At 65.5% G+C, this 230,686-nt stretch carries 213 protein-coding genes, 2 tRNA genes, 2 pseudogenes and 2 riboswitches (2 of these 219 running past the window's edge); of the genes and pseudogenes, 85 read left to right on the top strand and 132 right to left on the bottom strand.

All coding sequences use genetic code 11. From position 1 onward, the window contains the following. The 7 genes from G6N44_RS26970 to G6N44_RS26940 all read left to right on the top strand — a co-directional run. Nucleotides 1-1,169: the 3' portion of a class I adenylate-forming enzyme family protein gene (locus G6N44_RS26970; protein WP_163669338.1), read on the top strand. Its footprint begins 439 nt before the window's first position; the window shows 1,169 of its 1,608 coding nt (coding positions 440-1,608); its start codon lies off the left edge, out of view; its stop codon occupies nucleotides 1,167-1,169. Continuing rightward, nucleotides 1,156-1,929, top strand: a complete 774-nt coding sequence (locus G6N44_RS26965; protein ID WP_163669332.1) for a class II aldolase/adducin family protein — start codon at nucleotides 1,156-1,158, stop codon at nucleotides 1,927-1,929. The genes G6N44_RS26970 and G6N44_RS26965 overlap by 14 nt, the downstream gene beginning before the upstream one ends. Nucleotides 1,930-1,954: 25 nt before the next feature. After that, a complete protein-coding gene (locus G6N44_RS26960; protein WP_163669330.1) occupies nucleotides 1,955-3,223 on the top strand; it encodes an amidohydrolase family protein in 1,269 nt (422 codons plus the stop codon). Nucleotides 3,224-3,226: 3 nt separating this feature from the next. Beyond that, complete coding sequence (locus G6N44_RS26955; protein WP_179964452.1) at nucleotides 3,227-4,186, top strand: D-2-hydroxyacid dehydrogenase family protein; 960 nt, start codon at nucleotides 3,227-3,229, stop codon at nucleotides 4,184-4,186. Nucleotides 4,187-4,517: 331 nt separating this feature from the next. Continuing rightward, a complete protein-coding gene (locus tag G6N44_RS26950) occupies nucleotides 4,518-4,958 on the top strand; it encodes an MmpS family transport accessory protein (protein ID WP_235682893.1) in 441 nt (146 codons plus the stop codon). Beyond that, the gene (locus G6N44_RS26945) at nucleotides 4,958-7,834 is read left to right on the top strand and encodes an MMPL/RND family transporter (protein WP_163669325.1); all 2,877 of its coding nucleotides are present in this window, start codon (nucleotides 4,958-4,960) and stop codon (nucleotides 7,832-7,834) included. The genes G6N44_RS26950 and G6N44_RS26945 overlap by 1 nt, the downstream gene beginning before the upstream one ends. A gap of 22 nt (nucleotides 7,835-7,856) precedes the next feature. Continuing rightward, on the top strand, nucleotides 7,857-8,423 hold the full coding sequence (locus G6N44_RS26940; protein ID WP_163669323.1) for a TetR/AcrR family transcriptional regulator: 567 nt from the start codon (nucleotides 7,857-7,859) through the stop codon (nucleotides 8,421-8,423). A gap of 17 nt (nucleotides 8,424-8,440) precedes the next feature. Here the strand turns inward: G6N44_RS26940 and G6N44_RS26935 are convergent, their stop codons facing one another. The 9 genes from G6N44_RS26935 to prpD form a co-directional block, all read right to left on the bottom strand. Further along, on the bottom strand, nucleotides 8,441-9,091 hold the full coding sequence (locus G6N44_RS26935; protein ID WP_163669321.1) for a dihydrofolate reductase family protein: 651 nt from the start codon (nucleotides 9,089-9,091) through the stop codon (nucleotides 8,441-8,443). Nucleotides 9,092-9,168: 77 nt separating this feature from the next. Further along, on the bottom strand, nucleotides 9,169-10,734 hold the full coding sequence (mbtM, locus tag G6N44_RS26930; protein ID WP_163669318.1) for a long-chain-fatty acid--ACP ligase MbtM: 1,566 nt from the start codon (nucleotides 10,732-10,734) through the stop codon (nucleotides 9,169-9,171). Beyond that, nucleotides 10,731-10,994: an acyl carrier protein gene (locus G6N44_RS26925; RefSeq protein ID WP_163669317.1), complete on the bottom strand. Its 264-nt coding sequence runs from the start codon at nucleotides 10,992-10,994 to the stop codon at nucleotides 10,731-10,733. Before G6N44_RS26925 ends, mbtM begins: the two co-directional genes overlap by 4 nt. A gap of 584 nt (nucleotides 10,995-11,578) precedes the next feature. Beyond that, nucleotides 11,579-12,343, bottom strand: coding sequence for a dihydropteroate synthase (gene folP / locus G6N44_RS26920; protein WP_163669316.1), 765 nt, complete (start codon nucleotides 12,341-12,343; stop codon nucleotides 11,579-11,581). Between the two features lie 71 nt (nucleotides 12,344-12,414). Further along, nucleotides 12,415-13,311 carry a mycobacterial-type methylenetetrahydrofolate reductase gene (locus G6N44_RS26915; RefSeq protein ID WP_163669315.1) on the bottom strand — a complete coding sequence of 299 codons (897 nt, stop codon included), beginning with the start codon at nucleotides 13,309-13,311 and terminating at the stop codon, nucleotides 12,415-12,417. Between the two features lie 60 nt (nucleotides 13,312-13,371). Next, nucleotides 13,372-16,755 (bottom strand): pyruvate carboxylase, encoded by a 3,384-nt coding sequence (locus G6N44_RS26910; protein WP_163669313.1) that lies wholly within the window; start codon nucleotides 16,753-16,755, stop codon nucleotides 13,372-13,374. Beyond that, complete coding sequence (locus G6N44_RS26905; RefSeq protein WP_179964451.1) at nucleotides 16,752-17,888, bottom strand: bifunctional 2-methylcitrate synthase/citrate synthase; 1,137 nt, start codon at nucleotides 17,886-17,888, stop codon at nucleotides 16,752-16,754. The genes G6N44_RS26910 and G6N44_RS26905 overlap by 4 nt, the downstream gene beginning before the upstream one ends. Continuing rightward, entirely contained in the window at nucleotides 17,885-18,802 is a 918-nt protein-coding gene (gene prpB, locus G6N44_RS26900) for a methylisocitrate lyase (protein ID WP_163669311.1), read from the bottom strand. The genes G6N44_RS26905 and prpB overlap by 4 nt, the downstream gene beginning before the upstream one ends. Next, nucleotides 18,799-20,304, bottom strand: coding sequence for a 2-methylcitrate dehydratase PrpD (gene prpD, locus G6N44_RS26895; RefSeq protein WP_163669307.1), 1,506 nt, complete (start codon nucleotides 20,302-20,304; stop codon nucleotides 18,799-18,801). The genes prpB and prpD overlap by 4 nt, the downstream gene beginning before the upstream one ends. An 85-nt stretch (nucleotides 20,305-20,389) precedes the next feature. On the opposite strand from prpD, the gene G6N44_RS26890 reads away from it, so the two are divergent. From G6N44_RS26890 to G6N44_RS26875, 4 genes are all read left to right on the top strand, one after another. Then, a complete protein-coding gene (locus G6N44_RS26890) occupies nucleotides 20,390-21,835 on the top strand; it encodes a short-chain fatty acyl-CoA regulator family protein (protein WP_179964450.1) in 1,446 nt (481 codons plus the stop codon). 57 nt (nucleotides 21,836-21,892) lie between these two features. Continuing rightward, a complete protein-coding gene (locus tag G6N44_RS26885; RefSeq protein WP_235682892.1) occupies nucleotides 21,893-22,618 on the top strand; it encodes a zf-HC2 domain-containing protein in 726 nt (241 codons plus the stop codon). 102 nt (nucleotides 22,619-22,720) lie between these two features. Further along, nucleotides 22,721-24,676 (top strand): cytochrome c oxidase assembly protein, encoded by a 1,956-nt coding sequence (locus tag G6N44_RS26880; RefSeq protein ID WP_372508232.1) that lies wholly within the window; start codon nucleotides 22,721-22,723, stop codon nucleotides 24,674-24,676. A gap of 70 nt (nucleotides 24,677-24,746) precedes the next feature. Further along, nucleotides 24,747-25,226, top strand: a complete 480-nt coding sequence (locus tag G6N44_RS26875) for a hypothetical protein (protein WP_163669301.1) — start codon at nucleotides 24,747-24,749, stop codon at nucleotides 25,224-25,226. Here the strand turns inward: G6N44_RS26875 and G6N44_RS26870 are convergent. After that, nucleotides 25,196-27,484, bottom strand: a complete 2,289-nt coding sequence (locus G6N44_RS26870; protein ID WP_163669300.1) for a heavy metal translocating P-type ATPase — start codon at nucleotides 27,482-27,484, stop codon at nucleotides 25,196-25,198. The two genes, G6N44_RS26875 and G6N44_RS26870, sit on opposite strands and share 31 nt — an antisense overlap. A 110-nt stretch (nucleotides 27,485-27,594) precedes the next feature. Here G6N44_RS26870 and sigC point away from each other — a divergent pair, with 110 nt between their 5' ends. Further along, nucleotides 27,595-28,161 (top strand): RNA polymerase sigma factor SigC, encoded by a 567-nt coding sequence (sigC, locus tag G6N44_RS26865; RefSeq protein ID WP_163669298.1) that lies wholly within the window; start codon nucleotides 27,595-27,597, stop codon nucleotides 28,159-28,161. 10 nt (nucleotides 28,162-28,171) lie between these two features. On the opposite strand, the gene G6N44_RS26860 is transcribed toward sigC, so the two are convergent. The 7 genes from G6N44_RS26860 to G6N44_RS26830 form a co-directional block, all read right to left on the bottom strand. Then, the gene (locus G6N44_RS26860; RefSeq protein ID WP_235682890.1) at nucleotides 28,172-28,513 is read right to left on the bottom strand and encodes a cation transporter; all 342 of its coding nucleotides are present in this window, start codon (nucleotides 28,511-28,513) and stop codon (nucleotides 28,172-28,174) included. Nucleotides 28,514-28,531: 18 nt separating this feature from the next. Beyond that, nucleotides 28,532-32,746 carry an AMP-binding protein gene (locus G6N44_RS26855; RefSeq protein WP_235682889.1) on the bottom strand — a complete coding sequence of 1,405 codons (4,215 nt, stop codon included), beginning with the start codon at nucleotides 32,744-32,746 and terminating at the stop codon, nucleotides 28,532-28,534. Next, the gene (locus tag G6N44_RS26850; protein ID WP_163670407.1) at nucleotides 32,733-32,966 is read right to left on the bottom strand and encodes an acyl carrier protein; all 234 of its coding nucleotides are present in this window, start codon (nucleotides 32,964-32,966) and stop codon (nucleotides 32,733-32,735) included. The genes G6N44_RS26855 and G6N44_RS26850 overlap by 14 nt, the downstream gene beginning before the upstream one ends. Nucleotides 32,967-32,970: 4 nt before the next feature. After that, complete coding sequence (gene fadD10 / locus G6N44_RS26845) at nucleotides 32,971-34,545, bottom strand: fatty acid--CoA ligase FadD10 (protein WP_372508234.1); 1,575 nt, start codon at nucleotides 34,543-34,545, stop codon at nucleotides 32,971-32,973. Nucleotides 34,546-34,563: 18 nt separating this feature from the next. After that, nucleotides 34,564-35,118: an FcoT family thioesterase gene (locus tag G6N44_RS26840; RefSeq protein ID WP_179964449.1), complete on the bottom strand. Its 555-nt coding sequence runs from the start codon at nucleotides 35,116-35,118 to the stop codon at nucleotides 34,564-34,566. Nucleotides 35,119-35,120: 2 nt separating this feature from the next. Then, nucleotides 35,121-35,990, bottom strand: a complete 870-nt coding sequence (gene scoE / locus G6N44_RS26835) for a (3R)-3-[(carboxymethyl)amino]fatty acid oxygenase/decarboxylase (RefSeq protein ID WP_163669294.1) — start codon at nucleotides 35,988-35,990, stop codon at nucleotides 35,121-35,123. 80 nt (nucleotides 35,991-36,070) lie between these two features. Next, nucleotides 36,071-37,534 (bottom strand): PPE family protein, encoded by a 1,464-nt coding sequence (locus tag G6N44_RS26830; protein ID WP_163669292.1) that lies wholly within the window; start codon nucleotides 37,532-37,534, stop codon nucleotides 36,071-36,073. Nucleotides 37,535-37,690: 156 nt separating this feature from the next. Here G6N44_RS26830 and G6N44_RS26825 point away from each other — a divergent pair, with 156 nt between their 5' ends. Next, nucleotides 37,691-38,500, top strand: coding sequence for a class I SAM-dependent methyltransferase (locus G6N44_RS26825; protein ID WP_163669290.1), 810 nt, complete (start codon nucleotides 37,691-37,693; stop codon nucleotides 38,498-38,500). 84 nt (nucleotides 38,501-38,584) lie between these two features. Here the strand turns inward: G6N44_RS26825 and metE are convergent, their stop codons facing one another. The 3 genes from metE to G6N44_RS26810 form a co-directional block, all read right to left on the bottom strand. Further along, nucleotides 38,585-40,858: a 5-methyltetrahydropteroyltriglutamate--homocysteine S-methyltransferase gene (metE, locus tag G6N44_RS26820; protein ID WP_163669288.1), complete on the bottom strand. Its 2,274-nt coding sequence runs from the start codon at nucleotides 40,856-40,858 to the stop codon at nucleotides 38,585-38,587. A 145-nt stretch (nucleotides 40,859-41,003) separates the two neighbouring features. Then, nucleotides 41,004-41,184, bottom strand: a riboswitch (cobalamin riboswitch). Between the two features lie 81 nt (nucleotides 41,185-41,265). Next, entirely contained in the window at nucleotides 41,266-41,940 is a 675-nt protein-coding gene (locus tag G6N44_RS26815; RefSeq protein WP_163669286.1) for a sensor domain-containing protein, read from the bottom strand. Nucleotides 41,941-41,995: 55 nt separating this feature from the next. Beyond that, on the bottom strand, nucleotides 41,996-42,541 hold the full coding sequence (locus tag G6N44_RS26810; RefSeq protein WP_163669284.1) for an Rv2240c family protein: 546 nt from the start codon (nucleotides 42,539-42,541) through the stop codon (nucleotides 41,996-41,998). Between the two features lie 455 nt (nucleotides 42,542-42,996). Between G6N44_RS26810 and G6N44_RS26805 the strand changes: the two genes are divergently transcribed. From G6N44_RS26805 to G6N44_RS26785, 5 genes are all read left to right on the top strand, one after another. Beyond that, complete coding sequence (locus G6N44_RS26805) at nucleotides 42,997-43,659, top strand: MspA family porin (RefSeq protein ID WP_235682888.1); 663 nt, start codon at nucleotides 42,997-42,999, stop codon at nucleotides 43,657-43,659. 91 nt (nucleotides 43,660-43,750) lie between these two features. Continuing rightward, entirely contained in the window at nucleotides 43,751-44,437 is a 687-nt protein-coding gene (locus tag G6N44_RS26800) for an MspA family porin (RefSeq protein ID WP_163669280.1), read from the top strand. A 30-nt stretch (nucleotides 44,438-44,467) separates the two neighbouring features. Continuing rightward, the gene (locus G6N44_RS26795) at nucleotides 44,468-45,160 is read left to right on the top strand and encodes a hypothetical protein (RefSeq protein ID WP_163669278.1); all 693 of its coding nucleotides are present in this window, start codon (nucleotides 44,468-44,470) and stop codon (nucleotides 45,158-45,160) included. 211 nt (nucleotides 45,161-45,371) lie between these two features. Continuing rightward, nucleotides 45,372-45,686, top strand: a complete 315-nt coding sequence (locus tag G6N44_RS26790; protein WP_163669276.1) for a hypothetical protein — start codon at nucleotides 45,372-45,374, stop codon at nucleotides 45,684-45,686. 214 nt (nucleotides 45,687-45,900) lie between these two features. Beyond that, nucleotides 45,901-46,653 (top strand): enoyl-CoA hydratase, encoded by a 753-nt coding sequence (locus tag G6N44_RS26785; protein WP_163669274.1) that lies wholly within the window; start codon nucleotides 45,901-45,903, stop codon nucleotides 46,651-46,653. Here G6N44_RS26785 and G6N44_RS26780 read toward each other — a convergent pair whose 3' ends face one another. The 8 genes from G6N44_RS26780 to G6N44_RS26745 form a co-directional block, all read right to left on the bottom strand. After that, on the bottom strand, nucleotides 46,654-47,841 hold the full coding sequence (locus tag G6N44_RS26780) for a dihydrolipoamide acetyltransferase family protein (protein ID WP_163669272.1): 1,188 nt from the start codon (nucleotides 47,839-47,841) through the stop codon (nucleotides 46,654-46,656). Next, complete coding sequence (locus G6N44_RS26775; RefSeq protein ID WP_235683137.1) at nucleotides 47,838-48,845, bottom strand: alpha-ketoacid dehydrogenase subunit beta; 1,008 nt, start codon at nucleotides 48,843-48,845, stop codon at nucleotides 47,838-47,840. The genes G6N44_RS26780 and G6N44_RS26775 overlap by 4 nt, the downstream gene beginning before the upstream one ends. An 83-nt stretch (nucleotides 48,846-48,928) precedes the next feature. Continuing rightward, nucleotides 48,929-50,032, bottom strand: coding sequence for a pyruvate dehydrogenase (acetyl-transferring) E1 component subunit alpha (pdhA, locus tag G6N44_RS26770; protein ID WP_163669268.1), 1,104 nt, complete (start codon nucleotides 50,030-50,032; stop codon nucleotides 48,929-48,931). A gap of 249 nt (nucleotides 50,033-50,281) precedes the next feature. Continuing rightward, entirely contained in the window at nucleotides 50,282-51,088 is an 807-nt protein-coding gene (locus G6N44_RS26765) for an HpcH/HpaI aldolase/citrate lyase family protein (RefSeq protein ID WP_163669266.1), read from the bottom strand. Beyond that, on the bottom strand, nucleotides 51,085-51,594 hold the full coding sequence (locus G6N44_RS26760; RefSeq protein ID WP_163669264.1) for a MaoC family dehydratase: 510 nt from the start codon (nucleotides 51,592-51,594) through the stop codon (nucleotides 51,085-51,087). The genes G6N44_RS26765 and G6N44_RS26760 overlap by 4 nt, the downstream gene beginning before the upstream one ends. Further along, nucleotides 51,591-52,754 carry an acyl-CoA dehydrogenase family protein gene (locus tag G6N44_RS26755; protein WP_163669261.1) on the bottom strand — a complete coding sequence of 388 codons (1,164 nt, stop codon included), beginning with the start codon at nucleotides 52,752-52,754 and terminating at the stop codon, nucleotides 51,591-51,593. Before G6N44_RS26755 ends, G6N44_RS26760 begins: the two co-directional genes overlap by 4 nt. Beyond that, entirely contained in the window at nucleotides 52,751-54,760 is a 2,010-nt protein-coding gene (locus tag G6N44_RS26750; RefSeq protein WP_163669259.1) for an ATP-binding protein, read from the bottom strand. The genes G6N44_RS26755 and G6N44_RS26750 overlap by 4 nt, the downstream gene beginning before the upstream one ends. A 2-nt stretch (nucleotides 54,761-54,762) precedes the next feature. Beyond that, nucleotides 54,763-56,316 (bottom strand): carboxyl transferase domain-containing protein, encoded by a 1,554-nt coding sequence (locus tag G6N44_RS26745; RefSeq protein ID WP_163669257.1) that lies wholly within the window; start codon nucleotides 56,314-56,316, stop codon nucleotides 54,763-54,765. A gap of 71 nt (nucleotides 56,317-56,387) precedes the next feature. On the opposite strand from G6N44_RS26745, the gene G6N44_RS26740 reads away from it, so the two are divergent. Beyond that, nucleotides 56,388-56,978 carry an SACE_7040 family transcriptional regulator gene (locus G6N44_RS26740; protein WP_163669256.1) on the top strand — a complete coding sequence of 197 codons (591 nt, stop codon included), beginning with the start codon at nucleotides 56,388-56,390 and terminating at the stop codon, nucleotides 56,976-56,978. On the opposite strand, the gene G6N44_RS26735 is transcribed toward G6N44_RS26740, so the two are convergent. Further along, nucleotides 56,975-58,852 carry an alpha/beta hydrolase family protein gene (locus tag G6N44_RS26735; protein WP_235682887.1) on the bottom strand — a complete coding sequence of 626 codons (1,878 nt, stop codon included), beginning with the start codon at nucleotides 58,850-58,852 and terminating at the stop codon, nucleotides 56,975-56,977. The genes G6N44_RS26740 and G6N44_RS26735 overlap by 4 nt on opposite strands. A gap of 103 nt (nucleotides 58,853-58,955) precedes the next feature. On the opposite strand from G6N44_RS26735, the gene G6N44_RS26730 reads away from it, so the two are divergent. Further along, the gene (locus G6N44_RS26730) at nucleotides 58,956-59,684 is read left to right on the top strand and encodes an MmpS family transport accessory protein (RefSeq protein ID WP_170309431.1); all 729 of its coding nucleotides are present in this window, start codon (nucleotides 58,956-58,958) and stop codon (nucleotides 59,682-59,684) included. Between the two features lie 9 nt (nucleotides 59,685-59,693). Here G6N44_RS26730 and G6N44_RS26725 read toward each other — a convergent pair whose 3' ends face one another. After that, nucleotides 59,694-61,001 (bottom strand): MFS transporter, encoded by a 1,308-nt coding sequence (locus G6N44_RS26725; protein ID WP_163669254.1) that lies wholly within the window; start codon nucleotides 60,999-61,001, stop codon nucleotides 59,694-59,696. A gap of 43 nt (nucleotides 61,002-61,044) precedes the next feature. Between G6N44_RS26725 and cmrA the strand changes: the two genes are divergently transcribed. Continuing rightward, on the top strand, nucleotides 61,045-61,851 hold the full coding sequence (cmrA, locus tag G6N44_RS26720; RefSeq protein WP_163669253.1) for a mycolate reductase: 807 nt from the start codon (nucleotides 61,045-61,047) through the stop codon (nucleotides 61,849-61,851). 50 nt (nucleotides 61,852-61,901) lie between these two features. Here the strand turns inward: cmrA and G6N44_RS26715 are convergent, their stop codons facing one another. Beyond that, on the bottom strand, nucleotides 61,902-63,473 hold the full coding sequence (locus tag G6N44_RS26715; protein ID WP_163669252.1) for a helicase HerA-like domain-containing protein: 1,572 nt from the start codon (nucleotides 63,471-63,473) through the stop codon (nucleotides 61,902-61,904). A 117-nt stretch (nucleotides 63,474-63,590) separates the two neighbouring features. Between G6N44_RS26715 and orn the strand changes: the two genes are divergently transcribed. Further along, the gene (gene orn / locus G6N44_RS26710; RefSeq protein WP_163669251.1) at nucleotides 63,591-64,238 is read left to right on the top strand and encodes an oligoribonuclease; all 648 of its coding nucleotides are present in this window, start codon (nucleotides 63,591-63,593) and stop codon (nucleotides 64,236-64,238) included. 40 nt (nucleotides 64,239-64,278) lie between these two features. Continuing rightward, nucleotides 64,279-64,351, top strand: a tRNA-His gene (locus G6N44_RS26705). Nucleotides 64,352-64,490: 139 nt separating this feature from the next. Here G6N44_RS26705 and G6N44_RS26700 read toward each other — a convergent pair. Next, nucleotides 64,491-67,538, bottom strand: coding sequence for an MMPL/RND family transporter (locus G6N44_RS26700; RefSeq protein WP_235682886.1), 3,048 nt, complete (start codon nucleotides 67,536-67,538; stop codon nucleotides 64,491-64,493). After that, nucleotides 67,535-67,963, bottom strand: coding sequence for an MmpS family transport accessory protein (locus G6N44_RS26695; protein WP_163669250.1), 429 nt, complete (start codon nucleotides 67,961-67,963; stop codon nucleotides 67,535-67,537). Before G6N44_RS26695 ends, G6N44_RS26700 begins: the two co-directional genes overlap by 4 nt. Nucleotides 67,964-68,050: 87 nt before the next feature. Between G6N44_RS26695 and G6N44_RS26690 the strand changes: the two are divergent. Beyond that, nucleotides 68,051-68,325, top strand: a pseudogene (locus tag G6N44_RS26690) (transposase); the annotation flags it as partial. Between the two features lie 39 nt (nucleotides 68,326-68,364). Here G6N44_RS26690 and G6N44_RS26685 read toward each other — a convergent pair. The 3 genes from G6N44_RS26685 to G6N44_RS26675 form a co-directional block, all read right to left on the bottom strand. Beyond that, entirely contained in the window at nucleotides 68,365-69,849 is a 1,485-nt protein-coding gene (locus G6N44_RS26685) for a PPE family protein (protein ID WP_163669249.1), read from the bottom strand. Nucleotides 69,850-70,001: 152 nt separating this feature from the next. Continuing rightward, nucleotides 70,002-71,657 carry a PPE family protein gene (locus G6N44_RS26680; protein WP_163669248.1) on the bottom strand — a complete coding sequence of 552 codons (1,656 nt, stop codon included), beginning with the start codon at nucleotides 71,655-71,657 and terminating at the stop codon, nucleotides 70,002-70,004. A 67-nt stretch (nucleotides 71,658-71,724) separates the two neighbouring features. Continuing rightward, a riboswitch (cobalamin riboswitch) is annotated at nucleotides 71,725-71,901 on the bottom strand. Nucleotides 71,902-71,922: 21 nt separating this feature from the next. Further along, a complete protein-coding gene (locus tag G6N44_RS26675; RefSeq protein ID WP_163669247.1) occupies nucleotides 71,923-72,696 on the bottom strand; it encodes an SDR family oxidoreductase in 774 nt (257 codons plus the stop codon). Between the two features lie 140 nt (nucleotides 72,697-72,836). Here G6N44_RS26675 and G6N44_RS26670 point away from each other — a divergent pair, with 140 nt between their 5' ends. Further along, nucleotides 72,837-73,523 carry a DUF899 domain-containing protein gene (locus tag G6N44_RS26670; protein ID WP_163669246.1) on the top strand — a complete coding sequence of 229 codons (687 nt, stop codon included), beginning with the start codon at nucleotides 72,837-72,839 and terminating at the stop codon, nucleotides 73,521-73,523. After that, entirely contained in the window at nucleotides 73,520-73,999 is a 480-nt protein-coding gene (locus G6N44_RS26665) for an SRPBCC family protein (RefSeq protein WP_163669245.1), read from the top strand. Before G6N44_RS26670 ends, G6N44_RS26665 begins: the two co-directional genes overlap by 4 nt. A 6-nt stretch (nucleotides 74,000-74,005) precedes the next feature. On the opposite strand, the gene G6N44_RS26660 is transcribed toward G6N44_RS26665, so the two are convergent. Continuing rightward, complete coding sequence (locus tag G6N44_RS26660) at nucleotides 74,006-75,226, bottom strand: L,D-transpeptidase (RefSeq protein ID WP_163669243.1); 1,221 nt, start codon at nucleotides 75,224-75,226, stop codon at nucleotides 74,006-74,008. 144 nt (nucleotides 75,227-75,370) lie between these two features. Between G6N44_RS26660 and G6N44_RS26655 the strand changes: the two genes are divergently transcribed. Then, nucleotides 75,371-75,446: transfer RNA gene (locus G6N44_RS26655), tRNA-Lys, on the top strand. A 68-nt stretch (nucleotides 75,447-75,514) separates the two neighbouring features. Here G6N44_RS26655 and G6N44_RS26650 read toward each other — a convergent pair. Then, nucleotides 75,515-75,694 carry a hypothetical protein gene (locus G6N44_RS26650; protein ID WP_163660033.1) on the bottom strand — a complete coding sequence of 60 codons (180 nt, stop codon included), beginning with the start codon at nucleotides 75,692-75,694 and terminating at the stop codon, nucleotides 75,515-75,517. Nucleotides 75,695-76,723: 1,029 nt separating this feature from the next. Then, nucleotides 76,724-76,951 carry a DUF3618 domain-containing protein gene (locus G6N44_RS26645; RefSeq protein WP_163669241.1) on the bottom strand — a complete coding sequence of 76 codons (228 nt, stop codon included), beginning with the start codon at nucleotides 76,949-76,951 and terminating at the stop codon, nucleotides 76,724-76,726. Nucleotides 76,952-77,056: 105 nt separating this feature from the next. On the opposite strand from G6N44_RS26645, the gene bcp reads away from it, so the two are divergent. Next, nucleotides 77,057-77,530 (top strand): thioredoxin-dependent thiol peroxidase, encoded by a 474-nt coding sequence (bcp, locus tag G6N44_RS26640; RefSeq protein WP_163669240.1) that lies wholly within the window; start codon nucleotides 77,057-77,059, stop codon nucleotides 77,528-77,530. Here bcp and G6N44_RS26635 read toward each other — a convergent pair. From G6N44_RS26635 to G6N44_RS26620, 4 genes are all read right to left on the bottom strand, one after another. Next, nucleotides 77,527-78,855, bottom strand: coding sequence for a dipeptidase (locus tag G6N44_RS26635; protein WP_163669238.1), 1,329 nt, complete (start codon nucleotides 78,853-78,855; stop codon nucleotides 77,527-77,529). The genes bcp and G6N44_RS26635 overlap by 4 nt on opposite strands. 101 nt (nucleotides 78,856-78,956) lie before the next feature. Then, nucleotides 78,957-79,349, bottom strand: coding sequence for a holo-ACP synthase AcpS (gene acpS / locus G6N44_RS26630; protein WP_163669235.1), 393 nt, complete (start codon nucleotides 79,347-79,349; stop codon nucleotides 78,957-78,959). A 35-nt stretch (nucleotides 79,350-79,384) separates the two neighbouring features. Continuing rightward, nucleotides 79,385-88,648 carry a type I polyketide synthase gene (locus tag G6N44_RS26625; RefSeq protein ID WP_163669234.1) on the bottom strand — a complete coding sequence of 3,088 codons (9,264 nt, stop codon included), beginning with the start codon at nucleotides 88,646-88,648 and terminating at the stop codon, nucleotides 79,385-79,387. 572 nt (nucleotides 88,649-89,220) lie between these two features. Beyond that, nucleotides 89,221-89,835, bottom strand: coding sequence for a MerR family transcriptional regulator (locus tag G6N44_RS26620; protein ID WP_163669232.1), 615 nt, complete (start codon nucleotides 89,833-89,835; stop codon nucleotides 89,221-89,223). Nucleotides 89,836-90,153: 318 nt separating this feature from the next. On the opposite strand from G6N44_RS26620, the gene G6N44_RS26615 reads away from it, so the two are divergent. Beyond that, entirely contained in the window at nucleotides 90,154-91,422 is a 1,269-nt protein-coding gene (locus G6N44_RS26615; protein WP_163669230.1) for an MFS transporter, read from the top strand. Here the strand turns inward: G6N44_RS26615 and G6N44_RS26610 are convergent. Further along, entirely contained in the window at nucleotides 91,407-92,633 is a 1,227-nt protein-coding gene (locus G6N44_RS26610; protein WP_179964448.1) for a low temperature requirement protein A, read from the bottom strand. The two genes, G6N44_RS26615 and G6N44_RS26610, sit on opposite strands and share 16 nt — an antisense overlap. Nucleotides 92,634-92,836: 203 nt before the next feature. Between G6N44_RS26610 and G6N44_RS26605 the strand changes: the two genes are divergently transcribed. Further along, nucleotides 92,837-93,364, top strand: coding sequence for an AfsR/SARP family transcriptional regulator (locus G6N44_RS26605; protein ID WP_163669226.1), 528 nt, complete (start codon nucleotides 92,837-92,839; stop codon nucleotides 93,362-93,364). 124 nt (nucleotides 93,365-93,488) lie between these two features. Here G6N44_RS26605 and G6N44_RS26600 read toward each other — a convergent pair whose 3' ends face one another. The 5 genes from G6N44_RS26600 to G6N44_RS26580 all read right to left on the bottom strand — a co-directional run bounded on the left by G6N44_RS26600 (nucleotide 93,489) and on the right by G6N44_RS26580 (nucleotide 99,448). After that, the gene (locus G6N44_RS26600; protein WP_170309429.1) at nucleotides 93,489-94,139 is read right to left on the bottom strand and encodes a twin-arginine translocation pathway signal; all 651 of its coding nucleotides are present in this window, start codon (nucleotides 94,137-94,139) and stop codon (nucleotides 93,489-93,491) included. Beyond that, the gene (locus G6N44_RS26595; RefSeq protein ID WP_163669224.1) at nucleotides 94,136-94,975 is read right to left on the bottom strand and encodes an Rv1363c family protein; all 840 of its coding nucleotides are present in this window, start codon (nucleotides 94,973-94,975) and stop codon (nucleotides 94,136-94,138) included. The genes G6N44_RS26600 and G6N44_RS26595 overlap by 4 nt, the downstream gene beginning before the upstream one ends. A gap of 143 nt (nucleotides 94,976-95,118) precedes the next feature. Continuing rightward, on the bottom strand, nucleotides 95,119-96,597 hold the full coding sequence (locus G6N44_RS26590; protein ID WP_235682885.1) for a FadD3 family acyl-CoA ligase: 1,479 nt from the start codon (nucleotides 96,595-96,597) through the stop codon (nucleotides 95,119-95,121). A 39-nt stretch (nucleotides 96,598-96,636) separates the two neighbouring features. Then, a complete protein-coding gene (locus tag G6N44_RS26585; RefSeq protein ID WP_163669222.1) occupies nucleotides 96,637-97,827 on the bottom strand; it encodes an amidohydrolase family protein in 1,191 nt (396 codons plus the stop codon). Between the two features lie 79 nt (nucleotides 97,828-97,906). Beyond that, the gene (locus tag G6N44_RS26580) at nucleotides 97,907-99,448 is read right to left on the bottom strand and encodes an AMP-binding protein (RefSeq protein WP_163669220.1); all 1,542 of its coding nucleotides are present in this window, start codon (nucleotides 99,446-99,448) and stop codon (nucleotides 97,907-97,909) included. 58 nt (nucleotides 99,449-99,506) lie between these two features. Between G6N44_RS26580 and G6N44_RS26575 the strand changes: the two genes are divergently transcribed. Next, a complete protein-coding gene (locus G6N44_RS26575; RefSeq protein WP_163669218.1) occupies nucleotides 99,507-100,223 on the top strand; it encodes an enoyl-CoA hydratase/isomerase family protein in 717 nt (238 codons plus the stop codon). Nucleotides 100,224-100,307: 84 nt separating this feature from the next. On the opposite strand, the gene G6N44_RS26570 is transcribed toward G6N44_RS26575, so the two are convergent. Continuing rightward, nucleotides 100,308-100,835 carry a VOC family protein gene (locus tag G6N44_RS26570; protein WP_163669216.1) on the bottom strand — a complete coding sequence of 176 codons (528 nt, stop codon included), beginning with the start codon at nucleotides 100,833-100,835 and terminating at the stop codon, nucleotides 100,308-100,310. Between the two features lie 88 nt (nucleotides 100,836-100,923). Here G6N44_RS26570 and G6N44_RS26565 point away from each other — a divergent pair, with 88 nt between their 5' ends. Both G6N44_RS26565 and G6N44_RS26560 read left to right on the top strand, forming a co-directional pair. Further along, complete coding sequence (locus G6N44_RS26565) at nucleotides 100,924-101,367, top strand: Zn-ribbon domain-containing OB-fold protein (protein ID WP_163670392.1); 444 nt, start codon at nucleotides 100,924-100,926, stop codon at nucleotides 101,365-101,367. A 14-nt stretch (nucleotides 101,368-101,381) separates the two neighbouring features. Continuing rightward, entirely contained in the window at nucleotides 101,382-102,536 is a 1,155-nt protein-coding gene (locus G6N44_RS26560; RefSeq protein WP_163669214.1) for a thiolase family protein, read from the top strand. A gap of 78 nt (nucleotides 102,537-102,614) precedes the next feature. On the opposite strand, the gene G6N44_RS26555 is transcribed toward G6N44_RS26560, so the two are convergent. Continuing rightward, the gene (locus tag G6N44_RS26555) at nucleotides 102,615-103,220 is read right to left on the bottom strand and encodes a TetR/AcrR family transcriptional regulator (protein ID WP_163669212.1); all 606 of its coding nucleotides are present in this window, start codon (nucleotides 103,218-103,220) and stop codon (nucleotides 102,615-102,617) included. Between the two features lie 189 nt (nucleotides 103,221-103,409). On the opposite strand from G6N44_RS26555, the gene G6N44_RS26550 reads away from it, so the two are divergent. The 3 genes from G6N44_RS26550 to G6N44_RS26540 all read left to right on the top strand — a co-directional run bounded on the left by G6N44_RS26550 (nucleotide 103,410) and on the right by G6N44_RS26540 (nucleotide 105,797). Then, on the top strand, nucleotides 103,410-104,702 hold the full coding sequence (locus G6N44_RS26550; protein ID WP_163669210.1) for a cytochrome P450: 1,293 nt from the start codon (nucleotides 103,410-103,412) through the stop codon (nucleotides 104,700-104,702). 174 nt (nucleotides 104,703-104,876) lie between these two features. Next, entirely contained in the window at nucleotides 104,877-105,347 is a 471-nt protein-coding gene (locus tag G6N44_RS26545) for a hypothetical protein (protein WP_163669207.1), read from the top strand. Between the two features lie 3 nt (nucleotides 105,348-105,350). Then, complete coding sequence (locus tag G6N44_RS26540; RefSeq protein WP_235682884.1) at nucleotides 105,351-105,797, top strand: Rv2576c family protein; 447 nt, start codon at nucleotides 105,351-105,353, stop codon at nucleotides 105,795-105,797. 96 nt (nucleotides 105,798-105,893) lie between these two features. On the opposite strand, the gene G6N44_RS26535 is transcribed toward G6N44_RS26540, so the two are convergent. Further along, nucleotides 105,894-106,250, bottom strand: a complete 357-nt coding sequence (locus tag G6N44_RS26535) for a hypothetical protein (RefSeq protein ID WP_179964616.1) — start codon at nucleotides 106,248-106,250, stop codon at nucleotides 105,894-105,896. A 210-nt stretch (nucleotides 106,251-106,460) separates the two neighbouring features. Between G6N44_RS26535 and G6N44_RS26530 the strand changes: the two genes are divergently transcribed. Then, the gene (locus G6N44_RS26530) at nucleotides 106,461-106,970 is read left to right on the top strand and encodes an Rv2253/PknI dimerization domain-containing protein (protein ID WP_163669205.1); all 510 of its coding nucleotides are present in this window, start codon (nucleotides 106,461-106,463) and stop codon (nucleotides 106,968-106,970) included. 120 nt (nucleotides 106,971-107,090) lie between these two features. On the opposite strand, the gene G6N44_RS26525 is transcribed toward G6N44_RS26530, so the two are convergent. The 10 genes from G6N44_RS26525 to G6N44_RS26480 form a co-directional block, all read right to left on the bottom strand. Next, complete coding sequence (locus G6N44_RS26525) at nucleotides 107,091-108,818, bottom strand: MCE family protein (protein ID WP_163669203.1); 1,728 nt, start codon at nucleotides 108,816-108,818, stop codon at nucleotides 107,091-107,093. Then, a complete protein-coding gene (locus G6N44_RS26520; RefSeq protein ID WP_163669201.1) occupies nucleotides 108,819-110,177 on the bottom strand; it encodes an MCE family protein in 1,359 nt (452 codons plus the stop codon). It abuts the gene before it with no gap. Next, nucleotides 110,174-111,649: an MCE family protein gene (locus G6N44_RS26515; protein WP_163669199.1), complete on the bottom strand. Its 1,476-nt coding sequence runs from the start codon at nucleotides 111,647-111,649 to the stop codon at nucleotides 110,174-110,176. Before G6N44_RS26515 ends, G6N44_RS26520 begins: the two co-directional genes overlap by 4 nt. Further along, on the bottom strand, nucleotides 111,649-112,731 hold the full coding sequence (locus tag G6N44_RS26510) for an MCE family protein (protein ID WP_163669197.1): 1,083 nt from the start codon (nucleotides 112,729-112,731) through the stop codon (nucleotides 111,649-111,651). Before G6N44_RS26510 ends, G6N44_RS26515 begins: the two co-directional genes overlap by 1 nt. After that, nucleotides 112,731-113,756: an MCE family protein gene (locus tag G6N44_RS26505; protein ID WP_163669195.1), complete on the bottom strand. Its 1,026-nt coding sequence runs from the start codon at nucleotides 113,754-113,756 to the stop codon at nucleotides 112,731-112,733. The genes G6N44_RS26510 and G6N44_RS26505 overlap by 1 nt, the downstream gene beginning before the upstream one ends. Then, nucleotides 113,753-115,030, bottom strand: coding sequence for an MCE family protein (locus G6N44_RS26500; RefSeq protein WP_163669192.1), 1,278 nt, complete (start codon nucleotides 115,028-115,030; stop codon nucleotides 113,753-113,755). Before G6N44_RS26500 ends, G6N44_RS26505 begins: the two co-directional genes overlap by 4 nt. 9 nt (nucleotides 115,031-115,039) lie before the next feature. After that, nucleotides 115,040-115,897, bottom strand: coding sequence for an MlaE family ABC transporter permease (locus G6N44_RS26495; protein WP_163669190.1), 858 nt, complete (start codon nucleotides 115,895-115,897; stop codon nucleotides 115,040-115,042). 9 nt (nucleotides 115,898-115,906) lie between these two features. After that, entirely contained in the window at nucleotides 115,907-116,701 is a 795-nt protein-coding gene (locus tag G6N44_RS26490) for an MlaE family ABC transporter permease (RefSeq protein ID WP_163669188.1), read from the bottom strand. A 561-nt stretch (nucleotides 116,702-117,262) separates the two neighbouring features. Further along, nucleotides 117,263-118,429: a CaiB/BaiF CoA transferase family protein gene (locus G6N44_RS26485; RefSeq protein WP_235683135.1), complete on the bottom strand. Its 1,167-nt coding sequence runs from the start codon at nucleotides 118,427-118,429 to the stop codon at nucleotides 117,263-117,265. A gap of 44 nt (nucleotides 118,430-118,473) precedes the next feature. Further along, nucleotides 118,474-119,949 carry an aldehyde dehydrogenase family protein gene (locus tag G6N44_RS26480; RefSeq protein ID WP_163669184.1) on the bottom strand — a complete coding sequence of 492 codons (1,476 nt, stop codon included), beginning with the start codon at nucleotides 119,947-119,949 and terminating at the stop codon, nucleotides 118,474-118,476. Nucleotides 119,950-120,215: 266 nt separating this feature from the next. Between G6N44_RS26480 and G6N44_RS26475 the strand changes: the two genes are divergently transcribed. The 5 genes from G6N44_RS26475 to G6N44_RS26455 all read left to right on the top strand — a co-directional run bounded on the left by G6N44_RS26475 (nucleotide 120,216) and on the right by G6N44_RS26455 (nucleotide 123,961). Continuing rightward, nucleotides 120,216-120,917, top strand: a complete 702-nt coding sequence (locus G6N44_RS26475; protein ID WP_163669182.1) for an SDR family NAD(P)-dependent oxidoreductase — start codon at nucleotides 120,216-120,218, stop codon at nucleotides 120,915-120,917. Between the two features lie 44 nt (nucleotides 120,918-120,961). Further along, on the top strand, nucleotides 120,962-121,837 hold the full coding sequence (locus tag G6N44_RS26470) for a mycofactocin-coupled SDR family oxidoreductase (protein WP_163669180.1): 876 nt from the start codon (nucleotides 120,962-120,964) through the stop codon (nucleotides 121,835-121,837). A gap of 34 nt (nucleotides 121,838-121,871) precedes the next feature. After that, entirely contained in the window at nucleotides 121,872-122,066 is a 195-nt protein-coding gene (locus G6N44_RS26465; protein ID WP_163669178.1) for a ferredoxin, read from the top strand. 74 nt (nucleotides 122,067-122,140) lie between these two features. After that, on the top strand, nucleotides 122,141-123,493 hold the full coding sequence (locus G6N44_RS26460) for a cytochrome P450 (RefSeq protein ID WP_179964447.1): 1,353 nt from the start codon (nucleotides 122,141-122,143) through the stop codon (nucleotides 123,491-123,493). 129 nt (nucleotides 123,494-123,622) lie between these two features. Next, nucleotides 123,623-123,961 carry a hemophore-related protein gene (locus G6N44_RS26455; RefSeq protein ID WP_163669176.1) on the top strand — a complete coding sequence of 113 codons (339 nt, stop codon included), beginning with the start codon at nucleotides 123,623-123,625 and terminating at the stop codon, nucleotides 123,959-123,961. A 4-nt stretch (nucleotides 123,962-123,965) separates the two neighbouring features. On the opposite strand, the gene G6N44_RS26450 is transcribed toward G6N44_RS26455, so the two are convergent. From G6N44_RS26450 to G6N44_RS26395, 13 genes are all read right to left on the bottom strand, one after another. After that, nucleotides 123,966-125,162 carry a cytochrome P450 gene (locus G6N44_RS26450; protein WP_163669174.1) on the bottom strand — a complete coding sequence of 399 codons (1,197 nt, stop codon included), beginning with the start codon at nucleotides 125,160-125,162 and terminating at the stop codon, nucleotides 123,966-123,968. Between the two features lie 52 nt (nucleotides 125,163-125,214). Beyond that, entirely contained in the window at nucleotides 125,215-125,997 is a 783-nt protein-coding gene (locus G6N44_RS26445) for a spirocyclase AveC family protein (RefSeq protein WP_163669172.1), read from the bottom strand. Further along, nucleotides 125,994-126,119 carry a hypothetical protein gene (locus G6N44_RS29730; RefSeq protein ID WP_264033031.1) on the bottom strand — a complete coding sequence of 42 codons (126 nt, stop codon included), beginning with the start codon at nucleotides 126,117-126,119 and terminating at the stop codon, nucleotides 125,994-125,996. Before G6N44_RS29730 ends, G6N44_RS26445 begins: the two co-directional genes overlap by 4 nt. Before the next feature lie 32 nt (nucleotides 126,120-126,151). Beyond that, nucleotides 126,152-127,027, bottom strand: a complete 876-nt coding sequence (locus G6N44_RS26440; protein WP_163669170.1) for a mycofactocin-coupled SDR family oxidoreductase — start codon at nucleotides 127,025-127,027, stop codon at nucleotides 126,152-126,154. Between the two features lie 84 nt (nucleotides 127,028-127,111). Next, entirely contained in the window at nucleotides 127,112-128,392 is a 1,281-nt protein-coding gene (locus G6N44_RS26435; RefSeq protein ID WP_163669168.1) for a cytochrome P450, read from the bottom strand. Then, nucleotides 128,389-129,318, bottom strand: coding sequence for an SDR family NAD(P)-dependent oxidoreductase (locus G6N44_RS26430; protein ID WP_163669166.1), 930 nt, complete (start codon nucleotides 129,316-129,318; stop codon nucleotides 128,389-128,391). The genes G6N44_RS26435 and G6N44_RS26430 overlap by 4 nt, the downstream gene beginning before the upstream one ends. Beyond that, the gene (locus G6N44_RS26425; RefSeq protein WP_163669164.1) at nucleotides 129,315-130,538 is read right to left on the bottom strand and encodes a cytochrome P450; all 1,224 of its coding nucleotides are present in this window, start codon (nucleotides 130,536-130,538) and stop codon (nucleotides 129,315-129,317) included. The genes G6N44_RS26430 and G6N44_RS26425 overlap by 4 nt, the downstream gene beginning before the upstream one ends. An 11-nt stretch (nucleotides 130,539-130,549) precedes the next feature. Next, nucleotides 130,550-132,028, bottom strand: coding sequence for an aldehyde dehydrogenase family protein (locus tag G6N44_RS26420; RefSeq protein WP_163669162.1), 1,479 nt, complete (start codon nucleotides 132,026-132,028; stop codon nucleotides 130,550-130,552). After that, nucleotides 132,021-132,911 (bottom strand): SDR family oxidoreductase, encoded by an 891-nt coding sequence (locus G6N44_RS26415; protein ID WP_163669160.1) that lies wholly within the window; start codon nucleotides 132,909-132,911, stop codon nucleotides 132,021-132,023. Before G6N44_RS26415 ends, G6N44_RS26420 begins: the two co-directional genes overlap by 8 nt. Beyond that, a complete protein-coding gene (locus tag G6N44_RS26410) occupies nucleotides 132,904-134,058 on the bottom strand; it encodes a spirocyclase AveC family protein (RefSeq protein WP_163669158.1) in 1,155 nt (384 codons plus the stop codon). The genes G6N44_RS26415 and G6N44_RS26410 overlap by 8 nt, the downstream gene beginning before the upstream one ends. Further along, a complete protein-coding gene (locus G6N44_RS26405; RefSeq protein ID WP_163669156.1) occupies nucleotides 134,058-135,176 on the bottom strand; it encodes an ABC transporter substrate-binding protein in 1,119 nt (372 codons plus the stop codon). Before G6N44_RS26405 ends, G6N44_RS26410 begins: the two co-directional genes overlap by 1 nt. An 87-nt stretch (nucleotides 135,177-135,263) precedes the next feature. Continuing rightward, entirely contained in the window at nucleotides 135,264-136,112 is an 849-nt protein-coding gene (locus tag G6N44_RS26400; protein ID WP_163669154.1) for a CbbQ/NirQ/NorQ/GpvN family protein, read from the bottom strand. 131 nt (nucleotides 136,113-136,243) lie between these two features. Next, nucleotides 136,244-137,896, bottom strand: coding sequence for a nitric oxide reductase activation protein NorD (locus G6N44_RS26395; RefSeq protein WP_163670384.1), 1,653 nt, complete (start codon nucleotides 137,894-137,896; stop codon nucleotides 136,244-136,246). 155 nt (nucleotides 137,897-138,051) lie between these two features. On the opposite strand from G6N44_RS26395, the gene G6N44_RS26390 reads away from it, so the two are divergent. Both G6N44_RS26390 and G6N44_RS26385 read left to right on the top strand, forming a co-directional pair. Next, nucleotides 138,052-138,981, top strand: a complete 930-nt coding sequence (locus G6N44_RS26390) for an SDR family NAD(P)-dependent oxidoreductase (protein ID WP_163669152.1) — start codon at nucleotides 138,052-138,054, stop codon at nucleotides 138,979-138,981. A gap of 187 nt (nucleotides 138,982-139,168) precedes the next feature. Beyond that, a complete protein-coding gene (locus G6N44_RS26385) occupies nucleotides 139,169-140,500 on the top strand; it encodes a TetR/AcrR family transcriptional regulator (protein ID WP_163669136.1) in 1,332 nt (443 codons plus the stop codon). On the opposite strand, the gene G6N44_RS26380 is transcribed toward G6N44_RS26385, so the two are convergent. After that, nucleotides 140,497-141,570, bottom strand: a complete 1,074-nt coding sequence (locus tag G6N44_RS26380) for an NAD(P)H-dependent amine dehydrogenase family protein (RefSeq protein WP_163669134.1) — start codon at nucleotides 141,568-141,570, stop codon at nucleotides 140,497-140,499. The genes G6N44_RS26385 and G6N44_RS26380 overlap by 4 nt on opposite strands. A gap of 10 nt (nucleotides 141,571-141,580) precedes the next feature. After that, nucleotides 141,581-142,555, bottom strand: coding sequence for an LLM class flavin-dependent oxidoreductase (locus tag G6N44_RS26375; protein WP_163669132.1), 975 nt, complete (start codon nucleotides 142,553-142,555; stop codon nucleotides 141,581-141,583). Nucleotides 142,556-142,817: 262 nt separating this feature from the next. On the opposite strand from G6N44_RS26375, the gene G6N44_RS26370 reads away from it, so the two are divergent. From G6N44_RS26370 to G6N44_RS26340, 7 genes are read left to right on the top strand one after another with little or no spacing between them, the layout of a single operon-like run. Beyond that, nucleotides 142,818-144,005: an MCE family protein gene (locus G6N44_RS26370; protein WP_163669130.1), complete on the top strand. Its 1,188-nt coding sequence runs from the start codon at nucleotides 142,818-142,820 to the stop codon at nucleotides 144,003-144,005. Further along, a complete protein-coding gene (locus tag G6N44_RS26365) occupies nucleotides 144,002-145,030 on the top strand; it encodes an MCE family protein (RefSeq protein ID WP_163669129.1) in 1,029 nt (342 codons plus the stop codon). The genes G6N44_RS26370 and G6N44_RS26365 overlap by 4 nt, the downstream gene beginning before the upstream one ends. Continuing rightward, nucleotides 145,030-146,115 (top strand): MCE family protein, encoded by a 1,086-nt coding sequence (locus tag G6N44_RS26360; protein ID WP_163669126.1) that lies wholly within the window; start codon nucleotides 145,030-145,032, stop codon nucleotides 146,113-146,115. Before G6N44_RS26365 ends, G6N44_RS26360 begins: the two co-directional genes overlap by 1 nt. After that, nucleotides 146,112-147,377 (top strand): MCE family protein, encoded by a 1,266-nt coding sequence (locus G6N44_RS26355; protein ID WP_163669124.1) that lies wholly within the window; start codon nucleotides 146,112-146,114, stop codon nucleotides 147,375-147,377. The genes G6N44_RS26360 and G6N44_RS26355 overlap by 4 nt, the downstream gene beginning before the upstream one ends. Beyond that, nucleotides 147,374-148,570: an MCE family protein gene (locus G6N44_RS26350; protein WP_163669122.1), complete on the top strand. Its 1,197-nt coding sequence runs from the start codon at nucleotides 147,374-147,376 to the stop codon at nucleotides 148,568-148,570. The genes G6N44_RS26355 and G6N44_RS26350 overlap by 4 nt, the downstream gene beginning before the upstream one ends. Continuing rightward, complete coding sequence (locus tag G6N44_RS26345) at nucleotides 148,570-150,042, top strand: MCE family protein (RefSeq protein ID WP_163669120.1); 1,473 nt, start codon at nucleotides 148,570-148,572, stop codon at nucleotides 150,040-150,042. The genes G6N44_RS26350 and G6N44_RS26345 overlap by 1 nt, the downstream gene beginning before the upstream one ends. Beyond that, complete coding sequence (locus G6N44_RS26340; protein ID WP_235682883.1) at nucleotides 150,035-150,544, top strand: Rv2253/PknI dimerization domain-containing protein; 510 nt, start codon at nucleotides 150,035-150,037, stop codon at nucleotides 150,542-150,544. Before G6N44_RS26345 ends, G6N44_RS26340 begins: the two co-directional genes overlap by 8 nt. Nucleotides 150,545-150,625: 81 nt before the next feature. Here G6N44_RS26340 and G6N44_RS26335 read toward each other — a convergent pair whose 3' ends face one another. Together G6N44_RS26335 and G6N44_RS26330 are read right to left on the bottom strand one after the other, a co-directional pair. Beyond that, on the bottom strand, nucleotides 150,626-151,801 hold the full coding sequence (locus tag G6N44_RS26335; RefSeq protein ID WP_163669118.1) for an acyl-CoA dehydrogenase family protein: 1,176 nt from the start codon (nucleotides 151,799-151,801) through the stop codon (nucleotides 150,626-150,628). Beyond that, complete coding sequence (locus G6N44_RS26330; RefSeq protein WP_163669116.1) at nucleotides 151,802-152,806, bottom strand: acyl-CoA dehydrogenase family protein; 1,005 nt, start codon at nucleotides 152,804-152,806, stop codon at nucleotides 151,802-151,804. It lies immediately after the preceding gene. A 329-nt stretch (nucleotides 152,807-153,135) separates the two neighbouring features. On the opposite strand from G6N44_RS26330, the gene G6N44_RS26325 reads away from it, so the two are divergent. From G6N44_RS26325 to G6N44_RS26310, 4 genes are read left to right on the top strand one after another with little or no spacing between them, the layout of a single operon-like run. Next, nucleotides 153,136-154,200: an amidohydrolase family protein gene (locus G6N44_RS26325; protein ID WP_235682882.1), complete on the top strand. Its 1,065-nt coding sequence runs from the start codon at nucleotides 153,136-153,138 to the stop codon at nucleotides 154,198-154,200. Between the two features lie 19 nt (nucleotides 154,201-154,219). Continuing rightward, a complete protein-coding gene (locus tag G6N44_RS26320; RefSeq protein WP_163669112.1) occupies nucleotides 154,220-155,374 on the top strand; it encodes an amidohydrolase family protein in 1,155 nt (384 codons plus the stop codon). After that, a complete protein-coding gene (locus G6N44_RS26315) occupies nucleotides 155,374-155,766 on the top strand; it encodes a Rieske (2Fe-2S) protein (RefSeq protein WP_163669110.1) in 393 nt (130 codons plus the stop codon). Before G6N44_RS26320 ends, G6N44_RS26315 begins: the two co-directional genes overlap by 1 nt. 23 nt (nucleotides 155,767-155,789) lie before the next feature. Beyond that, a complete protein-coding gene (locus tag G6N44_RS26310) occupies nucleotides 155,790-156,707 on the top strand; it encodes an alpha/beta fold hydrolase (RefSeq protein WP_163670380.1) in 918 nt (305 codons plus the stop codon). A gap of 5 nt (nucleotides 156,708-156,712) precedes the next feature. On the opposite strand, the gene G6N44_RS26305 is transcribed toward G6N44_RS26310, so the two are convergent. Continuing rightward, nucleotides 156,713-157,186: a hypothetical protein gene (locus G6N44_RS26305; RefSeq protein ID WP_163669108.1), complete on the bottom strand. Its 474-nt coding sequence runs from the start codon at nucleotides 157,184-157,186 to the stop codon at nucleotides 156,713-156,715. A gap of 33 nt (nucleotides 157,187-157,219) precedes the next feature. Here G6N44_RS26305 and G6N44_RS26300 point away from each other — a divergent pair, with 33 nt between their 5' ends. From G6N44_RS26300 to G6N44_RS26260, 9 genes are all read left to right on the top strand, one after another. Then, nucleotides 157,220-158,509, top strand: coding sequence for an NADH-ubiquinone oxidoreductase-F iron-sulfur binding region domain-containing protein (locus G6N44_RS26300; RefSeq protein ID WP_179964446.1), 1,290 nt, complete (start codon nucleotides 157,220-157,222; stop codon nucleotides 158,507-158,509). After that, a complete protein-coding gene (locus G6N44_RS26295; RefSeq protein ID WP_163669104.1) occupies nucleotides 158,506-158,727 on the top strand; it encodes a ferredoxin in 222 nt (73 codons plus the stop codon). Before G6N44_RS26300 ends, G6N44_RS26295 begins: the two co-directional genes overlap by 4 nt. A gap of 112 nt (nucleotides 158,728-158,839) precedes the next feature. Beyond that, complete coding sequence (locus G6N44_RS26290; RefSeq protein WP_163669103.1) at nucleotides 158,840-160,498, top strand: thiolase C-terminal domain-containing protein; 1,659 nt, start codon at nucleotides 158,840-158,842, stop codon at nucleotides 160,496-160,498. A gap of 48 nt (nucleotides 160,499-160,546) precedes the next feature. Continuing rightward, the gene (locus tag G6N44_RS26285; RefSeq protein WP_163670378.1) at nucleotides 160,547-161,383 is read left to right on the top strand and encodes an alpha/beta fold hydrolase; all 837 of its coding nucleotides are present in this window, start codon (nucleotides 160,547-160,549) and stop codon (nucleotides 161,381-161,383) included. Then, nucleotides 161,383-162,201, top strand: coding sequence for an NAD(P)-dependent oxidoreductase (locus G6N44_RS26280; RefSeq protein WP_163669101.1), 819 nt, complete (start codon nucleotides 161,383-161,385; stop codon nucleotides 162,199-162,201). The genes G6N44_RS26285 and G6N44_RS26280 overlap by 1 nt, the downstream gene beginning before the upstream one ends. Continuing rightward, nucleotides 162,201-162,989, top strand: a complete 789-nt coding sequence (locus G6N44_RS26275) for an NAD(P)-dependent oxidoreductase (protein ID WP_163669099.1) — start codon at nucleotides 162,201-162,203, stop codon at nucleotides 162,987-162,989. Before G6N44_RS26280 ends, G6N44_RS26275 begins: the two co-directional genes overlap by 1 nt. A gap of 148 nt (nucleotides 162,990-163,137) precedes the next feature. Continuing rightward, nucleotides 163,138-164,340, top strand: a complete 1,203-nt coding sequence (locus tag G6N44_RS26270) for a cytochrome P450 (RefSeq protein WP_163669097.1) — start codon at nucleotides 163,138-163,140, stop codon at nucleotides 164,338-164,340. Next, nucleotides 164,340-164,540 (top strand): ferredoxin, encoded by a 201-nt coding sequence (locus G6N44_RS26265; protein ID WP_163669095.1) that lies wholly within the window; start codon nucleotides 164,340-164,342, stop codon nucleotides 164,538-164,540. The genes G6N44_RS26270 and G6N44_RS26265 overlap by 1 nt, the downstream gene beginning before the upstream one ends. A 2-nt stretch (nucleotides 164,541-164,542) precedes the next feature. Further along, entirely contained in the window at nucleotides 164,543-165,310 is a 768-nt protein-coding gene (locus G6N44_RS26260; protein ID WP_163669093.1) for an alpha/beta fold hydrolase, read from the top strand. Nucleotides 165,311-165,396: 86 nt separating this feature from the next. On the opposite strand, the gene G6N44_RS26255 is transcribed toward G6N44_RS26260, so the two are convergent. The 5 genes from G6N44_RS26255 to G6N44_RS26235 all read right to left on the bottom strand — a co-directional run bounded on the left by G6N44_RS26255 (nucleotide 165,397) and on the right by G6N44_RS26235 (nucleotide 169,008). After that, the gene (locus tag G6N44_RS26255) at nucleotides 165,397-166,317 is read right to left on the bottom strand and encodes an LLM class F420-dependent oxidoreductase (protein ID WP_163669091.1); all 921 of its coding nucleotides are present in this window, start codon (nucleotides 166,315-166,317) and stop codon (nucleotides 165,397-165,399) included. Between the two features lie 13 nt (nucleotides 166,318-166,330). Then, nucleotides 166,331-166,627, bottom strand: a complete 297-nt coding sequence (locus G6N44_RS26250) for a DUF1330 domain-containing protein (protein ID WP_163669089.1) — start codon at nucleotides 166,625-166,627, stop codon at nucleotides 166,331-166,333. Between the two features lie 16 nt (nucleotides 166,628-166,643). Continuing rightward, on the bottom strand, nucleotides 166,644-166,838 hold the full coding sequence (locus G6N44_RS26245) for a ferredoxin (protein WP_163669087.1): 195 nt from the start codon (nucleotides 166,836-166,838) through the stop codon (nucleotides 166,644-166,646). After that, the gene (locus tag G6N44_RS26240; RefSeq protein WP_163670376.1) at nucleotides 166,838-168,118 is read right to left on the bottom strand and encodes a cytochrome P450; all 1,281 of its coding nucleotides are present in this window, start codon (nucleotides 168,116-168,118) and stop codon (nucleotides 166,838-166,840) included. Before G6N44_RS26240 ends, G6N44_RS26245 begins: the two co-directional genes overlap by 1 nt. 137 nt (nucleotides 168,119-168,255) lie before the next feature. After that, the gene (locus tag G6N44_RS26235; protein WP_163669085.1) at nucleotides 168,256-169,008 is read right to left on the bottom strand and encodes an SDR family NAD(P)-dependent oxidoreductase; all 753 of its coding nucleotides are present in this window, start codon (nucleotides 169,006-169,008) and stop codon (nucleotides 168,256-168,258) included. A gap of 64 nt (nucleotides 169,009-169,072) precedes the next feature. On the opposite strand from G6N44_RS26235, the gene G6N44_RS26230 reads away from it, so the two are divergent. Genes G6N44_RS26230 through G6N44_RS26215 form a run of 4 tightly spaced genes read left to right on the top strand, consistent with a single transcriptional unit; the run spans nucleotide 169,073 to nucleotide 173,061 of the window. Continuing rightward, entirely contained in the window at nucleotides 169,073-169,732 is a 660-nt protein-coding gene (locus G6N44_RS26230) for a TetR/AcrR family transcriptional regulator (protein WP_163669083.1), read from the top strand. Between the two features lie 16 nt (nucleotides 169,733-169,748). Next, nucleotides 169,749-171,050 carry an acyl-CoA dehydrogenase family protein gene (locus tag G6N44_RS26225; protein ID WP_163669081.1) on the top strand — a complete coding sequence of 434 codons (1,302 nt, stop codon included), beginning with the start codon at nucleotides 169,749-169,751 and terminating at the stop codon, nucleotides 171,048-171,050. 59 nt (nucleotides 171,051-171,109) lie between these two features. Then, entirely contained in the window at nucleotides 171,110-172,099 is a 990-nt protein-coding gene (locus G6N44_RS26220) for a phosphotransferase family protein (RefSeq protein WP_163670374.1), read from the top strand. Beyond that, nucleotides 172,096-173,061, top strand: a complete 966-nt coding sequence (locus G6N44_RS26215; RefSeq protein WP_163669079.1) for an NADPH:quinone oxidoreductase family protein — start codon at nucleotides 172,096-172,098, stop codon at nucleotides 173,059-173,061. Before G6N44_RS26220 ends, G6N44_RS26215 begins: the two co-directional genes overlap by 4 nt. Here G6N44_RS26215 and G6N44_RS26210 read toward each other — a convergent pair. From G6N44_RS26210 to G6N44_RS26170, 9 genes are all read right to left on the bottom strand, one after another. Further along, on the bottom strand, nucleotides 173,045-173,428 hold the full coding sequence (locus G6N44_RS26210) for a limonene-1,2-epoxide hydrolase family protein (protein ID WP_163669077.1): 384 nt from the start codon (nucleotides 173,426-173,428) through the stop codon (nucleotides 173,045-173,047). The genes G6N44_RS26215 and G6N44_RS26210 overlap by 17 nt on opposite strands. 122 nt (nucleotides 173,429-173,550) lie before the next feature. After that, a complete protein-coding gene (locus tag G6N44_RS26205) occupies nucleotides 173,551-174,783 on the bottom strand; it encodes a cytochrome P450 (RefSeq protein WP_235682881.1) in 1,233 nt (410 codons plus the stop codon). Beyond that, complete coding sequence (locus tag G6N44_RS26200; protein WP_197907477.1) at nucleotides 174,780-175,523, bottom strand: SDR family oxidoreductase; 744 nt, start codon at nucleotides 175,521-175,523, stop codon at nucleotides 174,780-174,782. Before G6N44_RS26200 ends, G6N44_RS26205 begins: the two co-directional genes overlap by 4 nt. A gap of 32 nt (nucleotides 175,524-175,555) precedes the next feature. Next, nucleotides 175,556-176,875: an amidohydrolase family protein gene (locus G6N44_RS26195; protein ID WP_163669073.1), complete on the bottom strand. Its 1,320-nt coding sequence runs from the start codon at nucleotides 176,873-176,875 to the stop codon at nucleotides 175,556-175,558. Between the two features lie 11 nt (nucleotides 176,876-176,886). Continuing rightward, the gene (locus tag G6N44_RS26190; protein ID WP_163670370.1) at nucleotides 176,887-177,876 is read right to left on the bottom strand and encodes an enoyl-CoA hydratase/isomerase family protein; all 990 of its coding nucleotides are present in this window, start codon (nucleotides 177,874-177,876) and stop codon (nucleotides 176,887-176,889) included. Nucleotides 177,877-177,902: 26 nt separating this feature from the next. Next, nucleotides 177,903-179,534, bottom strand: a complete 1,632-nt coding sequence (locus G6N44_RS26185) for a class I adenylate-forming enzyme family protein (protein WP_163669071.1) — start codon at nucleotides 179,532-179,534, stop codon at nucleotides 177,903-177,905. Between the two features lie 5 nt (nucleotides 179,535-179,539). After that, nucleotides 179,540-180,037, bottom strand: a complete 498-nt coding sequence (locus G6N44_RS26180) for a VOC family protein (RefSeq protein ID WP_163669069.1) — start codon at nucleotides 180,035-180,037, stop codon at nucleotides 179,540-179,542. A gap of 56 nt (nucleotides 180,038-180,093) precedes the next feature. Then, entirely contained in the window at nucleotides 180,094-180,948 is an 855-nt protein-coding gene (locus G6N44_RS26175) for a phytanoyl-CoA dioxygenase family protein (RefSeq protein ID WP_163669067.1), read from the bottom strand. Between the two features lie 63 nt (nucleotides 180,949-181,011). Continuing rightward, nucleotides 181,012-182,430, bottom strand: a complete 1,419-nt coding sequence (locus tag G6N44_RS26170; protein ID WP_163669065.1) for an amidohydrolase family protein — start codon at nucleotides 182,428-182,430, stop codon at nucleotides 181,012-181,014. 189 nt (nucleotides 182,431-182,619) lie between these two features. On the opposite strand from G6N44_RS26170, the gene G6N44_RS26165 reads away from it, so the two are divergent. Then, the gene (locus G6N44_RS26165) at nucleotides 182,620-183,264 is read left to right on the top strand and encodes a TetR/AcrR family transcriptional regulator (RefSeq protein ID WP_163669063.1); all 645 of its coding nucleotides are present in this window, start codon (nucleotides 182,620-182,622) and stop codon (nucleotides 183,262-183,264) included. A gap of 31 nt (nucleotides 183,265-183,295) precedes the next feature. Here G6N44_RS26165 and G6N44_RS26160 read toward each other — a convergent pair whose 3' ends face one another. Further along, nucleotides 183,296-184,264, bottom strand: a complete 969-nt coding sequence (locus tag G6N44_RS26160) for an SDR family NAD(P)-dependent oxidoreductase (RefSeq protein WP_163669061.1) — start codon at nucleotides 184,262-184,264, stop codon at nucleotides 183,296-183,298. Nucleotides 184,265-184,475: 211 nt separating this feature from the next. On the opposite strand from G6N44_RS26160, the gene G6N44_RS26155 reads away from it, so the two are divergent. Further along, complete coding sequence (locus G6N44_RS26155; protein ID WP_163669059.1) at nucleotides 184,476-185,657, top strand: cytochrome P450; 1,182 nt, start codon at nucleotides 184,476-184,478, stop codon at nucleotides 185,655-185,657. 16 nt (nucleotides 185,658-185,673) lie between these two features. After that, complete coding sequence (locus tag G6N44_RS26150; RefSeq protein ID WP_163669058.1) at nucleotides 185,674-186,090, top strand: VOC family protein; 417 nt, start codon at nucleotides 185,674-185,676, stop codon at nucleotides 186,088-186,090. Between the two features lie 103 nt (nucleotides 186,091-186,193). On the opposite strand, the gene G6N44_RS26145 is transcribed toward G6N44_RS26150, so the two are convergent. From G6N44_RS26145 to G6N44_RS26110, 8 genes are all read right to left on the bottom strand, one after another. Beyond that, nucleotides 186,194-186,697, bottom strand: a complete 504-nt coding sequence (locus G6N44_RS26145) for a hypothetical protein (RefSeq protein WP_163669055.1) — start codon at nucleotides 186,695-186,697, stop codon at nucleotides 186,194-186,196. 14 nt (nucleotides 186,698-186,711) lie between these two features. Then, nucleotides 186,712-187,347 carry a TetR/AcrR family transcriptional regulator gene (locus tag G6N44_RS26140; RefSeq protein WP_163670368.1) on the bottom strand — a complete coding sequence of 212 codons (636 nt, stop codon included), beginning with the start codon at nucleotides 187,345-187,347 and terminating at the stop codon, nucleotides 186,712-186,714. A 134-nt stretch (nucleotides 187,348-187,481) separates the two neighbouring features. After that, nucleotides 187,482-188,630, bottom strand: a complete 1,149-nt coding sequence (locus G6N44_RS26135; RefSeq protein ID WP_163669053.1) for an acyl-CoA dehydrogenase family protein — start codon at nucleotides 188,628-188,630, stop codon at nucleotides 187,482-187,484. A 15-nt stretch (nucleotides 188,631-188,645) separates the two neighbouring features. Further along, a complete protein-coding gene (locus G6N44_RS26130; protein ID WP_163669051.1) occupies nucleotides 188,646-189,803 on the bottom strand; it encodes a thiolase family protein in 1,158 nt (385 codons plus the stop codon). A 20-nt stretch (nucleotides 189,804-189,823) separates the two neighbouring features. Further along, the gene (locus tag G6N44_RS26125; protein WP_235683133.1) at nucleotides 189,824-190,996 is read right to left on the bottom strand and encodes a CaiB/BaiF CoA transferase family protein; all 1,173 of its coding nucleotides are present in this window, start codon (nucleotides 190,994-190,996) and stop codon (nucleotides 189,824-189,826) included. 82 nt (nucleotides 190,997-191,078) lie between these two features. Then, entirely contained in the window at nucleotides 191,079-191,837 is a 759-nt protein-coding gene (locus G6N44_RS26120) for an SDR family NAD(P)-dependent oxidoreductase (protein WP_163669047.1), read from the bottom strand. Between the two features lie 15 nt (nucleotides 191,838-191,852). Continuing rightward, entirely contained in the window at nucleotides 191,853-193,031 is a 1,179-nt protein-coding gene (locus G6N44_RS26115) for an acyl-CoA dehydrogenase family protein (RefSeq protein WP_163669045.1), read from the bottom strand. 51 nt (nucleotides 193,032-193,082) lie between these two features. After that, a complete protein-coding gene (locus G6N44_RS26110; RefSeq protein WP_163670366.1) occupies nucleotides 193,083-194,378 on the bottom strand; it encodes an amidohydrolase family protein in 1,296 nt (431 codons plus the stop codon). Between the two features lie 238 nt (nucleotides 194,379-194,616). On the opposite strand from G6N44_RS26110, the gene G6N44_RS26105 reads away from it, so the two are divergent. From G6N44_RS26105 to G6N44_RS26075, 7 genes are read left to right on the top strand one after another with little or no spacing between them, the layout of a single operon-like run. Next, nucleotides 194,617-195,147 (top strand): carboxymuconolactone decarboxylase family protein, encoded by a 531-nt coding sequence (locus G6N44_RS26105; protein ID WP_163669043.1) that lies wholly within the window; start codon nucleotides 194,617-194,619, stop codon nucleotides 195,145-195,147. A 23-nt stretch (nucleotides 195,148-195,170) separates the two neighbouring features. Continuing rightward, on the top strand, nucleotides 195,171-196,487 hold the full coding sequence (locus G6N44_RS26100; RefSeq protein WP_163669041.1) for an aromatic ring-hydroxylating oxygenase subunit alpha: 1,317 nt from the start codon (nucleotides 195,171-195,173) through the stop codon (nucleotides 196,485-196,487). Further along, the gene (locus tag G6N44_RS26095) at nucleotides 196,480-196,824 is read left to right on the top strand and encodes a hypothetical protein (protein ID WP_163669039.1); all 345 of its coding nucleotides are present in this window, start codon (nucleotides 196,480-196,482) and stop codon (nucleotides 196,822-196,824) included. The genes G6N44_RS26100 and G6N44_RS26095 overlap by 8 nt, the downstream gene beginning before the upstream one ends. A 3-nt stretch (nucleotides 196,825-196,827) precedes the next feature. Next, entirely contained in the window at nucleotides 196,828-198,072 is a 1,245-nt protein-coding gene (locus tag G6N44_RS26090) for a metal-dependent hydrolase family protein (protein ID WP_163669037.1), read from the top strand. Next, nucleotides 198,056-198,502: a nuclear transport factor 2 family protein gene (locus G6N44_RS26085; protein ID WP_163669035.1), complete on the top strand. Its 447-nt coding sequence runs from the start codon at nucleotides 198,056-198,058 to the stop codon at nucleotides 198,500-198,502. The genes G6N44_RS26090 and G6N44_RS26085 overlap by 17 nt, the downstream gene beginning before the upstream one ends. Further along, nucleotides 198,499-199,623, top strand: a complete 1,125-nt coding sequence (locus tag G6N44_RS26080) for an acyl-CoA dehydrogenase family protein (protein WP_163669033.1) — start codon at nucleotides 198,499-198,501, stop codon at nucleotides 199,621-199,623. The genes G6N44_RS26085 and G6N44_RS26080 overlap by 4 nt, the downstream gene beginning before the upstream one ends. Nucleotides 199,624-199,635: 12 nt before the next feature. Then, nucleotides 199,636-200,427 carry an acyl-CoA dehydrogenase family protein gene (locus tag G6N44_RS26075; protein ID WP_163670364.1) on the top strand — a complete coding sequence of 264 codons (792 nt, stop codon included), beginning with the start codon at nucleotides 199,636-199,638 and terminating at the stop codon, nucleotides 200,425-200,427. Between the two features lie 377 nt (nucleotides 200,428-200,804). Here G6N44_RS26075 and G6N44_RS29270 read toward each other — a convergent pair whose 3' ends face one another. Then, nucleotides 200,805-201,065, bottom strand: coding sequence for a transposase (locus G6N44_RS29270; protein WP_197907476.1), 261 nt, complete (start codon nucleotides 201,063-201,065; stop codon nucleotides 200,805-200,807). A 67-nt stretch (nucleotides 201,066-201,132) separates the two neighbouring features. Next, a complete protein-coding gene (locus G6N44_RS29265; RefSeq protein ID WP_197907475.1) occupies nucleotides 201,133-201,735 on the bottom strand; it encodes a transposase domain-containing protein in 603 nt (200 codons plus the stop codon). Nucleotides 201,736-201,971: 236 nt separating this feature from the next. Here G6N44_RS29265 and G6N44_RS26065 point away from each other — a divergent pair. Together G6N44_RS26065 and G6N44_RS26060 are read left to right on the top strand one after the other, a co-directional pair. Next, nucleotides 201,972-202,331 (top strand): annotated as a pseudogene (locus G6N44_RS26065) (LutC/YkgG family protein); the annotation flags it as partial. A 72-nt stretch (nucleotides 202,332-202,403) separates the two neighbouring features. Next, nucleotides 202,404-202,754 (top strand): cupin domain-containing protein, encoded by a 351-nt coding sequence (locus tag G6N44_RS26060; RefSeq protein ID WP_163669031.1) that lies wholly within the window; start codon nucleotides 202,404-202,406, stop codon nucleotides 202,752-202,754. On the opposite strand, the gene G6N44_RS26055 is transcribed toward G6N44_RS26060, so the two are convergent. Then, nucleotides 202,751-204,199, bottom strand: coding sequence for an MFS transporter (locus G6N44_RS26055; RefSeq protein ID WP_179964445.1), 1,449 nt, complete (start codon nucleotides 204,197-204,199; stop codon nucleotides 202,751-202,753). The genes G6N44_RS26060 and G6N44_RS26055 overlap by 4 nt on opposite strands. Next, complete coding sequence (locus tag G6N44_RS26050) at nucleotides 204,196-205,392, bottom strand: FAD-dependent monooxygenase (protein WP_235683132.1); 1,197 nt, start codon at nucleotides 205,390-205,392, stop codon at nucleotides 204,196-204,198. The genes G6N44_RS26055 and G6N44_RS26050 overlap by 4 nt, the downstream gene beginning before the upstream one ends. Nucleotides 205,393-205,595: 203 nt before the next feature. Here G6N44_RS26050 and G6N44_RS26045 point away from each other — a divergent pair, with 203 nt between their 5' ends. Beyond that, nucleotides 205,596-206,237: a TetR/AcrR family transcriptional regulator gene (locus G6N44_RS26045; protein WP_011783017.1), complete on the top strand. Its 642-nt coding sequence runs from the start codon at nucleotides 205,596-205,598 to the stop codon at nucleotides 206,235-206,237. Nucleotides 206,238-206,294: 57 nt separating this feature from the next. Here the strand turns inward: G6N44_RS26045 and G6N44_RS26040 are convergent, their stop codons facing one another. From G6N44_RS26040 to G6N44_RS26015, 6 genes are all read right to left on the bottom strand, one after another. Next, a complete protein-coding gene (locus G6N44_RS26040) occupies nucleotides 206,295-206,738 on the bottom strand; it encodes a hypothetical protein (protein WP_163669029.1) in 444 nt (147 codons plus the stop codon). A gap of 31 nt (nucleotides 206,739-206,769) precedes the next feature. Then, nucleotides 206,770-207,249: a glucose-6-phosphate dehydrogenase gene (locus tag G6N44_RS26035; RefSeq protein WP_163669027.1), complete on the bottom strand. Its 480-nt coding sequence runs from the start codon at nucleotides 207,247-207,249 to the stop codon at nucleotides 206,770-206,772. Nucleotides 207,250-207,319: 70 nt separating this feature from the next. Next, nucleotides 207,320-207,754, bottom strand: coding sequence for a thioredoxin (gene trxA, locus G6N44_RS26030; protein WP_036377166.1), 435 nt, complete (start codon nucleotides 207,752-207,754; stop codon nucleotides 207,320-207,322). A 94-nt stretch (nucleotides 207,755-207,848) separates the two neighbouring features. Then, nucleotides 207,849-208,535 carry a response regulator gene (locus tag G6N44_RS26025; RefSeq protein ID WP_179964444.1) on the bottom strand — a complete coding sequence of 229 codons (687 nt, stop codon included), beginning with the start codon at nucleotides 208,533-208,535 and terminating at the stop codon, nucleotides 207,849-207,851. Beyond that, nucleotides 208,523-209,746 (bottom strand): sensor histidine kinase, encoded by a 1,224-nt coding sequence (locus G6N44_RS26020; RefSeq protein WP_235682880.1) that lies wholly within the window; start codon nucleotides 209,744-209,746, stop codon nucleotides 208,523-208,525. The genes G6N44_RS26025 and G6N44_RS26020 overlap by 13 nt, the downstream gene beginning before the upstream one ends. Next, nucleotides 209,746-210,621 carry a CPBP family glutamic-type intramembrane protease gene (locus G6N44_RS26015; RefSeq protein WP_163669023.1) on the bottom strand — a complete coding sequence of 292 codons (876 nt, stop codon included), beginning with the start codon at nucleotides 210,619-210,621 and terminating at the stop codon, nucleotides 209,746-209,748. Before G6N44_RS26015 ends, G6N44_RS26020 begins: the two co-directional genes overlap by 1 nt. Nucleotides 210,622-210,870: 249 nt before the next feature. Between G6N44_RS26015 and G6N44_RS26010 the strand changes: the two genes are divergently transcribed. Further along, the gene (locus G6N44_RS26010) at nucleotides 210,871-212,010 is read left to right on the top strand and encodes a hypothetical protein (protein ID WP_163669022.1); all 1,140 of its coding nucleotides are present in this window, start codon (nucleotides 210,871-210,873) and stop codon (nucleotides 212,008-212,010) included. Here G6N44_RS26010 and G6N44_RS26005 read toward each other — a convergent pair. Next, nucleotides 212,007-212,723: a FadR/GntR family transcriptional regulator gene (locus G6N44_RS26005; protein ID WP_163669020.1), complete on the bottom strand. Its 717-nt coding sequence runs from the start codon at nucleotides 212,721-212,723 to the stop codon at nucleotides 212,007-212,009. The two genes, G6N44_RS26010 and G6N44_RS26005, sit on opposite strands and share 4 nt — an antisense overlap. A gap of 124 nt (nucleotides 212,724-212,847) precedes the next feature. Here G6N44_RS26005 and G6N44_RS26000 point away from each other — a divergent pair, with 124 nt between their 5' ends. Continuing rightward, entirely contained in the window at nucleotides 212,848-213,360 is a 513-nt protein-coding gene (locus G6N44_RS26000; RefSeq protein WP_163669018.1) for a gluconokinase, read from the top strand. 36 nt (nucleotides 213,361-213,396) lie between these two features. Further along, on the top strand, nucleotides 213,397-214,815 hold the full coding sequence (locus tag G6N44_RS25995; RefSeq protein ID WP_163669016.1) for a GntP family permease: 1,419 nt from the start codon (nucleotides 213,397-213,399) through the stop codon (nucleotides 214,813-214,815). Nucleotides 214,816-214,864: 49 nt separating this feature from the next. Here G6N44_RS25995 and G6N44_RS25990 read toward each other — a convergent pair whose 3' ends face one another. Together G6N44_RS25990 and G6N44_RS25985 are read right to left on the bottom strand one after the other, a co-directional pair. Further along, on the bottom strand, nucleotides 214,865-215,680 hold the full coding sequence (locus G6N44_RS25990; RefSeq protein ID WP_163669014.1) for a Coq4 family protein: 816 nt from the start codon (nucleotides 215,678-215,680) through the stop codon (nucleotides 214,865-214,867). A 95-nt stretch (nucleotides 215,681-215,775) separates the two neighbouring features. Then, nucleotides 215,776-216,330 (bottom strand): hypothetical protein, encoded by a 555-nt coding sequence (locus tag G6N44_RS25985; RefSeq protein WP_163669013.1) that lies wholly within the window; start codon nucleotides 216,328-216,330, stop codon nucleotides 215,776-215,778. Between the two features lie 149 nt (nucleotides 216,331-216,479). Here G6N44_RS25985 and G6N44_RS25980 point away from each other — a divergent pair, with 149 nt between their 5' ends. Next, complete coding sequence (locus tag G6N44_RS25980) at nucleotides 216,480-217,061, top strand: TetR/AcrR family transcriptional regulator (protein ID WP_163669011.1); 582 nt, start codon at nucleotides 216,480-216,482, stop codon at nucleotides 217,059-217,061. A gap of 28 nt (nucleotides 217,062-217,089) precedes the next feature. Here the strand turns inward: G6N44_RS25980 and G6N44_RS25975 are convergent, their stop codons facing one another. From G6N44_RS25975 to G6N44_RS25900, 16 genes are all read right to left on the bottom strand, one after another. After that, nucleotides 217,090-217,461, bottom strand: coding sequence for a rhodanese-like domain-containing protein (locus G6N44_RS25975; protein ID WP_163669009.1), 372 nt, complete (start codon nucleotides 217,459-217,461; stop codon nucleotides 217,090-217,092). 66 nt (nucleotides 217,462-217,527) lie between these two features. Further along, nucleotides 217,528-218,250, bottom strand: a complete 723-nt coding sequence (locus G6N44_RS25970; protein ID WP_163669007.1) for a carboxymuconolactone decarboxylase family protein — start codon at nucleotides 218,248-218,250, stop codon at nucleotides 217,528-217,530. After that, nucleotides 218,199-218,876: a TetR/AcrR family transcriptional regulator gene (locus G6N44_RS25965; RefSeq protein ID WP_163669005.1), complete on the bottom strand. Its 678-nt coding sequence runs from the start codon at nucleotides 218,874-218,876 to the stop codon at nucleotides 218,199-218,201. Before G6N44_RS25965 ends, G6N44_RS25970 begins: the two co-directional genes overlap by 52 nt. A gap of 10 nt (nucleotides 218,877-218,886) precedes the next feature. Then, on the bottom strand, nucleotides 218,887-219,399 hold the full coding sequence (locus tag G6N44_RS25960) for a hypothetical protein (protein WP_163669003.1): 513 nt from the start codon (nucleotides 219,397-219,399) through the stop codon (nucleotides 218,887-218,889). Continuing rightward, nucleotides 219,399-219,932, bottom strand: a complete 534-nt coding sequence (locus G6N44_RS25955) for a carboxymuconolactone decarboxylase family protein (protein ID WP_163669001.1) — start codon at nucleotides 219,930-219,932, stop codon at nucleotides 219,399-219,401. The genes G6N44_RS25960 and G6N44_RS25955 overlap by 1 nt, the downstream gene beginning before the upstream one ends. Nucleotides 219,933-220,156: 224 nt before the next feature. After that, nucleotides 220,157-220,954 (bottom strand): hypothetical protein, encoded by a 798-nt coding sequence (locus tag G6N44_RS25950; protein WP_235682879.1) that lies wholly within the window; start codon nucleotides 220,952-220,954, stop codon nucleotides 220,157-220,159. After that, entirely contained in the window at nucleotides 220,951-221,622 is a 672-nt protein-coding gene (locus G6N44_RS25945; RefSeq protein ID WP_163668999.1) for an Rv1363c family protein, read from the bottom strand. Before G6N44_RS25945 ends, G6N44_RS25950 begins: the two co-directional genes overlap by 4 nt. 15 nt (nucleotides 221,623-221,637) lie before the next feature. Then, entirely contained in the window at nucleotides 221,638-222,948 is a 1,311-nt protein-coding gene (locus G6N44_RS25940; protein WP_163668997.1) for an MlaD family protein, read from the bottom strand. Beyond that, on the bottom strand, nucleotides 222,945-224,054 hold the full coding sequence (locus G6N44_RS25935; protein ID WP_163668996.1) for an MlaD family protein: 1,110 nt from the start codon (nucleotides 224,052-224,054) through the stop codon (nucleotides 222,945-222,947). The genes G6N44_RS25940 and G6N44_RS25935 overlap by 4 nt, the downstream gene beginning before the upstream one ends. Continuing rightward, a complete protein-coding gene (locus G6N44_RS25930; protein WP_163668994.1) occupies nucleotides 224,054-225,154 on the bottom strand; it encodes an MCE family protein in 1,101 nt (366 codons plus the stop codon). Before G6N44_RS25930 ends, G6N44_RS25935 begins: the two co-directional genes overlap by 1 nt. Next, nucleotides 225,151-226,200 carry an MCE family protein gene (locus G6N44_RS25925; protein ID WP_163670353.1) on the bottom strand — a complete coding sequence of 350 codons (1,050 nt, stop codon included), beginning with the start codon at nucleotides 226,198-226,200 and terminating at the stop codon, nucleotides 225,151-225,153. Before G6N44_RS25925 ends, G6N44_RS25930 begins: the two co-directional genes overlap by 4 nt. Beyond that, the gene (locus G6N44_RS25920) at nucleotides 226,197-227,255 is read right to left on the bottom strand and encodes an MCE family protein (protein WP_163668992.1); all 1,059 of its coding nucleotides are present in this window, start codon (nucleotides 227,253-227,255) and stop codon (nucleotides 226,197-226,199) included. Before G6N44_RS25920 ends, G6N44_RS25925 begins: the two co-directional genes overlap by 4 nt. Beyond that, the gene (locus G6N44_RS25915; RefSeq protein ID WP_163668990.1) at nucleotides 227,252-228,616 is read right to left on the bottom strand and encodes an MlaD family protein; all 1,365 of its coding nucleotides are present in this window, start codon (nucleotides 228,614-228,616) and stop codon (nucleotides 227,252-227,254) included. The genes G6N44_RS25920 and G6N44_RS25915 overlap by 4 nt, the downstream gene beginning before the upstream one ends. Before the next feature lie 2 nt (nucleotides 228,617-228,618). Next, nucleotides 228,619-229,476, bottom strand: coding sequence for an MlaE family ABC transporter permease (locus G6N44_RS25910; protein WP_163668988.1), 858 nt, complete (start codon nucleotides 229,474-229,476; stop codon nucleotides 228,619-228,621). A gap of 4 nt (nucleotides 229,477-229,480) precedes the next feature. Then, entirely contained in the window at nucleotides 229,481-230,329 is an 849-nt protein-coding gene (locus G6N44_RS25905; protein ID WP_163670351.1) for an MlaE family ABC transporter permease, read from the bottom strand. A gap of 65 nt (nucleotides 230,330-230,394) precedes the next feature. Further along, a protein-coding gene (locus G6N44_RS25900; protein ID WP_163668986.1) for a GMC oxidoreductase crosses the window boundary here: on the bottom strand, nucleotides 230,395-230,686 show its 3' portion. The gene runs 1,223 nt beyond the window's last position; 292 of the gene's 1,515 nt are visible here — the last part of the coding sequence; the start codon falls outside the window, past its right edge; the stop codon is at nucleotides 230,395-230,397.

The raw sequence follows: 230,686 nt of genomic DNA, 5'->3' as shown, positions 1-230,686 counted from the left end.
TCAGCGCACTGGTGTTGGACGGTTTGTCCCTCGACACCGACACCCCGCCGCGACCACCGGCCGCGGGCGTCGGAGCCGACGACGTCTTCCTGATCAACTCCACCTCGGGCACCACGGGCCTTCCCAAATGCGTTGTGCACACTCAGAACCGATGGCACTACTTCCATCAGCAGGCGGTAGCCAACGGTGCCCTGACATCCGAGGACGTCTTCCTGCCGGTCATCCCCGCTCCGTTCGGGTTCGGCATCTGGACCGCCCACACCACCCCGATCTACCTCGGCGTCACCACGGTCCTGCTGGAAAAGTTCGACGCGGCGGCCGCGTGTGAGGCGATCGCCCGCCACCGGGTCAGCGTGTTGTGCTGTGTCAGTACTCAATTGATGATGATCATGGCCGACTGGGCGTCGCGTGAGCACGACCTGAGCTCGCTGCGCGTGGTGTTCACCGGAGGTGAGGCGCTGCCGTATCAGCGGGCCGCCGATTTCGAGGAGCTCACCGGCGCCACCATCCTGCAGTTCTACGGCTCCAACGAAACGGGCCTACTCAGCGGAACGACACTGCACGATTCGCGGGAGCGCAGGTTGCGTACCGCCGGACGCCTGGTACCTGAGATGACGGTCCGCCTGTTCGACGGCGATGACGACGTGACCTCGACGGGTCGTGGCCAACCGGCCTGCCGCGGACCGGCCACCAGCCTGGGTTATCTCGGCGGCGTAGACCACGACAAGCTGTACACGCCCGACGGTTGGATGCGGATGGGCGACGTCTGCGAGGTCGACGCCGAGGGCTACCTGTCGGTCACCGGTCGCACCTCGGACTTCATCGTGCGCGGCGGCAAGAACATCAGTGCGGGCGAGGTCGAGGATGCGGTGACAACACATCCCGCCGTCGCCGTTGCAGCCGCGGTGGCCATGCCCGATCCGGTCTTCGGGGAGAAGGTCTGCGTCTACATAGAGCCGGTAGCACCGGTAGCGCCCGAAAACGATGAAGCCATCGACCTGCCGGGGCTCGTCGAACACCTCCTGGCCCAGGGAATGTCGAAAGAGCTCCTTCCCGAGAAGATCATCGTGCTCGATGAGCTGCCCAGATCGTCAGGCGGGAAGATCGCCAAAGGCCAACTCCGCGAGGATATCCGGATTCGATTGGGAGACAGCTATGAGCGTCGGTGAGGTGCGCCAGGGCGGGCTGAAAGTGTGGTCGCCGTCGGTTACCCCACCGATCGGCGTCGACCTGACCGAGGAACAGGCGCTGGCCGTGGCGTTCCGGCACCTGGCGTCCATCGGCTTCGCCGAGAACATGGCCGGCCACATCACCTGGCAGCCCGAGGGCCGCACCGAGATGCTGGTCAACCCATGGGGGCTGTGGTGGCAGGAGCTCACCGCATCCGACATCTGCGTGGTCGACGAGAATGCGCACGTCGTGCGGGGCCGGTGGGACGTCACCCCGGCCATCCACATCCACACCGAACTGCACCGCATGCGTGACGACGCCCGCGTCGTCATCCACAACCATCCCTACTACGTGAGCCTCATCGCGGCATTGGGAAAGTTGCCCGACCTGGTGCACCAGACCGGGTCGCTGTTCCTCGACGACATGCGCTTCGTCGAAACCTATGACGGGGAGGTCGATTCGGCACCGCGGGCCCGTGAGCTCGCCGAGCGGATCGGCGACGCCAACCTCACCATTCTGGCCAACCACGGAGTCATCACCACGGGAGGCACCGTGGCCGAGGCCGTGTACCGGGCCGCCTCGATCGATCGGGTCTGCAAGCTGGCCTATCAGGTGATGCTCACCGGGCAGCAGCCGACCGAGATGAACCGCTCCGACATGTACGGCATGAAGGCCTCACTCATCGAGCGCGCGGCCGATGTGTACTGGGCCGGAGCGGCCCGCATGACCATCAAAGCCGACCCTGAAGTCTTGAACTAAGACCTGTCACTAGGAGATTCAGCCCATGAAGTCCATCGACGAACTCGCCGGCAATCTCGACTTCACCACCGCACAGCAGGGGGCCGAACGCACGGTGACGTTTCTGCCCGATCCGCAGCGAGCCGAACGCCTCTACACCGTAATCTCGGTCGACGATCACATCGTCGAGCCGCCGGACACCTTCACCGACCGCGTACCTCGTAAGTTCGCCGACCGCGCCCCGAAGGTCGTCGACACCGAGAACGGCGGCCAGACGTGGATGTATGACGGGCAGTCACTTCCCAACGTGGGTTTCAACGCCGTGGTCGGCCGCCCCGTGTCCGAATACGGTTTCGAGCCGGCGCGGTTCGACGAGATGCGCCGCGGGGCCTGGGACATTCATGAGCGCGTCAAGGATATGGATCTCAACGGCGTGTACGCGTCACTCAACTTCCCGTCGTTCCTGCCCGGGTTCGCCGGCCAGCGACTGCAGAAGGTGACCAAGGACCGGGACCTGGCGATGGCCGCGGTACGGGCCTGGAACGACTGGCACCTGGAAGCGTGGGCCGGATCCTATCCCGACCGGATCATCCCGTGTCAGCTGCCGTGGCTGCTCGACCCCGACGTCGGCGCCCAGATGATCTATGAGAACGCCGAACGCGGGTTCCATGCCGTGACATTCAGCGAGAACCCGGCCATGCTCGGGCTGCCGACCATCCACTCCGGGTACTGGGAGCCGATGATGGCGGCGTGCGCCGATACGGGCACGGTGGTCAACCTGCATATCGGCTCCTCGGGTTCGGCGCCGTCCACCACCGATGATGCTCCGCCGGACGTGCAGGGTGTGCTGTTCTTCGCCTACGCCATCACCGCCGCGGTCGACTGGCTGTACTCGGGCCTGCCCAGCCGGTACCCGGACCTCAAGATCTGCCTGTCCGAGGGTGGAATCGGTTGGGTGGCAGGGCTACTCGATCGGCTCGATCACATGCTCAGCTACCACGAGATGTACGGAACCTGGAAGGCGCTGGGCGAAACCCTCTCCCCCGCTGAAGTGTTCGCCAGGAACTTCTGGTTCTGTGCGGTCGAGGATCAGTCCTCGTTCGTCCAGCACGAACGGATCGGCACCGGCAACATCCTGCTCGAGGCCGATTACCCGCACTGTGACTCGACCTGGCCGCATACCCAGCGCACCATTCACGAACAGATCCAGGGCCTGCCCGCAGAGGTGATCCGGAAGATCACCTGGGAGAACGCATCCCAGCTCTATCAACATCCGGTGCCGCTGGCTGTGCAGAACGATCCGAATGCCTTCTGAGCGATGACCTCGCCGCTGCGGATTGCCGTCCTCGACGATTACCAGGGAATCGCCGACACCGTCGACTGGTCACCGATTCCCCGATCTGCCCAGGTCACCTCATTGCGCGACCACATCGCACCCGGTCCAGCACTGGTCGAGAGGCTGGCGGGGCACGAGGTCGTGGTCGCGATGCGCGAACGTACGCCTGTCGATGCGACGTTGCTCGCCCAACTGCCTGCCCTGAAACTGCTCGTGACGACCGGACCCTTCAATGCCGCCATCGACGTCGCCGCGGCACATAGGCTCGGAATCACCGTGTCGGGCACCGGCGGCGCCATCACCCCCACCGTCGAACACACCTGGGCGCTGATCCTCGGACTGCAGCGCCACCTGGTCATCGAGGATCAGCGCATCCGCACCGGGCTGTGGCAGAGCACCGTCGGCGGCGACCTGCACGGGGCGACCCTGGGCCTGGTCGGGGTGGGCCGGATCGGGAGCCGGGTGGCCGCGATCGGCACGGCGTTCGGCATGAACGTCATCGCGTGGAGCCCCAATCTCACCGACGAGCGGGCCGCCAAAGCCGGTGTCACACGGGTGGATCGGGATACCCTGTTCGCCGATGCCGACGTGGTGTCGCTGCACATGGTTCTCGCCGAGGCGACCCGCGGCCTGATAGGCCACGCCGAACTCGACGCGATGAAGCCGTCGGCGATCCTGGTGAACACCTCGCGCGGTGGCCTCATCGACGAGACCGCGCTGATCGAGGCGCTGCGCGACAACCGGATTCGCGGTGCGGCCCTCGATGTCTACCTGCAGGAGCCTTTGCCCCCGGGACACCCGGTGGCTGCCCTGCCCAACACGCTGCTGACCCCGCACCTCGGCTACGTCACCGAGGGTGTCATGACGATCTTCTACCGCGATATCGTCGAGGACATCGCCGCCTACTGCTCAGGGTCCCCGCTGCGTCTGCTCACCGCGTAGCGTCGTCTCAAGTCGCCACCGGCTGATGGCGAAATCGGGAGGCGGGCGCATTCTCGGTTGTGGCGGCAAACCGGGCACCCCGTCGACCAGCATCCGGAGCAGCCGGCCGCGAAGCCCAATCTCGTTATCTGTGACCAGATCTCGGAGGCAGCGCGTGCTACCGACTGCTTCGAGGGGGGCTAAAAATTCCGTTTGGGAAGCAAATGTGAGGTATATCAAAATTCCTTAATGGAACGTGGAAGATCCACTAAGGGCCTGTTACGTTCTGCCGATCAAACGCGGTCGGATGGGGTTCCGTCGGCGTCCGCCGAACCGGAGAGGTGGATTTGCCGTGGCTGCGGTATATCGGCTTGCGAAACGTTTCTGGATTCCCCTGGTGCTCGTGGCGGCGCTGACCGTCAGCGGTCTCGCGATGAACCGGATGCACGGGATCTTCGGCACGCACATCAACACCGACCCGGGACAGTCCGCCGGTGACGACATCGTGGAGTTCAACCCAAAGCGCGTCGTCTACGAGATCGACGGCCCCAGCGGCGCCAGCGGCCATGTCAGCTACCTGGATGCCGATGCCCAACCCCACACCGAGAGTTTCAGCTCGCTGCCGTGGCGGCACGAGGTGGTCACCACCCTGCCGACGGTGTTCGCCAACGTGGTTGCCCAAGGAGATAGCGAAGTGATCACCTGCCGGATCGTCGTCAACGGCGAAGTCCGCGACCAACAGACCGTGAACCAGCATGATGCACAGGCCTTCTGCTTGGACAAGGCCGCCTGATGGGCAACCACGCGCACAACGGCACCGAACTCAAGGGCCCCGACCGCAACGGCATCGCCCGCGTCATCCGCGTCGCCTCGATCCCGATCATCCTGGCGTGGGTGGTGCTCGTCATCGTCCTGAACGCCCTCGTCCCGCAACTCGAGGTCGTCGGCCACGAGCACGCCGTCTCACTGTCACCGCAGGACGCGCCGGCACTGGTGGCGATGAAGAAGATCGGCGAGCGCTTCGATCAATTCGACTCGGACACGATCGCGATGGTGGTGCTGGAGGGCGACGAGCCCCTGGGCACCGAAGCCCATCACTATTACGATGAGTTGGTCCGCACGCTGCAGGCCGACACCGAACACGTCCAGCACGTGCAGAACTACTGGGGCGACCTGATCACCGCAGCGGGCTCCCAGAGCACCGACGGCAAGGCCGCCTATGTTCAGGTCAACCTCGCGGGCAACCAGGGCGAGACGCTGGCCAACGAATCGGTTGCCGCAGTCCGCAAGATCATCGACGACTCGCACCCGCCCGCGGGCGTGAAAGCCTATGTCACCGGCCAAGGTCCGCTCACCACGGATATGAACGAAGCCGGCGACAAGAGCATGATCACGATCACCTTCGTCACGATCGCCGTGATCGCGGTGATGCTGATCGTCGTTTACCGGTCGCTCGCGACGATGTTGCTGATGCTCATCGTGGTGCTTCTGGAGATGTCGGCGGCGCGGGGTGTGGTGGCCGCTATCGGCAACGCCGGCCTGCTCGGCTTGTCGACGTTCTCAGTGAGCCTGTTGACCTCGTTGGCCATCGCGGCCGGAACCGACTATGCCATCTTCCTGGTCGGCCGATATCAGGAGGCGCGGCAGAAGGGTCAGGAACGAGAAGACGCCTACTACACCGCATTTCATGGCGTCGGGCACGTCATCCTCGGCTCCGGTCTCACAGTTGCCGGCGCCATGCTCTGCCTGCATTTCACCCGGTTGAACTACTTCAGTTCGATGGGTGTGCCGAGTGCCATCGGCATGTCCGTCGTGGTGCTCGCCTCACTCACACTTGCGCCGGCGATGCTGGTGGTCGGCAGTCGGTTCGGCCTACTCGATGCCAAGCGCGAGATCCGTTCGCGCGGTTGGCGCCGGCTCGGCACCTCGGTGGTGCGCTGGCCGGTTCCGATTCTCGCCGCGGCCATCGCGTTCGCGCTCATCGGCCTGCTGGCCCTGCCCGGCTACCAGACCTCGTACAACGAGCGGCTCTACATCCCCAAGGATCTGCCGTCCAACGTCGGATATGCAGCCGCCGAACGACATTTCACGTCCGCTCGGATGAATCCCGATCTGCTGCTCGTGGATGCGGGACGGGATCTGCGCAACCCGGCCGACATGATCGTGCTGGACAAGATCGCCAGGGAACTGATCCGGGTGCCCGGCATCGCCCGCGTACAGAGCATCACCCGCCCGCTGGGCCGCCCCATCGCGCACAGCTCGGTGCCCTTCCAGGTGAGTATGCAATCGGTGTCGATGACCGAGAACCTGCAGTTCCTGCGGGAGCGAATGGGCGACATGAATACGCTCACCGACGATCTCGGCCGGATGATCACGATCATGGAGAACATGCTGGGCCTGATGAACCGGATGACCGGCATCACCCACGAGCTCACCTCAAGCATGAACGACATGCAGGCCAGCACCAACGAAATGCGGGATCACATGGCTGATTTCGATGATTTCATGCGGCCGATGCGGAACTATCTGTATTGGGAGCCGCACTGCTACGACATCCCGATGTGCCAGTCCATGCGCTCGCTGTTCGACGGGCTCGACGGCATCGACACCATGACCGAGACCCTCGCGGAATCGGTGAAGAACATGAACGAGATGGATCAGCTGATGCCGCAGTTGGTGGCGCAGCTGCCACCGTTGATCGCCATCTCGAAGTCCATGCAGGGCACGATGAAGACGATGTTCAGCACGTTCAACGGGCTGGTCGACCAGATCGCCAAGATGACCGACACGGCATCGGTGATGGGCCAGGCGTTCGACGACGCCCGTAACGACGACTCGTTCTACCTGCCGCCGGAGGCCTTTGACAACCCCGACTTCAAACGCGGGCTGGACCTGATGGTCTCGCCGGACGGTCAGGCCGCTCAGTTCATCATCACCCACGACGTGGATCCGGCTACCTCCGAAGGTATTTCGCACGTCGACCCGCTCCTGAAGACGGCCCGCGAGGCGATCAAGACGACGCCGCTCGCCGACGCCAAGATCTACCTCGGCGGCACCGCGGCCACGTACAAGGACATCCAGGTCGGCGCCCAGTGGGATCTGCTGATCTCGGCCTGCGGCGCGATCACATTGATCTTCATCGTGATGCTGTTGATCACCCGTGCCCTGATCGCGTCTTTCGTCATCGTCGGCACCGTGATCCTCTCCCTGGCAGCATCGTTCGGCCTGTCGGTCCTGGTGTGGCAGTACCTGCTGGGAATCGATCTGCACTGGATGACGCTTGCGTTCTCGGTCATCATCCTGCTGGCGGTCGGATCGGACTACAACCTGCTGGTGGTCTCGCGGATGAAGGAAGAGGTCAGCGCGGGCATCAACACCGGCATCATCCGGGCCATGGGCGCCACCGGCGGCGTGGTCACCGCAGCCGGCCTCGTCTTCGCGTTCACGATGGCCTCCATGGCCACGAGTGACCTGATCGCGATCGGCCAGGGCGGCACGACCATCGGCCTGGGTCTGCTGTTCGACACCCTCGTCGTGCGTTCGCTGATGACTCCCACGATCGCCGCGATCCTGGGCCGGTGGTTCTGGTGGCCGCTGCCGATCCGGCAACGTCCGGCACGCAACCTGTCGGACCGGACAGCGCCGATACCGGTAGCAAGACCCTCGTGACATCCGTCGATACCATCGACGGATGACCACAGGCGAGCTCTCGGGCACTCAGGCGCGCACCCGCGGGGCCATCATCGAGGCCGCCGCCGCCGTCCTGGCCGACGACCGGACCGCCACCTTGCCCGATATCGCCAAGGCGGCCGGCGTCGGGCGCACCACCGTGCACCGCTACTTCCCCGACCGGGAATCCCTGATCAACGCGACGATTATCGACTCGGTACAGGTCGTGGCCGGCGCCGTGGCCGCTGCCGCGCCAGAGGACGGCTGCGCGATCGAGGCGATGCGGCGCGTCATCAACGCGATGATCTCGGTCGGTAACCGGCTGCTGTTTCTTTTCGACGACCCCACCGTTCTTCGTGGGCTGCCACCGGAGGCGGTGCCTGACAACAGCTATCTGACCAGCCTGATCGAACGCGGCCAGGCCGAAGGCGTGTTCGATCCAGAATCGAGCACACAATGGCTCGAACACGCGCTCTATGGTCTGGTGATGTGGGCCTGCCAGGACTCCAAGGACGGCCTCATGCCGCAGCACGCGGCCGCCCCTGCCGTCATCCGCACGTTCGAGCGCGGGGTGCGTTGCCGGGACTGACGCACGACCCGCCTGGCTCAGCGTCGCCAGAACAGGTGATGGGTGACCGCGCCGCCCGGGCTCGGGACCACCTCATGGTGGAAGCGGTCGTTCAGCTCGTCCGGTGACTCCCAGAGGCGCGAACCACTGCCCAGCTCGGCCGGGGCCACCGCCACATGCAGGGTGTCGACCAGACCGGCGTCCAGGAACTCCCGGATGGTGCTCGCTCCCCCGCCCAACCGCACATCCTTGCCCTGCGCAGCGGCCCGGGCCTGTTCGAGCACAGTTGCCGGATCGGCGTCGACGAAATGGAAGGTCGTGTCGGACAGGGTGAACGACGGCCGCTCATGATGGGTCATGACAAACACCGGGGTGTGGAACGGCGGTTCCTCACCCCACCAGCCCTGCCAGTCGGCGTGATCCTGCCACGGGCCGCGGTACGGACTGAACTTGTTGCGGCCCATGATCTCGGCACCGATGTTGTGGTGGAAGTCGCGGGTGAGGTAGTCGTCGAGTCCACGACTACCACCCGGCTCGGTGCGGTTGGGCCAGCTGGCCGTTGCGCCCACCCAGGCGAAAATCTCGCCCGGGTCGGCATGACCGAACGGACGCTCAAAACTCTGGTTCTCGCCGGCCCCGAAACCGTCGCTGGAGACGTTGAAGTTCTGGACTTTGAGCAGCTGGGTCACGCGTTTCTCCCGTTTCGTCAACAATGGATGCTGATAGGACTCGGGATGAGGGTAAAACTCATCGCGCCCGGCGTGCGCTACCGCGCCGCCTCCAGTTGACGACGGACCTCCAGTCGCCGGAGTTTTCCTGACGACGTGCGTGGCAACGACCCCGGCGACATCAGCACGACGTCGGCGGGCGTCACGCCGCACACCGACACGATTCGCCGGATTACGGCACTGCGAGTGGCGTCCTGCTCGGTGCCGATGAACTCAGCTGCCACCAGGAGCCGTGATTGCGCGGCACCGGATTCCGTACCGACAGCGACGACCGCTCCCTCACGCACGCCGTCCACCTCACCGACTACCTGCTCGATCTCCGTGGGGAAGATATTGCGTCCGGCGATCGTGATGATCTCCTTGGAGCGCCCACAGATCACCAGCGCACCGTCGACCAGATAGCCGATGTCACCCGTCGGGAACCACTCACCGCTCGTACCCGCGTCGACGGGTGCATCCCCCAGGTAGGACGTCATCATCGACGAGCCCCGGATCTCGACTTCGCCGACGGCAGCGGACTCGTCGTGCGAAGACGGGACGATGCGGATCTCCATGCCCGATACCGGACGACCCAGCAGCGCATAGCGCCGGTCCTCGTCCGCAGCGTCCGGAATGTCGATGCGCAGGCCTTCGCCCGGAGCGGGAATGGTTACCGCGCAGGTCGATTCGGCCATCCCGTAGGACGGTGTCATCGCTGCGGCGTCGAACCCGAACCTGCTCATGCCGATGGCAAAGCGATCGACACCGGCACAGTCGACGGGCTCACCCCCGTTGATCGCGATCCGCACCGCGCCGAGATCGACGTCGGATATGCGGTTCGCGAATCGACCGAGCACCGAGTAGCCGAAATTCGGTCCGGCAGTGAGGGTTGCGCCGGATTCGGACAGCCAATCGGCCCACCGCAGCGGGGCAGCCGAGAACGCGCCCGTCGGCGCCAGCCACAACGACCCGCCGGACATCGTCGATGTCAGCACCATGGCCAGGCCCATGTCGTGGTAGATCGGCAACCACGAGCACCCGACATCGTTGTGGCCCAGCGACAATCGCTGGGTGACGGCCAGAATGTTGTTCAGCACGGCTTCCGGACGTAGCACCGCAGTGCGCGGAGAACCGGTGGATCCAGCTGTGCCCTGCAGGATGGCCACGTCGGCACTGTCGGGATACCGCTGCTGGCCCGAGGTCGAGGTGCGCGCCGCATCAGCGATATCGCTCACCGTCAACGACATGCCTTCATCCCGCAGCAGCTCCAGGGTGACGCCGTAGCTGAACACCGTGGTCACACCGATTCTGCTGAACCGGGATAGCGTGGCTCGCGCCCACTCCGACGGATCGGCGCCCCGCTGGGGCCGCGGCAGGATCGGTACCCCGGCGCCCGCCAGCCACGAACCCTGAATGGCGGCAATCAGTTCCACCGTCGGCTCGCCGACCAGTCCAACCGCGCCGGGCTGGTCCCGGCTCAGAAGGTAGGCCGCGACTTGCTCGGCGATGCCGTGCACCTCGGGCCATGGGCGACGCTGCCAGGTGTCGGTGTCGCGGTCCAGAACCACCAGGTCGTGCGGTGAGCCGACCATCGCCGCCCGCAAGGCGCCGGCGAGCGGGTTCATGCCCCGCTCCTGAGGTCGATCACCGACTGCAGATCACCCACAGTACGGCAGGTGATGAGGTCTTCCTCGCTGAGCTGTACACCGAATTTCTCTTCGATCGTCACCAGGCCGACGGCGAACGAGACCGAATCCATCCCGAGGTCCTCGACGAGACGGGTATTGGCACTGAGTGATTGACATGGCAGTTCGAGATCGTCACGAAGAATCGAGACCAGCCCCTCGGACACGGCGGGCGTTGCGGGTGAATCGGTAGCGGTCATATCTGTATATCGGCGGGTCGATGAGACCCAGCCTCACCTTTCGTTTCCAGTACGGGATCGGTTGATTGCATTGGAACCGACTGTCAGCCAGTCACCTTGTCCTGCAACACTTCATCGCACGGCACATGCCCATCCCCCTTTGTCCGGCGCAGGCCGGGGTGCACCACCCATATGTGTGCGCCACGCCCGGATCCGCAGCCTCCTCAGATCAGCGAGGGTGAGACTAACCAAAACTCTCCCGATGATGGGGCTTCCCTTTCGGTACGCAGGCTGAGGCCAAATCCGACTCACAACAACCGTTGATATTCGGAGCGGTTCCAAATGCCCAGTACAACAGCGTTTCTCGCGCAGCCTTCGGGCACCGCGGGCTGCAGACCAGGACGGCCGCGCTTCGATGTGCGGAAGACGGCAGCTGCGACGCAATCGAGTCACGTCCGCGAACGCTACTGCGAAGCAGGCGGGGTGGTTGTGGTCGACTTTCTCCGTCGGCGGCTCGTCTCAGCCAATTCTGCACCGCCACAGCAACACCAGACGTGAGCTATCCCACACTCCGCGGCTCACCTGTTGATACCTGGGGTCCGACCTCATGGTCCCGGCGGTGGTCCCCAGATCGCCTGAAGCATCGCAATGGTGTCCAGCGTCTCGGCGACATCGTGCACCCGGATGACGTCGACGCCCGCCGACCACGCCGGCGCAACCACGGCCAGAGACCCAGCCAATCGGTCATCGACTGTGCGTCCAGTGATACTGCCGATGAATGATTTTCGGCTCACTCCGAGCAACACCGGGAAACCCTGATCGCAGAGCTCCGGTAGTCGGCGCAGCAACTCCAGGTTGTCCTGGGGGGATTTTCCGAATCCGATGCCCGGGTCGATCCAGACCGGCCCGGCACCGCCGGTGGCGGCCGCCTGCGCGACGCTGGTGACGTAGCACGCCACCTCACCGACCACGTCCTCGTACTCCGGGAATACTCCGGCGAGGACGGGCACCGTCTGGGAGTGCACGCTGACATATCCGACACCCAGCCGCCCTGCCAGATCGTAGAGTTTGCCCGAGACATCGTTGATGATGCCGGCGCCGGCTCGGACAGCCTCCTCGGCCACTTCACGGTTGCGCGTATCCACGGAGACCGTGCCCAGGTGTGCGAGCCCACCGACGACGGGTAGCACTCGAGCGAGTTCCTGGTCGACGGATACCGGCACAGCGCCGGGCCGGGTGGATTCTCCACCGATGTCGACCGCCCACGCCCCGGCGTCGAACATGCGTCGTCCAGCCGCAACCGCCAGTGCGCTGACATCAAATCTGCTGTCGGCCCAAAAAGAATCCGGTGTCGCGTTCAACACCCCCATGACCCGCATTTGAGTGGGCCGGAGACGCGCCGATGCTGCGCCGCGACGGTGGTAGTTCATCTGTGGTCCACTCAGGGCGCCGGTGCGGGTGACCAGTAGTCCAGCATCTCGGCGAAGGTCTCGAAAGCGGGCCGGGAAACACCGTATGGCGCCTCGAAATGCAGGCTGAGGGGGTACCCGAGGTCGGCCACTCCATCAATGACCCGCTTGTAGAGGTCAACGAGCCGTCGCCGCTTGTCGGCGGGTTCACCCGCGGCCAGGGATTTCACGAAAGCCTGCTCCTGCGCGACGGTTTCATTTCCCGGGTCTTGGATCAGCCAGTCGATGAGCCCCACGTTCGTTTCCAGCTTCGGCACAAAGCCGAATGACAGCAGGACCTCGGGCCTGTGGTCACTTTCCTGCGCGAACCGACGCAGGAAACCGACCACCGCATCTGAATAGAGCAACTGGGTCATCGCGAAGGTGGCGCCTTTGTCGCATTTGAACGAGAAACGGCCCTGCTCTGCGTCACGGGTGGGGATCAGGATCACCCCGCGGTTCTCGACGAGGCCGTCGAATTTCGACAAGGCGTCGGTCGGTGCGATGCCGGAGCCTTCGCCGTCGCTCATCGTGCGTGGCACACCCACGAAGGTCACGCCGTCAAATCCCGCTCCGCGGAGGTTGGTCAGCCGGCTGCGCAATGACGTCTCGTCGGAAAAGGAGGTGACCTGGGTGCACAGCCCACGCACCCCGGGAAGCTGGGGCGCAATGATCGACCAGTAGTCGAGGACGTCCATCTTCGATTTCATCTCGATGGGTCGGTCGTCGTCTTCGGCGATCATCGCCGGGATCATGACGTGGCCGAGGTGTTTTCCCACAGCGCTGCCCGCGGCGAGTCGCGCCACCTTCTGCGCTTCCTCCAATGCGTGGTCTGCTCCGCGATCGAGGTTGGGCGGCACCAACTCGAGCGCGACGGTGTTCAGGGACACAGGTACCTCCATAGGCGACGGCGAATCTTCCAGCCGCAGTGGGCTAAAGCGGTCATCGTGTTAAGTGATGACGAGGATCAGATCGCCGCCTTCGACCTGCGCGGTTCTCGCGACTGCGATGCGCTCCACGGTGCCGGTCTTGGGTGCGGTGATGGCCGCTTCCATCTTCATCGCCTCGATGGTGGCGATCGTCGCGCCGGCTGCCACGGTGTCGCCGGCCGCCACCCCGACGGTGACCACACCGGCGAACGGTGCCGCGACATGATCCGGGTTGTTGCGATCAGCCTTCTCTGCGGCCGGGACCTCACTGGCGATACTGCGGTCGCGCACGGTGATCGGACGCAGCTGACCGTTGAGGATGCACATCACCGTGCGCATCCCACGCTCATCGGCATCCGAGATCGCTTCCAAACCGATCAGCAGCTGGACACCCTTTTCCAACTCGACCCGGTGTTCCTCACCCCGGCGCAGGCCGTAGAAGAACTGGTTCGCGCTCAGCCGCGAGGTGTCACCGTAGGTTTCGCGGTGCGCCTCGAACTCCTTGGTCGGCGCGGGGAACAGCAACCGGTTCAACGCCGCCTGACGCTTGGGTCCCGGCGCGGCCAACAACTCCTCATCCTCAGCAGAGAGCACCTCGATCGGCCTGGCCGGACCTCGGCCTTCTAACGCCCTGGTGCGCAACGGTTCCGGCCACCCACCCGGAGGATCTCCGAGCTCACCCCGCAGGAACCCGATCACGCTGTCCGGAATGTCATAGCGCGCCGGATCTGCGGCGAACTCCTGTGCGCTGGCCCCGGTACCCACCAGAGACAACGCCAGGTCCCCGACCACCTTGCTCGACGGGGTCACCTTCACCAACCGGCCCAGCACCCGGTCGGCCGCGGAGTACGCGATCTCGATCTCCTCGAACCGATCCCCCAGCCCCAGCGCGATGGCCTGCTGCCGCAGATTGCTCAGCTGCCCACCGGGAATCTCGTGCGTGTAGACACGACCCGTGGGTGCCGGCAACCCGGACTCGAACGGCGCGTACACCTTGCGCAGCGCCTCCCAGTAGGGCTCCAGATCGCAGACCGCACCCAGCGACAACCCGGTATCGAACGACGTGTGCGCGGCCGCGGCCACGATCGAGGACAACGCCGGCTGACTCGTCGTGCCCGCCAACGGCGCGGCCGCGCCGTCCACCGCACTGGCTCCGGCCTGCCAGGCCGCCAGATACGTCGCCAACTGCCCACCCGGAGTGTCATGGGTGTGCACATGCACCGGCAGATCGAAGCGCGACCGCAGGGCACTCACCAACAGATGCGCAGAATGCGGACGCAACAACCCCGCCATGTCCTTGATCGCCAGCACATGCGCACCGGCATCGACGATCTGTTCGGCCAGCTTCAGGTAGTAGTCCAGCGTGTACAGGTTCTCGCTCGGGTCACTGAGATCCCCGGTGTAGGACATCGCCACCTCGGCGATCGCCGTACCGGTCTCGCGCACCGCATCGATCGCCGGACGCATCGACTCGACGTTGTTGAGCGCATCGAAGATCCGGAAGATATCGATGCCGGTTCGGGTCGCCTCGTCGACGAACGCCGACGTCACCAATTCCGGATACGGCGTATACCCCACCGTGTTGCGCCCCCGCAGCAGCATCTGCAGACAGATGTTGGGCACGGCTTCCCGCAGGGCGGCCAACCGCTCCCACGGATCCTCCTTCAAGAACCGAAGCGCCACATCGTATGTCGCCCCACCCCAACACTCGATGGACAACAACTGCGGCATCATCCGTGCCACATACGGGGCGACTGCCAGCAGCCCGCTCGAGCGCACCCGGGTGGCCAGCAACGACTGATGCGCATCACGAAACGTGGTGTCGGTCACGGCCACTGAGGGTGAATCCCGCAGCCAGGACGAAAAGTCCTCGGGGCCCAGTTCGATCAGTTTTTGTCGTGAGCCTGGCACCGGTGCGACAGTGAGGTTTAGACGCGGGAGCTTGTCGTGCGGATACACCGCGCAGGGTCGCTGTCCGTGGGGCTTGTTCACCGTCACGTCAGCCAAGTAGTTCAGGATGCGAGTGCCGCGGTCTGCTGGGGTGTGCGCCGTCAACAGCTCCGGGCGTTCGTCGATGAACGAGGTGGTGACCCGTCCGGCGGCGAAATCATCGTCATCCAGGACGGCCTGCAGGAAGGGAATGTTCGTCGAGACGCCGCGGATGCGGAATTCGGCCACGGCGCGACGGGCCCGGCGCACCGCCAGACCGAAGTCGCGGCCGCGGCAGGTCAGCTTCACCAGCATCGAATCGAAATGCGCCGAAACCTCGGCGCCGACATGGGTTCCGCCGTCCAGACGTACGCCCGAACCGCCGGGCGAGCGATAGCCGGTGATCCGACCGGTATCGGGACGGAAACCATTGGCCGGGTCCTCGGTGGTGATCCGGCACTGCAGGGCCGCGCCGCGAGGTGTGATCTCCTCCTGACGGAGACCCAGTTCCGCCAGTGTCTGGCCACCGGCGATACGCAACTGACTCGACACCAGGTCGACATCGGTGATCTCCTCGGTCACCGTGTGCTCCACCTGGATGCGCGGGTTCATTTCGATGAACACGTGACGCCCACGCTCGTCGAGCAGGAACTCCACCGTTCCGGCGCACGAATACCCGATCTCACGCGCGAACGCCACTGCATCGGCACAAATCCGGTCCCGCAGAACCGGATCCAAATTCGGGGCCGGTGCCAGCTCGATCACCTTCTGGTGCCGCCGCTGGACGCTGCAATCCCGCTCGTAGAGATGGATCACGTTGCCGTCGGTGTCGGCCAGGATCTGCACCTCGATATGCCGCGGATTGATGACCGCCTGCTCCAGGAACACGGTCGGGTCGCCGAATGCTGATTCGGCCTCGCGGGAGGCGGCTTCGATGGCCTCGGGCAGCGCATCCGGATGAGCAACCCGGCGCATGCCGCGGCCGCCGCCACCGGCCACGGCCTTGACGAACACTGGGAACGCCATATCCCGCGCCGCGGTGACCAACTCAGCTACCGAGGCGGATGGCTCTGAAGACGCCAGTACCGGCAGGCCCGCGGCGCGAGCCGCATCGATCGCCCGCGCCTTGTTGCCGGTCAACTCCAGCACCTGGGCCGAAGGCCCCACAAAGGTGATCCCGGCCTCCGCACACGCGGCGGCCAGCTCCGGATTCTCCGACAGAAACCCATAACCCGGATACACCGCATCAGCACCCGAATGCCGAGCCACCCGAATAATCTCGTCTACCGACAGATACGCCCGCACCGGATGACCGATCTCACCGATCTGATACGACTCGTCGGCTTTCAGGCGGTGCAACGAATTGCGATCCTCGTACGGATACACCGCCACCGTCGCAATGCCCATCTCATAAGCAGCGCGGAACGCACGGATCGCGATCTCGCCACGATTGGCGACCAGAACCTTGGAGATCACGAGAGCGCGCGCTGCGGCAGTCCGCTGTAGTCACTGAGCGGACGGATGAGTGCGTTCGACGCGGCCTGCTCCATGATGTGCGCAGTCCAGCCGGTGATCCGGCTCATCACGAAAAGCGGTGTGAAGCTGGGGATGTCGAAGCCCATCAGGTAGTAGGCCGGACCGGTCGGGAAGTCGAGGTTCGGCTTGATCTTGGTGGCCGCGAACATCGCACTTTCCAGCACGTTATAGATGTCCATCCAGCGCTGACCGTCCCGCGCCTCCGCGACGTCCTGCAAGGCAGCTTTCATCGTGGGCACCCGGGAGTCACCGTTCTTGTAGACCCGATGGCCGAATCCCATCACCTTGTCCTTGCGGGACAGCTTGCCGTGCAGCCATTCCGCAGCACGGTCGGCCGAGCCGATCTCGAGCATGTCGTGCATCACGGCCTCGTTGGCGCCGCCGTGCAGCGAGCCCTTCAAGGCGCCGATCGCGGCCGTGACCGCACTGTAGATATCGGACTGGGTCGAGGTGACCACGCGGGCGGCGAAGGTGGACGCGTTGAAGCTGTGCTCGGCGTAGAGGACCATCGACCGCTCGAAAGCGTTGACGATCACCGGGTCCGGCACCGCACCGAAACACATGTTGAGAAAGTTCTCCGAATACCCCATGTGGCTGTGCGGGGCAATCGGTTCCAGCCCGCGACGCCGGCGCATATCGGCTGCGACGATGGTGGGCAGCACCGCGAACATCCGCAACGACTTGTCGAAGTTGGCCGAGGGGCTGCTGTCGTCCTCTTCCGGATCCTCGGCGCCCAGGTAGCTGATCGCGGTACGCACCACATCCATCGGATGGCAGTTGTCCGGCAGCTTGGCCAGCAGGGACTGCATCGAGCGGTCGATGCGGCGCGAGGCCCGCTCCCGCTGGGTGAACAATGCCAGTTCCTGATCGGTCGGCAGTTCGCCGTGCCACAACAGGTAGGCCACCTGCTCGAAGCCGCAGTGGGCGGCCAGGTCCTGCACCGGGTACCCCCGGTAGGTCAGGGTGTTGGTTTCCGGCACGACCTTGGAGATGGCAGTGGTGTCGACCACCACCCCGGCCAGACCTTTGTAGATCTTCGGTGTGTCGGCGGTGCCGTTGGCAGTAATGGTCACTGCGTCGCCCCTTGCAGCGAGAAGTTGTAGATATCGGAGTCGAACTGGTTGTAATCGGTGTAGCGCAGCAGTTCGTAGAGCCGGCTGCGGTGCTGCATCTGATCCACAAGGCCGGATTGCGTTCCAGCCGATGAAATTTCGCGTAGACCGACCTCGACCGCGTGCATCGCCAGGCGCAGGGTCGTCACCGGGTAGATCACCGCGTTGTAGCCGATTTCGGACAACTGCCCCGCGGTCAGAAGTTCGGACTTGCCGAACTCGGTCATGTTGGCCAGCAGCGGCACGCCGACCGCCTCGCGGAACTGCTCGAAATCGGCTGGGGTGTGCAGCGCCTCGGTAAAGATCAGGTCTGCGCCGGCGTCGGCGTAGGCCTTGGCCCGGTCGATGGCCGCGGGAATCCCCTCGATACCCGCGGCGTCGGTGCGGGCGCAGATGATGAAGTTGGGATCTCTGCGCGCAGCAACGGCAGCCCGCAGACGCTTGACCATCTCGGAGGTCTCCACCACGGCCTTACCGTCGAGATGGCCGCACCGCTTCGGATTCACCTGGTCCTCGAGGTGCAATCCGGCCAAGCCGGCATCTTCGAGCAGCGTCACGGTGCGTGCGGCGCTCATCGGCTCGCCGAATCCGGTGTCGGCGTCGATGAACGTCGGAAGGTCGGTGGCCGAGGCGATCTGGCCGCCGCGGCCCACCACCTCGGTCAGGGTCGTCAACCCGATATCCGGCAAGCCCAGGTCGGCTGACAGGACCGCGCCCGAGACGTACACGCCGTCGAAGCCGATCTCGGCAACGAGCTTGGCCACCAGCGGAGAGAACGCACCGGGAAAGCGCAGGAGCCGACCGGACTCCAACCCGCGGCGGAACTTTCGTCGCTTCTCGGATGCCGGGGTGGCTGAGCCGAGCAACCCGCTCATCGGAAAATCCCGGAGGACACCGTGGGCGCCTTGTCCAGCACCCGCGGGTCGACGCGCACATTGAGTGCACCGAGGCCGCCGGATTTGGTCACCGAAATGTTCTCGACCGCACTCAGGAACCGTTGCTGCTCTTCGACTTCCACGACACCTTCGGCCAATTCGGCGAACTTGGCGACGTACTGCGCACGTTCGAAGGGCCGGGCACCAAGCGGGTGCGCGTCAGCGATGGCCAGCTCGTCGACGATCGTCTCGCCGCTCTTGAGCGTGATGACTGCCTTGGCACCGAACGCTTTCTCCGCCGGATCATCGGAGTGGTAGCGCCGGGTCCACTCCGGGTCCTCGACGGTGCTGATCTTGCGCCACAGTTCGATGGTGTCGGGCCGGTGGGCGCGCTCGGGAGCATAGGACCGTTCGTGATGCCAGGTGCCGTCCTGCAGTGCGACGGCGAAGATGTACATCACCGAGTGGTCCAGCGTTTCGCGGGACGCGTCGGGATCGAACTTCTGAGGATCATTGGATCCGGTGCCGATCACGACGTGGGTGTGGTGGCTGGTGTGCAGCACGATGGTGGCGATCTGGTCCAGGTCGCCGATCCGCCCACGCATCCGGCGAGCCAGGTCGATCGGGGCCTGGCTCTGGTACTCCGCCGAATGCTCCTTGGTGTAGGTGTCGAGGATGGCCCGCTTGGGTTCACCCGGAGCCGGTAGCGGCACGCGGTAGGTGTGCTCCGGTCCCGAGAGCAGCCACGCGATGACACCGTCCTCGCCCTCCCAGATCGGCGCCGGTGAACCCTCGCCGCGCATCGCGCGGTCGACGGCTTCGATCGCGACCTTGCCTGCCCAGGCCGGTGCGAAGGCTTTCCAGCTGGAGATCAGGCCCTTGCGCGATTGCCGGGTGGCGGTGGTCAGGTGCAGCGCCTGACCGATCGCGGCGTAAATGATCTCGGGATCCAGCCGCAACATGGTGCCCAACCCGGCAGCCACCGACGGTCCCAGATGGGCGACGTGGTCGATCTTGTGCTCGTGCAGGCAGATTCCCTTGACCAGGTCGACCTGTACCTCGTAGGCCGTGGCGATGCCGCGGATCAGGTCGGAACCCCCCACGCCGAGCTGTTGTGCCACCGCGACGAGCGCAGGGATGTTGTCGCCCGGATGCGAGTATTCGGCGGCCAGGAAGGTGTCGTGAAAATCCAGCTCCCGAACTGCGACGCCGTTGGCCCAGGCCGCCCACTCGGGCGAAACCGTGCCGTCGACGCCGAACACTCCTGCGCCCCGCGGTGTCTTGTGCGCCAGTGCCTGCGCGCGGGCGACCGTCACCGGCCGGCGAATCACCGACGCGGCCGAGACGGCGGCGTTGTCGATGATGCGGTTGATCACCATCGCCTCGGTCTCGGGCAGTACGGCCACCGGGTCGACGGCGATCTCGGCGATCTTCCAAGCCAGGTGTTCACTACGCGGGAAGACCTCGGCGCTGCGCCGTGTTTTGACGTCATGTTCAAGCATGTTCCGCACGGTACGCAGGTCGATTTACCAGCGGAAGTACCTGTAAATGCGTATTTTTGTGTCCTGTGTCCAGACATTTTTGCGAATGTTGTGGAAGCCGATCGGCGTAGTGTCGCCGACGGTGACGAAAACATTCGCCGGCGCCCGTCTGCGACGGCTACGCGATGAGAAAGGCCTCACGCAGGTCGCGCTGGCGCGCGCGTTGGGCCTGTCGACCAGCTACGTCAACCAACTCGAGAACGACCAGCGACCGATCACGGTCCCGGTGCTGCTGGCTCTGGCCGATCGCTTCGACCTGCCGACGCAGTACTTCACCCCCGATGCCGACGCCCGGCTGGTGTCGGACCTGCGCGAGATTCTGGTCGACAGCCCGGCCACCGCCGCGCAGATCGAGGAGCTCGTCGCCCGCATGCCCGAGGTGGGCCAAACCATGGTGACCATGCACCGCCGGTTGCACGATGCCACCGCCGAGCTGGAGGCGGTTCACGGGCGGGCCAACTTGGACGCGCAGACCGGTACGCAACAGCCGATGCCTTTCGAAGAAGTGCGCGATTTCTTCTATGACCGCCGCAACTACATCGACGCACTCGACCGGGCCGCCGAGGATCTGTTCACCCGCCATCACCTCCAGATCGGAGGTCTCGACCGACAATTGGCCGACTTGCTGTCAGGCGAGTTCGGCATCTCGGTGATCGTGGATGACGGCGATGTGCTGGGTTCCAGCGTGAAGCGGCGATACCAGCCCGAGGTCGGCACGCTCCATGTGGCGCGGTGGCTGTTGCCCGGCCAGCGCGCATTCCAGCTCGCCACCCAGATCGCACTGTTGCTGCATTCCGGGCTGATCAATTCCATCGTCGCCACGGATGACCAATTGAGCACAGAGGCAAGGGATGTCGCCCGAATCGGGCTGGCCAACTACTTCGCCGGCGCGTTACTGCTCCCCTACCGGATGTTCCTGGCCGCAGCCGAGGACCTACGCTACGACATCGACCAGCTGGCCCGACGTTTCGAGATGGGATTCGAAACGATCTGCCATCGGCTGTCGACACTGCAGCGGCCCGATGCGCGCGGCGTACCGTTCATCTTCGTCCGCACCGACAGCGCGGGAAACATCTCGAAGCGTCAGTCCGCCACAGCCTTTCACTTCTCAAGGGTAGGCGGGAACTGTCCGCTATGGGTGGTGCACCAGGCGTTCTCCCGTCCCGGGGAGTTCTCGACCCAGGTCGCTCAGATGCCGGACGGCCGGAGCTATTTCTGGATCGCGAGGACCTCGGGATCGGCACCGAGCAGGTACCTGGGGACGCCCAAGAATTTCGCCATCGGGTTGGGATGCGACCTCGCCCACGCGGACAAACTCGTCTACTCGGCGGGTATCGACCTCAGCGACCCTGAGGCCACCGTCCCCATCGGGGCGGGCTGCCGGATCTGTGACCGGCCGGCGTGCCCGCAACGGGCTTTCCCCTATGTGGGCAGACCGGTCCATGTCGACCCGCAGACCAGCAGCAATCTCCCCTACTCACCGACCGTGTGACCAGCGTTGTCGATGTTCGGGCCGCCGAGCCGAGCAGGTGTGCAATCCCCGAGGTGAATGCGGGACAATGACCCGGTGGACTGCGTGGTGGCACGAGAGGCGCTTTCGGCGCGCCTTGATGGGGAGCGTGAGCCGGTCCCCTCTGCTCGCGTCGATGAGCATGTGCGTGACTGCCAGGAGTGCGCCACCTGGTATGACCGGGCCGAAATTCAGGCCCGGCAATTGCGCGACCTGGCCAACACCGGGCTGATCGGCACGGTGAGCGGACGCCCGAACCACGGGACAGGCGCCGCGAGTGGGCTGTGGCAACGGCTGAGGCCCCACCTGCTGACCATCGCAATCCTCGTCATCGGGGTGGCCCAGGTGGGATTGGCGATCGCGCAAGCGACAGGCATCAATTTCGGGATGGTTGCCGCGCATCACGGCTCGGCCAGCGGGGCTCACCTGCTGAACGAGTCCACGGCGTGGTCGGCGGCCCTGGGAATCGCGACGATTGCGATGGCGTACCGCCGGCGAATCGCACCCGGTCTCGCCTGTGTGCTGGTGACCTACTGCGGATTCCTCTCCTATTACGTGGTGTCGGATGCACTGGCGGGGCAGGTCACCCCGGTCCGGGTCCTGAGCCACGTTCCGGTGGCGTTGGCCGCGGTCGTTGCATTGTGGGCGGCGCGCACCGAGCGCCCACATGACCCGTCGCCCAAGGCACACGGCGAGGATGACGAATCGGGCCCGGTCGCGCCGACCCGGCGGCATCTCCGCGCCGCAGATGACCCCGCCGCCTGATCCGGTGCCGAGGTTCCCGGCCCGACACCACTACGACGCGTTGTCGTAGAATCGCGGTGCCGCGACGTTGGTTTATTTCCGCGGCGGAAGGCCGGTCCGACTATGGCGCGTATGCGTATGCCCGTTGCCGCCAGTGTGCGGCGGGCACGCCTGATGTTGATTGCCACCGTCGCAGGGTGCACTGCGGTGCTGTTCCTGTGTGCATTGCAGTTGGGCGCGCAGCGGCTGGCGGCAGCGGGGATCGCTGACCCGGGAACAGTCACCAGCGCAGCTAGGTTGCTCGGGCACTGGGCCGCCACCCTGGCCGGTGCGGTGTGCGCCGGAGCACTGGTCTGGATTGTGATGACCGCGACACCGCGCGACGACGGGCGAATCGACGCGGCATCGTTTCCGGCGCATCTGCTCGTCGAACGTGTCGCCGCGATCTGGGCCTGCTGCGCCACCGCGATGATCGTCGTCTCGGCGTCCGCCGACGCGGGAATTTCCGTCGGCCGGCTCATCTCCGGTCCCGGCCTCGGCAGCGCCATCGCGGCCTCAGAGGTCGCCCGCGGGTGGTGCGTGGCGGCGATGTGCGCACTGGTGCTGGCCGTCGGCGTGCGTTTCACTCTCCGCTGGATCGGACATTGTCTGGCCCTGCTGCCGGCATTGATCGGAGTGGTGGCAGTACCGGTGACGGGCAATGCCGGGCAGGGCCCGGACCATGACATCGCCACGAGCGCGGTGCTCGTCTTCTCCGTGACGGTCGCGGTATGGGCCGGAACGAAGATCGTCTCCACTGGATTGCCGGACGTCGTGGTTCGACGCCGGGTCCAGGTGCTGCAGTTGGCCTGCGGAGCGGTCACCCTCGTCTACGGCGCCGTTCTGGCCACGCTGATGTTGGGCGGGTTGCCGATCCTGGGTTCGGCCTACGGGCGGGCCGTGGTGGTCGCCGGGGCGCTGCTGGCGCTGGTGTGGGTCGGCGACGGCGCACTTCTGCTGACCCGCCGCACCCCGTCACGGCTTGTGGACACCGTGTCTGCGGCCGCGATGATCGTCGTCACCGCCGCGGTGGCGCTCGCCGCGAGCAGTGTGCCGCCACGATTCACCGTCCACGAGTTCTCAACGTGGGACATCTTTTTGGGCTATCAGCTCGATGCACCCCCGAATGTGGTCAGCCTGATGACGGTGTGGCGGTTCGACCCGCTGATCGGGACGGCAGCCATCGTGCTCGCACTCGGCTATCTCCTCGCCGCGATTCTGCTGCGGCGACGCGGCGACCACTGGCCGGTGGGTCGCACGATCGCCTGGTCCCTGGGTTGCGCAGCGCTGTTGATCACCACGAGTTCCGGAGTGCGTGCCTACGGATCGGCGATGTTCAGCGTCCACATGGGTGAGCACATGGCGCTGAACATGTTCGTCCCGGTGCTCCTGGTACTGGGCGCACCGGTCACTCTCGCGTTGCGGGTACTGCCCGCCGCACCGAAAGGTGAGGCGCCCGGGCCCCGCGAATGGCTGGTGTGGTTCGTGCACGCCCCGGTGACGCGATTCCTGTCGCACCCGGTGACGGCGTTCCTCCTGTTCGTCGGGTCCTTGTACCTCGTCTACTTCACCCCCTTGTTCGACACCCTGATCCGGTATCACTGGGGCCACGAGTTCATGAGCGTGCATTTCCTGCTGACCGGCTACCTGTATTACTGGGGCATCATCGGCATCGACCCCGGCCCGCGGCGACTCCCCTTCCTGGGGCGGCTCGGGCTCCTGTTCGCCGTCATGCCGTTCCATGCCTTCTTCGGCATCGCCACCATGACGATGACGTCACCCCTGGGCGAGACCTTCTACCGGTCCGTCAATCTGCCCTGGTTGCAGAGCATTTCGGATGACCAACACCTGGGCGGCGCCATCGCGTGGGGTTCGAGCGAGCTGCCGGTGATCATCGTGGTGGTTGCCCTGGTGGCCCAATGGGCGCGCCAGGACCGCCGAACCGGAGCGCGGGAGGACCGCCACAGTGATCGCGGCTACGACGACGAACTCGACGCCTACAACGCGATGCTCAGCGAGCTCACCCGCAACCGCCGGTGACGCGCGTCCGGCGAGATTACCCTCAAATTGAGGTCAGGCGGTCAAATACATTGATGAGCGAGGTATCTCGATGACATCGAGACAGAACACCGCCACGGTCGAGACCGAACTGCGGGCGATCGAGCGCCGGGTATTCGAAGAGGTCTGGATCAGCGGCACGCGCTCCCGCGCCCTGGCCGCGCTTGCCGCCGCCTTGGCGGTGCTGGCCCTGACGCTGCGAGCGACCGGCGCGGCACCTGCCAGTGGTAGCGGCAACGGCCAGTGGATATCGCTGGTGGCCTTTTCGCTCTTCGCTTTCGCGGCATCGGCATCGGTATTCGCTCTGCTGCGTCGCCGATTTCGATGGTGCTGTATGGCGACGTGTGCGTCAGCACTCGCCACCGTGGTCGGCGCCGGGGCGTTCTGGTGGCATCACACCGCACATACCGCTTCCTGGATTCCGGCGGCACTGGGCACACTCACCGTTGCGGCACTGACCGTCGGCTGGCTGGGTGTGTGCCTGGCCCCGTTGGCCTCATCTCAGCCGGATATGCGCGCCGCCGGCAACTGAGCATCCCTGAACGTATTCGGTTGCACCGTACCGAAATTGCGTAACCGCAGGCTGTTCGAGACCACCAGGAAAGACGACACCGCCATCGCCGCACCGGCGATCAACGGGTTCAGCAGCCCCGCGGCGGCGATCGGGATGGCCGCGATGTTGTACCCGAAGGCCCAGATCATGTTGACCCTGATGGTCCGCATCGTGGCCCGGGCCAGGCCCAACGCCTGCGGCACCGAATCGAGGTTGTCGCGCACGAGAATGATGTCGGCCGCGCCGATGGCCACGTCGGTTCCCCGCCCGATGGCCAGGCCCAGGTCAGCACAGGCCAACGCGGGGCCGTCGTTGATCCCGTCGCCGACCATCGCCACCACCCGGCCCTGGTCGCGCAACTTCTCGATCACGCCGACCTTGTCCTCGGGCAACACCTCGGCGACCACGTCGTCGATGCCCACCGCTGCGCCGATCGCAGCGGCGGTCGCGGCATTGTCGCCCGTCAGCAGCATGGTTTTCATGCCCTCGGCGTGGAGTTGGGAGATGGCACCGGCGGCCGAGTCCTTGACGGCGTCGGCGACGCAGACGGCACCGCAGACAGTGTCGCCGGAGGCGACGAATACGACTGTCTGGCCTTGCGACTCGCCCACCCGGCGGGCAGCCGCGAGGTTGGCAGGCACCACCCGGTCCCGGGTGACCCAGGCCGGACGCCCGACGACGATGGTCACGCCGTCCACGGAACCCGCCACACCGTGGCCGGCGAACGCGTGGAAGTCCTCCACCGCGGCGACGTCACGTTCCGCGCACGCGGTGACGATCGCATGGGCCACCGGATGCTCGGACGCCGACTCAACCGCTGCCGCAAGTGCGAGGACCTCGTCCTCGCTCCATCCCTGCGCCGCGACAACCGTGATGACCTGGGGCTGCCCGGTGGTCAGGGTGCCGGTCTTGTCGAACACAACCGTGTCGACGGCGCGAATCGCCTCCAAGGCGCGGTGCCCTTTGAGGAAGATCCCCAGCTGAGCGCCGCGGCCCGATGCGACCATCATCGCGGTCGGGGTCGCGAGCCCCAGCGCGCAAGGGCAGGCGATCACCAGGACGGCCAGGGCGGCCGATACCGCTCGGTTGACGTCGCCATCGACCAGCAGCCAACCCATGGCGGTGACCGCCGCGATCACGAGCACACACGGCACGAACACCGCGGCGATACGGTCGGCCAGTCTCTGCGCATCGGCCTTCTGCGCCTGCGCCTGCTCCACCAGACGGACCATCCCGGCGAACCGGGTGTCGGGTCCGACCGCGGCAGCCTCGACGATCAGCCGGCCGTCGAGCACCACGGTGCCACCCACGACGCTCGAACCTTCCTGAGTCTGTACCGGTTTCGACTCCCCGGTCATCGCGCTGACATCGACGGCCGCCGCCCCGGACACCACAAGGCCGTCGGCGGCGATGGCTTCACCGGGACGCACGACGAAACGCTGGCCCTCTTTGAGTTCGTCGGCGGGCAGCACGAGCTCTCCGCCGTCGGCAAGCAACACCGTCACCGACTTGGCGCCGAGCGCCGCAAGCGCCCGCAGCGCTCCCCCGGCCCGCGAACGGGCCCGGGCCTCGAAGTAACGGCCCGCGAGTACGAAAACTGTTACGCCCGCCGCAACCTCGAGGTAGATCGCGTCGCTGCCGAGTAACGCCTGCCACACACCCGCAGCGTGGTAGGTCTGGTGGTCGAAGAAGATCGTGTACATCGACCACACGGTGGCCGCGGTGACACCGATGGAGATCAACGTCTCCATGGTGGAGGTTCCGTGCCGGGCATTGCGCAGCGCGCTGCGGTGGAACGGCCATGCGGCCCACGTCACGATCGGTGCAGCCAACGCGGTGAGCACCCACTGCCACCCGGTGAACCGGGTGTCAGGCACCACAGCAAACATCACCGACAGATCGGCGAGGGGGATGAACAACACAGCGGCCACGGCGAGGCGTCGGAGCAGGCTGCGGGCGTGGTCAGCATCGGGGTCGACGTCCATCGTGGAGCGCTCGACCCGCGGGGCGGCCTGATAGCCGGCCCGTTCGATGACCGCACACAGTTGCTCGACGCCGATGTCCGCGGTGGCCTCGACAGTGGCGACGCGAGTGGCGAAGTTCACTGACGCGCGCACGCCGTCGACCTTGTTGAGTTTGTTTTCCACGCGTGCAGCGCAGGCCCCACACGACATTCCTGTGACGTCCAGCGCAATGCGCTGGGCCACCTCGTTGTCGGGGACAGTTGCTGTTGTCACCACCACTCCCAATTGCTCACTCACCACATCGGTGGCCTACGTCAGCGACATACGTCACCAGATATCTAGTCGGTCCGGCCCGATGCCGAGTTCCCGGCCCTCATCGAATAATGTCGACGGTTGTGACTACCGAACGCGACCAGGACCAGGTTACGCGGCTGGCTTTCGCCGCCGGCCGCGGAGATTCTGCGGCGCTCGAGCAGTTCATCCGGGCCACCCAGACCGATGTCTGGCGAACCGTCGCGTACCTCGGCGACTCCGGGTCGGCCGACGACCTGACGCAAGAGACGTTCCTTCGCGCCATCACCGCACTGCCCCGGTTCAGCGGCCGTTCATCGGCCCGAACCTGGCTGCTGTCGATCGCTCGGCGCGTGGTCGTCGACCAGATTCGGCACAAGCAGAGCCGACCGCGCACCCACCACGGGGTAGATGTCGAACAGGTCCTCGAGAGTTACCGCCCGGTCGGCGGGTTCGAGAAGATGGTCGAGATCCGCCTCCTGTTGGACGGACTGGACCCCGACCGTCGGCATGCTCTCCTACTGACGCAGGTCCTCGGCCTGTCCTATGCGGAAGCCGCGGAGGTGTGTGGCTGCCCCGTCGGCACGATTCGTTCACGGGTGGCACGGGCCCGCGAGGACCTGATCGCGGCGGCCGAACGGGACGATCTGACCGGCTAGGTCAGTCGACTCAGCCGCCCATGTGCCCGACGGTCACCCAGCGGATGGCCCTCGCCACCAAGGAGCGTTTCTGCGGCGCGCCGTCGGCTACCGATTCCGCGTTGTCGTCGACGGCGGTGCGCTCTTCGGCGTGGTAGCCGGCCTGTTCAACGGCATCGCAGAGGTCGGCGACACTGATGTCGGGGCGGGCATCGATGGTCGCGATCTTCGTCGAGATGGCCACCGAAGCGTGTACTCCGTCGATCTTGTTGAGTGTGTTCTCGACCCGGCGCGAGCATGCACCGCAGGACATTCCGGTCACGTCGAGTCGGATCTGCCGGGTACCTGATGTCTCGGTACGGTGTGCGGTCACGTCTGTCACTGTCATCCCTCACTGTCTAACGGAGTCTGGTTGATAGGTCGTTGGGCACGGGTGTTGAGTTCCCGAATATCCGTGGGCGAGCAGGGCCCGCACCGGCGGCGGCGTCGCCACGAGCTCGCCGATAGATCGGATCCCGAGCGGGACGGCCGGGTACGCGGCCAGGTAATCCGCGTACGAGCGTCCACCGAGCTGTGAGCCCAGGCCGATCCACGCGTCGATCACCGACCAGCGCCGCGGATTGGCTTTCGCCCAATCACTTTCGTCCAGCCGGCGCTTCCATTCGTGACTGTCGACCGCTGCGGAGGCAACCGTGCCCAGCAATTCCCGGTACGCGAGCGCCTGCCCGCGCAGCACGTCGATCCCCGATCCGAGCTCCTCCGGTCCACCGAACTCCGGCAACCTGCGAAGAATGCTCTCCGCCGCAGCGCGGCCGGTCGTCACCTGCTCGATCAACTCGACGGCCGGATAGGCCTGTAGGGCATGGCAGGCATCGGCAACGGACACCAGGATGTCGGTGGACCCGCGCACCTGTTCAGGTGTCCCCAGGATCCGGGGCAAACGCACGATGGTGAAGTCGAGGTCTCGGCCGGCCCCGGCCACTGCCAGTTCCGCGAGTGCCTTGGCGGCTGCGTACGGGTACGGAGCGTGACGCGGGTCGACCACCTGTGGCGCGTCGACGTCCGCATTGACGACGTACGTCGACAGATGCACCAGTCGGGCACTCGAAGACACGCACGACTCGGCCATGCTCGCCACCAATTCCACGTTGGCCGAGCGGAGTTCGCGGTACGGAACGACGACCTTGGTGTTCCCGATGCAGTTGACGAGGGTCCCGGTGCCGGTCTCGCGGATCAGGGCCTCCACGTCGCCCGGACCGAAACCGGGGACGAGGCGTTCAATCCGCACGCCCGGTGTGTGCCGAAGCTCCGTCCAGACCCGGTTGTCGGGCGGGACTGACCTCATGGCCAGCACCAGGTCGGGACGGGGTGTGCCCGATCGGGTCAGGTCCAGAATCGCCTCGGCGAATCCGGTGCCCAGAATTCCGGAGGCGCCCACCACCAGGACGGGCGCTACGCCACGGGCGGAGGATCGCCGCGGGTTCGACACCGCACGGGCGCGCCGCGTCGACACTGCGGCGAAGTCACGTTCGATCTCGGCAGCGGTGCTGGTGTCCATCCAGGTGTCTGCGATCGACATGTCGTCCACCAGGTTCGCCGCGGTATCCGCAGAGATCAGGTCGAGAATCGAAACCTGTCGACCGAGATGCCTGCGCGTATCGGGCAGGATCCGCACGAGGTCGAGCGACCCGATGCCTTCCCGCAAGAGCGACGCCTGCGGCGTGATCGGCCTGCCGAGGCGGGCACTCCACAGGGTGGCGAGGCCGGCCGCCACCTCTCCGGTTTCGTCAGCGTGGCCTCCTGGTCCGGACGGGGCAGATGGCGGAAGCCTTGCCGGGTCGATCTTCCCGCCGGGCTTTCGTGGAATGGTTGCGACGCTGTGCACGGAGAACGACGCCACCCGAGAATCGATCAGCACGCTCCTGATACGTGCTGCCGCAGCGAGATCTTGGTCACCGTCGCGGGTCCGCTGCGTCGCGAACCAGACCCCTAGCCCACCGTTGTGAAGCTCGACGGCGACATCGACCACCGCAAGGTCCGCCCCGATGCGTCGGGTGATCTCGGCGGTGTCGACGCGCCTGCCCGAGATCTTGACGATCGCGTCCCTCCGGCCCGCGAACATCGGATACCCGGCACCGTCGATCACCACCCGGTCGGCGGTCGCAAATGCGGGGTGCTGCCGGCCGTCGGGAGTGGTGACCACTCCGAAACTGGTGCTGTCCATGCCGAGATAGCCGTCGGCCACCATCGGCCCCACTACCACGACTTCGCCGAAGGCGATCACCACCGTGTTCGGAACGAGCGGTCGTCCCAGTCGACGGCGCGCATCGTGCTCGACCACCTGCCCGCCCTCGATGATCGGCAAGTAGGTCACCACGACCGTGGCTTCTGTCGGGCCGTAGGTCGACACCAGTGAGATGTTCCCGGCGCCGGCGGTACCGATCCACTTGTCGACGGCGATGGAGCGCACCGGTTCACCGCCGATCACGACCTGCCGCAGTCCGGATTCACCGATCATCAACATTGCGTCGACGTCGTCACACCACAGCTGCCACACCGCGGTGGGCAGATCGACGATGGTGGCCCCGACCGCGACCAGATCGCTGGTAAATGCGTGCAGATCACCAGCTTTCAGAGCCGCTGAACGAACGATCGCCGCTCCGCTGCGAGCCGCACCGAAGATTTCTTCGACGCTGATATCGGAGGTCAGCGGTGCACATTGGAGGATGGTGTCGTCCGGCCCCCAGCCGTACGCCCGAGTCACCCCGGCACAGAACACCGCCAGCGAACCGTGGCTGACCTGAACGAGTTTGGGCTCCCCGGTCGACCCGGAGGTGGGCATGACGTAGGCGGTCCTGGTGGCGAGGTGCGGGTCGGTTGTCGCCTCGTCGATGCGATCCTTCACCTGACGGCGGTGGTCCTCGTCGAGGCGTTGCGGGATGGTCGCCAGGTCGACATCGACGATACGCGCTGAGATGCCGTTGCCGTACTCGCTGATCCGTTCGGCCCGCGCTCGCCGCTGATCCTTGCTGTCGCAGACGCTGTAGCCGCACCCGGCCAGGTGACACGCGAGCAGGAAATCGATGGTCGTGTCGGTGCCGTCGTCTGTGAAAACCAGTACATCACCTGGCTCGGCGTGGATCTGGAGCAACCAGGAGATCCAGCAGTCGATGTCGGGACGACGCTGACGCCATTCGTCGACGATCGCGGGTCGATCCAGAAACCACGCGGGTGGCGGCAGATCGCTGAGCACACCCGCCGGTGCAACCCGGCACGGTGTCCCGTCTTCGGCGACCTCGCACCACTCATCGACGGTCATCGCCACGGGCAGATCCCACATCGTCGCCATGGACTTCAGTGCGGTCGAGATCCGTTCCGCCACAACGGTGGTCTGCCGTAGTGCATCAGATCGGTTCCATATGTTGAGGGTGAGTGTATGTCGCCGCTCGTCGAGGATCGCTGCCACGGTCATGCCCTCGACCGGTCCGATATGCATCGTCTCCGGTGCGTCGACCAAGAATGGTGACAGCTCAGGTGCACAGGGCTCAGGCAGAAAATTGAGCGTCAAAGTTGCCGCCGAGGTGGTCCGATTGATCGCCAGATACATTCGGCGGTAGTGCTCTTCGCGCAGCCAGCGGCGCCGCACGGCTTTGACGTAACCCCGATCCAGCGTGCGCACCACGTCAGCCACCGACGCAGATGCCGGGAACTGAACGGGTTGCGCCACCGAGTTGACCAGGCACGTCGCGGCATCAAGGTCAGGGTCCCCGAAGCGGTTGTCCACCGCGTGCACCAGAAGGTTGTCGGTGGTGTGTCGAATGCTCGCGTCCACCGCCGTTGCCGCCGCCGCGACGAGCACGTTGAGCGGGATGTTCTCACGGTCAGCCACATTGAGAATCTCGCGGTAGGCCTCTCCGGAGATCACCGCGGATTCGGTGAGTACTCCCCTGACCGCCGTTGCCGGAGCGTCGGCGCCATCTCGAAGCCCACCCTCCCCGGCGGCCGCCGTGAGCTCTTGCCGCACAACATCGGTGAGTCGCTCGAGTGATTCATCGACGCGGCTCGCCTCCCGGCGGTGTGCGGTGACAACGTCAGTCAGGCCGACACGGACACAAGCACCGGCGGCCGGGCCGCCACCGGCAAGGAAGCGCCCCAGGTGGGCTTCGATGATGCCGATCGCTCCCCCATCGAGCAGGATGTGGTGCGCTTGAGCGTCGAGACGATGCACCAGGCCGTCGGCGTCGAGGTGGATGCTATAGCGCACCAGCGGTTTTGCGAGAATGCCCGATCCCCACTCGTGGGTCAGCGTCGCGCTTCCGTCACCGCCGGACACCTGCACGATGTCATCGACGTCCAGGCGGGGCACCAGGTCGGGGTATCGGCCGGCATCCGCGGGCTCCGCCAGAACACAGAGCTGAACGGGGCTGGCGACGATGGTCTTCCGCAGCGCGGTCAGGAATTCCGTCTGTGGTATCGGCTGGAACCGGTAGCGCCTCCCGATCAGGTACAGGTACGGATCCTGGTCCTGCAACACACCGTGGTAGATGTTCTGCTGTGACCGGCTCAGCGGAATACGTTGCGCATAAGGACCTTCAGACAGGTTCACCCGGCTGCCCCAACTCCCGGACCCAGCCGGCGATCGACAGGTTGTCCGCCAGACGCCGCGGGACATCCGAGTCCCGGTCGATACCGAGTTGCTTGATCAGCAGCACGAATCGAACCGAGTCCAGCCCGAGATCTCTCAGATCGGTCGCGTCGCCGTCGACGAGATCTGATTCATCGACGTACAGCACTTCCGAGAGGGCAGCGAGGACCCTGCCCCTCAGTTGGTCATCCACCGGCCGTCACGCCCAGCGACGCCCGTACGATCTTGCCGGACTGTGTTCGTGGAATCTCCTGCACGAGCCTGATAGTCGACGGTCTGGCCATCGGCTCGCACTCCCGCCGAAAGCGTGCCGCAACCGCGTGTTTGAGCTTCCGGGCTGCTGACTCATCCAGCGTCGTCGACGCGACCACGGCCAGACCCACCAGCGCACCGAACTCCTCGTCGGGGATCTCGTAGCAGGCTGCCTCCTTGACGCCGTCGACTCCCTCGGCGATCCGATCGACCTCGTCGGGCGCGATGTTGACGCCCCCGGAGATGAACATCTCTGACGACCGGCCCCTGATATAGAAGAATCCGTCGTCATGGCGGTCGAGAAGGTCGCCGGTGTTCACCCACCCGTCAACCAGAACTTCCGCAGTCCGGTCGGGGTCTCCCCAATACCCCAGCATGCTCGCCGGCGACTTGATCCACAGCGTGCCCGAGGATGCCGAACCGGAGGTGGACCGAGTCGGCGGTCCGCTGCCGTCACCATCCAGGTGAACTTCCACGCCGGGATAGGGTCGCCCGACCGCCCCGGCTTCGATCCTGGCGATCGATCCATCATCGGTGGGAAGACACAAGGCGGTGCAACCTGTTTCGCTGAGCCCGTAGACCTGCGCGGTGTGGACCCCCGCAGCCTCGACGACACTGACGTCGGAGGCGACTGCGCGGGATCCGCCATAACCCACCATGCGTAGCGACGGCGGAACCGGCTTTCCGGTGGACCGCAGTTCGGACACCAACCGGGTCAGCAGCGTAGGAACCAGGCACGTTGTCGCGACCTCGTTGACGCTGAGGATCTCGGCGATGGACGAAGTGTTCTCGCCGCCGGTGATGCACAATCCGCCCTGCATCAGGCAGTTGAGGATCCACCACAGTCCACCGATGTGCGCCGCAGGCAGTGGCGAGTACGTGGTTTCGCCGACGATCCAGTCAACCCAGCTCAACTGCTCGCGCTGCAGAATGTCGGCAACGGAGTAGAAGGTCCGGTTGGGCAGCAGTACCGCCTTCGGCGTGCCGGTAGTCCCGCTGGTGAAGATCATGGCCAGCGGGTGGTCTGCTCCACCATTGGGGATGCCGGGCAAGGGATCCGAGGCCGGATCGCCGGCGCGGTCAGCCGTTCCGGCGATGATGTTGACGTCCAAGGCAGGGATCGACCGCAGCGAGCCGAGATCCGCGGTTTGCAGTCGGCAGCCCGGCGCGATCAGAATCGCACCGGGTGAGGTGATCTCGCCGAACCGGTCAATGGTCGCCAGGGGCATCCCGCCGTCCACCATGACTGCGATGGCGCCGATCCTCGCGCAGGCCAGCACCGCCAGGTAAGTTTCGGGGCCGTTGTCGGAGACGACGAACACACGACTTCCCGAAGTGACCGATCGTGAGGCGAGATCGGCTGCCAGCCTGTCCACTTCGACCAGGAGAGCCCCGTAGCGAATCGCACTGGTGCCGTCGCAGCGACGGAGGGCGATCGCCTCAGGACGTTGTCGCGCCCGCTCAACGATGCGTTCCAGCACCGTCGCTGGTGGGGGTGTCATAGTCATGCCGCTCTCGTGCCGATGTCAGGGGATGTTGAGTGCTGCCAGCTCGACTTCGCCGGATGCGGCACCGCCGTCCTCATCCCAGAATTCGACCGCACACGGAATCTTGAGATAACGAATCGTCCGATCGACAACTTCGAAGTCTTTGCACAGCAACCGTGCCGAGAATTTCTGGGATTTGATCGGACGCCGGAACCGTGAAGCGGTGGTCTTGATCAACATGCTGGGAAGCTGGTAGTTGAAGTAGTCCTCGATCGACCAGCCCCGAAATTCGGGTATCACCTCGTTGAGGATTGCCGGCGCGAACGCACTGTAGGCGAGTTGGTTGAAGCACAGCACCCACTCGGCGGCGTTGAAGTGGCCGGTGTCCCGAATGTATGCGGGCTCTTTGATGCTGAAGTTCCCGACAGCGGCTACCGATGTCTCGGTGGCCTCGTACTCCGCGTCGAGAAGGTAGCGGCACCCTTTGTAGGAGTAGGGTTCCAACACCTTGACCAGGAGATCCTCGGGGATCGGCGCCATGTGGGCGACGTGGTGCCCGCTCGTGACCACAGACAGTGTTTCAGCGGTGCTCATGCTCATACCCCATATCCCGGTGTTGTGAGGCCGTCCAACATGGTCAGCCGATGAGTTGTCAATGTGCCTGGCGTGGTGCCGTGTTTCGCCCGGTGCATCAGAACCCGGTTGTCCCACAACACAACATCGCCGACCTCGTAGTGCTGGGTGTGAATAAAAGGCGAGGTGAAATCCGGATCGAGTTGTCCGGTGGCAGCCATGAGTTCCTGCAGCACGGCGGGGTCCAAGGCATGTCCGTGCTGATCCTCGATCTTTGTGGTGCCCGAGGCGCAGATGTAGAGAATCTCCTGCCCGGTCCTGGGGTGTCTGATCACCGTCGGCCAGGTGATCGGAGGCGTGGTCCTGGAGATCTCATCCCATACCTCGCCGATCGGCGAGTACACATCGTGCGGGCGAATCTTGATGTGGCGCCGAGGATCATGGGTGGCGAATGTGCCACGCACCGGGTCGCGCATGGTGTCGGGCAGGGACTCCCACACCTTGTTGAGGTCGATGAAGTAGGTCCCGCGGTCACTCCCGGGCACCGCCAGTGGCACCACCATCGAGAACGCGAACGGTTCGGGCATGAACATGTAGTCGATGTGCCAGAACGCACCTGTCCTCGGGACGCCGTGACCCTGCTCTGTCGAGGAGACGAAGATCTCCGGGTGGTCCTTGTGGTGGTAGATCGGTTCGTAGTACGTGACGACGTCACCGACGATGCGGCCCAGCCGGAGGAATTCCTCGGGCGTCGGATGAACATCTTTCAGAATCACCAGCTTGTTCTGATAGACGATCTCCCGGATCTCGTCCCTGGTGATGCCATCGAGATTCTTGGGGTCGATTCCCGTGACGTGCGCCCCGAGCCCCTCGCCCAACACATTCAGCGTCAACTCTTCTCCTCGTTCGGCACCGCTCAGCGCCGGTGGTGTGACTATCGAATTGGTCGAATCAAACCGCTTGAAAGTTCCTGCTATTCGCGGGTCCGATCTGAATCACCGCTCCAGGTGGCGGGAAGCATGGGGACGGATTCTCCGGCGCTGCCACGCGCATGCCGGACCATCCCGGCGGCAGATGCAGTCGTCGCGACCGGAACGGCACCAGAGAAACCGAGGGTGGTCGCCCCGTTGTCGCCCGACGACGGGGACGAAGGCCGGCCGGGGTCGGACGCATCCGCCGCCTCGGTGGCGGCCAAGAACTCGTACCGGTAGCTCCGGGCACGATCCCGTTTCCGACCGGCCTGTTTGCGACGGTTACGTGCGGTCGCGGCCGCTCTCGCCGCGGCGACGGTGGTGAGGAGATCTGCCATTCCGTCCGGGGATTTCGCGCCCGATCTCGGTCCCGATGCCACTGCGGGCGGATCCCAACCCGGCACCAGGTAACCGGCGAACGCTGACGTTGCCGAGCTGGCTGCACTGCTGGTGGTGGGCACACTGGGCCCTGAACTACTCGTCTGCGGAACTGCGCTGGACACCCCGGACGGGCCCGATGTCGCGCCGGCGTCCACGGTCGCGGTGTCGCGTTGGCCGTTGTCGACCTCGAGAGGCGCAACCGAGACACCAGGGGGTGGCAGTGTGTTCTGCAGCAGCGCGAGCGCGCTCAGGGCGCTGAGAGCACTGAGAGCGGGTGCGAAGAACGGCAGCAGCAGCAGCGAATACGAGGCGTAGTAGGGATACCAGAGCATGTCGTAGAGAACCAGCGCGATGGCGGCGAGGATGGCGGCCTCGGCCGGGTTGAATCCCAATTGCCCGAAGAACTGTTGAAACGTCTCGAGGAGTTGTTGGGGATTGCCCGCCCCCGAGATGAGCTGCGAGATCAGCCGCCAGATGTCGTTCAGCGGCTGGTCACCCGACCTTGAACTCGACGCGGTCTGCTGCTCACTGCGACCTTCCCCGCCCGGGTGCAGGATCGACGGGGCAGGCGGGGTCGACGGAACCGCCGAGTACGCGCTCGCCGCGACCGCTTGGTAGGTGCCCATCGATTCGGCCGCCTGCAACCACATCCGCACGTAATCGGCTTCATTGAGCGCGATGGGGATGGTGTTGAGGCCGAAGAAGTTGGTGGCCAGCAGAACGCCGTGGCTGACGTGGTTGGCAGCAAGTTCCACCAGGGTAGGCATGGTCGCCAGGGCGCCGCTGTACGCAGCGGCGACCGTCTCATGCTGCGCGGCGGTGACGGCGCTGTCGGCAGAGGCCTGCTCGAGCCACGCCAGGTAAGGGCCGTGGGCAGCCACATACTGCGTGGCGCTGGGCCCTTCCCAGCTGCCGACCTGTACCCCGGCCAAGATCTGGGTGAGTTCAGCTGCGACCGTGCGGTATTGCATGCTCAGCTCCTGCCACTGGGCGGCAGCAGCAAGCAGTGAGCCGGGACCAGGTCCGGCGGTCAACAACGCCGAATGCACCTCTGGAGGCACCGCCAACCACACCGGGGCAGTCACGTCGTCACCTCCTCGCCTGAACCTTGTCGTCGAACTTGTCGGCTACGACCCGCAGAAAGTTCCCGAGATGTCGCGATCATCTGTCAACCGGGGCAACGACTCTCGACACCGCAGCGCGGGCATACCGCAAAATCCGCCGGCAGGTACGGTCGGCACATGCCAGTCATCGACGCTCGTCACCTGACCGCGATCTCAGAAACCGCACTACTGACACTGCATCAGAGAGCGACCGAGGCGGTTCGGCCCGACGGCATCATCGAGGACCCGATGGCGATCACGCTGCGTGACAGCCTCGGCTACGACTACGAGCATTTCGGCCGGACCCACCAGGCCACCGCCCTGCGCGCGCTGGCATTCGACAATGCCACTCGCCGCTACTTGCAGATGCGACCGCGCGCCACTGTGGTCGCTCTGGCCGAGGGCCTGCAGACCAGCTTCTGGCGCCTGGACAACGGTGAAATAAATTGGCTCTCTGTCGATCTGGAGCCGGTCGTGCAGCTGCGTCAGGAACTGCTACCGGACTCCGACCGACTCCGCCACCTGGCGCAGTCCGCGCTGGACAGCTCCTGGATGGATCAGGTGGACCCCGCCGACGGCGTGCTCATCACTGCCGAGGGATTGTTCCAATACCTGGAGCGTGACGCGGTGTTCGATCTCATTGCCGCCTGCGCCGACAGGTTCCCCGAGGGCCAGCTGATCTTCGACAGCGTCCCACGATTCCTGAGCTGGTACTCGCAGCGGCACGGCATCAGGCTCAGCAAGGACTACACCGCGCCGCCGATGCCTTTCTCATTCACCGCCGACCGGTATCACGAGCTGCGCGCTATCCCGGGCGTTCGCGCGGTGTACGAGCTTGCGATGCCGGCCGGCCGGGGCAAGGTCCTGTCCCGCGCCGCGGCATTGGCCTACCGGTCCCGCTCGCTCGAGCGATTCCGCGCACCGACCAACGTCATCGAGTTCGGGTAGCCGAACGAACGTGCTGCACCACAGGTGACGCCGTTGGCGAACAGGTGGTCGTTGCAGGCGGGCCAGACCGCCACGGGCTGACCGTCAGCCGGCGCGCACCTTCGCGGTCGCGGCAACCAGATTCCTCAGCGACTCCCTCACTTCATCCGTGCTACGTGTCTTGAGTCCGCAATCCGGATTGACCCAGAGCCGTTCGGCGGGAACAGCCTCGAGCGCCTCGCGCAACGACGTCGCGATCTCCGCGACGCCGGGCACCCGCGGCGAGTGGATGTCGTAGACACCCGGCCCGACGCTGTTGGAGAAACCGGCGGCGTTGAGGTCACCGAGCACCTCCATGTGTGACCGGGCCGCCTCGATCGAGGTGACATCCGCGTCCAGGTCCGCGATCGCACCGATCACCTCACCGAACTCGGAGTAGCACAGGTGGGTGTGGATCTGCGTGGAATCGGCAACGCCCGACGTCGACAACCGGAATGCATCCACCGCCCAGTTCAGGTATGCCGCTTTATCTTTCGAGCGAAGCGGCAGCAACTCACGCAGTGCCGGCTCATCGACCTGGATGATCGATATGCCCGCCGACTGCAGATCGACCGTCTCGTCGCGGATCGCCAGCGCCACCTGTGCGGCGGTCTCGGCCAACGGCTGGTCGTCACGAACGAACGACCAGGCCAGGATGGTGACCGGGCCGGTCAACATGCCCTTCACCGGCTTGTCGGTCAGGGACTGCGCGTAGGTGATCCACTCCACCGTCATCGGGTTCGGCCGGGCCACGTCGCCGTACAGAATCGGCGGGCGTACGCACCGGCTGCCGTAGGACTGAACCCAGCCGTTCTGCGTGGCGAAGAACCCGTCGAGTTGCTCGGCGAAGTACTGCACCATGTCATTTCGCTCGGGCTCGCCGTGTACCAGCACATCGAGCCCTAGCTGTTCCTGCAAAGCGATGACGTCGGCGATCTCGGCCTTCATCCGCCGCTGGTACTCGGCCGCGTCGATCGTGCCGGTCCGCAGGTCGGCGCGGGCGACGCGAATGGCCGAGGTCTGCGGGTAGGACCCGATCGTGGTCGTGGGCAAGGCGGGCAGCTTCAACCGCTCCTGCTGAGCGATGCGACGCTGATCGGCCGGTCCACGCTTGGCTCCGGAGGCGACGATCGCCGAGATCCGCGCCCGGACCTGGCCGTTGTTCAGCCGCAGATCGGACGTGCGCGACGCGATGGCAGCGTTGGATGTCGCGATCTCGGCCGAGATCGCGTCTCGCCCCTGTCCTAGGCCACGCGCCAAGGCCACCACTTCGGTGACCTTCTCGAATCCGAACGCCAGCCAACTCCGCAGCGCCGCATCGATATCCGGCTCAGCGTCAAGGATGTAGGGCACATGCAGCGTCGAGCATGACGTCGACACTGCCACCGCTCCCGCGCTCCCCCGCAACGTGTCCAGCGAGCCCAGAGCCCGCTCCAGGTCGGTACGCCAGACGTTGCGGCCGTCGACCACCCCGGCAACCAGAAGCTTGTCCTTCAGCTCCGGGACCGCGGCCAGGGCAGCAGCGGAGCCGGCCACCAAATCGACACCGATAGCCTCGACCGCGGTCCGGGCCAGAGCCGGGAGCGCATCGGTCAGCTCGCCGAAGTAGGTCGCGACGAGAACGGCCGGCCGCATGGTCAGAGCGCCGAGCCGCGAGTACGTCCTCTCGGCCAGCTCGGCAGCGTTGTCGACGATGTCGGTCACCAACACCGGCTCGTCGATCTGGACCCACTCGACGCCCTTGTCGGCCAGCACTTTCAGGAGTTCAGCGTAGACATCGACGAGTTCGTCGAGCCGCGAGACGGGCGCACCCGCACCATCGACCGCCTTCGACAAGGCCAGGAACGTGACGGGTCCGATGATTACCGGCCGGGCCGGAACCCCCTGTGCGCGAGCCTCTTCCAGCTCACCCAGCACCTTGGCCGGGTTGAGCGAGAACGATGTGTCGGGGCCGAACTCCGGCACGAGGTAGTGGTAGTTGGTGTCGAACCACTTGGTCATCTCCAGGGGCGCAACTTCGTCGTTGCCGCGGGCCGCAGCGAAGTACCGGTCGAGATCATCGGCGATCCCAGTCACCCGGGTCGGCAGCGCACCGACCAGAACCGCGGTATCGAGCATCTGGTCGTAGTAGGAGAAGGTGTTGACCGGGACCGAATCCAGTCCGGCCGCGACGAGCGACTCCCAGGTGTCCCGGCGCAGCTGTGCCGCCACGGCTTCGAGTTCGGCACGGTCGATACGACCAGCCCAGTACTTCTCGACGGCGCGCTTGAGTTCACGGTTGGGGCCGATGCGGGGAGAACCCAGGATGGTTGCGGTGAACGGTACTGCGGATGTGCTCATGACGACGTCCTTCAACGTGCGGGGGATGGCCACCGCCAGGAGACGTCGAACCGAAGGCAGCCACCCGCCACGGGTGAACGGCTTTCGGCCACTGCCCATTCCGCGAGGCGATGAACCACCGGGCGCGGCGCGCCCGGTACGGCTGGCAGGTCTTCGGACTCACAGGCACGCACGGCAACCCGTGCACCTACTGGCCGTCGCTTCCCAGCCGCAGATCCCTGCGTGCCAGTGCTGATGACGGCGGTCGTTCCTGCATACCGCTGCGGGACAGTCCCGGATTCTCACCGGGTTCCCTCTCACGCCGCATCTTGATCAGCCTGCGACGCTCGATGTCGGCGTGGGCCAAGGCCCGCACCGACAAACCAGCTGCATGCTCAGACTACCTTCTGCTTGGTCACGAGCATCGGTCACCGTGGCATCGCAGCCTTGATCTGGTCCACCACATCGGCGGCCTGGGTTACCGATGAACCGGCCGGCTTACACGCCTGGATGTCCATGACGAGATTGGCGGCCACCGCCAGCGCACGCTGGCACGCCCGGGTCTGAGCCCCGTTGACACGGGTGAAGGGCAGAGTGAGCTCGGAGTCGGTCTTGGTGAGGTCGCCGCTCGTCCACTTGGGCAGCGGTTCACCGTTGAGCGTGATGTTCACGTGGTGGTTGGTGCACTTGGACCAGCGGTCGGCGGATTGGCTCACGAAGTCGGTGGCGTCCTGCGTCGACGGTAAGATCACCACCGACTGCACCAGCAGGTTGTCCCAGTTGTCATCGTCCGGCGTGCGCAGCAGCACCTGGCGCATCGCCGTCCAGCGATCCCCGTAGATGGCGGACTCGTCGACCTGCCAGGCACCCAGGCAGTTCAGGTTGGGCAACAGGTTGCGGTGATCATTCATCTCGGTGACCGGCTTACGCGCCACCATCCCGTCGGTCCCCATCACGGTATCGACCTCGTCGGTGGTGAGCAGCAGCCCCTCGAGGGCCGACTTGGGCACCTCTTTCGGCGGGTCCTGGGCTTTGTCGCCGTTGCCTGCACAGCCGGCTGCCGACAGGACGAGCATGAGTAGCGAAATCGCGAGCCGGATCACGGCATTCCTCTACTGCCGGCGCGGTTCACCGCACACATGGTGGTCAAGCCCACCGTCAGGCGTGGGTACCGGCTGCGGCGCAAGCCATTTGCGCGTTGGTGGCATCGTTGTTGAGTTGGGTGGCCGTGTCATTGAGCGATTGGCCGCCCCTGTGCAGCCCCATCTTCAGGAGCAGCTTGGTAGCACCGAAGGACCATGACCGTATCGGGTTGGCGATGTCCGGCGAGAGCCCAGGTATGCCGGCAGCGTTCATCGCCGACGCGGCAGCGTCGCGCAATGCGGTCCGCCCACTGGTATTCGTGGTGCTGATGGCCGGATCGCCGTAATCGGGACGATCCACCCCTTCAATGGAATCCGCGAAATCGCCGTAGAAGGTCGACGCCGAATCGAGAGCGTTGGCGAACGTCGAGCAGGCCGTAACCGCCGGCACTCCATGGTCATCCGTGGTCGCGACCGGCACGGGCATCGGGCCTGCCGCCGGTCCCGGAGCAGCGGCCCCGTCATCTGGTTCGGCGAATGCCGTGGGCACGGCAGCGAAACCGATGCCGAGGGCAACGATCAGCGATGCAAGCCCTCGCTCGTACACCTGAGACGACCTCATCGATTCCTCCGTCAGTCGGTAGCAGTTCGGCGCCGAGCGCCACGGTTGACATCCGCATCTCATCGACGCATCTGTATTCCCCCCGGATGCCCCTCACGGTCAGGGGTCCACATGTCCGAAAGGTGAACATGCGGCCAACCCGTTCCCACGGTGGGTCGTCCATTGATCGCCGCCCCGACGTCACCAGTCGATATGTATGAAATACAGTGCAGCACAAGCTATTTGCCAGCTAATTCACAGCTTCGCGATGCCCAGCTGGATGCAAACGTGGCGGCAGATGTTGGGGCATTGTTCACCGAACCGAAACGCGACCGGTTCATGATTCGTCGCGACAGATTCATTGGGCCCTTTCACTTCTGGCGACAACGGCGCGCCGCAGAACGACAGGGTCCAGAACCACGAGAGGCGCAAGTTCACGCATGTTCAGTCGTTTTGCCCCGCTGGCTGCAGTCTGCATGTTGACCCCTGTAGCGATTGCGCCCCTTGCATACGCGGATCCCCCGCCGCCGGACCCTGCCGCTCCCGTTGCGGCCGCCGCGCCGGCTCCGCCCCCACCGGATACCGGCGCGGTGCCGTCCTCGCCTCCCGGAGTCCTGGACACCCCCGACGGCTGGCACGTGACCGTGGCCGGCTCCAACGAGACCCTGCTGCCGGTCGCACCGCTGACCACCGCGGTGTCCTCACGCGAATACCTCGTCGGCGGCACCTTCACCGGCAAAGTCTCCGGCGGCGGCACGACCAAGCTGACCGGTGGCACGCTGGAGGCCGGCTCCCAGATCGGCTGCGGCATCATCACCGACGAAACCGAGATCAACCCAGGTATGAGTTTCACCCCGGGCATCAAGATTCCGTTCACCGGCTCCGCAGGCGATGCCAGCCTGGGTACCGGTGTCAGCTTGCAGGGCAAGGTCTATCTCAAACCGGGCACGGTCACCATCGTCCCGATCGACAAGAAGTCGTTCAAGGGCACCGGTACCCGCGTGACCATCACCGGTGTGCGGATCAAGTTCGATCAGTGTGCGGGTCAGTCGTTCATCCGCACCTACGCGACCCTGACCAGCTCGACCGATAACACCGACGACGTCGTCACCTACCTCGGCGTCACCAAGGCCGTCTGACCCCGGCGCAGAAACGACATCGACCATGATCCGCTCTGATCACCACGCCGATCCCTCGGACCCGAAACCCATGAGAGGTACAAGTTCCCGCATGTTGAATCGCTTCGCCACCTTGGCCGCTGTGTGCCTGTTGGCCCAGGTAGCGCTGGCGCCCCTCGCGTCGGCCGACCCGCCGCCGCCCGCAGATCCGGCCGTGCAGCCTGTCGATGACGGACCTCCGCCGGACAACGGGCTCGTCGCATCCGCCGAGCCGGGTGTCGTCACCACCCCCGACGGCTGGAAGCTCACGGTTTCGGCGAAAGACGAGAGCCAGCTGCCGGTCGCACCGCTGACCACCGCTGCGTCATCGCGTGAGTACATGGTGGGGGCCACGTTCACCGCCACCGTCACCGGCGGCGGATCTACCTCCCTGACCGGTGGCACGCTGGACACCGGCTACCAGATCGGCTGCGGTATCGAACTGGGACAGGTCCGCCTGATCGGGTCGATCGGTCTGAGCACCTCTGGCTCCACGCTCGCCGGAATCATCCCGACCGGTGTAAGCATGCCCATTTCGGGCACGGTGGAGGTCCACCCCAAGCCCGGCACGGTCACCAACGTTTCGGTGAACAAGAAGTCGTTCAAGGCCGCCCCGGTGCGCGTCACCCTCAAAGACGTCCACATCAAGGTCGACGGCTGCGTCGGCCAGTCCTTCCTGCGCTCGTATGCGACCCTCACCAGCTCCACCACCGACACCGACGACGTGGTCGCCTACTACGGCGTCACCAAGTCGGTCTGACGGGATGTTGTGAAGGCGAAACACGAAGGCATGAGCGAGAACTCCGACGGGACATCCACGATCAAGAACGCGATGGCCAACCTCGCCGCAGTCGGGCTGTTCGCGGTCGGCGCGGCGGTTGCCTGCTCGGCAACCGCCGCTGCCGACCCGCCACCGCCGGAGGTTCCAGGCCCACCTGCGGTCGCCGCACCGGCCCCGGAACCGCCTCCGCCGCCCGGACCTGAAGTGCCCCTGATGGGCGCACCGCTCGGCCCGAACGGGTTGTCGGTTCTGGGACAGACCGGTACCGATACGGCACCCGGCAGACTCGGTGTCCCGAACGGGGTCGACATGAGTCCAGGCGCACTTCTGGGTCAGTACGCGGCTCCGTCGGCACCAGGTGGGCCACCACCGACCGAGGCGCCCAACCTCAGAGCGTTCAACAACGGAAACTTCTTCCCGCAGAACGAGAAACCGTCGGCACCGGGGCGCGGCACCGAGGTCGGCGTCGCACCGGGCCAGGAGAACGCGGATATCTCCGGACTCGACTGGATGCGCCAGATGCACAGTCTGTACCGCAACGGGAACCTGCGGGGCGCAATGCTCGGCCAGCTCCCCAAAGAGCAACTCGGTGAACCACTTCCGGGCACCGCTCCCCCGCCCGGAACAAATATTCCGCAGGGGCTCGGTGAGAATCTTCCGGATCCGGCAGCGGCGCCTGTTCCCGCACCACCTACTCCGTAAGACATTCGGGCAGCATCCGGTAGTTCCGGATGCTGCCCGATTGCTATCGGACCCGCACCACTCCCCGATCAGCCAGACACCTGGCAACTGCCGGTGCGTGATTCCAGTAACTTTCCGTTAACCTTTCGTACACCTGGAATACACTGACCGGTAACGGTCGGGGCTACTGGTGGGAGCAGCAGCATGAGATCCGACCGCCAGGAGGATCACGATGCTGACACGAGTACGAAATTCGACTGTCGCCTGCGTGGCCGCGATCGCGCCGGCCATCGCGGTCGCGGGTGCGGCATCGGCCGTCGCGGATCCGACCCCCGGCAGTCAACGAGCCGACGAGACCATCTCGGCGCTGAATGCCGAGGGGTACAACGTGGCGGTCAACTGGGTCGGCGGCAAGAGCACGTTGTCGTTGTCGCTGTGCCGGGTCAATTCGATCCACAACCCCAACCGCGGGTCTCCGGCCCTGCCCAAGTCGGAAGTAACCGTCTACGTGGATGTGCAATGCCCGGACGAGGGCTCGAATTCGTGACACGCGCGTAATTCGCTCTGGCGAACGACAACTCCTGCGGGCCCGTCCGGCGAAATGGACTGGCAGGCACCCGATCGGCGGCCGACACGATCAACGACCTCGCTGCCAAGGGCCACTTTTCCGGGCGACGCGGCTGACGTTTCGGCGAACATTCGAGGTCACCACCCGAGGGTGATGCTCCCGGGGCGATGCGCACGGAGGTTAGGGTGACAACGTGTCCGATTCAGTGTTGGTCAGCGTCGACGATCACATCGCAGTCATCACCGTCAACGACCCGGATCGTCGCAATGCAGTGACGTTCGAGATGTCGGCGGCCCTGCGCGCCGCGGTCGAGGCCGCCGAGGCCAACCCCGACGTACACGCCGTGATCGTCACGGGTGCAGGCAAGGCGTTCTGCGCCGGCGCGGATCTGACCGCTCTCGGCGAAGCCACCGAGGACGGACTGCGCAAGATCTACGACGGGTTCCTGGCGGTGGCGGACTGCGCGCTGCCGACGATCGCCGCGGTCAACGGCGCCGCGGTGGGTGCGGGCCTGAATCTGGCGTTGGCCGCCGATGTGCGGATCGCCGGTCCGGGCGCGCTGTTCGATCCACGGTTCCAGAAGCTGGGTATCCATCCCGGCGGCGGTGCCACCTGGATGCTGCAGCGAGGCGTCGGCCCACAGGTGGCCCGGGCGGCACTGTTGTTCGGCATGCGTTTCGACGCCGAGTCCGCGGTGCGCCACGGTCTGGCCCTGTCGATCGCCGAGGACCCGGTGGAGGCCGCTCGCATGCTCGCTGCGGGCCCGGCCACCGCTCCCCGTGACGTGGTGATCGCCACGAAGGCATCGATGCGGGCCACCGCCAATCCGGGAACCCTGGACACCGACCAGCATGGGACCGCCGTTGACATCGAACTCGGTCCGCAGGCCCGCTCCATCGAATCCCCTGAGTTCGCAGCGCGTTTGGCTGCCGCCAAGCGCAAGTAGCTACAGGTCTACCAGAACCAGCTCGGGCGCCTCGAGCAGTGTGCGCAGGTCGCCCAGGAACGCGGCGGCCTGCGCGCCGTCGACGACGCGATGGTCGAAGGCACAGGTCAGCGACATGGTCGGGCGGGCCACCACCGCCCCGTCGACGACGATCGGGCGCGGTTTGATCGAGCCCATGCCCAGAATCGCCGCCTCCGGATAATTGATCACCGGCACACCCTCGTCCAGGCCGAGCGCACCGAAGTTCGACACGGTGAACGTCGATCCGCTCATCTCCGCCGGGCTGAGTGTTCCGGCCCTGGCCTGCTCCACCAGACCCGCCACCGCCTCGGTCAACTGCCGCGTCGTCATCTCGTGCGCGTCACGGACCACGGGAACCAACAGGCCGCGCGGTGCGGCCACCCCGAAGCCCAGATGTATGGCCGGATGCCGGTGAATCTGAGCGCCTTCCGCGGTTTCGAGCCACGTGGAGTTCAGCAGCGGATGCCGTCCCAGCGCCAGCACCAGTAGCCGCAGCGTGAGTACGAACGGCGTGACCGGTAACTCCGCGTCAGCAGCCCGGATTCGGTCGCGCAGCCCCAACAATGCGGTGCAGTCGACATCGATGCGTGCCTGAGCATCGGGTATTTCCTTGTGGGACAGAGACATCCGCCGTGCCATAGCCGCCTGGACACCACGGACATCGAGAATCTCCGAACTGCCCGCGGCGGCCAGCACGTCGTCACGGGTGACGATTCCCTCGGGCCCGGATCCGGGAGCAAGCGCGTCGAGGTCCACGTGCAGGTCGGCCGCCAGCTTCCGCACCGGCGGTTTCGCACGTGCCCGCGGGCTGCCCGGCGTCTGCGTGCGTCTACTGGCATCCATGCTGTCGTCGGCACCGTATCCGACCAGCACCGATCTACGCGCTGTCGCACCATTTTTCGTGGTATCGGCCGGCAGGTCTGCCGACTCACGGGCGTCGATCCGGACCAGCAGCGACCCGACGGTCAAGGTGTCCCCTGCTGCGCCGCCGAGTTCGAGCACCTGGCCGGAGAACGGGCTGGGGATCTCCACCTCGGCCTTGTTGGTCTCCACGGTGCACAGCGTCTGATTGAGCTCGACCGTGTCGCCCACCGCGACACTCCAGCTGGTGATGGTGGCGTCCTGCAGACCCTCGCCGAGATCAGGGACCAGGAACTCCCGGTTCACGGCTGTCCCAGCGCACGCTCGACGCAGTCGAGCAAACGGTCGACGCCGGGCAGCCACGTCTTCTCCAGCCGGGCCGGCGGGTACGGCGTGTCAAATCCCGTGGCGCGCAACACGGGTGCCTCGAGGTCGTAGAAACACTCCTCGGAGACCCGGGCGGCGAGTTCGGCCCCGAAACCCAGGGTCCGAGGCCCCTCGTGCATTACGACGGCACGCCCGGTGCGGCGCACCGAGGCCGCGACGGTGTCGAAGTCGAGCGGATTGAGCGAGCGCAGATCGACGACCTCGAGGCTCCAGCCCCGATCGGCGGCCAGGTCGCCGGCATTGAGCGCAGTGCCCACCAGCCCCCCATACGTGATGACCGTGACATCGGTACCGTTGCGCCGCACCGCGGCCCGGCCGATCGGCGGCGCCGGTGCGTTCATATCGACAAGCTCCCGGGCCCAGTAGCGCCGCTTGGGTTCCAGGAAGATCACCGGATCGGGGCTGCTGATCGCATACCGCAGCAGCCAGTAAGCATCCGACGGGGTCGACGGCACAACCACCTTGAGGCCGGCGGTATGGAGCCAGTACGACTCGGTGGACTCCGAGTGATGCTCGACCGCGCCGATACCGCCGAAGGACGGAATACGCACCGTCACCGGCATGTTCACGTCGCCGCGGGTGCGCATGTGGTACTTCGCCAGGTGGCTGGCGATCTGGTCGAAGGCCGGATAGCTGAATCCGTCGAACTGCAGCTCCGGAACCGGGACGAAACCGCGCATGGCCAGACCGATGGAGATACCGATGATCGCCGACTCGGCCAGCGGAGTGTCGAAGCAACGGTCTGCACCGAAGGTTTCGGCCAGCCCCTCGGTGACCCGGAAAACTCCGCCGAGGGTGGCCACGTCCTCACCGAACACCAGCACGTGCTCGTCGGCGGCCATCGCGTCGCGCAACGCCCGGTTGATGGCGGCGACCATCGTCAGTTCGGTGGCCATCGGCATGGACCCCGACGACGGGGGCATCTGGAGCGGAGTCAGGGCAGGCTCCCACGGCTCCGGCGAATCACCCTGAGCGGCAGGACGATCGATGATCTGAGTCATGCGTCTCACGCCTCCTTCGCCAGTTCGGCCAACAACTGATCGCGTTGGCGTGCCAGATCCGGGGTGATCTCGGCATACACGGTGTCGAACAGCTCAGCCGGATCGGCATCGGCGGCCCCGACGATCGCGTCGCGCAACTCGGTGCGCAGCCGGTGTGACCGCGCCCCCACCCGTTGGTCCAGACGGTCATCGAGGACACCGATGGTCTGGAGGTAGGTGCGGTAGCGCGCGATCGGATCCCGGGCCAGCCAGTCGTCGAGCTCGGCGGCCGACCGATAGCGGGTGGGATCGTCGGAGGTGGTGTGGGGGCCGATCCGGTAGGTGACGGCCTCGATCAGCGTGGGACCGCCGCCCAGACGGGCCCGTTCGGCCGCCTCGGCCATCACCGCGTAGCAGGCCAGCACGTCGTTGCCGTCGACGCGGATACCCGGCATGCCGTAGCCGGGGGCCCGGTGCGCGATCGACGGGCCGGCCTGCTGCCTGCTGACCGGCACCGAGATCGCCCACTGGTTGTTCTGCACGAAGAACACACACGGCGCCTTGAACACCGCAGCCAGGTTGAGCGCTTCGTGTGCGTCGCCCTCGCTGGTCGCGCCGTCACCGAGAAAAGCGACGGTCACCGAATCCTCGCCGAGACGTTGGGCGCCCATCGCCGCGCCGACCGCATGCAACCCTTGGGTGCCGATCGGAATCGCGATCGGGGCGACGCAGCGATTGGTGAACTCCAGGCCACCGTGCCACTTGCCCCGCCACACCGCGCCCATCTGGCCCGGGGTGATCCCGCGCAGCAGGAACGCGCCGATCTCCCGGTACTGCGGGAACAGCCAGTCGGTCTTGCGCAGGCAGGCCGTCGCCCCGATCTGCGCGGCCTCCTGGCCACGACACGAGGCGTACAACGCCAGCTCACCCTGGCGTTGCAGGTTGATGAATTCCGTGTCCAGATCGCGGGTGACGACCATGGACTCGTAAAGCCAGGACAACGTCTCGTGAGGCAGATCGCGGCTGTAGCGGGTCTCGCCGGTGGGTGACCCGTCTGCATCCACCAGACGTATCGGCTCCAGGTCGACACTCAGGGGCCCGCGAGCCGGCCCTCCAGATGGAACAGCCATACCGCCTCCTTCTCGGGTGACGGCATGTTGCGCCGCCAGACCATGAGGTGCTCAGGGCGGCGGCGGTACGCGCAAAACCCCTGGTGAGAGGCCTCCAACTAATGCCTGGGTGGGGCGCTAGTCAGACGATCCGCTCGGCCCGTCGCAGCACTGGGGCATATCGCCATTATGCGCCCGAACCGAGAAGGCCGCGGTCATCGTGGGTAACGGACCTCCAAGCGTGTCGGGTTCCGTCACCTCGCGAGGAATTCAGGGAGCCAGGGCGACGATGCGCTCGGCGCGGCGCAGCACCGGAGCGTCGACCATGAGGCCGTCGTGCTGGAAGACGCCGCGTTCTCCTGCCACCCGGTCGAGTACCGCCCGAGCCCAGGCGATCTGCTCCTCGGTCGGGGCGTAGGCCGAGCGGATGACGGCGACCTGCGTCGGATGGATCGCCACCTTGGCATCGAAACCGACCGCAACCGCATCATCGGACTCGGCCCGCAGGCCGTCGAGATCCTTGATGTCGAGGTACACCGAATCCAGCGCCAGCTTCCCGTAGGCCTTGGCCGCGAGCAGGGTCTGCGACCGCACGTGCTGGGCGACGTCGCGGTACGACCCGTCAGACCGGCGGTTGGCGGTACCGCCGGTGACGGCGAACAGATCCTCGGCGCCCCACATCACCGCGAAGGCATTGTCGGGCTGCACCAACTCGACCACGTTCAACGCCGCCAGCGGCGTCTCGATCAGCACCACGACATCCAGTGGCGCCAAAGCAGTTACCTGATCGGCATGCTCGGACTTGGCCAGCATCACGGTGGTGTAGTCGGTGGCGGCGACCGCCTTGAGGTCGAGCTCATGGTCGGCGGTGTCGCTCGGATTGACCCGCACCACCGTGCGGGCCGGGTCCAGTCGGGTGTCGATCAGGGCCTGACGGGCGGCCGGACGGTCCTTGGCCGCGCACCCGTCCTCCAGGTCGAGGATCACCACGTCGGCTGCCGCCGCGGCCTTTTCGAACCGCTCGGGGCGGTCGGCGGGACAGAACAACCAACCCGGACCCGGCGCCTGCAATGTCATTCGGAATCCCCCTCGGGACGCATCCGCATCAGAGCCTTGCGGGTGGCTGTGGCCACGACGTCTCCGCGCTGGTTGCGTCCGGTGTGCACGAACGTCACGATGCCCTCACCGGGACGGCTCTTCGATTCCCGCTTCTCGGTGACGACAGTTTCGGCGTAAAGCGTGTCACCGTGAAACATCGGTTTGGGGAAGGCGATCTCGGAGAACCCGAGGTTGCCGACGGTGGTGCCCTGGGTCATCTGGGTCACCGACAGCCCGACCAGGGTGGCCAGTGTGAACATCGAATTGACCAGACGGGCGTTGAACGGCGGCTGCTCGTCCGACCAGGCTGCGTCGAGGTGCAGTGCCTGGGTGTTCATGGTGACGGTGGTGAACAGCACGTTGTCGGCCTCGGTGATGGTGCGGCCGGGGGCGTGCAGGTAGCGCACGCCGGGTTCGAGTTCCTCGTACCACAGCCCGCGCTGGCGGATTACCTTCTCGGAACCTTCTTCTCCGGCCTCGCTCACAGGCCAGCCTCCCGCGCGATCAGCATCAGCTGCACTTCGGTTGTCCCTTCGCCGATTTCGAGAATCTTGCTGTCCCGGTAGTGCCGGGCCACCGGGTATTCGTTCATGAAACCGTAGCCGCCGAAGATCTGGGTGGCGTCACGGGCGTTGTCCATCGCGGCCTCACTGGAAACCAGCTTGGCCACCGAGGCCGCCTTCTTGAACGGTTTGCCGGACAACATCAGTGCGGCGGCGTCGTAGTAGGCGGCTCGCGCCGTGTGGGCGCGAGCCTCCATCCGCGCGATCTTGAAGGCGATGGCCTGGTAGGTCCCGATCGCCGCGCCGAAGGCCTGACGTTCCTTGGCGTACTTCACACATTCGTCCACGCAACCCTGCGCGACGCCGACCGACAGCGCCGCGATCGCGATACGACCCTCGTCGAGGATGCGCAGGAAGTTGGCGTAGCCGCGCCCCCGCTCGCCGAGCAGGTTCTCGGCAGGCACCCGGACGTCGTCGAAGCTCAGCGGATGGGTGTCCGAGGCGTTCCAGCCGACCTTGTTGTACGCAGGTTCGGCGGTGAACCCTTCGGTGGGCACGGGCACCAGGATGGAGGAGATCTCCTTCTTGCCGCCGTCACGCTCACCGGTCACGGCGGTCACGGTCACCAGTTTGGTGATGTCGGTGCCGGAGTTGGTGATGAACTGCTTGGAGCCATTAATTATCCAAGTTGATCCATCCATCTTCGCGGTGGTCTTGGTGGCGCCGGCATCGCTGCCGCCGCCGGCCTCGGTCAGGCCGAACGCACCCAGCGCCTTGCCACTGGCCAGCAGCGGCAGCCACTCTTCCTTCTGGGCGTCGTTGCCGAAGCGGTACACCGGCATGGCGCCCAGCGAAACCCCGGCTTCCAGCGTGATGGCCACGCTCTGGTCGACCTTCCCGAGTTCCTCCAGGGCCAGGCACAGTGCGAAGTAGTCGCCACCCATGCCGCCGAACTCCTCGGGGAACGGCAGGCCGAACAGCCCCATGTCGGCCATGCCGGCCACGACCTCATACGGGAAGGAATGTTCCTCGTCATGCTTGGCGGCAACGGGGGCGACCACGTTCTGGGCGAAATCCCGGACCGTCTTGGCCAGTTGCGCGTAATCGTCCGGCAGGGTGCCGGTGGACAGAAAGTCCGTCATTGCTCGTTCTCCTGTATTGCAGCGGTAATCCGGGCCAACGGCTGGCCCACTTTGACCTGGTCGCCGACGGCGACAAGTAGCTCGGCCACACCGTCAGTGGGTGCGGTGAGGGCATGCTCCATCTTCATCGCCTCCACGGTGACCACCATGGTTCCGGCGGTCACCTCGGTGCCGCTCGCAACGCCCACGGCGACGACCGATCCCGGCATGGGGCTGAGCAGTTCGGCGTCGCCGCTGTGCTCGTCGTCGGGCCGCACCGGCGCCTCGCGCACCTCTTCGACCACATAGCTGTGCCCGGCGCCGGAGAGCCAGAGCTGGCCGACTCCGCCGCTCAGCTGCGTGGCGACCAGATACTCGGTGCGCATGCCGTCGAGGGTGACGGTGAACTGGTTGCCGACGAAAGCCGCGCTGACGGTGTGGGTTTCACCGTTCTCCACCGAAGCGGTGGCCTGGTCGGGAGTGCCGGTGAGGTACACGTGGTCGGTGCGGTCGCCCGCTCGCAACCGGAATGCGGCCGGTGCGCGTTCGCCCACCCGCCAGCCCGTCGGACGGGCCCACAGATCGTCACCGGCAGTAGACCAGTCGGAAACCCACAGATAGGCGGCCGCCGCGATCAACTGGGCATCGCCGGGGGCCTCGGGGGCGAACTCGGGTGCGCGACGATCCAGCAGACCGGTGTCCAACCGGCCCGCGGCGACATCGGGATCGGCCAGCAGGAAGCGCAAGAACTCGGTATTGGTGGTGAGACCCAGCACCGCGGTGTCGGCCAGCGCCCGATCCAGTTTGTGCAGTGCGGCGGCCCGGTCGGGGCCGTGGGCGATGACCTTCGACAGCATCGGGTCGTAGTCACTGCCGACGACGGTGCCCGCGGCCAGGCCGGAATCCACCCGCACTCCCGGCCCGCTGGGCTCCCGCAGTCCGAGCACGGGTCCACCGGTGGGCAGGAAGCCGTTGGCCGGATCCTCGGCATAGACCCGCGCTTCCACCGCGTGCCCGGTCATGACGATGTCGTCCTGGCCGATCGCGAGCTTCTCCCCAACTGCGATGCGGACCTGCTGTTCCACCAGGTCGACGCCGGTGACCATTTCGGTGACCGGATGTTCCACCTGAAGTCGGGTGTTCATCTCCATGAAGAAGAACTCGTCGGGCGCATCGGCGGACACGATGAACTCCACCGTGCCGGCGCCCGTGTAGTCGACACTACGCGCGGTGTCGCAGGCGGCCTGTCCGATGCGGGCCCGGGTCGCGGCGTCCAACAGCGGCGAGGGCGCCTCCTCGATGACCTTCTGGTGCCGGCGCTGCAGACTGCACTCCCGCTCGCCCAGATGGATCACGTTGCCGTGGCAGTCGGCGAGTACCTGCACCTCGATATGCCGGGGCCGCAACACGAACCGTTCCAGGAACAGGGTGTCGTCGCCGAACGCGGCGGCGGCTTCGCGACGGGCGCTGGCCAGCGCGGCAGGTAGATCGGCAGCCTGCTCGACCACCCGCATACCCTTTCCGCCACCGCCGGCCGACGGCTTGACCAGTACCGGGAATCCGACCTCGGGAGCCCCGGCGATCAGATCCTCATCGGTCAGCCCCGGACGCGAGATCCCGGGCACGACAGGGACACCGAATGCCGACACTGCGGTCTTGGCGGCGATCTTGTCTCCCATGGTGGCGATCGCCGCGGCGGGAGGTCCGATGAAGACGATGCCGGCGGCCTGCAGTGCGGCGGCGAATTCGGCGTTCTCGGAGAGGAATCCGTATCCGGGGTGCACCGCCTGGGCGCCGGTGCGCTGCGCGGCCGACACCACTGCATCGATGTCGAGGTAGCTCTGCCGGGCCGCAGCAGGTCCGATGCGGACCGCCACATCTGCCTCGGCGACATGGCGGGCCCTGGCATCGGCATCGCTGAACACCGCGACCGACCGGATACCCATGGCCCGCAGGGTGCGGATGACCCGCACCGCGATCTCGCCACGATTGGCGACGAGGACTGTGTCGAACTGAGAGAGGCTCATCATCACATCCGGAAAACGCCGTAGGAGACCGGCTCCAGCGGAGCCTGGCCGACAACCGAAAGAGCAAGTCCTAGCACGGTTCTGGTATCCGCCGGGTCGATGACCCCGTCATCCCAGAGCCGGGCGGTCGAATAGTACGGGTTGCCCTGATGCTCGTACTGGGCGCGGATCGGGGCCTTGAACTCTTCTTCCTGCTCGGCGCTCATGTCACCGCGCACGGTGGCCAGCACCGACGCGGCCTGCTCGCCGCCCATCACCGAGATGCGGGCGTTGGGCCACATCCACAGGAACCGTGGCGAGTAGGCACGTCCGCACATCGAATAGTTGCCTGCGCCGTAGGAACCGCCGATCACCACGGTCAGCTTCGGCACCCGAGCGCAGGCCACCGCGGTGACCATCTTGGCGCCGTGCTTGGCGATGCCCGAGGCCTCGTAGTCGCGGCCGACCATGAAACCGGCGATGTTCTGCAGGAAGAGCAGGGGTGTCTTGCGCTTGTCGCACAATTCGATGAAATGTGCTCCCTTGAGCGCAGATTCGCCGAACAGCACCCCATTGTTGGCGACGATACCGACCGGGTGACCGTGGATGCGGGCGAACCCGGTGACCAGGGTGGTGCCGTACTCGGCCTTGAATTCGTTGAACTGGCCGCCGTCGACGATGCGGGTGATCACCTCGTGTACGTCGTAGGGAACCCGGGCGTCGACCGGAACCACGTCGTAGAGCTCGGTCTGATCGGCGACGGCATCCACGGTGGGCGTCACGGCCCACGGCGGCGCGTCGGCCGGCCCGAGGGTGGCGACGATGTTGCGCACGATCCGCAGGGCGTCGCGGTCGTCGTGGGCGAGGTGGTCGGTGACGCCGGAGGTCTTGGAGTGCAGGTCTCCGCCGCCGAGGTCCTCGGCGGTGACGACCTCACCGGTGGCGGCCTTCACCAGTGGCGGGCCGCCCAGGAAGATCGTGCCCTGATTGCGCACGATGACGGCCTCATCGCTCATCGCCGGCACGTAGGCCCCGCCCGCGGTGCACGACCCGAGCACCGCGGCGATCTGGGCGATGCCCTGCGCGCTCATCGTGGCCTGGTTGTAGAAGATCCGGCCGAAGTGCTCGCGGTCGGGGAACACCTCGTCCTGGCGCGGCAGGAAGGCCCCGCCGGAGTCGACCAGGTAGATGCACGGCAGCTTGTTCTGCAGCGCGATCTCCTGTGCGCGCAGATGCTTCTTGACCGTGACCGGGTAGTAGGTGCCGCCCTTGACGGTCGCGTCGTTGGCGACGATCAGGCATTCGCGGCCCGAGACCCGGCCGATGCCCGCAATCATCCCGGCGCCGGGACATTCGTCGTCGTACATCCCGTCGGCGGCCAGTGCGGAGATCTCCAGGAACGGACTGCCCGGGTCCAGCAGGCCGTCGACCCGGTCGCGGGGTAGCAACTTGCCCCGGTCGACGTGGCGTTGACGGGACCTCTCGGAGCCGCCGAGGGCGGCGGTGGCGAGCTTGGCGCGCAACTGCTCCACCAGCGCCAGATGATCGTCGCGGTGCGATGACAAGGCCGCTCCCATTTCGGTTAATGACAACTAACTCGTGTTAGGTTAGTTTTCATTAACTGAGTTGTCTACCCCCGAAAGGCGCCATGTCCGACAGCGCCGTCACCCGCCGCAGCAAGGCCAAGTCCGACCGCCGCACGCAACTGATCGCTGCTGCCGAACGGCTTGTGGCCGAACGCGGTTACCTCGCGGTACGCCTGGAAGACATCTGCTCGGCGGTCGGGATCTCGGCTCCGGCCATCTATCGGCACTTTCCCAACAAAGAGGCCCTTCTGGTCGAGCTGCTCGTCGGGATCAGCGCCCGCCTGCTCACCGGCGCACAGGCTGTCACCGCACGGAACGCCCCGCCGGTCGACACCCTGAACGACCTGGTGGACTTCCACCTCGACTTCGTCTTCGGCGAACCCGATCTGATCCGCATCCAGGACCGCGACCTGGCCCACCTGCCCGACACCGCCAAGCGTCAGGTGCGGCGGTCCCAGCGCCAGTACGTGGAGATCTGGGTCGCAGTACTGACGCAACTCAACCCCGACCTCGCCGAGGACGACGCGCGTGTGATGGCGCATGCCGCGTTCGGCCTGCTGAACTCCACCCCCTACAGCGTGAGACCCGCTGCCCCCAAGACACATTCACGCGCGGTACTGCGCCGGATGACGCTGGCCGCGCTCACGGCCTAGACACCGAACGCCTTGGCCAGCCAGCGGGTTGCCGCATCGACCAGGACCGCGCGGTTCTCCCGCTTGACGATCTCGTGGCCGTCGTCGTCGAAGATCAGCAGTTCGGTGGTGCGCCCGAGGGCCACGAGCGCCTCGTACATCTGACGGGATTCATCGGGCAGCACGTTGGTGTCGTTGCCGCCGTGCACCAGCAGCAGCGGTGCGATCACCTGGTGGGCCTTGGGCAACGGCGAAAGCCGTTCCAGCAGATCACGATCCGCGACCGGGTGGCCGTACTCGGGATAGGACGCCGCCGCGATCCACGGCTCGGTGGTGCGGTAGAAGCTGTTCAGATCGCTCATTCCGCAGATGCTGATGCCTGCGACGAACAGCTCCGGATGAAAAGCCAGCGCCGCCTGCGTCAGATAGCCGCCGTATGACCACCCGGTACAGGCCAGCCGCTCGGCCGGCGCAATGCCCTCGTCGACCAGATACCTCGCACAGTCGGCGACGTCGTCGATCGCGGCGAACCGCAACTCCTTGTCATCGGCGTGCACGAACGCCCGACCGAATCCACCCGAACCGCGCACATTCGGGGTCAGCACCGCAAAACCCGCTTCCAGCAGTGCCGGGAAGATCTCGTTGTATTCGGGCCGCGCCTGTCCCTCGGGACCGCCGTGCAGGAACATCACCGCGCCCACCGTCTCGCCCGGTGGCCGGTACAGCCAGCCGGTGAGCTCCAAACCGTCGCGCGCGGTGATCCGTTCCAGCGTCGGTGCCGAGGTGAGCGGACCGCGGCTGGGCTCCCGGTCGATCCGCTCCCACTCCAGCGACCGCGGATCGACGAGCTCGACGGTGCGGGGCAACGACGGTCCCTGCACCGTCACCGCGACCATGGAACCGCCGGCGCTGATACTCAGCTCCCCGGCGACCGGGCCGGGCAGCGGAATCGGCACCGACAATGTCTCGTCGGCATACTCCAGGATCTGTAACTCACTGCGGCCGTCGATGTTCCACAACAACGCGACGGTGGACAGGTCATCGCTGACCACGAACTCGTCGAGCTCGTATCCGGCCCGCTCGGCGACCACGTGATAGGTCACGCCCTCGGCCGTGACCGTGACCTCCAGCAGCCGGGCATGGGCGGCCCCGTTGTCACTGCGGATCAACGCCCGCACAAACCCTTCGGTGCTGTCGGGCTCGTAGGTGCCGGCCGGGTGGTACAGCGCGGTCTCGCCGTCGTAGCCGCTGCGGAGCCGGCGTGGGGTGTGATCGTCGAGGATCACACCGAAATCGGTGACCGAGCCGGGATCTGATGGCAGCAGCGCGATTTCGGTGAGCCCCCACAGCATGATGAGCTCCTGATAGCCACGCGGACCGACCCGGACGAGCGAGGCTCCCGCCCACGCGTCCACCAACCGGCCACCCGAGCGCCGGTCGAGCACGATCGTGTCCCCGGTGGCCGGATCGATCAGACACGAGCTGCCGACGCCGTCCTCACCGGTCAGGATCGCCGCCACCTGGGCACCGTCCCAACCGATCAGTTCCGCGGTGCCCTCCGCGTCCGGGGGCCAGTAGTCGATCCGGTGGGCATCCCGGTCGTCGGGATCGGTCGTCACCACCCAGATCTGGCTGCGGGTCCCGCCTTCGGGGGCCATCTCGCAGGCCAACCAATGTCCGTCGGCGGAATGGATGACCTTCGTCACGGGCCCGACCACGGGCAGTTCGACGTCGCGGGAGGAGCTGGCCCGCCAGCCACGCAGGAACCGCTGCACCGCGCGCGGATAGCCGCCGTCGTCGACCAAGTGGGCAAATGCCGTCGCATCCGGCGACAACGACGCGCCGTAGTTCACCCGCACGTGCCGATCTGCGGCCACCTCGCGTCCTCCCGTCACTCCCGCGTCCTCTTCAGGATCCCTCACCGCCGCTCGATCGCCACGACCTCGGTCGCAGCGGACTGAGCATCTGCACAGGTACCCTCGCAGCCATGAGGTGGGCATGACCGATTCACCACGCCGCGACGGGTCCGACTACCCCGTGGACTATCCAGATCCGGCGTACTCGAACCAACCGCCGTATCAGGGCGTCTACCCGGCGGTGCCCCACGCTGGGCCCTCGGTACCGAATCCGACCCAGCAGCTGCCGCCCTACCCGCCTCCCGGGTACGACGCCAACGCCACCGGTCAGCCGGCGGGCGCACCCACTCCGCCGGAACCCGATGGCCACCGACCACGGCTTTGGCTGTGGATTCTGGCCGCCGTCGCGGTCCTGGTCGCCCTGGGCATGGTCATCGCGTTGGTGATCGCCAACGGCTCGAGCCAGGAGACGGTGGTCGCGCCGCAACCGGTCACCCCCCAGCCTGGATTCAGCACGTCGCCGAGGCCCACCACGACGACCACGCGCGCACCGCGGCCGATCCCGCCACCCACCACCGCCCCGCCCACGGAGGCCACACCGGGGCCGACCGAGACCGTCACCTACGAGGTCACCGGCGAGGGACGGGCCATCAACATCACCTACCTGGACACCGGCAACATGCTCCAGACCGAGTTCAACGTCATGCTGCCGTGGAGCAAGCAGGTCGAACTCGCTCAACCGGCGACCGAGACCGCGAGTGTGAGCGTCGTGAATTTCGGCCCCGAGGTGGCCTGCACCGTGACCGTCAACGGCGTGCAGACCCAGCATCGCAGCGGCTCGGGGATCACGATCTGTGTCGGGACCTCCTGAGCCGACGGTTCAGGACGTCGTGACGGCCGGGCCGTGCTGCCGGGCGGGTACCCGCACGGCGAGCATCCCGGCCAGACCCAGCGCCAGCACCAGCACCAGGCCGCCCATCCCGGCACGGTCGGCACCGAAGAAGTCGATGAACATGAAGAACAGCCACGGCGCCAGGAACGACGCCGCCCGTCCGACGGTGGTGTAGAGCCCGAACGCCACACCTTCCTTGCCGTCGGCGGTGATCCGCAGCATCACGTTGCGTGCCGCGGACAGCGTCGGCCCGATGAACAGGCACAGCAGCAGGCCACACACCCAGAAGGCCACCGGTCCCGACAGGACCAGCAGGGCCAATCCCACCGCGATCAGGCTGACCAGCGACGCGACGATGACGGGCTTGGAACCCACCCGGTCGTCGAGCACGCCACCCACCACCGCGCCCACCGCAGCGACCACACAGGCACTGATGCCGAACAAGAGCACGTCGGCCTGGGAGATGCCGTAGACGTTGACGCCCAGCACCGCGCCGAACGCGAACACCCCGGCCAGCCCGTCGCGGAACACCGCGCTCGCCACCAGGTAGTAGACGACGTTGTGGTCGCGTCGCCACTCACCCCGGATCTCGGTCCACAATTTGCGGTAGGCCCCGAAGAATCCGACCTTCTCCACCGGGCCGGCATCGGTCACCCGCGGCACCATCACGAATATCGGCAGCGCGAACAACACGAACCAGACGGCGGTGAGCAGCATCACCGCCCGCACGTTCTGCCCGTCCTCGATCGGGATGCCCAGCAGCCCACGGGTATCACCGTCGCCTGCGATGAACCCGACGTAGGCCAACAGCAGCAGCACCACGCTGCCGCCATAGCCCAGCGCCAGGCCGAGCCCGGAGACACGCCCTGACGTCTCAGGTGTGGACAACTGTCGGAGCATGGCGTTGTAGGGCACCGTGGCCAGCTCGTTGCAGGCCGCTGTGCAAGCCAACAGCACCAGGCCCGGCATCAGATACCGGTGGTCGTCACGGATCAGGCTCATCGCCGACGTCAACAGCACGGCCGCACCGGTCATCACCGCCAGCACCCGACGCCGCCGCTGCGGCGCATCGACCCAGATACCGGTAACCGGTGCCAGCAGGGCCACTGCGAGACCGGCGACCGCCATGGCCCGCCCCAGCCAGCTGGCCGGCGTGGTGTCCCCGGGAAGGTCCGCACCGACACTGCCGGTCAGATACACCGAGAACACGAACGTGATGACGATGGCGTTGAGGCCCGTCGCTCCGCAGTCCCACAATGCCCACGCGAGCACCCTCGCCCGCCCGGGGTTAGTCATGACCGCCACCCTATGGGTTCGGGCGCCTTCTAGGATTGGACGCATGCCAGTACCCGCACCCAGTCCGGATGCCCGTGCCGTCGTCACCGGCGCCTCGCAGAACATCGGCGAAGCGTTGGCCACCGAACTCGCTGCCCGCGGCCACCACCTGATCATCACCGCGCGGCGGGAGGACGTCCTGACGTCGCTCGCCCAACGCCTCACCGACCGCTACGGCGTCACGGTCGAGGTGCGCGCCGTCGACCTCGCCGACCCGGCGGCCCGGGGCGTCCTGTGCGACGAACTGGCCCAGCGCGAGATCTCGATCCTGTGCGCCAACGCGGGCACCGCGACCTTCGGCCCGGTCGTCGACCTCGATCCGGCCGGCGAGAAGGCCCAGGTGCAGCTGAACGTGCTCGGTGTCCACGATCTGGTGTTGGCGGTGCTGCCCGGAATGGTCAAGCGCGGCTCCGGCGGCATCCTGACCTCCGGATCGGCGGCAGGCAATTCACCCATCCCCAACAACGCCACGTACGCGGCATCCAAGGCGTTCGCCAACACGTTCAGCGAGTCGCTGCGCGGCGAGCTCAAGGACGCGGGCGTGCACGTGACGGTGCTGGCGCCGGGCCCGGTCCGCACCGACCTGCCCGACGAGTCCGAGCAGTCCCTGGTCGAGCGGCTGATCCCCGACTTCCTGTGGATCTCAACCGAATACACCGCCAAGCTGTCGCTGGACGGCCTGGAGCGCAACAAGATGCGCGTGGTCCCCGGCGTGACCTCCAAGGCCATGTCGATGGCCAGTGGCTACGCACCGCGGGCCATCGTGACCCCGATCGTCGGCGCCGTCTACAAGAAGCTCGGCGGCGGCTAGGGGGTTGCCCTCGGCGCCGAGTGGCCACTCGCGCTTAGGTTTCAGCGGTTTCAGCGGCGGCGGCCCGTGCCGAAGATGCTGCGGGTGATCTCGCGGCCGATCACCGTGCCCGCCGAGCGCATCGCGCTCTTGAACGCCGGGTTGGCCATCATCTTGTCGAGGAAACCGGGCTCGGCCGGTTGAGCCGGGGCCGGCATCGCCTCGATCTCACCCGTGGCTTCGATGCCACCGAAGCCACCTGGATCCTCGGGTGCCGGCGGCGGCGCGAGTTTGGCGGCCAACCGCTCGTAGGCCGAATCCCGGTCGACGGTCTGTCCGTACGTCGCCTGCAGCGGGCTGGCCTTGGCGGCCGCGGTGATCGCGTCGGTCCCGATGGTGTCCATCAACGACCGCGGCGCCCGCATCCTCGTCCAGGCCACCGGCGTCGGCGCACCCCGCTCCGAGAGCACCGTCACCACAGCCTCGCCGATACCCAACGAGGTCAACGCCTTCTCCAGGTCGTAAACATCGGTCTTCGGGTAGGTGCGCACGGTCTTCGACAGTGCCTTCTGATCGTCAGGGGTGAAGGCGCGCAACGCATGCTGCACCCGGGCACCCAACTGCGAGAGCACCTCGTTGGGCACGTCGGTGGGCAACTGCGTGCAGAAGAACACGCCGACGCCCTTGGAGCGGATCAGCTTGACGGTCTGCTCGACCTGCTCCAGGAACGCCTTGGACGCGTCGGAGAACAGCAGATGCGCCTCGTCGAAGATGAAGACCAGCTTCGGTTTGTCGACGTCGCCGACCTCGGGCAGGGAGGTGAACAGGTCGGCCAGCACCCACATCAGGAACGTGGAGAACATCACCGGGCGTGCGGCCTGCGAACCCAACTCCAGCAGGCTGATGATGCCGCGGCCCTGCGCGTCGGTGCGCAGCAGATCCTTGGGTTCCAGCTCCGGTTCGCCGAAGAACGAATCGGCGCCCTCGGCCTCCAGGTTGACCAGGGCGCGCAGGATGACACCCGCCGTCGTGGTCGACACCGCACCCAACGCCTTGAGTTCGGGCTTGCCGTCATCGCTGGTGAGGAACTGGATCACCGAACGCAGATCCTTGATGTCCAGCAGCGGCAGACCCTTCTGATCGGCCCAGTGGAAAATCAGGCCGAGCGTGGACTCCTGGGTTGCGTTGAGCCCCAGAACCTTTGACAGCAAGATCGGACCGAAGCTGGTGATCGTCGCCCGCACCGGCACCCCGATACCCTCGGTGCCCAGCGACAGGAACTCCACCGGGAAGGCGGTCGGCGTCCAGCTGTCGCCGGTGTCCTTGGCGCGCTGATCGGTCTTGTCGCTGACCTCGCCGGGCTTCGACAACCCCGACAGGTCGCCCTTCACGTCGGCCATCACCACCGGGACGCCGGCGGCGGAGAGCTGCTCGGCGATCACCTGCAACGTCTTCGTCTTACCGGTACCGGTGGCACCGGCGATCAGCCCGTGCCGGTTGACCGTGGCCAGCGGGATGCGCACCTGCGCTCCTGCATCGACGGTGCCGTCGACAACGACGGTGCCGAGCTCCAGCGCCTGTCCTTCGACGGCGTAACCGGCGGCAATCTGCTGCGCGGGGGTGCCTGTCGATTCGGTGGTCATGCCGCGGTCCTCCCAGTTTTCGCGTACGAGCCAATCGGGGTCTGACACTACTTGTCGGGCGCCACACACGGTGGGTATGACGCCTGTGTGCCGGGAATGGGCATACTGTGGACCTTCGTGCGAGACGAACTGGTATGGATCGACTGCGAGATGACCGGCCTCGACCTGAAGTCCGATCGGCTGATCGAGATCGCGGTTCTGGTCACCGACGCTGACCTGAACATCCTCGGTGACGGCCTGGACGTGGTCATTCACACCGACGACGAGGCGCTGTCCGCCATGGTCGACGTGGTCAAACAGATGCACACCCGGTCCGGGTTGATCGAAGAAGTGCGAGCGTCGACCGTCGATGTCGAGACCGCCGAACAGATGGTGCTCGACTACATCCGCGAACACGTCAAGACGGCCAAGTCCGCCCCCCTCTGCGGCAACTCGATCGCCACCGATCGCGGCTTCATCGCCCGCGACATGCTGAAACTCGACGATTACCTGCATTACCGGATGATCGACGTCAGCTCGATCAAGGAACTGTGCCGCCGCTGGTACCCCCGGATCTACTTCGGCCAGCCGGAGAAGGGGCTGGCCCACCGCGCCCTGGCCGACATCCACGAGTCGATCCGCGAACTCCAGTACTACCGCTCGACCGCATTTGTCACCCAGCCCGGGCCGTCTACCAGCGATATCGCCGCGATCGCGGCCGAGCTCGGGCCGCCGAAGGCCGACGCGACCGAAACCGATTCGGCAGTAGGACACCCGAGCAGTTAGTATCTACGAGCCGCATGTGCCGCAAGGCAGCGCGGCGATGGTGGCTGTAGTTCAGTTGGTAGAGCACCAGGTTGTGATCCTGGCTGTCGCGGGTTCGAGTCCCGTCAGCCACCCCGATATCGGGAACGCCGTCTGCGCAAGCAGGCGGCGTTCCTGGTTTCAGGACCCCGGCTGATATAGATCGAGTTGGTCCTTCTCACATGCCTCCGGAGGTGTCCGGAAGGGCGGTGGCGGTGGTGTCACCGGGAACGGTTAACCCGCAGGCCGCGGAATCTGCTCAGTCGGCCCGTCGGTATCCGGTCCATGAGTGCCCGGCCCGGCAGGGTCGGTGCCAGGCGCGGCGGGCCGTTCCTCGCGGGTGCCCAGCAGTGCACGCACCAGGGGCCGCGGGCCGTAAGGGCGCAGCATGGTGCTGGCCGGGCGGGGACGCACGATGTGAGGCCACCAGAACCAGCGGCCCAACAGGGCGGCGATCGACGGGGTCATCAGGGACCGGACGATGAGCGTGTCGAACAGCAGTCCGATACCGATTGTGCTGCCGGCCTGACCGATCGACCTCAGGTCGCTGGCCACCATCGACATCATCGTGAACGCGAAAACCAGGCCCGCTGCCGTGACCACCCCGCCGGTGCCGCCCATCGACCGGATGATGCCGGTCTTCAGGCCTGCGCCGATCTCCTCCTGGAACCTCGAAACCAGCAGCAAGTTGTAATCACTACCGACCGCTAGCAGGACGATCACACCGAACACCGGGGTGATCCAGTTCAGATCCAGTCCCAGCAGGTGCTGCCACACAAGCACCGAGAGCCCGAACGCCGCACCTAGGGACAACAGCACCGTGCCGACGATCACCACCGCCGCCACCAGCGAGCGGATGATGACGAGCATCACGATGAAAATCAGTGTCACCGCTGCCAATCCGACCAGCAGGATGTCGTACTTCGACCCGCTTTGGATGTCGTTGTAGATCGCGGCGGTGCCGGTCAGATAGAACTTCGCATCGGCCAACGGGGTGCCCTTGACCGCGTGGCGGGCCGTCTCCAGTTCCGGCTTGACCACCTTGATCCCCTCTGGCGTCGCCGGATCCTCGTCGAGGGTCACGAAGAACCGGGCCGATTTGCCATCGGGCGACAGGAAGATCTTCAACCCGCGCTGGAAATCCGGATTGTCGAACGCTTCCGGTGGCAGATAGAAGAAGTCGTCGTTCTTCGACGAGTCGAACGCCTGCCCCATGGCGGTCGCCGTCTCGGTCATCCGGTCCATCTGCTTGACCATCCCCGTGAAGCTGCTGTGGATGGTCTGCAGGGTGCCCTGCATGGTCTTGGCCACCGTGATCATCGCCGGGAATTCCGTCACCATCTGCTTCATGGTGGCGACCATCTCGTTCATCGCGCTGGCGACCTTGGGCATCGTGGTGTCCATGTTGCTCACATCGGCAACGAGCGAATCCATGTGGCCGGTGAACTTGTCCACGTCGTCGAGGGCGTCGAACGCCGACCGGGTCGACAAGCACACCGGGATGTTGTCACAGTGCGGTTCCCAGGAAAGGTAGTTGCGCACCGGTCGCCAGAAGTCGTCGAAATCGGCGATGTGGTCGCGCATCTCCTTCAGGGTGTCCCGCATCGTGCCCATGTCGGCGGTCATGCTGTGGGTGATCTCGCTCATGTCGGCGGTGCTACCGCCCATGTCGCCGGCGGAACCGGTCATCTTGGTCATCAGCGCCTGCATCCGCTCCATGGAGCCGACCATCGTGCCGAGATCATCGCTCATCGTCAGCATGTCGTCCATGCGATCCTTCATGAACTGCAGGTTCGCGGCGATCGGGACCGACTGCATGCTGATCTGGAAGGGTATCGAGCTGTGCTCGATCGGACCGCCCAGCGGTCGCGTAATGCTTTGCACGCGAGCGACTCCCGGCAGCCGGAAGATCTCCTTGGCGATCCGGTCCAAGATGATCATGTCGCTGGGGTTTCGCATGTCGTGATCGGCTTCGATCATCAAGATGTCCGGGTTCAGCCGGGCGGCCGAAAAATGCTTCTCCGCAGCGTCATAGCCCACGTTGGACGGTACGTCGGACGGGATGTAGTAGCGATCGTTGTAGCTGATCTTCATCGTCGGCATGATGGCGATACCGATCAGCACGGCCACCAGCGACGCTACGAGCACGGCTCCGGGCCAACGCACGTTCGCCGTACCGATTCGCCGCCACCGGCGGTTCTTGATCTTGCCTTTGGGTTCCAGCAGACCGAACCGGGTCCCCACCGCCACGACGGCCGGTCCCATCGTCAGCGCTCCGGCGATGACGACCAGCATGCCCAGTGCGGACGGCAGACCCAGAGTGCTGAAGTAGTCCAACCGGGCCAGGTGCAAACAGGCGGTGGCGCCGGCAATCGTCAACCCCGACCCGACGATGACGTGGAAAGTGCCGCGAACCATCGTGTAATACGCGGTCTCTGGGTCTTCGCCGGCCTGACGCGCCTCTTGGTACCGGCCTATCAGGAAGATCGCATAGTCGGTACCCGCCGCGATCGCCAGCGACGAGAGCAGCGCCACCACGAACGTCGAGAATCCCAACAGGCCGTGATCACCCAGCAGGGCGACAACGCCACGGGCGGTGCCCATTTCCACGCCGACCATGGACAGCGCGAGAAGTGTTGTGCTGATTGATCGGTAGGTGAGCAACAGCATGATGATGATGACCACACCGGTGACACCCATCATCTTGAACATGCTCTTGTCGGCGGCCTCGGTCATGTCTGCGGTCAATGCCGCCGGGCCGGTGACGTAGGCCCTGACCCCTGCCGGGGGCGCGTGCTCGGCGACGATCTCGCGAACCGCGTCGACCGAGCGGATCCCCTCGGTGCTGCCCTGATTGCCTGCGACGTTCAACTGCAGGTAGGCGGCTTTGCCGTCGCCGCTCTGGACCCCACCCGCGGTGACCAGATCACCCCAGAGGTCTTGGACGTGCTGAATGTGTTCGGTGTCGTCCTTGAGCAGCTGGACCAGTCCGGCGTAGTACTCGCGGGCGTCCTTGCCAAGTTGCTCGTCGCCCTCCAAGACGATCATGACGATGCTGTCGGAATCAGATTCCTGGAAATTCGCACCGATCCGTTTGGCGGCGATCACCGCCGGTGCGTCGTCCGGCGACATCGACACGGCGTGCTCGCGGGCGACGGTTTCGATCTGCGGCACGAAGACGTTCGTCACGATCGTGATGCCCACCCAGAACACGATGATCGGCACCGCCAGGGCCCGCATCGTGCGCATCAGCCTCGACGGTGGCTTTCCGGTGGCGCTCATGCTGCCTTCACCAGACAGAAGGTTTGTGCGTCATGGCCTTTGGTGGTCTGCTCGTCCTTGATCACACCGTTGACGGTGATGCGGCACCCGATGGTGTCAGCATCGCCCTGGGCGACAACCTGGGCGACGATGGACGGGATGGTCGTGGTCAGTGTCTGTGTCCAGGGCAGCGAGGTGAAGCGCGCGTCGAGCGACTTGCCGTTCTCGTCGAGGTAGCTGATCTTGCCCACCGCTTCCGCGGGGCCGAAGAGCTCGTACGTCACCTTCTTCACGTTGACGGACACGATCGCCTCGGTCTTCCCAGGTTCGGCGAAGATCTCGTCCGAGCCGAACATTCCGCGCAGTTGCATCACTCCCACGGCACCGAGCAACGCCGCCGCCAAGACGAGCAACAACACCCATATGCGTTTCAGGACGACGAGCACAATCAGCTCCTTCGGTAGGTCCCAACCTGATGGAGCATACCCCTCGGGGTATTTGAGCATGCAAATCTCGACGTAAATGGCCCCCGAGAGGACGGGAGACGGTTCTGGCGGTCGCTGACCGTGCGTGGCCTTTCGGGGGTCAAACTGGTCACCAGTGACGCGCACGCCGGGTTGGTCGCCGCGATCGGCGCCACGCCGCCCGGTGCGGCGTGGCAGCGGTGCAGAACGCATTACACGACGAATCTGATAGCCGTCACACCGAAGGCCTCATGGCCGTGGGTGCGGACTCTGCTGCATTCGGTCAGCCGGATGCTGAATCTGTTGAGGCGCAATATGATCGGACCATCAAAACATTGACCGACATGCCCTGATCCGACTCGTCGGAGCCATGCCGGTCCCGTTCAATCCTCGACGCCTGTACCCCAGGTGGATGGCAACAGTGGCACCGTCGGACCGTCGCCGAACTCGGCACCGCCGGACGTCCTCAAGCCCGTCGTCTTCGCTTCCGGCTTGTCGAGCACTCCGGAAAAGCCCAGCGGCCCCGCACCGCGGTCCGAGGCCGTCGGTGACGTCTCCGGTGCGGCGCTTCCGTCCGGATCAGTTTGCAGATCCATGTATTCGTAGCCGTGGCCCTTGTCACGCATCGCCGCCCGCCGCCGGCGGCGGGCCCGCGCCTCGCGGGCTGATTCGCCCGCTGCGGCCTCGGCGGTATCGGGTGTTGCGGCTTTCTTCTTGGCAGTGGCCGCGGCGTTGGTCCGTGCCGCAACCGGTACGACCGCGCCCGGCGAGCCGATCAGATAGGGCGGGAAGAATCCGGGCCCACCACCCGGGGCGACCGACGGCGTGGGCGCCGTGGCAGCAGGTGCGGTCGCCGACAGCCCGGGCGACGGGGCTGCGGGAGCCGAGGGCGCTGCCGAGGCCGGCGAACTGCTCGGCACCGACGAGGATCCACCGGCCGCCGGCCAGGATTGAGGATCGGTGCCGGCCGGAATTTCCGCGCCGACCAAGGCGGGCGGTTGGATTGCGGCCAGACCGGTGATCGCCCACCCCAGGTTGGCAATCACGACGCTCAGTGCGGGCTGAATCAGGGCCGGGGACAACTGAACAACGACCTGCAGCAACTGAGCCGCATGGAAAGCCATGTCGGCCAACACCATGGGCAAATTGGTCAACAATGCTGCGGGGTCATTGAGCAGGTTGTCGATGAGCAGTCCGATGTTCTCGATCTGCTCGTGCCCGACTTCCAGCCACCACCGCGGGTCGAGCGGGCTCAGGTCGCCGTGCGATCCGTGATCATGATCGTCGTCATGTTCATGGCCATGATCGTGCTCATCGTCGTGGTCGTGATCGTCGTGCAGGATCCGCGGCGCCGCCGGGGTGGATGGCGCAGACGCCACCGCCGTCTCGGACACCCCTTGGTAGACGGTCATCGTGGTGGCAGCCTGAATCCACATCCGGATGTAGTCGGCCTCGTTCACCGCGATCGGGATGGTGTTGATCCCAAAGAAGTTGGTGGACAACAGGACCGCCTGCCGGACATGGTTGGCGGCCAACTCGGCCAGGGTGGGCATCGCCGCCAACGCACTGGCGTAAGCCGCGGCTGCGGTTTCATGCTGGATGGCGATCGCCGAGGTGTCTGCGCTCACCTGCTGCAACCACGCCAGGTACGGAAGGTGAGCAGCCAGGTACTGCTCCGCGCTCGGTCCCTGCCATACCCCTGCTCGTACCGCACCCAACAACGCCGCGAGTTCTGTTGCTACCTCGGCATATTCGGCGCTCAACGACGACCACGCGCCGGCGGCAGCCAACATCGCGCCGGGACCTGGGCCACTGGCCAGGAGTGCGGAATGCACCTCCGGCGGCGACGCCATCCATACCGCGGCCATGAGACACCCCTCCTGCCGACTGACGATCACATCTTATTGAATATGATTATCATTATCAGACAGGCCGCATTGGTCTCAACTGCCAACGGGTTCGACGGGAGGACCGAGTTGAAGTTCCCGCGGCGCCACATCAGGCGCCGTCGCGCGCCCTCTCAGCCGGAGCGATCGCCGCCCCAGCCGCCCGGAAGCATCGGCTCCACCACACCGCCGCCGAAGGAATCGCCATCCAGAGAGGCCAGCCCGGCCGGACGTGCGGCGGGCTGCTGCGCTTCGGTGCCGGCGAACCCGATCTGTCCGGCACCCTGGTCCGAAGGCGCCACATCGGGCTCCGGGTCCAGGTATTCATAGCGGCGGCCGAGCTGCTCGGACCGAGTTCGGCGGCGTCGCGCCTTCCGCTCCCGGGGCTCTTCGGCAACCGGCACCCCTGCCGGCGCCTCCGTGGCGTCGGGAACAGGACTTCCCCTTCGAACCCGGTTGCGCGTCGCCTGTCGGACCTCCGCGGGCAATCCGGCGGCCAGGTAGCCGAAGGCGTCCATGGTCCCCAGGGTCGGCGGTGACGATGGTGCGGGCGGCGCAGCGGGGGGCGCCGACGGTGGCGCAGGTGTCGAGACCGACGGCGAGACAGGAGCGGGCGTGGGGGCCGGCGGGGGCGCCGGACTCGGGGTGAGCGCGAGGCCGACGGGCGGCGGCGGTAGGGGCGGAGGCATCGGCACCACCGGTATTGCGTTGTGCAGCCCTACGATTCCGGCCGCACCGATGACGCCTCCGGCCGTCAGAACCGGGGTGGCCGCAACTGCGGCCGCCAGCATCGGCAGCAGGGCGGGCAATGCCGCGACGAGTACGGTCTCCAGCGTCGTCTTCAACAGTGCAATGGTGTCGGTGGTGATCGCCACGAACATCGCGCCGGCTCCGAACAGCAATGTGTAGGCGATCGCGACCGGATTGCCCGAGGCGAAGGCCAGCCCGATATCCGCCGCGACGAATGCCGCGGTCTGCGACAGATAGGCCACATACTGCGAGATATCCATCGGATAGCCGAGAGCAAATGCGAGGTTGAGGGGATGAAAGAAGCTCAGCGGATTGCCGGTCCACGGTAAGTATGGATCGATGCCCGCAAACAACTCCGCGAAGAAGGGGTCGTTGTAGAGCCCCTGGATCAGCGGGTCCAGGACTTTCTCGTAGAAGTCGGTGTAGCCGATCTGATCGAGCCAGTCCGTGTAGTCGTTCTGCCGGTCGGGCGGCGCGTCGGAGGTGGATGCAAGCGAGGCTGATCTCAGAATCTCCGGTGCGGCAACACTTTCCGGCGATGCCGTCAGCGCCGACGTCGCGACACTGTCATAGGCGTGCATCACGCCGGCAGCCTGAACCCACATCCGCACGTAGTCGGCTTCGTTCAGCGCGATCGGAATGGTGTTGACGCCGAAGAAGTTCGTGCCCACCAACGCCGCGTGGGCGGCGTGGTTGGCGGCCAACTCCGCCAGAGTCGGCATCCCGGCCAGCGCGCTGGTGTAGGCCGCGGCGGCCGTTTCGTGTTGGACCGCGCGCGTCGCACTTTCGGCGCCCTGCTGCGTCAGCCAGGCCAGGTACGGCCCGTGAGCCGCGACATATGCTGCGGCACTTGGTCCTTCCCACGTTCCGGCCTGTACACCGCCCAACACTGCGGTCAGCTCAGCAGCAACCTCGGCGTATTCGGCGCTCAGGGTGGTCCAGGCTCCCGCAGCCGCGAGCAACGAGCCCGGCCCCGGCCCCGCCGACAGCAACGAGGACCAGACTTCGGGTGGGGAGGCAAGATAAATTGGGGCGGTCATCGCTGACCGCCCGGTGTTTCAAACGACACGGGCGTTCATCGGCCTTCTCGGGGTACTCCGCCCCGGGTAGCAGGATGCGATGACGCAAGTGTCCTGGCTCTCGGATCACAGCTCGCCTCGCCTTCCAGCTTTCAGCCGTGGCAGTTGAGGGTCGCTCCCCGATGACAGTGGCGGGACCGCGCCGGATTCGCACCGGCTTCCTACGTCGTCATCACCTAACCGACGAATTATGGCACGCCCAGCGGGGCTCAGATGTGCCGCACCACTACTCAGACGGTCGCCCGGCGCCCTTCTTGATCCGCGGGGCCAACTGCACGACCTCGGGCACCACCGTCGGATTCTCGTAGGCGGTGGTCACCAGTGACACCAGGGTGTTGGCGACGTCGCGCAGGGCCGACATGCGGGCGGGCAGCGCACCCTGGGCGACCCACGTCTTGACCAGCTGGTCCAGCAGATCACGGTCGGCCCCGCGCAGGATCTCGGTGTCATCGGTGGGGCCGACACCGACCCGAATCAGCGACAGCTCGGGATGCTCGATGCGCCAGGAGTGCAGGATCTCGTCGAGGGCGGCCTTGCTCGCGCTGTACGCCGCCACCCCGGCGCGCGGGCGACCGACGTCATAGCTGGAGGCCACCATGACCACGCCGTTCTCGGCCAGCCGGGGCGCCGCGGCACGCAGCACGTTGTTGGCACCGATGGTGTTGACGCTGAACGCATGCAACCAGGTGGCCACATCCGTGTCCTCGATGTAGGCGAACGGGATCACCGTGCTGGTGAACACCACGGCGTCCAGCCCGCCCAGCGCGTCCGCCGCCTCGTTGACCACGCGGCCGATGGACGCGGAGTCCTCGACGTCGAGCTCGAAGGCGAAACCACCGATGGCGTCTGCCAGGGAATTCAGCAGGTCGATACGTCGCGCTGCGACGGCGACCTTGGCGCCGCGTTCGGTGGCACTGACCGCAACAGCGTGGCCGATGCCCGACGAGGCACCGACGACGAGGAGACGCAGCCCGGCTGCGTCGGCTCGTTGACCACTCATTCTGGATCAACCTCCATGGTCCATCTCAAGGTGTTAGGTCACCCTTCGCTCGTCGGACATTACCGGGTGCGATGAGTTCCGGCCGCGCGGTGGGTCCACTTATCAGACCGAGTTTCATTGAACAGACCTCAGGAGCCCCGATGACGACAGGAAAGCCTCCGATAGTCGACCAGCAGACCTGGCGCGCCGCGCTCGCCGACGTCCGACGTCGAGAGAAGGCCGCTACCCGGGAACTCGACGCCATCGCCGCAGCACGACGGCGGCTGCCGATGGTGGAGCTACCCGACTACACGCTGATCGGTGCGGACGGCCCGGCGCGTTTGGCGGACGTATTCGACGGCCACACGCAGTTGATCGCCTACCACCACATGTGGACCGACGGCGCCGAATGGCAGTGCGGCGGCTGTACGTGGTTCACGTCGCAGTTCACCCGTCTCGATTTCCTGGACAACTACGACGCCCGCTTCGTCGTGATCACCAACGGACCGATCGACGAAGTGCTGGCCTATCGCGACAAAGTCGGCAACAAGATGGACTGGTACTCGTCGTCGGAGAGTTCGTTCGGCGCGGACGTCGACGCTGGGCCCGACGAGGGTTTCGCGGTCAATACTTTTCTGCGCGACGGTGACACCGTCTACCGCACGTGGCACACCAACGGCCGCGGTACCGAACAGCTCAGTCACCTCTTCCCGCTCATCGATCTGCTGCCGTACGGCCGGCGGGAAGAATGGCTGGATTCGCCTGAAGGATGGCCTGCCGGACCTACCTACTCGGGCTGGCCAGATAGTCCCGACATCGCCCGTCTCTACGGAAAGGCTTCACAATGACCGCGTCCGCCACCCGCGAGAGCCACGTCCTCACCCGCACCATCTCCGCCTCCCCAGAAAAGGTGTTCGCCGTCCTGGCCGACCCGGCCCGGCATTGCGAGACCGAACCCGGTGACTGGGTGCGCGACGCGATCGATCCCACACCGATCACCGGGATCGGCCAGATCTTCGCGATCAACATGTTCCTGCCCCAAGCCGGCGGACATTACGTCATGCACAACCTGGTGACCGAGTTCGACCGGGACCGAACCATCGCGTGGCTGCCCGGTCAGCTCGACGAGTCGGGCCAACACAGCCCGGGCGGTTGGTCGTGGCGCTACGACCTGGCCCCCAACGGCGAGCACACCGATGTCACCCTGACCTACGACTGGACTGACACCCCGCAGAGCTTCCGGGACCAGATCGGCGGCATGCCCCCGTTCGGCACGGATTTTCTCACCGAATCGCTTGCAGCGCTGGATCGTTCGGTGATGTAGCGAGAATCAGGTGCTGGCGTTGCCGGTGCGCCACTGGTCCCACGGGATGTTCCAGTCCCCCAGGCCCTCGGTGCCCGGCAATACCGAGCCCACCGTGTTGACGACCTCGACAATGTCGCCCCGTTTGGTGTGCTCGTAGAACCAGCGGGCGTTGGACGTACTGACGTTCAGACATCCGTGGCTGACGTTGCTGTAACCCTGGCTGCCGACCGACCACGGGGCGCCGTGCACATAGATACCGCTGTAGGACATCTGGGTGGCGAAGTCGACTTCGGTGCGATAGCCGTTGGGCGAGTTGACCGGCACGCCGTAGGTCGACGAATCCATCACCATATGGTCGAAGCGATCCCCGACGATGTAGACCCCGTTGTTGGTCGGAGAACTGTTCTTGCCCATGGAGATCGGCATGGCCTTGACGACCTCGCCGTTGCGCCGAACGGTCAGGGTTTTGGTGGTGTCATCGGCCGAGGCGATCACCTCGTCGCCGATGGTGAAGTGGGTCGTGACATTACCCTGGCCGAACAGCCCGTCACCCAACTCGACGCCGTAGGTGTTGACCGTGACGTCCACCGAGGTACCCGGCTTCCAGTACTTCGCTGGGCGCCAACGCACTTCGCGGTTGTTGAGCCAGTAGAACGCGCCCTCGACCGACGGATTGGTCTTGACGGTGATGGCACGTTGGGCGGCCAGGCGGTCGGAGATGTTCTCGTCGAAGCGGATTGCCACCGGCTGGCCCACCCCGACCACTTCCCCGTCGTTCGGCAGGAGGTAAGGCATCGTCAGATTGGCTGGCGAGTGTGTCTCGAACCGCAACCTGCGGTTGGCGACGCCACCGAGGCCCAGCGACTGCGCGTTGAGGGTGTACTGCTCGTTGTAGTCGAGTGGGTCGGTGGTCGACCACGTCAGTCCGTCGGCACTGAACTTCCCTGCGATGCTGGCGCCTTCTTCATCGGTCATGGTGACCGGGCCGAGCACGCCGTTCTCTGCGCTCACGGTAATCGGTGCGTCGACGGTCACCCCGACGGCACCGTCGGTCACCGAGGAGTTCACCCTGGGCACCAACAGATCGCCGTAAGGAGTGCCCTTGTCGGTGATCACCGGCGGCGGCCCCTGCGGGTCTTCACCCCCGCAGGCCGTCAGGCCCAGCATCATCGCCGGCACCATGGCAACCACCGCTCGCCGGAACAGACCCCGATATGGACGGGTCACCGTCTGGACCTGCCCCATGTTCGTCTCACCCCTCGCACGTCGATAGCAAATCTTGGCAATAGTCTAAGGGTTCCGGTGGGATCGGGCCGACTCGAACGTGGCCCACGGCCGCCACCAGCGGATTTCACTGTTGAGTGAAACTCCTGTTATTGTCTCTCACGCGCGCCGTTAGCTCAGTTGGTAGAGCAGCTGACTCTTAATCAGCGGGTCCGGGGTTCGAAACCCTGACGGCGCACCAACCAAAAACCCTGCCTCGGCAGGGTTTTTGCGTTTCGGTGTTTCAGAGTTACTGCGACCGTGCATATATCAGGCCCGGTACCGCTCGACCAGTCGATCGCCGATGCTGGATTCGGCCTCTTCCAACAGCATCTCCACGGCACCGGCCAGATGCGCGGCCGCATAGCCGCGATCCCGGTATTGCTCGCTCTTGAATCGGTCGAGCTCCCGGCGTAGATCGCCCAGGGTTTCATCACTCACATGCGCCATATGGGGTACCTCCAGTCGGTATGACCACGGCCCACATCGCCATATGAACGTTCGACATGAGCCATCGGGGTGTCGTCAGCGAATCCCGACGAGAAGTCCGTCGGGATTCGTCCTACCGGCGATAGCCCATGCAGCAATCCTGGCAAACGGAAAATGAGTTAGCTGCAACGCAATACCCCCTTGTCACGCAATCGACCCGTGTTGCGGCCGGGATCTTTACCCGGATTCGCCACCCAACCCCAACCCGACGTCGACCTTAGCTGTACACCTATGCGGTAGCAACCGGTTCGGCGAGAAAAGGCCGTTCCCGCCCTGCTATGCAGTAGATTTCAGCTGCCGTACCAGACCGGCGTCGAGTTGCACAGGGCCAGGTCGACGGCCAGCCGAATACAGGTTTGCCGATCGCTTTTCCCACGAAACCAGCGTGGATCGAGACCCAGGGGCCGACTGCGCTTCGCTTGACGCCAAAATCCCAGCAAACTTCTTTGCCGAATCGACCGGAACTCGCACGCCACGAGGCCGCGCGACCCATGCGCCATCGGGATCATCGCTCAAATTTGCGGTGAACTGTTCCGGTGACAGTCAAACGCCTGGTGTCGACACACCTCGACGATGTGCTGGAAATTGCGTTGTATCGCGACCATCCGTGATATGGCCAGCTTATGTGACGCATATGTAAGTTTCTAACCGGTAGCTGATGGCAGTGCTTCCGCTGGTCAGATGCCAGAAACCGTGTTACGCTCCAGTTAGCTGAAGTATTGCGATCCGATACCGCGTGACGATTGCGCCGAGATGAGGGGTGTTAGCTGATGGCTACCACAAGCGGCGCCGATCGCACAGCGATATCAACCGCCGCATTTGTTGCTGCAAACCCGCCCGTGATAGTGCACACCTGCACCCGGCTGGGTCGCGTCGCCAATCCCCCGAGTTTCTCGTTGGCGGACTTGCTCCTGTTCCGCCGCCGCTGAGCGGCGAATCAAGCCGGAGTCGCTGAGCGGCGCAGGGCACCCAACGTGCCCTGCCCTCCGATCAGCGCCGCTTGATCCGTCGCACGACGACGACCACCACCAGTACTCCGGCACCGGCCAACGACGCCGTCACCGCAGGCTTCTTGAGGAAGCCGATCACCGCCGACTTGAAATCGTCGGCCAGACGCTGCGGGTTGGCCCGCACTGCCAGAGAGTCGACAGTCACCGCCAGCTGATCGCGAGCCTGATCGATGTCCCGCTTGATGCTCTCCGGGTCTCGGTTCGCCACTGTTTGCTCCTCCACGCCGCTCCATGTCGTGCTGCCCTGCCGCACTACCCTAGATCAGCCGGCACCGAGACGACGGAACCGGTCGACAAGAAGGGAAACCCGCGCATGCCGCCAACTCCGCGCCTCGAGGTGGGAGACACCGCCCCGGCTTTCAGCCTGCCCGATGCCGACGGCAACATCGTCAAGCTGTCCGACTACAAGGGCCGCAAGGTCATCGTGTACGTCTACCCCGCCGCGTCCACGCCCGGATGCACCAAGCAGGCGTGCGATTTCCGGGACAGCCTCGCCGAACTCAAGGGTGCCGGGCTCGACGTCGTGGGCATCTCCCCCGACAAACCGGAGAAGCTGGCCAAGTTCCGTGACAAGGAGGAACTCACCTTCCCGTTGCTGTCCGATCCTTCCCGCGAGGTACTGACAGCCTGGGGCGCATTCGGCGAGAAGACCATGTACGGCAAGACTGTTCAGGGTGTGATCCGCTCCACGTTCCTCGTCGACGAGTTGGGCAAGATCGCCGTCGCGCAGTACAACGTGCGCGCCACCGGTCACGTGGCCAAGTTACGCCGCGATCTCTCGGTCTAAGGGGCCAGAGCTTCGAGCAGGAGCGCCTCGGCCGTCGCCGCTTTCTGCAGCACACCCAGGTGCAGGCTTTCGTTCACGCTGTGCGCCTGGGTGCCGGGATCCTCGACACCGGTTACCAGAATCGTCGCCGCCGGGAAGGCTTCGGCGAATTCGGCGATGAACGGGATCGATCCGCCCATACCCATGTCCACCGGATCGGTGCACCACGCGGTCCGGAACGCCGCGCGGGCCGCCTCGTACACCGGACCTGAGGCATCGATCGCGTAGGGCTGACCGACGTCGCCGGGGGTGACGGTGACCTGCGCGCCCCACGGCACATGGGATTGGAGGTGACGGGTCAACGCCTCCAGATGCGCATGCCCGTCGCCACCCGGCGCCACCCGCATGCTGATCTTGGCGCGGGCACGTGGGATCAGCGTGTTCGACGACGTGTCGATGGGCGTGGTGTCGATGCCGATAACGGTGATGGCGGGCTTGGCCCACATGCGTTGTACCACTGAGCCGGAACCGATTTCGGACACGCCCTCCAACAGGCCGGACTCCTGGCGGACCCAGCCTGCCCCCCGGTCCACGTCGGCCGCCGTCGCCTCGTGCAGACCGGCGACCGCGACATTGCCGTCATCGTCGTGCAGGCTGGCCAGCAAGCGCACCAACACACTCAACGCATCCGGCACCACCCCGCCCCACAGGCCCGAATGCAGCCCGTGGTCCAGGGTGGCCACCTCGACCACACAGTCGGCCAGACCACGCAAGGTCACGGTCAACGCCGGGATCTCGGTGCTCCAGTTGTCGGAGTCGGCGATGACGATGACATCGGCAGCCAACGCGTTCTTGTGCGCAGCCAGCAGGGCACCCAGTGACGGCGAACCGGATTCTTCCTCGCCCTCGACGAAGACCGTGACGCCTACCGGAGGCTTGCCGTCGAAGGCCCGTACGGCGGCCAGATGTGTTGCGATACCGGCCTTGTCGTCGGCGGTACCGCGACCGTAGAGCCGGCCGTCCCGTTCGGTGGGCTCGAACGGTGCAGAGTCCCACTGCGCCGGATCCCCCTCGGGCTGAACGTCGTGGTGGGCGTACAGCAGCACCGTGGGGGCTCCCGCCGGTGGCGGATAGTGCGCGATGACGGCGGGTGCACCGCCTTCGCTGACGATGCGGACGTCGGGAAAGCCTGCGTCCGACAACAACTTTGCGACGGCGTCAGCGCTGCGGTGCACTTCATCGCGCCGGGCCGGGTCGGCCCACACCGACTGGATACGGACCAGGTCCTCCAGATCGGACCGCACCGACGGCAACACCTGCTGCACCCGCGCCACCACATCACTCATGGTGACGACACTAGCCGCACTGTCGAACGCCGCGACCGCGCACAAACTGCAGTCCGATCACGGCGTGTCGGGCGGCGACACGCACACTCGCGGTGCTGGGGTTAGGGCTCCTCGATGATCGCCACCGCTGCGGCGGTGTCGGCCTCATGCGTGAGCGAGACGTGAATGGTCACCGTCTCCAGGTGCTTGGCGATGTCACCGGACAACCGCACCTTGGGCCGCCCCCACATGTCGGTGACCACCTCGATGTCGCGGTGGATCCCCTCCGGCAGGGCCGGGCGCTTCGAGAACCGTGAACTCGACCAGGCCTTGATGACTGCTTCCTTGGCCGCCCACCGGGCCGCCAGGTGCCGGGCCGCCGACGAACTCTTGTCCGCGGCGTCCCGGCGCTCACCTGGCGTGAACGTCTCGGCGAAAACCGTTCCCGGCCGGTCTACCTGCTCGGCGAAATCAGGTATGGAAACCAGATCGATGCCTATGCCCACAATCGCCATGGAAGCGAACCTAGCTCACTTCTCGGTGCATTCACTCACCGCACGTAGAGATCGTCGTCACCGAGGCGGGCATCCGCGTTCAGCAACATGGCCGCTTCCTGACGCTTCTCCGGCACATCGTGATCGAACCGGCGGTCGGCAGGCTTCTCGTACATCGGCCGTCCGCCGGCGATCGCCCCGGCCAGACGACGCTGACCGGCCAGCGTGCGCTGCTCGGCGCGCTTGCGGTAGTCGTCGCGCTCGGCCGGATCCAGCGCCGCGATGAACGCCTCCGGGTGCACCAGGGCAACCAGACCCGACACGTGACCGAACCCGAGGCTGGTGACCAGACCGGCCTTGAGCGGGAACTTCCCACGCAGGTCGAGGGCTTCGCGCACCCAGACGAAGTGGCCGGAGGTGGCCAGCTCGTCGTCGACGCAGTCCAGGCTGCGGTTCGGCGGGATGACGCCGTCGCGCAGGATCTGGCACAGACCCATCATCTGGAACACCGCCGCGCCGCCCTTGGCGTGCCCGGTCAGCGTCTTCTGGCTGACGATGAACAGCGGGGCACCTGCCGAGCGGCCCATCGAGTCGGCCAGCCGCTCGTGCAGCTCGGTCTCGTTGGGATCGTTGGCCAGCGTCGAGGTGTCGTGCTTGGAGATCACCGCGATGTCGTCGGCACCGACACCCAGCTTGGCCAGCGAGCGGGCCAGCTGCGAATCCTTGCCGCCACGCCCGGCGCCCAGGGCACCGAGGCCCGGAGCCGGGATCGAGGTGTGCACACCGTCGGCGAAGCTCTGCGCGTAGCCGACGACGGCCAGCACCGGCAGGCCCATCTTGACGGCCAGATCACCGCGGGCCAGCAGGATGGTGCCACCACCCTGGGCTTCCAGGAAGCCGAGACGACGACGGTCGTTGGCGCGGGAGAACTTCGAGTCGCTGATGCCCTTCGACCGCATCGTCTCGGTGTCGGCGGTGGCCGCCATGTCACCGAAGCCGATGATGGCTTCCAGGGTCAGATCGTCGAAGCCGCCGGCGATCACCAGGTCGGCCTTGCCGAGACGGATCTTGTCAACACCCTCCTCGACCGAGACGGCCGCGGTGGCGCAGGCGCCGACCGGGTGGACCATCGCACCGTAACCGCCGACGTAGCTCTGCATGACGTGTGCCGCAACAACGTTCGGCAGCACCTCCTGCAGGATGTCGTTCGGCTTGGCCTTACCCATCAGGTTGCCGTGGTACATGGTCTGCATCGAGGTCATGCCGCCCATGCCGGTGCCCTGGGTGGAGGCCACCAGGCTCGGGTGCACCCAACGCATCAGCTCGGTCGGGGTGAAGCCCGAGGACAGGAACGCGTCGACGGTGGCGACGATGTTCCACAGCGCCACCCGGTCGATGGAATTGGCCATGTCCGGGGTGATGCCCCACACCGTCGGGTCGAACCCGGTGGGGATCTGGGCACCGACCGTACGCGACAGCTTGGTCTTGCGCGGAACGCGAATCTCGGTGCCCGCCTTACGGATCACCTGCCAGTCACCGGAGTCCGGCACGGGCCGGGCCACCGTGTGCTCGGGGTCGAAGGACACGAACGCCCGAGCGTCGGCCTCGCTGGACACCACGAAGCTGAAGTCCTTGTCCAGGAACACACTCACCAGCAGTGGCGAGGCGTGATCGGGGTCGATCGCACCGTCGTCGACGAATTCGCGGATGCCGCAACGTTCCACCACGGCGTCGTGATAGCGCTCCACGATCTCCGATTCGGGCACCAGATCACCGGTTTCGGTGTCGTACCAGCCGGCCTTCGGATCGTCTTCCCACTTGACCAGGCCGGTTGTCCAGGCCAGCTCAAGCACGCCGGCCGCCGACAGCTCGCCGGCAACCTCCATCTCGAAGCGCGTCCGCGACGAGCCGTACGGCCCGAGCTCGGCACCACCGACGATGACCACCAGGTCGGCCGGGTCGACGTCGAGGTCGGCCCACTCCGGCGCCGGCGCCGGGTTGTATCCGCGCGGTGGGGACGGCAGCGCCGCAAGGGCTCCCTCGTCCTCGTCGGATGCTCCGTCTTCTGATGCGGCGGAAGCCATGTCCTCGCGAGCCTTGGCGGCCAGCTCGGCCATGTCGATCTTGATGTCACCCAGACCGCCGGTCAGGTCGGCCTTGACCGGGGCGTTCGCCGCGGCCACCTTGGCCTCCACCGTGCACAGGTTCAGCAGCATGGCTGCCATCTCCGCGCTGCTGTAGGTGGTGACGCCGGCCTCCTCGACCGCGCTGACGATGGCGTCGTTGTGCCCCATCAGCCCGGTGCCCTTGGTCCAGCCGATCAACGCATGCGCCAGGCTGACCCGGCCGGCCCACGAGGACTCCGCACTCCAGCGGTTCACCAAAGCGTCCAGAGCGGACTTGGATTCACCGTAGGCGCCGTCGCCACCGAACATGCCACGGTTGGGCGAGCCCGGCAGCACCACGTGCAGACGCGAGGCGATGTCACGCTCGGCACCGATCATCGACAGCCCGGCGATGAGCCGCTGCACGGCCCACAACAGAACCTTCATCTCCATCTCGGAACGTGAGCCCGCCTCCGACAGATCCCCGGCCACGCGTGGCGCGGCGAACGGGAACAGCAGCGTCGGGGTCTGTGCATCCTTGAGGTGGATCGATTGCGGCCCAAGGCTTTCGATCTGCTCGCTACCGACCCACTCGACCAGCTTGTCGATGTCGGAGTAGGACGCCATGTTGGCCGGGACCACCCACAGGGTGGCGCCGAAGCGGGCGTTCTCGCGGTAGAGCTCCTTGTAGAACGCCAACCGATCGTCGTCCAGACGCGAAGTGGTGGCCACGACCGTGGCTCCGCCGTCGAGCAACTGCCCGACGACCGACGAGGCGATCGAGCCCTTCGACGCACCGGTCACCACGGCAACCTCGTTGGAATACCGACCGGTTCCGGGGTTCTCCGCGCCGGCCGCGATGCGACCGAACAGTGAGGCATGGATGGTGCGACCCGCGGCCAGCGACTTGCCCTGCCACCAATTCGCCTGGGTGGCAACGACATGCCCGGCACCCTCGAAGCGCTCGGACAGGCGGGGCCAGTCGGCGTCGATCTCGCCCTCGTCAGCCAGCCACAGTTTGACCAGGTCCTCACGAGCGCTGGCCCAACGGTCGTCGAACACGACGGCCTTCTTGCCGTCGAATGCCGGAGCCACCAATCGCGGCCAGTCCGAGCCGAGTTCGGTGGTGACCAGGTCGATCAACTCGGCATCGGTCGACGCCTCGGGGACACCGACCGGGGCATCAAGACCGAGCTGACCCAGAATCGTGCGGGCGGCCGAGGCCAGCACGCCGTCGGCGCCGGTGACCTTCTCGGCGAACTCGTTCAGCGCGGCCGAATCCACCACACCGCCGCCACCGGCACCACCGGCCGACGGCAGGCTCACGGCAACACCCTGACGGGCACCCACCGCGGCCACCGCGGCGTCGATCACCTTGTCGACATCGGCGGGGGTCGCCAGCGCACCGGCGTGCAGGGCACCCAGGTCGCCGCCACGGACGCTGCTGCCCTCACGGGTTCCCAGCGCCACCTCGACGGTGACGTGCTTGGCCCAACCCGGACCCAACTCCCAAGTCTTGCTGACGCGCTCGGCAATGTAGGCCGGACGCTTGCCGGACGGACCGAACACCGTGCGCAACTGATCGTTGATGGCGTCCGAGAGCACCGGGCCGAAGGGCTTGTAGGTGCGGGCCAGCTTGCTGACCTGTCCCTTGAGCGCAGCCAGATCCGCCTCGGCGGCACCGTCGATCGCACCCAGGTTCAGCTCGGAGCCCAGATCGACCAGCAGCTGGTTACGACGCGAGGACGCACCGTCGGTGATGGACTCGATGGAGTCCAACCCCTCGATCTGATCGATCCGCATCTTGGCGCTCAGCGCGATCAGGCCGACGGTGGCATCGGCCGCGTCGAACGCCAGATCATCCGGGCGGGGACCACCCGACGGAGCGGCCGGTGCGGCCGCCGGCGCCGGGGCAGCCTCGGCGGACGGAGCAGCCTCGGCGGACGGCGCCGCTACCGGGCTTTCGTCGACGTCCGGTTCCGGCTCCGGATCCGTGTCGCTGGCGAACAACACCGCGGCATCGCGCTCGGCGTTGAGCACCTCGACGGTGCTGTGGGCGAATTCAGGCAGCTTGAGCGTGTTGGTGGCCAGGCCGGCGACCGTCGGCGCGTTCTTCACACCGATCTCGACGAACCGCTCCACCCCGAGTCCGCCTGCGGCCTCCTCGATGAACAGCAGATCCTGGGTCTCGATCCAGCGCACCGGGCTGGCGAACTGCCAGGCCAGCAGCTCGATGACGACCTTGCGCATCAAATCGCTCGGCCGCTCGTTACGCCAGGTGTCGTAGTCGGCGAGAATCTCGTCGAGCGGCTCGGCCGGCACCAGATCGCGGATCTCCTGGATGAAATCGCGGTCCAGCGTGAACGGCCGGGGCACCAGGTTCGGGACGTAGCGGCCGACGACCAACTCCGGATCGCGGTCACGCGGCAGAACGCGCTCCAGGCTGCGCCGGAAGTCGTCCACACCGACCCGCAGCACACTCGAGTGGAATGGCACGTCGATGCCGGGCACCAGGATGAAAGACCGCTTGCCGCCGCTGATCTCGCGACGACGCTCGACCTCTTCCTCCAGCGCATCCAGACCGCGGACGGTTCCGGCGATCGCGTACTGCGATCCGCGCAGGTTGAAGTTCACGATCTGAAGAAACTCGCCGGTATCCGCCGCGATCTGCGCGACGAAGTCCTCGACATCCTCGTCGGCGAGGTCGATCTGCGACGGCCGGATCGCGGCCAGCCGGTAGTTGGACCGGCCCCGCTCGTCGCGCGGCACGATGTCGTGCATCTTGGAGCCGCGATGGAACACCGCCTCCAGCAGGCCTTCGAGCTCGATGACGCCGGAAACGCAGGCCAGCGCGGTGTATTCACCGACGGAGTGACCGCAGGCGATCGCACCCTCGACGAACGCGCCCTGCTCACGCATCTCGGCAACCTGCGCGGCGGCCGTCGTCGCCATGGCGACCTGGGTGAACTGGGTCAGGTACAGCACGCCCTCGGGGTGCTCGTAGTGCACACCGGAGGCGATCAAGCTGGTCGGATTGTCGCGGACCACGTGCAGCACCGAGAAGCCCAGCGTCTCGCGGGTGAACTTGTCGGCCTTGTCCCACACCTTGCGGGCGGCCTTGGACCGGGCCCGGACCTCCATGCCCATGCCCTTGGACTGGATGCCCTGGCCGGGGAACGCGTAGACGGTCTTGGGTGCGGCGAGCCGCGCGGTCGCGGCCATCACCAGCTCGGAGCCGATGCGGGCTTGGACCTCGACAACCTCTGCGCCGACATCGATTCCGACCCGGTCGACGCGGAAGTCGACCTCATCGCCCGGGGAGACCATGCCCAGGAAACGGGCGGTCCAGCCGACCAGCTTGGCCGGCGGAATCGGCTTGCCGTCGGTGGCGGTGACGACGTGCTGCGCGGCGGCCGACAGCCACATGCCGTGCACGATCGGCGACTGGAGACCGGCCAGCAGCGCGGCCGCCCGGTCGGTGTGGATCGGGTTGTGGTCACCGGACACCACGGCGAACGGCCGCATGTCCACGGGCGCACCGATCGTGACGTCACGGCGGCGACGCCGCGGGGTGTCGGTGGCGTTGTCCGAGATCGCGCCGCCGGCCCGGACCGGGTCGGTCAGTTCGGCCTCGCCGGTACGACCGCGGATGGCGAACCGCTCCTCCAGCGTGGCCAACTCGGTTCCATCGGAGCTGCGCACAGTCACCGAAACCGGGACAACCCGGCCAACTTCGGTGTCGTGCGCGGCCGAAGCCGTTGCGGTGACGGTCAATTCGGCCGGCTCAGTCGGCAACGCAGCCAACAGGTGCGCGGCGTGATCCAGGTGCACCAGGCTCAGCAGACCCTCGACGACCGGGAATCCGGAGTCGGTGGCAGCGGAGCCGATCGCGGCGAACACCGCGGGCCAGCACCGACCGACCAGGGCGTCGGGGACGACGGTCAGCGTCGGTGCCAGGGGGGCACCGAAGGTGGCGGTGACGCCGGTGTGATCGGCGACCTGCTCGGGGTCCCACGCGACGGTGACCTTGGCGGTCCCGTCGACGACGGGAGGCAGCGCGTCGGGACCGTCGACGCCCGCGGCGATGGCGAGCACCGAACGCATCGCTGCCGCGGCATCGGCGACCTCGACGACCGGTGCGCCGCCGCTGCGGATGGCGTCGGTCAAGGTGAACCGGATCTCGATCCAGGTTCCCGACAGCGGCACCGACAGCACCACGTGCCGATCGTCGGCAACCTCAAGCCGGGCACCCGTGGACGGGTGAGAAGCAGAACGCTCTGCAGATCCTTCGCGGACCAACCACTCCGCGGCCGGCGCGATCCGGTGCACGGGGTTGACCGAGGTACGGCCGGCCCACAACACGTCGGGAGCGTCGAGCAGCACGGCCAACGGGCCGGTGACATCGTCGCGGCCCTGACGGCGCGAGAGCACGGCCTGCGGCTGGGCGCCGGCAGCCAGGACCTGATCGACAGCGGCCTGCTCGAAGCGGTCCAGCAGCTCACCGACGGGCTCGTCGACCCGGGTGATGCCGGCGACGGCCTCGGTGCCGGGGATGACGCACACCTGATCGGCGGTGTAGCGCGCATCATGGGCCTGCCACAGCGAATCGCTGCGCCACCAACGGCGCACATCCTTGTCGATCACGGGAACGAAGTTGACCGGCTTGCCCAGCGTCTTGCACAGCTCGACGAAGAACGGCACGTCGGCCGGGTGCAGCTGCACGGAGGCGACATCCGGGTTGGCCGAGACCAGCGCGGCCAGCGCGGCCTTCGGGTCTTCCAGCAGCGCCTCGCCGTCACCGGAAGCGTCGAACAGCGTCTCGATCGGGCCGAAATCCTGTGCGTGCAAACGTGCTTCGGCGCGCTTGAGCATCTGCTCGAAGCGGTCACGCCAGGTGATGTCCAACCACGGCGAGTCCCCGCGCCTGGAATCGGCGGTGCTGTTGCCGTCACCGATGGACAGCTCGACGTAGCGACGCAGCCACTGCAGGTAGGTCATCTCGGCGACATCGCCGAAGTACGGCTTGGCGGTGTCGGCCATCGCGGCGATGATCTCGTCGCGGCGTGCCGCCACCCCGTCAGCGTCACCGGCAACCTCGTCGAGCAACCGGCCGCAGCGCGATGCCGTGTTGTCGATCTCGTGAATGTCGGCGCCGAGCTGGCTGCGTCCGGAGGCCATACCGTTGACGGCCTTGCCCGCACCCACCCAGGTATCGGTGCCCTTGGTGTCGACCAGCAACTGCTTGACCGACGGTGACGTGGTGGCCTCAAGCGTGGCCATGGCGGCGGTGCCGACCAGGATGCCGTCGACTGGCATCAGCGGGTAACCGTGGGCGGCCGACCAGCTGCCGGACAGGTACTCGGTGGACCGCTCGGGGGTACCGATGCCGCCGCCGACGCAGATGGTGATGTTGGACCGGCTGCGCAGCTCGGAGTAGGTGGCCAGCAACAGGTCGTCGAGGTCTTCCCACGAATGGTGGCCACCGGCGCGGCCGCCCTCGATGTGGGCGATGACGGGCTTGGTGGGCACCTCCGCGGCGATCCGGATGACCGAGCGGATCTGCTCGACGGTGCCCGGCTTGAAGACCACGTGGCTGATGCCGAGGTCGTTGAGTTCGCCGATCAACTCGACGGCCTCTTCGAGATCAGGGATACCCGCAGTGACCACCAGGCCGTCGATGGGAGCACCGGACTGGCGGGCGCGCTGCACCAGTCGCTTGCCGCCGACCTGCAGCTTCCACAGGTAGGGGTCCAAGAACAGCGAGTTGAACTGGATGGCCCGGCCCGGCTCCAGCAGAGAGCTCAGTTCGGCGATGCGGTCGTTGAAGATCGGCTCGGTGACCTGCCCGCCACCGGCGAGTTCGGCCCAGTGGCCGGCGTTTGCTGCGGCCGCGACGATCTTGGCGTCCACTGTGGTGGGCGTCATACCCGCCAGCAGGATCGGCGAGCGTCCGGTGAGCCGGGTGAATTTCGTCGAGAGCTTGACCGATCCGTCGGGCAGGCTCACCACGGTCGGGGCATAGCTCGACCACGGGCGGGCCACCTCGGGCACCGCGCCGATGGTGAACAGGTTGCGCTGGCCCCCGCGGGTCGCAGCGGGCACGATCCCGATGCCCAGGCCGCGCACCACGGGCGCGGTCAGACGGGTCAGGATGTCGCCGGGGCCGAGGTCCAGAATCCAGCGGGCTCCCGCCTCGTGCAGGTCGGTGATCTCGTCGACCCAATCCACCTGGCTGACGAGGATGGACTCGGTCATCTCCCGGGCCAACTCGACGTCGATGCCGACGGCCGCGGCCCAGCGGGCCACGATCTCGACGCCATCGGCCAGGCGCGGTGTGTGGAAACCGACCTCGACCTGCACCGGGTCGAAGACCGGGGCGAAGACGGCGCCGCCGCGGACTTTGCTCTTGCGTTCGGCCTCTTCCTTCTCAGCGATCTGGTTGCAGTACAGCTCGAACCGCGACAGCTGTTCAGGTGTGCCGGTGATCACAACGGAGCGCCGGCCGTTGCGGATCGACAGCACCGGGGGAAGCACGGTGCGCACGTCCTGGCTGAACTCTTCGAGCAGCTCGTAGATGCGCTCGGGCTCGGCATTGGTCACCGACACCATCGGCGGCCGGTCGCCCAGCACGGTGATCCCGCGACGACGGGCCACCAGTGTGCCTGCCGCACCGATCAGCTGCGCCAGCGCCAGCAGCTGCACGTCCTTGGCCCCCTTGGCGGCCAGCGCCTCGACGGCCAGCACGCCCTGGGAATGCCCGGCGACGGCCACCGGCGGGGTGGCGGCCAGGTCCATGCCCTGACGGGCCAGTGCCCGCACCGCGGCGATCTGAGTGAGCAGGACGCCCGGGACCGACACCGCGGCCGACGTCAGCTGCTTGTCCGACGGCACCGGCTCCTCGGCGGCCAGCGCACGGACCCACCGCAGGGGCTCGAACCCGATGGGCCGGACCACGACGAGCTCGGTGGCAACCGGCTCGAGCAGCAGCTCGGCCTCACCGGCCAGGGTCGCCAGTTCGGCCTCGATACCGGCCGAGGACACCAACTCCTCAAGAGTCTCCAGCCAGGCGCTGCCCTGGCCGCCAAAGGCGACCGCGTAGGGCTCACCGGCGCTCAGCCGATCTACGAGGGCATGGGTGGAGTCAGCCTGCCGACCGTCGGATCCTGATTCGTCGTTGCGACCGGCGGACACCCGGTCGTGTTCATAGATCGTCACTGGCGCTATCTCCTCGGTGCTGCTGTGGTTCTGCGGTGAATGGTGTCGCGTGTGGCTGTCGCGTGCGGTCTCAGGTATTTGTCTGCATGTCTCGGGCGGTGTGACCGCCCGGCGACAAGCCAACGGCGATTCAGCGTCGAATCAGGCTGGAACACGGTGCCGCCGGAGCCCTCCGGACGGTGTCACGCACATTCCCGCCGCACTAAGAGTGTCATAAGAGCATGCGGGCATTTTCCGCTCAGATTGGTTACTGGCGAGTTCTACGCATGGGTAACCGCCGGTAACGTAACGCCGCGTCGCGCAGCCCCCGAAGGCATTCGGGACAAACGTCCTGTTGGCAGGTGGTTACGGTCGAGTAGCCATAACTGCGCAGATCAAGGCAGTATTGTTATCGAATCGTTATCTGTATTTCCCGCCACATCCGGGACTGCGAACCAGCGGCGAACCAGCGGACAATCGGGCCAATTCTGTCTAGCGAATCCCGTCCGGCCGAACCAAAAGTTTGCTGGAACATCTTACTCGTCGGTAACTATTCGGGCTGGCCGACCGAGACGCGGCCTCGGCCCGTCGGTCTATTCGGCGGCGGACAGGCCCGCGCGCAGGGCCCGTTCCACCCGGGCCGAGACCACCACCCGGACCAGCTCAGGCAGACCGGCATCCGAGAGACCTCCCTCGCATTCGGCGACCGCAGCGGCAGCCGACTCGGCCAGGTGATCGACCTCGGCGCTGGTGGCTCGGCAGAGATGGGCCATGCCGCGCACGAGGCGCCGATGATCCTCCGCGCCGCCGACGAGCGCGACCAACGCGGGATCGGTCACCTCGATGGAGCCGTCCACGATGTGCACCAACCCGAATTCGACGAGCGTGCGGATGTCATCGCCGGCCGGGTCCACGTTCAGTGGCAGCGCCGTCGGCCGGCACCAGCCCGAAGCTTGGATACCCAGGGCGCCAGACAGATCCTTACCCCCGCGCAATGCGGCGAAGAACTCGGCGATGTGCGCCGAGTTGAAACCCCTGGCCAGTAGCTGGCTGATCGCTGTCAACTGATCGAGGTGCCGCTCACCGTAGTACGCCGAGCGCCCGACGCGCCGCGGCGAATCCAGTAGTCCGCGCTCACGATAGGCGCGGATATTGCGAGCGCTGACGCCGGAAATGCGCGCCAGGTCTTCGAGACGGTACTCAACCAAGCCGGCGTCCTCCGCGTCGGATTGAACAGCGATTCATGCCGACACCCTACTCTCCGGTTAATGCCGCGAGCGAATTCATAGCGACAGCCATCTGCCGCCCGGCGACTTCATCGATAGCGCGCTTATCTGCGGATATAACGGAGAGCTTCCCTCAAGTACGACATGCGCGTGCATTTACAGCCAACTCGGTGAATCGCCGTAATACTGCGCCCGAGACCAATTTCACAACCGCGACAAAGAATCTCGCTCGCTTCGACGCCAACGGTGCGAGAGCATGTACGTCTGTCCCCAGAAACCATTGTGACGAAAGGTGCCCGCGTGCGTCCCTGGATCGTTTGGGCCACCGGACTACTCGCGTACATCATCGCGGTACTCGACCGCACCACCCTCGGCGTCTCGGGTCTACAGGCCGCCGACAGATTTGCCGCAAGCCCGGGCGTGCTGTCCACTTTCGTGGTGCTGCAGGTGATCGTTTATGCCGCCGCCCAGGTTCCCGCCGGACTACTGTTGGACCGCTTCGGTTCCCGTGTGCTCATCATCTGCGGGGCCGCGCTGATGACCACCGGCCAACTCGTGCTCGCGCTCAGCGAGTCTCTACCCGCGGCAATCGGCGCACGGGCCATCGTCGGCCTGGGCGACGCGCTGACCTTCATCTCTGTTCTTCGGCTGGTGCCGCACTGGTTCGATCCCACCCGCGTTCCGTTGGTGACCCAATTGACGGGAATCTGCGGCCAACTCGGTCAGGTCCTCTCCGCGATCCCGTTCCTGGCAATCCTCACCGGTTCGGGGTGGACACCGGCCTATCTGTCGGTCGCCGCGTTCGGAGTTGTGGTGATCGTGTTGGCCCTGGCCCTGATCCGCAACACACCGCACGGTTCGGTGCTGACACCTGAGCCGATCTCGCTGCACACCACCCTGTCCCGCATCAGGACAGTCTGGATGCGGCCCGGCACCAGGCTCGGGTTCTTTACCCACATGGGCACCCAGTTCTCGGTCACGGCATTCGCACTGATGTGGGGGGTGCCCTATCTGACAGTGGCGCAGGGACTTTCGGCGACCGCAGCCGGCTCCCTTTTGACCGTCTCGGTGGTTGCCGCCATCGCGGCCGGAATCATGATCGGTATCTTCACCGGTCGCCATCCAACCCGCCGGTCACACCTGGTGCTCTGGATCATCGCCAGTAACGCCCTGGTGTGGACCGTGGTGCTGGCCTTGCCCGGCCCGGCGCCGGTGTGGTTGTTGGTGGTGCTCATCGTCGTCATCTCGGTGGGCGGCCCTGGGTCGATGGTCGGCTTCGACTTCGCCCGCACCTTCAATCCCAGCCACACCCTCGGTACCGCCCAGGGCATGGTGAACATGGGCGGTTTCCTGGCCGCACTGCTGGTGATGCAGGCGATGGGGCTGATCCTGTCCGGAACGGACAGTTACTCGTTCGCGTCATTCCGCGTGGCCTGGTCGGTGCAGTACGCGGTGTGGATCCTGGCCACCATCGGAATCCTGGTCACCCGCCGCAAGACACGCCGCCTGCTCGCGGCCGAGCAGGAGCGAATGCTGTTGGAGAGCTTCGAGACTCACCCCGGGCGGTGACCACCGCCGGACAATCGTGCGGAGATGATCGCCGCGGCGTGCCGGTGCCCGACCGCCTCGAACCCGACGACGACAACCACCGGAGCCGCGGTGGCCACCAACAGACACACCGTCATCGATCTCCCGCCCGCCGCCAGCGCCACGGCGGCCACCAGCACCGCCCCGGCCAACACCAGCAACAGCGCGTGGAAGAGGTCGACCTCGCCCACCAGACATGAGTAGATGACGAACATCGAGAGCAGGTAAATGCCCACCGGGATCGCCACTGCCAGCACCGTGCCCACCGAATCCAGCTTCGATTCGCCGTCTATGTAGTAAGCCGCCACATGTAACCCCGCGCCGGTGGCAACGATCGCACCGAACACCGCCAGGTGCAGGTAGCCGTACCAGAACGACAGCCGGCGTCTGGCGTGCAGCAACTCACCGGCCGGAATCAGGAAGTACACCCACCACATTCCGAAGGTCAGCCCGATTCCGGCGGCCACCAGCAGGATCGCGTCGGTGGACCAACCGTGCTCCCCCACCGCCGCCGTCAGGGACGCCACCGTGCCGACCACGCCTTCGCCCAACGCGATGATCGCCAGCAATCCGTATCGCTCGGCGACATGATGCGCGTGCCACGGGGTGCCCCCCATCCGCCGCTCCGCCAGGATCGGCCCGCTGACCTCCACCACCATCAGCACCAGGGCGGAGACGAAGAAGACCGTCAGCGAGGTCTGCACGAAGATCTGCACCACCCACCCGATCTGGGCGATGACGACCACACTCGCGTAGGTCAGGCAGGCGGACCGTCGTGGCGGATCCTGCACTGCCGCCCGTAACCATTGACCCACCAACGCAATTCGCATGACTACGTAGCCGGCCACCATCACGACGTTGTCGACGTGCCCGCCGTGTTCGATCGAGGCGAAGACCGGGGGTATGCCCAACGCGAGGATGATGACGCCGACCATCTGCAGCATCGTCATCACCCGGTAGATCCAGTCGTCGGTGTCGTAGGCAGAAGCGAACCAGGTGAAGTTCATCCACGCCCACCAGGTCGCGAACGCTCCGAAGGCGAAGCCCGCCAAACCGGCCGACACATGCCCCTCGGCCATCAGATGCGCGAACTGAGCGGCCGCCACCCCGAAGGCGATCACGAATGTCAGGTCGAACAGCAATTCCAACGGACTCGCCACCCGGTGCTGCTCGTGCGGGTCGCGTCCGGACATGCGGTTCAGGCGGTGGGTTTGAACCGGGCTGGGCGTGTTCTCGTTCAACCTGATATGTCCCTTTCTCGCCATACTTTCCCAGCAATTCCACCGCATCGGGACGCCGGACCGTGGATTGCCGACGGCGTGGTGGCAGAAACTCACCGAAACACAGGTAGTGCACTACTGATGTCAGGACGCCGGCCACGCTCGAGGATGCGTATATGTCCAATCAATTCAGGCTGAACCTCCTGGGCGAGTTCACCGTGTACCGGGACCTGGAGCCGCTGCTGTTGCCGCCCTCGTGTCGCCGGTTGGTGGCGCTTGCCGCCGTGAAGCGCCGCGAGTTGCACCGCAGCTGGGTCTGCGACTTGCTGTGGCCGGGCAGCCCCCCGCACAAGGCGGTGTCCTCGCTGCGTTCTGCGCTGTGGCGATTGCGACCGATGGGCGCCGACGCGCTGCTCGTGGTGCGACACCAATACGTCAGCCTGGCACCCGAAGTGACGGTGGACTGGCACGAGGCGGTCGCCTTGCACGAGGCGATGACCGTGATCGACGGACGACAGGTGCCCACGGGCACTCATCCGGCTCTGCACCGGCTGATAGGCAGCGGTGACCTGCTCGAGGGCTGGACCGATTCCTGGTGCATCGCCGAGCGTGCCCGCTACCGCGCCATCCAGCAATCTGTCCTGGACGCACCCGCCACTGTCACGCCGCGACGGGCAACGTACTACGCGGGGTGCCTGCCATGAGCGCGTTACTGATCGGCTTCGTCGTGGTCAGCGCGGTGGCAACCGCGTTCGCGGTGCACGAACTGCAGACCTGGCTGGAGCGGTGGGAGTACGAACGTCACGCTCAGGACTGACGCAGTACGGGCTACACCGGGTCGAACGACGAGATCAACCAGTTCCCGTCGATCTTGCTCATCCCCACTTTGACCGCGCTCGCCGTGAAGCTGCCGTTGGGATTCTCAGCGCTGGTCGTGGCCTGGTTGACGAACACCAGCACCACCGCTGAATCGGGCTGGATCTCCGAGACCGCCGAGCGCACGACTGCTGCGGTGGTCTTGACCGCCTTCTGCTTGGCGGCAGGGGCGACGATTTCCTGGGTGAACTGGGTGTAGTACGACAGGAAGTCTCCGGTCAGGTGCGACTTGGCGGCCGAGAAGTCCCGGTCGAGACTGTCTGGCGCATAGCTCAGCAGTGCCACGGTGCCATCGCTCGCGGCCTTGAGTACCGTCGCCGACGCCGACGGCCCGGTCTGTTGGTCGCCGCGGTACTGCGCGAAGTACAGCCATCCGGCCAGCGCAGCCGACGCGATCAACGCCACGACCAGTGCCAGCGGGAACCACAGGTTGGTCAGTTTCCGGCGCCACCCTGGCGTGGGCTCGTCGACTACGGCGTCGGTGACGTCCTCGGTCGCATCGGCCTCGGCCACTTCGGTCTCGGCCACTTCGGCCTCGGCCGTACCCTGCTCGCCGGCGACCTCGGTGTCTTCGGCCTCGGTCTTCTTGATATCTGCGGTCACGGCACGAACTCGACTTTCGACAGCTTGATCTGGTCACCTTCGCGGACCAGGTCAACGGCCACCCGCCACGGCCGCGGTTGCTTGTTGGCACCTGTGGTGTTGGTGACCTGGGTGTTGACCGCGACCAGAACGACGGCGTTGTCGTCGCTCATGGTGTCCACGGCGGCGGCGGTCACCTTCGCCTCGGTCACTACCTTCGCGCCCTGGGCCAGCTTGACGAAGTCTTTCGCCTGCGCTTCGAAATCCTCCCGGAACTCACCGGTGGAGTTGTCCAGGATGTTCTTGACGGCGTCTTGAGCGTGGTTGAAATCCAGCGACATGAGCGTCACGACGGTCTGGCGGGCCGCGGCGGTGTATTCGGCCGCGAGTTGCTGACGGTGCTCGGCTTGGCGGTGCTGCCAGATCATCAAGCCGCTGGCGACGAGCAGGCCCGCGATGACGATCAGCGTCAGACAGCTCGCCAGCACCTTCCAGAACAGGCGTGATACCTGCACTCGCGGTAGGCGCCGGGACGACTTGCCCTCGACTTTGCCCTCCGCCCCGTCGATCGGCTCGGCCTCGACACCGGTGGTGTCGGTGACCTCGGGATCATCGGCATCTTCGGGCACGGTCGTGTCCGCGACGTCGTCGCCGGCGTCCCCGTCGGCAGCGGCCGTGTCTGCGCCGGCCTGGTTACGCAGCCGAATGGCGCGGGCCCGGGCGCGTGCGGCGGTCGCTACGGCCTCGGCCTCTGCGGCCTCGGCTTCGGCCTGCTCGGCCATTTCCAGTGCGTCGCCGGGCGACGCGTCATCTTCGCTAGTATCGAGTACCGGCGACAAAGGCTTGCGGGACGGCATGCCGACCTCCTGTCCGTTCAGCAGCCTGCTTAACGAGAATTACGTTATCAGTTTGCGGTAGTGACCCGAGAGTACATCATCGATAGCAGGTACCTAAATGGTGATTTACCTGCGGAAATGATGTTTACGTACTGTGCGTTCACTTAGCCCGGGCTCGTAGTTATCCGGGCCTCAAGCAGGTTCTTCATCACCTTGCCGGTGGCATTGAGCGGTAGTTCGTCGAGGAATTCGACATACCGGGGCACCTTGTAGCCAGCCATGCGTTCGCGACTCCAGGCGATGAGGTCCTCGCCGGCAACAGCTGCGACCCCCGGCTCGTCCCGCAGCACCACGAACGCCTTGCCGACCTGCCCCATCCGCTCGTCGGCGACGCCGATGACGGCGGCCTGGGCGATCGCCGGATGCTCCAGCAGGAAGCCCTCGATCTCGGCCGGGTAGGCGTTGAAGCCGCCGACGATGAACATGTCCTTCTTGCGTCCGACGATCCGCAGCCGGCCGGATTCGGTGAACTCGCCCAGATCTCCGGTGTGCAGCCAACCCTCGGGGTCGATCGCCTCGGCGGTGGCCGCCGGATCATCCAGGTAGCCCTGCATCACGTTGTATCCGCGCACCAGCACTTCGGCGTCATCGGCGATGCGCACCTCGACGTCCCCGCACGGAAGTCCGGCTGTGGTGGCCACGTCCTCGGCCGAGTCTCCGGGTCGTGACAGCGTGACGTTGCCGGCCTCGGTGAGGCCGTACCCGGTCATCAACGTCTGGAACGGCAACTCGTCGCGGATGCGCCGAACCAGCTCCACCGGGATGTCGGCGGCACCGGTCACCCCGGCACGCAATGTCGCCAGGCGGTCGCGGCTAGCCACCGCCAATAGCGAGTGATACAGCGTGGGTGGTCCCGGCAGCATCGTGATGCGTTCGCGCTCAATCAGTTCCACGACGTTGTCGGCGTCGAACACCGCGACCGGCAGCATCGTCGCACCGCGGAGGAAGGACGCCACCAAACCGGCCTTCAACCCGAAGGTATGGAAGTACGGGTTGATCATCAGATAGCGATCACCCTCGCGCAGATCGGCGAGCGTGGCCCACTCCTCGTAGGCCCGCAGCGTCTGGCGATGGTTCATCATCGCGCCCTTGGGCCTGCCGGTGGTGCCGGAGGTGAAGATGACGTCAGCGATGTCGGTGGGGTTCACGTCTCGGGTGAACGGTGTCCCACTGCTCAAGAAATCCGACTTCAATTCGATGGCAGGGACATCGAGATCGGTCCCCGAAAAGGTGAAATCCTGTCCGAGGAAACCATTTTGGACCATCACGGCCTTGGCGCCGCTCCGGGACACCACATCAGCGGCTTCATCGGCCTTGAACCTGGTGTTGACCGGAACCAGAACGCCGCCGGCGGCCATGATCCCGAATGCGGCGATGATCCACTCGGCGGAATTGGGGGCCCAGACCGCAACCCGGTCCCCCTTGTCGATGCCGAACTCGACGAACGCACCCGATGCCTTCCGGATGCGCTCGACGACTTCAGTGAAGGACAAGCGCAGCGGACCGTCGACCCCGGCTGAACTGTCGCCATAGTCGACGACCGCCTCCGTGTCGCCGAAACGGTCCGCTGCACTCAAGACCATCGCGGGGATGGTCTGCTGCGCTTCGATGTGTCCGGCCCCTTAGGTGGTCACGAGGCGACCGAGGTTGCCGCCCATGATCTTGGCCTGGTCCTCGACGGCCAGGTGCTCGAGCGCGGTGATGTAGTGCGTCGGTTCGGCCAGACCCTCCGGGTGCGGCCAGTCGGAGCCGTAGAGCACCTGGTCGACACCGATCAGGTTGATCAGGTCGTCGATGCCCTCCTCGTAGAAGGGGCTGACGTAGATGCGGTTCTTGATCTCCTCCATCGGGTTGCCCAGGAAGGCCTCGGGAGCCTTCTTGTAGACCTCTGCCATCGAGTCGAGCAGCGGGAACATCCACTTCGACCCGGCCTCGACGATGCCCACCTTGAGCTTCGGGTGCCGGAACAGTGCACCGTGGATCACCCAGGAGGCCACCGCATCCTGGATCGGCCGCCACTCGTTGAGGATGTTCATGGCGTTGGTCTGGAACGGCAGCATCTCCTGCACCGTGCCGTCCCATTCCGAGGTGTAGCGCGCGTAGCCGCTGTCGGAGGAGTGCATGCCGACGAACAGGTCGTACTCGACGCAACGCTCCCAGAAGGGGTCGAACTCGGGCAGCGCGAACGAGCGCGGACCACGGAACCCGGGCACCGGCGCCGGCCGGACCAGGATGGCGCGGGCGCCTCGTTTGACGACCCACTCCAGCTCTTCGATCGCCTTCTCGACGATGGGCAGGGTGATCACCGGGGTGGTGAAGATCCGGTTCTTGTAGTTGAAGCCCCAGACCTCGTCCAGCCACTGGTTCAGCGAGTGGATGATGACGTGGATGGCGACCGGATTGTCACGCAGCCGCTCCTCGATGAGGCTGGCCAGCGTCGGGAACATCAGGCTGCGGTCGACACCGAGGTCGTCCATGAGCGACAGGCGCGGCTCGGGCTCGAAGAAGGCCGGGATGGACTTCATCGGCTCACCGAACAGCTCGCGCTTGCTCTTGCCATCGGGGTTGCCGAACTTGAAGTACTCCTCCCAGGCGCCCGGCTTGGCGACGTGGGAGAACGTGGGGTTCGGGATGTAGTTGCTGATATGGCCGTCGATCGCGATCTTGGTGCGGCCGTTGACCTCGACGTACTGGACGATGTCCTTGTACTCCTTGGGGAGGTACTTGGTCATCGCCTCCGGCGGTTCGTAGAGGTGGTTGTCCGCGTCGAACAGCGGAAACGGAATGTCGACCCTATGCGACAGTTGTCCCATGGAAAACTCCTTTGCAATTCGAGAGAATCATATTCTCACTTGGTAGCTGCCGCAATGCCCGACCCGCCTGACGGCTTGCTCATCGGGCGATTCCGGCGATCTCCTGACGGATGACGAACTTCTGAACCTTGCCGCTGGCCGTGCGGGGAAAATCTTCGGCCTGATGTAACTCTTCCGGCCACTTCTGCCGGGCCACCCCACCAGCGTCGAAATGCGACCGGACCTCGTCGAGGGTGGGCATTGCGCCCCCGTCGCGCACCCGCAGGACCGCGGCGACCCGTTCGCCCAACCGCGCGTCCGGAGCGGCCACCACGACCGCCTCGATCACATCCGGCAGGTCCAACAGCACTTCTTCGACCTCGAGCGCGCTGATGTTCTCGCCGCCGCGGATGATGAGATCGGTGGTGCGGTCGGTGATCGTCAGGTACCCGTCGTCGTCCATTACGCCGATGTCCCCGGTGCGATACCAGCCGTCGGAGTCGAAATGCTTTGCGGTGAGGGCATCGTCTGTGTAGCCGAGGCACAGATCCGGTCCGCGGCTGAAGATCTCGCCGTCCGGCCCGAGCCGGATCTCCACGCCGGGACGCACGTTCCCGTCGGTGTACAACCGCTTTTCTTCCGGCGCCCCTGCCCCCGACCCGGTGATCGACGGATGCTCGGTGCTGCCGTAAGAGCGGAAGACGAAGAGCCCCAGATCGGCCAGCCGCCGGGTAACGGCCGCGGGCACCGTCGAGCCGCCCAGACCGACGGTGGTGAACCGGGCCAGATGGCGTTCGCTGAACTGCGGATGGTCCATCAGGCTGGTGACGAAGTACGGCGGCCCGCCGCCGATCGACAATTCGTCACGCTCGATCAGGTCCAGCACCTTGCCCGGGTCCCAGACATCGCACAGATCGATCGGGGCGCCCTCCAGCACCGGGATCAGGAACGCGCCGAGCATGCCGATGAAATGCCCGACGGGCGTGGCGGTGAGCTGCCGACCCCGGTCCGGCGGGTAGTTCTCCAGCAACTGACGGGTTTCGAAGCCCAGTGTCTGATGACTGTGGACGACCCCTTTGGGGTCGCGGGTGGTTCCGGAGGTGAAGGCGATCAGCGCCGGCGCAGCCGGATCCGCGGTCAGGGTTCCGCTCATCGGCTCGTCGGCGAGCAGATCGGTGAAGGACGGCTTGCCGACCAGGCCGACGATGGGAACGTCCGCGCACAGGTCCGGTTGGAATTGCATCCGGCCGAACTGCTCGGTGGTGATGAACACCTTCGGCTTGGCCGTGGCCATGATGTGGCCGAGTTCCTTGCGTCCGTAGAAGTGCACGATCGGCACCGTGACGGCGCCGAGGAACGCCGACGCCCAGAACGCGACCGCAGCCTCCATCCAGTTGGGTAGCTGCATCGCCACCACGTCACCGGGCCCGACTCCACGCTCTCGAAGTCCCGCGGCCAGGCGCCGGGCGGTGTGCTCGACCTCGCCGAAGGTGCCCTGGTACGGGCGGGTCGCGGAGTGCACATAGAACCCGGCCTCGGGACTGGCGGCCAGGCCGTCGGCCAGCATCTGGCCCAGGGTTTCGGGTCGCCACCAGCCTTGTTCGACGTACCGTTTGGTCAGCTCAACGGGGATGTCGCGCACAACGGTGATGTTATTCTCATCAGACGAGAATGCCAATCCCGGAACTGGAGAACGTTTGATGGTCGACCTCGAAATCGACGGCGAACTGGCGGTCATCACGATCGACCGCCCACAGGCACGCAACGCCATCTCGCTGGACACCATGGATGCGCTGAACAAGGCATTGGACGGCGCCGCTGGCGCGGCCGCCCTGGTGATCACCGGTGGCGGCGACCGGGCGTTCGTCTCCGGGGGCGACCTCAAGGAGCTGGCGGCGCTGCGCACCGAACTCGAGGCTTCCGAGATGGCCTGGCGGATGCGCACGATCTGCGACCGCATCGCCGGCTTCGGCGGGCCGGTCATCGCCGCGCTCAACGGACACGCCCTCGGTGGCGGGGCCGAGGTCGCGGTGGCAGCGGACATCCGAATCGCCGCCGATGACATCAGGATCGGCTTCAACCAGGTGGCGCTGGCGATCATGCCGGCCTGGGGCGGCGCCGAGCGGCTCGCCGCCCTGGTCGGCCGCAGCCGCGCGCTACTGCTGGCCGGAACCGGCCGCATCCTCGGTGCGCGCGAGGCCGAGCAGGTGGGTCTGATCGATCAGGTGGTCCCCCGTGCCGAGTTCGCCGAGACCTGGCGGTCGACGGCACAATTGCTGGCCAGCCGTCAGGCCGGTGAGGTCAAGCGGGTGATCAACGGAGTGCCCACCACCGAGGCGGTTTCCGCCTTCGCCCGGCTCTGGTGCTCCGACGAGCACTGGGCCGCCGCGGACAAGGTGATGAACAAGGGGAAGTGAATTCGGGTGTCGAGCGGCCGGTTATGACACGGCTATCGCGAGTAGGCGTGTCATAACTGGCCACTCAGCCGATGGAGGCCGATGTCAGCCGCCCAACTCCCGGACCGGATCACTGCCATCCCAGTCGGCGGCCTGCGCGCGCACATACGCGGCCATGCCGGCCGAGGACTCGGTCAGCTCCATAATCTCGATGATCGCGGCCCCGGTCGGCGGTTCGAAGTAGGCGAAGCGCACGCCCTCGCCCTCCCCGCCCGACCACACCAGAGGCCAACCGGCCTCGGCGAGGTTGGCCATCGCCGAATCGAAATCGGCTGCCCAGTAGGCAAGTTGGTGAAACCCACCGTCAGCCGGGGCACCGGCGAGAAACTCGGTGAAGATGCTGGGCGTGTCGTCGTGTTGTTGGATCAACTCGACCTGCAGGTCACCACTGTTGGACAGCGCGAGGGACAGTTTCACCTCACACGGCGCACCCCGGTAGCTCACCCGCTGCGGGAGGTTGCGGATCACGAACCACGGGCCGACACCCATCTTCAGCCAGCGCGCGATCGTGTCGTCCAGATCGGTGACCACGTACCCGATCTGGCGGACCGCGCCCGGTAGAACGTCGCTCACATCGCCTCCATGTGTCCGTGCCGTCTGAACTGCCCACAAGAGCTTAGCGACAGCTGGTTCTCACTAGACGAGAATTGCATTTCCGGTTATCGTCAACGACGTGTCAAATCAGATAGCCCTGGCGCCCGAGATCTCGACGTGGCCCGACGCCGAACCCCAGCTGATCGGCAGCCGCTGCACCGACTGCACGGCCACCACCTTCCCCGCCCAGGCCCGCTGCCCCAAATGCTCCGGCGGCAACACCGCACAGGTGAACCTGCCCCGACGCGGCACCGTCATCGCCTGGACCACCCAGGGCTTCCCACCCGGAGCCCCCTACAAGGGCCCCACCGGCAAGGACTTCGTCCCCTTCGGCGTCGGCCTGGTCGAACTCGCCGACGACACCGGACCCGTCCTGCGCGTCGAAGGCCGCCTCACCGAAAACGACCCCGCCAAACTGCAATTCGGCATGAACGTCGAACTCACCATGATCCCGTTCACCACCGACGACGAAGGCAACGAAATCGTCACCTTCGCCTTCCAGCCCATCTAGAGAGGCCGCGCAACATGAGCAACTCCGCTAATGATGTAGCCATCATCGGCGTCGGCCTGCACCCGTTCGGCCGCTTCGACAAGACCGCGATGCAGATGGGTGCCGAGGCAATCCAATTCGCGCTCGAAGATGCGGGCCTGGAGTGGAAGGACATCCAGTTCGGGTTCGGCGGCAGCTACGAGGTGTCCAATCCGGATGCGGTCACCCGCCTGGTCGGGCTGACCGGGATCACGTTCACCAACGTGTTCAACGCGTGCGCCACCGCCGCCAGCGCCATTCAGCAAACTGCCGACACCATCCGGTTGGGCAAGTACGACATCGGCATCGCGGTCGGCCTGGACAAGCACCCCCGCGGCGCCTTCACCGACGATCCGGCCAAACTCGCACTGCCGCAGTGGTATGCCGAGAACGGCCAGTTCGTCACCACGCAGTTCTTCGGCATCAAGGCCAACCACTACATCCACAAGCACAACATCTCCGAGGAGACGCTGGCGCGGGTGGCGAACAAGAACTTCCGCAACGGTGAGCTGAACCCGAATGCGTTCCGGCGCAAGGAGATCTCGGTCGAGGAAATCATGGCCTCGCCGGTGCTGAACTACCCGCTGCGGCAATACATGTTCTGCGCTCCCGACGAGGGAGCCGCGGCGGTGATCATGTGCCGTGCCGACATCGCGCACAAGTACACCGACAAGCCCGTATATGTGCGGGCCAGCGAGATCCGCACGCGCACCTACGGCGCCTACGAGGTGCACGGCACCTCGGCACCGCTGGACGAGGATCCCTCGCCCACGGTGTACGCGGCCAAGGCCGCCTACGAAGCCGCGGGAATCGGCCCGGAAGACATCGACATCGCCCAGTTGCAGGACACCGACGCCGGCGCCGAGGTGATCCACATGGCCGAGACGGGCCTGTGCGCCGACGGTGAGCAGGAGAAGATGCTGCTCGAAGGTGCCACCGAGATCAACGGCTCGATCCCGGTCAACACCGACGGCGGACTGATCGCCAACGGCGAGCCGATCGGCGCCTCGGGCCTGCGCCAGATGCACGAGCTCGTACGTCAGCTGCGCGGCGAGGCCGGCGAGCGTCAGGTACCGGGAAATCCGCGGGTCGGCCTGGCCCAGGTCTACGGCGCCCCGGGAACGGCCTCGGCCACCATCCTGTCGCTCTAGTTCCCCGCGCGAGCAGACGTGAAAGTACCCCGAAATACCAGTCTCGGGGTACTTTCGCGTCTGCTCGGCAGCGGAATGTCAGGCCGGCAGTTCCAGCGGCTGCGGCTCACCTTCGAGGCGTCGCAGCCAGTCCTCGCAGAACTTCAGCACCTCGGCGTGGCCGGCCGTCATACCGAGGGCCTGCTCCATGACCATCACCCGCGACACACTGGCCGCGATGAAGGTCCACACGACGGGCGGCACCTCGGACGCGTCGACGCCATAGCGGTGCAGGGCGGCCGTGATCGCCTCGGTCTCGGCGGCGCGGAACATCTCGGCGTAGCGGCCGATCTCGGCTCGCAGCCCCGGCCGGTGGTTGGCCAGGCCCATGATCTCCATCGTCAGCCGGGTCGCGCTCGGGTCGATGCCCAGCCGCCACAGGGCCCACAACGGCTGCGGAGACTTCAGCACCTCGGCCTGAACGGCCAACCCTTCCTCGGCACGCCGGACGAACACCGCCAGAAACAGGTCGTCCATGGTGCGGAAGTAGTAGTGCACCAATTGAGGCTTGAGGCCGGCCCGCTCGGCCACTCGACGGGAGGTGACCGCCACGTACCCCTCTTCGATCATCAACTGCTCGGCAGCGTCGAGCAGCACGATCCGGTTTTTCGCGTCTGGCGCCCCGATCCTTCGCGCCGATGCCATACCTGTTCCTCCTTACGGCAAGTCCGCGACGATGTCCGGCGATCGTAACCGGCGCCCGCCACTTGATCTTGACCATGACTCTACCGCCATGCTAAGCAGGTGCTCAGCAATTTCGAAAATTCTTCGCGCGGTGCAGCCCGTCGCGAAACCACCGCAGCGCATATCGATTTCGGAAGGCAGTCGCACACCATGACCGACAACTCCACGCCCGACTACGACACCATCGACTACTTCACCGATCAATCCCTGGTGCCAGACCCCCATCCCTACTTCGACCACCTGCGCAGCAAGTGTCCGGTGGTGAAGGAACCGAACTACGGCGTTCTGGCGATCACCGGGTTCGAGGAGGCCACCACCGTCCTCAAGGACACCGAACTGTTCTCCTCGTGTATCGCGGTCGCCGGCCCGTTCCCCCCGTTGCCGTTCACCCCCGAGGGTTCGGACATCACCGAGCAGATTGCCGCGCACCGCTCCCAGATGCCGATGTTCGAGCACATGGTCACCATGGACCCGCCCGAGCACACCGATGCCCGTTCCCTGCTCAACCGGCTGCTCACCCCGCGGCGGCTGAAGGAGAACGAGGACTTCATGTGGCGGCTGGCCGACCAGTGCCTCGATGATTTCATCGCCGACGGCAAGTGCGAGTTCCTCAGCGCCTACGCGAAGCCCTTCTCGCTCCTTGTGATCGCGGACATGCTGGGCGTACCGGAAGAAGACCACGAGGAGTTCCGCACGGTGCTGGGCGCGCCGCGGCCCGGGGCGCAGGTCGGCTCGCTCGACGGCGACCTGGTGTCCAGCAATCCGCTGGAATGGCTCGACGAGAAGTTCAGCCGTTACCTCGAAGACCGTCGTAAGGAGCCGCGCGACGATGTGCTGACGGCACTCGCCACGGCGAACTACCCGGACGGTTCCGTACCGCCCATCATCGAGGTGGTCCGATCCGCGACCTTCCTGTTCGCCGCCGGGCAGGAGACCACCACCAAGCTGCTCTCGGCCTCGCTGCGGGTGCTCGGCGACCGCCCCGACATCCAGCAGGCCCTGCGCGACGACCGCAGCCGCATCCCGACCTTCGTCGAGGAAGCCCTGCGGATGGACGCGCCGGTCAAGAGTCAGTTCCGGCTGGCCAAGAAGGACACCAAGCTCGGTGACATCGATGTGCCCGCCGGCACCACGCTCATGGTCTGCCCGGGTGCGGTGAACCGCGATCCGGTGCGCTTCGAGGACCCGCACACCTTCAGCCTGGATCGCAAGAACGTGCGCGAGCACATCGCGTTCGGCCGTGGCGTACACAGCTGCCCGGGCGGCCCGCTGGCCCGCGTCGAGGGCCGGGTGTCGTTGGAGCGGATTCTCGACCGCATGGCCGACATCGCCATCGACGAGGAGTTCCACGGCCCCGCCGACGATCGCCGCTACACCTACGAGCCGACGTTCATCCTGCGCGGCCTGACCGAGCTGAACATCACGTTCACGCCGGTGCGCTGACCTGTCGCTGGGCGTCGCACGATTCCGCGGATCTCGTCCTCCGACGTGTTTGTTATTCTCCAAAAGCGAGAATCACAATCTCACTGGCGAGGACGAGATTCCGGTTTCGGCACGGTGAAGCCTGATCTCGTTCTATAGTCAGCCGACCAGTGCCCGATCCGTGGAGGTGTGCCTGTGAAGTCCAGCTTGATCCGCGTGGCGATGAGCGCCGCGCTCGGATTGGGGACAGCGATCGCCATGGCACCGCCGTCGCAGGCCATGTATTTCGGCAACTACAACCTCAACATGCCGGATCGCCGCGATTTCCATACCTGGGTCTGGTCGGCGATCACGCCGTGCAAGAACCCGGACTACTCGAAGCGCCGGGACTGCATCACCATCCTCACACTGCCTCAGCCGATCGCCAAGGCTGCGCAGATCACCACCGATGCCGTTCTCGTCGACGGCCGTTACACCATGACCGTCGACGATCCGTTCGGCCTGCGCTGCGGTGACATCTACTACGGACCGACCGTCCCGACCCACGACGTCTACACGTGGGACGCGAATACCCTCGCAGGCGAGATGGTCTCGACGTTCGATGCCGGCTGCGACGGCGCTCCCGGTGGCGCCTTCACCTACCCGTTCACCCTGTCGAGGATGTGACCGATGCGCTACCCGACGAACCGAGCCCTCTCCTTCGCCGCGGCCACCGTGCTGGCGGCCGGTGCTTTCGCCACGGCCGCACCCGCACTCGCCGACGAGCCGTTGCCGCCCGGCCCGCCGCTACACCATGTGCGCTACACCGTGACCGCGGACGCCCCGTTCTGGGCCCACATCTACTACCGCGACACCGAACCGGCCATATTCTCGGACTACAGCCATAATCCGTACCAGTTCAGCCCGCGCGCCGACGTCGACATCGCACCCGACAAACCGTGGGTGCTGGAGGCCAATCTGGCCGATCCCGACCTTTGGGCCATGGTGCTGGTACAGAGCGGGGAGTCACCCGGTTTCCCGACGCCGGGATTCAACTGCGAACTCGCGGTCGACGGCGTCGTCGTCAAGACCAACAGCGGCCCCAAGGGCGCGCTCTGCTCGATCCGAAATTGGTAGACCCTGCGGCGTAGCCACCGCAGCCTGCAACGTCAAAACGCCTGAGGCAACGCGTATCGCGCGCCTCAGGCGTTTTACTCGTTCTACTTCTACGTCTCAGGCGTCTCCGCGGCGCCAGCGGTTCTCGCCGTTCATCGGCACGCAATTCAGGAACAATCCGTCGGGCGCCTGGGCCACCATGTACTGCGGATCCAGACAGACACTGTTCTCGTCCCGGATACCGGCCATCGGCGGAGAGCGGAACCACCTCGGCTCATAGCGGCGCGGTGACCCACAGAACACCAACCGGCCCCAGTTGTTGCGCGCGTCCACTCCGAACACGTAGTAGGACGTGTTGTCGCACGGAGCGCCCAGGACGGCGTTCGGGTTGATACCAGGCACGCAAAATGCGTCATTACAGGTCTGTGGTCCCGCATTCGCCTGCGGAGCACTCAACATTCCGGCGACAATCATTGAAGCGGCCGCCACCATGGTCACACGCACGTCACTACTTTCGCACAGGTGGTAACTAAACTCTCCATTTCAGAGAACTTTACTACGTGGCAGCTACCTGCGGAGAGTGCTGCCGCCAAAGAAGCCCGCCAATCCCCTTGGACACCACTACGATAGTGATATTCTCCGCAGTTGAGAATGACAATATCGGCGCTCAGAAGGAGAAGCTACATGTCGGCCTCCAGAACGCGCGTCAGCGCGGCAATTCTTGCCGGCGTCGCCACGATCGGCCTGGGCGGCGCCACACCCGCCGGCGCATCAGAGCAGTGGGGTATCAACGGAACGTTCGCCACCTCCTCCAACGGAGACTGGGCGAAGGTCAACGAGCGGTATGAAGATCAGCCCTCAGTACGCAGCACCTGGACCATCAGCACCCAGTGCATCTCACCCAGCGAGTGCACCGGGACGGTGAACAGCGACGAGGGTTGGACCGCGCCGATCTATACGACGAATGGGCTGTATTACGTCAAGCGCAAGGTGTCCAACTGGCGGTTCTGCGCCGACGGCACGCCCGTCGAGGGGCTGAGGGTGTACAAGATCTATCCGGTCGGCTGGGATGGCCGCTACGACGTCAATGCCTCCGAGTACACCGGTGAGGACCAGACCACCGGTCCGAGCGGCTCGTGCGGACGCAATCAGTGGCCGGCCATCCGGATGCCGTTCTACATGAAGCCCATCTAGCAGCTACCGCCTGGCGAAGCTCGGGCGACAGCGAAACCCCGAGGCAGCAAAAGAGGAAAGGCCACGAGTTCCCGGACTGGGATCCCGTGGCCTTTCCTCTTTGGTTCTGCACCCTGGTGACTACGTCGGCATCAGGTCCTGCCACGACTTCGGCACGGACACCAGATTCGCCTGCTTGTAGAGGTTGCCGTCGGGACCCATGTACTCCCCCGTCCTCGGGTTGTACTTCGCGATTGCCACCGACGGCCCGGTACCTGCGCCACCGTTGAAGGCGCTCGGCGCAACACCCGGCTCCGCAAAGGGCATGGGGGCATGGCCTCCCTCATGCGGGACCATGGGAATCTCGGTCGCACTCGGCAGATCGGCCGGCGGCAGCGGCACAGCATCGGGATCGACCGGCGGTGGCGGCGGTGCGCCGGGCACCGGCGGCTCCAGGTACAACGGCTGTCCCGGCAGCAGCGCGCCAGGACCCGTGCCAGCGAAGTTCGGCGGCAGCACAGGCTGAGGTGCTGCACCCGGCGGCGGTGCACTGACCCCCGGCGGTAAGGGAGAACCCTGCAGCGGCCCGTAGATGTTGGCGTCCGGCAGCACCCGCGAGTCCGGTGGCACCCCCTGGGAGATCAGGTTCGGGTCGAGCGGGTACGGGCCCGTCGCATGTTGGCGCTGCGCGAGCGGTTGGAAACCCTTTGGGTCGTTACACAATTCGACTGTCGGAGCGCGCTTGCCGGGATGGTCCATACACGGGTAGTTGCGCGCACCACGCACCGCGATCGGGGAGTCCTGCGGCAGCTTGCAGTAGAGGTTGTCCGGCGTATCGACGATGGTCGTATCCGCCGGGGACCGCCACGCCGACGGCGGCAGGAACCCCACCGTGCACGACGGCGGGTCACCCAACCCCAGCGAGAACTCGCCGTTGGGCAGACCGGTCGGGTTGTTGATCGGCAAATAGGTCTGAATCTGCGCCACATACGGCGGCAGCAGGACCAGCAGCTGCTCGATCGACGGGTTGTAGGTCACCCCGATCTGGCCGAATGTGCTCAGATTCGCCAACAGCACCGGCAGCGTCGGCTTGATCTGCTCGAGCAGCTTCGTGGTTTCCTGGGCGAATCCGGGTCCGTTACGCAGCAGCGTCCGCACCTCGGGATCGTTCTCGGCGACCTGCCCGGTAATGCCGGCCATGCTGGCGGCCCAGGTCTTGATCGAATCCGTGGTCTGTGCCTGCGCATCGAGGAACGGCTTCGAGTCGTCGATCAACGTGCGTGTCTGATCCGAGATCGCGTTGGAGTCCCTGGTGATGGTCGACGCCGAGTCCAGGAGCGAACCGAAGTCATAGCCGGTGCCGTTGAACGCGTCGTATGACTCGTCGAGCAGCTGACTGAGCTTGTCCTTGGGAATGGTGTCCATGAGCTTGCTCAGTTGGTCGAGCATCGGGCCGACCTGTTGCGGAACCGTCGTCCGCGACACCGGGATCACCGAGCCATTGTCCAGATACGGCCCGGAGTTCGTGTTCGGCAACAGCTCCACATACTGCTCACCCACCGCTGACATGCTGCGGACTTGGGCCTGCAGGTCGGCGGGAACCTTCGGCGACCGGTCCAGCGACAACGTCGCCTCGGCACCGTTCTCCGTCAGGTCAACCGAGGTCACCTTGCCGATCTGCGAGCCGCGGTAGGTGACATTGCTGAACTGGTACAAACCTCCGGTGGCCGGCAGTTCCATCTTCACCGTGATGCGTCCGATGCCGAGCAGTGTCGGCACCTGCATGTAAGCGAACAGCATGACTGCCACGCCCACGACCGAGGCGACCGTGAAGAGGATCAGCTGGGTACGGATGAAACGCGTCAGCATCTAGCCGCCACCTCCTGTCGTGGGCGCTGCCGGTGGGGCCGCCGGTGAACCTGTTTGAGCCGCATACGGTCCCGCGAATATCGAGGAATCAGCTGCGGGCGTATTCGTCGGTGTCCCACCGTTCGGTGAGGTCAACGGCGCAGGCGGCGCCACCGGAAGGACCGGACCGTTGTATGCCGGTGGGGGCGGTGGCGGAGCGTCCGGCGCCGGGGCCGGGGCCGGGGCCGGCGGGAAGGCACCCGGCGGCGGCGGATTGACCCCGGTCTTGAGCGGGTCGTAGGTGTAGTTGAGATACGGCGGGTCGCCGTATGTCGGAACCAGTTGTGCGTCTTCCTGTTCCCACCGGGTACCCAGCATCAAGCTGCGCTTCAGGCGCGGAATGGTGAAGTCGACGGTGGCGAACAGATTGTAGTAATCGCCACGGATAACCCGGTCCAGGAAGCTCTGGGTGAACGGAAAGTGCGTGGCGTACTCCAGCACCCCGGCAAGCTCGGGACCCACGTCCGCCAGCGCTTTGAGCGCGGGTTCCAGGTTCCGCAGGTTGGCCACCAAATCAGCCTGTGAGTCGTTGACGAACTGATTGGCCGTGGCACTGAAAGTACCCAGCTTCTGCAGCGCGGTGGTGAACCTCGGCCGCTCCTTGATCAACACATCCAAGGCCGGCGGAATCTTCTCCAGCGCACGGGTGATGACATCACGTTGGCCCGCGAAGGTCGAGGCCAACTGGTTCAACCCCTCGATGGACGCAACGATGTTGTCCCGCTGGCCATCCAGCGCACCCACGAACGTGTCCAACCGGGTGAGCAGGTCACGGAAGTCGGACTCACGACCGTTGAGTGCGGCACTGAAATTGTGGATGACATCACCCATTTGTCCCAGCCCGCCACCGTTCACCACGGTAGCCAGCGAGGACAGCGTCTGCTCGGTCGTGGGGTAGGTCGACGAATTGTTGAGCTGGATCGTCGCTCCCGGTGAAAGTTTCCCCTCGGGCGCCGCCCCGGCAGGCGGATTGATTGCCAGATGCATCGAGCCCAGAAGGCTGGTCTGGCCGATACTGGCCACTACGTTGGCCGGCACGTCCACACCGGGCTTCACCGAGAACTCGACGTCGGCATGCCAGTCCTTGACCGACAGGCTGCGGATGCTACCGACGACGACATCGTTCATCATCACCGGCGAATTCGGCTCCAGCTGAGCCACATTCGCGATCTCGACGTGATACACGCTGGAGTCCGCACCGCGACCCACCGCCCCGGGTAGGGGCAGCGAGTTGACGCCCTGGAATGCGCAGCCACTGGTCGTCAACGCGACACAGGACCCGACGGCGATCGCCAACCGGAGTGGCTTACCCCTGATCATGCTGGCGGCGTCCCTTCTACGGGTTGCGGAGGCGCTGGCGCCTCAGCGGGCGGCGGTGGCCCGGCGGGCGCCTCGGCAGCAAGCGGACCAGGTGGCGGGCCGGGTGCCACACCTACCGGATTGAGCATGTCCGACACAGTGTTCGGCATGTTCGGCGGGGAATACGAACCCTCGGGAAGCATCTGCTGGGCACCTGGAGGAGGTGTGCCTGGCGGGCGACCCGTGAACGGCGGCGGCGGTGTCGGACCCGGGTGGTACGCCGAGATCGAGGGGATCTGGTTCGGCGCCTCGGGAGACCCTCCCCCGCCACCGGGGGCCAACCCCGGCTCCGAGTAGACGATGTTCTCCGGATTCGCCGACGGCATCAGGTATGGCGCGATCGGGAAGGGCAGGTAGTTGAAGTTCAACAGCCGCAATGCCGGGCCCAGGTACTGCGAGCACAGCTTCGCGGTTTCCGGGGCCGTGGTGTTCTCGATCGCGCCGATCGAACCGCAGATGAAATCGAGCGGATTGGAGAAGTTGTGGAACACGAACTGGCCCACGGCACTTCCCGAATCCGGGTTGTAGATGTTGTATCCGTTCATGAACGCATTGGGCGCGATGTGCAAGAGGTTCTCGATATTCGACCGGTTGTCGACCAGGTTCTGGGTGACATTGGACAGCCGCTGCACCTGTTCGGAGGTCTGGTCACGGCTACCGGCGACGAATCGCTGCACTTCGCCGACTGCCACCGACAGGTTGGTCAAGGCCCCATCGAGATCCGACCGACTCCCGTCGACCACGCTGGTCAAGGTTGCCAGCCGATTCTGGAACGCCACCACCTGCTGATTGCTGTCGCGCAGTGCGGTCATGAAGGTCTGCAGGTTCTTGATGATGTCAACGATGTTGCCGCTGCCCTCTGCCAGGATGCGCGCCACACCGGACAACTGCGAGATCGTCTGTCGCAGTTTGTCACCGTTACCGGCCATGGCGTCGGCCGTGCTGTTGATGAAGCGGGACACCGACGTCCCGTCGACACCGCTCTGCGGCCCCAGTTCGGTCGACAGGCGCATCAACTGTTCCTTGACCTGATCCCACTCCACCGGGACGGCGGTGCGGTCCAGTCCGATCTCCGCCTTGTCAGGCAGTGTCGGACCACTCGATCGGTAGGCGGGCGCGAGCTGGACGTAGCGCGCGGCAACGAGGTTCTGAGCCACGATCACCGCTTTCGCATCCGCGGGGATCGGTACGTCATGATCGACCTTCAGGGTCACCCGGGTTTGGGTGCCCTCCGGCTTGATCGACTCGATCGTGCCGACCTTGACGCCGGAGACCCGGACCTCGTCACCCGGGTAGACACCGGTAGCCGAGGTGAACAGTGCGGAGATGGTCTTCTGCCCGAAGAAGGCCTGGCGCACCAGCACTGCCCCACCCACGACCAGCAGCGCCACCAGGGCCACCGCCAGCCACTTGCCGAGACGACTGCGGTTCATCAGCGTGAACCTCCGGGAATTCCGTTGTAGGGCAGCGGCAATTCAGCCCGCGGGCCGGCATTGTCCGCCGGTTGACCAGCGTTCGTTCCGCGCCTGAATCCGAACGCGTAGTCCATGAACGGCTGCAATAGCTGTGCGGGCTGCAGATTCGGCACGTACGCGTTGTAGTACGGACCGTTGGCCAGGGTTTCGGCCTGGGACAACTGGAACTTCTTCATATTCGGCAACGCCTTGCTGATGTTGTCCCGGTTGCGTTCGAGCATCGCGGTCACGGAGTTGAGCCGTTTGAGCGTCGGGGCCAACTGCGCCTCGTTGTCAGCGACCAACCCGGTGAGTTGCTCCGAGACGGCCGCGGTGTTGGCCAGCAGGTCGACGATCGCCTGCCGGCGGTCGTTGAGCACACCGAGCAGGTCATTGGCGTTGAGAATCAACGTGTTCAGCTGATCGCTGCGCTGTGACAGCACGACGGTCACGTCGCTGGCGCTCTTGAGCAGGCTGGCCAGACTCTCGTTGCGGCCGTTGATCGATTTCGACAAGCGACTCAGCCCGTCGAAGGTCGGGCCCAACTTGGGGGCGACCTGGTCGATCGTCGCCGACAGCGTGTCCAGGGACTGGTTCAGCGACGCCGTATCGGTACCTGCCGAGTTCGTCGTCAAGTCACTGACCGCGTCGGTCAGCGAGTAGGGCGACGAGGTGCGCGAGGTGGGGATCACGTCGGTGGTATGCAGCGTGCCACTGCCGTCCGACTCCAAGGTCAGCACCCGCTCGCCCAGCAGCGAGCCGGTGCGGATGTGGGCCTGTGTCAACGACCCCAGCGGATATTTGCCCTCGGCGGTGAAGGTGATCAACGCATCGCCGTTCTGCAACGACACATCGGTCACCGAACCGACCTTGATCCCCGACAGTGTCACATCGTTGCCGACGGCGATACCGCCCGCCTCGCTGAAGAGGGCCTGATGGCGAACCGAGGAGGCCCACTGCTGCAGCCGCTCCGGCTGGAGCCCCACAGCGATGATGAGGATCATCAATACAACGCCGATGAAACCGGCCTTGATCAGGTTTGACTCACGGTACTTGAGCATCAGGGCTCCGCACACCTCCCACCTTCTTGCTTGATCCACGGGAAGACCGCGGTACGGCCCTGCAGATCGGTGACGCGGAACGAAAGTCCGCAGATGTAGTACATGATCCAGCTGCCGTACGAGCCCAACCGGGCCAGCTTCCGGAAGTTGTCGGGAGCTTTCTGCAGGCCCCGGTCGAGGACGATCTGGTGATCGTCGAGCAACGTTGCGGTCCGGTTGAGCTGCTCGACCATGCCCTTCAGCGGTGGCCGCGCCTCGGTCATCAGACTCGCGAGTGAGGCCGTGCCGTTGTCCAGTTGGGTGACCGCGGTGCCGAGTGGTTCACGATCCTCCGAGAGGCCGCTGATCAACTGTTCGAGCCTGTCGACGGTGCCGTCGAACTTCTTGCCGTCCTTGGCCAGAGTCCCGACCACCGAATTCAGGTTGTCGATCAACTGCTGGATCACCTGATCGTTGTTGGCCAACGTGTTCGAGAACGACGAGGTCTTGCTCAGCAGCGAATCCAGGGTGTCGCCCTGCCCTTGGAAGATCTGGATGAGCGAAGAGGTCAGCGCATTGACGTCCTGGGGGTTGAGCCCCTGGATCACCGGCCGCAGGCCGCCGAGCAACAGATCGAGGTCCAGCGCACTTGCGGTGCGGTCCTTGGGGATCTGCGATCCGGCGGGCAGCAGTTTCGTCGAGCCGGGGCTGTCGAGCAGTTCCAGGTACCGGTCCCCCACCAGGTTCAGGTAGCGAATCTCAGCCTTGGTACTCGTCGTCAGCGCAACGTTGCGGTCGGTATCGAAGTCGACCTTCACTGACTTGTCGGGTTGCAGTGAAACGCTTTTCACGGTTCCCACCCGCACGCCGGCAACCCGCACCGAGTCCCCGGCCTCCAACCGTGAGGCGTCGCCGAAGGCCGCCGAATAGCCCGAATAGGAACCACCGCGGTATTCCGAGAACGTCATGAACAGGAATGCGGTGAGAACGGCCATCACGACGGCGAACGTCGCGAACTTGACGAATGTGCTTCTGCCGCGGGTCATCCCGGCTGTCCGATCTGTGTGGTGTTACGCGGCGGACCGTCCAGCGGGCCGAACAGGATCTGCTTGAGTCCGTCGGAGTTGAGCAGGATGCCCTGGTTGCCGTACTGCCATGGGTTGGCATTCGTATCGACGACGAGGTACTTCGCCTTGTTGCCGAACCCGATGTCCGGCAAGCCCATGCAGTGCGGTCCACCCTTCGCCGCCACCTTGGGCAGGTTCGACGGGTAGCGGTAGCGCTCGATGCCCAGAGTGAACGCGACATTGACGAGCACACCGGGATCGGGAGCCGGCGGCTGGTTCTTGGCGACCACCATGCCCTTCAGCGCACAGTTGAGCCCAGGCGCGTATTTGTTGAGCAGACCTGTGGTCGGTGCCAGCAGGTTCAGCACCGTGCTCAGCGCCTCACGATTACCACCGACGACCTCGTTGCCGACATCGGCCAGGCCGATCGAGCTGACCAGGAAGTTGTCGAGATTCTGCTGCTCGGCCACAATGCTGTCGCTCAATTTGTTGGTGTTGTCGACGGTTTTGAGCAGGTCCGGCGCCGCGTCACCGTAGGCCTTCGACACCGCCGCCATGGCCTCGATGTCGCCGGTCAGGTTGGGCAGACTCGGTTCGATCTTTTTCAGCACCGCATTGAAGTCGGAGAGCGACTGTCCCATCGCCTCGCCGCGCCCGGCGAACGCGGCCGACAGCGCACCCAACGTTTCGTTCAGCTTCACCGGATCGACCTTGTTCAAGACATTGGTGAGCTGCTGGAATACCGTGTTCATCTCGACGGTGACGTGGTCGCCCTGCAGGGTCTGGCCCGGACGGAGTTTCTCGGACGAGGGATTCTCCGGTGCGACGAGTTGCACGTACTTGGCGCCGAACACCGTGGTCGAGGCGATGTCGGCCTGAACATTGCCGGGGATCAGGTGCAGCTGAGCCGGGTTCATCGCCAGATGCAGCACGGCCTTGCCGTCGGCGCGCTGCTCGATCGAGCTGACGGTGCCGACCTGCACGCCATGCATCTTGACCTTGGCGTCCGGGTTCATCACCAGACCGGCACGGTCGGAGATCAAGGTAACCGGCTCGGTCTTGGTGAAGCTGCCGCGGAACAGCGCGACGGCCAGGCCGAAGATCAGTCCTATCACGACCACTGTGGCCAGGCCGGCCAGTGGTCGTGCGGAGCCGCCGACACCGAAGCTTCTCCCTGCGCGGGCGGCCACCGGTGCTGCGGTACTTGTGGTTTCAGAGCGGTGGGCTGGGCCCGGGCCGACGTTCTGCGTCAAGTCTTCTCCCTAACCCGACAGGTTGAAGTTGCCGTTGGAGCCGTAGACGGACAGTGACACCAGCAGGGTCACCGAGACCACGACGATCAACGAGGTGCGGACGGCGTTACCGACAGCCACGCCCACTCCGGATGGTCCGCCGGAGGCGAAGTAACCGAAGTAGGTGTGGATCAGCAGGATGGTGATGGCCATCAGGACGGCCTGCAGAAACGACCACAGCAGATCGATCGGATTGAGGAACGTCGTGAAGTAGTGGTCGTACAAGCCGCCGGACTGCCCGAGTAGCACCACAGTGGTGAACTGGGACGCCAAAAACGACAGGATCACCGCGATCGCGTACAGCGGGGTGATGGCGATCATCCCGGCCACAATCCGGGTACTGACGAGGTATTCGACGGGCCGGATCGCCATGGCTTCCAGTGCGTCGATCTCCTCGTTGATCCGCATCGCCCCGAGCTGGGCGGTCACCCCGGCCCCGAAGGTGGCGGCCAGGCCGATGCCGGCCACCACGGGCGCGGCGATCCGGACGTTGATGAAGGCGGCCAGGAATCCGGTCAGCGCCTCGATGCCGATGTTGCCCAGCGAGCTGTAGCCCTGGATGGCCAGCACACCGCCGGTGGCCAGGGTCAAGAACCCCACGATCACCACGGTGCCGCCGATCATGGCCAAGGTGCCTGCACCCATCGAGATCTCGGCGATCAGCCGGATCAGTTCCTTGCGATAGTGCATGGCCGCGTGCGGGGTGCCGGCCAGCGCCTTGAGGTAGAACAGCGTGTGATCGCCGATCCGGCTCAACGTCGACACCGGCTTGTTGAACTGTCGGGTCACCCGTGGATAGGTCGACCGCAGGATTGTCATTGTGCCCATGTTCGCGACCTATCCCGACGTCATTCGGATACCGATGGCGGTGACGACCACGTTGATGACGAACAACGCCATGAAGGCGTACACCACGGTTTCGTTCACCGCGTTACCCACCGCCTTGGCGCCGCCGCCGCTGATCGTCAATCCGCGATAGCAGGCCACCAGCCCGGCGATGAGACCGAACAGCGCGGCCTTCACACACGAGATGAGCACCTCGGGCACGCCGGTCAACAGCGTGATACCCGCTGCGAACGCACCCGGGTTCACGTCCTGGATGAACACCGAGAACACGTAGCCACCCAGGATGCCGATGATCACCACCAGGCTGTTGAGCAGCAGCGCCACCAGTCCCGACGCCAGCATGCGCGGGGTCACCAGACGCTGGATCGGATTGATGCCGAGCACCTCCATGGCGTCGATCTCTTCGCGGATCGTGCGTGATCCCAGATCCGCGCACATCGCCGTCGCTCCGGCACCGGCCACGATCAGCACCGTGACCATCGGACCGAGCTGGGTGACCGCACCGAAGGCCGCGCCCGCGCCCGACAGGTCGGCCGCGCCGAGTTCGCGGAGAAGAATGTTGAGGGTGAAGCTCACCAGCACGGTGAACGGGATCGCCACCAACAGCGTCGGCGCCATCGACACCCGGGCCACAAACCAGCACTGTTCGAGGAACTCCCGCCATTGAAACGGGCGCACGAACACGAACCGCACCGCATCCAGCGTCATTGAGAACAACGCCCCGACCGCCTGCATCGGACCCGACAGGCTGCGTAGCGATACTCCGGTCGTCCACTTATCCGCCATGAGCGCTCCTGTCCCGGCTGGTGGCTGCCGACACCGCAGTCGGTGCGCCGATGTTAAGTGCTTCACGACGCGGATGCACGAACGGGTCAGCGACCGAGTGCCCGACCTCCGACCGCAACCGGGTCATGCCGCAACCTCCGCGACACAACGTGCCAACCGGCCGGTCGGGTGCCCAAGGCCACCCGAATCTAACTGGGGCGCAATGCTTTCCATCTGTACATCCATTCGAGAACCGGCTGGCTCGACACTGACCGGCAAATGCGGGGTGCGCTCGCACATCTGACGCACCTCCTGCTTCCTGCAGATCTTCTGCGCTTCACCGGACCCACCGGTGAAGCCGGACAGACTCGTCCCGATAACCGCCCCCCGGGTGCCTGATGCTATCGGACCCGGTATCTGTCGCGAGGGCAAATAACGCAAAACTTGCTCCGGTAGTTGACAATTGGGGCGTCCCCGACTGAACGGTTGCACGGCACAACCGCTCGCGTCGCGGGCTGCGATGGCAGCAGCAGACGACAGACACAGTGCGACGGAAGCGATGTATGGCATTACGACGGCGGCCTACGTGACCGCGCCGACGGTCTTGAGTTCGATGATGCGATCCCAGTCCAGACCGAGTTCGCCCAGGATGTCGTCGGTTTGTTCGGCGAAGCCAGGCGCCGGCCCGGTACTCGGCGCGGTGACGTCGAATTGCACTGGGTTGGCCACCAACTCGAGCTCTCCGGCCTGCACCAGGTACTCGTTGGCCCGGATCTGGGCGTCCTGTCCCGCCTGCAGGGTGTCCTGTACCGGAGCCCATGGACCAGCCAGCGTGGCGAATCGCTCGCTCCACTCTGGCAAAGTTCTCTTCTTCATCGCCTCGGTGAGGATCTCGACCGCATCCGGAGTGTGCTCTGCGAAGGATTCGGCAGTGGCGAACCTCGGGTCGTCGATGTGGCTCTCCAGATCCATGTGCCGGCAGACGTCGGCCCAGAACTTGGTCGGCTGCATCATCACGAACGAGATATAACGGTCGTCCGCGGTTGCATACAGCCCGACGAGCGGGTTGATCGGCGACCCGTGTACACCGGGCGGCGGTGTCACCATGAGTTGGTTCAGGTGCTGGGTCAACGCCACGGTGTGGCCCATCGACCACAGGCCACTGCCCAGTAGGGATACGTCGACCACCGACGGCGCACCGGTGCGCTCCCGCTTGAACAGTGCCGCGGCGATGCCGCCGGCCAGGTTGGTGCCCGAGATGGTGTCCCCATAGGCCGGCCCGGGCGGCGCGATCATGCCGTCCATCCCGGCCGGGGTGATGGTCGCGGCAGTGCCGGCCCGGCACCAGAAGGCGGTCATGTCGTAACCGCCCTTGACCGACTCCTCACCGCGCGGGCCCAGCGCGCTGCCCCTGGCGTAGATGATGTTCGGGTTCACCGCACGGATGTCGTCGACGTCGATGCCGAACTTCTGCCGGTGTCCGGGCAGGAAGCTGGTCAGGAAGACATCGGCCTTCTTCGCCAGTTCCAGCAGGATCTCGCGCCCTTCCGGCACCGACATGTCCAGCCCGATGCTGCGCTTGCCGCGGTTGGCGTGCTCGATGTTCGGGTTCGGATCGCCCTCGACGCGCAGCGGCCCGGTCTGACGCAGGCCGCGTTGCGGGTCGCCGGTGACGGCATGTTCGACCTTGATGACGTCGGCACCCCACTCCCCCAGCACGGCCCCGGCCGACGGGACGAACCCGTACATCGCGACCTCGAGGATGCGGACGCCCTGCAACGGACCGCCTGCGTTCATGACACCACCCGGGCGAACGTCTTGGACTCCATGAACTCCTCGAGCCCGGCAGCGCCCATCTCGCGGCCGATACCGGACTGCTTGTATCCGCCGAACGGGCTGTCGGGGCTGAAGTAGTTGCCACCGTTGATCGAGAACGTTCCGGTGCGGATTCGCCGGGCCACGCCCAGCGCGCGGTCCTCGCTGCCGAACACCGCGCCGGACAGCCCGTAAATCGAGTTGTTGGCGATGCGGACCGCGTCGTCGTCGTCCTGGTAGGCGATCACGGCCAGCACCGGCCCGAAGACCTCTTCCTGGGCGATCTCGCTGTCGGGGTCCACATCGGCCAGCAGCGTGGGGCTGTAGAAGTAGCCGGGGTCGACCTTCTCGCCGCCGGTGACCAGCGTGGCTCCGGCCTCGACGGCACGCTTGACCATGCCGTCGACCTTGTCGCGCTGCTTCTCACTGATCAACGGACCCATGTAGGTCTTGGGGTCGGTCGGGTCGCCGAAGCGCACGTGACTGAAGTTCGTCTTGATCAGCTCGACGATCTCGTCCTTGTGCTTGGCCGGGACCAGCAGCCGCGAGGTCAGCGCGCAGCCCTGACCCGCGTGAGTGACCATGCTGAATGCGGAGAACATGGCGGCGGTGTTGAAGTCGGCATCGTCGAGGACGATCGCGGCGGACTTGCCGCCCAGTTCCAGGAACACCTTCTTCAACGTCTCGCTCGCCGCAGCCATGATGCGCCGCCCGGTGGGCGTCGACCCGGTGAACGTCACCATGTCGACGTCCGGGCTCGAGGTGAGCACCGCGCCCACCTCGGGATCCGCGCCCGACAGGACGTTGACGACGCCGGCGGGGATGTCCGTGTGGTTGGCGATCAGCTCACCGAGGGCGAGCGTGATCAACGGGGTGTCCGGAGCGGACTTGAGCACCACGGTGCAGCCGGCGGCCAGGGCCGGCGCCAGCTTGGCCAGCGCCAGCTGGTTGGGATAGTTGTAGGCGATGATCGCGGCCACGACGCCGCCGGCTTCCTTCTCCACCCACCGGTGATGCTGCATGCCGCGGTTCTCGATGTTTCCGAGATCCTCGGTGAGCGGGTAGGTCTTGAGCAGCTCGGCGTAGTACCGGACGATGTCGATCGGCCCGTCGAGCTGCGCACCGGCGCACAGCGCAGCGGTGGCCCCGACCTCGGTGGTGGTCAGTGCGGCCAGCTCGTCCCGATGCTCGATCAGCGCCCGGTGCAACTGCTCCAGGCAATGGACCCGGAACTCGGTGTTGGTGGACCAGTCGGTGTTGTCGAACGCCTGCCTGGCCGCAGCGACCGCTGCGGCGGCATCGGCGACGGTTGCGTCCGGCGCGTAGCCGAACACCTCACCGGTGGCGGGGTTGACGGAAGGAAACGTCCGCGGCGTCTCGCGCAGCTCTCCGCCGATCAACAACTTCCGGTCAGCCCGCTGTTCTGCCGCGATGGTCGGCGCTTCCTGCTGCATCATCCTCCTCAGGCGATTCACTACTGTGATGGAAACTGCATTCTCATCACCGGCGAATCATACATTCGCTCGATGAGAACTCAAGTGAAAGCTAGATTGGCTAGTCATGCCCCATTCGCTGCAGATCGACCAGTCAGGCAGGCGGCACGCAGGTTCCGCTCAGATCTTGCGGTGCACACCGGTCCGAGAGTACGGTTCTCATAATCGGAAGGATGATTCTTGACCCTTGAGAAAGTCCGGCGTCGCCCGGCGACCGGAGGACTGTCGTGAAGAATGCCGTTGTCACCGGAGGAGGTTCGGGTATCGGGGCGGCCATCGCCACCCGGTTGCGCGCCGACGGCCTCAATGTCGCAACACTCGACCTGCAGCCCTCAGATGATGAGTTCGCCCATGTCGCCGACGTGACCGACCGCGCCGCCGTCGACACCGCACTCAATACCATTCGCGCCCAACTCGGACCGATCTCGGTACTGGTCAACGCGGCCGGCCTGGACTGCTTCAAGCGGTTCAGCGATGTGTCGTTCGAGAAGTGGCAGCAGATCATCGACGTCAATCTCAACGGCGTGTTCCATTGTGTCCAGGCGGTATTGCCCGACATGCTCGAAGCCGGCTGGGGCCGGATCGTCAACATCTCGTCGTCGAGCACCCACTCGGGACAGCCATTCATGTCGCCCTACGTCGCGGCGAAATCCGCCGTGAACGGGCTGACCAAGAGCCTGGCGCTGGAACTCGGACCCAATGGCATCACGGTCAACGCAGTACCGCCTGGCTTCATCGACACTCCCATGCTCCGCAAGGCCGAAGGCAAGGGATTCCTCGGCGACACCGACAAGCAGATCGCGCAGACGCCGGTTCGCCGGATGGGCAAGCCCGAAGACATCGCCGCTGCCTGCGCCTTCTTCGCCTCCGAGGAGGCGGGCTACATCACCGGCCAGATCCTCGGGGTCAACGGCGGCCGTAACACCTGACGCGCAGGCGCACCCGAAACAACCAGTGAAGCGAAAGGACCATTGTGGGAAACAGCGTAGAGGGCAGGGTTGCCGGGAAAGTCGCATTCATCACCGGCGCGGCACGCGGTCAGGGCCGCAGCCACGCGATTCGGCTGGCCGAAGAGGGCGCCGACATCATCGCCGTCGACATCTGTAAGAACTACGACACCGTCGGCTATGCGATGGCCACGGCCGAAGACCTCGAAGAGACCAAGAACTACGTCGAGAAGACCGGACGGCGCATCGTCACCGCCCAGGCCGACGTACGCAACGAAGCCGAGCTGCGCGCTGCACTGGACGCGGGGCTTGCCGAGTTCGGCAAGGTCGACATCGTCGTGGCTCAGGCCGGCGTCGCCGCCATGAAGGGCCAGCCCGCGATGCAGGCCTGGACCGACGGCATCAACACCAACTTCGTGGGCACCATCAACGCCATCCAGGTCGCGCTGCCGCACCTCAAGGAGGGCGCGTCGATCATCGCGACAGCATCGGCCGCCGCACTGATGGACGCCCATAACAAGCCCAACCCGGGCGCCGATCCGGGCGGCATGGGTTACATGATCTCCAAGCGGCTGATCTCGGAATACGTGCATGCGCTGGCCACCGAACTGGCAGTGCGCGGAATCCGCGCCAATGTCATCCACCCGACCAACTGCAACACCAACATGCTGCAGAGCGAGCCGATGTACCGCTCGTTCCGCCCGGATCTGGAGAACCCCACCCGCGCGGACGCCGAGCCGGTATTCGGTGTGCAGCAGGCCATGAAGGTCAACTTCATCGAGCCCGAAGACATCAGCAACGCGGTGCTGTGGCTGGCGTCGGAAGAGTCGCGGTACGTCACCGGCATGCAGTTGCGCGTCGACGCCGGCGGCTACCTCAAGTGGTACGACTACCACGTGTGATGCCGTACCCAATGATTCGAAAGGATTTGGCGTAGTGAAAGTTTCGGTCGATGCCAGCCGCTGCCAGGGCCACACCCTGTGCGCGATGATCGCGCCCGACTCGTTCGTCCTCGACGACGTCGACGGTCACTCGTCGCCGGTTTCCGAGGTGGTGCCAGCGGATCAGGAGGACGCGGTCCGCGAGGCCGCGCACTCCTGCCCCGAGCAAGCCATCGTCATCGAAGATTGACGCCGACCCGAATACCAAAGGGAGACAACGCCGTGAGCACCGATGAGCAGCTTGGTCGGATAGATCCAAGCACTGTGGATGTCACGACCGACGACGACCGCAAGAAGAATAACTATCACTTCGACCGGCACACGCCGGAATACCGGTTGCAGTTCGAGAAGATCACCGAGGAGATGCAGTCCGGCTGCCCCATAGCGTGGACGGACACGTACAACGGGCACTGGGTGGCCGCCGACAGCAGGCATGTCTTCGAGCTCGCCCGATGCCCCGTCGTCTCGAATCATCACGACATCAGTGGCGAGACGCCGTACCAGGGCATTACCATCCCCAAGGCAAGCCGGGCGACAGTGGTCCGCGGCGGCATCCTCGAAATGGACGAGCCCGAGCACAGTGCCTACCGAGGCGCGCTGAACCCGTACCTGTCTCCTGCCGCGATCAAGCGGTGGGTGCCGTTCGTCGACGAGATCACCCGCGCTGCACTCGATGAGCACATCGAGTCCGGCGAGATCGACTTCGTCGAGCATCTGGCCAATGTGGTGCCTGCGGTATTCACCCTCGCCATGATGGGCATCGAGCTCAACAAGTGGAATGTCTACAGCGAGCCCACCCACGCGTCGGTCTACACCCCCGAGCACTCCCCCGATCGCGAGAAGATCAACGAGCAGCACCGCGAAATGGGCATCGACATCATCAACAACATGATGGAGATCCGGGAGAACCCGCGGCCCGGTCTGGTCAACGCGATGGTGCAGTTGCGCATCGATGGTGAGCCCGCGCCGGACATGGAGATCCTGGGCAACCTGGGCCTGGTCATCGGCGGTGGATTCGACACCACCACCGCGCTCACCGCCCACGCGTTGGAGTGGCTGGGGCAGCACCCCGATGAGCGCACCCGGCTCAGCGATGAGCGCGCGACCCTGCTCGACCCGGCCACCGAGGAGTTCCTACGCTTCTTCACCCCGGCCCCCGGTGACGGTCGGACGTTCTCCGAAGACGTTGAGGTCGAGGGCCAGCAGTTCAAGCAGTACGAGCGCCTCTGGCTGTCGTGGGCCATGGCCAACCGTGACCCGTCGGTGTTCGACCAGCCCAACGAAATCATCATGGATCGAAAAGGCAACCGGCACTTCAGCTTCGGTATCGGTGTGCATCGGTGTGTGGGTTCGAACGTAGCCCGCACGGTATTCAAGTCGATGCTCACCGCGGTACTGGATCGGATGCCGGATTACGTGTGCGATCCCGAGGGCACCGTGCACTACGACACCATCGGCGTCATTCAGGGCATGCGAAATCTGCCGGCGCGCTTCACCCCGGGCAAGAAGCTGGGGCCCGGCCTGGACGAGACCCTGGACAAGCTGCAGCGCATCTGCATTGAGCAGGAGCTGGCCCGGCCGATCACCGAGCGCAAGGAAGCCGCCGTTATCGACTGACGCGGACCGGTACTGGTTTCGCGAGGACGCCTTGTACGTCTGCCGCCTGTTAACCTCGAAATGAGGTCGGATCCGGCAAGCGTGCAAGGCGTCGCCTTTTGGAGAGAACAACATGGGGGTTTCCAACACGTGATCAAGTCTTCTCTCAAGTACGTCGCGGGTGCGCTCGGTGCGGTCGCCCTGTCCGTCCCGGTGTCAGCGGGGGTCGCCTCGGCCCAGCCCGACTTCAGCGCGGTGATCAATACGACGTGCAGCTACGAGCAGGTGATGGGCGCGCTCAACGCCCAACGTCCCGACCTGGCCCAGGAATTCAACTCCTCCCCGTTCGCCCAGGGTGCATTGCGTAACTTCCTGGCCTCGGGTCCGGCCCAGCGTCAGCAGACGGTGGCACAGCTTCAGGCCAGCCCGGCGGCCGCGCAGTACTTCGGGCCGATCAACTCGATCGCGGGCAGCTGCAACAACTACTGACCTGTCAGCGGGTCTTGACCGGCATCCTCGCCCAACCCCGCACGCTTGAGGTGCGGGCCATGGTCGTGTGTTCGTAGTCGACGTCCCAGTCGGTCCAGCGCTTCAGGACCTCCTCGAAGGCCACCCGCGCCTCGAGCCGAGCCAGTGCCGAGCCGAGACAGAAATGCAGGCCCTGGCCAAAGCTGAGATGGCTGCCCTTGCGGTGGATGTCATATCGATCCGGATCGGGGTAGCGGGTGTCGTCCCGGTTGGCCGAGCCGTTGAGCAGCAGCATGTAGGACCCCTCGGTCACCGTCTGCCCATACAGCTCGACGTCGCGCGCCACGTACCGCGCCTGCACGGGTGAGGGCGGCTCGAAGCGCAGTGTCTCTTCCACCGCCGACGGGATCAATGACGGATCGGCGGCAAGCTCACGACGTTGGTCGGGGTGCTCACCGAGCAACTGCCCCATGAAGCCGATCAGCCGGGCAGTGGTTTCTCCGCCCGCTCCGGCGATCATGGCCGTGTAGGCGAGAACCTCGGTGCGGTCCAGGTGACGCCGCGACCCATCCGGCTCCTCCACCTCCGCGTTGAGCAGTTCGGTCATCAGATCATCGGACGGATGGTTTGCCCGCCACTCGATGTACTCGGCGAACTCTGCGAGCGACTCGGCGAAAACCGTCGCGCTGACGTCCCCGGCCACCTCCCCGACCGAGATGTTCTTGTCTGTGCGGTCACGAATCTTCTCCTGTCCCTCCTCGGGAATCCCGAGCAGGTACCCGATGGTGCGCATCGGCATGAACGCGCCGAGATCGGCGACGAAGTCGAACCCGTCGCTGTCCATCAGTGGATCCAGTGCGCGAGAACAGAATCCACGAACCAGGTCTTCGACGGCCAGCATGCGCCTGGGGGTGAATACGCGCGAAAGCAGACGACGGTGCAGGTCATGCAGCGGTGGGTCCTCGAACAGTAGGATCCCCGGCGGCACCTCGATGCCACTGAACAGGATGTCCGCGGTCGTGCCCCGACCCGACCGGTACGTCTCCCAATCGGGCAGGGCCTGCGCGACGTCGTCGTAGCGGCTCAGCGCATAGAAGTTGTACCTGTCGTTGTGGTACAGCGGAGCTTCTTCACGCATGCGCCGCCAGATCGGATACGGATCGTCATCGATCGCGAAGTCGAAGGGGTCGTAATACAACTCCACCGCGGGGTCGACAGTCATCCTCGTCTTACCTTCCAATCATGCTGTGTACGTGGCGTTTCACCGCAGCGTGCTACTTGGGCTGATTCGGCACCCCGGGGAAGTACTGCTCGGTGGGCCCCGCCGTCACCCACCCGCCGAGCTTGGTGACCAGGTGCGGCGCGAAAACCGAGGCGTAGACCGCGTGTCCGACCACGATCGTGGCGAACACCGACAGCACACCCGACTGCAGCCGGGTCGCCGATATCTTGTCGGCCCATATCTCGATCACGTTGCGGCCCTCGCAATCGGTGCGCCCCAACAGATAGGTGAATACCATCATCTGCAGGCCCATCGCGATGGCGTCGTAGATCGGATACTGGTGCTTGGTGCCTTCCCACAGCCCCAGACCCTCGATCACATAGCCGTAGTAGAACAGGCCGAGCCGCGCACCGATGATCGCGTTGAAGAACAAAGCCCACAGGAAACCCACGGCGAAGCCCACCCCGAGCAGGGTCTGTGGTCGACGCCAGTTCCACTTCGCGCACACCCGGCGACCCAGTGCCGCGCCGATGATGGCCGGCAGGACGAAGTACCCCATGTAGCCGACCGGAACCGCCGACGGCAGCCCCCCGCCCCAGGTCATGTTGAGCGGCCACCAGGAAGGCATCCGCGGGAGCTCGGGCGGGAATTGCGCATAGACCGCCCAGTCGTACGGAGCCTCGATCCAGGAGAACGAGAGCGCCGAGATGCACACCAGCAGCAAGGGGTGCAGCCGCCCGCGGCGCACACTCAGGTAGATACCGACGGCCAGGAATCCCAGGCCGCTGATGTAGGCGAAAGCGACCCCGGCGTTGATCAGGAACTGCACGCTCACCGGTCCACCTCCGGTCCCGATCCGGGCGGCGTGCGACGCGCCTCCGGATCGAAATACAGCACCAGGCCGACGATCAGGGTGATCAGGCCGAACAGGGTGCCCAACATGATGATTGCGCCCACTGCCACCTCCTCGGGATACGACGTTTCAGGGTCTACTGCGGTCCGTTGGGCCACTTGAGCAGTGAACCCGCGTCGACGCGGATGTGCTGTCCGGTGATGTAGCGGCTTTCCGCGCTGGCCAGGAACACCCCGAGATTGGCCATGTCCTCGGGTTCGATGTACGGAATCGGCATGGCCTGGAACAGGTTGAACAGCGGTTCGGCGTCTTCGCGGGTGGCGGTCTTGCCCGCGGCCTTGAGGTCGGGGCGGAACACCCCGTACATGCCCTCGTTCTGCAGCAGATGGGTATTGCAGTTGGTCGGGTGGATGGCGTTGATCCGGATCATCCTCGGCGCCAGGTGAAGACACATTTCGTCGACGTACTCCATCACGATGCGCTTGCTCCAGCCGTACCCGGCGCCACCCGGCCCCATGTCGGGACTGGTGGTGGTGCCCCGAATCATTCCCGCGGTGGATCCGGTGACGATGATCGATGCACCGCCGGGCAGGTGCGGGATCGCCACCGCGACGGTGTTCATCACACCGAGCAGGTCGACATCGGAGGCGTCGACGAAGCCCATCGGATCGGGATTGCCCATCGCCATCGGCAGGATGCCCGCATTGGCCACGACGATGTCGATCTTTCCGAGGTCGGCGATCCCGGCTTCCACCGCGTCACGCAACTCGTGGCGCTCGCGGACATCGGCCACCCGCGCCACGATGCGCCGGCCGAGCTCCTTGATCTTGCGCTCGGTCTCGGCCAGGTCCTCGGGGGTGGCCAACGGGTAAGGGTTGGAGGGGATGTCGCGGCAGATGTCGACCGCGATGATGTCGGCGCCCTCGTTGGCCATCGCGACCGCATGCGCGCGGCCCTGGCCGCGAGCGGCTCCGGTGATGAAGGCAACCTTGCCGTCCAGCTTTCCGGGCATTGTGGTGCTCCTTTTCTCTGCTGAGCAGACGCGGAATCGCATTACCCGTGGGTGTTTCGCGCGAGTGTGCGTCTGTTCGCGGTGTCAGTCCAGCGGTGTGAAGGTGATGTGCAGCGTGCTCAGCCCACGCATGATGAACGTCGGCTCGTAGGTGTAATTGCGGTTGTCGGCCGGACCGTGGTGCGCGGCGGAGATCGTGATGTCGGACATCCGGTCCAAGATCCGGTTCAACGAGATCCGGCCTTCCGCACGCGCCAGTGGCGCGCCCGGGCAGGAATGCACGCCCCGGATGAATGCGATCTGTTCTCGTACATTCGCACGGTCCGGGTGGAAGGTGTTGGGGTCGGGGAACTTACGTTCGTCACGGTTGCACGCCCCCGGCAGCACCATGACAGTGGTCCCGGCCGGCACCTCGACATCACCGATACTGGTCGTCTTGCTGGCCATCCGGAAGTGCGATTTGACCGGGCTCTCCATCCGCAGTGTCTCTTCGAGGAAGGCCGGGATCCGGCCCCGGTCGTCGCGCAGCATCGTCTCGAACCCGGGATTGTCGGCGATGAACCGGACAGCCGAGCTGACCAGCTTCGTGGTGGTCTCCGTTCCCGCCGCGAACAGGAAGGTGGACAGGTTCATCACATCGTCGATCTCGGGTGTCGAACCGTCCTCGTACTTGGCCAGCGCCAGTCCGGTCAGCACGTCCTCACGTGGCGTGCGCCTGCGGTCCTCGATGTAGGCATAGAACTTCTCGTTGAGCCACTGCAGGGGGTTGTGCGTTGTCGGTGCCTCCTTCCCGAGTTCGCCGACCGTCTCCAGCGCGAACGCCGCCTTGAACTCCTCGTGATCCTCGGCCGGGACGCCGAGCAGATCGGCGATCACCAGTAGCGAGAACGGTTTTGCGTAGTCCGCCAGGAATTCGCAGCCACCCTTGTCGATGAATGTGTCGAGTTGCCGATCGGCCAACCGCCACATGAACTCCTCGTTCTCCTTGAGGCGCTTGGGGGTGATCAGCTTGTTCATCAGGCCGCGAGTCCGTGTGTGCAGCGGCGGATCTTGCGAGGTGATGTGCTCACTCATCGGGACGGCGAGCCGATGCTCCTCGATCAGCGCCGAGACGTCGTCGCTCTCGCCCGGCCCGAACGGCAGACCGGAGAACGGCCCCGCCACCGACACGCAGGACGAGAATGCCGAGTCCTTGTAGACCGCGAGTGCCTCGTCATAGCCGGTGACGGCCAGCACGTTGAACGGAGTGGCTTGGGTGACAGGACACTTCGACCGCAGATAGTCGAAGTAGGGATAGGGGTCCGGCACCAGTGATTCGTCGGTGAAGAAATCCACCTCTTCTAAATCTGAATGGATTTGGGTCATTGTTTCGCCTCCTGTACGGGTCGGCTGGAAACTACTTCTGAAACCTCTCCGGAGCTGAGATCCATTATTTTGCCGAGGTTTTCGGCGATATCCTCAGCAGTCAACGGGATCTGGTCGATACCCCGCGAGGCGACCACGGCGATCCTGGCAACTCCTCCGAGCCCGACCCGCAGGATCTCCCCGGACAGCCGGCAGGAATCGTGTGCCAGGAATGCCGCAGCGGGTGCGCACAGGTCAGGTGGCATGGCGGCGTTGATCTGGTCCATGAGTTCTGTCGAGATACCGTGGTCGGCGGCGATCTTGTCGGATTGTGCCGCCGACATCCTGGTGAACGCGCGCGGCGCGATCGCATTCACCAGGATTCCGTGTGCCAGGCCCTCGCCGGCCAGGGTGCGGGTCAATCCGAATACCGCGCCCTTGGCGCCGCCGTAGCTGGTGTGTTCGGGTATCCCGCCCAGCATAGCCTCGGACACGGTGTTGACGACCCTGCCGTAGCCGGCCTGCACCAGATGCGGCCAGGCTGCCCTGGTCACGAAAAGTGTTCCGAAGTAATGGACGTCGAGCATCGAGCGGAATTGATCGATGCCGAGGTCGAGGAGTGCGCCTGCGACATGAACGCCCGCGTTGTTGACCACCGCGTCGAGGCGTCCATAGGTCTGCACGGCGGTGTCGACGATCGCGGCGGCGCCGGCCTCGTCGGCCACCGACGCGACGCAGGGCACCGCCTCGCCACCTGCCGCCTTGATCTCGGCCACCACCTCGGTGGCCGGCTCTGCCGAAGCGCCGTGACCGTCGATGCCTACGCCGTAGTCGGCGACGACCACGCGCGCACCCTTCGAGGCCAGCAACAATGCGTGACTACGGCCGACACCCCTGCCCCCGCCTGTCACGATCGCCACCCGACCGTCGTAACGGAGTTCGGTCATCGGGCTCCGGCCGCATCGAAGAGAACCGGCAGCGACGTCGGCGACCGGAAGACCTGTCCCCGAATGTGCGGGTCGTCCCCGTCCGGGTCCAGTCGCAGATTGGGCAGTCGGTCCAGCAGAAGGTTGACGGCGGTACGTATTTCGAGCCGCGCCAGGTGCATACCCAGACACACGTGGACCCCGTGACCCCAACCGAGGTTCCCTTTGGCGGTGCGGAAGATGTCGAACTGGTCGGGATTCTCCCATCGATCTTCCTGCCGATTCGCCGAGCCGAGCATCGGCATCACCGAACAGCCTTCGGGGATGCGCACCCCACCGAGCTCGGTGTCGCAGGTGGTGGTCCGGGTGATGGTCAACAGTGGAGGATTCCAGCGCACCGCCTCCTCGATGGCCTGCGGCAGCAGTGATCTGTCGGCCCGGATTGCGTCCAGCTGCGCCGTATCCGAGAGCAACCCGAACAGCAGGTTGCCCAGTGACCGGTACGTCGTCTCCACGCCGGCAGGCAACAGCAGTCGGAGGAAGGAGAAGATCTCTTCGTCGGTGAGCTTCTCGCCGTCGATCTCGGCCTCGGCGAGAAGGCTGATCATGTCTTCCTTCGGTTCGGCCCGACGGGCCTGCAGGATCGGTGCGAAGTACTCGCACAGGGCGGCCGACGCAGCCAGACCGCGCTCGGGATTCAGAATCCAACTCAGCAGCGAAATGGACCAGCGCTGGAACTGCGGATAGTCCTCTTCCGGCAATCCCAACAATCCCGCGATGATCCGGCTCGGATAGTCGAAGGTGAATTCCTTGACCAGGTCGGCCTTGCCGTTGCCCGCAAACTTGTCGATGAGCTCATTGCCGACTCGGCCGACGAGCTCGTCTTCCCAACGCGCCAGGGCCTTTTGCGAGAACGCCTTCGACACCAACGAACGCAGCCGGCCGTGCACCGGTTCGTCCATGCCCAGCATCACCCGCTCGCCGAGCACCGGACCGAACGCTGCGATGACACCAGAGGACGAGAATGTCAGGTTGTCGCGCAGCATCTGCTGGGCGTCCTCGTAGCGGTACACGATGAAGACGGGCTTGCCCTCCTCCCCGGGCATCGCCGACATGTCGATCCGCTGGATCGGTTCCTCGCGCCGAAGCCTGGCCAGTTCCGGGAACGGGTCCCGGACGTCTCCCGACACGGCGTCGTCGAACGAGCCGAAGTCCTCGAGGTCGTCAAAAAGCTGTTCCACAGACGTTCTCCTCACTGCGCCGGGTAGGCGACTGATTTCACTTCGGTGTACTGGCTGAAGCCCGCAACACCGTTCTGGCGCCCGACGCCGCTGTTCTTGTAGCCGCCGAAGGGGGTGTCTGCGCCGTAACCTGCGGTGCCGTTGAGTCCGATGAACCCGGCACGCAGCCGTCGTGCGACGGCAAGCGACCGCTCCAGCGAACTCGACATGACGTTGCCGGCGAGGCCGTACGGGCTGTCGTTGGCGATCCGGACGGCGTCTTCTTCGTCCTCGTAGGGAATGACCACGAGGGCAGGACCGAAGATCTCCTCCTGCGCGATCGTCATCGAGTTGTCCACATCGGTGAAAAGTGTTGGGTTGACCCAGAATCCCTTGGCATACAGATCCTGTGCCGTCGGCGCCTCCGTACTGCCGACCAGCATCGTGGCACCTTCCTCGACGCCTTTCCCGATGTAGTCGAGGATGCGTGACTGCTGCCTGGCCGAGATCACCGGGCCGCAGAGGGTTCCGGGATCCTGCGGATCGCCGGGAACGATGTTCTCGTAGATGGCCTTCAGGATCGCGACACCCTCGTCGTAGCGCGAGCGCGGCAACAGCATTCGAGTGGGAGCGGCACAGCCCTGCCCGGCGTGCAGCAGGGGTCCGATCCCGATCAGGCAGGCGGTGTTCAAATCCGCATCTTCCAAGACTATCGTCGCCGACTTGCCGCCGAGTTCGAGGAACAGCCGCTTCATCGTCGCGGCACCTTTTTCCATGATTCGCTTGCCCACCGCCGTGGAGCCGGTGAACGAGATCATGTCGACCTTGGGTGACAGCGTCAGTTCTTCGCCGACGAGGTGGTCCGACGCCGTCACGACGTTCACCACACCGGCTGGGATATCGGTGTTCTCGGCGATGAGCCGGCCGAGCCGGGTGGCATTAAACGGGGTGTCCGGGGCGGGCTTGAGCACCACGGTGTTTCCCGTCGCCAACGCCTGCCCGAGCTTGTTGATGGCGACCTCGAACGGAAAGTTCCACGGCACGATGGCACCGACCACCCCGACGGGCTCGTGCCACACCTTCCGGGTGGTGTTCACCCCGGTCACGGAGACGACGGTATCGCCGAGATCGACTTCCCACGGGAAGGTTTCGATGAGCCGGGCCGGATACCTGAGCCCGTCGGCGAGCGGGGCGTCGAGTTGTGGGCCGTGTGTCACGGCACGCGGGGCACCCACTTCGGAGATCAGTTCCTCGCGCAACTCCTCCAACTCGCCCTCGATCGCCTCGTGCAGTTGTTCGAGGCACCGCTTGCGGAGCTGGTGGTTGGTCGACCAGTCGGTCTCGTCGAAGGACCGGCGGGCGGCGTCGATGGCCCGGTTCATATCGGCCTTCGAGGCGTCCGGGGCTTCTCCGAGCACCTCTTCGTTCGCCGGGTTGATGTTGGTGAAGGTTCCTGCCTCACCCTCGACGAGCTTGCCGTCGATCAACATCCTTGCTTCGAAGTCAGCCATGACCCGTCTCTTTCCCTCGGAGTGCGCCGAACCTCGGGATGCCCATCATCAGCCGGGTCATCTGGTGCAATCCCGCCGTGGGCAGCAAACGGTTGGCGAGCAACAACATTCGTGCGTCCGGACCGACAGCGGTCTTCACGAACGGTTTCGAGCTGTCGAGGGCCTTGGCCAGACCCGCAGCGAACTTCTCGGGGGGCCGGGCCGCGCGCTTCATCATGGCCCGCCCCCGTTTGTCCATCGTGCGGTGGTGACGAGCGTAGGGGCCGTCCAGATCGCGGAGGTCCGTCGTGCCGGCGTCGGTGATGATCTCCGTGTCGTAAGTCCCGGTGACCAGAATCGTGACGCCGATGCCGAAGGGCCCGATCTCCCCAGCCATCGATTCACCCCACCGTTCCAGCGCACCCTTGACCGCCGAATACGGTGCGGTCGCCGGCATTCCACGTACTCCGGCGGCACTGGAGATCAACACGATGCGACCCCGGCCGGCGTTCCGCATGGACGGCAGGAGCGCCTTGGTGAGCGTCACCGGGCCGAAGACATTGGTCGCGAACATGCGTTCCCACAAATCCGGCGGCGTCTCCTCGACCATCCCTGCCGCCGAGATCCCGGCGTTGTGTACCACCGCATGTGGCGCGCCGACGGTTTCGATGATGCCCTTGGCGGCCGCGGCGATCGATGCGGCGTCGGTGAGGTCGAGTTGGATACCGATCAGCCGGTCGTCGTCCTCGCCGGCTCCCGTCGCCTCTCGCAGCAGCGCCATTCCCCGATCCGGCGAGCGCATCGCCGCCACCACGCGCCACCCCTCGCGATAAAGGTGCGTGGCCGATGCGAAGCCGAGCCCACGGGACGCGCCCGTGATGACGACACTGCGGGACTCAGCCATGGCCGCTTCCGGTCGCGCAATCACCTTGACCGGGTGGGGGCGGTTGAACGTCGGGACGCCCGTCGGGAAGTCCGCTCTGCCAGGTGGCCCACTTCCCGACCGAGAACGGCCCCTCGGCGCCCTCCTTCTCGAAATACCCTTGCGGGTCATACACTTTGGCTTCGGGATACGGCCACGGGCAGGCGACGGCGGTGGCGGCGCCGCTGGCCTTGATGACCGCGAACCAGGTCCCGTAGGCGAAGTACGCGACGTTGATGATGACGAACATCACCAGGAACGTGCCCAGCACCGGCTTTGTCGGGAACAGCCTGGCCTTCGCCGCAAGCTTCTCGGCGACTGCCTTGCCGGTGTCGTCGCGGTAGCACAGCACCGCCGCGGGAACCATCACGAAGGTCACCGCCAGCGACTCCCAGATCAACGGGAACTGGAACGTGGTGCCTGGGAACAGGGATCCGAACGGGATCACCTGGGAATAGATGTAGAGACCGGTGCGCACCAGACTCACCTCGAGGATCGCATCGAAGATGAATCCGATCACCAGGGTGATCGATCCCAAGCTGATCAACGGGTGCTTCGACACGAAGGCCGTCGGGCCGTACTTGGCCTGCAGCTTGCGCAGGATCCAGATCGCGGGGAAGAACGGGGCGAAATAGAACGCCACGTAGCCGAACACGATGAACGGTTCGACCGTCGGGGACAGCATGATCAGCGGCCAGTTCTCCGGCCAGTGAATCAGCTCCGGGTTGTAGACCGCGAACGGGGCCCAGTTCATGATCGGGTCCTGCCACACGATCAAGGTGGTGCACAGGAACATCAGCATGATCGGGCTACCCGGGTCGCGTCGCCACCCGCGGACGAAGATCACCACCAGGATCACCAGCAAGATCACGGTGCCGATCTGGTGCACCCACAGCCAACCGTCCCAGCCGAGCAGGAATTCGACGGGGCGTGGCCGGCCCTCGACGTTCGGATTCGCCACCCGGGGATGGACCTCGGTCCGCGCGAAGGCGACGAAGAGGCTGAAGAACGAGATCAGCGCGAACGCACCCGCCCATCGGCCCCAGTTCGGGCCGGTACGGGCCGCCTTGCCCTTCTCGGTACCCGCCACCGTGACCGGGCCCGGCGGCGCTGATTTCTCGGTGGTCATCAGGCGTCCTCTCCGAAGCGATCGACCAGGTGCGAGTTGACGCCGTCCGCATCGAGGGTCCGGGCCACCAGATACCCCGAGCCCATCCACGCGCGTCGTGTCCACTTCCCCAGGGACACCCGGGTTCCGGGCGCGCCGGAAGCCGCCGGCATCATCTTCACGCGCTCGAGTGCCTCCTTGACCCCGCGCGGACTCAGCGGATGGGCATCGGTGAAGGCACGCACCAGAGTGGCAGCGACGTCGTGATTGACTACCGACACGCAGTACTCGGGACGACTCCCGTTGTACCGCTTGGCGTACCGATCCAGCCAGGCCTGTCCGACGAGGTTGCCCTCGTCGTACTGATCGACCCCGACCCAGCCCAGGAACGCGTTCCACATGATCGGGTTGACCCAGGCGTTCTGGAATGCGGTGGTGGTGAAGCGCGGGGGGTCCCAGTTGACGGCCTCAAGTGCGGGGTTGATGAAGACAATGCCGAAACCGAATCCGAGGTGCACAATCGCCTCGGCTTTCGCCTCGTGCAGTGTGCTCACCGCGGCGTTGATGTCCTGGGCGGTCTGCGCTATCGCGGCCTCGGCGACAATTCGAATACCCTTGCGGGCACACGCAGTTCGTAGATTCTTCAGATAGCTGTCACCGATGAGGTTCTGCTCCACCAGGACACCGATCTCGGTCAGGCCTCGCTTGGCGACCAGATCCGCCAGGAAGATGGGTTCGTCGGTCATCGATCCCTGCGAGAAGGCGAACGTCCACTCACCGAGCCAGTCGTCAGTACCCGTGACGCTGATCGCCGGCACCTTGAAGCGCTCCTCGATCGCTTCGCGCAGTGGCACGCAGTTGTCGGTGATGTTCGGTCCGAACACCACCAGGCATCCCTCGTCGACCAGCTCGCCATAGGCATCGACGACCGCCTTGACCGAGCCCTTCGGCAGACCTTCCACCTCGCGGTAGATCATCTGCACCGGGCGATCCATCAACCCCTGCTCGACGGCCTCCTCGAACACCAGGTCAAACGTCTGGGTGAACGAGGCCATCAGTTCTTCCGGGAACCCCGGCGGCAACGTGAAGTCCATCAGGTAACCGACCTTGATGGGCTCCGCAGTGCTCTCGTACGACATCTGACCTCCATGATGCGGCGTCCATCGCAGGGAACGCCGGGGTCGACCTAATATTTGTTCTGAAAATAACGGGGCCGGGGCACCGCGTCAATCGCCAGATGCCGATTCACCCAGGTAGACGTCGATCAACTCGTGCAGACCACGGCTCACCGCCACGTCGTCGGTCAACGGCCCCGCGATCGCCACCCTGGCGGCCACGGCGACGGGCAGGCCTTCGGCGATCAGCCGCCCGGCCGCGATCAGCACGCGGGTCGACGCGACTTCACGCAGGCCACCGGTCTCCAGCCGCCGGATGGCCTGTCCGAACCTCACCAACTCGGCGGCGGTGCGGTGATCCACCCCCGCCTCGTGGGCGATGATGCCCTCTTCGACATCGGGGGCCGGAAAGCCGAACTCGATGGCCACCATCCGCTGGCGGGTCGAGTCCTTGAGGTCTTTGAGGACGCTTTGGTACCCCGGGTTGTAGGACATCACCAGGCCGAATCCCGGCGCCGCGTCCAGCGTGATACCCAAGCGCTCGATCGGCAGCTGGCGCCGGTAATCGGCGAGCGGGTGCAACACCACCGTGGTGTCCTGGCGCGCTTCCACCACCTCGTCCAGGTAGCAGATCGCGCCCTCGCGTACCGCCCGGGTCAACGGACCGTCCGTCCAGACCGTCTCGTCGCCCCGCAGCAGGTATCGGCCGACAAGGTCGGCTGTGGTCAGGTCGTCATGGCAGGCGACGGTGATCAGCGGCCGGCCGAGGTCGTGGGCCATGGCCTCGACGAAGCGTGTCTTGCCACATCCGGTCGGACCCTTCAGCACCAGCGAGAGACCTTGGCGATACGCCGCCTTGAAGACGATCTCTTCATTGCCGACCGGCTTGTAGTAGGGGCGCTCACTCAGAGCCTGCGAACTGGCACCGTTCTGGTGAGCGAGCCCTGACTCGTTGACCATCAACACACCTTTCGTCGTATCCGCAACGCTGCGGTACTCGGCGAGCGTAACGCGGAACAGATGTTTGTTTCAGCTATTCCGCGCTATGTCCGCATACTTCTCTGACTCCAATGGCATTCCGGGACTTGGTATCACGACACCCGGCGACGGACTTCGCCGGAGCGAATCGCGGACCGAAACATCGGCCCGATGACCCCCGCGAGCTGGTCGGGACTGGAGATGGTGGCGTGTGCGGTGGTGCCGAACACCCGTCGCAGCGACTCCACGTCGGTACTGGCGCCGATGGTCAGACACACGGCACCGGTACCCCGGCGCCGCGCCTCGGTCAGTGCGCGTCGGGCATCTGCGGCGCCGTAGGCCCGCTCGTAACCGTGGTCATATGCCAGGCCATCGGACAGCACCACCAGTAGTCGCCGCGAGGTGCCACCGCGCTCCTCCAACACCGCCGAGCCGTGCCTGATCGCCGCCCCGAGCCTTGAATAGGCGCCGGGCTCAAGGCTGTTCAGTCGTCGGATCACCTGCGCATCCAGGTGATCGTTGAACCGTTTCACCGGAACCATGGTCACCGCCGACCGGCCCTGGGAGTAGTAGGCGTACAACGACACCCGGTCCCCCAGATCGTGCAACGCCACCATCAGATGGGCGACCGCCGTGCGCTGCTGCTCGTGCACCGTACGCCCGACGGAGCCCGGCTCCGCGGCCGAGCCGGAGACATCCAGCAACAGCAGCACCGACAGATCCCGTCGCTTCCGCAGACTGTCGAGGTACACAGCTTCGTCGGGGACCGACCCGGCCCGGACTTCGACGCGCGCCTCCAGCGCGGCATCGATGTCGATGTCGTCGCCTTGCGGTTGACGATGACGCCGATGCAGCCCCATGCCGAGGCGCGCCAACGGACGCCGCACGCTGATCGCATCCTCGATCTGCTGGGTGGCGTGTGGCTTGATCTGCGGATCAGCCTCGCGCACCGTGCACCAGTCGGGCCGGTACAGCTTACGTTCGGCGTTCCACTCCGGGTATTTCACTCCCTCGGTCTTGATGTCGACCACTTCCTCCGACGGCGCCGTAGCCAACGACGAGACCGCGTGCACCCCGCGTTTCGTCGAGTTGGTGCGGTGAGTCGGCGAGTCGGCACCGGGCGGTCCCCCGCCGTTGCCGCCGGTCTTACGCGCCGAGGACAAGAGCTTCTTGAGCCATTTGCCGATTGCTCCGCCGCCCCCGACCGGGCTGGAGAACAGGTCAGTGTCGTCGGAATCGTCCCAATTGTTGGGGTCGTCCTCGTCCAGCTGCTCAAGCTCCCGGTCACCCTGGCGCCGCGGGACATGTCCGACCGACTGTTGATCTGCCGGCTTGGCTGCGGCGCAGGCCGCCAGTATCTTCTTGGCGCGAATCACGCCGAAGGCCGTCGGCGCGTCGCTCAGCACGTCTCGCCCGCGGGCGAGCTCCAGAGACGCCGCCGGCGAATCACTGCGCTCACCGATGCTCGGGTCTGCCAGGGCACCAAGGGAATTCGGCAACAGGGCGCGATTGGCCGACAACGCTCGGTGGCCTTCGATCGCAAGATAGCGCTTGGTCAGTCGCCGGTGGCGGACCAGCGCGCCGATCACCTCGGGGTCCAGGCTGCCCGCGGCGATCAGCGACGCCTGCACCGCCACCGATTCAAGCCGCGTGCGTGCGGGCGCACCGGGGTCGACGAAGACGGTCTCGCCGTCGGTCCACGGTCCGATACCCGCCTCGGCCGCTGCCACCGCGACCGGGCGGGCTGCCAGCGCCGAGGCCAACATGCCCAGCCCGGAGAATCGCTCATCGACACCGCTGTCAGACACCCGATACCTCCGCACCGCTCACCGCGTTGACCAAATATCTGTTCCACCGTAGAGTTCGGTTCCACCGGAGTCAATCGAACGAGCCGGATACATCAACTAGCAAGGGCTACACAGTGATCGAGTTCAACGGTCAGGTCGCGGTGGTGACCGGCGCAGGTCGCGGCCTCGGTCGGGTGTACGCGCTCGAATTGGCCCGGCGTGGGGCCGCCGTCGTGGTCAACGACCTCGGCGGCACCATGGCGGGCCAAGGCTCGGACACTGCGGTGGCGGATCAGGTTGTCGAGGAGATCACGGCCTCCGGCGGCACCGCGGCGGCGTCCTACGATTCGGTCGACAGCTCCGAAGGTGGTGCGGCGATCGTGCGAACGGCGGTCGAACGCTTCGGCCGCCTCGACGCCGTGGTCAGCAACGCAGGCATCTTCAACAGCATCCCGTTCGACGAGCTGTCCGCCGAGGACTGGCGTCGCATGCTGCGAGTGCACCTCGACGGCGGCTTCTATCTCGCCCAGCCCGCCTACCGCGTGATGAAGAGCCAGAGCTACGGCCGGTTCGTGTTCATCGCCTCGTCGGCGGGGATGTTCGGTCAACATCTGGAAGCCCACTACGCCGCGGCCAAGGCCGGCCTGGTCGGCCTCGCCAACGTGATCGCGCTGGAGGGTGCCCCGCACGGGATTCTGGCCAACACGGTGCTGCCGTTCGGCATCTCACGAATGGTCACCGAAACCCTGGGCGATCCGAAAGCCCTTGAAGACAATGGTTTCTTCAAGGCGATCCGGCCGGAACTCGTCGCCCCGCTGGTGGTGTACCTGGCCAGCCGGGACTGCACGTTCAGCCACCAGAACTTCTCGGCGGGCGCGGGCCGCTTCGCCCGCGTGTTCGTGGGCTTGGGCGAGGGCTGGATGTCCCCGCCCGACAGCAACCCCAGCGCCGACGACATCGCCGCGCACCTTTCAGAGGTCGCGGCGACGGAGCCGTTCACGATTCCGGGGTCGATCTACGACGAAGTGTTCGGGGTAACCGAGCGGCTCGGCGTCATCGCGTGAGCCCTCTGACGGTGTTGCCGTCAGCTCGACCGCGCTACCGCTCGGAGCCCCGGCGGTGATCCTCGACGGCGGCATTCGTCCACGCGGGATCCCCGGCGCACCAGTGCCGTTCTGGTAACCTCTAACCAAATATTGGGTCAGCCGCCCAAATCGTATGACGGGAGCCAGCAATCATCGTGGAGCCGCTGTGGGCCGTCCCCAGGTAACGCCTGGGGAGCGCAAGACGCTCAAGCGCACCCCAGGTCGCGCAACCGACATCGGCTCCGCAGCTGAGGATCGCACGCGCCGGACCGAGATCCTCGAGACCGCCGCCACGCTGATCGCCACGTCGGGCCTTCGTACGTCGCTGCAGGAGATCGCGGATGCGGCCGGCATTCTGCCGGGCAGCCTGTACCACCATTTCGAATCCAAGGAAGCGATCCTGGTGGAACTGCTCGCGCGGTACCACGAGGACCTCGACCGCATCGCCGAGAATGCCCAGAACCGGCTGGACGGTCCCGATCCGGCGTCGCCATTCGACCGCATCGCTGAGCTCGGCTCGGATATCGCGCGGTGCGCCGTCGCGCACCGGGCCGCGCTCCAGATGTCGTTCTACGAGAGCCCGAGTTCCAACCCCGACCTCGTCGCACTGGCCCAGCGCCGCCCGACGTCCACGCTCGACGCCATGCAGCAGACCCTACGGGCCGCACGATGGGCCGGCTACCTACGGTCGGATGTCGATCTGGCCGTGCTGGCCGACCGGATCTGCCAGTCCATGCTGCAGGCCGGACTCGACGTCATGCGTCACAATGCCGCACCGGAAAAGGTTGCCACCCTGCTGTGCCGGATTCTCTTGGAGGGCTTGTCCACCGGTCGGCCCACCGATGCCGAACTCGACAGGTCCGTTCCCTTCATGGCAGCCGACGACGTGGTGCGGAGCTGGATCGAGGAAGCCGAGTCCGAGGCCGACGACAAGACCGCCCATATCCGCGCCGTGGCGCGGGCAGAGTTCGGCCGGCGCGGCTACGAGGGTACGACCGTGCGGGATATCGCCTCGGCGGCGGGCATGGGCACCGGCACGGTGTACCGACTGATCGGGTCGAAGGACGAACTGCTGGCGGCGATCATGCAGTCCTTCGGTGAGAAGATCGCGGTGGGCTGGACGGAGGTCCTCGGGTCCGAAGGCACCACGATCGAAAAGCTCGATGCGCTGAGCTGGATCCACACCAACGCGTTGGACCAGTTCGGAGATGAGTTCCGGATCCAGCTGGCGTGGATGCGTCAGTCACCCCCGGACACCCCTAACCCCGGCTGGCTGTTCACCAAGCGCGTCAAGCAGGTGAGATCGCTTCTCTCCGAGGCCATCAAGGCCGGAGAGATCAACGTCGACAGTCCGTCGAACGAGATGCTGGCCAGGGCGGTCATCGGCGTGGGCTGGATACCCGAGAACATCCTGCGGCAGTTGGGCACCCGCGCATCGCAGATCCACGTCCGTGACACCAGCCTGCGCGGTGTGGTCGCACGCAAGTCGCCCCACTAGTCCAATACATACCGCGGCAACGTATTCGGGAGATCGAGCGAGCTCAGCAATCCGGCGGGAGCATCGACAACGTAGGGAATCGCATTGACTACCCGCATCGCGGTGGCAGCCATCGCGGCCCGGCCGGCACCGTAGCCTTCGGCCTCCCCCAGGTTCATCGCACAGTGGATGTCGGGATCGCCCTCGATGTCCACCCGGTAGGTGGCGTCGAATTCCGACGCCGGCCAATCGGGTGCGACATCGCGTGACATCCGGATGATGTGTTCGATGACGATGGCCTCACGTCCGTTCACCACTCCGGTCGCACGGGTGCAGACGGCACCACACGTCCCCGCGGCGATCGTGCCGAACGCGACCTCGATGTCACGTTCGGTGATCCGTCGGTCCAGCGAGCCGCGAATCTCGGGCACCTCGGCCCCGAGCGCATCGGCTATCAGGTGAATCGGTGCCTTCCAAGCCATCTCGATGAATCCTGGGGTCTTGAGCATCGGTTCGAAATCGAGCGGACGCCCGAAACCCATCCCGTCCATCATCACATCGGCCACCGGATAGTGGTCGTTGAGGGACACCTCGGTTACTGTGATGCGGTCGATCTTCTTGGACTGGGTTGCAAGCACGAGGGCCAGCTGGTCCGAGGCGAATCCCGGAAAGACCCCCGATGCGTAGAACGACGAGCTCCCAGCCTTGGCCGCAGCTGCCAGCTGGTCTCGCCATTCCGCGGAGTAGTACCCCGGCGGGTACACCAGTGAGGTCGATGTCGTTGACACGACGTTGATTCCGGCGTTCAACAGCCGCAGATAGTCCGGCACCGCGCGGGCGTCGCGGTCCGGCCCGCTCGCCGCGTACACCACGCAGTCGGGAGCCAACGCGATCAGTGCGTCGGCATCGCCGGTGGCCGGCACACCGAGTGGCGCCCGTCCGGCGAGCTCACCCGCGTCCGGGCCGACCTTTGACGCGGAGTGCACCCAGACACCGACCAGCTCGAGATCCGGGCGGCGGCCGATGGCGTCGATCGCAATCGACCCGACTCCGCCGGTCGACCAGACGACGGTACGTAACGGTCTTGGCACCGAGTACTCCTCACTGTCCTGTTCGGTCAGGTCCGGTCGCCACGGCAGCCCGCTCGAGATAGGGCCAGGCGACATCCGGCGGGAGCCCGCCACACAACGGAAGTAGCGGCAGCGGCCTGCCGCCGCGGACGTAACCGGCAGCCTCCTCGCGGGTCAGGATCTGATAGGCCCCACCTGGCTGCTGCAGTTCCGGCACGGTGTGGGCCCGCGAGATGCTGGCAACCGTATCGTCGCCGTTTCGGTAGGACGCCGCCGTGCGCGCATCGTGAAGGAGGTAGGGGCCCAACTCATCCCACGCCCCGTCCACGTCGTCGGCCACGAATACCGCGGTGGGTGTGTTCGGCGCGGGGAACTGAACCACGCCGGGCTCGTGGCCGTTGGCCCGGCATTCGCCCTCGTAGAACTCTTTGAGTCCCGGCGTCGCGGACTGCGAGATGAACCCGAGGCCGTGGCGGGCGGCACGTCGCGCGGCAGCCCGGCTGCCGCCCGCGATGAGGAGATTCGGTCCGGTCGGACTCACGCATCCGGGTGTCACCGTGATCCGCCGGCCGTCATGGTCGATGGACTCCCCCGCCAACAGTCGCAGCAGGAGTGCCAGCCGCTCGTCGGCCAGCTTGCCGCGCGCGCTCATCTCCACACCGAAGTGGCCGTACTCTTCGGCGCGATGCCCGATGCCGAAGGCGTACGAGACGCGGCCCCGGCTGATGATGTCGAGGGCGCAGATCTCCTCGGCCAGCCGGACCGGATCCCAGAACGGAATGGGCACTGCGGCAAGCAGAATCGCCAGCCGCCTGGTGCGGGCGGCGATCGCCGAGGCGAGGATGGTCGGCGCCGCGAGGTGCCCGTCGGCGGTGCCGTGATGCTCGGACAGCACTGCCAGTACCGCACCGCGCGTCTCGGCCCATGCACACATGTCGATGGCAGCGCCGTAGAGGTCTGCCGTCGGGGTGTGCGGTGCACGCAGGTCGAAACGCAGAGTGAACACTACGGCAGCCTCGGCGATCGGGAGCCCACGCCGTCTGACACTAACCTAAGTTTTGTTCACCGTCGACGACGAATCTGAAATCGCCCCATCCACCTTTGCCGAACCCGCCAAACAGCAATAACGTCAATATTTTCAGGGTTGACCACGTCGATTAATCGCTGTTAGCTTTCGGAGCAAACGTTAGGTTTTCAGCCGTTCGCGCCGAGTTCAGCCGGCGCCCGCAGATCAGCGACCGAGCCGTTCCGGGGGGAAGGGAAACGGGGTGAATTCCGCAATCGTGCGCCCGCTGGCGGGCCTGACCACCACTGCCGTCATCGTCGGCGTCGTGACATTGGCGGCCACACTGTTTCGCGGTGGATTCGATGAGTGGACACCGGTGACCGTCATGTCGCCGCGCGCCGGTCTCGTGATGAACCCCGACGCCAAGGTCCAATTCCACGGTGTGCAGGTGGGCAAGGTCAGCGCGATCGACGAGCAGCCCGATGGCCGGGCCGCCATCCGTCTGGCGATCGAACCGTCCCGGGTACCGATCATTCCGGAGAATGTCACCGTCGACATTGCGTCCACCACGGTATTCGGTGCAAAGGTCGTCCAACTCACCCTTCCGCCGGATCCGTCACCGCAGCCCATCCACGCCGGGCAGATACTGGGCACCGAAAGCGTCATGGTCGAGGCCAACACGGTGTTCGAGCAACTCGTATCGGTGCTGTCGACCGTGCAGCCGGAGAAATTGAACGAGACACTCGGTGCCATCGCGGCCGCCATGAAGGGTCGGGGTGAACAGATCGGGCGTTCACTGGCCGACCTCGACGAACTTCTCACGAAGCTCAATCCGCATCTCGAATCGCTGAACCGGGATCTGGCAGCCGCGCCGGCAGCACTACGGGGGTACGCCGATGCGGCACCGGATCTGGTATCCGTCGTCGACAGTTCCACCCGCATCGGCCACACCATCGTTGACAAGCAGAGCGATCTCGACGAACTCCTGATCAGCACGATCGGCCTGGCCGACCTGGGCACCCAGGTGCTGGACGAGGACCGCCAACCGCTCACCGATGCAGTTCACCTGCTGGCGCCGACGACCGACCTGACGAACCAGTACCACGCCGCCCTCACCTGCGGGTTGGGAGCCATGGACGTGATGGCCAACAATCCGCCGTTGAATGTGCCCGGCGTGGAGGTCCTGGCCGGTTTCTTCTGGGGTCAGGAACGCTACCGGTACCCGTCCGATCTGCCCAAGGTGGCGGCCAGAGGTGGACCACAATGCACCGACCTGCCCAAGGTTCCGTACGGCAAGGCGCCCCCGTTCGTCATCGCCGACACCGGCGCCAACCCATGGAAGTACGCCAACCCGGGCATCGTCCTCAATTCCGACCTGCTCAAACAGATCCTTTTCGGGCCGCAGGACGGCCCACCCCGCAACAGTGCACAGATCGGACATCCGGGATGAGACGCACCGGTATTGGTATCGGCCTCAAGTTCGGAATATTCGCCGCCGTCATGGCTGTGCTCACGGCGTTCCTCTTCGCGGTGTTCGGGCAGTACCGCAGTGGCAGTGCCAACACGTATTCGGCTGTGTTCAGGGATGTTTCAAGTCTCAAATCAGGTGAGACGGTACGGTATGGCGGGGTCCGGATCGGCACTGTCGACAAGCTGACGATGCTGCCCGACAAGACGATCATGGTCACCTTCGACGCCGACCGCGAGTTCGCGCTGACCGACGGTACGCGCGCGGCGGTGCGTTATCTCAATCTCGTCGGCGACCGGTATCTCGAACTCGTCGACGGCGCAGGCTCGACACGAGCACTGCCGGACGGAGCACAGATTCCTGTCGACCGAACAGCACCAGCGCTCGACCTCGACCTACTCCTCGGCGGTCTCAAGCCCGTGATCAGGGGGCTCAACGCCCAGGATGTCAACGCGCTCACCGCATCTCTCATCCAGATCGTCCAGGGCCAGGGCGGCTCCGTCGACTCGCTGTTGACCCGTACCTCGTCGCTGTCCCATGCGCTTGCCGACAAGAGCGAGGTGATCCAGGCACTGATCGAAAATCTCCGTACGACGCTGGTCACGGTGTCGCGGGAAGGTGACAGATTCTCAGATGCCGTGGACCGCCTCGAGCGCCTGATCAGTGGGCTGGCCGACGACCGCGATCCGATCGGCACGGCCATCGAATCGCTCAACGCCGGTACCGCGTCGCTGACGGACCTGCTGGCCGACGCGCGCCCGCCACTGGCCGGGACGGTTGACCAGCTCAATCAACTGGCACCGAACCTCGCCGAGAAGCAGGACCGGATCGAGACAGCGCTGCAGAAGGCGCCCGAGAACTATCGCAAGCTGATCCGCATCGGTTCCTACGGCAGTTTCGTCAACTATTACATCTGCTCGCTGGCGGTCCGCGTGACCGATCTGCAGGGCCGTACCGCAGCCTTCCCGGTGTTCAAACAAGATAACGGACGGTGCGCGGAGACCTGATGCTGAAATATCAAGGACCCAAGGCAATCCGAGCCGGGATCATCGGTCTGATCGTGGCCGTACTCATCGTCGCGGTCGGCCTGACACCCGAAAGGCTGACCAGTTGGGCCTCATCCGTGCGTTACCAGGCCGAGTTCGTCGATGCGAGCGGTCTGACTGTGGGGAACGACGTCGCGGTCTCGGGAATGACGGTCGGCAAGGTGACCGGGATTGCCCTGAAGAACCCGAATGCACTGGTGACGTTCACCGTTGACGCGCGTACATCACTCGGTTCCGAGTCCACCGCACACGTCCGCACCGGCACGTTACTCGGACAACGCATGCTGACGCTGGAGTCGAACGGCCCAGAACAACTGCGCCCTATGGCACTCATCCCGGTGTCACGGACCTTCTCCCCGTACACACTGACCGAGGCTGTCGGAGAGGTCACCAGCAACACGGCGGCCACCGACACCGCCGCAATCAATCAGTCCCTCGATGCGCTGTCTGCCACCATCGACCAGATCGCTCCGGAGTTAGGGCCGACCTTCGACGGCCTCACCCGGATATCGGAGGCACTCAACGGCCGAGACTCAGCGCTGGGCGAACTCTTCGCGAGCGGCAAAGATGTGACCGAGGTCCTCGCCCAACGCAGTGCGCAGGTCTCGGCGCTGATCCTCAACGGCAACGAACTGATCGGGGTGCTGTCAGAGCGCCGATACGCCATCGTGGAACTCCTGGCCCACACCTCTGCGGTGGCTCAGGAGGTCTCGGGACTGGTACACGACAACGAACAGGAACTCGCCCCGACCCTGGACAAGCTGAACTCGGTGCTGGCCATGCTCGAGCGGCAGCGCGACAACATCGCGACAGCTCTTCCGCGGCTGGCGAAGTATCAGGTCACACTGGGTGAAACCGTCGCGAGTGGACCGTTCTACAGCGCCTACATTCCCAACCTCGATCTGCCGCCTCTGCTACAACCGTTCCTTGACTACGCCTTTGGTTTCCGTCGTGGCGTCAACGCCGGCCAGCCGCCGGACAACGCCGGCCCGCGCGCGCAATTCCCGTTCCCGTACAACGGGATTCCGGAAGCGCCCCCGCGATGAAACGCGACACGCTGACGAGACTGACCAGGGTCGCGTTCGCCGCTCTGATCGTCGTGGCGGCGGCGTTCATCACGCAGTGGCACCTGCTCCGCCCCTCCCGCATCACGGCGATCTTCACAAGTGCAACTTCGATCTACCCCGGCGACGAAGTGCGGATCGCAGGGGTGAAAGTGGGCACGATCTCGGCGATCCAGCCCGATGGCTCCCACGCGAGACTGACGATGAAGATCGACCACGGCGTCCTGATTCCGGCCGAGGCCCGGGCCGTCATCGTCGCGCAGAACCTGGTCTCTGCCCGCTTCGTCCAACTGACACCCGCCTACAGTTCAGGGCCCACCATGGCCGACGGCACCCTGATCGACACCAACCGCACGGCGGTTCCCGTCGAGTGGGATGAGGTCAAGACGCAACTGACAAGGCTGGCAACCGACCTTGGTCCGCACGGTGACCTATCGACAAGTTCCGCAGGCCGTTTCATCAGCAGCGCCGCCGATGCCATGGACGGAAACGGTGAAAAGCTGCGACGCACACTGCACGAGCTCGCCGGAATCAGCAGGACGATTTCCGACGGTAGCGGCGACATCACCGAGATGATCAAGAATCTGCAGACGTTCATCACGGTGCTGCGCCAGAGCAACGAACAGATAGTCCAGTTCCAGGACCGCCTGGCGACGCTGTCGAGCGTCCTCGACGGCGGACGCTCCGACCTGGACGCGGCGTTGAGCAATCTCGCCGGGGCCGTGGATGATGTGCGACGGTTCGTGGCCGGTAGCCGGGACAAAACCGCCGAGCAACTGCAGCGGCTTCACAATGTCACCCAGAATCTGGTCGACCACCAGGACGATCTCGAACAGGTTCTGCATGTCACGCCGACTGCGATTGCCAACGCCTACAACATGATGGATCCCCGAACCGGCGGAGCCAGCGGCGTGTTCATCCTGAACAACATGTCCAACCCGACGATGTTCCTGTGCGGGATGATCGGTGCGCTGGAGAACGTGACGGCCACCGAGACGGGCAAGCTGTGCGCGCAGACCCTCGGCCCCGGGCTCGACCAATTGAACTTCAATTACCTTCCGTTCCCAGTCAATCCGTTACTCACCAGCGTTCCCTCGGCCGACAAGTTGATCTACACCGATCCGGCGCTGCTGCCGGGTGGGTCTGGAACCACTTCCGGCCCCATGCCGGTCGCACCGCGGGATTCGGCCTACGCCCCGGCTCTGCCCGACCTACTGCTCCCTGCTGAGAGGCCGCCATCATGAGGATCGCCACGACCACACGTCGCATCCTTGCCGTCACCACTCTCGTCGCCGTGTGCGCTACGGGATGCAGCTTCGGCGGCATCAACTCGCTGCCGCTGCCCGGCACGGTCGGTCGCGGCCCGGCCGCCACCACCTACACGGCTCAACTCGCCAACGTCGGTACCCTGGAACCGAATTCGCCGGTCCTGATGGACGACGTGGTGGTGGGAAGTATCCGCCGGATGCGCATCGTGGACCACCACATCGACGTGGAGTTCTCGGTCGAAGCCGGTGTCACCGTGCCGGCCAATTCTGTGGCCGCCGTCGGCCAAACCAGCCTGCTGGGCTCGATGCACCTACAACTCGGGCCCCCGGCGGGGCAGGCCCCGGCCGGCGTCCTGCCTCCCGACGCCACCATCGGGCTGGACCGTTCGTCGACCTATCCGTCCACCGAGCAGACCCTGGCCGCGCTTTCGGCCGTGGTCAACGCAGGCGGGCTCGGCCAGATCGGCGACATCATCGGTTCCTTCAACTCCGTGTTCTCCGGACGACAAGGCCAGATTCGCGACCTGATCAACCAGCTCGATACGTTTGTCGGGACCCTGGATGCCCAACAGGACAACATCATCGCGGCCGTCACCGAGTTGAACCGGTTCTCGGAAACGCTCGCGGACCAACGCGACACGGTGACGCGTGCATTGCAGGAATTGCCCGCTGCACTCGACGTGCTGCAGCGGGAACGCCCGCGGCTCGTTTCCGCTCTGGACAAACTGCGGACATTCAGTGACACCGCCAACGGCGTCATCACCGACGTCCACGCCGACCTGGTGCGCAACCTCCGCAACCTCGATCCGACGATCCATGCCCTGGTCGACGTCGGCGCTGACATCGACAGTGCACTGGCCTACGCCACGGTGTTCCCGATCGGTCAGAACATCATCGACCGCGGTATCCGTGGCGACTACATGAACCTGTTCGTGACGGTCGACCTCACCAAGGGGCGGATGAAGCGCGGGCTGCTCGCCGGCACCCAGTTCGGCGACGAGAACGCGCCGCTGGTGCCCGCGCCCGGCGATCCCGGCTACGCCTCTTTCTATTCGAAGAACCCGCTCGGCGAGGCCGTGGCCCCACCGCCGGGGGTGCTCGGTCCCGACCGGCTACCCCCGGCCACAGTGGCGCCACCCATTCCGCCCGCCCAGAACGGAGGCGGCTGATGCTGACCCGGTTCGTCCGCATTCAGCTGGCCGTCTTCACCGTTGCCTCGATCGTCGGCATCTCGGTGATGGTGGTCAACTACATCCAGGCGCCGACCCTGCTGGGTATCGGGCGGATCGACGTCTCCATGGAACTCCCCCATGCCGGCGGCCTCTACCGATTCGCCAACGTGACCTATCGGGGCGTCCAGATCGGCAAGGTGACCGCGATCGACGTGAACCGGCAGGGCGCGGTCGCGACCCTGTCGCTGTCCAATTCTCCTGCCGTGCCGGCTGAGCTGACGGCACAGGTCCGCAGCGTGTCCGCGGTCGGTGAGCAGTACGTCGACCTGCAGCCGAAAAGCAGTGCCGGCCCGTATCTGCACGACGGTTCGGTAATCCCCGCGTCCGAGACGGTGATTCCCCAGCCGGTCGGTCCGATGATGGATCAGCTCAGCGCGTTGATCGCCAGCGTCCCGAAAGACAAGCTCGGTGGGCTGCTCGACGAGTCCTTCCAGGCTTTCAACGGTTCTGGATACGACCTGCAGTCGCTGGCGGATTCGACATCCCGCATCGCCGCTGACGCAAACTCCATAGCGGACAGAACAACTCAGCTCGTCGACGACGCCGCCCCGGTCGTCGAAGCGCAGGCGGCGAGCGCCGACGTCCTGCGCAGCTGGTCGAGAAGCCTGGCGGCGGTCAGCAGACAACTGGTGGCCGACGACCCGCAGATCCGCGCTGTCCTGGCCACCGGGCCCAGTGCTGCACAAGAAGTTTCACGCCTTCTCAACCAGGTGAAACCGACCCTTCCACTGCTACTGGCAAATATGACGTCGCTCGGGCGGGTCGCGGTGACGTACCGGCCCGGCCTGGAACAACTCCTCGTCCTGCTACCACCCGCTGCAGCCTTCTACCAGTCGAGTGCACCAGGCCAGAATGCGACCGGTATCCCGCTCGGCGACTTCCGGGTCTCGATCAGCGATCCGCCGGCCTGCACCGTCGGTTTCCTACCGCCGTCGTCCTGGCGATCCCCCACCGAGACGTCGACGGTCGACACCCCGGATGGCCTGTACTGCAAGCTGCCCCAGGATTCACCGGTCGCGGTGCGTGGTGCACGCAATTATCCGTGCATGGACATTCCCGGCAAGTACGCGCCGACGGTCAAGGAGTGCAAGAGCGACAAGCCGTTTCAGCCACTGGCAACTCGCCAGCACGCCCTGGGACCGTACCCGATCGACCCCAACCTGATCGCCCAGGGAATTCCGCCCGACACACGGGTGACCAACAACGACAATACTTTCGGACCGACCGCCGGGACGGCTCCCCCCGGCGATCCCGCGCCGGGCCCGACGGTCGGTATCGCGCAGTACGACCTGGAAACGGGTCGGGTCGCCGCTCCCGACGGTACGGTGTTCACCCAGAATGACGTCTCAGCGAGTGGTCCCGCCAAAGACTGGAAATCGCTTCTGCTGCCGGAGGTTCCCAGTGGGTGAGTTGGGCGTGCCGCGACCTGCGGCAGCTGGCGCACTGCTGGTGGTGATGTCGATGCACCTCGCCACAACGGCCGCTGCGGCTCCAGACGACACCGCGGTCAATGGTGCGTTCAGCGCAGTATCCGACGGCCAGTGGGCCAAGACCAACGAAAGCTACCTCGACGAAGCCACGCTGACCAGTACCTGGACCGTAACCTCAACCTGCAGCACGTATCAAGACTGCACCGGCACCGTCGTCAGCGACCAGGGCTGGACCGCTCCACTCGTCTATCAAAGCGGGCGGTGGCGGGTAGTGCGCACCCTCGAGCACTGGGAACCATGCCCGGACGGAACAGCTGCCGCGGGCCAACAGTCGTTCACGTTCTGGCCTGCCCGCCGCGACGCGCCCGATCGGCACGATCTCCTGTCCGGCTGGGACGAGACGATCGGGCCGAGCGGGGCTTGCGGGATCAACAGGTCGCTGAACATCCGAATGCCGTTCCGGCTCAAGCGCATTACCTGAACCTCATAGCGCGAGCAGACGCATAGGTACCCGAAAAAAGCCAGTTCCGGGTACCGCAGCGTCTGCTCGCCGAGAGAAGTTTCAGCGCCGCGGCAACCCCAGCACCTGGGTGGCGATGATGTTGCGCTGGATCTCGGACGTGCCACCGGCGATGGTGCCGCCGAAGCTTCTGGCGTAGCGCTCGAACCAACTCGCGAAGTAGTGGTCGAGGTTCATGTGCTCGTACGGACCCGAGGTGGTCGGGTGAATCAACCCGTCGGGACCCGAGGCGGTCAGCGCGTTCTCGAACGCGTTGCGCTCGGCTTCGGATCCGAACAGCTTGAGCACCGACACCGAGGCGGTGTCCATCTCACCGCGCGAGGCCTTGGCCAGCGCCGCCGAACCCATTGCCCGCAGCGCCTGGTAATCCATGATCGTGGTGGCGTACTGGTCGCGCTCCAACTCGGTGCGCGGATGAAAATCGGCCAGCATGTTGTCGATTCGATCGGCGAAACCGAGCCACATCATGGTGCGTTCGTGCCCCAGCGATCCGTTGGCCACTCCCCACCCGCCGTTGAGCGGGCCGACCAGGTTCTCGGCAGGTACCCGGGCGTCGGTGAAGAACACCTCGTTGAAGTCGAGGTTCTCCTCACCGGTCATGTCGGCGAACGGCCGGCACACCACACCCGGTGTGTCGGTCGGGATGATCAGCACGCTGATTCCCTTGTGCTTCGGCGCATCCGGGTCGGTGCGCACGAAGGTCAGCAGCCAATCGGCGTCATGGGCACCCGAGGTCCACACCTTCTGGCCGTTGACGACGAAATGGTCCCCGTCCCGGACGGCACGGGTACGCAGCGACGCGAGGTCCGAGCCCGCGCTCGGCTCACTCATGCCCAGCGAGGCGGTCTTCTCACCGCGCAGCACCGGCACTGCCCAACGCTGCTTCTGCTCCTCGGAGCCGAAGGTGAGAAGCGATGCCGCAATGATGTTGACGCCCTGGGGGTTGAAGCTGTGGTAGATCCGCCGGCGGCACAGCTCGTCGAGATGGACGAAGGTCTGCACCACCGACGCGTTGCACCCACCGAACTCGGGCGGCTGAGCCGGCAGTAGCCAGCCGTTGTCGAACAGCAACCGCTGCCAGTCGCGGGCCCACTGCGGCATATGCGACACCGACCGGGGCCGCTCGAGTGTCTGCGCCTCCGAGGGCAGGTTGGCATCGAGGAACGCGGAGAACTCGGCGCGGAACTCCTCGACATCGGAATCGAATGTCAGCTGCATTTACAGTCCCCTGTAGGTCGTGCGGTACTCGGCGGCGATCAGCGCGCGGTGTTCGGCGGCGCCACCCAGCAGCAGCTCACCGGCCTTGGCCCGCTTGAGCGCGAACTGCACGTCGTTCTCCCAGGTGAAGCCCATGGCTCCGAACAGCTGCAGACCGTGACGGAACACCACTGCCTGGCACTCCCCGGCAGCAGCCTTGGCCATGGCCGACGCCAGCCGTCGGCGTGGATCATCGGCGGCGATGGTCAGCGCGGCGAAATACGCCAGCGCACGGGCCCGTTCGATGGCGACGTGCATGTCGACGGCCTTGTGCTGCACGGCCTGGAACGACCCGATGGCCACACCGAACTGCTGACGCTGCTTGACGTGTTCGAGGGCCAGATCGAGAACCCGCTGACAGGCACCGACCATGGTGACCGCCATGCCGGTCAGGGCCAGGTGACGTGCCTTCTCGGTGTCCACGTGAATGCGATCCGCATCATCGACGTGCACGTCGTCGAAGGACACCTCGGCCGCGTGCAGAATCGGGTCGAAGACCGCGGTGCGCTTAGCCGAGACCTTGGCCGCGTCGACCAGGAATACCCCGCCGTCGGTCACCACCGCGAGGTTCTGTGCCCGGTCGCCGTCCAGCACGTGGCGGGCGGTTCCGGACAGCACCCAACCGGTGGCATCCCGGTTGGCCGTCACTCCGCTGTACACCGCGGCGCCGGCGGTGCCCGCGTCGAAGCGGTCTCCCGCCAGGGGCGCGTACTGCGTCATGGTCGCCAGGTAGGGCGTCAGGTCGGTGGCGCGGCCGAGTTCCTCGAGCACGATGGCCAATTCCACCGCGTTCTCCGAGTCGGTGAGCTCCGTCCAGCCCTGGTCGATATAACTCTGCCAAAGAGGTGTCGGGTCGACACCTCGCTCGGCCACCTCACGGACCAGCGTGGCCGGGCACTGTTTGGTCACCGCATCGCGCACGGTTTCCTGCCATAGCCGCTGATCGGCATCGAATTCGAGTAGCACCCGCCGCCTCCTGCTGCACTGTCACGTTCGGATGGAGAATAGCATTCTCTTTCTATGGTGTGACCTTCTCCTCTAGTAAGTACCGGTTCTCCAAAGTAGCTCGCTATGCAGACGACCAGCACCGGCACTTACCTGCGACAAGGAGCCATGGAGCGTGGAGAACTATGTTCTTGCAATAGAAGAATATGGATCTAGACTGGCAGTGAGGTCCGGCGCAATCAGCACGCCGTCGCTGGTGCGTGCACAACTCGTTTCCGGACAAATATCGGAGGACAGTCTTGGCCATACAGCTACCCGACGGGACAAGCGCGCCCGTCATTGATGCGAGCGTGCACGTCTTCTTCGGTTCGAACAAGGACCTGCGGCAGAACTTCCTGAAGGAACCGTTCGCCAGCCGGGGCTTCCCCGATTACGAGATGAACTGGTACGGCGCACCCGGCGGCGAGTACGCCAAGGACACCAAGGGACCCAACCGCGAGTACCCCGGTTCCGATCCCGACATCACCGCGCGGCACCTGTTCACCGATCGTGGCGTCGACATCGCGATCCTGCATCCGATGACGCGGGGCATCATGCCCGACCGCCACCTCGGCACCGCGCTGGCCGCCGCACACAACGCGATGATGGTGACGCGCTGGCTCGAACACGACGAACACGGTGAGCGGTTCCGCGGCACCATCCGGGTCAACCCCGACGACATCGCCGGTGCCCTGCGCGAGATCGACAAATACAAGGGCCACCCGCGCGTCGTGCAGATCGGCATTCCGATGCAGTCCCGCGAGCTCTACGGCAAGCCGCAGTTCTGGCCGTTGTGGGACGCCGCCGCGGAGGCAGGCCTGCCGGTGGCCGTACACATCGAGGGCGGGGCGGGTGTCCAATTCGCACCGACCCCGTCGGGCAAGGCCAGGACCTACGAGCAGTACCTGGGTTTCATGGCGCTCAACTACATCTATCACCTGATGAACATGATCGCCGAGGGTGTGTTCGAACGGACACCCACACTGAAGTTCGTCTGGGCCGACGGCGCCGCAGACATGTTGACCCCCTTCATGTGGCGGATGGATTGCTTCGGTCGACCGCACCTCGAGCAGACTCCGTGGGCACCCAAGATGCCCAGTGACTATCTGCCCGGGCACGTGTACTTCATCCAAGGCGCGCTCGACGGCCCGGGCGATACCGAGTTCGCCGGCGAATGGTTGAACTTCACCGGCAAGGAAGACATGGTGATGTTCGGCTCCAGCTACCCGCACTGGCAGCTGAACGAACCGGAGATCCCCAGCGCATTCAGCACGGAACAGCGCGAGAAGCTGTTGTGGCGCAATGCCGCCAAGCTGTACGGCCTGGAAAACGAGTTCGCAGATTTCGGTTCAGCGTCCGCGGTTGCGGCACAGTAGAGGCAGTGAGGAAACCCAGATGACAACCACACGGCCGATCACGACCAGCCCACGGGTGCCGGCAGCCGAGCGGATCGCGGTCCGATGCGTCGACTCCGACGTCCACCCCATGCCGCGGCGCGGCGAGTTGCTCGAGTACATCCCCGAGCCCTGGCGCAGCAAGTTCTTCATGAGCCATCCGGTCGGTGACCAGATCTACTACGATGCACCGGATTACGCACACGCCTATGCAATGCGGGTGGACGCGTTTCCCCCGGATGGTGAATTCGCCTGCAGCGACCCTGATATGGCGATGCGCCAGCTCATCATGGAGGCCGGCTCCGATATCGCGATCCTGGAGCCGACGCACGGCGAGAGCCGCCTCGGCGAAGCCACCGCGGCTTACTGCACCGCTACCAACTCCTGGCTCGCCGACAACTGGCTGGATCCGCACAACAACTGGCACGAGCGCTGGCGCGGGTCGATCTGTGTGGCGATCGAGGAGCCGCAAACGGCTGTGGCCGAGATCGAGAAATGGGCCGAACACCCCTACATGGCGCAGGTTCTGATCAAGGCCGAGCCGCGTCCGTCGTGGGGCGATCCGAAGTACGACCCGGTGTGGGCCGCGGCCACCAAGCACGACATCACCGTGAGCTGCCATCTGTCTCGCGGCGAGTTCGAGAACCTGCCACTGCCGCCGGTGGGCCTGCCCAGCTACAACCACGACTTCATGGTCAGCTACTCGTTGTTGGCGGCCAACCAGGTGATGAGCCTGATCTTCGACGGGGTGTTCGACCGGTTCCCGACCCTGCGCATTGTGTTCATCGAGCACGCGTTCACGTGGATCCTGCCGCTGATGTGGCGCATGGACGCCATCTACGAACAGCGCAAGAGCTGGATGGACATCAAGCGCAAGCCGAGTGAATACGTCAAGGACCACATCAAGTTCTCGACGCAGCCGCTGGACTATCCCGAGGACAAGACCGAGCTGTCGCGGGCGTTCGAGTGGATGGAGTGCGAGAAGATTCTGCTGTTCTCCAGCGATTACCCGCACTGGACGTTCGACGATCCCCGCTGGTTGGTCAAGCACCTGCCCGAACATGCTCGCGAGGCCATCATGTTCCGCAACGGTATCGAGACCTACAAGCTGCCCGAGACCGTGCCGGTCCTTGAGGGGCAGGTGCGGGTCTTCTGATGAGCGAACCCGACAAGCGCCCCCGGCTCGCGCAGGGACGCGAGCACGTCGTCGCCACCGTCGACGAAATCCCGCCCGGCTCACATAAACTGGTTCCGATCGGCCGCCACGGCGTCGGTGTCTACAACGTCAACGGCACCTTCTACGCGATCGCCAACTACTGCCCGCACGAGGGCGGTCCACTGTGCTCGGGCCGTACCCGTGGCCGCACGGTGGTCGACGAGGACGTGCCCGGTGACGCGGTGATGGTCCGCGACAAGGAATACATCTTCTGCCCCTGGCACCAGTGGGGTTTCGAGTTGGCGACCGGCACCACCGCGGTGAAGCCCGAATGGAGTATCCGTACCTACCCGGTCCGTGTGGTCGGAGAAGAAGTGTTGGTGATGGCATGAGCGAGCTTACGAGCGGATCATCGATGTCGCGTGAAATTCAGTTGCCCCTGGGCACCCCGGAACTCAAGCGGGGCGAGAAGAGCATCGAGATCAACGGTGGCAACGTCGTCTACGAGATCCTGGGAAAAACCGGCGATTTCATCGCCCTGACCCCGGGCGGTCGGTTCAGTAAGGACATCCCGGGCCTGCGTCCGCTGGCGCAGGCCCTCGTCAAGGGTGGCTACCGGGTACTGCTGTGGGACCGGCCCAATTGTGGCCGCTCCGATGTCCAGTTCTACGGACAGAGCGAATCGCACATGCGTGCCGAGACGCTGTCGGCACTGATCACCAAGCTGGGCATAGGTCCGTGCATCCTCGCCGGCGGTTCCGGCGGGGCCCGCGATTCGATGCTCACCGCAATGCTCTACCCCGAGATCGTCACCAAGCTCGTGGTCTGGAACATCGTCGGCGGCGTGTACGGATCGTTCGTACTGGGGTCCTACTACATCGTGCCGAGCATTCTGGCGGTGCGCGGGGCAGGCATGAAAGCCGTTTCTGCCGTTGATGAATGGAAAGCCCTCAGCGCGGAGAACCCGGTGAACCGCGACCGCATCCTGGCCCAGGACTCCGATGGGTTCCTCAAGCTGATGCTGCGCTGGCTCAATGCGTTCGTGCCGAAGCCGGGTCAGACCATCCCGGGTGTCGAGGACGAGATGTTCGACAACATCACCGTGCCGACGCTGATCATCCGGGGCGGCGAGAACGACATGGACCACCCCAAGCGCACCTCTCTCGAAGTCAGCTGCCTGATCAAGGGTTCCAAGCTGATCGACCCGCCGTGGCCCGAAGATGCCTGGGAGCGCGCCGGTGAGGACCGGGCGGCGGGAAAGGTGAAGCGGTTCAACATGTTCGACACCTGGGTGCAGGCGGCCCCGGCGATCCTCGAGTTCCTGGACTCGTGAACGGATCAGACCGTCCGGATGTGCACCTCGCAGTTCAGCGAGGCCTCCAGGGCGGTGTGGATGCGGCTTTCCGGGATGCGTTCCAGGTCGGCCTTGTCCAGAGTCACCGTCACCACATCCCAGCCGTCGCCGTCGACGGACCGGGTGATGTCACCGGACAGGCCGAACCCGGCCAGCACGCCGCGAGCATCCTCGTCGGTGCCGCGACTGACGAAGGTGACCACCCCCGCCGTCGGAGTAGTGCCAAACGCCTTGGCACACAGTTCTATCGCGACAACCTGCAACTCTGGTGCGTCGTCACCGGCGATCAGCACCTCGACCTCGCGACGCTGGGCGGGCAGTCCGGCGAGCTGGTTGTCCAGCACCTCGGCCCCAACTTCACCCAGCAACTCACGAAGCGTTGCCATGCCGTCGGATAGCTCCTGGGCCCCCAGCTCACCGGCCGGGTCCACACCGACGCGCACCACCGCAGTTCTCATGCCGGTAAGCCTAACCGGGGACGGGATGTGACCATGACAGCCGAACTGACGGTCGCCGCATGGCCGGGGATCACCCCGCGCCTGCTACGCGACGGGCCAGAAGGCCTCTCCGACTATGAGCAGTCGGGAGGCTATGCCCCCCTGGCCGATCCGGAACACCTGCTTTCCGAGGTCCGGGCCGGCGGACTGCTCGGCCGGGGCGGCGCAGCCTTCCCGCTGGCGGTGAAGCTGGGTACGGTGCGCGACAACGGACGAGAAGCCTGCGGCGCCGTGGTGATCGCCAACGGCGAAGAGGGCGAGCCGGCCTCGATCAAGGACCGCTGGTTGCTGCGCAACCGTCCGCACGCGGTGCTGGACGGCCTCCGACTGGCGGCCGGGATCGTCGGTGCGGACCGCGCCGTGGTGTACGTATCGGATCCGACGGCCGCCGCGAGTGTCGCTCGTGCGCTCGACGAACTCCCCGGCGACCTGGATGGGGTGGCCGTCGAATTGCTCACCGTCACTCCGGGTTACGTGGCCGGTGAAGAGACGGCGGCCGTACACGTCGTCAACGGCGGTCCGGCCAAACCCACCGACAAGCCACCGCGCCCGTTCGAGGAGGGGGTGGCCGGCAAACCGACGCTGATCAGCAATGTCGAGACGCTGGCGCACCTGGCCTATCTGCACCGGCACGGCGCGCAGGAGTTCCGCGAACTGGGCACCGAAGGCTCCCCCGGGACCTTCCTGGCCACGATCACCGGGGCCGGTCGCGCGCCGGCCCTGTACGAGCTTCCCCACGGCATCGCCTTCGCCGATCTCTTGACCCTGCACGGGGTGTCCCCCGACAACGTCCGCGGGGCGCTGATGGGCGGGTACTTCGCCGGGTTGGTCAACCACGACATCGTGGGGGCCACACTCGATCACGAGTCCGTGCGGGCACTCGGCAGCGGACTGGGTTGCGGCGCGATCGGCATCCTCACCGATGACTGCCCGGTGGCGGTCGCCGCTTCGGTGCTGGCCTACTTCGATCGCGAGAACGCCGGCCAATGCGGTTCGTGTTTCAACGGGACGGCCGCGATGGCGGCCGTGGCGACCGGCCTGCGGGACGGCGTGGCCACCCAGGAGGATCTGGACCGGCTCACGCGGTGGTCGGTGGTGCTGCGCGGGCGCGGTGCCTGCGCGACACTCGACGGGGCGGCCAATGTGGCGGCCAGCCTGCTGGCGCAGTTCCCCGATCAGGTACATCGTCACCTCGAGAATGGCTGTCAAAACTGCCGTTCCGGTGCGTTCACCGCTGCGCGGCCGTACGAAGTGGAATCTCTGGAGGCGGTGGTCTCGGTATGAAGGTCAAGCTTGATCGCACGTTGTGTGACGGCTTCGGGTTGTGCGCCAAGCATGCGCCGGAGTACTTCCCGCTGGACGACTGGGGGTACGCCTCGCTTCAGGGCGACGGCAACATCCCCGAAGCCGACGAGGACGCTGTCCGACGTGCGCTGATGGACTGCCCGGTACACGCGATCATCGAGTTGAAGGACACGCGGTCCGAGCGCGAGGCAGGTTGAGGCCCAGCTCGCAAGATTTCCAAGATTCGAAAGATGAGCTCTGGATCACCCATCCCGGAAACTGGTAACGTGATTCTCCACAGAGAATAACCTGCTTACCACCGGAGTCGAGTTGTCACAGATACCGGGACGTCCGCTCCCGACGGTTACCACGCTCAACGAGTACTTCTGGACCGCGGGCGCCGACGGGGTGCTGCGAATCCAGGAGTGCCAGGACTGCAGCGCCCTCATCCATCCGCCGCAGCCGATCTGCCGATACTGCCGCAGCCACAACATGGGTGTGCGCGACGTGTCGGGGCGCGCATCGCTGGCCGGTTTCACGGTCAACCACCGGTTCGGGTTCCCCGACCTGCCGCCGCCGTATGTGGTGGCCGAGGTCGCCATCGCCGAGGATCCGCGGGTCCGGTTGACGACCAACATCGTCGACTGCGATTTCGACGACCTCAAACTCGGCATGCCCGTGGAGGTCGACTTCCAGCACATCGAAGACGTCTGGCTGCCGGTCTTCAAACCGGCAGCAGACTCCACGCCGGCCCCTCCGATGGTCGCCGAACCCGTCGCACCCCAGGACGTCGCCAAGTACGTCCGGCCGATGCTCACCAAGACGAAGTTCGAGGACCACTCGGCCATCACCGGGATCGGGATGTCGAAGATCGGTCGTCGGCAGATGGTGCCGCCGCTGTCGCTGACCATCGACGCTGCCGAAAGAGCGGTTGCGGACGCCGGTTTGACGTTCGACGACATCGATGGCCTGTCCACCTACCCTGGCCTGGCGATCGCCGGCATGGGCGAAGGCGGTGTAACCGCGCTGGAGGGTGCGCTCGGGCTGCGACCCACCTGGATAAACGGCGGCATGGACACCTTCGGCCCGGGCGGATCGGTGATCGCGGCCATGATGGCCGTAGCCACCGGCATGGCGCGCCACGTGCTGTGCTTCCGCACGCTGTGGGAGGCGACGTTCGGCCAGCTGGTCAAGGAGGGCAAGATGTCCCCTCCGATGGGGGGCCGCAGCGACAACTGGCAGCATCCGTTCGGGTCCACCTCGGCCGCACACACGTTGGCGCAGAACGCCGGTCGCCACTTCGACCGGTACGGCACGACACGGGAGACGCTGGGCTGGATCGCACTCAACCAGCGCGCCAACGCCGCGCTGAACCCGACGGCCATCTACCGCGATCCGATGACGATGGACGACTACCTGTCGGCCCGCATGATCACGACGCCGTTCGGCCTGTACGACTGCGACGTGCCGTGCGACGGAGCGGTGGCCGTCATCGTTTCAGCCGTGGACGCCGCACGCGATCTGCCCAAACCGCCGATCCTGTTCGAGGCGGTGGGTACTCAGATCATCGAACGGCTCGACTGGGACCAGACCACGCTCACCCACGAGCCGCAGGTGCTGGGCCAGAGCGCACACATGTGGTCGCGAACCTCGTTGCGCCCCAGCGATGTCGATGTCGCCGAGTTGTACGACGGGTTCAGCTTCAACTGTCTGTCCTGGTTGGAGGGCCTGGGCTTCTGCGGCATCGGCGAATCCAAGGACTTCCTCGACGGCGGCCACAACATCGCCCGCGACGGCATCATCCCGCTCAACACCCACGGCGGCCAGCTCTCCCACGGGCGCACCCACGGAATGGGCTTGATCCACGAGGCCGTCACCCAGTTGCGCGGTGAGGCCGGTGAGCGTCAGGTCGCGAACGCCCGTGTCGCGGTGGCCAGCAGCGGTGGCCTGACCCCCAGCGGTGTTCTGCTGATGCGCAGGGACGACTAGGCCGTGACATCGAAGGCGAACAAGGCCGATCCACATCCCAGGGTGGTGATGGTCGACGGCGTCCCGATGTCGGCCCTGGTCGCCGAGTCTCCCGATCCACGCGCCGTCGTCGTCGCGTTGCACGGCGGGGCCACCACGTCGGCCTACTTCGACTGCCCCGGCCACCCCGAGCTGTCGTTGCTGCGCAGCGCAGTCGATCACGGGTACACCGTGATCGCACTGGACCGCCCCGGCTACGGCGCGTCGGCGGCCTACCCGGACGCCATGGAGCGAGCCGAACAGCGGGTCGCGTTGGCGTTGGGGGCAATTCAGCGCATCGGCGGTGCGGCAGACCTGTTCGTCCTGGGCCATTCGATGGGCTGCGAGCTGGCCATGCACCTGGCGGTGCACCGGCCAGAGGTACTCGGTGTCTCGTTGGCCGGAACCGGCCGCCGGTACCACCCGGCCGCGCAGGAACTACTCAAAGATGCCTCGCCGCAGAACCGGCCGCGCGGCCTGCGCGGGTTGTTGTGGGAACCGGCCCGGCTGTACCCGCCGGACGTGATCGGCGCCGGGTTGTCCGCGGGCGGCACCGCCTACGAGGGCGATGTCATCAAATCCTGGGCACGGCAGGAATTTCCGGCATTGGCCGGGCAGACGAGGGTTCCGGTGCAGTTTCTCGCCGGCGAGTATGAGAACGTCTGGGAAGCCGATCCCGAGGCCCTGGCCGCAATCGGTGCGATGTTCAGCGCCGCACCGCGGGTGCAGACCGGCGAACTTGCCGACAGCGGCCACAACCTCAGTGTGGGACTGACCGCCGAGTTCTATCACCGCAGGGTGTTGTCATTTGCCGATGAGTGCGTGGCGGATCGCGCCCGCAGCGACATGGAAGTGGAGGCAGGTTGATGCGAGTCGGATTTATCGGGCTGGGCAGCCAGGGGGCGCCGATGGCCCGGCGGATCGTCGAGGGCGGATTCGAGACCACGCTGTGGGCCCGACGCCCGGCCTCCCTGGAACCCTTCGCCGACACCGGCGCCAAGACCGCGGGCTCGCCCGCCGAACTGGCCGCCGCCAGCGACCTGGTGTGCCTGTGTGTAGTGGGCGACGACGACGTCCGCCAGGTGCTCGACGGTGAAACCGGTGTGCTGGCTGGCCTGGCCCCCGGCGGTATCGTCGCCATTCACTCCACGGTGCACCCCGACACCTGTCGCGAGATCGCGGAACAGGCTGCCGAACAAGGCGTTACGGTCATCGACGCCCCGGTCAGCGGCGGTGAACCCGCAGCCTCGGCCGGCACCCTGCTGGTGATGGTGGGTGGCGACGAGGAGGTCGTCGAGCGGGTGCGGCCGGTGTTCGCCACCTACGCCGACCCGATCGTGCACCTCGGCGGGGTCGGCGCGGGTCAGGTCGCCAAGATCCTGAACAACCTGCTGTTCAGCGCCAACCTGGGTGCGGCCATGAGCGCACTGGAACTCGGCGAGGCGCTGGGTGTTCCACGCCAGGCATTGTGCGAGGTGATCTCGCGCGGTTCGGCCACCAGCAAGGCACTCAACAGCATCGCGATGTTCGGCGGGACGCTGGACAACCTGGCGCCGATCGCCGGCGCGCTGCTGCAGAAAGACTGCAGGCATGCCGCCAGCCTGGCCGACGACGCCTCGGCCCCGCAGGGGGCTGTGTTTGACGCGGCGGACAATGCCCTGGCCATCATGAACCATCCCCGCTGATGCGCGTCGGTTTCATCGGCGCCGGACGGATGGGCGCACCGATGGTGCGCCGCCTGGTCGACGCCGGACACCAGGTGCGGGCTCTGGGTCGAGATGACGAAAAGCGCTCTGCGGTAGCCGAACTCGGTGCGGAGCCGGTGTCCTCGCCGCGCGAGGCCGTCAGCGAGGCCGAGGTGGTGATCGTCTGCGTGTTCACCGATGATCAGGTCAGGGACCTCTGCCCGGACCTGATCGACGAGATGCCGGAAGGCGCGGTGCTGGTGTTGCACACCACCGGCAGCCCCCGCACCGTCGAGGTCCTCGCCGAGCGTGGGGCCGCTCGCGGCATCGCGGTCATCGATGCCCCGGTCAGCGGCGGACCGCACGACATCGCGGCCGGGACCGTCACGGTGTTCGCGGGCGGCGACGAGGGCGCGGTGGCCCGGGCCCGCGAAGTGCTGACGGCCTATGCCGATCCGGTATTGCACGTCGGTCCGGTCGGCGCCGGTCAACGCGTGAAGCTGGTGAACAACGCACTGTTCGCCGCGCAGATCGGCGCGGTGGCCGAAGGCGTGCGGCTGGGTGATCGACTGGGTGTCGACGAGGCGACGCTGCTGACCGCGCTCACCCACGGCAGCGCTGCGAGCCGCGCACTCGCCGGTATCGCCGCCACCGGCTCCGCGGACGCATTCATCGCCCGGGTCGGCGAGTTCATCGGCAAGGACGTGGCCGTGGTCCGCAGGACAGTGTCTGAACTGGACAGCGACCTCGGCCGCCTCGAGAATCTGCTCGACGCCGCACTCAAGTGACCCGACCTACCGTCACGTCCTGATCAGCGCATATTTTACGCTTTTCAAACACTCCGACAGGGTTTACTGTTAGCGTTACAGTTCAACAGATTCCCGTAACGTTTCACAGCGCTTCCGGTCCAGCCCGCCGCGAAGGAGGAGCCAGCGAATGACCAAGGCCCAGGTGATCTTCGATCCGTTCTCCGAAGAGTTCTTCAACAACCCGTTCGACATGTACCGGCGGATGCGCCAGGATGCGCCGCTGTACTACAACGAGGACTCCGACTTCTATGCCCTGACCCGACATGAGGACGTGTCGGCGGCACTGAAGGATCACGAGGCGTTCTCCTCGTCACGTGGCTGCGATCTGGCCATGGTGCAGAGCGACGAACCGCCGCAGAAGTCCATCATCTTCATGGACCCGCCCGATCACCGGCACATGCGCAGTCTGCTCAACAAGGCGTTCACCCCGCGCATGATCCAGTCCCAGCGCGACACCGTGGTCGAGCAGATCGATCATCACCTCGGACTGATCGACTCCGACGAGTTCGATGTCGTCCAGGATTTCTCGGGTCCGTTCCCGGTCGAGGTCATCACCCGGATGGCCGGCGTCGATCCGGAATACCGTCAGCAGGTCCGGCACTGGATCGATACCAGCCTGTCCCGCGAACCCGGGCAGATCGGTTACTCCGAGGCCGGGATGCAGGCCAACATCGACACCGGGATCTATTACTACGGGCTGGTGCAGAAGCGCCGGGAGAACCCGCAGGACGACATGATCAGCCGGTTGATCGCCGCGGAGATCCCGGGCGAGGACGGTCAGATGCGCCGCCTCGACGACATCGAGATCACCGGATTCGCCACCCTGCTCGGTGGTGCCGGCGCCGAGACCGTCACCAAGCTCGTCGGTACCGCGATGGTGCTGTTCGCCCGCAACCCCGAGCAGTGGCAGAAGCTGCTCGACGACCGGGAGAAGGTCCCGGCCGCCGTCGAGGAGCTGCTGCGTTACGAAGGCCCGGTGCAGTACAACGTCCGCTACACCCTCAAGGAAGCTCATGTGCCCAGCGGCACCATCCCGGCGGGCAAGGCGGTCTTCCTGATCAGCGCCGCGGCGAATCGCGATCCCGACGCGTTCACCGACGCCGACACGTTCGATATCGACCGTGACCGCACCGAGGCACAGAACCTGGGGCTGGGTTACGGCATCCACAGCTGTCTCGGCGCCGCGCTGGCCCGGATGGAGAGCGCCATCGCGCTGGAGAAGCTGCTCGACTTCATGCCTCGCTACGAGGTGAAATGGGATGAGCTGCAACGAGTTCACATGCAGAATGTCGCGGGTTACTCGCACGTGCCGGTGAGGGTGTTGAGGTGATGGCGAAGAAAGTTCACGTCGACTTCGAGATCTGCGAGAGCAACGCCGTCTGCATGGGGATCATCCCCGAGGTGTTCGACCTCGACGATCAGGACTACCTCCACATCCTGCAGGAAGATGTCACGCCGGAGAACGAGGCGCTGATCCGCGAAGCGGTCCGGCAATGCCCCCGGCAGGCCATCTCGATCGTCGACGAGTAGTCGTGCGGTTTGTCCTGGTGCACGGCGGCTTTCATGCCTCCTGGTGCTGGGAACGCACCATCGCCGAGTTGCAGAGTCTGGGTCACGACGGCGTCGCGGTGGACCTGCCCGGGCACGGCGCCCGGGTAGCCGAGGAATCAACCTTGGCCAACCGCCGCGCCGCGATCCTCGAAGTCATGCAACCCGGCGATGTGCTGGTGGGACATTCCGGCGGTGGTTTCGACGCCACACTCGCTGCCGATGCGGCCCCGGAGTTGGTGGGCCACATTGTGTATCTGGCGGCCGCGCTGCCCCGGGAAGGCCGGACCTATCCCGAGGCGATGGCCATGCGTTCGGCCGAAGACGAGTTGGGCGGCGAATTCGACGGAGACGTCGGCGAGATGCTGGGCCACCTGCATTTCGACGAGGAAGGCGCGATGCACTTCGCCGACTTCGACGGCGCGTGGCGCTACTTCTACCACGACTGCGACGAGGCAACGGCCCGTTGGGCTTTCGCTCGTCTGGGCCCCGAGCGGTTCGGCGACACCACGGTCACGCCGGTGTCGGTGCCACAATTCTGGGCGGCCGATCTGCCCCGCAGTTTCATCCGCTGCACCCAGGACCGTTCGATGCCGCGCTGGCTGGCCGACACCGTGACGCAACGCCTCGGTGTCGAGCAGCTCACCATCGACGCGTCCCACTCACCCTTCCTGAGCTGCCCGCGCGAGCTGGCCGAACTGCTGGTGCACGCCACGACGACCACGCCGATTGCCGCGTTGACACCGGCCTGACTCCCGTTCCCACTGCGCCGTTTTCGACACCGCGGTTGCTTCGATCGAACTATCACGACCCCAACGTCGAAGTCGGCGGGAATGGACTACGCGGCGGCGATCACCGTCTCGCCGAATTTCTCGGTGGCCTCCAGCGCGTGGGCCAAACTGTCACCGGGCAGGGTGACGTGCAGCCAGGTGACCCCCAGCGCGGCGAGCTTGTCCGCGCCGGCCAGGTACGCGTCGGCATTGAAATCGTCGGCGCCCGGGTTACCGCCCTCGAAGTTGTTGAACACGATGTCGATTCCGTCGGGATCGCGACCGGCAGCGGCCAGCCGGGCCCGCAGGTCCTCGATCCCGGCGGCCAGTGCATCGAGCGAGTCGATCGCCGCGGTGCCCGCAGTCTTGGCCAGACCGGGCGGAGCGGCGAACGGACACCAGCCGTCACCGTGCCTGGCCACCCGGGCGCGCGCGGCAGTGGTGTTACCGCCGATCCAGATGGGCGGATGCGGGCTCGCCGCCGGCCGCGGATGGGCGGTGATACCGCGGGCGCTGAAGTTCTTGCCCTCGAAGGTGTAGTCATCGGTGGTCCAGATACCGCGGATCACCTCGAGAGCCTCGTCGAACACAGCGGCGCGCTCGTCATACGAGACCCCCAGCGCGGCGAATTCCCGCTTGAGATAGCCGACTCCGACGGCCAGCGTGAACCGGCCACCGGACAGCAGGTCCAGGCTGGCACCGGATTTCGCCACCACGAACGGATTCCGATATGGCAGCACCACGATGTTGGGCACCAGACGCAGGGTCGTGGTGTGCGCCGCGGCAAATGCCATGGCCACGAACGGGTCCAGCGCATCGTGACCGCCGGCGTCGAGCCAGCGTTGCGACGGCGCGGGATGGTCGGTGAACCCGAAGCCGTCGAAACCCGCGGCCTCGGCCGCAGCGGCCATCGCGGCAACCCCGCTGCCACTCACCAGATCCGGGTGGTACGGGTGGGTGTGCATCGGATACGTGATGCTGTACCGCATTGCGGCCGCCGGGTCAGGAAGGGAAGCCGGAAAGGATGATGCCGTTGCACTCCGCGGCACCCTGGCGCACCTTGGCGGCCGCCTGGTAGGCGTCGGAGTAGTACCACTCACGGGCGGCGTCGACCGATTCGAACTCCAGCACCACGGTTTGCGTACCGTGCCAGGCCCCCTCGATCACCTCGGGCTTCTGGTCGACCGCCACGATGGTCGCACCGGCCATTGCCTTCGATGCAAGCTTGCCGTACTCAGCCATACCGGCCGGGTCCTTGACGTCCTCGGTGAGGATCACGTAGCCCTTGGCAGATGCCATATCGAAAAACCCTTATCTACTCGTTGATTTCGCTGATCGCCCGTTCCGGGCAGTTGTCTATCGCCTCGCGCGCCGCGCCCTCCAGGCCGGCCGGAACCTCTTCCGGATCGGCCACCGACCAACCGTCGTCCGACATCTCGAAGACCTCGGGGCACAGGGTCAGGCACATGCCGTGGCCGGCACAACGGTCTTCATCAACCCGGACGCGCATCAGTTGTCGAACTCCAGATGCAGCTCGGTCAGGCCGCGCAGGATGAAGGTCGGGATGTAGTTGTAGCGCCGGTCGCCGTCCGAGCCGTGCTTGGCCTCGGAGATGCGGATGTCGGTAGTCCGGTCGAGCAATCGTTCGATGCCGACCCGCGTTTCGGCGCGCGCCAACGGGGCGCCGGGGCAGCTGTGGATGCCCCGGCCGAAAGCCAGGTGCTGGCGGGCGTTCTTCCGGGCCGGGTCGAACGTGTCGGGATCCTCGAAGCGTCGCGGATCGCGGTTGGCCGCACCGTTGAGCACCATCAGCGTGGTGCCGGCATTCAACTCGGTTTCGCCGATGGTCACCGGGCAGCGCGACAGCCGGAAGTCGCCCTTGACCGGGCTCTCGATCCGCAGCGCCTCCTCGATGAAGTTCGGAATCAGGCTGCGGTCGGCGCGAATTCGCTGCTGGATCTCCGGCTGCTCACCAAGGATCTTCAGCGCGGTACTGAGCAGTCGGACCGTGGTCTCCTGGCCGGCCGAGAAGACGTTGGTCGCCACCCGCGCGACATCGCCGACATCGGGGATGCTGCCGTCCGGGAAGGTGGCCTCGGCCAGACCTGTCAGAACGTCGCCACGCGGATTGGCCCGACGATCCGACACGTAGTCGGAGAACTGCCCGTAGAGGAATTCCAGCGGGCTGTGCGACAGCGACTCCTTGCTGGTGCTGCCGATGCCGCCGCCGGAATTCTGCTTGATGCCGTTGACGAAACCTTCGCGGTCCTCGTCGGGAATGCCGAGCAGGTCGGCGATCACCAGCAGAGTGAACGGACCGGCGAAGCCCTTGATGAACTCGCCCCCACCCGACCCCAGGTAGTCGTCGAGCACCTCATCGGCCAACTGCCACATCGCGTCCTCGTTCTCCTTGAGGCGCTTGGGCGTGATCAGCCGCATCAACAAGGAGCGATGATCGGTGTGGGTCGGCGGATCCAGCGTCGGCAACTGATCGCTGAACGGCAGTTCGTTGCGATGCTTGTCGATGAGCGCGGTGACCTCTTCGGCACTGCGTCCCTCCAACGGAACCGGGAAGCCCGGGAACGGTCCGGTGACCGACAGGCACGACGAGAAGGTCTCCTCGTCGTTGTAGACCTGCACCGCTTCGTCCCAGCCCGTCACCATGGTGACGTTGTAATGGTCTTCACGGGTGACGGGGCACTTGTCCCGCAGCGCCGCGAAGAACGGGTACGGGTCGTCGACCAATCGTTCATCGCGAAAAAAATCGATACCGGTTGGGTCGATGGTCATCTGCTGCTCCCGTTCCTGCCACACACATGAGAATGTGACTCTCATCTATGAATAGTAGATTTCCACAGCACCGGGTGTGCGTCAACGTCGGACCCCAACCTATCAGCGATAAGCAGCAAGAATAGGATTTCCGCCCGCTACCCGCCGAGCATCAACAGCCCACCATCGACGGGGATCAGTTGACCGGTGATGAATCCCGACCCCGACCCGGCCAGGAACACCAGTACCGGCCCCAGATCCGCAGCCGGATCACCCAGCGCCCCGCCGATCGGAATCGTCATCTTCATCTGCTGGTCGACGATCTCGGCGATCTCGGGCCCGAGGAAGTCCCGCAGGCGTTGCGCACCCGGGGTCTGGACGGCCGGCGCGAGTGCCACCACAGTGACCCGGTCGGCAGCCCAGGTCTTGGCGGCCGATCGGGTCCAGGCCTGCACCGCACCCTTGGTCGCGGCATAGACCGCCGACATCGGACTGCCCATCACGGCCTCGGCCGATCCGAAGTTGATGATCCGGCCGCCGGTCGCACGCATGGCGGCGTACGCGGCCTGGTTCGTGAAGATCGTGGCCTTGAGATTGATGTCGACGAGGTGGTCGATGTCGGCAGCGGAGATCTGGCCCGGAACACCGGGCTGCCACAGACCGGCCGCGTGTACCAGCACGTCCAGGCCCCCCATGGTGTTGACCGCAGAGGCGACCATTGCATCCACCGCGGAGGCGTCACGCACGTCGCACTGCACCCAGGTCGCCGACGAGGACTCCGGCGGCGGCGTGCGGTGATAGGTGCCCACCACGTCGGCGCCGGCCTGCGTCAGCACCTCGATCGCGGCGGCCCCGATTCCGGTGGCCCCACCCGTGACCAGTACGCGTCGACCCTGCAGCGGTGTTTCCATACCGCCGATAGTTATACACACGTCAACTATTTGCAACGATCAATTCTCCTGTTAGAGTCCGATAATGGCCAGGACGGCAGCGGAATCGAGGACTGACGGTGGTCAGCGTCGCGCCTCCTACCAACGCGCAAGGTCTACCAAGACCAAACGCGATCTGGTCCAGGCCGCAATGGCGCTCTGGCGCACGAACGGCTATGCCAAGACCACCGTCGCCGACATCTGCCGGGCGGCCGGGGTGTCCCGGGCGTTGTTCTACTTCTATTTCCCGGCCAAGGAGGATGTGCTGTTCGAGGTGGGCCTGACCTCCACCCGACTGGCGCAAAAGCGGGTGAAATCGTTGCTGGCCGGTGAGTACGACATGATGGCCGTCGTTACCGAAGCACTGCGCAGCCTGGAACGGTCGATGGCACGCAATCCACCCGATCTGATCGTCGAGACGATCCTGGAGGGGTACCGACACGAACACCGGATCCTGGCCGGCGACGTCGATCCGGACACACAGGACGCCGACATGTTCGGCGAATTGTTCGCCCGGGCCCAGGCTGACGGCAAGCTCGGTAAGCACGTCGATGTGACCCACCTGTCCCGGTTGGCCCAGATCCTGGTCAGCGAGGGCGTCCGGCACTGGGCCGGCGGCAGTTTCGGCGACCGCTCGTTCACCAAGCTCGTCGCACGCGATATCGACGCGATGATCACCGGCTTCAACACCATTCCCAACAAATAGATTCGGAGGACCCCCGATGGCGTGGGATTTCGAGACCGACCCGCAGTACCAGGAATTGCTGGACTGGGCCGACGAATTCGTGACCGAACAGATCGAGCCACTCGATCTGGCCTGGCCGCACCTGCAATTCACCCAACTGGAGGGCAAGCGCCGGGAGGCGATCGACCCGCTCAAGGCACAGGTGCGCGAAAAGGGTTTGTGGGCCACCCATCTAGGCCCCGAACTGGGCGGGCAGGGATACGGACAGCTCAAGCTGGCGCTGCTCAACGAGATCCTGGGCCGCTCGCAATGGGCCCCGATCGTGTTCGGCTGTCAGGCGCCCGACACCGGAAATGCCGAGATCATCGCGCACTACGGCACCGAGGAGCAGAAGAAGCAGTACCTGCATCCACTGCTCGAGGGTGAGCTGTTCTCCTGCTACTCAATGACCGAACCGCATGCGGGGGCGGACCCGACACTGTTCACCACCAGCGCGGTACGCGACGGGGACGACTGGGTTATTAATGGCTGGAAGTTCTTCTCCTCCAACGCCGCAACAGCGTCGTTCCTGATCGTCATGGTGGTCACCAATCCTGAGGTCAGTGCCTATCAGGGTATGTCGATGTTCCTGGTGCCCACCGACACTCCTGGCGTCAAGATCGTCCGCAACGTCGGACTGTACGGCGAACCCGACAACGAGGGCAGCCATGCGTTGATCCACTACGACAACGTCCGGGTCCCCGCTGAAGCCCTCCTGGGCGGCGAGGGACAGGCCTTCGTGATCGCGCAAACCCGGTTGGGTGGCGGCCGGATCCACCACGCGATGCGCACGATCGGCCTGGCTCAGAAGGCGCTGGACATGATGTGCGAACGCGCGCTGAGCCGAGAGACCCAGGGCAGTCGCCTGTCGGACAAGCAGTTCGTCCAGGGGTACATTGCCGACTCCTATACCCAGTTGCTGCAGTTCCGGCTGATGGTGCTCTATACCGCGTGGGAGATCGACAAATACAACGACTACAAGAAGGTCCGCAAGGATATCGCCGCGGTCAAGGTCGCGATGCCCACCGTGCTGCACGACATCGCCTGGCGCGCAATGCAGATCCACGGCGCGCTCGGCGTCACCAACGAGATGCCCTTCCTCGGCATGGTCACCGGTGCCGCGGTGATGGGCCTGGCCGACGGCCCGACCGAGGTGCACAAGACCACGGTGGCCCGGCAGGTGTTGCGCAACTACCAGCCGACCACCGACACCTGGCCCACCGAGTGGATCCCCCGCAAGCGGGAAGCCGCGAAGGCGAAGTTCGCCGAGTTCCTGGAGGCTGAGGTAGGCAACCTGTGACGCAATCTGATTCCGCTCCTCTCGTGCGCGGCCTCGATACTGCGCGCCTTGCCGATTGGATGGACGACGCCGGACTGGCGGGCAAGGGCGAGCCGTTGGAGGCCCGCTTCCTGTCCGGCGGAACCCAGAACGTCATCTACGAGATCCGCCGTGGCGAGCATTCCTGTGTTCTGCGGATGCCGCCGGCGGGCGCACCACCGGACCGGGACAAGGGCATCCTGCGGGAATGGCGGATCATCGAGGCGCTCGACGGAACCGACGTCCCGCACACCGCCGCGGTCGGGGTGTGCGCCGACCCGCAGGTGCTCGGCCGGCCGTTCTATCTGATGGGATTCGTCGACGGTTGGTCCCCGATGGACACCCACGGCCGCTGGCCAGAGCCGTTCAACACCGATATGAGCACCCGTCCAGGTTTGAGTTATCAACTGGCAGAGGGAATTGCGCTGCTGTCCAAGGTCGACTGGCAGGCAAAAGGGCTGGGTGATCTCGGTCGGCCCGACGGCTTCCACGAACGCCAGGTCTCTCGCTGGATCGGATTCCTCGAACGGATCAAGAACCGTGAGTTGCCCGGGCTTGAGGTGGCCACGGACTGGCTACGTGCCCACAAGCCACTCGATTTCATTCCGGGCCTGATGCACGGGGACTACCAGTTCGCCAACGTGATGTACCGACACGGCGCCCCGGCCACGATGGCCGCAATCGTGGACTGGGAGATGGGTACCGTCGGGGATCCGAAACTGGACCTGGGCTGGATGGTGCAGAGCTGGCCTTCCGACACGGACAACCCGGCACTATCGGAGATGGGTTACGTCGACATGCGCGGGATGCCGTCGCGTGACGACGTCGTGGCGCACTACGCCAAGGTGTCCGGACGTCAGGTCGACGACCTCGATTACTACCTGGTGCTCGCCAAGTGGAAGCTGGCGATCGTGCTGGAGCAGGGCTTTCAGCGGGCCGGCGACGACGAGAAGTTGCTGGCGTTCGGTCCGGTGGTCACCGAACTGATGCAGTCCGCCGCTGACCTCGCCGAATCCACCGATTACCGGTGAAGGCCGCCGTCTGCCCCGAATACGGCCCACCTGAGGTGGTCCGCATCGAGGAACTCCCCACTCCCCTGCTCGCTTCCGGCCAGGTTCGGGTTCAGGTCGGTGCAGCCGCGGTCAACTTTCCCGACGTGCTGCTCGTCGCCGGCCAGTACCAGATCGCGGTGCCGGTGCCGTTCATCCCAGGCAGCGAGTTCGCCGGGGTGGTGACCGAAGTGGCCAGTGACACTGATGGTTTCACCGTGGGCGACCGGGTGACCGGCACCGGATTGTTCGGTGCGTTCGCCGAACAGGTATGCGTTCCTCCCGCCGGGCTGGCCCGGATACCCGACGGGGTGGACGAACGCGTTGCGGCCGCGTTCGGAGTCGCGCACCGCACCGCGCATCACACGCTGCGCTCGGCGGCACGGGTCGAACCCGGCGACGACGTGATCGTGCTCGGCGCCGGCGGCGGCGTCGGTTTGGCAGCGGTCCAGCTCGCGACGGCGCTGGGCGCCCGCGTGACCGCAGTGGCCTCCTCTGATGAAAAGCTCTCCACCGCAGCACAATACGGTTCGGCTTCGCTGATCAACCACACTCGGGGCGACCTGCGTGCAGCCCTACGGGAGGCGCTGCCCGACGGCGCCCACGCGGTCCTCGATCCAGTCGGCGGGGACCTGTCGGAGCCCGCGTTGCGGACACTGCGCCGCGGCGGCCGGTTCGTGACGATCGGCTACGCCTCGGGCGTCATCCCCCGTATCCCGCTGAACCTGGTGCTGGTCAAAGGGATTCAGGTGCTGGGCTTTCAATTCCAGGACATCGCCCCGGACGAGTTCACCCGCAACGAGGCCGAACTGGGAGAGCTATTGGCCACCGGAAAGGTGAAGCCGCACATCGGCGCGGTCTATCCGCTGGCGGAGACCACCGGTGCGCTACGCGAAGTCGCCTCCGGGAAAGCGGTGGGGAAAGTGGTCATTCAGGTGCGCTAGCACCGTCCACCCCAAGATCCTTGGGTGGGTAGAAGTACTCCCGCCAGGCCGTGATCTTCCCGTCTTTCACCTCGTAAGCGCCCATCACCGGCCAGCTCATCTGCTTACCTTCCACGAGCCAGTAATCGGTACGCTCCATCAGCACCACATCACCGTCGACGGCCAGGTACAGGACTTTGAGGTCGACACAGTTCCCGCCGGCGAAGAACACCTTCATCATCTCGCGGATCGCCTCGTGCCCGGAGAGCTTCGGCCAGTCCGGCCCGATGTCGAAGGTGGCGTCTTCGGCGAAGTGGCTCATCACCTCGTCGACGTCGTTGCGACCCCACGCAGCGATCTCGGCACGCACGATTTCCTCAGCGGTCATCATTTTCCCGTCGGCCCGTTGTGACAACATATTTACATTTACTCCAGTGGTCGTAATGTCGGTCGAATTTCTTGCCTAGCCGTCGGTGTACTGCAATCACCGACCGGCACTGATGGATTCGCTCATGAAATGAGTAACGGTAGCTGCTCCCAGCCCCTGACGGTGGATGTGGGAGATAGATTTGCGGCCGCGAGGTCGACGTCCCATTCCGGGAAGCGGGTCAGCATCTCCTCGAGCGCGATACGCCCTTCGAGTCGGGTCAGTGCCGCACCGAGGCAGAAATGCGCGCCCATCCCGAAGGTGAGCGGCGAAGCGACCTTGCGGTGGATGTCGAAGCGGTCGGGGTCTGCGTAGACCCGGTCGTCGCGATTGGCGGCGCCCGCCACGAACAGAATCGCGCTGCCGGCTGGAACAGCCTGACCGTGAAACTCCGTGTCCAGCGCGACGAATCGGCCGATATGCGGAGCAGGTGTCTCAAAACGCAGGATCTCCTCGACGGCATTCGGGATCAACGAACGGTCCTCGACGAGTTCGCGACGCTGATCGGGGTATTCGGCCAGCACCTTGGCCGTCCAGCCGATCAGCCGCGTGGTGGTTTCATTACCCGCGCCGGCGACGACCTGGACGTAGGCCAGGATTTCATCGCGGGTCAATCGCCGCTGGGTGCCGGTCTCGTCCTCGAACTCAAGGTGCAGCAACTCGCTCATGATGTCGTCGGACGGGTTGTCCACCCGCCAGTCGAGGTAGTCGGCGAACACCCCGCCCCGAACCAGGGTGTCCTGCTTGAACTTCATCGCCTTGCCGGGGGCCACCCGCAGGTTCGCATCGCTGCGGTCGCGAATCTGCTCTTGATCCTCCTCGGGGATACCGAGCAGCATGCCGATGACCCGCATCGGCATCTGAGCAGCGAATTCGGCGATGAGGTCGAACCGGTCAGTGCCCACCAGCGGGTCCAGGCAGGCCGCCGAGAACGCCCGAATCTTCGGCTCCAGCGACGCCACCGTCTTCGGCGTGAACATCTTCGACACCAGCTTGCGGTGGATTGTGTGGGTGGGCGCATCCTCGTAAATGACCAGCCCTGGCGGCATCTCCATGCCCGACTTGATCAGTTCGAGGATGTTGCCGCGGCTCGACTTGAACGTGTTGCGGTCCGACAGCCCTTTCGCTACGTCTTCGTGGCGGCTCACCGCATAGAAGTCATGCCGCTCGTTGTAGTAGAGCGGCGCCTCATCCCGAAGCCTGCGAAAGGTCGGATACGGGTCGCGGTTGATGTCGAGGTCGTATGGGTCGTAATACACGTCGTCGGAGGGCACTACCTGTTGTGTGGACACCTGAATCCCTTCTGCACCGGTCACGCTCCCATACCCCCATCCACCGCGATGGCCTGGCCGGTCAGATAGCCGGGAGCGTCATCGCACAACCACAGTGCGATATCGGCGATCTCGCTGGCCTCGGCGAGACGGCCGATAGGTGCTGCGTTGAGCAGGTTTTCGATCACTGCGGGCGACATCGACTCGCGGAACATCGGGGTGTCGACGGTGCCGGGACAGATCGCGTTGATCCGCAGACCCTGACTCGCGTACTCCCGCGCAGCCACCCTGGTCAACCCGACCACACCGTGCTTGGCGGCGGTATAGGCCGACACGGTGGGTGCGGCCCGCAACCCTGCTACCGACGCGCAGTTGACGATCGCTCCGCCGCCCGCCTCGATGATCGGGGGGATCTGATGTCGCATGCACGACCAGGTACCGGTGAGGTCGACGGCGATCACCCGGTTCCAGTTCGCCATCGAGCCCTCGGCCGTCAGTTTGCCATGCTCGCCGTCGACGCCGGCCGAGTTGAATGCCGCGTCGAGGCGACCGTACAGCGCGACCGTACGGCCCACCGCGTCCGCGACGCTCCCATCGTCGGTCACGTCACACGGCACGAACGTACAAGCACCCCAATGACTCAGCTCCGCTTCGACCTTGGCTCCGGCCTCCTCGTCGACATCGGCGAGCGCTACCGCGTAGCCACGGCGGGCGAATGCCTCGGCTGCGGAGCGCCCGATGCCCGAACCCGCACCGGTGATGAAAACAACCTTCTGATCTTGCACTGTAGGCACTGCTCCTCGAATCTGGGTGCGAACTACCGGGCCAGCAGACTGTCGAGCTCCGCACCCGGAGGATCGGCTGCGCTGTCACCCAGGCGGTCGATCACCAGCACTCCGTCCCGGATGACGGCGCGCAGCGACTCGTTGGGACGGGCAAGCAATGAGGGATCGTCCACGGGGTTGCCGTCGACGATGATGAGATCCGCCAGGGCGCCGGGTTCGATCAGTCCGACCCGCGCGGGTGGGTCAACAAGCAGCTGACCGGCATTGAGCGTTCCCCAGCTCAGTACATCTTCGGGTGCGAGACCATCAATCTGGCTGTAATAGGCGAATTCTCGGCCATAGTTGCCGACCTGATGGTCCAGCGGATCGTCGTCCAACAGATCACGAAATACGCCGCTGTAATCGTCGCCGATCAGAATCCGGACCCCGGCGGCCTGCGCTGCTGGAAGCATGGCGCGGACGTGGTCGTACTGCTCCCGCCGCACACCCATACTATCGCCGTACCCGAGCTCAAGCACACTCCGCAGGAAAATCAGGCTCGGCACCCAGAAGGCCCCGGTCTCGACCATCGCGGCAATGACCTCGTCGTCGACCTCATCGCCGTGGTCGACGACATCGAGACCGAGCTCGAGGCACTCCATGATCATCGCCTTGTCGGCCACGTGGGCCCGGACTTTGGCCCCTCGCTCATGTGCAGTGCTGATGATCGAGGAGATCTCCGAACGGGACATGTTGCGTACCGTCCGGTTCGGCTGGCCATGTCCGGCGCTGGCGAAGATCTTGATGGTCTCGGCACCGTGGCTGATCTCCTGACGGACCAACGTGCGCAGGGCATCTGGACCGTCGGCACACACGTCGGTTCCCGGTGTCAGATATGCCTTCCACCACCGGCCACCGTTGTTCATGTCGCCGGTGGTACCGATGTGGTGTCCACAGGGCCGAATCCGTGGCCCCGGGATGATGCCCTCGTCGATGGCCATCTTCAGTTGCGCGTCGATATCGTTCGAACACGATGCGCCGGAGAACCCGGTGAACCCACTCTCCAGCAGCACCCGACAGGTACGTACGCCGATCGCCATCAGAACCCCGGGTGGCCGTTCCTTGCCGAGTCGGTCACTGTCGGCGATGTTGAACTTGTAGAAGTCCGAGTGCAGATGACTGCTGATCAGACCAGGCATCAACGTCATGCCTGCGGCGTCGACGACCTCGACCGCCCTCGCCCCTGAAGCTGCTGAAGCCACCGCGGATGCGCCGTCGATCGCGGTGATCGTGTTCCCGTCCAGCGTGACATCATGCCTGCCGGGAAGCAGCCTGCGGCCATCGAAGACCTGGGCATTGTTGATTACCAACATATTTGGCTCTCCTAGTGCGCGGCTCGGCCCCGCCGGCTCAGCCGCCAGTCCGGGGGGAACTGCCCGTCGTTGTCCCTGACGGTGGCGGTCAGGTTGCCCAGCGTGCCCTCGTCCAGTTCCATACCGCGCGCGTCGGGATCAGGCCGCAACTGATCGAGGGTCGATTCGAGAAGGCCCGAGACGATACTGCCCATGTATTCACCCTGATGCTGTTTATAGATCTCGAAGAACGTCTTCTGGGCGAAGACGGTGTCGGTGGGCCGGGTACGCGAACAGGCCAGCGCGTACTTCTCGGTCATCGTCTCGAGCTCGTCGAACGGCACCACGGCGTTGATGAAGTTGCAGTTGTACATTTCGTTGGCGGTGAACGGTCGGCCGGTGAACACCATCTCCATGAACTTGCGCGCGCCCATCGTGTTGCACCACTGCCATTGCCGTGCAGCGAATCCCGCATACCGCCAGGCCGCGTGGCCGAAAAGAGCGTCTTCAGCCGAGATCACGATATCGGCGTCGGCAGCCTGATAGAAATGCCAGCCGTAGCAGTAGCCACGCACCTCCAGGATGCTGATCTTCTTGAAGTCCTGCAGGCTGCGCATTCCGGCGGCTGGATCGGTGTAGTACTGCACGGTCGACGCACGACGGCGGTAGGTTCCCACCGGTGGGTAGGTCACGTCCACGTCATCGGGAACCCGGACGGCGTGGTTCATGCTGCCCTCACCGCGACCGGCCATGGTGTCCATCAGCTCGCTCAGGTCGGCACCGCTGCCCAAGTTGGGTCCGTTGGCCCGGATCACCAAAACCTTTACGTCATCGTCGATGCCGGCGTAGTGAACCAGATCGGCGTACCGGTGCTGGGCGTCGATGGTCATCGCGTTGAGATCGTCGGCGCGATCGAGGGTGATCGTGGCGATCTTGGTCTTCGGGTCCTTCTCGTACAGCACGATCTCTTCTGCCGAAGGCCTGCCGTTGGGCTCTGCACTGCGCTGCGCCTGCTCGGTCATCTGCCGCTTCTCCTTGTCGGTGCTCGTCAACATGTCGCCAGGTGCGCCGTCACCAATTCGGTCAGCTCGAAGAGCTTCACCTTCCCGGTCGGTGTCCTGGGAATGTCGTCGTGGGTGATGAATACGATGCGACGCGGAACCTTGAAGCTGGACAAGGTTTCGCGCAGGGCAGTCCGCAGATCCGCCTCGTTCGGATGGCTACCCGCTGCCGGAACGACTGCGGCGGCGACGAGTTCGCCGAGTTCTGGGTCCGGTAGTCCGGCGACCACCGCCAGCTCCACCTCGGGTAGTGCGTTCAGGGCCGCCTCGACCTCAAGACGAGACACGTTGGCCGAGTTGGTCTTGATCATGTCGCTGGTACGGCCGACGAAGAATGCGTAGCCGTCGGCGTCGATCCGGACCAGGTCATTGGTCGGAAAGAAGCCGTCGGGGGTGAAGACCGACTCCCGGGGCACCTTGTAGAAGCCAGTCATCAGCGCACCCCCGCGCAGGTGCAACTCACCGACCGCGCCGGCAGGCACCTCGACACCGGTCTGCGGATCGACCACCCGACGCTCGATTCCGTTCACGGCACGGCCGGCGGCGCCGGACTTCGACTCGGGCAGCCGGGTGGTCACCGATTCTGCGCTGTGCGGCGCGAAGCTCTCGGACATCCCGAGCATCCGGGTCTGCAGGTGCCTCGGGATGGGGTGGCCATCCGCGTCACGGGTCGCACCGGTGGTGACCTTGATGGCGTCGAGGTCGACACCGCGCAGCGTTGCCGCCGCCCGGAGCTTCGCCAGCATGTGCCAGATGACTACGTTGGTGACGTTGTGGCGTTCGATGATGTCGAGCACAATGCCGATGTCCGGACTGGTGGAATACACCAAAGTGCTTCCGGTGCTGAGCACTTGCAGCGCCGCCGAGATGCCGCCCATCCAGAAGGCCGGCAACAGCGACAGGGTGCGGTCACTGGTTTGCACGTCGAAGTAGGCGGCCAGGACCCGGGGCTGACGGGCGACCGCCCACTGGCCGTGCACCACCGCCTTCGGTGCGGCCGTGCTACCCGAGGTGTACACAACGAATGCATCGTCGCCAGGGGCGACCTCGGCTTCCACAGCCGCAAGCAGCGCGGCATCCGGGGCGTCGGGGGTGTCGGCCCGCGTCTGTAGGTCCTCGACTGACCGCGCCCAGGGCAGTCCCGCGACGTCGTCGAGCCACACCGAGCGTAGATACGGTGCCGTGGGGAGGCGAAGCGCCTCTGCCCTGCAGCCATTCAGACCCGGCAGGGCCGCTTCGAGGTTCTGGCCGAAGTCGCGGGTCAGGAACCCACGCGCCCCGATCAGAATCTGGGCGTCACTAGTACGGGCTATGTGGGCGAGTTCGCTGGGGGTGGTCAGCGTGCTGACCGGGGTGACGAGTGCACCGATGCGCAGTGCCGCGTAGAACGTGGTGAGAAACAGGGCGCTGTCGGGGGCCAGGATCGCGATCCGGGTGCCTTTTCCGGCCCCGATCGCCAAGAGCGCTCGCGCCATTCGGCTCGTTCGCTGATCCAGCTGCCGGTAGGTGAGCGTTTCCCCGGCGAAGATGAGCGCATCGTGGTCGGCCCGGTCGGCGACGACCTCGGCGAACAGCCGGGGGAATGTGGAAGGCGGCGCCGTGTCGCCCGTGTCGTCCATCAGGGTCAGAATCTGGCGATGGGATCGGCGCCGTCCCACGATTGCGCGGCAGCCCGCATCGCCGCGAACCCCTTCTCCCGCACCGGGCTCGGCTCAAGTAGCTCGACCATGAAGCCGAGTGTGGGTGTGGTGTCGATCCAACAGGTGCGGCTGTTGCCGATCCTCCCCTCGAACGCCAGTTCCGCTCCCCCGTCGATGTAGGCGTCGCGCTCGGACTCGTAGTCGGTACAGATCAACGCCATGTGGTGCAGTCCCGACTGCCCCTTCCCGAAAACGTCGCGGAACACCCCCGGCTGGTCGTTGTCCTGGCTGACCAGCTCGATCTGCAGGTCCCCGGCGTAGGCGATCGCGGCCGTGACCGCCGGGAACTGGGCGGGCCGGCCACGGTGGCGCCCATCAACGCAGTCCACGCCGTCGAACCAGAAGAACGGCCCCACTCCCGTACTGCGGGACCAGGATTCGATGGCAACCCGAAGGTCGAACACCACCCAGCACACCTGCATGAAGTTTCTGTTGGGAAAAAGCGGAACGGTCGTCGTCGTCGTCAATGGGGTGCCCTTCAGCCGATCAGCGGGAAGCGCTCGTCGTTCAGCGCCGCCCACGGCGCCATATCCGTGTGGTCGAAATTCGGGCACGGAGATCCGTTCCAGCAAACATCTTCGGGCTGGACGACCAACAGGTAACCCCACCGGGGACGGTCCATCATGTTCGCGCCGGCACCGTGAATCGTGAGGTGGGTGTGCACAGTGATGTCGCCCAGCGCGTAGGTCACCTGCTCGCTCATCTCCAGTTCGCGCAGTTCCGGAAAGGCCCCGAGTGCGTCACCGCCGCCATAGGTGGTGTAGTCACCGAGTACCCCGAGGCGGTGTGACCCGTTGACGAACGACATCGTCCCGGCCTCGGGCCCGTAGGGCTCCAACGGAATCCAGAAGGTCATGCCCCCGGTCCGGTCGACCGCGAAGGTGATGTAGTCCTGGTGGAACGCGGTGGCACCGTTGCCTCCGTGTCGGGATGACTTGGTAGACGGCAATTTCGGCACGAAGAAGTCGTTGTAGTACCTGGTACCGACGGGTGAACCGTCGTTGGCGCGGCGATTCAACAGCTTCGTCGCACTCTTGCCGATCTCGTCGATCAAGGGCCGCAACACCGGGCTGGCCAGACCACCGCTGCGCTCGGCGTTGAAGTACGCCAGCGCCCCCTTGGCCTCACCGTCGGTCGCGGCGGCCATGCCCGCCTTCAACGGATTGCTGTCCGCGTCGTCGCCCATCTTCGTGCGGGCGAGCTCGAGCATTCTGCTCAGGACGTCGGGGTCCACGAAGCGCTTCAACTGCACCCAGCCGTGTTCGCGGAGGTGTTCGACCTCCTCGGAGGTGACCAAGCGGCACGGTGACCTGAGACCGGTGACGGCATCCATGGTGGGTAATAATCTCCTCGTAGACAAGGGAATTAGGGACGTTGGGACTGCAACCGGCGTCGATCAGACGAAGATGCCCGGCCCGGTCCGGAACGCGTAGAGACCCACCACGGCGTCTTCGGGCAGCGAGTAGGGCGTAGAAATCTCGTCGACCGTCGGGCCGATCCGATCGGCGATTCTCGTCAACTTGTCGCGGTCGAGGCCGTACAGGTCGATGGCGGTATTGCCCAGGAACTGCCGAGTGTGCAACGGATCGATGTCGGAGAAGGTGAAGCGCATCGCCTCGCGGGTGTCGGGGAAGGTTCCCTCGGCATGCGGATAGTCGTCGCCCCACATGACATTGTCGACGAGGTCATGTTCGACGGCCAGCTTGGCCTCGCCGTTGGACATGAAACTCGCTCCGATGTAACAGTTCCGGCGGAAGTACTCCGACGGAGGCTTGGGCAGCTTGGCGCGGATCGCCGCGCCGGTCGGACCGTGGTAAAGCCCGTCCATGTCCGCCATCGCGGCCGGGGCCCAGTCCACCCACTGCTCGGTGAGCACCAGCTTGAGATTCGGGTAGCGCTCGAATACGCCGCTGAAGATCATCACCCACAGGCCCCTCCGGGTCCGGAACGGCGTCTCCATCATGTACATCATCTGCGCGCCCTGCCCCTCATACGGGTAGTGCTCGCCGCCGCCGCCGTGGGTGTTGACCGACATTCCGGTCTCATTGCAGGCGGCCCAAAGGGGTTCCCATGCGGGATCATTGAGCATCGGGAAGTCCCCGCGTGGCGCCGGCAGGTTGATGCCTTTCAGGCCGGCCTCGGCCGCCCACTCGACTTCCTTGGCGCAGGCACTCAAGTCGGAGATCGGGATGTGTGCGATCCCGGCATGGCGTTCCGGGGCCAGCGAGACGAAGTCCGCCAACCACCGGTTGTAGATGCGGACCCCGACCTTTTCGAGATAGTCGTATGCGGTGTCCCCCCAGCTGATCAGACCGGTAGTCGAGAACGGGATCGATTGCCCGTTCAGTCCGCCGTGAAAGATCACGTCCGCGACGACACCCTGCTCATCCATGTCGGCGATCCGCGCATCGTGGTCCTGCAACCCGGCCGCGAGGCTGTGCTCGTAACTGCGTTGCAGGAACCGCGCGCCGACCTGGTCCGCGTTACGGATACCGGCCTGCTTCCCGAACTTCTCGGCCTCGGCCTGTCCGAGCTTTTCGGCTTGGACTTTGCCTCGTTCCGCTTGCGACTTGCCCAGCGACCAACTTTGTTTCCCACCGGATTTGGCCTCCGAGGACCGCCACGACAACAGCCCCTGGCTTTCCATATCCGTGACGAAGCGGTCGAAGTCGTCAAGGTGCTTCGCATCGCAATACGGGCGCAGCTGGTCCTTGACCGACGGACCGACGTGGCTGTCGATCGACACCGTGACGTAGCGCTGGGCACCGGAAACATCGCCGGCATTGCCGACGGAACCGGGCTGATCTTGCGGCATGTCTTCCCCTTGGTCCTGACGCAGGCGGGTGGGCCTCCGCGAAGCGATGCGCCTCGCGTTTCGGGTGGTTCGCTGGGGAGATGTTAATCACGATCGGCCGCTTTTGCAACGGTGTTGTACTTTTGCTCCATCGTGGCAAACAGCGTGGCCAGACCAGCGCCACCGTGGCATTGACTAGGGTTTTCACTTATGGCATCGCGGGTCCAGGAGCGCACAAGTCGACATGTCCTCGACGCTGCGCGGGTCTTCATCGAGGTTCACGGCGTGGAGCAACTTTCCATGCGGCGCCTCGCCAGCGAGGCCGGGGTCAGTGTCCGCACGCTCTACAACCACTTCGGCGACAAGGACGGCCTGCTCACCGCGCTGGTCCAAAGCTCGCTGGACTCCATCGATGTCGCAGTCGGCCACCTGACCGCTACCGATCCGATCGAACGGATCTGGGAGGCGATCACCGTCTCGATCGACAAGACGGTGGCCGAGGTGCCCAAGGCTGTTGTGCGTGCCGTCGTCATGGACGATCGCCTGGTTGACCTGGTGAATGTCCGCTGGACCGGGTGGGACCTGATCGTCGCCGAGATCGGCGCTGCCACCAAGGCGGGGGTACTGCGCGCCGATATCGAACCGGCGTTACTGGCCGAACATGCCGCGATGGTGCTGTTTCACCTGCAGCGTCGGTGGACTGCCGGTGATCTCGACGACGCCCAACTTCGCACCGGCGCGTTGCATGCCTTCGACATCTGCCTGCTCGCCGTTGCCCAACCGCGAGCTCGCGCGCGGATCCTCGAGCACGCCCAGTCGCTCAGCGTCAATCGACCACGGCTCACCGGGGCATAACCAGGATTTGCCGAATCGCTGTCACCGGACGCTACTTCGGGCCCAGCCGGCTGAATATGTCCTCTGTCGAGGGGACCTGGGCACCATCGACATCCAGGACCGTACCGATGTTTTCGGCAATGCTCTCCGCGGTCAATGATGACTGCCGTAAACCCTTTGCCGCGACGAAGGCCAGGCGCGCGACACCGCCCATTCCGACCTGGAGCACCTCGCCGTTGAGCCGGCATGCCTCATGCGCCAGATAAGCGACCGCCGGGGCACACAATTCGGGCCGCATACTGGCATTGAGCTGCTCGATCTTCTCTGGCGACAGACCATAGAGGTTCGAGAGGTTGTCGCAATGGTCAACGGACAACCGCGTGTAGGCGCGGGGCGCGACGGCGTTGACGCGGATACCGTCGGCCAGGCCCTCAGTGGCGAGGTTGCGAGTCAGCCCGTAGACCGCTCCCTTGGCCGATGCGTAGCTGGTCAGACCGGGAACACCACCGAGCATGGCCTCCGAGACGGTGTTGACGATCCGCCCGTATCCGGCCGATCGGAAGTGTGGCCAGGCGGCCCTGATCGCGTAGAGGGCGCCGTAGAAGTGCACGTCGAGCATGGCCCGGAACTGATCGATCGACAGCTCATCGAAGTTTGCCGGGTCATGGATGCCCGCGTTGTTAACCACGATGTCCAGCCGGCCAAAAGTGTCGATCGCCATCTCGATGATGGAGGTGGCCTCCCGCTCGTCGGCCACCGAAGCACAGCAAGCGACAGCCTCGCCACCGAGATCCCTGATCTCCTGCACTACTTCGTCCGCCGGGACCGACGACGTGCCCAAGCCGTCGGGGTCGACACCAAAATCTGCGACGACGACACGCGCGCCCTTCTGGGCCAATAACAGGGCGTGACCACGGCCGATGCCGCGACCGGCACCGGTTACGATCGCGACGCGGTTGTCAAAACGCAACTCAGACATGACTTTTCCCTTCGATGCACAACCGGATTGGTTGGCGACCATACACCTTCAGGGGCCGCAGGCATCTCGCGTTGCGCCGACGTCCCTGGAATGCATTGCGCACCAGGCAAATCTGCGCCTCAATCTGCCCGATTCCTTGACCAGGCGACGGTTCATCTGCTAGGCAGGTGCTCAGCACTTTCAATCCGTTCAGGAGATCACTCGTGCCCACATCAAATCAATGCCAGCAAACACACGTCACGGTGAAGCGCTCATGACTGCGCCGGCCGCGGCCGATCTGTACTACGACCCGTACAGCGTCGAGCTCAACATGGATCCCTACTCGGTGTTCGCCCGAATCAGGGAAGAGGCCCCGCTGTACTACAACGAGCAGCACGATTTCTATGCACTGAGCCGCTACGACGACGTCAACAAAGGCGTCATCGATCACGAGACGTTCATCTCCGGGCGCGGAGCCCTGCTCGAGATCATCAAGTCCGGCATGGAGATCCCGCCGGGCACACTGATTTTCGAGGATCCCCCGATCCACAACATCCACCGCAACCTGCTGTCGCGGGTGTTCACACCACGCAAAGTGCTGGCCCTCGAGCCGCAGATCCGCGAGTTCACCGCACGTTGCCTGGATCCGCTGGTCGGGACGGACCGGTTCGACTTCGTCAACGATCTCGGCGAACAGATGCCGATGCGCGTCATCGGCATGCTGCTGGGCATCCCCGAGGACCGGCAACGCCAGATCACCGACCACGGCGAAGAGATCCTGCAAGGGCAAACGGTCGACGGGCTGGCCACCGGTGAGGTGTTCGCCGAGTTCATCGACTGGCGCACCGAGCACCCCTCTGACGACATAATGACCGACCTGCTCAACGCCGAGTTCGAAGATGAGACCGGCACGGTGCGCACGCTGCGCCGCGACGAACTGCTGTTGTACCTGACGGTCATCGCCACCGCCGGCTCCGAGACCACCACCCGGCTGATCGGCTGGGCCGGCAAGACGCTGGCCGAGTATCCGGATCAGCGCCGTGACCTGGTCGAGAACCCGGAGCTGATTCCCCAGGCCGTCGAGGAGATCCTGCGCTGGGAGCCCCCGGCGCTGCAGATCGCCCGATATGTCGCCCGCGACGTCGAGTACTACGGCCAGACCGTGCCCGAGGGATCGGCGATGCTGATGCTCGTGGGCGCGGCCAACCGCGACCACCGCCGATTCGCACCGGATGGTGACGTCTTCGACATCCACCGGGAACAGAAGGCGCACATGACCTTTGGTGCGGGTACGCATTTCTGCATGGGCAATGCACTGGCCCGACTGGAGGGCCGCATCGCCCTGGAGGAGATCCTCAAGCGCTTCCCGCAATGGGAGGTCGACTGGGCAGGCGCGAAACCGTCAGAGACCGCGGCGGTGCGCGGCTGGGCCGCCATGCCCACCTTCGTTTCTTGATATCGGGAGGGATCGAATGCATCGCACACTCCTCAGCACGTTCATCATCGACGTTCCGTCGGACACCCAGGAAGCGGTGACCAACTTTTGGGCCGGAGCACTCGATGCCGAGGTGGTACACCCGCGGGGAGTCCGTGACTATCACATCCTCGAAGGCGCCTCGGATGATTTCCGCGTCGTGGTCCAGGACGTGCACTCGGGCCAGGCGGGCGTGCACTTCGATATCCACACCGACGATCTCGATGCCGAGGTCGATCGTCTCAAAGGTCTGGGGGCGACGATGGTCGACGATTCATTCGTCGACCATCCCGGCAAGTGGGTCATCATGGCCGATCCGGCCGGCAAGGAATTCTGCGTGGTTTATGCGCTGAATCCGCTACGCCCCCAGGCTGATCGCGATGCTTTCGAGCGAAAGGCGAAGCCGGTCAGCTGATCCGAGCCATTACACAGACGCACGTATGGCCAGGGCACTGGCCGTACGTGCGTCGCAGGTTGTCATTGATGAGGCGGTCGATAGCGCCCGGCAGCCTGGCGCATCAGCTCGCTGGAATCAGGTCCGCAGGCACCGAGCGGCTGATCATCGTGCCGCACCGGAAGGCCTCGGTGTGTCCGACCCCGTGCGCTTCGGGATCGTTGACCGCTGCGAGCGCCTGCGCTTTGAAAGCGCGTGCGGCAGCTGATAGTTCGTGGCGAACCGGATCAACGCTCAGGTCCGCCGGACACGCGTCGCCCCACAGGGTCACCTCGGTGTGTCCCTGCTCCAACGCGCCCAAGACACCGCGTCGCACACGCTCGTCGGTGTTGAACAGATCGGCGGCCACTGCCACGGTCTGCGGGTGCGGGCGGTCCTCCCAGCACTCGAGGACGGACTCCAGGGCGATCGTCTCCACTCCGAGGATCGTCAGCGGCCGGACGTCCTCGTCGGCGCCGATCAGCACCGTGACATCCCAACCGGCCATCACCCGGTCGACCAGCCAGCCACCGGCGAACCGGACCGCGTCAACTACGCAGGGCGCGACCACATCGAGTCGATACCGCATGTCGTCCTCCAATCTCACTGGTCGGCCGCCCCGTTGCGGCCGCCCGGTCGCTCGATCTCCCGTCCCAGCATTTCGGCGTAGCTCTTGAACACGTCCGTCAACGGGAGCGAGGGATCGAGTAGCCATGAGGTCTCCATTCCATTGATGAATGCCAGGATTTCCACGGCCTTGGTGGCCGCGTCGATGTCGGTGCGGTAGCGACCGCTGAGCTGACCGCGAGTGATGATGTCGGCGACGATGTCGCGCGCAGCCTGCTGCCGTTTGAGCAAACGATCGTGCAGCGGGGCATCGGGCTGGATGTTCTCCACCAGCAGGACAGTGAAGGTGCCGACCATCTCCGGCGCGCGGACGAACCGTTCGGCTACCCGCTTGATCTCGTCGGCGAGGTTCCCGGACCGGTCCGCGTGGGTGTCGTCGTCGAGATCGCGCGCATCGAGCACCGCGTTGAGCAGTTGCTCCTTGGACTCGAAATGGTGGAGTAGGCCCGCGGACGTGACACCGGCTTCCCTGGCGATCTGAGCCAGCGACGTGTTACGCCACCCATTGCGGGCCAGCAGCCTCTCAGCCACAGAAAGTATCCGCTGCCTGCGGTCTTCCCCTTTGGCCAGAAGCGTCGCATAGGGCCTCGCGCCCTGAGACTGCCCCTGCACACTTTCCGCTGAAGCCACCGAACTCCTTCGTCAAACCAACCTAGTGAACACACAGTAGGTTGGTTTGACCGCTGTGACAAGCGTCTCAGGAAAAGAAGTTTCCGGCGGCCGTCACAACCGCCGGGTAGGCCCGGTCAGAGCCCCAGCGACTTGGCGATGATCACCTTCATGACCTCGCTGGTCCCGGCATAGATCCGGGCCACCCGGGCATCCGTGTAGAGCCGGGCGATGGGGTACTCCATCATGTAGCCGTACCCGCCGAAGAGCTGCAGGCAACGATCGATCACCCGCGCCTGCATCTCCGTGCAGAACAGTTTCACCCGGGCCGCATCGGCACCGGACAGCTCGCCGTCGACGTGCAGGGCCACCGCCCGGTCGAGCATTGCCTGGGCCGCCTCGACCTCGGTCGAGCACGCCGCCATCTCGAACTTGGTGTTCTGGAATGAAGCCACCGGCTGGCCGAACGCCTTCCGGTCCTTCGTATAGGCGATCGCCGCGGCGATCGCCGAGCGGGCCTGAGCCACCGAACCCACCGCCACGGTCAGCCGCTCCTGGGCGAGGTTGTGGCCGAGATAGCTGAACGCCTCCCCCTCGACCCCCAGCACGTTGGCCACCGGAACCCGGACATCGGTGAACGACAGCTCCGCGGTGTCCTGCACCTTGCAGCCCATCTTCTCCAGCTCGCGGCCCCGCTCGAAACCCGCCATGCCGTCCTCGACGACCAGCAGGGTCAGCCCCTTGCGGCGGTTTTCCGGGTCGGTGGACGTCCGCGCCACAACGACCACCAGATCAGCCTGGATGCCACCGGTGATGAACGTCTTGGCGCCGTTGAGCACGTACTCGTCACCGTCACGCACCGCGCTGGTACGCATGCCGGCCAGATCCGATCCGGTCCCCGGCTCGGTCATCGCGACCGCGGTCAGCAAGGTGCCCGCGGCCAGCCCGGGGAACCAGCGCTGCCGCTGCTCGTCGTTCGCGTAGTGCAGGAAGTAGGGCAGGATCACCTCGAGCTGGGTCCGCACCGTCGACAACGTCACCAGCGCGCGGGCCGCTTCCTCTTGCAGCACCACGTTGTAGCGGTAGTCGTCGATACCGGCGCCGCCGTACTCCTCGGGGATCGCCATCCCGAGCATGCCGAGTTCACCCAACTGCTTGAAGACGTCACGAGGCATGCGTCCGCCCTTCTCCCACTCGGGATAGGCGGGGACGACTTCCTTTTCGATGAAATCGCGGGCGAGCGCGCGGAAAGCCTCGTGGTCCTCGGTGAACAGATTGCGTTGCACTACTTCTCCCTGATGTCAGTCGATGAGCTCGACCAGCGTGGCGTTGGCGGTACCGCCACCCTCACACATGGTCTGCAAGCCGTAACGGATTCCGTTGTCGCGCATATGATTGATCATTCGAGTCATCAGCACCGCGCCCGACGCTCCGAGCGGGTGCCCCAAAGCGATGGCGCCGCCGAGCGGGTTCAGCTTGGCCTCGTCGGCGCCGGTCTCGGCCAGCCAGGCCAGTGGCACCGGGGCGAACGCCTCGTTCACCTCGAACACCCCGACCTCGCCAAGGCGCACACCGGCCTTGTGCAACACCTTCTCGGTGGCCGGGATGGGTCCGGTCAGCATCAGCACCGGATCGGCTCCGGTCACCGTGCCCGCACGGTACCGCGCGATCGGCGAAAGACCCATCGCCACAGCAGCTTCGGCCGTCATCACCAGCAGGGCCGCGGCACCGTCGGAGATCTGTGAGGAGTTTCCGGCGTGGATGACACCGTCGTCGGCGAAGGCGGGCTTGAGGCCGGCCAGTTTCTCCACCGTCGTACCTCGACGCACTCCTTCGTCGGCGACGACCGGGTCCAGCTGATCTGCCGGGTCGGGAAACACGGTGATCATCTGGTTCTCGAAGGCACCGCGGTCCTGGGCCGCGGCGGCCCGCTCGTGCGAGGCAACGGAGTATTCGTCCAGCTGAGTCCGACTGAAACCCCACTTCTGCGAGATCATCTCGGCCGAGATGCCCTGATTGAACGAGAAATCCTGGTACCGCTGAAATACTTTCGGCCCGTACGGTTGACCGGTGGCCCGGGCCGCTCCCAGCGGCACCTTGCTCATCACCTCGACCCCGCCGGCGACGACGACGTCCTGCTGGCCCGACATCACGGCCTGGACTGCGAAATCCAGTGCCTGCTGGCTGGATCCGCAGGCCCGGTTGACGGTGGTGCCCGGAATGTGTTCGGGCCAACCCGCGGCCAGCACCGAGTACCGGCCGATGTTGCTGGATTGGTCGCCGACCTGCGAGACGCAGCCCCAGATCACGTCGTCGATGATGTCGGGGCTGATACCCGCCCGCTCCACCAGCGCATTGAGCACGAGGGCGGACAGGTCGGCGGCGTGGAACCCGGACAGGCCGCCGTTGCGCTTGCCGACCGGGGTACGGACGGCCTCGACGATGACGGTTTCGCGCATGGGATTCTCCGTTCTGATGATTACGACTGGTAGGCAGGGCCGACGGCACCCTGCTCGCGGAGGGCGTCGATCTCCTGGGCACCCAGGCCGATCCCGGTCAGGATGGCATCGGTGTGCTCGCCGAGCCCCGGCACCGCACCCATGCCCAACTCCATGCCGCTGATGACCGGTGGAGGCAACAGGGCGGAGATGTCCCCGTTGGGGGTGGGGACCTGCCGCCAGCGGTCCCGCGCCTGCAGGTGCGGATGCGCGATGACCTCGCTGGGCAGGTTGTACCGCGAATTGCCGATGCCGGCGTCGTCCGCGGTCCGCTGAATATCATCGAGATCATGTTGAGCACACCATGATTCGATGGCCTTGTTCAGTTCGTCCCGGTGCGCGCAGCGATCGGAGTTGGTGGCGAAGCGCGGATCGTCAGCGAGATCGGGCCGCTCGATGATCTCGCGGGCCAAGCGCTGCCATTCCCGGTCGTTGGTGGTGCCCAGCACCACCGTCTGCCCGTCGCGGGTGTCGAAGGCACCGTAGGGTGCCACCGCCGGTGAGCTCATCCCCAGCGGAGTCTGGTCGATCCCGGAGTGCTGGGTGTAGGCCAACTGGTAGCCCATGATGTCGGTCATGGTGTCGAACAGGCTGACCGCCACGGCCGGTGCGGCGCCGGCATCACCGCCGCGCGCCCGGCCGACCAGCAGCGCCATGATGGAGAGCGCCGAATAGAGACCCGTGGTGATATCGGCAACCGCCGCACCGGGTTTCGCCGGCATCCCGGCGTACCCGGTCGACGCGCACGATCCGGACTCGGCCTGCACCAGCAGGTCATAGGCACGCTTGTGCGACAGCGGCCCGCCGGGGCCGTAACCGTCGATCTCCACCGGGATCACCTGCGGATGACGCACCTTGAGGTCCTCGGGCCCCAGCCCCAGGCGCGCGGTGGCGCCGGGAGCGAGGTTGGACACGAAGGCGTCGGCACCGTCGAGCAACCGGTGCAGTACCTCCATGCCCTCGGGCGACTTCAGGTTGAGGGTGATCGATTCCTTGCCCCGGTTAGCCCACACGAAGTGGGCCGCCTGCCCGAGCACGACGTCGTCGTAATCGCGGGCGAAGTCTCCCCCCTTGGGGTTCTCGATCTTGATCACCCGGGCGCCGAAGTCGGCGAGCACCCGGGTACACATCGGCGCCGAGACCGCCTGCTCCATCGCGATGACGGTGACCCCGGCCAGGGGCAAAGAGGATTCCGCCGCTGTGCTTGACGGTTCGCTCGTAGACTCGCTCACAACGTCACATAACCATGCCGCCATCGACCGGCAGCACCTGCCCGGTGATGTACGACGCGGCATCGGAGGCCATGAAGACGAACGCGCCCGCGACCTCGTCGGCCTCGGCCCACCGTTTGAGCGGGATGCGGTTCATCATGTTGGCCGCGAACTTCTCGTTGGTGCGGATGGTTTCGGTCATCGGCGTCGCGGCGAGCGGCGCCAATGCGTTGACCATGATGTTCTTGGTCGCGAGCTCACGGGCCAGCGATTTGGTCATGCCGATGAGGCCCGCCTTGGCCGCCGAGTAGTTGACCTGGCCCAGGGTGCCGGTGATCCCGGCGGACGAGGTGACGTTGATGACGCGGCCGGTGCCGTCGGTCGGCATGTGCGGCAGTGCGGCCTGGGTGACATGGAAGGTGCCCATCACGTGGATGTCGAAGGTGACCCGGAACGTTTCGTCGGTCAGCTTGGGGAACATGGCCGGTGCGGTGACGCCCGCGTTGTTGACGATGATGTGCAGCTTGCCCTCACCGAGTGCGGCGGCCTGCGCGGCGGCGGCCACCGCCGCCTCGCGGTCGCTGACGTCCAGCGCGGCGCTGTCGGCTTTACCTCCACCCGCATTGATTCGCTCGGCGACCGCGGCCGCCGCCTCACCACTGATGTCGGTGACGAGCACCGAGGCACCGGCAGCGGCCAGTGCCTCGGACACCGCGGCGCCGATCCCGGCACCGGCTCCCGTCACCAGCGCCGAACGTCCGGTCAGGTCGAAATAGGTCCTCATTGAACTGGAAATCTCCTAGTAGCTCTTGGGCAGGCCGAGAACGTTCGCGGCGAGGAAGTTCAGGATCATCTCCTGGCTCACCGGCGCGATCTTCATCAGTCGGGACTCCCGGAAGAACCGGGAGATGTTGTATTCCTCGGAGTAGCCCATCCCGCCATGGGTCTGCAAGGCACGGTCGGCCGCCCCGAAACCCGCGTCCGCACACAGGTATTTGGCCATGTTGGCCTCGCGACCACACGGCTTCCCGTTGTCGTAGAGCCAGGTGGCCTTGCGCAGGATCAACTCGGCGGCATCGAGACGGGCCAGCGAATCGGCGAGCGGGAACGCGACGCCCTGGTTCATGCCGATCGGCCGGTCGAACACCACCCGCTCGTTGGCGTACTTGACCGCGCGGTCCAGCGCGACCCGGCCGATTCCGAGCGCCTCCGCGGCGATCAGCATCCGCTCCGGGTTGAGCCCGTGGAGGATGTACTTGAACCCCTTGCCCTCCTCGCCGATCAGGTGCTCGGCGGGCACCCGGAGATCGTCGATGAACAACTCGTTGGAGCTCACTGCGTTGCGGCCCATCTTGTTGATGGGTCGGATCTCGACGTGATCCCGGTCGAGGTCGGTCAGGAACAGCGAGAGTCCCTCGGTCGGCTTCCCGCCCCGCTTCTCGACGTCCTCGCGGGACTCGGTGCGGGTGAGCAGCAGGATCTTCTCGGACTCAAGCGCTTTGGAGATCCAGACCTTGCGGCCGTTCACCACGTAACTTTCGCCGTCTTTCTTGGCGAACGTGGTGATCCGCGAGGTGTCCAGGCCGGCGCCGGGTTCGGTGACGCCGAAGCACACGTGCAGGTCACCGTTGACGATCCGCGGGAGAGTCTCTTTCTTCATCTCCTCCGAACCGAAGACGACCACGGGTTGCATGCCGAAGATCGACATGTGGATCGCACTGGCGGCGTTCATGGCTCCGCCGGAGCGGGCCACCTCCTCGGCGAGGATGGTGGCCTCGGTGATGCCCAGCCCATGGCCGCCGTACTCCTCGGGAATCGTCATCCCGAGCCAGCCCCCGCCTGCAATGGCGTCGTAGAACTCCTGCGGGAATTCGTGGGCCTGGTCCTTGGCCATCCAATAGTGATCGTCGAACTTGCCCGCCAGCTCCGCAACGGATTTGCGGATCAGCTGCTGGTCCTCGGTCAGATCGAAGTTCATACCGCCCGACACTGTGTGTTCTCCTATTTTCTCGGCCGTTCGCCTTGAGTTTCAGTCTTGAGCGCCGGCAACGACTTTGGCGTTGGCCTGGAAGTCCGCGAAGCTCGCGCCGGTCTTCTCCTTGTGGCTCAGCGCGCGGATCGACACGTCGTGCCCCTCGGCGGCCTTGCGCAGCGCGCCGACGGTGGCCTGGTCCTTGGGAATGTGCGCGAACGGTTCGAAGTGGTAGAGGCGCATCGCGTTCTCGTGGGTGATCTTGTTGATCTCGTCATCGGGAACGTCGTAGGTCTCGAACACCGCCATCAGCTCCTCGGGGGCACCGGGCCACATCGAGTCACTGTGCGGGTAGTCCATCTCCCAGCAGATGTTGTCCACGCCGATCTCGTGGCGGTTCTTCACCCCGACCGGGTCGGAGATGAAGCAGGTCATGAAGTGCTCGCGGAACACCTCCGAGGGGAGCTTGTCGCCGAAGTCCTGGTGCGTCCACGTCGAGTGCATCTCATAGGTGCGGTCCACCCGGTCCAGGAAGTACGGAATCCACCCGGTGCCACCCTCGGACAGCGCGATCTTGAGGTCCGGGTAAGCCTTGATCGGGGCGGACCACAACAGGTCGGCCGCGGCCTGCACGATGTTCATCGGCTGCAGCGTGATCATGACGTCCATCGGGGCGTCCGGCGCGGTGATCGCCAGCTTGCCCGACGATCCGATGTGGACGTTCATCACGGTGTCGGTGTCAACCAGGGCCTCCCACAACGGCTTCCAGTACTCCAGGTCATGGAAGGAGGGGTAGCCCAGAGTCGACGGGTTCTCGGTGAAGGTCAGCGAGTGCACCCCCTTCTTCGACACCCGGCGGACCTCGTCGGCGCACAGCTGCGGATCCCAGATCGCCGGGATGGCCATCGGGATGAATCGCCCCGGATTCGACCCGCACCACTCGTCGATGTGCCAGTCGTTGTAGGCCTGCACCAACGCCAACGAGAACTCGTCGTCGTCCGTGGCGAACAGCCGGGCGGCGAATCCCGGGAACGACGGGAAGTTCATGGTCGCCAGCACGCCGCCGGCATTCATGTCCTTGACCCGCTCGTCGGGGTCGTAGCAGCCCTTGCGGATCTCGTCGAGGCCCTGGGGCTCCAGCCCGTACTCCTCCTTGGGCCGGCCGGCGACCGCGTTCAACGCCACATTCGGGATCACGGTGTCGCGGAACTGCCACGTATCGGACCCGTCGGGGTTGTGCACCAGACGCGGCGCCTCATCCCGGTACTTGGCCGGTAGATGGTTCTTGAACATGTTCGGCGGTTCGATGATGTGGTCATCGACGCTGATCAAGATCATGTCGTCTTTGTGCACTGCCTCGCTCCGTTCCATGGGCCGTCACATTGGTTCTCTATGCGAGAAAACTAGCTTCTCGTCTGATGAGAATCAATCTCTGATGCCGTTGACGAGGAGATTTAGCCAGGTCGCGGCACAATCTGACGCGTTCTTGTTGACCATCGGCGCAAAAGATGGAAACCTCTTAGTCGGAAATGAGAACCTGATTCTCGCAACCGAGAAGTCACCGATGGGTCATCGAGAGGAGAACCGCCCCGTGCGCTTGGCCCCCTTGCCCGCCGAGGAGTGGGACGACGATGTGCGAAAGGCGCTTTCGGTCATGCTCCCCGAGGAGCGGCTGAACCCCGAGGGAGCAGGCACCGCGCTGTCGACGCTGGCCCGCCACCCTTCGCTGACCAAGGCCTTCCTGCGGTTCAGCAATCACCTGCTGTTCCGCTCCACCTTGGACCCCCAGATGCGCGAGCTCGCCATTCTGCGGATCGCCCACCGCCGCAAGTGCGAGTACGAGTGGACCCACCACGCCTTCATCGGCAAGGCCGAGGGGCTCACCGATGAGCGGATCGCGAGCAGCACCAGCGGAGACGCGTCCACCGATCTCGATCAACTCATCCTCAACGCCGTCGACGAACTCGACGGCGACTCGGAGATCTCGGACGGTACCTGGGCTGCGCTGAGCGAACACCTCACCGAGCGTCAGCGGATGGACCTGGTTTTCACGATCGGCGGCTATGGCCTGATGGCCATGGCTTACAACACCTTTGGAATTGCGCCGGAATCCGGCCACTGAATTCAGAAGAGAGTAGGTACACAATGGCGCATTTCCCGAAGCCGGCTGTCGGCAGCTGGACCGAGAACTGGCCCGAACTGGGCACCGCCCCGGTCGATTACACCGATTCGATCGATCCCGAGCACTGGAAGCTGGAGCAGCAGGCCATCTTCCGCAAGACCTGGCTGCACGTCGGTCGGGTCGAGCGGCTGCCCAAGGCCGGTAGCTACTTCACCCGCGAGATGCCGTCGGCAGGGGCCGGCACCTCGATCATCATCAACAAGGACAAGGAAGGCGTGGTCCGCGCCTTCTACAACATCTGCCGGCACCGCGGTAACAAGTTGGTCTGGAACGACTACCCGGGCGAGGAAGTCTCGGGCAGCTGCCGCCAGTTCACCTGCAAGTACCACGCCTGGCGCTACGCCCAGAACGGCGACCTGACCTTCATCCAGCAGGAAGACGAGTTCTTCGATGTGGACAAGGCCGATTACCCGCTCAAGCCGGTCCGCTGCGAGGTGTGGGAAGGCTTCATCTTCGTCAACTTCGACGACGACGCCAAGCCGCTGAAGGAGTCCATGGGTGACTTCGGCAAGGGCCTGGAGGGCTACCCGTTCCACGAGATGACCGAGGTCTACAGCTACAAGGCCGAGATCAAGGCCAACTGGAAGCTGTTCATCGACGCGTTCATCGAGTTCTACCACGCGCCGATCCTGCACATGAAGCAGGCGACACCGGAAGAGGCCGCCAAACTGGCCAAGGTCGGCTTCGAGGCGCTGCACTACGACATCAAGGGCGACCACTCGATGATCTCGTCCTGGGGTGGGATGTCCCCACCCAAGGACCTCAACATGGTCAAGCCGATCGAGCGGGTCCTGCATTCGGGTCTGTTCGGTCCGTGGGACCGTCCCGACATCAAGGGCATCCTGCCCGACGAGTTGCCGCCGGCCGTCAACCCGGCGCGCCAGCCCACCTGGGGACAGGACAGCTTCGAGTTCTTCCCGAACTGGACGTTGCTGCTGTGGGTTCCGGGCTGGTACCTGACCTACAACTACTGGCCGACGGGTGTGGACAGCCACATCTTCGAGGCCAACCTGTACTTCGTGCCGCCGAAGAACACCCGTCAGCGCCTGTCGCAGGAACTGGCCGCGGTGACCTTCAAGGAATACGCACTGCAGGACGCCAACACCCTGGAGGCCACCCAGACCCAGATCGGCACCCGGGCGGTCACCGAGTTCCCGCTGTGCGACCAGGAAGTGCTGTTGCGTCACCTGCACCACACCGCGCACAAGTACGTTGATGCATACAAGGCTGAGCAGGCCGAGAAGGCCGCCAATACCAACGGGAGTGTCGCGCATGTCTGAGACGAAAGAAGCCCTGCTTCCTGCCGAGTTCGCCGACCTGGAACGGTTTTCCGACTGGATCCTGGCCACCGAACCCGAGCGGTACGCCAAGCGGTTGGCGTCGACCATGGAGGAGATGCAGGACCTCTATGACGTCGGCCTGGCCCGACTCGAGGACGTCATGGTGTACCTCGATGCGCGATTCCCGTTGCACGACATGCCCGATGACGCGAAACGGCTGATGCACCTGATGCAGTCCGTGGTGATGGTGAGCTTCCCGGTGGAGGCCTGGAAGCAGCCCCGCGTGCTGGACAGTGGCGCAGCCTGGGTCGAGATCACCCGGGAGCCGGTGGTTTAACCGATGCTGACCCTCAAAGCCGCGGGTCTGGTCGACGTCGATGCCGGGACGATCATTCGTCCCGGCATTGTCCGTGTCGACGGAGACCGCATCGTAGGTGTGGGTGGGGATGCCGAAGCCTTTGTCGGCACCGCCGACGAAGGCGAAGTCATCGATCTCGGTGACTCGATCCTGCTGCCCGGCCTGATGGACATGGAAGTCAACCTGCTGATGGGCGGGCGCGGGGAGAACCCCGGCCTGTCCCAGGTGCAGGACGATCCCCCGACGCGCGTGCTGCGTGCCGTCGGCAATGCCCGCCGAACCCTGCGCGCCGGGTTCACCACGGTGCGCAACCTCGGGTTGTTCGTCAAGACCGGCGGCTATCTGCTGGATGTGGCCCTGGGCAAGGCAATCGACGCAGGCTGGGTCGACGGTCCGCGGATCATCCCGGCCGGGCACGCGATCACACCGACCGGTGGGCACCTCGACCCGACCATGTTCGCCGCGTTCATGCCGGGCGCACTGGAACTGACGGTCGAGGAGGGCATCGCCAACGGGGTCGACGAGATCCGCAAAGCGGTGCGTTATCAGATCAAGCACGGCGCCCAGCTGATCAAAGTGTGTGTGTCCGGCGGCGTCATGTCACTGACCGGAGAGGCCGGCGCACAGCACTATTCCGACGAAGAACTGCGGGCCATCGTCGACGAGGCGCATCGCCGTGGGCTGCGGGTCGCTGCCCACACCCACGGCGCCGAAGCGGTCAAGCATGCCGTGGACTGCGGCATCGACTGCATCGAACACGGCTTCCTGATGGATGACGAGGCGATCCAGAAGCTGGTCGACAACGACCGGTTCCTGGTCACCACCCGCCGGCTTGCCCAGGCCATGGACGTGTCCAAGGCGCCGAAGGTGCTGCAGGACAAGGCCGCCGAAATGTTCCCGAAGGCCGAGACCTCGATCAAGGCGGCGTACGAGGCCGGGGTGAAGATCGCGGTCGGCACCGATGCGCCCGCCATCCCGCACGGCAAGAACGCCGACGAGCTCGTCACCCTGGTGGAGTGGGGCATGCCCCCGGCCGCTGTGTTGCGCGCCGCGACCGTGGTGGCCGCCGATCTGATCAACGTCACCGACCGGGGCCGGCTCGCCGAAGGTCTGCTGGCCGACATCATCGCGGTGCCGGGCAACCCGCTTGAGGACATCACCGTTACACAACATGTGGATTTTGTAATGAAAGGCGGTAAGGTCTTCCGCAATGAGCACATCAACTGATTCCCCGACGCGGACCGAGGATCTGATCGAGATCCAACAGGTGCTCGCCAAATATGCGGTGACCATCACCCAGGGCGACATCGACGGTCTTGTCAGTGTTTTCACCCCCGACGGTACCTACAGCGCATTCGGCGAGACCTACACGCTCAATCGCTTCCCCGTCCTCGTGGACGCCGCCCCCAAGGGCCTGTTCATGACCGGCACCGCGCTGATCGACCTGGTCGAGGGCGCGGATACGGCAACCGGCACGCAGCCGCTGTGCTTCATCGAGCACTCCAAGCACGACATGCGCATCGGCTACTACCGCGACACCTATGTGCGGACCGCCGAGGGCTGGCGGCTGAAGACACGGGCGATGACCTTCATCCGACGCAGCGGTGATCACGACCATGGCCGGCCGCACGCGATCGGTAGGCCGGAAGCGGGATGAGCGAGCTGTTCGAACCCTCGGCTTTCCGTACCGCACTGCAGGATTGGCTCACCGAGAACGACCTGACACCGCCTGATGACCATTCCCTGGAAGGTCACATGCGTCAGTTCGCCCGCGCGCAGAAGGCTCTGTACGACGGTGGCTGGAGCCGCTACGGCTGGCCCGAGCATGCCGGCGGGCTGGGCGGTCCGGCAATGCTGCGCGCCATCGTCGGCGAGGAGGTCGTAGGCCGCAGGCTGGCCGAGCCCGGCCCCTATTCGATGCTGGAAGTGCTGGCGCCGACGATGATCGACTACGCGTCGCCGGAGTTGGCCGCCGAGATGGTGCCGAAGCTGCTGAGCGGCGAGGAACAGTGGTGCCAGGGATTCTCCGAACCGGGCTCCGGCAGTGACCTGGCCTCGCTGACGACGCGTGCGGTCCAGCGCGAGGACGGCAAGTGGGTCGTCAACGGGCAGAAGGTCTGGACCAGCTTCGCGCAGTACTCACACCGATGCATCCTGCTGACCCGCACCGGCGATGCGGACACTCCCAACCACCAGGCGATCACGGCCTTCTTCGTCGATACCGATGCCCCCGGCATCACCATCCGGCCCTTGCACACCATGCACGATGTCGACGAGTTCTGCGAGGTGTACTTCGACGACGTGGTCGTCGACGACTCACGGATGCTCGGCAAGCCCGGTGACGGCTGGCAGCTGGCGATGGATCTGCTGCCCTACGAGCGTTCGACCTGCTTCTGGCAGCGCATCGCCTACCTGTACTCACGGTTCGACGCCTTGGTCGAAGCGGTGAAACGCCAAGGCCAGGTGGTGGATTCAGACCTCGGCGAGGTCTATCTGGCCCTGCACACGCTGCGGTGCCGGTCGGCGGCGACCCAGCACCGGCTGGCTGACGGCCAGAAGCTGGGGCCGGACACCTCGATCGACAAGGTGCTACTCGCCGGGGCCGAGCAGTTGCTCTACGACACCGCACGCAACCTGCTCCCCGGCGTCATCGAACTCGAAGACTCCGAATGGCGCACCGAGTACCTGTATTCGCGAGCCTCGACGATCTACGGCGGCACCGCCGAAGTGCAGCGCAACATCATCGCGCGCCGACTGCTCGACCTCGGGAAGGAGTGAGACGTGACTGATATGGATTCCGAATCACTCGGCCTGCTCGAAGACACCCTTCGTAAGACCATGCTGTCGGCATCGGGTGCCGAGTTGGACGCCGCGCTGGCCGAACTGGGCTGGGCCGAGATGCTGTCCGACATGCCGGACGTCGCCCTGCCGCTGGTGTTCCGGCTGCTGGGCGAAACCGGTTCGCACGCCTCGGTTCTCAACGATGTTCTACTCGAGACCATCGGTGGTCTGCCCGGCGGTACCCCGCCGATGCCCTATGCCGGTGGTACCTGGGTGGTGTGGGAGCGCGAGAGCAGCCAGGACAATCCGACCCTCGGTGGGCTACCCCTGCGGGAGGTACCCGACGGCCAACTGCTCCGGGTATCGGAGGCCCGCCGCGCCCTGGGCTGGTGGCTGGTGGGCTCGGCCCGCGCGATGCTGGCGCTGGCCCGGCAGCACGCACTGGACCGGGTCCAGTTCGGCAAGCCGATCTCGTCCTTCCAGGCCGTGCGGCACAAGTTGGCCGAGACCCTGGTCGCCATCGAGGGCGCCGAGGCGACGCTGAGCCTGTCCGGCTCGGACAACGTCGATCTGAACTCGCTGCTGGCCAAGGCCGCTGCGGGCAAGGCCGCGCTGACCGCGGCAAAGCACTGCCAGCAGGTGCTCGGCGGTATCGGCTTCACCGAGGAGCACGAGCTGCACAACCATGTGAAGCGGGTCCTGGTGCTGGACGGATTGCTGGGCAGCTCACGGGAACTCACCCGTAAGGCCGGCGCCGGGCTGCGCGCCCGCGGCACCGTCCCCCGTCTGGCCCAGTTGTAGCGTTTCCCTGCCGAGCGCTAGGGGCAATGCCGCGCAGTTAAGGTCCGCGCCCTGTTGTCAACCGTCGAGGATTTCGATGGTGATGGCGGTTGTGTAGTTGGTGCGGTCGATGGCGCCTTTAGCCCGGTGCTTGGAAATGGCGCGTTTGACCACTCGGGGACTCGAGCGTGATCGCCGCGCTGGTAGCGGCTGGTTGAGGGCGGCGGCTCCGATGCAGCCGATCAGGTCGATGGTGGCGTCGGCGATCGTTGCGGCGGCGTGAATGACTTGGTCGCGGGCGGTGTTCAGGGCGACGGTGAGGCTCAGCCGGTCGGGGCCGATGTCGGGACGGGCCAGTGCGGTATCGGCCAGGGCGGTGCGCAGGGCCTGGTAGGTGATCAGCAGTGCGTAGACCTCTTGGGTGATGCCGGCGGGGTACCCGCGCGCAGCACTCGTCCGCCCAGAATGGTCGATTTCAATTCCAGGTAGCTGGTTTCAATCTCCCACCGTTGATGGTAGAGCTCGACCAGTTCGTCTGCGGGATATTGCTTTTCGTCTAGCAGGGTGGTGACCAGGCGGTAGTGACCGTAGCGGGTCGCCCCGCCGTCGAGCCGCACGCTGATGCGGGCGTCGATCACCCGCACGGTCACCGCGCCCATCCGTGCCAGCCACGTCCGGTCCGCCAGCGTCTTGATCGGGGCAGCACACGGGCGTCTTTGCAGCGGATCAGCAACTCGGCATGGGTCGAGGCGATCTTTCCACGAGAGCTGTGACGGCGAAGTTGCGGTCAGCCAACAGCAGCATGTCTGGTTTCAGGCACCGCAGCAGCGTTGGTGCATAGGTGGTTTCGCCTACTCCGTAGGCGCCGAACACGGCATCGACGACGGTGCGGGTGCCACACGCCACGACCGTCAGCATGCGCAGCATCGGATACCGGACTCGGCGTCGGGCGGCCGGTTTGGCGGCCGAACGCTGCGGCGTTGGCTGCACTGTTGGGCACGAACATCGAGGTGCCGTCGATCGCGCAGACCAACAGCCCATGCCAGCGCGTCGCGCCGACAGCCGGGCCGCGTACCAGGGTGAACAATTCGCGCAGCGGGGCAACTCCGACACGTCGCAATGCTTGTGACAGTGCCGAAGAACCCGGTGCGGCCACGGTGACCGGATCCAGGCGGCGACCAGCCGCGCCCAGACCTGCTGGTATCCGATCTCGGCGAACAACGCCCCGGCCAGCAGCAGGTAGACCACGACCCGCGAGGGCAGCACCCGAACACGGCGCTGTACGCGGCCGGTGTTCTCCAAGGCGGCATCTACAAGATCGGCGGACACGATCCGGGTCAACTCGCCCAGATGGCCCGGCGCGAACCGGCCCTGACGACCCGGTGGCCCAGGACAGATGACAGACTGAACAGACAGCGGAACTCCCTGGTGAGATGGTGTCTTTGGACGGACAATCCATCGATACCGGGAGTTCCGCTGTCCTACCGGCATCCCACACGGCGTGTCACAATTGCCACACCAGTCACACGCTTAACTGCGCGGCATTGCCTCTAACTGTCGACCAACTCGATCAGGTCGCGGCCGTAGTGACGGGGTGCGCGCTGGGAATCGCCGCGACGGGGACCGTGGTGCTCGACGCCGGAATCACTCAGGGCCGGCGCGCCCTCACGCTCGTGCCGGATCATCACATCTGTGTCGTGTTCGCCGATCAAATCGTGGACACGGTTCCGCAGGCATTCGCTCTACTCGACCAGACCAGTCCCCTGACATTCATCTCGGGTCCGAGCGCGACCAGCGACATCGAGCTCAACCGGATAGAAGGCGTGCACGGCCCGCGCCGATTGAATGTACTGCTCGTTGAAGGCTGTGATCCCACCGCCGGACATCAGCAGTTTGAAGGTCGACCATTCGCTCCTCATCGCTGAGGACGCCCGGTGCGGTCTGCTCCACCCCCACGCTCAATTGCTCATTCCCGCCAAACTCAGGAGGATTGCGACATGAATGAATTCACGCCGAACTCGGCCGTCAGCGCCGTTGCGGCGCCTCTGGAGATGACCGCGGTCCCCGACACCGAATCTGCCGGTGGTCAGCCGCACACCGGTACCGCCGTCCTGGGTATGTTCGCCGGTCTGGAAGTCGGCGTCTGGGAGATGACCGAAGGCGTCATGCACGACACGGAGGTCGACGAACTGTTCGTCGTCATATCCGGTTCGGCGCGTGTCGATTTCGCCGACGGCACTTCGTCTTTGGAGCTGACCGCCGGCGACGTGGTGCGACTGGCGGCGGGTACGCAAACGGTGTGGACAGTGCGGACCCCGTTGCGCAAGGTCTACCTCACCGCACACTAGCTCCCCCGCACGTCGCGAGTCGTCGTCGCACGCGCCAGGATGAGCGCGGGAACCGCAGCGACAACGAAGAGTGATCCCGCCATTGCCACGTAGAGGTACACACCTGTCACCGTGCTGACCGGGGCGCCGCCGGCGAAGACGCCCGGTATCTGCGTCCCCTTCAGCACCTCGGCCCCGACCACATTGACGATCACCGATCCGAGGGCCAGCACCACCGAGACCAGGCCGGCGATCGCGCCCTGGCGCTCAGGCGCCTCGAGGCTGATGGCCAGGTTGTATCCGGAGGCCCCGATCGCGCCGGCGGCCATCCCGAGCAAGGCGCCGCACGCGACGGCCACCGGCAGCACGGATACACCGGCCGACATCGCGAAAGTGCCGACCGCCCCGACGGCGATGGCGACGAGGAGGGGCAGCGCCGGGCCGACCCGCCCGGCGATCCACCCGGCGCACACCCCGCCGATGACGATGCCGAGATTAGGCGCGGCGAGGAGCACTGCCACCGCCTCACCATTGCCCAACCCGTATCCGAGCCCCAGCTCCGGTGGTACCTGGGCGATGATGCCGGTCAGTTGCAGCACGCTCCGGAACGCTCCTGCGGCCAGGACCAGGGCCAGCAGAGTCAACAGGATCGGGCGCGTCAAGGCCCGGATGTCGATGACGGGTTGGTCGACGCGTAGCGCCAGCAACACCCAGCCGGCCAACGCCACACCGCCGGCCGCCAGCAGCAGGATCATTGTCCCGGACAACCATCCGAGGTCTCTGCCGAGGCTGATGTAGGCGAGCACCGCACCAAGGCCGCCGCCGAGCAGAAGCGCTCCGCCAATGTCGACCCGGCCGGTACTGCGAATCGGCGACTCCGGGATGAAGATCTGTACGCACGACGCGGCTCCGACGGCGAGCAGCGCCGCCGCCACGAAAACACCTCGGTAGCCGAACATGTCGATGACCGGCTTCGTCAGGAACGGCTCGATGATTCCGACGAGCGACGAGCCGGACGTCACGACACCGACGATGGCCATCGCCAGCCGCGGGGAGCAGATCTGGCGCGCGAGGGCCACCGTGAGGAAGACCGCCGCGAACGCCGCGCCCTGCAGGAAACGGCCCACCAGGAAGATCCACAAGGTCGGGGCAACGAGACAGACCACGGCTCCCACGCCTGCGAGCAGCAGTGTGCCGGTGAGGATGCGGCGCTTGCCGAAGATGTCGGAGCTTTTCGCCAGCAGCGGCGACCAGATGGCGCCGGCCAGCATCGCACTTGCATTCAGCCAGCCGGCCTGGTCGGTGTCGAAGTGGTCCAGCAGCAGGGGGAGGACCATCAGGGGTGAACCGACGACCACGTCGGCCAGGACATTGGCAAGCGTGAGAACGGCCGCCCACAGGATGAGCCGCTTGCGCCCCAGCTGCTGCAGGGGGCCGGGGGTGGGCGTGTCCAGAGTCTTTGTCACGATGCATCTCCTGGTGCCGTGCGGTGCGCTTCGGGAAGTCCCGAGACGGGCGGCAGATCGTGCTGAGTCAGCGCCAGATCGACGGCGGCGGCCCGGAGCTCGGACTGCAGCAGGTGCAGGAGGCCGAGCCGATGTAGCCACGGCACTGCACACAGTTTGACGTTGCGGCGCAACAGTTGTCCGATGGTGCGGGACAGCACGGTAGAGCTCATGCGCAATGCCAGGTTCTGGTTCTTCTCCACGTAACCGCGCAGTCGGTGCTCGTACGCCGCGAAGGCCTGTTCCGGCTGTCGATGCCTTGCCAACTCACCGGCCAGCACGTACGCACCGGCGATCGCGATGCTGGTGCCCTGCCCCGATAGGAACGCCGGCGCGTAGCCGGCGTCGCCGACGAGTGCCACACGACCGGCGCTCCAGCAATCCATGCGGACCTGGCTGACGGAATCGAAGTAGACGTCATCGGCGTCCGGCAGGGTCTCGATGATGTCGTGGGTGCGCCAGTTGTCCTCGGCGAACGCCTCGCGCAGGGCGGCAAGGATCTGGTCGGCGTCGCGCAGGTTCACGGTGCCCGGCGCCCGGTGGACGAAGGTGAGGAACGCGCGGGCGGCGCCACCGTCGGCCGGGCGCTCGACCACGGCCGTGCGCCCTGCATGCGAATAGAGGAACCCAGTTCCCGGGGCGAACATGTCGGTCGGCACATCCCAGACCGCGGCGTACGGGCCCAAGTGGCGGATGAAACTTTGTTCGGCGCCGAATGTCAGCCTGCGCACGGCGGAGTGGATGCCGTCGGCGCCGATCACGACGTCGAAGGTCCGGGGTGCACCGCGGTCGAAGGCGACGTCGACACACCGGCCCGCCTGGGTCACCGCCGCGATCGAGTCACCGAAGACGTAGGAGACCTGATCCGCCGTTGCCCGGTAAAGGATTTCGCTAAGCGCGCCCTTGGTAAGCTCCACGTCTGCGCTGCCGGCGCTGCTCAGCAGATTGCCGTAGTCCAGTGTGCACAGCCGGCGTCCGCCGGGTGTCAGCAGCACCACCGGTACGTGTCGGTAACGCTGCGCCGAGATCTGCTCGTAAAGGCCCATTCGGCGGACGACATCGATTGCGGTGCCGCGGATGTCGACCGGGTAGCCGCCGGTGCGCAGGCGGTCGGCGCGTTCGACGACGGTGACGTCCCAGCCGGCCTCTGCCAGCCAAAAGGCCAGTACGGGGCCGGCGATGCTTGCACCGGAGATCAGGGCGGTGGGAATGGTGATCAGATCCTCCGATCGTGGAGCACGATGACGTCGCCGCCGTGTGACTCAGCGCTGGGCCGCCCCGGACGCGGGAGACACATCCGATTAGCAACATGCGCGTTGCTTAAGCCGACGGTAACCGCGCGCGATAAGCTACGCAAGTGTCCTCTACGAATTCGGAAGTGCAGCGGCGGCGCGGCGCCGCGCTGGAGTCCGCGATCCTGGACGCAGGTTGGGAGCAACTCATCGAGGCCGGCTATGAGCGATTCACCATCGACGCGGTGGCCTCGAGGTCGGGGTCGGCGCGTTCGGTGCTGTACCGGCGCTGGCCATCCCGGTTGGACCTACTCAAGGCGGTGATCCGCCACCGCGGCGAGGTCGACATGATCCCTACGCCCGACACCGGGACCCTGCGCGGCGACGTGTTGGCGATCCTGACCGCCTTCAACGACCGGCGATCCCGGACCATCGGCCTGCTCGCCGCGCGACTCGGCGCCTACTTCGACGAGGCCGGCGGCTCACCGCACGAGCTTCGCTCCTTGTTCGTTCCGCAGGGGCCGAGTTCCATGGAGAAGATCGTCGAGCGTGCCGTCCTCCGCGGCGAACTCGCGGCCATGCCACCGGCCCGCGTCGTCTCGCTGCCGGCGGACCTCCTGCGACACGAACTGCTCATGACCATGACGGCGGTGTCACCGCAGACCATCCTCGAGATCGTTGATGACATATTTCTGCCGCTGGCAACGCATTTCGGAACCAACATCACCCGAGGCGAACCATCCGCGCCGCCCAGATCCGAGCCGTGAACCGCTACTTGGCCGTAGCGCAGGTGCCGCCCTCCGCCCTCCAGACCGCGGCACCTTTTATGCGGTGACCCGCATCTGGGCGCCCGGGTGCGAACTGACCGTGACGACCACCGTGCCGCTGCCCGTCTGGAACGTGGCGTTGGCGTAGCCGATGAAGCCGTAATGCCCATCGATCGTGGAGACCGCGGTGATGTCGCCGCCTCCGGAGGCTCCGGTGTCGAGGTTGGTCCACGTGGCAGCCACGGTGAGGGAGCAGGATCCGTCGTAGACGCCTGCGTCGTAGTGGATCGCCACCCGGACGCCGCCCTCCACCCGGTCGTAGGTCTGCACCGGCGCGACCTGGGCCTCGGCGCTGACGCTGCCGCCGCACGTCGGCGACGCCACCACTGGAACCGGTGGGAGCTGCGCGAAGGTTTCGGCGTGCGCCGTCGGCACCCACAACCACGGCGCGGTCAGCACGACCGCGCGCGCGAGCGCGGTGACATTACGGAACCCACTCATGTACCTGTTATCGGCGCGGACGAGGGCGCCGTTAGCGCAGCGCCGGGGAGGAGAGGTCCACCCGCAGCGCCCAGTGATCGTCGATGATGTGGCGCAGCGCGGCATCCATCGGACGCGCGGTGGCCAGGTCCCGGCCGAACCGGTTGTCCACGACGACCACCGCGCCCTCATGCAGTTCGGCCCTCTCGACCTGGTCGACGAACGGATCGAACAGCGACGGCGGCGTGGCCAGGTAGTACAGCGACCGGCGCGGGTTGTTCAACTCGGCGGCATAGATCAACCCCTGCTGGGTGATGACGAACAGCTCCGTGGCGAACCGGGCGCCGCCCACCTCGGCGTGACCCCAGGCCAACGCTGCGCGCCTGCTCTGCTCCAGCGGATCCCGAACGGCGTCGGTCAGCCTGAACATTCTCTCGACCGGTCCCCCGCCCCGTGGCGGATACGCATCCATCGCGGGTCGGAAGTACCGGTGAAAGACCTCACCGAAGAAGTCGTACAGTTGCGCGACCATCGCAACCCCCTACGTTCGACGACACCTCAAGTGTGCGCGCCGAACCGCCGGCTGACCAGAGGTCCGTCGACTATCTCGGGGGTGTGAGTGTTTGGTCCAGCCAGGTACGCAGGGTGGCCACCGGCGCGGCGCCCGCCCGACGGGCAAGTACCGTCCCGCCGGCGATGACGAGCAGGGTGGGCACCGCCTGGACGGAGAACCGCGCCGCGGTCTGCCGCGCGGAATCCACGTCGACCTTCACCAGTTTCAGCTGGCCCGCGCGCTCGGCGGCGAGCTGTTCGAGTGCGGGGCTGACCATCCGGCAGGGCCCGCACCACGTCGCCCACAGATCCACCAGCACAGGCACTTTGGAGCGCTCCGCGACCTCGGCGAAGTCGTCGTCACCGGCGACGGCGATCCACGGCAGCGGGTTCTTGCATTTGGGGCAGCGGGGGGTGCCGTTCGCGGCGGCGGGCAACCGGTTGACCGTCCCACAATGCCGGCACTTCACGTTGGTGGTTGTCATCGCGCTCCACAGTCCTCAACGGCGGATTGAGTCTCCGCCACTCACCTTAGGCGCCTCCACGGACCCCTGTCCCGATCGCGATGCGGTTCGGCGATCAGGATTCGTTGAGGTAGGTGAGCACCGCCAGGACACGACGGTCGCCGTCATCGGAGAGCGGCAGTTTCGCGAAGATGCCGCCGACGTGTTTGCGCACCGCCGCCTCCGACACGACGAGCCGCTGTGCGATCTGGGTGTTGGTCAAGCCCTGGGCCATGAGTCCCAGGACCTCTTCCTCGCGAGGCGTCAGTGCCGCCAGGACGCCTCTTCTGCGCGATGCTCCGACGAGCGCGACGACGATCTCGGGGTCGATGATCGTGGCGCCGGCGGCGATGTCGCGGACCGCGTCGAGGAAGTGGCGGACCTGCGCGACGCGGTCTTTGAGCAGGTAGCCTAGGCCGCCGCGGCCGCTGTCCGTGTTGCGATCCAGCAGTTGGTCCAGCGAGCCGACGGTGGTGTACTGCGACAGGATCACCACGGGCAGGCCGGGCTTCGTGTGCCGCAGTTCGATCGCGACCCGGACGCCTTCGTCGGTGTGGGTCGGCGGCATCCGGACATCGGTGATGACGACGTCGGGGTCGTGCGCCCGGGCGGCGTTGCGTAGCGCCTCGGCCGACTCGACCGCCGCGCACACGTGGTGGCCGTCCGATTCCAGCACGGTGACGATCCCGGCGCGCAGCAACGGGGCGTCCTCGGCGAGGACGATGCGCAGGTGGTCGCCGCCGCGACTCGTCATATCGGGCATCGCATGGTCACCTCGGTGGGTCCGCCGGTGGGGCTGGAGATCGTCAGGGTGCCGTTGACGGCCTCGACCCGGGCGACCAGTGTGGCAAGTCCCCGGTGCGGTTGCAGCGCGGCACCGCCGCGGCCGTCATCGCGAATCATGAACAACCACATGCCATCCTGTCGGTCCGCTGCGATCGTGACGGCAGACGCCGACGCATGCTTGACGATATTGGTCAACGCCTCATTGAGCACGAGATAGGCGGCCTGCTCGATTGCCGGTGGCAGCCGCCGCGGGATCTCGGTGGCTCCGAAGTCGGCGCGTACCGGCAACGGGTAGGGACCGATCAGGTCGGTGACTGCCGCGATCAGACCGTGCTCGGTCAGTGCCCTGGGCATGATGCCGAGCAGCACCGACCGCAGTTCGGCGGCGATGTCGTCGACCTGGCGGTGCGCGTCGGCGGCAAGGCGGCCCGCGTCGTTGTGGCCGTGGAGGTTCTCGGCGAGCCCCAGCGTCAGGGCCAGTGCCACCAGGCGGTGCTGCACACGGTCGTGCAGGTCGCTCTCGATGCGCCTCCGCTCCTGCTCGACGGCGGTCAGCAGCGCGGTGCGGGATTGTTCGAGCCGGGCGACTTCGCGGTGCAGCGCCTGCGGATCGGCCAGCGCAATCGCGGCGAGCTGCCCCAGCGCCGCGGCGTAGGCGCCGACGAGGTAGGCGGTGAGTACCAGGACGACAAGGCCCAGCAGCGCGGCAACCCAGGCTTCACCGGAGGTGTCGATCAACCACAGTGCGACGTTGATCGGCTCGCCCGGCCCGACCAGCCAGGGCGCGGCCACCATGACGGTGGTCAGGATCGCCAGGAAGCCCACCAGCACCACACCCCACGGGCCGGTGACCAACGCCGTGAACAGCATGTAGCCGACCTGACGCAGAGTCGGCATCCGCTGCTCGGCACGGGCCGTCGACAGGTCTCGCCGGATGCCCTCCGCGGTGGAGTCGTCGATGAGCGACAGCCGCGCGCACTCGATCTCCAACAGCGGCGACCACACCGCGTTACGCAGCGAACGCGACACTCCCAGAAGGAGTATCAGAGGTGCGCCGATAAGCAGGACAGCGCTCAGGACGCCACCGAACATCGTCCACACCAGCGCCCGCCAGGGCCACGAGGACAGCAGATACCGCGGCCCCGACGCCACCGCGGCGCCCAACGAGGGGGCCGGCGCCTGGACCATCATGCGAGTCTAGGTCTACCGGGGTGGCGGCTGACCACGATGACCGCCACGAACGGCAGCAGGCCGACGCACAACAGGAACGTGGTGGCATTGATGCCGACCGTGTCGCCGAAGACATGCAGCATGCCGACCGAGGCGACGAGATTGCTACCTGCGTGCAGCATCGCCCCGGGCCAGACCGAGGCGGTGGCCGACCACAGCCAGCCGATGAGAAACTCCAGCAGAATGCTCAACGGCAACCACCACAGCATGCTCCAGATCGCCTCTGCCACATCGGTTTGACCACCGAAGTAGCCGACCCAGGGCAGCGGCCAGTGCCACACGCCCCAGACGACGCCGGTCAGGAAGGTGGTGACGAGTGGGCGCCCGGGGACCAGCCGGTCACGCAGATAGGCGGTCCAGCCGTACTCCTCGCCCCAAAAGATCGGTGCGGTGACGACGCAGATGAAGGGTCCGGCCGCCAAGTACACCCAGGCGGCCTGGCTCATGTCCAATTCGGTCGGCGACCACCAACCGGCGAGGATGGCGACCGCCACAGCGAGAAGCAGAACCCCCCAGGGAATGGTCGTTGCCGCAAGGCAGTACGGCCAGGACGATCGCCAGTTCAAGCGGAGACCGGAGTCGGCGAAACCCTGTCTGGTGACCCAACGCCTGACCACGCAGGCGGCGATCGCGGGCACGAACGCCGCGGTGGCCAGCTGGGTCAGCGGGTCATCGAGCGAGCCGCCGTGCGAGTGCACCGCCGCCCACGGAATCCAGGCCCCCAGGAACGCGATGGTCAGAAACCACCGGACTCCCCGACGGCGTTGCTCAGGTGTTTCGCGCACAGCATTGGCGATGGGATCAGGGAAGGCAGTTCGCGGTGGATTACCCATACAGCGAGTTCACCGCGCCGCAGTCGCGAAGTCGTTCCACTGGGCGACCGGTCTGTGGTAGCGCGCACGCTACCGCAGACGCCGGGCCAGGCCTCCCGGCATCCCCACGTGACTAAAGATGCGCATCTGGTGGCGGCTGGAGGGGGTGAATTGAAGGCAGGGGAATCCCCTGATTGCTCCGGGTTGCATCCGCCAGTTACTTTCTAGTGGCTGGAAGGCGTCACTGTGTCGCCGCCGAGGGGGGACCTAGTGTTTACAGCAGTACGACCGTGTCTGAGCGCGGGTATCGCACTGGTGGGGGCCAGCGTCATCGCCGTCACACCCCTCAGCCCCCCGCCCGCGGCGTCGGTGGTGGCGAGCCCAGTGGTGCAACTCGCCGCGATCCCGAGCCCGCTACAGCTCTACCCGCAGGTTCTTGAGACAACGCTGGCGAACGTTGACGCCCAGTTCGAGTACTACTTCGGCGAACCCTTCCCGATCATCGGTGCAACCCTCGAGAACTATGCGCAGGCGTTCGAGGACGCCGTCACCGCATTGCAGTCCGGCAGGTCCGACGAACTCTTCGTCTCCGTGACCCGTATCGTCCTGCAACCGTTGAGGAGCATCGTGCTGAGCACCGGGGGACTTCTCAGCGCGTATTATCTGCCGTCGCACCTCCTCAAAAACCTGTTCGGCGCCGCGATCGGCCCACTGTTGAACGGCATCGCCGCAACAGGTCTTGCGATCGCTGACGTTTTCGAGGCGATCACCACATTCGACGTCGTCGGACTCGTCAATGCCGTCATCAACATCCCGGCCCGCATCATCGACGGTGTGCTCAACGGTGTGCCGGGGACTTCGTTCGGCTCCTTCGACAACCTTCCCGGGCTGCTGACTCCGAGGTTCACTCGTCCTTATAGTTCAAGCCTCATCACCCTATTGATCCGCCTGGACCAGGAAATGGGCCGGGCGATCACGCCGATTCCGCCGTTTCCGCCGTCGGCTATCAACACGTGGTCCGGTCCCGAGGTGCAAACCATGATGCTCACCGCCGAGCCGGAAACCGAACCTGTTGCGGTGCAAGAGCAGTTGCCAACAGCGGACGAAGCCGTGCTGGACGGGAGGGGCCCGGTGACGGAAGAACTCGACCTGCCGACGTTCGACGTGCCCGACGACGTGCCCGGCGACCTACCCGGCGACCTGCCCGGCGACGACGTGCCCGGGGACGGCGTGCCCGAAGAAGTAGCGCTCGGGGAAGACCTCTCCGAGGAAGCCGACGACCTCGTCAAGGAAGAACCCGCACTCGCGCCGGAACAGGCTCTCACCGATACGGAACTCACAGACGACGAGCCGTCGTCACCCGCTCCGACCGATGAGGCGAAGGACCCCGGCAGCGAGACCAACGGCTAGTCGACAGGCGGAAAGTCCTCGGCGATGGCCGAAGCCGATTCGTCGATGATCGCGCGCATCGCCCGCTCGGCCTGCGCATGCTCGCCCATCCTGATCGCCCGCGCGACCTCGTCGTGCAAGGCGATCGCCGCGATGTTGGGCTTCTCCGGCATCATGCCGTGATGGGTCCGGCCTGCGAGCACCTCGGCGACTACACCGTTGAGTGCCCTGAACATCTCGTTCCCGCTGGCCTCCAGCAGAGTCTGATGGAACAGCTTGTCCGCCAGCAGATAGGCGTCGAGGTCACCGGTTCGCCCGTGCACCACCATGTCTGACACCGCTGCAGCCATGATCCGGCACTGATGCGGGTTTGCGCGCCGGGCAGCCAACGCGGCCGCGGCCGGTTCGAACCCCAGCCGCAACTCCGAGAGAGAAACCAGTTGCGCCGTGCGATCGCCGACGTCGAGCCGCCAGCGGATCACGACGGGATCGAAGACGTTCCACTTCTGCGCGGGCTGGACGGTGATCCCGACGCGGCGCCGAGATTCGACCATGCCCATCGATTCCAGCACGCGAATCGCCTCACGCGCGACGCTGCGGGATACACCGTGCTCAGAGCTCACCGCCTCGAGGGTGAGAACGCAGCCCGGCGGGTACTTACCCGACACGATGCCCCTCCCCAACGCAGTCACCAGACTGCCGTGGAGAGCGCCGGCATTGGGCCTATCGAGCACTGGCTGATCATGCCAGACCGCTCCTAACGGCCGAAAGAGGTATTGATTTGAATGAACTGGTTGCAATGATCTGACTATTACGGTTCACCGTGTGACGGCACACACACTGATTGGGGCAGGGGTCATGGCCATTCCGATCGTCGTCATGGGAGTTTCCGGGTCCGGCAAGTCGACCGTGGGCGCGGCGCTGGCACAGCGGCTGCGCGTTCCCTTCGCCGACGCCGACGACTTCCATCCACCGGCCAACATCGCAAAGATGTCCGCCGGCCACGCACTCGACGACGACGACCGGCACCCCTGGCTGGAGTCGATCGGGCAGTGGTTGGCCCGCAACCCCGACGGCGGGGTGATGAGCTGCTCGGCCCTGAAACGCGCCTACCGGGATCAGCTGCGCAGACACTGCCCGGACATCGAGTTCCTGCACCTCGTCGGGTCGGTTGACACCATCGGCAGGCGACAGGCCAGCCGACCGGGGCACTTCATGCCGGCCGCGCTGCTGGAGTCCCAGTTTCAGACGCTGGAGCCCCTCGAATCCGACGAGCGCGGGCTCGCCATCGAAGTCGACCAGAGCATTGACGCCATCGTCGAAAAGTATGTCAGCACAACAGGTTCCGCGACAGCCGAGGAGGACCGATGATTCCAGGCAATGACATCGCTGTGGTGAGGGGGCGTCATGGAGGCGATTGATCCGGCGTACGGAACCGGCACACTGCTGCTGATCGCCGCAGGCGCGGTCGCGCTGTTGCTGTTCCTCATCATCAAGGTGAAACTGCACGCCTTCATCGCATTGGTGCTGGTCAGCCTGTTGACGGCGCTCGCCGCCGGGATTCCCGTCGCCGATGTTCCGAGCGCACTGTCTTTCGGCTTCTCCAACACACTCGGCTCGGTGGCGCTGCTCGTCGGATTCGGTGTGATGATCGGCCGGCTCCTCGAGATCACCGGCGGCGCGCAGGTTCTCGCCGACACCCTGATCGGGCGGTTCGGCGAAAAGCGCGCGCCGCTCGCTCTTGGTGCGGCGGCCCTGCTGTTCGGCTTCCCGATCTTCTTCGATGCCGGGCTGGTCGTTTTCCTGCCCATCATCATGACGGTCGCGCGGCGCTTCGGCGGATCGCTTCTGCTGTATGCCTTCCCGGCCGCTGGAGCCTTCGCGGCCATGCACGCCCTGGTCCCGCCACATCCCGGTCCGGTGGCGGCGGCCGAACTGCTCGGGGCCAACATCGGTCTCACCTTGCTCATCGGCGCCCCGGTGGCCGTCGCCTCCTGGTACGTCGGCGCGTACCTGGTGTCCCAGTTCATCGGCAGGCGAGTGCACGTCGACATACCCACCTCGTTGTTCGGTGAGATCAACGGCGGGCGCGACGCCGACGGCACGCCGGGGGCAGGCGCCACCGCGACTGCCACCCGCACCGCCCCTTCTTTCATCACGGTGCTCGGCGTGTTGCTGCTGCCGTTCGTGCTGATCTCGTTCAACACCGTGCTCGGCACCCTCATGACCGCCAGGGTGATCGAAGAAGGCGCGACCTGGGCGGAGTACCTGAAGTTGATCGGCACGACGTCAATCGCGTTGCTGATCACCGTGATCGTGGCGACTCTGACGCTGGGATTGCGCGGCCGGTCGATGGCCACCGTCAGCGAGATTCTCGACAAGGCGCTCGGTCCGATCTGCGCGGTCATTCTCATCACCGGCGCCGGCGGGATGTTCGGCGGCGTGCTGCGGCTCAGCGGGATCGGCGACGCGCTGAGCGGTTCGCTGTCGAATCTCGGAATCTCGCTGATCCTGCAGGCGTTCGTGATCTCCACACTGCTGCGTGTCGCGCAGGGATCGGCGACCGTCGCGCTGACGACGACCGCCGGCCTGCTCAGTGCGGCGGTCGCCGCGGCCCAGCTGAGCAACCTCCAGCTCACAGCGTTGGTGATGGCGATCGCGGCCGGTGCCACGGTGCTGTCGCACGTCAACGACTCCGGGTTCTGGTTGGTCAGCCGGTTCTTCGGCATGGACGTCAAGACCACCCTCAAGACCTGGACGGTGATGGAGACGACGTTGGGGCTCAGCGCCTTCGCGATCAGCCTCGGCTTGTGGGCGGTGGCGTGACGGTCGAGTGCCGCGCTGCCGCCGCTTTCGGGTGGTCTCAGCAGAGAACTCAGGCTGCAAGGACGGCTTCGTAATCCCAGCGGCTGGGTGACTTGAAGCCCGGCGGCATCCATTCGGTGAACCAGATGCCGCCGGGATGCGCGACGTTTGTGGGCGCCACTCCGAGCAACTCCTGCACCTCCCTGTAGGGCAGTGGCAGCAACTCTTCCCACGGGGCCGCCATGAGGCAGTCGGCACGTCGGCCGCGTTCGACCGCCTGCTCGTAGCAGCGCAGTTTGAACCGGGGCGAGGCCCCCGGGGTCGCCATGGCGAACATGCGCCCCATGTGCTTCACCGCACCCGCAGGTTCCATTTGGCCGCAATGGAATCCGAGGTTGAGGACCTCACCGACCATGTCGGGACCGTAGCCGCTGATGGTGTGGAACAGATCGTGGACTGCTGTGCCCCGGCGGATCATGTAGTAGAAGTCCTCATCCCAGCCGTTCTTCTCGGCGAGCGGACGGATGATGTCGGCCTCGCTGAACACGCCCGCGTCCAGCCGGTTCGTCTGCAGGAATGAGTGGTAGGCATGCCCCAGCGAGCCGTGCGGCAACGAAGCCAGATAGTCGTCGTCCGCGAGAACACCAAGCAGGTCCGGATGGTCACGGAACAGCTTGCGGCCATTCGGATGAACGCGAACCTGATGGTATGCCCGAGCGAAGACCGGTGCCTCCACCGCCAGGAAAGCCTCGTAGATCTGTTCGGTGTACCTGCCGGGCAACAGGAATATTCGCCAGCAGGACATGAGAGTCCGCCAGCTGCGCCGGTCGGGCACGCCAGGGCCAGAACCGAGTTGGACGGCGGGGTGGGTGGTAGCTGGCGACATGAATTGTTCCCTTCACTGAGCAGGACTGGATGCGGACGTCCACACCCGGGCCGGTTTTCGGCCGAACCGGGCAGGCACGGAACCCAAACAGGCGGTCATCGCGCCGCCCTCGCGGTGAGCAGAAAATGAAGCAGCACCGTCTCGCCCTTACGCCGCCGCCAGATAGTGCGGCAAAGCAGCGTGTCGTCCGTGAGGCGTCGAACGTCGGCGGCCAGCGCGCGCAGGGGTCGGGGGGTTCCGGATACGTTGTAGTCGATGATGACGTGCCTCGGATCGCCGGGCCGCCGACGCACACCGAAGAAGAGGCCCTGCCGCCCGGCGGCGAACTGGTTGTACCCTGCCGTGCCCGAGAAGACCTTTCCTTCGAAGACCGCAGGCATATGTCGGTTGAGCCAGCGGCGCAACGGATTCCACAGCACAGGGCACCCGCCGATGCCACGGATGGTCAACAGCTCGACCTCGAACAGCCCGTGCAGCCCCTCCGATGACGGTGACTCGAGCCGATCGAACTCCGCATCGAGCGCACCGGCGGTGGCCACGCGAAGCCACGGAAGCAGAACGCGGTCCAGCTCCTGCGCCGGATTCCCGGCCGCAGAGAGTGACACCGGAAGCCTGGTCGGCCCCGGGGCCGTCCGTGCCGGCTCAGTCATCGCATTCTCCTGTCGATGGGCGGACAACGCCACTTCCCATACGGCGCAGTATGGATACGGTTCCGTATGAATACGGTAGAGTACGATCATCGCCGAGACAACCGACGAGGCCGGGAATCTTCAGGCCTGAGACCCGCCGCGGGAGGGCCATGGAACAGCGCAGCCGGCGCAAGACCAAGCGACTCTCGGCCGAGGACTGGGTCTGTGCGGCGCTGGAAGCTCTTGGACGCAGTGGCTGTGCCGGCGTCGCGGTCGAGCCTCTGGCCGCGACGCTTGGAGTGACAAAAGGCAGCTTCTATTCGCACTTCCGTGATCGCGACGAACTGCTCCGCGCGGCGCTGGGCCGATGGCGCGATGACGATACGGCGCGGTTGGAGCGGCTGATGCGCGAGGGCGGGTCTGCGGGTGCGGCACTCAACGCGGTGCTGGCGGACATGTTCGACAACGATTCCGCCGGAAGGATATTCGTCAATGTCTGCGCAGCCGGAGCGGATCCGCTCGTGGCCCCGTACGCCCTTGACCACGCCCTTCACAAGGTCGACGCCCTGACCGATCTGTTGCGCCGGGCAGGACGAGGCCGCCAGGACGCCCTCCGTAGCGCGGAACTCACCTACACCGCCTACATCGGCTACTGGCGGATCAAGAGCATGTTCCCGCCAGGCGATCCCGGTGTTCTACCCGGCTATCTCGAGAACCTACGAAAACAGCTGGTACCCCGGACTGCAGGCTGACCGACCGGCGTGGCTTCCGGCGACCCCGTCAGGTGACGAGCTTCGACCTGAAGCTCCTGTTCCAATTTCTCATACCGCCGGACAGCTGCCTGACATCCTTGTACCCGTGCTCTTCGAATATTCGCACCGCGGGAATGCTCCGATGCGCCGAAAGGCATATCGGCACCAGAAGTACTTCCTTGTCGAAATCCAGGTCGCCGATTCGAGACGCAAGCTCTGTGATCGGAATGTTCACGGCACCGCGCAGATGCCCTGATCTCCATTCCGTCTGACTTCTCACGTCGACAAGTTGAATCGCGCTCGGGTCGGACTCGATGAGTCCGTTCACAGCTTCTGGGTGGATCTCACCCACACGGCCGAGCGGGATCCACTTGACGAATCGGTAGAAGATACTGTTCATCTGCTTGCCACCCTTACTGGTGAAGGTCAATCCAATGCATACGGCACTTGTGAGGGAGTCGCTGAATCACCGTCTGCCCGAACGCCGAAACCGGCGCAGGACATAGCGCGGCGACTCCCGGCGGATCAAGGAGAGCGCGAGAAACATCGGCAAGGTCACCGCCCAGGCGAACACGGACACCACGAGTTCGTCGCGGAGGCGGCTGTCTTCGACGGGCTCGCCCGCGATGCGGGCCCGTAGCGCGTCGAAGGTGTTGGTGCTGCGATTGAAAATCGTCATGATTCGCGCGATGGTCTCGATCCGACCGCGGTACGCCGCATCGAATTCGACGGCGACCGCGGTCTGGAGCAGCGGCGCGACTGGACCGAAGTCGTTCCTCACCAGCGCCTCGGCGTAGGTCGTGGCCAGCCACCGTGGATCACCAGGTGAGCCGCAGGTCTGCTCGAGGTGCGAGTCGGCGTGGCCTTCGATCCCCGAGATCACCGACAACGGCAACCCCGTGTGCAACGCCCATTCACGATGGATGAATGCACAGTAGCGGCAGTCGTGGGCATGCGAGACCGCGAGCATGATGGCCTCGCGGGTCTGCCGATCTACCTTGTGGCGGAACCAGATCCCGCCTCCGGTGGTCCAGCGCACCCGCCTGAGATCCGCACCCAACTGCCGAACGGTGTACGTCCGCTTGTTGAAGAGGTCGTAGATCCGTTCGGGTGGCACGGGACTGTCGCTGTCGATCGTCAGTCCGCCCGGATCCGACGCCGCGAAGCGCCTTCGGTGAGAACGGTCCATAACAACTCACTAACCTCTCCTGCCGTCTTGGCCGGCGGGTGGTCTGCAGTCCAGTTCAACGCGCCCAGCCATAGCGCCCGCAGCGTGGGAATGTCGATGTCGGCGGAGATGTAGCCGGCGCCGGCCGCTTCGTAGAACAAGCCGTCGAAGAGCGCGAACAACCTTTCGTGTAGCTGCGCGGCGCGTTCTCGGTCTCCGCCTTTCAGTGCGCGCCAGTCGTAGAGCAGGACGTAGAGGGCGTCGTCTCCGCACCACAGGGTGTCCAGATAGGCCGTCATCGCCGCGCGCATCCGGTCGGCGACATCGTGTTTGTCGGCGATCGCCTGCCGGATGGCCTGGGTAGTGCGCTCGACGGCGCTCTCCATGACGGCAACCAGCAGCACTTCCTTCTTGGCATACCGGTATTGCAGACTTCCCAACAGCATTCCGGCGTCGTCGGCGACCTCTCGAACCGTCGTGGCGACGTATCCCTGCGACCGGAATCTACGGGCGGCACTCATCAGGATTCGTGTGCGCGCTTCCGCGGCGCGGTTCTTCTCGGCGATGACGACGTCCTCCTGCTCAGGCTTGGTCGGCATCCTACTTCCCATCCCGACCTCGACCGAGGACAGTGGAGCGGGTTTCAACAACGTCCTCCTAGGCCTCGAGGGTGAAGTAAAGCAACTCTCGCGCGCCGTAGCTGGCACGGCACAGGTAGCGGCCGGGCGCGAGCGTACGGATTTCCGCTTCGAGTTTGCGCAGGAGTCGCGGATTGCTCATCCGGTCATAGCACAGTCGGGTGTGCCGCTCCCCGTATTCGATGCTGTAGCTGAACCGTTGAAACCTCCCCGTCGAGGTCAACCAGACGTTCGCGCCGTCGCATCCGTCAAAGGCTTTGCCGTACCAGGGAAAACGGGAACGAGGCGCGACAACTGAGATCAACCGCCGCAACGGACCCGGCAGCGAGCCCGCGCCCGACACCGCCACCACGCGCCCTCGGTACACACCCTGGAGGGCCTCCTCGCGTGGTGCGGCGAGTTCGTCGAAGAGCTCTGCGCACTCCTGAATGGGGATTACCGTCGCACCGCGTCCGCCCGGGATCGCGGTGCCCGGCACCGCCGGAATCTCCACCGCGGTCGCGACCTGCTGTTGGGCCTCCGGGGTGGCCATCACGCGGCCTGACCGTTGCGCGTCGGATCGCCGGCGGTGAATGCCCGGAACTCTCTCAGCAGCCGTAGCGGTGACTTACGCAGGATCAGGCTGAGTACGGGCACGATGACTGGCCCGACTGCAAAAAGCGCTGCAGTGATCGCGATCTCGGCGGGAATCGATTCCGAGGCGGGCACCCCGCGTAGTCGCGACGCGAGAGCGTCCATCGTGTTTGCCGATCGATTGACGATGTGCATGACCAGGGCCACCGCCTCGACGTTGCGCTGCTCTCCACGGGAGTGGTGCTTCCCCACATCCGCGAGCACCTCAGCTGGCACGCTCTGAAAGTTGCTCTCCGCAAGCGACCTCGCATACACCAGGGCGCTCCACCGCGCGCGGTCGAAATGCGCAGGATCGGTGCCCTCCAGCTGTGCGATCTCCTCGTCGGAGACTCCGGCCCTGATGGCCCATTCTTGATGGACGAAGCTGCAGTACCGGCAACCATTGGTGCGGGCGACCGTCAGCATGACCTCCTCGCGAAACGCGGGGTCCATCCTCCGTAAACCCCAGACCAACCCGGCCCGGGGGGCCAAGGGGACGAATCGCCGGGCCGAAGCTGCCAGTTGGCGCAGTGTGTAGGTGTTGCCGATACGCTTCCCCTCCCCGCGGAGGGATGTTTGCCTGTTCAAGTTCTCCGGATTCCCTTCACATTGATCGCGCCGACCTCATCACCAGTGTTTGGTCACCTGACCAAGGGTAGTGGGGTCTTGAGGGCCGGTCAAGCCCGGCCGCCGTACTCGGGTCGGAGCGATTCGGACAACTCCACGAGAGGGACCTCGACGATGACGGTGCCACCATCCATCGACCAGACGAATCGATCGCGCGGGATCGTTTCTTGGTGCGCCATCGGCGCGTCAGGCATGTACAGGATCAGCGCGTCGCCCGACAGGGCGAAGGCTCGGTAGCCGCCCGTAAAGCCAAGGCCGTCAGGGCCCGGTTCCCATTCCCCGACGGTGAACGGGTAGGTGCCGGGCTGATGTGGAGGCGGGGCGGCGTCGAGCACGGGTGGCAACAACGGGCGCGCCGCCGCGGCAATCACGTCCAGGGGGTCGACGCCGGGCCGGAACAGACCGGCCAGGGCGAGCCGGCGACCGGTGGCGGTGTCGAAGACGAACGGCCGGTACGCACTGTTGGCCTGAACGCCGGCAGGTTGCCACACCTCGCGGACGACCAGCGACTGAACGGTGCCGGGCCCGACGTGCCGTTCGAAGTAGGCGCCTGCGCTGCTGTCGCGCACCATGGTGGCGCCGGTTTTTCGCCACGCGTTCATGAGATTGCGGTAGTAGTCCCGCATGGGTGCGGCGAAGGCCGGGCTGTCGGACAACTCGGCGGGGAGTGCGAGCGAGATGGTCATCTCCGCCCCGCGGTTGGAGCGAACCGAGGCTGTGCAATTGGTCCCGTCCCACGCTCCATCCAGTTCGACGCAGAACCGCTCAGATGACGCCGACGCCATCGGAGCAGTCGTCACCAACGCCGCCGCGCCTGCCAGCGCCACCAGTGCCGGAAGCGGATTCACGGCAACTCCACCTTGCTGGCGAGCCACTCGCCACCGACCTTCTGCATGGTCATTCTGATGCGGCTGCGGTCGATACGCGGCTCGGGCACCACGAGATTCGACACGGACTGATCGACGAACAACAGAACTTCGACGCGGTCGTCGTCGGTGGATCGCACTGCTGCGTCGATGACAGTGCCGTGCGCTGTGGCCTCGTTGTCGATCAGGAGCTGACGTAGCTGGCCGCTCGACTGGGCATACATGGCCTTGAACTCGCCGGTCGCCCCGTCGAGCACACTCGCGAAGTTCTCGTCGATGGCGTTGGTGTCGATGCTGGTGAGTGTCACGGCGTAGTTCCTCGCGGCTTCGAGCGCCTGTTGAGCGGCGACATTCCTGTCGTGCTGTTGATAAAGCAGCCAGCCTTCGTACCCTGCCCCCGCCACCAGCGCGGCCATGGCGATACCGGCGACCCAGCGCATTCTGGGGCGGCGACGCCGACCGACGGTTGGTCCGTCGTGGTCCGGCGGCGGCGACACATCAGGGTCGGGCTGGTCGCCGCCGGCCGAGCGATCCGGCTCTTGCGAATCGTCGGCTTGGCCTGGCTCGTGCCCACCCGCGGAGTGTGCGCCTTCGCCTCCGGCGACCGCAGTGTCGATATCGGGCTGAACCGCATTGTCGATGGATCCCATTTCGAGGTTGCCTCCCTATCGGCCGGCTTCACCGGTCGTGGCGTTGTCGGGCGCGGGCGACGGCGCGGCCTCGCCCGGTATGGGCAGCGGCCAGCGCGGGCCGCCGTACGGTGTCGGCACCGTCCACTTGCCCGGCGGAGTGGGGTCGGTGGTCTTGTCGGGTGCGGCATCCGGCGGGGGTCCGGCGGTGTCGTCACCGGCGGGCCGCGGCGCGTTGCGGGCACCCCGGACCAGCACTGACGGATCCTTGTTGTCGCAGTAGGTGTATTGCAGCGGTTCCGGATAGTCGGCTGCGGACGGCACACCGCGTGGCACCGGATAGTCACAGGTGTAGCGGGGGTAGATGTCGGCGAGCGCCCAGATTGCGCCGTCGTGAAATATCGTGGCGATGTTCTCCAGTACGGAGCCGCGGACAGAGATTTCGGGGAACAGGGCGTTAAGGGCCGGTACGCGTACGTAGGACAGCCGAGCGACCGTAGTCAGGCTGCCCAGCAGTTCGACCATGGTTTCCGAGTTGTTCTGGAAGAGGGTGTCCACCGCGTTGAGGGTCTGCGGGCCCTGCGCCACCAACTGCCGGAATCCGCCGTCCATTCCACGTATTCCGTTCAATACACTGCCCAGGTGGTCCGCGGTGGCCTCCAGTCCGGGATTGACGTCGGCGATCGTCGAGAACGAGATGCGACTGTTCCTGACGAGGCTGACGGTCTGCGGGAGCACCCCATCGAGGGTGGAGAGCAGAAACGTTCCGCCGTCGAAGATCGCACCGAGCTTCTCCGGCCCCTGCGGGCTGACCCCCAGTTCCCTACGGATGGTGGCGAGCTTCTGTGGATCTAGCTGTGCCAGTGCACCATCCGCGTTGGCCAGGGTCTGGGCGAGAGTGACTGGGATCTCCGCGCGACCAGGTTCGATCACGCTGCCGTCAGCGAGGAACGGGCCTCCGCTGGTCTGCGGGCGGAAGTCGAGGTACTGCTCACCCGCCGGCGACAGCCCCGACACCCGCACCGCCGTGTCGACCGGGATCCTGGTTCTCCCGTCGATCAGCGCGACCGCGGTGACACCGGCATCGTCGAGCTCGACCGCCTCGACGCGCCCGACCGGTACGCCACGCAGTGTGACGTCCTGATTGGGTAGCAGGCCGCCGGACTCGGCCAACGGCACCCGCACCCTGATGCCCGGTCGGGTTGGGTCGACCCCGAGGGCCCCGAACGTCAGGTATGTCAGGCCGCCGATGAGGATCGCGATCAGCGACAGCGCAGACACAGCGGTACGGGCCCGCCTGACCGACGCGGTGGCGACGCGGAGAAGTCGGGTGCCTCGGTCGATCATGGCTTCTGCCCGACGACACGTTCCTGCAACCGGTACAGCACATACTTGAGGCTTCCCACCAGGTATTGCCAGTCGGCCCGTTTGGGTCCGTGAAAGTTCGGGTCGCCCAGGTAGCCGATGTCAGGCCAATTGCCGAGGGCGAGCTTGGCGATGTTGACATCGACGGCGATGGATGTGCCGGAGGTCGCGCGGATGAGCATCGGCAGGAGCCGGTTCACGGCCGCCAGACTGGTGTCGGGGCTCAGCACGACGTCGTTGAGAGCACGCGAGACGGCGCTGAGGTCGGCGATGGTGCTACGGGTGTCGGTGCCCTGCAGCGACGGAAACTTCGCCAGGTGCGTCGCGATGTCCCCGGCGACGTCGACCGTGTCGGCAAGTTGGCCGGCGTCGACCGCCGCGAGTGCGGGTGCGGTCGATTCGAGCAGATCGTCGATGGTGTTCTGGCGGCTGTTGAGTGTGTCGACCAGACGGGTGGTGGTCTCCAGGGAGTCCTGGATCTGCTCGGATCGGTCGCCGAGGGTGCCCATCAGCGTGGCTGACTGATCGATGAGGTCACCGAAGACGTCGCCGTTGTTGCCGGCGGCTCTGCCGAGGCTGTTGACGAGTTTGGTCATGTCTCGCACCACTCCTCCGTTCACCAGCACGGCGGCGGAGCTGAGTACCTCTTCGACGGTGGCCGCTGACGCTGTCGACCGCAGCTCGATGGTGTCGCCGTCAGCGAGGAACTCGGCTTCCGGCTGTGATGGTGGCTTGATCGCGACGAATACGTCGCCCAGCGGTGTGGCGGTGCGCAGCTCGGCCACCGAACCCTTGGGTAAGCGCACGCCGCTGCGCACCCGCATCGTGACGACCGCTGTGTAGTCCTGGGCGCTCATCGACACCACCTCGCCGATATCGGCGCCTGCCAGCCGCACCTTCGCCTTCCCGGGAAGGTTCAGCGCGTTGGCGAAATGCGCGGTGAGGGTGTACGAATCAGCCGACACGGACGGCGCCGGCAGCGGCATGTCACTGAGAGTCGGTGCCGCGCAACCGGCCAACGTCACGGAAACGACCGTGGCGATCGCGCCCGGCAACACCCTAAGCCGCCAAACTCTGGTGCCGCTCATCACCCCTGACCCATCCGCACCATCGAATCGAGCATGTGCGTGAGCCCGAAGTCGGGGCCGTAATCCTGCAGAGTGCCGGTGCTGCAGCCCAGCTGTCGCAGCCCCATCAGGTTGCACACCTCTTTGGTCAGCTGACTGTCGAACAGGATCTTGTCGACGAGGGCGTGCACCCGCAGCGACCCGTTGACCGGGTCGATCGTGTTGTAGACGTTGTCGAGCATCAGCGGCAGAACATCGAACGCCTCGGCCAACTGGCGCTGGTTGTCATCGACTGCGGTGAGGATGGAATTCGAGTTCTGCACGGCCGCCTTGATGGTCTCGTCGTGCGTCTCGAGCAACTCACCGGCCTGAGTGAGGACCTCGTTTGCCTTCCGTCCCGTTTCACCGGTCCCGAATTGCTCGGCAGCAAGGATCTCACTGGTGGAGCGCACGAAAGAACCGAATTGCCGGACGGTTTCGTCGTTGGCGGACATCGCATCGGTGAGAGAGCTGAGGTCGCCGACGATCCTTGTGATCTGGTCCCGGGTGTGGACGCCGTCAGAGGTCATCCGAAGGGCCTCTGACAACTCTTCCAGAGCGGTCTTGATGTTGCTCCCGTTGTCGGACGCCACTGATGCGCCCGCACTCACCAGGTCGGCGAGCGGTCCACCCCCGGCACCGTCGCCGCGCAGGTCACCGGCGAGGTCGTCGATCATCTGCAACACGCGGTCGAAGCCGACCGGCGTGCGGGTGCGGTCAAGCGTGATCAGATCATGGTCCCGCAGAACCGGGCCTGTCGTGTACGGCGGCGACAGCTCGACCCTGCGGTCGGTGAGTACCGACGTCGAGATCGTCACCGCCATAACGTCGGCCGGCACTTTGAACTCATCGTCGATCTCGAGTGTGACGTCCACATGCGAGTCTCTCGGTGTCACGTCGACGACAGAGCCGACCTGCATTCCGAGAACCTCGACCGCGTTTCCTGCATACAGCCCTGATGCCTCGTCGAACTGAGCGGTGACGGTGATGGACCCGCCTGCCGCCTTGGTGGCGGAAACCACCGCGAATGCCGCCGCCACCGCAACCAGACAAGCGGCGCACGCGATCACGATGCGTCTCATTTGCAGTCCTTGAAATATTCCACGAGGTCGAACTGCTGTGCGCGTCCGCTGATCGCGCACAACCAGTCATCGACGATCAATCCGTTCCTGGCGTTGAACTCGAGCGCCGGTGAGAACCCGGTGGCGTTGGTGACGTTGCGGATGGGAATGGGCATCACCTGCAGCAGATTGCGGAAGAGGTCGTCATGGTCGCTGACCAGTGCGGTCAGATCTCGCAGGTTGACCAGCAACTCCTCGAACGCCGGTCCATCGTTCACGACGATCTTGCTGAGCAACTCGACGATCCGTGTCACCGACTCCATCAACCCCTGAAATGCTTCGCGGCGTGACACGAACTCCGCCAACAGGTCTCGTCCTTGAAACACCAGCTGGCCCAAACTGGCCTGCTGCCTGCGCAGGGTGGTGGTGATCGTCGCGGTCGCCCGCAGAAGATCGCCGATCTGGTCACGTCGCTCGGCGATGATGCCGGACAGGGCCCTGAGGTTGGTCATCGCTTGCGGCAGCGAGGCTGGTAGCCCGTCAAGCTGACTGGCGAACACCTCGATGGCCATGGCCATCTGTTCCGTGTCAATGCTCTCGAACGTGGGGGTTGCGTCGGCAAGCAGCGCCTGCAGGTCGTAGGGGATCTCGGTGTATGACAGTGGGATCGTGCTGTCGGCCAGTGGTTTCACTCCGCTCGGCCGCAACTCGACATAGCGTGACCCCAGCAGTGTGGTGAGCTTGATCGCTGCTCTGGTGTTCTCGCCCATCACCACGTCGCTACGAACCTTGAGCTGCACGACGACCTTCTCGCCTGCCAGCGCGATGCTTTTCACCTCTCCGACGCTGACACCTGCGACGCTGACGTAATCACCGGCCCGCAACTGTGCGGCCTGGGCGAACTCCGCCCGATAAACGGTGTAGCCGAATCCCGCGAAGCGGACCATCAGCAGGGCGGCGACCATCACCACTACGACTGCAAGGGCTGTTGTTCCCACCCAGAACGGGCGATGGGGCCCCAGTGGGCGGCGCGGCCTGTCGGTGCGTATGCGTGAACTGAGAGTCATTGGGCGGGTCGACATTTCTGTGACTGCTTCACCACGTTGCCGGGTGAGGCCAATTCGACGATTCTGGGCACCAGGTTGTTGAGCCCCGGGAAGAACCCCATCATGTTGAGACTGCAGACATAGGCGTTGCCGTAGCTGCCTTCCTGCGATACCCGTGCCAGACCTTTGAGCAGCAACGGGAGATTGGCGCCCAAGAACGCAATCTGGTCACGTTCTGACACAATATGTTTCGCGATCCCGGGTTCACGGTATGCGAACTCGGACAGCTGTGGATAGACGCCCTCACCGATGGTGGCCAAGCGGGCGGCTGCTCCCGTGAGCGATCCCACCGAGTCGACCAGGGTCTGTCGGCGGAGATTGAGTTCGGTGATCATCCGCCGCGCATTGGTGACAACACTGTCGAGATTGGCGTCCTGCCGTGCGAGATTCTCGGTAGCGGCCTTGAGGCCCGTGATCATGTTGTGCAGCACCTCATCACGCTCGGCGAACACCGCCGATACCTCGGTGGCCTGCACCACCAGGCTGGCGATTGCGCCGGAGTCGCCCTGGAACGCGTCGATGAGAGCCTGCGACAGGGCGTCGGCTTGCTGTGGGTCAAGCAGCGTGAACAGCGGTTCGAAACCGTTGAGCAGAGCACCGACGTCGAAGGACGGCTCGGTCTGATCCAAACCGAGCTCACTGCCCGGGGGCAGCCCACGATCTGCCGGTCCCCGTGGCCCGCCCAGGAGTCCCAGGTAGCGCTGGCCGACGATGTTCTGATACCGGACCGAGACCACGGTGTGGGGGTAGATCTGCTGGTCGCGCTGCAGCCGGAACATCACCCTGGCGATGTCGCCGTCGAGCGCGACGGAATCGACGCGACCGACCCGCACACCCGCGACCCGTACGTCGTCGCCCTCTCGCAGTCCCGTGACATCGGTGAACAGCGCCGAATAGGCGTCCGTGGGGCCGGCGGTGTCACGGCGAAGACTGCCATACACCAGGGCGGTCAGTACGACGGCGACAACGACGAAGATGACGAACCCGACTATCGGCAGGTGGATCTTGGCCTTCATCCCGGGCCTCCTGGGCCCCGGTGTGTGCCGACGTTGACCGTGGTGCCGCGTGCGAGTGGACCCAGCAGCAGATGTTGGGCACTGCTCGGCTCCTCCCCCAGGATCAAGGCGAGTTGGCCCCGTTCGGCTGGGCTTCCCACCGGCCCGACATTGCCGCCGTATCCCGCCGGGGCGACGACACCCGCCGACGGCGGCGCGCCCGGCGGCGGCGCCAGATCCGGCGGCGGAATGTAGCTGCCCGGCAACAGCGGATCCGGGAGCGCATATCGCGTCGGCGCCTCCGGCGCGGTGTGACAGCTCGGCGCATCCAGTGCCCCGTACCGAGGACAGTCTGACCGCACGTACGTTCTGGCCGGGGAGAATGAGACGACGACGTCGATACCGAGCAGCTGTCGCTGTTCGTCCCAACCGTGCTCCATGACTTTGTCCGACAATTGCTTCAGGCGCGTCGCAATCGGGAGCTGTTTGTCCTGATGCACCGCGAAGACTCCGAGTACCGGCTCCAGATTGGTCGAGATTTCTATCATCTGGTCGACATGGTTTCCCAGCGCGCTTGACGTGGTTCTGCCGGTGCGCAGGCCTCCGGCAAGCAAGGCATTGAGTTCGGCGTCCTTCTCGGCCACGGTGCGCAACGGGGTGACTGCCGGCTGGAGGGCGTCGGTGACGGTGGGCATACTGGACTCCAACGCGCCGGCCATCTCAGTCAACGCCGAAATCGTGGACGGCTGCGCGGAATCCGGCGCCACCAACCCGTTGAACTCGGCGAGCATCCGCTGCAGGTGCGCACCCGAGCGCAGAAGCCTGTCGCCACGGCCGTCGGTCGCGTCGGCGAGCAGCTCGATGAGGCCCACGGGCGGATCGAGGTGGTCACGTTCGGTCGCGGCGAGGATGTCTCGCATTCTGGTGATCGTCGTCTGGAACAACACCGTGGGCAGTTCCGTGTCTTCGGTGATGGTTGCGCCGGCGCGCAGCGGTTGCCCGGCGCCATTGTCGACAAGCTGGACCGAGGACACCGCGAAGACGTTGCTGGGTACGACTCTCGCGGTGACGGATTCTGGAATCGCCTTGGCGGCATCTGGTTTGAGATCGATGTGGACGATGTTGGGTCGGTCGCCGCTGGCCGGCTCCACCCCGGTCACCGCGCCGACGAGCACACCGCGAAACTTCACATCGGCGCGTTGTGGCAGTCCATCCCCCACGTTCGTCAGCTCCGCGCTCACGGTGACGCGGGCGTCCAGGTCCCCACGCGATTTGGCTACCAACGCTCCTGTGACGAGCGCAGCGACGATGATCAGCACAACACCGCCAACGAGCAGTTGGCGGTCAGACCATCCCCGCCTGTCGGGGTCGATCCGGTTCATGGTTACCCCCCGAACCTCGCGCCGGCGTCGACTCCCCAGAACGCCATGGTCAACAGCATGTTCACCACGACCACCATGGTGATCGCCGCCCGCATGGCATGTCCGGCCGCGACACCGACTCCTTCAGGACCGCCTGCGGCGAAGAATCCGAAGTAGCACTGGATCGTTGATGCAATCCACACAAACACAACGGCTTTGATCACTGAATAGACAATGTCGGTACCGCTCAACATCATCGAGAAGTAGTGCATGTAGGCGCCGGCGGACCCACCGCCTGAGAACCCGACGACGGTCTGCGCTGCGATGTAACTGATGGCCAGGCACATGATGTAGAGCGGTACGACAGCCACCGCGGAGGCCAGCAGTCGGGTTGTCACCAGGAACGGGACGGGACGAATGGCCAGTGACTCCAGGGCGTCGATCTCCTCGTTGATCCGCATGGCACCAAGCTGTGCGGTGAAGCGGCAGCCCGACTGCATCGCGAAGGCGAGCGCTGCCATCAGGGGAGCCAGTTCCCGCGTCGAAACCAGCGACGAGACGAATCCGGTTGCCGGTCCCAACCCGAGCAGATCCAGCATGCTGTAGGCCTCGATGCCGATGAGCGCACCGGCGGTGACGCCGAGGACAGCGGCCACTCCCGCAGTCCCGCCGCCCGCGACGATGGAACCGTTGCCCCAGGTGACGTCGGACATCAGGCGGAAGAACTCGCGGCGGTAATGCCGCAACGCAATCGGGATCGCCGTGACGGCTTCGACGAAGAACGCCAACAAGTGGCCGAGTTGTCGGACCGAGAGCACGGTCCGGCGCAACGCCGAAGCCAACGTCCGCACACCGACGGGTAGATATGTTGCCGCCGTCATGGCATCACAGCCCGTACCTGGGAAACAGGAGGACATACAACTGACTGATCATCACGTTGACCAGCATCAGGACCAGGATTGACTCCACCACGGCGGCATTCACCGAGTTCGCCACGCCGGCCGGCCCGCCGCGGGTGCGTAATCCTTTGTCACACGCCACAACAGCGACGATCAACCCGAACAGCACAGCCTTCATCAAGGCCAGCATGAGATCGCCGACCGTGGCAAACGACGAGAACGTCGTGACGAAGCTTCCCGGTGCCCCGTACTGGACGTAGACGTTGAACAAGTAGCTGGCGAGAAACCCGACGAAACAGGTGATGCCGGTCAGTCCGATGGCAACCACCATGGCCGCTGCGGCGCGCGGTACGACGAGTCTGCGCACCACGGAGACGCCCATCACCTCCATCGCGTCGATCTCGTCTCGCATCGTCCGTGACCCCAGGTCGGCACAGATGGCCGAGCCGACTGCCGACGCCATCAACACGGCGGCCACCAGCGAGGCGCCCTGCCGGACGACCGCGAGCCCGCTGGCCGCTCCGGCCAGCGACGTTGCCCCGACCTGCCCGGCCAGCAAGGCGAATTGAATGGACAACGTGACACCGATGGGAATCGCGACCATCAGGGTCGGCACGACCGCACTGCCGGCCATGAACGCACCCTGCCTGGCGAACTCCTGCCACGGGAACCGGAGGGTCAACAAATCGACCGCAAGGTGCCGTAAGCAGCGCGTCCCGAGAACAACCTGGTGGCCCACGGTCTCGACAGCCGCTACGGGGTGTGCACGCACATATCCGCTGACCGACCGGGTGAATTCGGCCCGGCTCTTCGCGACGGCCGCATCATCGCGCAGCGGTGTCGTCGTGCTGCATGCTGACCGGTCCTCGGGCGGAAACACTCTCGCCGCGGGAGTCACGTTCACGCACCGACCATCAGCGCCGCCTGCCGTTCGGCCATCGCCGCGATCGTCAGAGACGGCGGAACCCCGGGGGCCGCGGGGTAGATGGAGCCGTCGGCGATGAACAGCCCGGGGCAGCCGAACACGGCACCCCGATGGTCGACCACTCCGTCATCAGGTGTGCGCCCTATCGAGGCGCCTCCGACGGGATGCACGGTGAGCACACGGTCGCTGCTGTCACCGAGGGGCCAGTTCGGTCGGAACCTGGACGCGCGGTAGGCCTCGGCGATTCTCCTCACCCGGTCATTCGTG

It is taken from the genome of Mycolicibacterium alvei, from assembly GCF_010727325.1.
Taxonomy (GTDB): Bacteria; Actinomycetota; Actinomycetes; order Mycobacteriales; family Mycobacteriaceae; genus Mycobacterium; species Mycobacterium alvei.
This window is presented reverse-complemented; position numbering and strand designations above follow the sequence as displayed.

Coding starts and splice junctions, on each gene's coding strand:
- G6N44_RS26965 (WP_163669332.1), top strand. CDS start 1,156: ATGAGCGTCGGTGAGGTGCGCCAGGGCGGGCTGAAAGTGTGGTCGCCG.
- G6N44_RS26960 (WP_163669330.1), top strand. CDS start 1,955: ATGAAGTCCATCGACGAACTCGCCGGCAATCTCGACTTCACCACCGCA.
- G6N44_RS26955 (WP_179964452.1), top strand. CDS start 3,227: ATGACCTCGCCGCTGCGGATTGCCGTCCTCGACGATTACCAGGGAATC.
- G6N44_RS26945 (WP_163669325.1), top strand. CDS start 4,958: ATGGGCAACCACGCGCACAACGGCACCGAACTCAAGGGCCCCGACCGC.
- G6N44_RS26940 (WP_163669323.1), top strand. CDS start 7,857: ATGACCACAGGCGAGCTCTCGGGCACTCAGGCGCGCACCCGCGGGGCC.
- mbtM (WP_163669318.1), bottom strand. CDS start 10,734: ATGAACCCGCTCGCCGGCGCCTTGCGGGCGGCGATGGTCGGCTCACCG.
- G6N44_RS26925 (WP_163669317.1), bottom strand. CDS start 10,994: ATGACCGCTACCGATTCACCCGCAACGCCCGCCGTGTCCGAGGGGCTG.
- folP (WP_163669316.1), bottom strand. CDS start 12,343: ATGGGGGTGTTGAACGCGACACCGGATTCTTTTTGGGCCGACAGCAGA.
- prpB (WP_163669311.1), bottom strand. CDS start 18,802: ATGAGCGGGTTGCTCGGCTCAGCCACCCCGGCATCCGAGAAGCGACGA.
- prpD (WP_163669307.1), bottom strand. CDS start 20,304: ATGCTTGAACATGACGTCAAAACACGGCGCAGCGCCGAGGTCTTCCCG.
- G6N44_RS26890 (WP_179964450.1), top strand. CDS start 20,390: ATGTTGTGGAAGCCGATCGGCGTAGTGTCGCCGACGGTGACGAAAACA.
- G6N44_RS26885 (WP_235682892.1), top strand. CDS start 21,893: ATGCGGGACAATGACCCGGTGGACTGCGTGGTGGCACGAGAGGCGCTT.
- G6N44_RS26880 (WP_372508232.1), top strand. CDS start 22,721: ATGGCGCGTATGCGTATGCCCGTTGCCGCCAGTGTGCGGCGGGCACGC.
- G6N44_RS26875 (WP_163669301.1), top strand. CDS start 24,747: ATGACATCGAGACAGAACACCGCCACGGTCGAGACCGAACTGCGGGCG.
- sigC (WP_163669298.1), top strand. CDS start 27,595: ATGTCGACGGTTGTGACTACCGAACGCGACCAGGACCAGGTTACGCGG.
- fadD10 (WP_372508234.1), bottom strand. CDS start 34,545: ATGACTATGACACCCCCACCAGCGACGGTGCTGGAACGCATCGTTGAG.
- G6N44_RS26840 (WP_179964449.1), bottom strand. CDS start 35,118: ATGAGCACCGCTGAAACACTGTCTGTGGTCACGAGCGGGCACCACGTC.
- G6N44_RS26825 (WP_163669290.1), top strand. CDS start 37,691: ATGCCAGTCATCGACGCTCGTCACCTGACCGCGATCTCAGAAACCGCA.
- metE (WP_163669288.1), bottom strand. CDS start 40,858: ATGAGCACATCCGCAGTACCGTTCACCGCAACCATCCTGGGTTCTCCC.
- G6N44_RS26810 (WP_163669284.1), bottom strand. CDS start 42,541: ATGAGGTCGTCTCAGGTGTACGAGCGAGGGCTTGCATCGCTGATCGTT.
- G6N44_RS26805 (WP_235682888.1), top strand. CDS start 42,997: ATGTTGACCCCTGTAGCGATTGCGCCCCTTGCATACGCGGATCCCCCG.
- G6N44_RS26800 (WP_163669280.1), top strand. CDS start 43,751: ATGTTGAATCGCTTCGCCACCTTGGCCGCTGTGTGCCTGTTGGCCCAG.
- G6N44_RS26795 (WP_163669278.1), top strand. CDS start 44,468: ATGAGCGAGAACTCCGACGGGACATCCACGATCAAGAACGCGATGGCC.
- G6N44_RS26790 (WP_163669276.1), top strand. CDS start 45,372: ATGCTGACACGAGTACGAAATTCGACTGTCGCCTGCGTGGCCGCGATC.
- G6N44_RS26775 (WP_235683137.1), bottom strand. CDS start 48,845: ATGCCCCCGTCGTCGGGGTCCATGCCGATGGCCACCGAACTGACGATG.
- pdhA (WP_163669268.1), bottom strand. CDS start 50,032: ATGGCTGTTCCATCTGGAGGGCCGGCTCGCGGGCCCCTGAGTGTCGAC.
- G6N44_RS26765 (WP_163669266.1), bottom strand. CDS start 51,088: ATGACATTGCAGGCGCCGGGTCCGGGTTGGTTGTTCTGTCCCGCCGAC.
- G6N44_RS26755 (WP_163669261.1), bottom strand. CDS start 52,754: ATGACGGACTTTCTGTCCACCGGCACCCTGCCGGACGATTACGCGCAA.
- G6N44_RS26750 (WP_163669259.1), bottom strand. CDS start 54,760: ATGAGCCTCTCTCAGTTCGACACAGTCCTCGTCGCCAATCGTGGCGAG.
- G6N44_RS26745 (WP_163669257.1), bottom strand. CDS start 56,316: ATGGGAGCGGCCTTGTCATCGCACCGCGACGATCATCTGGCGCTGGTG.
- G6N44_RS26740 (WP_163669256.1), top strand. CDS start 56,388: ATGTCCGACAGCGCCGTCACCCGCCGCAGCAAGGCCAAGTCCGACCGC.
- G6N44_RS26730 (WP_170309431.1), top strand. CDS start 58,956: ATGACCGATTCACCACGCCGCGACGGGTCCGACTACCCCGTGGACTAT.
- G6N44_RS26725 (WP_163669254.1), bottom strand. CDS start 61,001: ATGACTAACCCCGGGCGGGCGAGGGTGCTCGCGTGGGCATTGTGGGAC.
- cmrA (WP_163669253.1), top strand. CDS start 61,045: ATGCCAGTACCCGCACCCAGTCCGGATGCCCGTGCCGTCGTCACCGGC.
- G6N44_RS26715 (WP_163669252.1), bottom strand. CDS start 63,473: ATGACCACCGAATCGACAGGCACCCCCGCGCAGCAGATTGCCGCCGGT.
- G6N44_RS26700 (WP_235682886.1), bottom strand. CDS start 67,538: ATGAGCGCCACCGGAAAGCCACCGTCGAGGCTGATGCGCACGATGCGG.
- G6N44_RS26685 (WP_163669249.1), bottom strand. CDS start 69,849: ATGGCCGCGGTATGGATGGCGTCGCCGCCGGAGGTGCATTCCGCACTC.
- G6N44_RS26680 (WP_163669248.1), bottom strand. CDS start 71,657: ATGACCGCCCCAATTTATCTTGCCTCCCCACCCGAAGTCTGGTCCTCG.
- G6N44_RS26675 (WP_163669247.1), bottom strand. CDS start 72,696: ATGAGTGGTCAACGAGCCGACGCAGCCGGGCTGCGTCTCCTCGTCGTC.
- G6N44_RS26670 (WP_163669246.1), top strand. CDS start 72,837: ATGACGACAGGAAAGCCTCCGATAGTCGACCAGCAGACCTGGCGCGCC.
- G6N44_RS26665 (WP_163669245.1), top strand. CDS start 73,520: ATGACCGCGTCCGCCACCCGCGAGAGCCACGTCCTCACCCGCACCATC.
- G6N44_RS26660 (WP_163669243.1), bottom strand. CDS start 75,226: ATGGGGCAGGTCCAGACGGTGACCCGTCCATATCGGGGTCTGTTCCGG.
- G6N44_RS26650 (WP_163660033.1), bottom strand. CDS start 75,694: ATGGCGCATGTGAGTGATGAAACCCTGGGCGATCTACGCCGGGAGCTC.
- bcp (WP_163669240.1), top strand. CDS start 77,057: ATGCCGCCAACTCCGCGCCTCGAGGTGGGAGACACCGCCCCGGCTTTC.
- G6N44_RS26635 (WP_163669238.1), bottom strand. CDS start 78,855: ATGAGTGATGTGGTGGCGCGGGTGCAGCAGGTGTTGCCGTCGGTGCGG.
- acpS (WP_163669235.1), bottom strand. CDS start 79,349: ATGGCGATTGTGGGCATAGGCATCGATCTGGTTTCCATACCTGATTTC.
- G6N44_RS26610 (WP_179964448.1), bottom strand. CDS start 92,633: ATGTCCGGACGCGACCCGCACGAGCAGCACCGGGTGGCGAGTCCGTTG.
- G6N44_RS26605 (WP_163669226.1), top strand. CDS start 92,837: ATGTCCAATCAATTCAGGCTGAACCTCCTGGGCGAGTTCACCGTGTAC.
- G6N44_RS26595 (WP_163669224.1), bottom strand. CDS start 94,975: ATGCCGTCCCGCAAGCCTTTGTCGCCGGTACTCGATACTAGCGAAGAT.
- G6N44_RS26590 (WP_235682885.1), bottom strand. CDS start 96,597: ATGGTCTTGAGTGCAGCGGACCGTTTCGGCGACACGGAGGCGGTCGTC.
- G6N44_RS26585 (WP_163669222.1), bottom strand. CDS start 97,827: ATGGGACAACTGTCGCATAGGGTCGACATTCCGTTTCCGCTGTTCGAC.
- G6N44_RS26575 (WP_163669218.1), top strand. CDS start 99,507: ATGGTCGACCTCGAAATCGACGGCGAACTGGCGGTCATCACGATCGAC.
- G6N44_RS26560 (WP_163669214.1), top strand. CDS start 101,382: ATGAGCAACTCCGCTAATGATGTAGCCATCATCGGCGTCGGCCTGCAC.
- G6N44_RS26555 (WP_163669212.1), bottom strand. CDS start 103,220: ATGGCATCGGCGCGAAGGATCGGGGCGCCAGACGCGAAAAACCGGATC.
- G6N44_RS26550 (WP_163669210.1), top strand. CDS start 103,410: ATGACCGACAACTCCACGCCCGACTACGACACCATCGACTACTTCACC.
- G6N44_RS26540 (WP_235682884.1), top strand. CDS start 105,351: ATGCGCTACCCGACGAACCGAGCCCTCTCCTTCGCCGCGGCCACCGTG.
- G6N44_RS26535 (WP_179964616.1), bottom strand. CDS start 106,250: ATGATTGTCGCCGGAATGTTGAGTGCTCCGCAGGCGAATGCGGGACCA.
- G6N44_RS26530 (WP_163669205.1), top strand. CDS start 106,461: ATGTCGGCCTCCAGAACGCGCGTCAGCGCGGCAATTCTTGCCGGCGTC.
- G6N44_RS26525 (WP_163669203.1), bottom strand. CDS start 108,818: ATGCTGACGCGTTTCATCCGTACCCAGCTGATCCTCTTCACGGTCGCC.
- G6N44_RS26520 (WP_163669201.1), bottom strand. CDS start 110,177: ATGATCAGGGGTAAGCCACTCCGGTTGGCGATCGCCGTCGGGTCCTGT.
- G6N44_RS26515 (WP_163669199.1), bottom strand. CDS start 111,649: ATGAACCGCAGTCGTCTCGGCAAGTGGCTGGCGGTGGCCCTGGTGGCG.
- G6N44_RS26510 (WP_163669197.1), bottom strand. CDS start 112,731: ATGCTCAAGTACCGTGAGTCAAACCTGATCAAGGCCGGTTTCATCGGC.
- G6N44_RS26505 (WP_163669195.1), bottom strand. CDS start 113,756: ATGACCCGCGGCAGAAGCACATTCGTCAAGTTCGCGACGTTCGCCGTC.
- G6N44_RS26495 (WP_163669190.1), bottom strand. CDS start 115,897: ATGGGCACAATGACAATCCTGCGGTCGACCTATCCACGGGTGACCCGA.
- G6N44_RS26490 (WP_163669188.1), bottom strand. CDS start 116,701: ATGGCGGATAAGTGGACGACCGGAGTATCGCTACGCAGCCTGTCGGGT.
- G6N44_RS26485 (WP_235683135.1), bottom strand. CDS start 118,429: ATGTACGGGTTCGTCCCGTCGGCCGGGGCCGTGCTGGGGGAGTGGGGT.
- G6N44_RS26480 (WP_163669184.1), bottom strand. CDS start 119,949: ATGCAGCAGGAAGCGCCGACCATCGCGGCAGAACAGCGGGCTGACCGG.
- G6N44_RS26450 (WP_163669174.1), bottom strand. CDS start 125,162: ATGACTGTCGACCCCGCGGTGGAGTTGTATTACGACCCCTTCGACTTC.
- G6N44_RS26440 (WP_163669170.1), bottom strand. CDS start 127,027: ATGCCCGGAAAGCTGGACGGCAAGGTTGCCTTCATCACCGGAGCCGCT.
- G6N44_RS26435 (WP_163669168.1), bottom strand. CDS start 128,392: ATGACCCAAATCCATTCAGATTTAGAAGAGGTGGATTTCTTCACCGAC.
- G6N44_RS26430 (WP_163669166.1), bottom strand. CDS start 129,318: ATGACCGAACTCCGTTACGACGGTCGGGTGGCGATCGTGACAGGCGGG.
- G6N44_RS26420 (WP_163669162.1), bottom strand. CDS start 132,028: ATGGCTGACTTCGAAGCAAGGATGTTGATCGACGGCAAGCTCGTCGAG.
- G6N44_RS26415 (WP_163669160.1), bottom strand. CDS start 132,911: ATGGCTGAGTCCCGCAGTGTCGTCATCACGGGCGCGTCCCGTGGGCTC.
- G6N44_RS26410 (WP_163669158.1), bottom strand. CDS start 134,058: ATGACCACCGAGAAATCAGCGCCGCCGGGCCCGGTCACGGTGGCGGGT.
- G6N44_RS26405 (WP_163669156.1), bottom strand. CDS start 135,176: ATGTCGTACGAGAGCACTGCGGAGCCCATCAAGGTCGGTTACCTGATG.
- G6N44_RS26400 (WP_163669154.1), bottom strand. CDS start 136,112: ATGGTCAACGAGTCAGGGCTCGCTCACCAGAACGGTGCCAGTTCGCAG.
- G6N44_RS26395 (WP_163670384.1), bottom strand. CDS start 137,896: ATGTTGGCCTCGGCGCTGGCAGCCCGCCCGGTCGCGGTGGCAGCGGCC.
- G6N44_RS26365 (WP_163669129.1), top strand. CDS start 144,002: ATGAGACGCACCGGTATTGGTATCGGCCTCAAGTTCGGAATATTCGCC.
- G6N44_RS26360 (WP_163669126.1), top strand. CDS start 145,030: ATGCTGAAATATCAAGGACCCAAGGCAATCCGAGCCGGGATCATCGGT.
- G6N44_RS26355 (WP_163669124.1), top strand. CDS start 146,112: ATGAAACGCGACACGCTGACGAGACTGACCAGGGTCGCGTTCGCCGCT.
- G6N44_RS26350 (WP_163669122.1), top strand. CDS start 147,374: ATGAGGATCGCCACGACCACACGTCGCATCCTTGCCGTCACCACTCTC.
- G6N44_RS26345 (WP_163669120.1), top strand. CDS start 148,570: ATGCTGACCCGGTTCGTCCGCATTCAGCTGGCCGTCTTCACCGTTGCC.
- G6N44_RS26335 (WP_163669118.1), bottom strand. CDS start 151,801: ATGCAGCTGACATTCGATTCCGATGTCGAGGAGTTCCGCGCCGAGTTC.
- G6N44_RS26320 (WP_163669112.1), top strand. CDS start 154,220: ATGACAACCACACGGCCGATCACGACCAGCCCACGGGTGCCGGCAGCC.
- G6N44_RS26315 (WP_163669110.1), top strand. CDS start 155,374: ATGAGCGAACCCGACAAGCGCCCCCGGCTCGCGCAGGGACGCGAGCAC.
- G6N44_RS26310 (WP_163670380.1), top strand. CDS start 155,790: ATGTCGCGTGAAATTCAGTTGCCCCTGGGCACCCCGGAACTCAAGCGG.
- G6N44_RS26305 (WP_163669108.1), bottom strand. CDS start 157,186: ATGAGAACTGCGGTGGTGCGCGTCGGTGTGGACCCGGCCGGTGAGCTG.
- G6N44_RS26300 (WP_179964446.1), top strand. CDS start 157,220: ATGACAGCCGAACTGACGGTCGCCGCATGGCCGGGGATCACCCCGCGC.
- G6N44_RS26295 (WP_163669104.1), top strand. CDS start 158,506: ATGAAGGTCAAGCTTGATCGCACGTTGTGTGACGGCTTCGGGTTGTGC.
- G6N44_RS26285 (WP_163670378.1), top strand. CDS start 160,547: ATGGTCGACGGCGTCCCGATGTCGGCCCTGGTCGCCGAGTCTCCCGAT.
- G6N44_RS26280 (WP_163669101.1), top strand. CDS start 161,383: ATGCGAGTCGGATTTATCGGGCTGGGCAGCCAGGGGGCGCCGATGGCC.
- G6N44_RS26275 (WP_163669099.1), top strand. CDS start 162,201: ATGCGCGTCGGTTTCATCGGCGCCGGACGGATGGGCGCACCGATGGTG.
- G6N44_RS26270 (WP_163669097.1), top strand. CDS start 163,138: ATGACCAAGGCCCAGGTGATCTTCGATCCGTTCTCCGAAGAGTTCTTC.
- G6N44_RS26265 (WP_163669095.1), top strand. CDS start 164,340: ATGGCGAAGAAAGTTCACGTCGACTTCGAGATCTGCGAGAGCAACGCC.
- G6N44_RS26255 (WP_163669091.1), bottom strand. CDS start 166,317: ATGCGGTACAGCATCACGTATCCGATGCACACCCACCCGTACCACCCG.
- G6N44_RS26250 (WP_163669089.1), bottom strand. CDS start 166,627: ATGGCATCTGCCAAGGGCTACGTGATCCTCACCGAGGACGTCAAGGAC.
- G6N44_RS26245 (WP_163669087.1), bottom strand. CDS start 166,838: ATGCGCGTCCGGGTTGATGAAGACCGTTGTGCCGGCCACGGCATGTGC.
- G6N44_RS26240 (WP_163670376.1), bottom strand. CDS start 168,118: ATGACCATCGACCCAACCGGTATCGATTTTTTTCGCGATGAACGATTG.
- G6N44_RS26235 (WP_163669085.1), bottom strand. CDS start 169,008: ATGGAAACACCGCTGCAGGGTCGACGCGTACTGGTCACGGGTGGGGCC.
- G6N44_RS26230 (WP_163669083.1), top strand. CDS start 169,073: ATGGCCAGGACGGCAGCGGAATCGAGGACTGACGGTGGTCAGCGTCGC.
- G6N44_RS26225 (WP_163669081.1), top strand. CDS start 169,749: ATGGCGTGGGATTTCGAGACCGACCCGCAGTACCAGGAATTGCTGGAC.
- G6N44_RS26220 (WP_163670374.1), top strand. CDS start 171,110: ATGGACGACGCCGGACTGGCGGGCAAGGGCGAGCCGTTGGAGGCCCGC.
- G6N44_RS26210 (WP_163669077.1), bottom strand. CDS start 173,428: ATGACCGCTGAGGAAATCGTGCGTGCCGAGATCGCTGCGTGGGGTCGC.
- G6N44_RS26195 (WP_163669073.1), bottom strand. CDS start 176,875: ATGTTGGTAATCAACAATGCCCAGGTCTTCGATGGCCGCAGGCTGCTT.
- G6N44_RS26190 (WP_163670370.1), bottom strand. CDS start 177,876: ATGACCGAGCAGGCGCAGCGCAGTGCAGAGCCCAACGGCAGGCCTTCG.
- G6N44_RS26185 (WP_163669071.1), bottom strand. CDS start 179,534: ATGGACGACACGGGCGACACGGCGCCGCCTTCCACATTCCCCCGGCTG.
- G6N44_RS26180 (WP_163669069.1), bottom strand. CDS start 180,037: ATGCAGGTGTGCTGGGTGGTGTTCGACCTTCGGGTTGCCATCGAATCC.
- G6N44_RS26175 (WP_163669067.1), bottom strand. CDS start 180,948: ATGGATGCCGTCACCGGTCTCAGGTCACCGTGCCGCTTGGTCACCTCC.
- G6N44_RS26170 (WP_163669065.1), bottom strand. CDS start 182,430: ATGCCGCAAGATCAGCCCGGTTCCGTCGGCAATGCCGGCGATGTTTCC.
- G6N44_RS26165 (WP_163669063.1), top strand. CDS start 182,620: ATGGCATCGCGGGTCCAGGAGCGCACAAGTCGACATGTCCTCGACGCT.
- G6N44_RS26160 (WP_163669061.1), bottom strand. CDS start 184,264: ATGGTCGCCAACCAATCCGGTTGTGCATCGAAGGGAAAAGTCATGTCT.
- G6N44_RS26155 (WP_163669059.1), top strand. CDS start 184,476: ATGACTGCGCCGGCCGCGGCCGATCTGTACTACGACCCGTACAGCGTC.
- G6N44_RS26150 (WP_163669058.1), top strand. CDS start 185,674: ATGCATCGCACACTCCTCAGCACGTTCATCATCGACGTTCCGTCGGAC.
- G6N44_RS26145 (WP_163669055.1), bottom strand. CDS start 186,697: ATGCGGTATCGACTCGATGTGGTCGCGCCCTGCGTAGTTGACGCGGTC.
- G6N44_RS26130 (WP_163669051.1), bottom strand. CDS start 189,803: ATGCGCGAAACCGTCATCGTCGAGGCCGTCCGTACCCCGGTCGGCAAG.
- G6N44_RS26125 (WP_235683133.1), bottom strand. CDS start 190,996: ATGGAGCAGGCGGTCTCGGCGCCGATGTGTACCCGGGTGCTCGCCGAC.
- G6N44_RS26120 (WP_163669047.1), bottom strand. CDS start 191,837: ATGAGGACCTATTTCGACCTGACCGGACGTTCGGCGCTGGTGACGGGA.
- G6N44_RS26115 (WP_163669045.1), bottom strand. CDS start 193,031: ATGAACTTCGATCTGACCGAGGACCAGCAGCTGATCCGCAAATCCGTT.
- G6N44_RS26100 (WP_163669041.1), top strand. CDS start 195,171: ATGGCGCATTTCCCGAAGCCGGCTGTCGGCAGCTGGACCGAGAACTGG.
- G6N44_RS26095 (WP_163669039.1), top strand. CDS start 196,480: ATGTCTGAGACGAAAGAAGCCCTGCTTCCTGCCGAGTTCGCCGACCTG.
- G6N44_RS26090 (WP_163669037.1), top strand. CDS start 196,828: ATGCTGACCCTCAAAGCCGCGGGTCTGGTCGACGTCGATGCCGGGACG.
- G6N44_RS26085 (WP_163669035.1), top strand. CDS start 198,056: ATGAGCACATCAACTGATTCCCCGACGCGGACCGAGGATCTGATCGAG.
- G6N44_RS26080 (WP_163669033.1), top strand. CDS start 198,499: ATGAGCGAGCTGTTCGAACCCTCGGCTTTCCGTACCGCACTGCAGGAT.
- G6N44_RS26075 (WP_163670364.1), top strand. CDS start 199,636: ATGGATTCCGAATCACTCGGCCTGCTCGAAGACACCCTTCGTAAGACC.
- G6N44_RS29270 (WP_197907476.1), bottom strand. CDS start 201,065: ATGGGCGCGGTGACCGTGCGGGTGATCGACGCCCGCATCAGCGTGCGG.
- G6N44_RS26060 (WP_163669031.1), top strand. CDS start 202,404: ATGAATGAATTCACGCCGAACTCGGCCGTCAGCGCCGTTGCGGCGCCT.
- G6N44_RS26040 (WP_163669029.1), bottom strand. CDS start 206,738: ATGAGTGGGTTCCGTAATGTCACCGCGCTCGCGCGCGCGGTCGTGCTG.
- G6N44_RS26035 (WP_163669027.1), bottom strand. CDS start 207,249: ATGGTCGCGCAACTGTACGACTTCTTCGGTGAGGTCTTTCACCGGTAC.
- trxA (WP_036377166.1), bottom strand. CDS start 207,754: ATGACAACCACCAACGTGAAGTGCCGGCATTGTGGGACGGTCAACCGG.
- G6N44_RS26025 (WP_179964444.1), bottom strand. CDS start 208,535: ATGCCCGATATGACGAGTCGCGGCGGCGACCACCTGCGCATCGTCCTC.
- G6N44_RS26020 (WP_235682880.1), bottom strand. CDS start 209,746: ATGGTCCAGGCGCCGGCCCCCTCGTTGGGCGCCGCGGTGGCGTCGGGG.
- G6N44_RS26015 (WP_163669023.1), bottom strand. CDS start 210,621: ATGGGTAATCCACCGCGAACTGCCTTCCCTGATCCCATCGCCAATGCT.
- G6N44_RS26000 (WP_163669018.1), top strand. CDS start 212,848: ATGGCCATTCCGATCGTCGTCATGGGAGTTTCCGGGTCCGGCAAGTCG.
- G6N44_RS25995 (WP_163669016.1), top strand. CDS start 213,397: ATGGAGGCGATTGATCCGGCGTACGGAACCGGCACACTGCTGCTGATC.
- G6N44_RS25990 (WP_163669014.1), bottom strand. CDS start 215,680: ATGTCGCCAGCTACCACCCACCCCGCCGTCCAACTCGGTTCTGGCCCT.
- G6N44_RS25985 (WP_163669013.1), bottom strand. CDS start 216,330: ATGACTGAGCCGGCACGGACGGCCCCGGGGCCGACCAGGCTTCCGGTG.
- G6N44_RS25980 (WP_163669011.1), top strand. CDS start 216,480: ATGGAACAGCGCAGCCGGCGCAAGACCAAGCGACTCTCGGCCGAGGAC.
- G6N44_RS25975 (WP_163669009.1), bottom strand. CDS start 217,461: ATGAACAGTATCTTCTACCGATTCGTCAAGTGGATCCCGCTCGGCCGT.
- G6N44_RS25970 (WP_163669007.1), bottom strand. CDS start 218,250: ATGGACCGTTCTCACCGAAGGCGCTTCGCGGCGTCGGATCCGGGCGGA.
- G6N44_RS25960 (WP_163669003.1), bottom strand. CDS start 219,399: ATGGCCACCCCGGAGGCCCAACAGCAGGTCGCGACCGCGGTGGAGATT.
- G6N44_RS25955 (WP_163669001.1), bottom strand. CDS start 219,932: ATGGACCCCGCGTTTCGCGAGGAGGTCATGCTGACGGTCGCCCGCACC.
- G6N44_RS25945 (WP_163668999.1), bottom strand. CDS start 221,622: ATGGGATCCATCGACAATGCGGTTCAGCCCGATATCGACACTGCGGTC.
- G6N44_RS25940 (WP_163668997.1), bottom strand. CDS start 222,948: ATGATCGACCGAGGCACCCGACTTCTCCGCGTCGCCACCGCGTCGGTC.
- G6N44_RS25935 (WP_163668996.1), bottom strand. CDS start 224,054: ATGAGCGGCACCAGAGTTTGGCGGCTTAGGGTGTTGCCGGGCGCGATC.
- G6N44_RS25930 (WP_163668994.1), bottom strand. CDS start 225,154: ATGAGACGCATCGTGATCGCGTGCGCCGCTTGTCTGGTTGCGGTGGCG.
- G6N44_RS25925 (WP_163670353.1), bottom strand. CDS start 226,200: ATGACTCTCAGTTCACGCATACGCACCGACAGGCCGCGCCGCCCACTG.
- G6N44_RS25920 (WP_163668992.1), bottom strand. CDS start 227,255: ATGAAGGCCAAGATCCACCTGCCGATAGTCGGGTTCGTCATCTTCGTC.
- G6N44_RS25915 (WP_163668990.1), bottom strand. CDS start 228,616: ATGAACCGGATCGACCCCGACAGGCGGGGATGGTCTGACCGCCAACTG.
- G6N44_RS25910 (WP_163668988.1), bottom strand. CDS start 229,476: ATGACGGCGGCAACATATCTACCCGTCGGTGTGCGGACGTTGGCTTCG.